Source organism: Bacillus kwashiorkori, assembly GCF_001375515.1.
Taxonomy (GTDB): Bacteria; Bacillota; Bacilli; order Bacillales; family Caldibacillaceae; genus Bacillus_BK; species Bacillus_BK kwashiorkori.
In genome coordinates this window covers 288,358-517,565 of record NZ_CTDX01000015.1, presented here as the reverse complement: position 1 = coordinate 517,565, position 229,208 = coordinate 288,358, and the positions used below count along the sequence as shown (strand labels likewise).

Sequence of the window (229,208 nt, the reverse complement as noted above, 5' to 3'; positions counted from 1 at the left end):
CCCCGTCATTCCAACGGTTAGAAGTCTTATGGCTTCATTTTTTAGATTTTTTCCTGCGTTAATATCTCGATTTATATATTTAATCAAGTATTTTCTTTGAATCCCTTAATATTATTTATTGAGTTGTATGTAACTTAATATACTAATCAAGTTACATACAACTATTTGATTTCTTTACTTCTTATTAACGTAAACATCCGTTGATACAATAATAAACTTTCTCCTATGAGCTGATTTAACAATTACTTGTCATAGGCTTTATGCCAATGATATGGTTGGATTTCCTTTAATGTTTTATATTCCAGTCTACCATCTTGGTTAGTTACAGCTGCTTTTACATTTTCTCCCCAATAAAACAGCCTTTCTTGACATACACCACAAGGCGTTAAAATTGTAAATTCAGAGTGTTCATCTTCTCTAACAACACAGATAGTATGAGTAACTTTTATATTAATTTTATGTGCCTCAAGAATTGCACCCGTTTCAATACATAATTCAGTTGAAGCATTGATAACTTCTGGTGCTATACTGGTTAAAATTTGACCATCCTCAGTGTACATAGCCGCAGCTCCACCCCAACCAGAAGGGTATCTCTTTTCTATCAAATCTATTGCTGATTGATAAAGTTTCTGTTCAATGTTCATTTTCATATCATCCCACTAACCTTTTAATTTGTATTTCATTTCTTGAATTTCGCCATTTTGTATTTCAATACGTTTCTTTAGCCACTCATTCTCTTTTGTAAGCTCTTCGATCTTTCGTACCAATCCCTGATTTATAACCTCTAATTGAGCTAATGTAGTATTTTGCCGTTTTTTTACTCTTGGAGACGCTGGTTTATCCCGATATTTTTTGATCTGTTCTGCTAACTCTGTATATTTATAAACTGTTACAGTAGACACTCCTGCCTTTTTTGCTACTGCGTTTATATTGACTTCTTTTTTCCCCTTTTTTAGAGATTCAAAAGCGGTCTTAATTTTATGCTCTGTTTCTGCCCTTTTTTGCTCTCTGTAACGATTTAATCCAGTCTGAGGGGGATTGTAGTTAGGCATTAATAACCGCCCCCAAATCGCTTAAAATTTCTTTTACACGTTCTGCTACACGTTTATGTCTTGCTGTTTCTCGATCCCAACCTCGTTGGTCCGCATCGTCTATTAATTGTAACTCAGTTTCATATTTTTGTTGTAAAAGGGGAATGTGTTCTTTGGTTGTAACATACTTCGGGCAAAAATAACATGCATCCGCAAAATCACACATTGGTTCTTTTGTATGATGGAAGCAGTGACCCATAATCAAATACGTTTTATGGAAATTAGCCTTTATCCAGTCAACTTCTTCTTGGTTTAAATCATTCTTTTTGAGGGCATCGGCATATTCTCCACCCGCAATATCTTTATTATTGCTTATAGACTTTTCATATTCATCTTTAACGGTCTCATCAAAAACAGTTGCGTATGTTAAACTCATTTCTGGTGATTCATGACCAAGCATTTTCATTATTGTTGGGAGGGAAGCACCTTTATTGGCCATTGTCGTCCCAATTGTATGTCTAAACTGGTGTGACGTATATTTTGCTTTACCTTCATCGGTAAGCAAATTTGCTGTTGTACAAGCTGTTTCTAAGCCTTCTTGAAATAGATAAGTAATTGAAATTCTTTGGTTTCTTCTCATAAACAAGTAATCTGTTATTTTCTTCGTTTTCCTATCAACTAAACCCTTTAGATTTCCTGTATTTTCTCGGAGTGTTAATAGTTCCTTAAAAGCTATTTCAGCTTCTTTGTTAATCGGAACCCATCTTGCACGATTTGTTTTTCCTATAGGGATTAGTAGTTTAGGAGTGCCATCAGAGTAATAATCTAAAGCATTCACTTCCAGTCGTTGAATTTCTTCTCGTCTTGCCCCTGTCCATCTTAAAATAATGATTGCGTTACGCTGATAAGGGCATTCTAATTTTTTTACTGCATCCATTAGTTTCTTTAAATCTTGTTCTGGAATATATCTTGGTAATGCCTTTGGGCGTTTTGGCAGGTCATAGTTAAACATTATTTTCCTCTGAGGAACATCTTTATAATCCCATGCCAAGGTCTCGTCAAAAAACACTTTTAACGAAGAAATATAGCCTACTAAAGCGTTGGCTGAATAAGGTTTTCCCCATTTATCAGAGCCATGTTCTTTAAGAAAGGACATATACTCCTCGACAATCTGTCGATTGACTTGTGATAAATTGTAAATTTCTGAATAATTACTTTCAAGCCAAGAAATAAATTTATGAATATGTATAAACTTATTTTGTATGGTCGAATCCTCTTTGAAATTTTTGCACTGTTTAAAATATCTTGTTACTGCATCCGCTATTTGCTGATGTTTTATGTGCTTTAAATCTCTATCAATCTTTTTAACTCTGGAATGTTCCTTTTTAGGTTCTTCATTTACAATTCCGAGAGAATATAGTAATAAATGCAAAATGTAACTGGAACCCGAAAATCTATCTCGGAGATTCTTATTTGAATATTTTTCTCCCCAAAATAGTTTGCGACCCTCACTATGACAATATTCAATTGCCTTAGCTTTGAAATATTTAATATCTTCGATTGTAATTTGAGAATAATGTTTCTTACCTGTATACATTAAGATACGATAAAAAGACCATATTAATGTACTACTTACTGCAAATTTACTGTACCCTAATCTCCGACCAACAACCTCCAATTCATTTATCCCATGATCAATATTTAATTGTTTAGACAGTGTGGAATATCCATCGGTACCACTAATTGAAAATAAATAATCATAATCCAATTTAACACCATTTAATGCTAAACAATATATATAAATCCTTGCTCTATAACATAAATTTCTTTCATGAGAATTGGATATACGAACTTTCATATCTTCTTTATACCAGTCTTCTAAGGCAGGATACGTCTTTTTAAAATTCCGATAAACGTACATCATGTTTTTTATTGATGTTTCACTACGGTTTGTATTAGCCAATATGTTTTCAAACACATCTTGTTTCAAATGCCCACTTTCCTCAAATACAGAATCATTCTGTTTCTGAATTAGTATCGATGACACGTTTATACTCCTCCTTAACTTGATTATCTGAAACTTTGGTATAAATCTGTGTAGACTGCGGTGAGGAGTGTCCTAACCTTTTCTGTAAACTAAGTAGACTCATTCCGCCTTCATACATTTTTGTCGCATGTGTATGCCGAAAGGCATGTAATGTTAGCTCTGTTCCTTTTCCTTCCACCTTTAAGCCTAATTTCTTGCAGTGATAATTAAAAATAGTATTAATTCCTTGATAGGAGAGAGGGAGTCCCTTTGTTTTTCCTTTTCCTGATAAAAAGATATATTCCGAATCACTGTCAGGTCGCTCATACAAAATATAATCATTTAAACAATTCAATGCTTCTTGTTCGTATAGTTGTACAACACGATCCTTGCTACTTTTTACCCTTGAACCATTAGGGTTATCTTCACGAAACCTTACGGTTATCTCACGCTTACGAAAATTAATGTCTTCAAAAGTGATACCTAAAATTTCTCCAATTCTTAATCCACCTTGTAAAGATAAAAGTAAAATAGCTTTATCACGATATGTTTTTAATGATTGTAAGATCAACTTCGTTTTATCGGTTGAAACTGGTCTCGGCAATTGCTTAGGGGCTTTAACTTTCAAGAATCTTGACTTTGCTTGGTTTCCTTTATTGACGAATGACAAAAACCCTTTGAAGCTATCAGTGATAGGACCAGTCTTATAATCTAAAACGTAGGGGAGGGGGTTGCCCTCATAGCCATCATCATTTAACATCACCCAATCATAAAATGATGAGATACATGCTAATATGCGGTTAATTGTACTTGCTGATAGCGTTCCTGTCTTTTTATGTCCTTTTGCAATATCTTGAATAGTGATCACATTACTTGGTTTCCCTCTTGCTGGCTTTTCTTTCAAATAACTAATGAAATCTACTAAATCCTTTGGTCTTATTTCCTTATGACTTTTTTGTATTACCTCTAAGTATTCAAAGTAATATCTCAAATCATATATATAGTTTTTCAAAGTATTAGGAGAATAGTTCTTTACCCTTAAATAAGCAATAAAATCCGATACAACTTTTACTTCTTGGAAATCATCCCCCACCAATATGTAGTTAATTACCTTTCCATCTTTATCCCGTACTTTCTCAACCCTCATGCTATATGTCCCCCTCCTTACTTCATTAACATTAATTATGTTATAAATCCTATATTATAAATAGTTATACTTACTTAATATATTAAATATATAATAATTTAACTATGCTAAAAAATAAGACTTACATACTTAATATATTAAACAAGTTTAACCCCTTATATTTACTGTTCTCCTTAACTATTAAAGTATTATCCTCTTATTACAAATATAACTCGATTATGATGGGTACGGCACTTTGGACATTCCCATTCACGCAGTCCGAGATTTTTAACGTCTTTGTGTTGATAGCCACAGCATGAACAAAGTTGACTGGATGGAAAGTTTTTTGCGACTGTTACGACTTGTTTTCCATACCATTTTGCTTTGTATTCAATCATCGTTTTGAACTGTGACCATGATACTTCGCTAATGGCTTTAGCAAGGTTATGATTTTTTAGCATATTACTGACAGACAAATCTTCCATCCCGATTATGTCGTGGTTTTTGACAATTTCAGTGGAGATTTTATCCAAGTGATCTTTTCTCGCATTTGTAATTTTTTCATGAATACGGGCGACTTTGATTTTTGCTTTATACCAGTTTGAACCACCTATAGTACGTCTACTCATGATACGTTGTGCTTTGGCTAACTTTTTTTCCAGTGAACGGAAGAATTTAGGATTCGAGTAAGTTGTGCCGTCTGATAGAATAGCAAAGTCTTTGAGTCCGACATCTATCCCAATAGCAGAGTTTGTTTTTGGAAGTTGAGAAACTTCAACTTCTGTTCCGATAGAGACAAAGTATTTGCCTGAAGGATTTCGTCTAATTGTTGCGTTTAAGATTTTTCCTTCCACTTCACGACTTTTAGCAAAGCGAACAAGACCGAGTTTTGGTAGCTTAACATAATTACCTTCAATAGCAATATTTCCGTTCGTGTGCTTTGTCGTGTAAGACTGGACAGGATTTTTCTTAGACTTGAAGCATGGATATTTATTCTGCTTTTTATAGTACCTGTCAAAAGAATCTGCTAGATTTTCAACAGATTTCTGCAAAGCAATACTATCGACTTCTTTCAGGAAGGTATACTGTTTCTTTAGGTTAGGAAGTTCTTTTACGGTTTGGTACTTGTTAAGGTATTCACCTTTCCAGTTATTCGATTGAAGCTGACCGTTTTGAACCATTTCCTCCACGATGTACCAGTAAGCATCTTTGTCTTTCTGTTTGCCTAAAAAGAAGTTGAATACGAACCTTGCACAACCAATCGTCTTATTAATTAGTTCAACTTGTTTTTTGTTTGGGTAGATTCTGAATTTATATGCTTTATTTACTAGCATTGATTTTCACCTCCTTAACTGTTATTATATACGTGAATACGTATTGTTACAAGGAGAATGATGCCAATGGCTAGAAAAAAATTTACTACCTCTTTAGACGAAAACATTATTCAACAACTTAAAATGCAAGCTGTTAAAGAAGGTACAGACGCAAGTAAGATTATTGAAAAATTAGTAGCAGAATATCTTAAAAAGCAAGCTTAGGCTAACGCCTACCGACATTCATCTCCCACTTACTCACTGGGCTACGCCCTTCTCGTTCCTTGAAGTGGGAGTCTTCTGTCGGAAATCCGATAAAAATACCGTGACTATTCACGAAGTCATTACAAGATTCTTCCGTTCTTTCCGCTTTAACAGTATTATTAACATAAAGAACTGAGAAAAATAACAGGAACATTAATAATTTTAAAAAATTACTTTTCGTAAACTATCCCCCTTTTATTATTTTATAAGAATACCCCCAATAACAGATAAATTCTTCATTAATTAAATAAATCCTTCTATATATTGAATTTTTTTATAAAAAAACTTAAGCGAAATAACTAATTAGATTAAAGATTATTGCATATCGCTCAGCTTTATTATTCCCTCCATATTTTTATTGCCTCATTAAGAGAAAATAAAAAGAACCGATTTCTAGTCAGATCAGCAGCAAAGCTTATCCATATAGAAACGATTCCTTTTATGATAGATATTTAATTATTTATTCAAAACCAGCTACAAAGTTAAAATATGTCTCACATCACAATAGTATTAAAACTCGTTAACGAAAGTTGCTAATGTACGCACCATTACACCAGTTGCACCTGCTGGGCATAAGTCAGTATTAGCTTTTACTACAGATGTTCCAGCAATATCGAGATGAACCCATGGTGTGTCTTCGGCAAACTCTCCGATAAAAGCTCCACCCATGATTGCATGCCCTTCTCTCGATGGTGAATTATTCAAATCAGCAATTTTGCTATTTCGAACTTTTTCCTTATCTTTTTCAGTAATCGGCAATTGCCAAATCATTTCATCTGTTTGTTTTGATGCAACGAAAACTTTCGTGTATAAATCTTCGTTATTCGTCATTGCCCCCGTTTTATCTGATCCTAGTGCAACGATAACCCCACCAGTAAGTGTAGCAACATCGATTAAATAGTTTGCCCCTAATTGTTTTGCATAAGTAACAGCATCTGCTAAAACAAGTCTGCCTTCTGCATCTGTATTGAGTACTTCAATAGTTTTACCACTCAACGAAGTGATGACATCATCGGGTTTAAACGCTTTGCCGCTAACCATATTATCTGTTGCAGGAATGACCGCCAATACATTTTGCTTTGGCTTCCTTTCTCCAATAATCTCCATTGCACCTAAAACAGCCGCAGCACCGCCCATATCTGTTTTCATGCCAACCATACCGTCACGTGGCTTTAATGAATATCCTCCAGTATCAAAGGTTATTCCTTTTCCAACTAAGCCAATAACATCTTTCCACTCTTGTTTCCCTTGGTATTTTAAAACAATCAATTTTGGTGGTTGATCGGAGCCTTGATTTACAGCTAAAAATGCCCCCATCCCTAATTTTTCACAATCAGCCTTTTCCAATATTTCAACTGCAAATCCGTATTTTTCTGCTAGACGAATTGCATAATTAGCCAAATCTGTTGCAGTTAAAAAATTAGCAGGTGTATTAACTAGCGTCCTTGCTGAATTAGTTGCTGTTCCATAAACGTAACCGCTATTTAAATCATCTTTTAAAGATTCTGGTGCAAGATCCGTATAGATAGTGATAGATTCTAATTTTGACTGTTCTTTTTTGTTTGTTTTATACCCATTAAATGTATAGGTGGACAAAGCTAACGCCTCAGCAAATATGTGCGCTAACCGTTTTGCATCGAAGTTTTCTGTAGCAAAACTATCTAAGTAGATTGCTCCAGTAGCAGCCTGCTTCGCCTTTAACGTTTTACAAGCTTTGCCAAACGCTTCTCGAATTAATTCCGTCGTTACATCTTGTTTTTTTCCTAATCCGACAAATAGCAACCTTTTTGGACCAGTCTTGTTAAACGTATGTATAATTGATACTTCCTTTTTTTGCGGGGAAATGTCACCAGTTGAGATGAAATCTTGAATATGACCTATCCAATCTGAATTCTCAAGTTCACTTCCGTTAAATGCTAATCCTTCGTCTTCAAAAAGTCCAACAATTAAAAACTCTTGCTCTTTCTTTAAATCAAGTTTATCTATGAAAAACATTTTTTCCACCTCCATCTTCTATTATAATGAAAGTGTAAAATTTTTTCGAATATATTTTCCTCTTTAATATAATATTTTGTGGAAAAACTAGAAAAAAACCTATTGAGTTACTGCACTCAATAGGCGGTCGTCAACTTATTCCTTTTCCTTAGAAATATATTGATTTCTAAATACTTGCATCGCTTTATTTTCATTTAGTTTCACGAGTTCTTCATTCGTTAATTTGCCTTTACCCATTTGTACGATATAAACTTTTACCTTTTTCTTTCCCCATTGACTATACACATCTTCAACCGTCTCAAAATAAAGATCGATTTTATTTCCTTTTATGGCTGATCCTTTATCGGCAACAACACCATAGCCGTAACCTGGGATAAAAAGAATTGTACCAATTGGGAACTTTGTTAAATCAGCAGCGATCGTTGAATATAAATCCCTTTTTACTTTTACACCAGAAAAAGTAATTCCATAGGATGGATGACCAGGATGTTTTCCCGTTGATTCATAACCAGCAGTATATCCGGTTGCAACTACTGTAGCGGTAGGATATAGCTTGTCCCAATTAATAGCCTCCTCTAAAGTTGGCGGTGTGCCTTCAATTGCTGTGCTTGATGAAATTTTTGTTTTCGGTGAGAAAACTTCCTTCAATGACTTAAAAGCAACCCCAACCGTTTTTAACGAATGTTGTAATGGGTTAGTAATCACATTGTCCCTATCATCAATATGATGATTTACATCAAATAATATTTGTGCATTTACCCCAGTAATTGACTGAAAAGTTGTCAAGAATGCAAGTAGAAACAAAATCGACATTACAGTTCTTTTAACCAATTTCTTTATCATTAAATTTCACTCCTCCCGAATCTATTTCTTTCCCAAATAGGTAATTTTTATTCACGGGAGGGTAAAATTTCCGATAATAAATTTAAATAATTTTAAATTTTACTCAATTTATTGATTTTATAGCAAAAAAAGAGGATTCTATGCTCGTTTATTGAACATAGTATCCTCATTTTAAATTCGACTTTTTACGATAAATGATTGTTAAAACATTCTGTACCCGCGTTTTCGTAAAGTTTTCATCGTTATTCCTGAAAGCACGGCGCCAATCAAACCACTAGATAAAATGATAATATCTGCCGGCTGCAAAGAGATAAAATTATTGACAACTTTAGAAAAAGTAGCACTTGGCTCTCGAAAATATTCAATAAATTTCACTTCATCCACGATAAAAATAACTACAAGCGGATAAACAATTGCCATTACCCACGTCATTCTCAACAACATATTTACAATGAAACCGATGCCAAAGAATAAAATAAAAAAAAGTAGCATCGAAATAATTACATGTACGATTGAAATCTCCATTTCCCCTATTCTCCCCTTATTCTGTCTCTAAACTTTTGTCTTAAATTAAGTTTAATGAATGAGAAATGGAGAGTCAAACAACTTTACTTACGATGAAGGAACTTAAACTCTTTAAACAAAAAAAGTTTCAATAAAACAGCAAAAAGGCCTGATTTCCCTTTCCAATAAATAACAGCAAAACGGACACCCGTTAATACTATAAATTGGAAGACTTGGTGAAATCAGTGCCCTCATGAACACTTCATGCAAAACAGTAGAATATAAGTGCGAATATTTGAGATTAAGAACTGTAAAGTTATTTATATAAATTTAATTTACCCTTTTTTAGTACTAGTGGAAGACCGCCAATTAAAAATAATGCGCGGTTGTCGACCATCTTTTTCATAAACGACGCTTTGTAACCAGTAACTTTTTTACCAAATACAACACCGATAGCATCGTCATCTCCTAAAGAACAAACAGTACCTTTATTATCAAAAACAAATTTTTCTAATTCCTCATTTGTACCACGCGTTAGTTTAGCTAAATTTTTCGCCACATTCTCCCCTTGTTGCATTGCAATTTGAGCTGTTGGTGGATATGGACGGTTGATTTCCTCATTAATCACTAGCGAGCTATCACCTATTATAAAGATATTATCACTGCCTGGTAAGCGTAAATATTCATCTACTTTAACGCGCCCACGCATTGCATCAAAACCTGATTTTTCAATAACAGCGTTTCCTCTCACACCAGCTGCCCATATAACTGTTCCTGCTTTGATCAACTCTGGTTCATTTTCACCTTTAGCAACTAATACTCCTTCAGGGGTACATTCTTTTATCGCGGTACCAATATGAAATTCCACGCCTTTTTTCTCTAGAAGCGCTGTTGCGTACTGCACTAGTTCAGGATCAAAACCAGGTAAAACCATTGGTGCTGCTTCCACACAATAGATTTTGACCTTTTTAGGGTCGATATCATATTCTTTACAAAGTTCCGGAACTCGATTGGTTAGCTCTCCTAAAAATTCAATTCCAGTAAAACCTGCACCGCCTACGACGATGGAAAGACAATCTTCATTTTTGTCTAGCTGAAAAGTTGCAAATTGGTAATCAATATGTTCACGAATTTGCCGTGCTGCATTTACGTTTGCAATGGCAAAGGCGTATTCTTTTAAACCTTTAATGCCGAATGTTTCTGATTCCCCACCTAATGCAACGACTAAGTAATCATAGGAAACTTCCCCGTTAGCTAAAACGACTTTCTTCTCTTCTTTTTTAATTTCCTCTACTGTATCTTGGATGAATTGAACTTTACTTTTGTTAATAACATCACTGATAGTATAACGAACACGATCATGATGCAATGTACCAGCAGAGGCTTCATGAAGCCATGTAGTTTCATAGTGATAATCGTGTTTGTTAATAAGAACGATGTCCGCTTCATTTACTCCGAGTAATTTTTGTAATCTTACTGTTGTCATTAGACCGCCATAACCAGCGCCAAGCACTACAATTTTTGGTTTGTTCATTTTTCCCCACCCTTTAACAATTGATGTAAGTTTCCCTTTTCGTAAACAAAAGTAGTAATGTAATAGCCTTTTCATACCGTCATTTACCGAAAAGAGTATTTTCTTAAAAATCTGTTTTGTGATTTTTTTCACGTTTGAAGTCAAAATATAGACCAAATTTCTTCACAAAATCTTAACAATTTACTTAAGTCTATCATATGACTTTTGCATTTTTTTTTCAAGAAGAAAGCGCTTTTATACTATCTTTTTCTATTAAAAAATAAAACTTATCATTTTTACTATAATTATAGTGGTTTTTTTGTTTAATAAGCATGTCTATTATGGAATATAATGAAATTATGATAAAATAATGAAAGCAAAATTTAATTGGAGGGATTCCTTTGAAGGAGGATAAACAGATTTATGATATAACAGTTATTGGTGGTGGTCCAACTGGACTATTCACTGCTTTCTACGGGGGATTAAGAAAAGCGACAGTCAAAATTATTGAAAGTCTTCCCCAATTAGGCGGTCAATTATCTGCGCTTTATCCGGAAAAATATATTTACGATGTTGCCGGCTTTCCGAAAATTCGCGCTCAAGAATTAGTTAATAATTTAAAAGAACAAATTAAATTATTTGAACCGACCATTTGCCTAGAGCAATCTGTGGAAAAACTAGAAAAAATGGAAGATAACGTGATAAAATTAACGACTGATCAGGAAATCCACTATACAAAAACGGTCATTATTACAGCTGGAAATGGGGCATTCCAACCTAGACGGCTAGAATTAGAAGAAGCTAGACAATATGAAGGGAAAAATCTACACTATTTTGTGGAAGATATGGAATATTTCAGAGATAAAAATGTCGTACTATTTGGTGGCGGTGACTCTGCAGTTGATTGGTCATTAATGTTAGAGCCAATCGCCAATCAAGTAACCATTGTTCACCGTCGAGAAAAATTCCGAGCCCATGAGCATAGTGTAGAAAAAATGCAAAATTCTACTGTAAATATAAAAACTCCTTATGTGCCGCAACAATTAATTGGTAACGGGAATCGAATTACCCAAGTTATTTTAAAAGAGGCAAAAGGAGATGCGGAATTAGCAATCGACGCAGACGAAGTCATTGTCAACTATGGGTTTGTTTCTTCTTTAGGCCCAATAAAAGACTGGGGATTAGAAATTCAGAAAAATTCCATCGTCGTTAATTCCAAAATGGAAACTACTATTCCAGGTGTGTATGCTGCCGGAGATATTTGTACATATGAAGGAAAAGTAAAGCTGATTGCTACTGGTTTTGGTGAAGGACCAATTGCGGTAAATAACGCAAAAACATATATCGATCCAAAAGCACGCGTTCAGCCGCTCCATTCAACATCTATGTTTGAAAATGAATAAAAAAAAGCGGGTGAGTGTCCCATATTTTTAATCGTATAATGCGGATAATATGGCACCTCTCCCGTTTTATTTTCCCCTAGTTAAAAAGGAAAACTTGTTAGCATTTTTCTGGCTGTCCAGTATCCCTTGCCGTCCGAAAAGATGCCCCACAACCACAAGAAGCTATCGCATTCGGATTATCAATCGTAAATCCTCCACCCATTAATGACTGCTTATAGTCAATATTCGTTCCTTGTAGTATCGGTGCACTAGTTTTATCAATTAACACTTTGATGCCGTGATGTTCAAACAGTAAATCATCCTCTGCCTTTTCATAATCTAATCCCATACCATAGGATAAGCCGGTGCAACCTCCACCTTTGACAGAAATACGAAGAAATGCATTTTGTTCATCATTTGCAGCCATCATGTCTTTAATTTGATATGCTGCCGCTTCCGTAATATTAACAACAGTTGCTGTCATCGTGAAAACTCCTCCTTTATTCAAAGTAATAGTTATTATTTCCATTATATATAGTATATAATATGTAAATATATTTGTTAAATAGACAGATTATCATCTACATATTGATAAATATTATCTAATAATTCTTTTACCGTTTCCCCTTTTATCATTTTACCATCAACGATTGCATAGAAACTCCTCTCACAAACAGTACAGCGTCTTAAACAATTATTCTCTTCTACATCAAAATCCTCTGCTAGCTTTTCCATTGCTAAATGGGACCCTCTTGCTAAATTATTCACACAAAACTTTATAATAGGGTTAAGCAATTGGCATCACTCCTTATGTTTGTCTTACCATTTTTTTCAAAATAGGTCAATGTAAAAAATTCTCCATCGCTCTACTCTGTCAAAAATCATTAACCTATTCTTATACGATATTGTTACACCGATTTTTTAGCGAAAGTCATCCCTTTAAATATAATCAAGTAGTCAAATAGATTATTAGTTTATTTTGATTTATGTCATATATATAGGGAAAATGGGCTTGACGGTTGTTATTTTCTTATAATTCCGATATAATTTTATTGAATAGTAAAGCTTATTAATGTAAGCGGATACGAAAGGGAAATATAATATTAGAAAAATAATTTTGAAGTTTAAATGACTAAAAGCTTACAAAGGGGATATTTTCATGAGAAAGCTAGTGATTCTTGGTGGCGGCTATGGTGGGATGAGAATATTACAAAAAATCCTTCCCAATTTACCTGACTCGGTGGAAGTAACACTTATAGATAAACTTCCATACCATTGTTTAAAAACAGAATATTATGCTCTAGCTGCTGGTACATTGTCTGATCAGCATGTGAGAGTGCCATTTCCAACCCACGAACGGCTTCATATTGTTTATGCTGAAGTTGTTAGCATTGCACTAGAGAAACAGCAAGTAATTTTAGCTGATGCAGAACCACTTACATATGATGATCTTGTTATCGGTCTTGGCTGTGAAGATAAGTACCACGATGTTCCAGGTGCAGCTGAATTCACCTATAGCATTCAATCAATTGAATCTTCTAGGAATACATTTCTTGCATTAAACAACTTACAAGCGCATAGTAAAGTCGCTATTGTTGGCGCTGGACTGAGTGGAGTAGAGTTGGCTAGTGAACTGCACGAAAGCAGACCTGATTTAGAGATCATGATTTTTGATCGGGGGAAAAATATATTATCTGCATTTCCAGAGAGGCTTAGTAACTATGTTGCGGAATGGTTTTATGAAAGAGATGTACAAATTATTAACCATGCAAATATAACTAAAGTAGATGAAGGAATTTTATTTAATAATAATGAGCCTGTCCAGTGCGATGCTATCGTATGGACTGCAGGTATTCAACCAAATAAAGTCGTACGTGAGCTAGATTTAGAAAAAGACCGACAAGGAAGACTTATGGTTACTCATTATCATCATTTACCAAATAATGAAAATATATATGTTGTAGGTGATTGTGCCAGTTCAGAACATGCACCAAGTGCCCAGCTTGCAGAAGCACAAGCTGAACAAGTGGCATTAGTCTTATTGAAGAAATGGAACGGAGAGGAACTCCCGGACAGATTGCCTAAAATAAAAATGAAAGGGATATTAGGGTCTCTCGGGAAAAAACACGGGTTTGGTCTCGTTGCGGAGAAACCAATTACAGGAAGAGTACCACGTTTATTAAAATCTGGGATTCTTTGGCTTTATAAATTTCACAATGGATGATAAGTGAAATTTTCCACAAATCAAAAAAATATCCTACATAGTCCAGATTTCCCTTTCAAATAATCAGCAGTTATGAAAGGATTATGCTGGACTTTCTGTAGGACTTTTTTTCTTAATTAGCCGCCTGATAACCGAATTTTTCCATTTCTTCATAAATCTTTTTCAATCGTGGATTTCCTTCCGCAATGATTTTATCCTCAACTAATACAACTGGATAAAAAATATCCTCCTCAATAATCTTTTGAGCAAAATTACGGTGCTCCATATTTTTAGGTGGATGATCAATATCCACATATGTTAAAGTAAACGGTTGATTAGGATATTTTCTTGTAATCGCCGCTTGCAACCATTCATATGTTTCTTTCGACGAAGGGAGATTTACACAACTAGCACAAATTCTTTCTGCTCCATAAACCGTTATCGTTACTTGCTTCTCCATGCCCATTTTCCTCCTTTCCCTGTCTTTTTATTTTACAAAAAAATTTACAAAATATAAAATATAATTATCCATTATATAATTATAAGAGTAAAGGAAATGGATTTTTTCTAATATCCCCATTATAATAATAGTATGAAAGGAGTGCTGAAGTATGGCAGAACTAGATATTAAAGAACAAGTCCAAATTGTCTTAGATAAATTGCGTCCGTTTTTGCTTCGCGATGGTGGCGACTGTGAACTCGTTGATGTGGATGATGGTATTGTGAAGCTACGTCTCTTAGGTGCTTGTGGCACGTGCCCGAGCTCTACAATTACTTTAAAAGCAGGAATTGAGCGTGCCCTATTAGAAGAAGTTCCTGGTGTTGTTGAAGTAGAACAAGTGTTTTAATTTATTAATACGGTCTGTCAACCTCGCCTTTTCTTGCGGATCATTCCCCCGGCCAGGTGACAGACCTTTTTTCATATGTATGCAATTCTTATCAGATAGGACAACCATTTCCTGTCATACATTAACCTTGCACAAGGCACATTACATGTTAAGAACATTTAGCGGTTGCTTTCCATTGAGAATTAATTCGATATTTTGGCAGCATCGTTTCATCATTGCTAACCTCGTTTCGACTGAAGCACTGCCAATATGTGGTAATGCTACTACATTTTCAAGTTGCAATAACGGATGATCTAGGTCTATCGGCTCCTTCACAAATACATCTAATCCTGCTCCAGCAATTTCTCCATTTTTAAGTGCATCCACTAAGTCTTTTTCCACTGCCACTGCACCTCTAGAAGCATTAATGAAAAAAGCGGCATGCTTCATTTTCCTAAATGTCTCTTTATTGAACATTCCTTTTGTTTCCTCTGTTAAAGGGGTTAGACATACAACGAAGTCAGATTCACTAACTAAATCATTAAATGATTGATACGTTACGCCTAATGTTTGCTCCGCTTCTACTTTTCGATTACGATTATGATAGAGAACTTTCATATCAAACCCGAGAGCTCGTTTTGCGACAGCTTCACCGATTTTCCCCATTCCTACAATGCCAATTGTTTTATGATGAACATCTGCACCTGCCATAAATAAAGGGCTCCAACTTTTCCATTCCCCGCTTTTCACACAGTCGACTGCCTCAACTAATTTTCTAGCTGTCATAAGTATTAAGGAGAAAACAAGGTCAGCAGTCGTATCCGTTAATATGTCTGGTGTATTACATACGGCAACCCCTCGTTTTGTTGCTTCAATAACATCAATATTATCAAATCCGACCGCTAAATTTGCAATCACCTTTAAATTTTTTCCAACACTTAACAATTGTTGATCAACTTTATCCGATAACATCGTTAAGAGCGCATCTGCTTTACTTGCTTCTTCTAATAATACTTCTCTCGGAACAGGTAAATTTTCTGAGTTCCACATTTTCACTTCAGAAAATAGTCGAAATTGATCAACAATAGGTTCGGGTAATTTTCTTGTGATATAGACATACGGTTTTCTCAATACACTCACTCCTTTCCCCCATTATACCAAATGATAAAATTGAAAACGCAACTTTACTATAAGCTACTTTCTTAACCACTCAATTGGTGGAATTTGGTATGTTCTAGTAGGAATTTGAAGCTTTTCGAAAAATGTTGTTAAGAAGTACTCATATCCCTCACTATTTTCTAAAAAATATTTCAGTTTGTTTTTCAAAAAATGACTTCTTTCATTTGTACGATTAACCATGTATTCTTCCATGCATTCAAAATAATGGAGGGGAAATAATAAACGGGAAAATAATAAACGCAAAAAGTATGGTGATAAATTATAAACGGATTGGTAATTTTGAAAATACAATTGTAATTGATAGGTATATGTTTGAGGTTTTTCTAAATATAAATGGCGGCTCCATTCTGCTAAATCGCGTGAAGGGTGATCAAAAACCCACTCAAATGGATTTTTCCAAACAAAATGATTACTCCAAGTTTCTGGTCTAAAACGAATATGAGTAATCGTCCCTACGTCTTGTATAGATGGTTGAACGTCTTGTAAAGTATCAACATAAAACTGAATCGCGTTTTCTGTTAAGCCAGCATAATATGGAAAAGACTCGATAAACATTTTTTCAAACTCATTTTCTGGCTTTTGATAAACAAGCGACCGCCAAAAATTTTCGAGCTGTTCCAGTCTCGTTTCCCAATAGGTATTCCACTCTCCGTAGCGACTTAATTGATTGACTTGTGGAAACTCACTACCACGCATATGAAAGTAAGCTAACTTCTTGGCAGTATTTCGGTATGGTTCATTACGCCAGCTTGTTAACTTTACCAGTAAAAAATATTGTTCACGCCATTTTGAAATATAATATCCATCCTTTCTTTTGACATATCTCGGAATATATTTTTCACCTCTTTTATGTAAATACTTACTCATATAGTACCGTTCCACTATTTCGTCTTGCTCCTGTTCATGAACAGGAACGACAATATAAAGCAGACCATTACTATAAAAACATTGATAATTATCTATTGTTTTTGTTTCACTCATTTGAATTCCATAATTTTTATGAATGTAATCAATATCCAATTTTACTCTCCACCTTTTAGCTTTTTGTAAAATCTTATGTATTGGATTTAAATATATTTCTTTTTACTGCTCAAAAGAAGAAAATTAGTCACTATTGGGTTGACTTCACGGAGATTGTGTATGAAAATTAACACTATATGAATGTAGAAGGTGATAAATAATGGATCATTTTAAGACAGGAGAAAAAGCGAGAGCATGGCTCATAGAACGAGGAGTTACTGTGAATGATATTGCAGAACTAGTATATTTTCTACAAAAACAATATCATCCTAATTTGAAATTGGAAGACTGTGTAGAAAATGTAGAAGCAGTACTTAATAAACGGGAAGTACAAAACGCGATGCTGACAGGAATTCAAATGGATATTTTGGCAGAAAAAGGGTTATTAGAGGAACCGTTACAGACAATTATTAAAACAGATGAAGGATTATACGGTGTGGATGAAATCCTTGCATTTTCCATCGTAAATGTTTACGGCTCTATTGGATTTACTAATTATGGCTATATAGATAAATTAAAACCTGGGATTTTGAAATATTTAAATGATAAATCTTCAGGAAAATGTCATACATTTTTGGACGATATCGTTGGTGCTATTGCTGCTGCAGCATCTAGTCGATTGGCACATAACGCGGCAAAAAGTGAATAATAATTAGACAGTAAAAAGGTTGGTACATAGTTGCGAAATGTACCAACCTTTTCTAATGTAAGAGATGTTATTTCACTTTCCACTCGTCTAGCGATTGAATGATATGAGTAGGTTGCTTATCAATTTTTTGTAATTGTTCTACTGTCGTAACCCCAGTTAAGACTAGCAGTGTATCTATACCAGCATTCATTCCCGCAAGTATATCCGTATCGTAATTATCCCCGACCATTAACGTCTCTTCTTTTTTTGTTCCAAGCACTTTTAATGCTAAATCTGTAATAATATTCTCGGGTTTTCCGATTGTAACTGGTTTAGTAGCAGTTGAACAGCTCACTAAAGCTGCTAATGAACCACTTCCTGGCATAAAGCCTCTTTCTGTAGGCAAGGCAATATCTCCATTTGTAGATATAAATTTAGCCCCGTTTCGGATTGCTAAACATGCAATAGCAAATTTTTCATAAGTCACTTCCCTATCCAAACCAACGACTACATAGTCTGCATCTTCTTTTGCCATTTGAAACCCATATTCTTCTAAAGCGGCAAATAATCCTTCTTCTCCTATACAATAGATTTTTGCACCTTTTTGCAGGTTATATATGTAGTTTGCCGTTGCTAAACTGCTTGTGAATACTTGTTCGCTGTTAGCTGGTATGTCAAATTCATTTAGTTTGCTGGCAACTTGCTCTGGAGTTCGTGTAGAATTATTTGTTAAAAATAAATAGGGGATGTTCGCTTCTACTAAGCTTTTCACAAAATCGGATGCTGCTGCGATTTTCTCTGTACCGCGATACATCGTACCGTCTAAATCAATTAAATAACCTTTATATTGCTTCATTCAAACTCTCCTTCAACTACAAAAGACTACTTTTCTTCCCTTTTAAATGCTGTAACAGGTCCTATTTCGTTTATTAAATAATCACGAACATTTGGGATAAATTCATATAAAGCGTCTTTATTATAATCAACTGTTTGTAATATTGTTTCATGATTTACACTTATATAATCATGCACTAAGTTTTTACGCAAAGCAATAATATTTTTTAACTTGTTTGCGTTCGTGTGCGATATTACTTTTTCATCCTCAAGAATATCAATAATATCGTTATAACTACCTGGATCCCTCATTATAAATCCGTCAATCATTGCATTGCCGACATCTAACACTCCTTCGATAAGAGTGTGAACAACTCTTTCAAAAGCAAGTTTTTCCGTATTATTATGTAATTTTTTTAATGCATCAAACTCTTTTAATTTCACTTCCATAAATTGTAAAGTGTTCTCGATTTTCTTTCTGTCAACAAAATACATTCTGATCCACCTCGAGTAGAAATATTTTATCATGACTTGTCTTCTTTAATAATAACATAAAGTAAATAGACAAACAGCTCGGGATAAGCTAAAACAATAGCAACGATTGCTGGAGAATTCCTTGCTGTTATTTAAGAGGTGTGTTCTCATGCAAGAACGAATATTTTTATATGAATTTCAAGAAAATACAAACATAAGGTATGTTAGCTTTGTTGAGTCTTTACAGAGATTTGACCTCGCCATTATTCAAACGAAGCATTTTTTCGGTAAATTAATCGTGTTAGATTTGCAAGGAAATCGTTTTGCCGTAATTGGTCCTGATGATTTACAAGAAAAAGGTTATTTGGAAGAAGTGTTTCAATTGAGTAAAGAAGCGGGAACTGAGTTGTGTAATTTTCTACAAGAGATTATTTATTAATGAGGTGATGTAATGAAGAAAAATAAGGAAAACAATCGTATCCCTATAGAAGAGTTACCAGAAGGAGCCTACGGTATGCCGCAGTTTGATAAAAAGAGCGAGAAAAATAAAGACAAAAATAAGAAATAATTAAATAAGAATTGGAGCGTTACCAATATTAGCTTACAATCGTTTGGGACGCTCCAGTTTTTTGAATAAACACAACTATTTATCCACTTTTTTCAAGACGAAGTATGGACAGCCAAAATTACAGTATTCATATAAATACTCTGATAAGTAGCTTATTTTCATATCATGAGTAATTTTCGGCTTGTTGTCCTCATAAAACCCCTTCAATCTTAATTGACCGTATCCCCAATCACCAACAATGTAATCATACTTTACTAATATATCACTATAACGATCACGAATTGCTTGCTCATTATAGCCATTCCTTCGTTCTTCTAATAATTCGTAGCAGTTATTTTGTATGCAAAGCATGAATTACCACCTCTATTCTTTCTCAAGTCCTTGAATAAATTATATAAATAAAAACAGCTGTATTTCAATACATTCTTCCAAACAAACTATTTACCAATATTTATTATATATGTTTTTATTGGAAAGTCATAAAATAAAACAAGCAGATTGCTAAGGAGGTTTAACCATGCGCCAGCATTTTATCTACTTACTATGCTTTCTTTTCCTTTCCTCATCTCTCCCAATAGTACAAGTTAATGCAGCGGAAGAAAAGTCTAAAGAGAAAATTTATGAGGAACGGCTGGAAATATATAAACGAGTAGAAATGGTAACTCATATCCCATGGTATTATATTGCGGCAATTGATCAATACGAAAGAAATATTCGTTCCGTAAGAAATGATTTACGGAAACCGACTAGTTTATCAGGTATTCTTTTTACAGATGAAAAATGGGCAGGATATATTAATCCGAATCCTCTAGACGAAAACCCTAAAAGTATTCGTTTTTTTGGTGGGATTGGGTCAGATGGGAATGGAGACAACAAAGCTTCTAAAACTAATGATGAAGATGTGTTATTTTCTTTCGCTAATTACTTAACACAATACGGCACCGACCATTCAAGTATAAAAATTGGATTGTGGGATTATTATAAACGGGATAAAACTGTCAGCATTATTAATGGTTTTGCAAAACTGTATAAACAATACGGAACCATTAATCTAGATGAAAGAAGATTCCCACTACCGCTTAGGGCTAATTATACATACCGAAGTACATGGGGTGATGCAAGAGGATGGGGTGGCCGAAGAATTCATGAAGGAACAGATATTTTTGCAAGTTATGGAGTGAATGTTTATTCGACTTGTTACGGTGTCATTGAAATGAAAGGTTGGAATAAGTATGGCGGATGGCGAATTGGTATTCGGGATACAAACAACACTTACCACTATTTTGCCCACTTGAATGGATTTGCAAAAGATATTAAAGTTGGGGATATTGTGGAGCCTGGACAATTAATTGGTAGTGTAGGAAGTTCTGGCTATGGACCGCCTGGAACGGCTGGAAAGTTTCCACCACATCTTCACTTTGGTTTATATAAAGACAATGGTCGCACCGAATGGTCTTTTGATCCATATCCATATTTAAAGCGTTGGGAACGAGAAACGAAAAAAGGACAAAGAAAAAGGTAATCACACTCTCAAATAATTACAAAATTAGCATGCCGGACAAACTAATGCATGAGAAGTTCCATTCAATAAGGAGTTCGCTTTACAGAGAAAATGGGGCAGCTAATAAATGATTTCACAATCGACTTGCAATGGTACAAATAAATCAAGGCAAAGTATTGGCAGAAGCTCTATTTACTTACCAATACGGACATAACAGGGGCTCTCCGACCAAAAGATTCTAGGTACCAAGCTCAATGGATGGAAACTAGAAATTCGGATTCGGAGAGCCCCAAATCAGTTAGTTTTAATTAGATTTTGATTTAATTACTGCATGGATGATACTCGCGGCAAGACCACCCCAAATAACGACCACACCTATTACCATCATCACAATTGCACTTACATCCATCAGCTTGAAACCCCCTTATTATTAGATACTGGAATTTCTAAACTTTGCTTTTTCCATTTTAATCGAGAAATTAAGACACCAATTAATATTGCTCCCAATGCTACCGTCCAGCCGTAAGTAAATAAAAATTCACGCGGATATGGATTATCACTAAAATCATAATCACTAATTAAGTTTACTCGAAGCAAGTCAAACATCATATAACCGAGTACTATCGGTGTAATCGCCCCTAAACTAATTTTCCACCAAGCGCCAAGGCGAATATCCGAAATAGCATTAGCATGCTGCTGTAAAGGATTAAGCTGGCGCAGGAACCAAGCAATTAACACCACTTCAAACAGACCTGCTAAAGCAACACCAAACTGATTAATAAAGTAATCAACAACATCAAGGAAGTTAATACCACCTTGTGTCGCAAACATTAAAGATATAAGCGCAGCTAATCCACCACCAACTACTACCGCTTTTGCTCGACTTGTATTAAATTTCTCTTGAATCCCAGAAATATATGTCTCACTTATAGAAATTAACGACGATAATCCTGCAAAGGTTAAAGATAGGAAGAATAAAACCCCAAATACTTCATTCAAGAAGCCCATTTGATTAATTATTTCTGGAATAACAACGAAGGCTAGGCCAATTCCTCCTGCTACGACTTCATCAATAGGTTTACCAGCTGTAAATGCCATAAAACCTAAGGCGGCAAATATACCAAAACCTGCAAGCAACTCAAAGGATGAGTTTGCAAATCCAGTAATAAACGCATTATTCGTGATATCTGTTTTCTTCGGTAAGTAACTAGAATAAGTAATCATAATAGCAAAAGCAATAGATAAGCTGAAAAATATTTGCCCGTATGCTGCTACCCAAACTTTTCCATCCATTATTTTACTCCAATCGGGTTTAAAAAAGGCCTCCACCCCGTCTAAAGCTCCAGGTAAAAATAATGCACGAATACAAACAATTAAAAAGATAATCGCAAGGGTAGGAATAAAGATTTTATTAGCAATTTCAATTCCTTTTCGAACACCAGCAAACAATATTCCTAATGCCACAAGCCAAACTATCAGTAAAGGAATGAATACGCCAGGAACAAGACTGCCGAAATTACCAGCACTTTCTACTTTCAAATAACTATTAAAAAGAAACTCCTCTGTATTACTTCCCCACGAAAGCTTGACAGAAAACCAAGCATAGGAAATTGCCCAAGCAACAATGACAGCATAATATGTTGAAATTACAAAGGAAATTAATACTTGCCACCAACCTATCCACTCCGCACCTTTGCTCATTCTTGCAAAAGATAGTGGCGCAGAACCACGGTACTTATGACCGATCGTAAATTCCAAAATCAAAATCGGAATTCCTGCTGTTAATAAGGCAAACAAATAAGGTAAAAAGAATGCACCACCTCCATTTTCATATGCTACTGCTGGAAAACGCCAAATGTTACCTAAACCTACTGCCGAGCCAATTGCTGCTAAAATAAAACCTGCTCTCGTTCCCCATTGGGCACGATTTTCCATAAAGTTAACCTCCCTTTCAAATTTTTACCAAATTATTAGATAGATAGGAAACTTTCCTATTTTTCAATAATTCGGTATAATTAACACTAGTATATAGGCAAGAAACGGAAAAGTCAAAATTATTTTTAAATAATAAATACAACATTTAATTCCCTATGATTCTATGTTCTCTTTATTTTTACTGATATTATCTTATGAGTTTTTTCCCTACACTTTTAAAGAAACATTTTGTATCCATCAGTCCCTTTTCATCGATTTGCACTAGGACAAATAGGCATCTATATAGTATTTGAACGAATATTCTTTCATATCATCCTTTGATTAATTATTAAAAACAATAGGTGAAACAACGGTCATTGGTTTAAATTCATCGTATAATCATGCACAATAGTAATTTACTAATATAATATTTTCATATAATTACAGAGAAATAAAAAAACTATCCAATTAAAAAGCGTCTTCCTAAACAGCCCATCGATTGTGGGTGTTTGACTTCTAATTGGATAGCTAATCTTATGAAAAGATAATTAAATTGTTCTAGCTAAATATTTTTTATTCTATTTGCGATACGGTTTTTACATTTGTATTGACCGGTACGGATTTTGACCCAAAAATTAAAGAGAAAACTGTAATGATAAATAAAGAAACAATTAATCCAACCCAATAAAATCCAGTAAATCCGACTAATATATATCCTATACTTGCCGCTGTTGCTGCAATTAGCGCATATGGTAATTGCGTTATCACATGGTCCATATGATTACAACCAGCACCTGTAGCAGAAAGAATCGTCGTATCAGAAATAGGTGAGCAGTGGTCTCCGAAAACGGCACCTGCTAAAACAGCTGCTAATGCAGGTAATAAAAGCTCCACATCAGTGGAAGCAATAATAGAACCAGCGATTGGCAGTAATATTCCAAATGAGCCCCAGGAAGTTCCGGTTGAAAAAGCCATAATCCCTGCAACAAGAAACAGTATCACAGGTAACCAAGCAAGATTTAAATTAGAATTTGCAACAAGTGCAGCTAAATAATCTCCAGTCTGCAATTGACCTATTAAACTGGCAATTGTCCAAGCAAAAATTAATATATAAACCGCCGGCAGCATAGACTTTGCTCCTGCTATAACTCCTTTAAAAAACACTTTCCAAGTAATTTGGCTTGATTTAAAAGTATGATTTATAAATGTTCCAATAGTCGTTAATAAGCCCACTAAGCCACCAAGAACGAGTGACTTGGCAACATCAGTATTTTCAAAAATGGTTAAAATCGATGCCCCCGGACCTGCCGCTTCATACCCAGTCCATATCATAAATCCAACTGTCCCAACCATAAGCATAACAATTGGCCAAATTAGATCACTAACTCTTCCTTTTTCACTAACAGGTAATTCCTCTTTTAACTCACCAGGAATTGATTTACTAGCATCATATACTACTCCTGTCTGGGTTGCACGGCTTTCATGAATTTTCATTGGTCCAAGATCAATATTGCGCCATGCAACAAAAAACACTAATAAAAGTGAAGACCATACGTAGAAATTCATCGGAATCATTTGTATAAAAGCAGAGAATGCACTATATCCTGTAATTTGATGTTCTACTAAAATTTGTGCAATTAAAGCGATGATGACGGCTCCCCAACTAGAAACTGGAGATACAACACAAATTGGTGCCGATGTCGAATCGATAATATAAGCAAGTTTTGCTCGAGATACTTTCTGCCTATCGGTAATTGGTCTTGAAATTTGACCGACTGCTAATGCATTAAAATAGTCATCGATAAAAATAATAGTTCCCATCACTGCTGCAACAATTTGAGCACCAGTACGAGACTTTACTTTAGTAATCGCCCATTCACCGAAAGCTCTGCTACCTCCAGTAATAGATATAAAGGCAGTGATAACGCCGAGCATGATTAAAAATAAAATAATAAAGATATTCCAAGTGTTCAGTGCACCCTCATCAACAAAAATACCTTTTACAGAAAACCAAATATTTTGCAAAGTATTTAATAATACAGAAATGAAACCTTCTTTTGCATCAATCGCTAAAAATAATGCCGAAGTAAAAATACCTACACCTAATGAAAGTAAAACTCTCCTCGTTAAAATTACCATTAAAATTGCAAAGATTGGCGGTAAAATGGAATAAATTGAATTCACCATAGTTTTTTCCTCCTCCAGTTTTTTACTGGGGAAGCTGACTGACCGAAGAATGGTTACCTAGAAATAAAAAAAGAGTAACGATAGAGAAAACTATCATTACTCTTTGGTAACGTATTTTTCCTCCATCACGATCTGTAGCTCCCCATTATGAGATGTTGCACGTATTACTCATAATGACAGTGTCACTCTTGTTCAAAGCGACCCCAGTGAATATAAATGGGACAATTTATTATTCACTTCGGCAACATTTCCTTTCGTCTTCGATCATTGTTGTCATCCTCACGAAGACTACTCATAAATATTGCGGCCTCTACCCCATCGGATTGATGATGTTGAGAGATTAATATTTAATTATCTATTAATATAACAGAACTTTCTCCTCATAGCAACATTCCATTTCAAAAAAAACGCCTAATTTTAAGAAACATTCTTAACCTCCATCCTTTTCCTCTACATCTTCTGGTTGGATTTGAATAGAAGGGGCTAAACCACCATTACTGCTATAAAATTGTGGAACTTTTCCTTTAATTTCTCCTGCTGCTAATAAAATATTTTGCTCCACTACTTTAAGTTCAGTGAGAAACGGTACAACTATTTGTATGCCTACCTTCATATGCAGACGTATTTCATACCAAGTACTATTTATATCGTGATGCTCTCTAACCGTTTTAATATCATACTCCACATCACCAATTGCATGAAATTTTACCGGGATATCTGGTCCTAGACTGCCTAGAAGCACATTATCAGTAATTCTACCGAATGGTACTTTAAAGTGAATTCCCTCCCCATGTTTAGCATGAACTTCATTAATATCTCCATCCGTTATTATAGTTGTGGAATATACATGACCTTCTTCAACAGCATTAATATTTTTTAAAATATTGTTAGTAATATCTTTTGAAACACGGAGAATTTTATCCGTATCGAAAACTGTTACCGTATTTCCTTCTACAGGTATAATTTTGATCATCTCGTCTAAGCTTAACCCGTTACCTACCTCTTCTTCGATTGCTTTATTTATAACATAAGTAGCTAAGTTAACTGACTGAGATTCTGCATATGCAGTCAATGGTGGCTTAATTGCAATATTAACGATTGCTAACCCAATAGTGGAAGATAAAATAAAAAATACAATGGACAGTAATAGAACGTAGCGAAAGGGCAAAGGCTTCCCAGTGCGAAAGTTCCTCTTACGAAATCTTGCCAAAAAAAATCCCCCCCTTACAAGCTATATGTATGCTTGCAACGGAGGTTTTAGCTTATTTTTTTGTTATTCAACAACAATAATATCATCGACCAGTGAAAATATGACTCGCATTATCAAAGAGATGCAATTCATATTTTGACAAAGTTTCTCGAGTTAGTCTCTGCCTAATTTTTTGCGCCGAGAATGAATACCTATTTTGCATGTTAGCAGGGTATTATATTTTTACATTAGTAAAAGAGCTTCCTTACCAATCATCCCTTTATGAATCCCAAGAGTTTCAGCTTCAACCGTAACAGATTCCAACGGTGCATTAACCAATTCTTCAATGGTTCTAACACCAACGGCTCTTCCAGCAATAACTTTACGGTTAGCTAGCTTTTCATTAAGTAAGGCCACATCTAATGCCCCACACATAATATACCCATTGTCATTCATCACTGCTAATAAATTAGTTTTCGGTAATTGAACAGAAACTGCAATAAATGTTTTGCCCTCGATTGTTAAAGGCTTGACTTCAACCATTTATTTTCGCCCCTTTCGTTAATAATTTATGTAGAAAAGGGGAATTGGTGAAAATCACTTGTATGGAGAACTAGGACATGGGTAGTCAATCCGTAACTTCCATTTTAATATGTCTCGAATAAACTCTGGTAGAAAAAAATTTTTTTCCTTCCTAATTAGGGAAGGGTAAAATTTTGCAAAGGCAAACATATCAATGGTGGCAACAGTATATAATTCATCCATTATTAATGGTTCACCCTTTATATAAATTTGAATAGCAGCGCCTTCTCCGGTAAACGTTAAGTTATCATAAATAATTTTTCCAAACACTTTACCCCGAAAACCGAACCCTTTTAATTCTAGTGTCGTATATTTATCTTCCAAAGTCTGTAAAATTACTTCTTTTAATTCAGAGCCTTGCAGTTTTATCGTACAAGGATTTATTGGATGTGGACAAATTTGGTGTATATCATACTCTGTCACTATACCTTGCTGCAGATCATCAATCAAAATGCCAGCATTAATAAAAGAACAATCTGCATCACACCATTCTGTCAGTGCCCTGCATAGCAAATTATTAAATTCCGTTTCTTGAAACCAATTCGTTTCCAACCTTTTCGGTAAAAAAGCAACTGGCTGAGATAAAAGTTTCCTTCCTCTTTCTTCCAATTCACTATTATATTGTTCCTCGCCACTTGTTTCTGGCAGTTCTTTCGTATCAATTAACGAAGCATGTTTTTCTGTTAGTTTTCGTGACTTTTTATCAAATAGCAGTTCTACTTTGCCTAAATAAAAACCAAATTTCCCTGTACAGCAAAGCAGACTATTATTGACAATTTTTCCGTTTGGCAATAGATGATGTGTATGACCACCTAAAATGACATCGACATAAGGAAATTCATTCGCTATTCGTTCATCGTCTGTTAAACCTAAATGTGATAATACGATTAAAATATCGACTTGCTCACGAATTACTGGTAGCCAAGTTGCCAACTCTTCAAAAGGATCAGTTATTTTCCAATCCAACGGTTCATAAAAACTTGTATAGTTGATCGTAACACCTGTTACTCCAACTTTTACCCCGGAATTCGTTTGAAATACTTGATACGGTTTCAGCCAATTAGGACGATTACCATTCAATTTATATAAGTTTAATAATACACAATCAAAAGTTGCCTCTTTATACAAAGTATCTAAATGTTCGTGAGCTAATGTAATTCCTTCATTATTTCCAATCGTAACAGCATTATAGCCGCTCTTATTCATTAGTTGAATATTCCCTTGACCTAATGTTGCCTCGGTGAACGGATGAAACCGATCAACATGATCACCTATATCAAATAAAAACATCGATCTCCCTTCATTTTCTATTTCATTTCTTTCCCGTATCAATGATTGCTCGATTCTTGGCCAATATTTAAAATGGCTATGCAAATCATTCGTATGATAAATTACAATTTTTTCAAACATGTAAGCCCCTCTTTTTACAACTAGAGATATTTTTTATAAATCATTATATTCATGATAGACAAATCAAACTATCCATGATTGTGACAAATACAAACTAAAAACCTTCGTTACTTTTCAAAAACCAACATCGTACTTCAATACACCTTATATATATAATAAAACACCCACCTATATTAGGCGAGTGTTTCATACGGATATGTTATGATGGAATTTTTAACTGAAAGATATATATTGGAAATTAACCAATACTGCCTTCCATTTCGAACTTAATCAACCTATTCATCTCAACAGCATATTCCATTGGTAGTTCTTTTGTAAATGGCTCGATAAAGCCCATTACAATCATCTCTGTAGCCTCTTCTTCAGAGATTCCTCTGCTCATCAAGTAGAATAATTGTTCTTCAGAAACTTTTGATACTTTTGCTTCATGTTCAAGCGAAATATTATCATTAAATATTTCATTATAAGGAATGGTATCTGAAGTTGATTTATTATCCAAAATTAAAGTATCACATTCGATATTTGCTCTTGCACCATCCGCTTTACGACCGAAATGAACGATTCCACGGTAGGTTACCTTTCCACCATGTCTCGACATCGATTTCGACACGATTGTTGAAGAAGTATTTGGTGCTAAATGATACATTTTCGCTCCTGCATCTTGATGCTGTCCTTTGCCCGCAAAGGCAATAGATAGGGTCATTCCTCGAGCACCTTCACCTTTAAGAATGACAGCTGGATATTTCATTGTTAGCTTTGAACCGATATTCCCGTCAATCCACTCCATTGTCGCATTTTCTTCACAAACTGCGCGTTTTGTTACGAGGTTATAAACGTTATTAGCCCAGTTTTGAATAGTCGTATAACGGCAGTATGCGTCTTTTTTAATGATAATTTCCACTACGGCACTATGAAGGGAATTAGTTGTATATACAGGTGCCGTACATCCTTCCACATAATGCACATGAGCACCTTCATCAACAATAATTAATGTCCGTTCAAATTGACCCATATTTTCAGAGTTAATCCGGAAATATGCTTGGAGAGGTGTTTCCACTTTTACACCAGGTGGCACATAAATAAAGGAACCTCCAGACCAAACAGCAGAGTTTAAAGCAGCAAATTTATTATCGGTTGGTGGCACAACTGTAGCCCAATATTTTTTAAATATATCTTCATTTTCTTGTAGCGCTGAATCCGTATCTTTAAAAACAATTCCTTGTTTCTCAAGATCTTCTTTCATATTATGATAAACTACTTCCGATTCATATTGCGCAGATACCCCTGCTAAATATTTTTGTTCCGCCTCTGGAATCCCTAGTTTATCAAACGTACGCTTGATTTCTTCCGGTACTTCATCCCAAGTACGACCCGTTCTTTCGGAAGGTTTTACATAGTAAGTAATTTCATCGAAGTTTAGTCCGGCAAGATCGCCACCCCACTGCGGCATTGGTTTACTATAGAAAATATCAAGAGATTTCAAACGAAAGTCAAGCATCCATTGTGGCTCATTTTTCATTTTTGAGATTTCCTCAACGATTTCTTTCGTTAAGCCACGTTCAGAACGGAAAACAGAAACGTCCTTATCGCGAAAACCATATTTATAATCGCCAATATCAGGCATTTTTTTCGCCATCATTCATTCCTCCACTTCTATACATTTTAAAACAGATGATTACTCCTCATGTTGATGGATTCCCTTTTCCATTGCCTTCCATGCTAGTGTCGCACATTTTATTCGCGCAGGAAATTGGGAAACACCTTGGAGAGCTTCTATATCACCTAAATCGAGATTATCTTCATAGTCATTCCCTTGAATCATTTCCGAAAATATATGGGAGAGTTTCAAGGCTGTTTCGACATCTTTTCCTTTAATCAGTTGCGTCATCATCGAGGCGGAGGCCATAGAAATAGAACAACCTTCCCCTTCAAATTTCACATCCGAAACTTTATCACCCTCGAGATTCATCGTCAGACGAATTCGATCACCACAAGTTGGGTTATTCATGTCAATGGTTAAATCGCTATTATCTAAAACTCCTTTATTACGTGGTTTTTTATAGTGATCCATTATCACTTGTCGGTATAGCGAATCTAAATTATTAAAAGACATTTTCAAAAAACTCCTTCGCTTTCAAGAGTCCCTCTGCTAACCGGTCTACATCCCCTTTAGTGTTATATAAATAAAAGCTTGCACGAGCTGTTGCAGTAACCTCCAACCACTTCATGAGCGGCTGAGCACAATGGTGACCTGCCCGAACTGCGACACCTTCCATATCTAGAACTGTTGCCACATCATGTGGATGTACTCCATTTATATTAAATGTTAAAACACCGGCACGCTTTTCTGAATTAGCTGGTCCATAAATGGTAATACCGTCTATTTCACTGAGCTGTTGCATAGCATAGCCAACTAAATCATGTTCATGTGCTTTCACATTATCTAAGCCGACTTCTTCCAGGAAATCGATCGCTTTACCTAAGCCGATTGCACCAGCTATAATAGGTGTTCCAGCTTCAAATTTCCACGGTAATTCCTTCCATGTCGATTCATACAAGCCAACAAAGTCAATCATTTCCCCACCAAATTCTACTGGCTCCATCTTTTCTAATAGATGTTTTTTTCCATATAAAACGCCAATTCCAGTAGGCGCGCACATTTTGTGGCCTGAGAACGCATAAAAGTCACAGTTTAACTCTTGTACATCAATTTTCATATGTGGTGCACTTTGCGCCCCGTCTACCACGACAATTGCTCCATTTTTATGGGCGATTTCTGCAATTTCTTTAATTGGATTTATCGTCCCTAACACATTAGAAACATGTGTAATTGCAACAATTTTCGTTTTGGTTGTAATTGTCTTCTGCACATCTTCTAGTGTTAAAGTTCCATCGCTTTGTAGAGGAATATACTTTAATGTCGCTCCTGTAACTTTCGCAACTTGCTGCCAAGGAATGATGTTACTATGATGTTCCATGAAAGTTAAAACAATTTCGTCGCCATGTTTTAACTGCTCACGCCCATAACTTTGTGCGACTATATTTAATGCGGCAGTAGTTCCTTTTGTAAAAATTACTTCTTCTAAAGAGTTAGCATTAATAAATTTCCGTACCTTTTCCCTTGACTTTTCATAAGCATCAGTCGCTTTCGTTCCTAACGTATGAACCCCACGATGAACATTTGAATTATATTCACGATAATAGTCATTAATGGCATTAATAACCGTTAAAGGTTTTTGGGAAGTTGCCGCACTATCTAAATAAACTAGTGGCTTACCGTTAATTTCTTGATTTAATATTGGGAACAAGCTTCGGATGCGTTCTACTTCCATTATTTTACTTTCCTTTCAATTACTTCAATTAGCTGTTTTTTAACTCCTTCAATCGGTAATTGATCAACAACTGGAGCAAGGAATCCGTGAATAATTAATCGCTCTGCATCACTTCGAGTAATTCCTCTACTCATTAAATAATACAATTGGATTGGATCGACACGACCAACAGACGCAGCATGCCCTGCCATTACATCATCTTCATCGATTAATAAAATTGGATTTGCATCACCACGTGCTTTTTCACTTAACATTAGAACACGTGATTCTTGCTGTGCATTAGACTTCATTGCACCATGTTCGATCTTACCAATCCCGTTAAATACAGAAGAAGCTTTATCCTTCATCACTCCATGACTTAAAATATGTCCTTCTGTATGTTTACCATAATGAACGACCGCAGTTGTAAAGTTTTGAGTTTGCTCACCACGCCCTACAACAACCGTCTTCATTTCACCGGTAGACCCATCACCAATCAAATTAGTAATATTATCAGAAATAGTATTCCCATCGTTCATTAAGCCAAGTGCCCAATCGATTTTAGCATCCCTTGACGTAATGCCTCGACGATTGACATAAGTTGTAATGCCTTTTGCTAAAGTATCTACCGCTCCAAAATTCACATTAGCATTCTCATTAGCAAATACTTCAGCAATAATATTAACAATTGCATTTGCTTCATTATTTAAAGATACATAGTTTTCAACATACGTGACAGAACTATTGTCATCAGCAACGATTAGTACGTGGTTAATTAACGGTGCATCTTCATGATCGTGAACAAAGATTGCTTGAATTGGTTCTTCCACGACAACATTTTTCGGAACATATAGAAATGCTCCTCCATTAACAAATGCAGCATGAAATGCAGTCAAGCGATGTTCACTTATTTTCACATCATCTTTCATAAAATATTTTTGGACTAACTCGCCGTGTTCTTTAACTGCAGTAAATATGTCAGTAAATATTACACCTTTTTCTTTTAACTCATTAGAAACATGTAAATACGCTGCTGTTTGATTGTATTGAATAAAAAGGTTTTGATTTTCATTGTCTACATTCACTAAGTTTTTTACTTTCTCTGGAAGTTGGTTTAAATCCAAAATCTTCTCATTTACAACGGTATGTGTATGGAAATTAGTTAAGTTCCATTTATCAATTTTTGTTTTATCAGGTTTTGGCATCGGCAAACTTTGTGCTTCTTTATACGCTGTTTGACGTATTGCTTGAAACCAATCAGGCTCTCCATTTTCTAAAGAGTACTTTTCGAGATACCTATCATCTAAAGAATACTGTGTTTGTGTGCTCATTTTAATCCTCCTTCTATCATGCAAGACGATTGTTCCGTTCTGTTTATGCTTTTTGTTCTACACCAACTGTTTCGTCCTCAATTCCTAATTCTTGCTTAATCCATTCATAACCTTCAGCTTCTAAACGTTTAGCAAGTTCAGGACCACCAGATTTCACAACACGTCCTTGCATCATTACATGAACGAAATCAGGAGTAATGTAATTTAGTAAGCGTTGATAGTGAGTAATTATCATGCATCCAAACTCACTGTTGCGCATGGAGTTAATTCCATTCGCTACGATTTTTAATGCATCAATATCAAGTCCTGAGTCAATTTCATCAAGAATTGCAATTTTTGGTTCTATCATTAATAATTGAAGAATTTCGTTCCGTTTCTTTTCTCCACCAGAGAAACCTTCGTTTAAATAGCGTTGTGCCATATCTAAATCCATTTCTAAAAGTTCCATTTTTTCATCCATTGTACGGATAAATTTCATTAATGGGATTTCATTTCCCTCACCGCGATGAGCATTAATGGAAGAACGTAAAAAATCTGAGTTAGTTACGCCACTAATTTCACTTGGATATTGCATCGCTAAAAATAGCCCCGCTCTTGCGCGTTCATCCACTTCCATTTCAAGGACATCTTGCCCATCTAATGTAATACTCCCTTTTGTTACTTCATACTTTGGATGACCCATAATTGCTGCGGAAAGTGTTGACTTACCTGTACCATTTGGGCCCATAATCGCATGAAATTCGCCACCTTTTATTTCAAGGTTTACTCCTTTTAAAATTTCCTTCCCATCAATTTCCACATGAAGATCTTTAATTACTAAAGTTGATCCTGCCATTTTGCTTACCTCCATTTATAACTTATTATATAGTTTTCATAATTTCATTCTCAATTTATTCTCATTACAATCTTATAACAAATGAAATTTATAAGCAACTTTTTGAAATCATTATGAAAAGGAGTGAATCTTATATACAGAGAGGTTTTATATTCCTATGCTGGAGTAGTTTTTTTTATTAAAATCATTAAGTAATAGTTTATAAAGGAAAAAACCAGTGTTTCTCTTTTAACACTGGTTTCAGATTTTCATAAGTTCGATAATTTAATTATAGTTCATTTCGAACTATATGTAAAAGCGTTTTTTCACTTTTTTAAATTTTTTCCTATCAATAACAGTCAGTAATTGAGAATGAAATAATCATTAGTGCTTCGTTTGATTAAAATCCTCTAATGCCTCTTGAATTCTAGTGACAGCTTGACTCATTGCAGCCCCGCCACCAAATGCAGCTGCAACACCTGCTACTTCAAAAATTTCTTGTTCACTACAACCTTGGTCAATACAACCTTTCGTATGATAAATCATACAATATTCATCTTGGTTATAAATGCTTATACCGAGAGCAATTAACTGTTTTTCTCTCTCGCTCAAAACTCCTGCTTTAAAACAACTTTCCGTAAAAGCATTGTAGTAGCTAGCAATTTCAGGCATTTTTTGCGTAAAGGTTCCTATTCCTTTTTTGTAATCTAGCAAAATGGCCTCCGTTGTGTTTTTTGGTTCCATAACATCCATTTCATATCACCATCCTTGTTTATATTCAAAGATAGTATGTAAATTCCATATAGAATTATTCCAGCAAAAAAATTGTTTTCTATATTCGTTTCCATTCTCCTTCCCCAGCAGTAATCATCGAGATGTATGATTACAATCTCAAACTAAAAAAACTCCATCTTTACTTCTGAAGACGAAGTAAAAGTAGAGTCTTTTCAACATAATATTTTCTCAATTGTACAGCCAATGCCGTAACTCTCATGCTTAAAATGAGGATAAACAGCTTATTTTGCTACTATTTTACAGTAACTGGTACAACAGCACCGTCCCATTCCTCTAAAATATAATCTTGTATTTCTTTAGAGTGAAGGACATCAATTAAAGATTTTATTTCTTTTTTATTTTCATTCCCTTTCTTAACAGCAATAACGTTCACATATGGAGATTGTGAGTCTTCAATTACAATACTATCTTCTAGCGGATTTAAACCAGCATCAAGGGCATAGTTGGAATTAATTACGACCGCATCTCCTTCGTTGTTTTTATATATTTGTGGTAACAACTCTGGTGCATAATCATATTTAAATTGAAGATTCTTTGGATTTTCCGCGATATCATCAATAGTTGCAGTTGTTTTATCAATGCCTTCATTTAATTTAATTAGACCGTTTGCCTCAAATAGAGTTAAAATTCTTCCGTGATCAGGTACAGAGCTACTCATTATAATCACTGCTCCATCAGGTAAATCTGCTAATGTTTGATATTTTTGTGAGTAAATCCCCATCGGCTCAATATGAATTCCACCGGCATTTACAAAATCATAGTTAAACTGTTTATTTTGTGCTTCTAAATATGGAATGTGTTGGAAAAAGTTTCCGTCTAAATCTCCTTTATTAAGTGCAGGATTAATCAATTCATACTTGGCAAATGTTTTTACTTCTAACTCAATCCCTTGTTCCTTTAACAATGGTTTTGCTTTTTCCAAGATCATGGCATGAGGCTTGTTCGTTGCTCCAATTACTAATTTGCCTTCCTTGTCGTTCCCACACGCTGCTAAAGCAATTACTGAAAATAAAATTAATGCAAATGTTAAAAGTTTTTTCATCTTAATATTCTCCCCTTATCTTTTGTCTATTTTTTTCGTTATAAAATCACCAGTAAACTGAATGATAAAAACAATGGATAATATTAATAACGTAGCAAAAAAAGTTACGTCATTTTTCCCTTGAGCAAAACCATCTAAATAAGCATAGTCTCCTAAACCACCTGCACCGATAACACCGGCAATTGCCGTATAACCAACTAAAGCAATAGCTGTTACTGTTATACCAGAAACGAGCGCTGGCATTGATTCTCGTATAAGGACTTTGAAAATAATCGTTGAAGTCTTTGCTCCCATTGCTTTTGCTGCTTCAATAACACCTTTATCGATTTCACGCAAACCAATTTCTACCATCCTCGCATAAAATGGTGCAGAACCAATAATCAGTGCCGGTATAGCTGCTTCTTTTCCAATCATAGAGCCGATGAGAAAACTCGTAAATGGAATAAGTAGAACAATAAGCAAAACAAATGGAATGGACCGGAATATATTGACAATGGATGAAACGAGAAAATTAACCGGTTTATTTTCCCATATATTGTCCTTCGATGTTAAAAATAAAATTAAACCGAGCAAAATTCCGAGGAAAAAGATGGCAATAATTGACATACCAGTCATGTATAGAGTTTCTCCGGTTTTTTCCAAAGCCTTTTCCCAGTCAACATTCGGAAAAATTGCATCAATCATGATTGATAACCTCCACTCCTACTTGCTCCTGTTTTAAAACATTTAATACTTTTGTAATACTGACTTCATCCCCATCTAAATGAATGTATAACGAGCCATAAGTCCCATTTTGTGTTTGCGAAATATTTCCTTGTAAAATATTTACTGTAACCGGATGTTCCTTCATTAACCTGGACACAATTGGCTGTTCTGCCGTTTCATTTATGAAAGATAATTTAACAATCTTGCCTGTTTTATATTTTTCTAATAAATGTTGGATAACATCTGTCGTATCTTCTTGTTCCGTAATTTTTTGTACGAAACGTTTCGTTATTTGTGCTCGTGGGTTTTTAAATACGTCTAACACAGGACCCATCTCTACAACTTTCCCTGTTTCCATCACTGCAACACGGTGACAGATTTTTTTTATGACATGCATTTCGTGGGTGATTAATACAATGGTTAACCCGAATTTCTTATTAATATTTACTAATAACTCTAATATTTGGTCTGTAGTTTGCGGATCAAGGGCGGATGTTGCTTCATCGCAAAGTAAAACTTTTGGATTATTAGCAAGTGCCCGTGCTATGCCAACCCTTTGCTTTTGTCCCCCACTTAATTGGGAAGGATAAGCATGTTCCCGACCTTCTAAGCCAACAAGTTTAATTAGTTCATTCACCCGTTGTTCTCTTTTCGCTTTTGGAACTCCGGCAACCTCTAGTGGAAAAGCAATGTTTTGCCGAACGGTTCTTGACCAAAGCAAATTAAAATGTTGAAAGATCATCCCAATTTCTTGGCGGGCACGTCGTAACTTCTCGCCTTGAATTTTAGATATTTCTTTCCCAGCGACAATAACAGATCCTTCCGATGGTACTTCTAGGCCATTTAATAATCGGATTAACGTACTTTTACCGGCTCCACTATAGCCGATTACGCCAAATATTTCCCCTTCTTTAATTTGCAAATTAACTTCGTCTACCGCTGTAATTTTACCGGCCTTTGTTTCGAAGTACTTTTTTACATTATTAATTGTAATCATTTAAACCATCCTCATTTTTTCAATTTCACCTTGGATTATTTACATTCCATTTACTCGTTCAAAGTTCTTCTATGGAAAAATCGTAACATCCACCGAAAGCTTTAACTTTATTCAACCGAGATTCTTTTAGTTGTTTTGTATTCTTCCCCCATTTATAGTAGGAAAGGTCTTCTGCAATATAAAGTTAAAACTTAGTTTGTGCAAAATTATTTATATACAACAAAGTAACTAAGAAATTAAACAAATAAAAACGCCTTTCTACACAACTGAGCAGAAAGGCGTACGACAATACATTATCGAATGTCCTTTCCCTCATCTTTCAAAGTGATTAACACTTTGTGTGAATTGGCACCATTTCAACATCAACGTTGACGGTTGCCGGGCTTCATAGGGCACTTCCCTCCACCTCTCTTGATAAGAGCAAGACTAATTAACTATTAAATTATTATAAATGTCATTGTAGCAGGGTAAAATTACTCTGTCAACTAAAAGATTTTTCACTTCAAAAGGAGGCTAGCCATCAACCTTTTTCGTGAGAATTTAAGTAAAAAGTTAAAGCGCTTTTCCCAAAGTTTGTTGTTTAATTAATGAAGAAGCCAAGGAGCAGTTAGTTTTTCGAGAAAATGATCCATATTCTCTTCTTCTTGGTAATAGGTAAGTCCGGTAAAAAAGACAGCAATGTTTTTCGGCTTACTTGTAACATTATACTCAGTGGTCAATTGAATTTTTTGCCCACTAGCAATATATCCTTTTTGTTTTTGATAATTTATCGGCCTAAATCTTTCTAATTTACTATCTGAATAAACATGTAGATTTTCCGCGGGATTAAATTTCACTTTGTAATTACTTTTATTTTCTATTGTATAGGTGACGAATAAAGTGTCTGATATCATTTTCCATTCTTGTAACGAAACCGTTACATCCCTCAATTGAACTTCTTCACCTAAACGATAAAAACCATTGCCATTATTAGTTGTTGGAATGATTCCCCCTTCTAATCGAACATAATTTAATATGTTTGATTCAGGAGTAGTTTTACGTTTCCATTTATTATATTGCCCTTCAGTTAATTTTATTGTCATGATTGGAGTTAATTCAAATTGCTGAAATGGCTGTTTTTTTGCAGGTAAATGCCATTGGATATACACGCTAGAAATATCCTGATCGATGAAAACATTCCATATCCCTCTTACTAAAGAATCATCAAAAGCAAAGTAAAATATTTTCGTTGCATGCTCAAGCATAGTTTTGTAAGTTTCATTTAAATCCCCATGTAAATCTGCAACTAGTTTTATTCCCACTTCTTTACTTTTTGCCCTTCCAACAGAACTCACAGAAATTCCGTCCGGTAATATCCTGTCTTTTAGCAAATGACTGTTTTTCTCCAATTCCGCATTTAGCCAAGTTTTCGGTAAATTTGTCTTCTCCCCCATTTGTTCATAAATAAATTCTCTAAGCTTTTTTTCTATTTGACTATGAGCATGCATTAAGTCATTATCCAATACACCGGAAAATTTTAAAAAGAAATAAACGACCAATACTAATACTGGCCATATCCAAATTTTCTTATTTTTTATTAAACCTACCATAATTCACCTACTTCGTAAGTAAGAAAACATATGCCACCTTTTCAACCAATAAGGAACGCTTTTTTACCCTGCAGGCTGACTTGATAAAGACCATAAACCTTCATGGGCACGTTTTTTAAGGTAAATAGAATAATCGACAAATGGGATATACAAAGTAACCTCTAGTGTCCCGGTTATTTCAATGGAACCTTGCATATCATTTGTATATTTTACATCCACAGTTAATTTTTCTGGATCAAACATTGTATCTCCAACCGTATTGGCAAATTTGTTTCGAACAGTGTTAGTGAGCTTATTTGGTAATAAGAGCCCACCCCAATCGTATATACTAAATTCATAGCCTAAGTTCTCGGTCATTTTATAAATTAACTTCTCTAAATCTCCAAGATTAACGACTCCATTAGATGTTCGATGAATCCAATCGTCTATTTTAGTAGTAGCTGCATCCGTCAGCGCTACAGCAGGATACGAGTATGCTGCTATATCTTCTACTGTATCGGATACTACTTTCGTTAACGCCATATCCGCAACAGCGATGCGAATAAAGTTAGCTAGCACCATAAAAAAAATTAAAAAGATTGGAATGATAAGTGCAGCTTCTAATGTCATACTGCCTGTTTCATTTTTCTTGAGAGATAACATGATACACCTCCACAAATCAAATGCACCAAGACGAGTTTATCCGAATTTTTCGAGCATGTGGATGTTTTTCCTCTACCCAGGCATGGTAACTGCTGAAGGACATATGCCAACACTATGTTAGTCACGCAGCTTGAGCTATAAGTCTTAAGATGCCTCGGTTTCATTCGGTTTCGTCTTGGCGTATTGCATTCATCCCTCAAAGACGATGTAGGAGACTTCTGCGAAAAAAAATGAACACGAAAGTATCCATCATAAATAGAAAATATTTTTATCCATAAAATATTTTATTTCACATCCGATTCATTAAATGCCCACGATGCTAAATTCATTACTCCCGCACCTTCACTATTCAGACCCTTGCCGAGAAATAAATAATATTGTTCCTTGCTTTTATATGTTTGGGAAATCATTGTTGCTTCACCTGTTTCTCCAGGTTGAAGAATTTTATCAAAATCATCATAACCGTATTTAGCAGAAACGTCTGATGAACCGCTTCCCTCTTTACTATCTGATATTTGTAAGACATCTGCAACATCAGCTAAGTGCAGTTCTTTATCACTTAAGTTTTTCACCGATACAACTGCTCGAAAATAAAAATCTAAATCTGGTGTTTCCCCGTTTAATTCATCTAATAACTCAACTGATTTTAACGTAATTTCATAATGGTTAACCATAGACATTATCTCTGCTTTTTCACCAATTTTTAAGTTCGTTTGATCTGGTGGAAAATCACCCTCATCATTTAACTCACTTTCATCCATGGAACCATCTTCAGAATCAACGCCATCATTCGTTTTATCTTCTTCATTTCCATCATCTTCATTTGAAGAATTTGTATTTTCCGTCACATCTGTTTCTTTCGGAGATTGTTTTGATTCTTGCTTTGCACTATTACATCCTGTAAGTAGGAACATGAAAATTATAGCTGCTGCGATTGAAATTAATTTCATTTCTGTCTTCATGATTGTTTCCCCCATCTTGTTCAATTGTCGTTAATATGAATAATGAAATTCCTCTTTAATATGATATCTTCCATCTATCACTTTACCGTTAAGTACATTCGTATTAGATAATAATTTCGCCACGCCTGGCAAAAACCATAAATCAACGGAAGTGGTGATTTCTCCTCTCGCCTTTGTTGCTACTTTCGTCAAATCACTTTTTCCGCTTCTTAAATCAATTAAGGCCATTGCCCGTTGCATTTGGCTCCCCCTTGGATGATAAAGTAGAATAAACCGTAAATAATCCTTGTAGTTTGTGTAAAATTCTGTATTATTAAAAAACTCAATACTCTTTCCAGCTGTTAATTTTCCCATATCATCGAGGGTGTGTGCTAGGGCATATGCTAATGCGGCAATGAGCATAAACTTGCCAGTTAATTTGGCGAATTTAAGTTCAGATGAAGTAAAGGCTTCAATAAAATTAATGGCAAAACGGATGACAAATATTTCTGTCAATGCAGCGCCAAAATTTAACGCAGTATTGTCCAACCCGTAAATAATAAACTCCACTTCATTATCAACTAAGAGAAATTGTTCTTCGATAGGCAAGTCAAATTTATGGCTCTTAAATCGTGTTAGCAAATATTCATTTACGTATAAACGATTCCTTCCACTTTCTAACAAATCACCTAGTTCCTTAAACAGCCCTTCAATAATTTCAAAAGCCCCTGCAGAAAAGTCATTCGGCTCATCCATCGGTGGTTTGTTTGGTTCTCCATCTGGAACTCCTTTATACACTTCCATTCTTTCAATTAAATAACGGTAATTTGTATAGTCATGAGCCCAACGTGCTGCTTGTTCAATTAATTTCAAAATATGTTTATTTCCATTTTCTAAATTTGTCTTTGCTTGTTTTTCCTTATCCTTCGTTTCTTTTTCATCTCCTAAAACAGGACGGTTTTCAAATTTATTAAGAGCATTATTTACAGCCTTCACCGCATTAGAGCTACTATTTTTTATATGGTTAATTTTATCGGCTAAACCTGACTTCGAGGCAGAACTTAAATTATTTGTTATTCCTTGCAATTCGTTTAAACGCTTTAATAAGGAGTTTTGTACGTTAAGATCAATTTTTTCAATGGTTGTTTTTATCAATTTTTCCAAATCAGTAAAAAAGGCAGGATCCATATGATAATCATCCAGTTTTTGATTGGCTCTTCTCATATTATCTTCTGCTTCACCAATTTTTGTATCTTTATTACTCCCTTTACCGTGCCTATTGTAATAATCTTTAGCTTTTGTGAAGTTTTTCCCAACTTGATCCCTTTGTGATTCTAATATCGTCTTTATTGCAATGTTCCTAGTCTCCGCTAATTGCAAATCTGTTAATCCGTCTTCTAACTGTTTTTTAGCACTCTCGGCATTAGCAATTAACGAGCTGACGAAATTTTTAACATTCGTTTCAAATGTTCTAGCATCTTCTATTGAATAAGGACTTTCATTCCCTTTTTCATCATCTTCTGATTTTTCCTTCTCTGCTTCTTCAATTATTTCCTTGTAAGTATCAAAATGTTTAACAATATCTCGCAAACTCGCAACTTTAGGAAAATGTGAACCTGTTTCTCCAATTTTACTATTAACTTTATTTAATTCCTTTTGTGCCTCATTCAAATGTTTCCCTGTATCTGTTAAGTTTTTATCACGCTCTTTCGCTTCCTTTTCTAAATTTTTCCCAACTTTAACTAGAACGCTAGCATCTTCCATCGCACTGCTTAATCCCATCAAGCCTTCAATAACTTCCAATGTTATTTCAAAGGGAGCACGATATTTCATGTCTTCCACTGCTTGATTTTCAAAAGTATATAAGTTAGCAAGCATTTTTTCTGGATCGGGCTCTATCTTAGATTCTTCTAACTTTAAGTCAACAAATTTATAGTAATCCCCTTCTCCATCTATTGGTATGAGGTTTTTTGTTACCGCATTTTGAAAATCTTCTAAAGTACTTTCCTTAAAATCTCGTCCTAACATCCCGTACTTATAATAGCTGTTATTCATCTTAGAAAAAGTTGTTCGCAATCCTGCTTGTATCGCCTGCTCCGTTTTCCTTTCAGCAACTAAAATTCTCGCAAAATCTATGAGGACAGCACTTAATAAAAAAACACAAATAGAAACAAGTACAAGATAAATAGATACCGCTCCGTTTTCATCAATAATAAACTTGTGAAAACACCTTTTTATAAATCTTTTCACGGCCTTGTTCCTCACAATCCTTTATATTTATCTTTATTTTTTCCCTTTATTACCCTTTTTATCAAAAATGGCTATCGCGGAATTTGCATCGTTTTTCATGTCCCTTCGCATTTCTATTAGTCTTAATGAAAAATATGCAGTAAAGTCTACTACTCTAATGAACTCTGTCGGTACATTAATTTGTTCAGTAACCCTCGCTTGCATCGTTTCCATCCCCATCATATTGGCTAAAAACTTGGGAGCATGGATTTTATCTTTTACCATTACATGTATTTTTGTACCTAATATATTATTTTCAAACTCTACTTCCACTTCTGAACCGAAATTTTTCCAACCATTGATTCGATTTATTTTCTTGTTAGTTAAAATATTATCTGGACCTAAAGATATTTGAAATTCATGTAATGCGCTATTTCCTGTTAAATACCAATAAAGTCCGTCTGGGTGTTCTGGATCAGATGTGTAGTACTCAAAGTCACCTGATTCAATATCCTTTTCACTATTACTCCATGTAAATGATATATGTTCAGCAATCATTGTTGCCATGTGGTGTGTTGTTACTTTTTGATACAACACGATCAAGAAAAAAATTAAACAAAACGACATAATTAAAATCATCGGAAATAAGATGGAAGCTTCGAGTGTAAATGCTCCTCGTTCATCTCTTTTAAATTTGGTTAATTTTCCGGGCTCCATTTGCAAAACCCCTTTTCAAATTCTTAATCACTTTTTTATTAAAGAACCAGATAATCTTTTTTAAACTCCCCCTTTAGCTACTGCAAAAAATTTGTACCAATTCCTACACAACAGCCCTTTTTAAAATTATATTGTTCAGCAGAGAACCTAGTCAATAAAATTACAGTATTATTTCGAAAATTAGTTCTATTTAACCATTTATTTAATTTACTAGTGCATTATGCTTATTTTTGTGATGAAATTCGACTAAATAATTTCCAAATAAAAAGGACTAAAAGGGATCCACATCCGCTTTTAGTCCTAAATTTTTGTTAAAAATTAGTATTTTAATGTATTTTCTTGTTCAATCATTCTTGTCCAACTAAATAAAACAATGATTCTAATAATAATATATGACGAAAGCTTCCTTCTACATTTACTTCTCCAAATCGAATTGCTTCTTGTAAACGTATATTGCCAATCAACAGTTTTTCCAAAATATTATCGTTACAATCAATTTTGCATTCCACATTTTCTATAAATTCCGATTGGAATTGTATCGTTTCTTTAGAGATTGAGAGGTATATAGTTTCTGTCATTGTCTTTATCATCACTTTTATTGGCGTGGAAGGTAATAGCGGTAAGACAGTGTATTTATTAGAAATAGCATTTTGCCATTGCTGAAATAGTCGCTCCATAATAAGCCACTCCGTCCTCTCCTAATAATAGCAAGTTATTAATATATTCCCCATTAGTTGAACAATATCCTCTATTTTTCTCTTATTCTATATATATTTTATTCATTCCTAGCCTTAAATCAGCATTGCTATCGCCAAAAAACTTTACGCGTTAGAAGACAAAGAATTCCTTTTGCCCTTATTCCTACTCTGTCTCTTTTTGTTACTATCACCAAGAGAACGGAATACAAAAAAGAAATATAAAGAACCAATCAAGTATAGGACGGCTGTGATAGTAAATACGGTGGCATAGCCCCAATAGGCACCTTGTGCTACAACGATAGTAGTGGAAATTGGTCCCATAAATGCCCAACCTAAACTGAATACCATTTGATTTACAGAGTTTGCTAACCCTTTCATGGAGTCATCTACTTTGGCCATCATTAAAGAACTTTGAATTGGATTTCCAGCGTTCATTAATGCTTGACGGAAAAGAAATCCGGTGCTGGCTAGCAGTAAATTTTGTGTATAGGCAGTTAATAATAAAAATGGTAAAGAAGCAAGTTGTAAATAAACTACCGCCCTCACTTCTCCAAACTTCCTTACAACTGCTGGACCGATAAACATGGCAATAGCTGTTGCAGCTTGTCCGAGCGAGATAATAATACCGATTAAAGCATTGGAAATTTGAAAACGGTCAGCAAAATAAAGGTTTAAATATGGAATAACTAGCCCACTTCCGAAGCCAATAATTAACTGTGCGATGGCAAATAAGCCAATTATTTTTAATCCTAGCTTATTATGAATGAAAAATTCACGCATTCCCATTTTGCTAGATTGCTTTACTGTTTTTCTTTTGGCCTCTTTCATTTTGACAATCGGTAAAAATGCTAAAAAATAAAAAACAGTACCAACAATTAATGTGAAACGAATACTAAATAGGTTATCGATAAAAATAGAAAAAACATCTATTAAGACTCCACCTAAAATACTGCCGATAACATTCGCCACGGTCATCATTGCTGAATTCATGCTGAACAAATGGATCCTTTGTGATAAAGAGGAATTTTCAGCTAGCCACGGAATAGCAGAAACTTGCAAAAATGCGGTAAAAATGCCGGTTGCAAAGCCAGCGATAAGTAATAAACTTTGAGGTTCAAAGATACTTCTTAAAAATAGAACGACACTGGAGGCGAGCACACCAAACATCATTACTTTTTTTCTGCCAAACCGATCACTCATCAATCCTGCTGGCACTAATATAATGGCTGTAGCTAAAGAAGTAAGTGAAATAACGAGTCCATTAACAGATTGATCATAGCCTAGTTCACGAATATAAAAATTGTATACAACGGTAAAAATACCTAAGCCGATTTGTGAAAAAACTGTCGCAATAATTGCTAATCGAATATTTTTATTATACGTTTTAAACTGTGTTGTCCATTCTTGGATGAAAGCCATTTATCCATTCCCCGCCTTTATTTATTTCGAATCCCTAAATATATTAGCGAGATTTTTCGAAAAAGTAAATAGCCTTTAGAAAAATTCATTTTATAATTTTTTCAATAATTTAAGCGTTGAAAAAGTAAATAGTTGTTTCTTAGCGGAGTTTTTCCAATAAATAAGGGACTGATTGAAAGGCATATATTTTTCCCTTTACTTTCCCTTCATTAAACAAGATTAGACACGGTACACTTTCAATTTCATACTCGGTTGCAATATTTGGTATGTAATTTAAGTCTGCTTTTCCAATAAGTAAATTTGGATTGATTTCCATAACTACTTGCAACATTTTACTAGCAATTTGGCACGTACCACATAATGGGGTATATAAATAAAACGCACCTTTCTTGCCACTATTTAAATTATAATCAAAATCGTTTTTCGTCCATGTATTCATTGTTTTCCATCCTTTTACTATTTTGTACAACAATCATACATGAATTTTTTCAAGAAAAAAATGAAAAAACACCTAAATCTGGTGTTCTTCTTAAGAAAATATTAAAAGTCAATAAATAACAAGGCTACATAAATTATTGCACTAACTAAAACGATACTTAACAATATTAAGCTAGACTTCTGATGCTTATGTTTCCCTTTTCCGATCATTTCCGGTTTAGCTGATTGCTTTTTTGCCGTTCCTGCTTTTATGTCGGAAATTAGTTGTTCCGGAATATCAGGCTTACCATTTTCTTCAAATGATAAAGATGAAATTTGCCCACTTATCATTTCCTCTTCTTTTCCTTCATGTTTTCTAATAATTATTGCCTCGTTTTTTTCTCTTTGTTCAGCTATTTCTAAGAAACATAATTTCACATCATTAATACTATTAGGCCGTTGTTCTGGATTTAATTGAACCATTTTATTTAAGCAATTGACAAATTCCTTTGGTAAATCTGGGCAAAAGTTTTCTATTGGCTTTTGCGCTATATATACATATTTTCCACCCGACAAAATATAATAAAGCATTGCTCCAAGAGAGAAAATATCAGTCCGCTGATCCGTTTGTTTTCGTTCGAACTGTTCAGGGGCAGCAAACCCCACTGTTCCAATTTTCACGGTATCATGCAGTTGTTCCTCTCTAAATTTACGAGCAATCCCAAAGTCTACAAGTTTTATTTGATTATTCTCGTTGACGATAATATTCCCCGGCTTCAAATCCCGATAGACAATGGGCTCAGGTTTCATATTATGAAGATATGCTAGGCAGTCACATATTTGAACTGAAAAATCTAACAGTTTCGCAAAGGATAAAGGCTCCTCCTTAATGAAGGAAAGCAATGTCCTCCCATCTAAAAATTCCTGTACTAAATAAAAAAGCTGTCCATCATTGGACGTAAAAAAATCAGCAATTTTTGGGATCGCAGGATAGTCTAGTTCACTTAATATTTTTGCTTCCTGAACTATTCGCTTAAAAAGGGGGTGACTCGTATGAGTAACTTTAACAGCCCATTGCAATGTTGGCTTTACTAAATCTCTTGCTAAATAAACCTTTGACATACCTCCTTGCGCATGAAAACGAATAATTTCATACCGAGATCGGAGGATTTCCTTTTCTTTTAATTCGATTATTTGTAATGCCATTTTTCTCCCCCCTTTAAAAACCACCCATCATTTGAAAAACAAAGCCTTTAACCCCCGCCGTTTGTATAAATTTTCCGACGGAGCGTACATGTTTCTTATTAGCAAAACTGTTATATTATCAGTAGTGCCCAGACTTTCAGCCATTTTAACCATTTCATCTGTTACTGGTTGTAAATTCGTATATTTTTGTTCCAATGCTTTAATTGTCTCTATTAATTGCTGTTCTGGAAAGACAGAATAAAATCCATCCGTACATAAGATAAAAATATCATTTGGATCATATGTGCCTACATGAAAATACGGATTAATATTTTGATTAATACCGAGACATTGTAATAACACATTTTTCTTTGGATGGTGTTCAGCCGCTTCAACAGAGAGCAATCCCTTATTAATTTGATCTTGAACCCAAGAATGGTCCGTCGTCAATTGAAAGATTACTGGTTCTTCTTCTAGTGAAATCGTTTGATGAAGCATTTCCTCATCTTCCATGTCTATTGTTTGTTGCTTGCGGAAAAAATTTTGAAAGCCGGAATTTATTCCAACAAGACGATAAATTCTCGTATCACCTATGTGGCAAATAAAATAATTTCCCTCAAAAAACAAAATGATAGAAATGGTTGTTCCTAGTTTTACTTTATCCCGCTTTGCATTATGGATTAATTCTTTATTTACTCGATAAATTAATTCCGTTAGTTCTATTTTCGCTATTTCTATAGGATTTTCTGTTTTTAACAATTTTCCACTTCTTTTTTCCCACCATTTTTGAATGGCATCAATGGCAATGTAACTGGCAACGTCTCCAACTTTATACGCGCCCATTCCATCTGCAACGACTGCTATTGCAATTTGTTTTCCTTTCCGATTTTCCTTCACTCGAAATAGTAAAAAGTCTTCATTTCTTTCCCGGACGGGACCTTTATCTGTCGTTAATCCCACCTGCCAATGTAAAGTCATACTTCCTTACTCCATTTAAATGTATAAGTTACACTACCGATTTTTATTTTGTCATTGTCCTTTAATGCATATATTTTATAAGGAACCATTTGCTTGTCGTTTAATTTGGAACCGTTTTTCGAACCTAAATCTTTTACGCCACAATTTTCATCAATTTTAATAAACTCTAAGTGAAGTCGAGAAACTCCTGTAGCTGATTCTTGATAATGAACCCCAGATGTATGCCTTCCGATAATGAAATGATCCTCATCAATCATAACTCTTTCTATTTTCCCTTGCCTATTTATTTCTAAGGAAGGTCTTTTAAAACTGATTCCATTCGCATTTATCTGGTCCATGTCATCTTCTAATAAAATCGTTTCATCACTTAGCGGCAGTTGTGGCTGCATAAATGATTGGTTAAAGGAAGTTCCCATATTTTGGTCTTGCCAAGAATGGTTATTTTGATTTTGCTTGTTTATGAATGCATTTTCTTGTTGTACATTCCCATAATTTTGTGATTGCGGGAATGGGTTTATCGGATTACTTACTGTTTTACTAGATACTTGCGGGTAGTTATAAGCATATTGGTGCGAGACAGCAACTTCTTGCTTTGCAGACTTATTTTTTGTATTATCCACCGTTTCCGTACTCTCCTCTTCCATATCCACCTTAATAATTTCACGCTTCACACCTGGTCGCCAAATTTTCCAATAGATAAAGCCAAGTGCAATGAAGGCTACTGTGGAGACAGAAGAAATAACTAACATAATAGTATTAGAAAATTCTAAGTAAACTTTCCATATAATGGCAGAAAATAAAGCAATTGCTGCAAATAAATATGTACCTTCTCTTGAAGTAAGTGGTGGCAATGGCATTTTCTTGACCGCTTGTTTTTTCTTTTTTTGCTTTTGCTTTTGTTTCATTAAGTCTTCATAGCTTGGTGGTACTTCCTCAGTCGATTTAGTCTCTTGTAGTTTGATAGGCTGATGCTGCCCTTGTTGATAACTAAATTGGTTATTTAATGGTGCATGTTCCATTTGCACTTGCCCCATTGGTTGATTCGAATGCAAACCAATTAATATTTCTTTTATCCCAGCTATACTAAAACCGCTAGATTTAATATAGTTTAAAATCATTTTAAAACTATTTCCATCTAAACCGTGAACTTCACCTGCAATATCAATCATCAATTGCCGTAAATCTTCTAAAATGGTTCGATTTCGATTTATCTTTTCAACTGGAACATAGGTTAAATACACATCATTAATATCTTTTCCGACATAAATTAACTCTTCATTAATTAAATAATTTTCCTCTTTTAGCATATATATATTGCTATCTTCTAACACTTTTATCATATTTAAAAATAGAAGGTAGTACTCCTCCATTGTAAGTGGTCTTTCTTTTATATATAATCGGAGCATTCGCTTCGATTGAATGTTATAATTGATTTTTACATTAAAATCAATTTCATCGATACGCATCGGTAATAACCGGGGGATCTGATTAGATTCAATCATGCGAATTTGCAGGTTGGATAAATCTTTCGTTGTTAATGGATTGTTTTCTTTTTTATGGAAAACCATAAATTGCCCGTTACTTGAAGCAAAATCATATTCCAACTGATAAATTGTATGTTTCAAAGTTGAACCTCCCCTTTATTCAAGAAACTATAAATCTGTTATCCAACCAAACTGGACCATCACAAAATGACATAAACAAATGCTGTAACAACACCCGGTAAAACAGCATACATAAACGGGAACTTTGTCGCTTGATTTTTTTTAAAATGATCTAATTCAGACATACTTTTCGTCTTAATAGATTTCATATATGCCCAAAACGTGTTTAATAATTTGATAAGAATAGTCTTCGTAAATAATAAAATGATTAATGCAATTATTCCTGCAAAAATAATCGAATACATTAACGCATACAACACAAATTCCACACCTGATAGCGCTCCAATTGCTGCAAATAACTTTACATCCCCACCACCAATTGCTCTAAATAAATATAATAAAACGGTAACTCCACCACCCACTAGTAAACCTAATCCAGCATCCATTAACCCTGCTATTTTAAATATGATTAGGTGTGATAATAAACCGACCGCCATTCCCGTGACAGTTAGCCAATTAGGTATTTTGTAAGTTCGAATATCAAAATAAAACGCAACAAGGATAAAAACAAAAAGGAAGCCAAAAGGAATATATTCTATCAAGAAATCACCACCTAAAAAATACTTTAACTAACTACAGACCAAAATCCCTCATAAGTACGTTTTTTTAGTGTTACTTTAGTTTCAATAAACGGAACAAACAGCTTTATTTCAGCAGTACCAGTTATTTCAATTGCCCCATTAATACCACTAGTATAGTGAACATCTACTTCAAACTTGTTAGGTTTAAATAAATTGCTCCCACCAGTAATTTCCTCATATCTATTTTTCACGATCGGTGTCAATATTTCTCCAGTAATGGCTCCCATTACATCATCAATCGTAATATTTATATCTAGAAAATCCATAATCTCGGTAAACATTTCTGTTACTCCGTCAACAAATTTCCTCTGACCTGGATTTTCTTTAAAATAATTGTCCATTGTTTCCTGTGCCGCATTTTTTGCTAGTGCTACTGGATAAGCATTTGCAGTAATTGCTTCACCAGTCTCAGAAACTGCCCGATCTAATGCCATATCCGCAACAGATATTCTAATCATACTGGCGAGAAATAATACAAATGCTAGAAAAATAGGGATCGTTAAAGCAGCTTCTAAAGTCATACTACCCGAGTCATTTTTCTTTAAAAAATTTATCAATTTTCTCGATCCCCCCTATATTCCACATTCTTTTATTCCACTCAAATAGCCTTGATGGCTAATAATGTCTGTCTGAATCTATTTATTTTCCTCCACTACTGCTTCATGAATAAGACTGAAATAGTCAAATCAGGCAGTAATGACTTGTTACATAGCTTTAATTTATTCAAAGTTTATTGAACCTCTTCATTCGTGAATTTCCATATCGCCCGGTTCATCATGTTCAAGTCAGATAATGTTGTCCCTGCAACTAATAAATACTCATCTAATTTTCGGTAATCAAAAACCATTGTACCCTCCATTGATTCTCCGGCTTTTAGATTTCCGTTGAACTTATCTGAACCTAATGCTGCGGAAATTTCACTAGTCCCTGATCGTTCCATTGTTTCATGAACTTTAAAATATCCACTAGCTTCCGATAAAGCTAATTCCTCATCACTTAAATTTTTAAATAGAACGTCTACAAGAATAAATTGCTCATCATTAGGTGTATGATCATTGAACTTATCGGCTAATTTAATCGATTTGATTGTTGCCTCGAAATGGTTGACAGTTGTTTTTATTTCCGCTGTATCACCAATTTTCAAATTGTCTTGGTTAGGTGGAAAATCAGTATTTTTGTCCTCTCCACCCCCACTATTTTTTTTCTTATCGTTCTCCCCTTCATTATTCGAATCATTATTTTTATTATTTCCATTTGCTGGTTTGTTTGCTTCTACTACATCGATATCTTTATTCCCTTTTGATTCTTCCTTTTTATCACTACAGGATGCGAGTAAAAGTAATGAAAAGATTGTAAAAGCTATAACGACTATTTTCTTCAATTTGAATACCCCCGTTGTATTATTAATAGGAAAAATGTGCTTTTTTCGTAAAGTAAAATCTTCCATCTCGCACATCGCCTGGCAATAGGTCTGTTTTTGACAACATATTTAATACTCCAGGTAGGAACCATAAATCAATGGATGTTTCGATTTCCCCTTTGACATACGTATTTAGTGTAGTCAAATCTGTTCCACCTGATTTATAATCGATTAAAGCCATCGTTCTTTGTACTTTACTTCCTTCTGGATGCATTAATAAAAATAGTCTTAAGTGATCTTTGTAGTCCATTTTAAATGGAATTCGATCAAATACATCTATCGCCCTTCCATTCTTAATATCTCTCAAATCAAATAATGTTTCCTTCAAAGCATATGCTAATGCTGCCCACAATATTTTAGGACCGGCTACTCGTACTTCTACTTGTGTAAATGCCTCTAGAAAATTCACAGCGAAACGCAAAGCAAATATTTCTGATAAAGCGGCATAATAGTTTGCAGTAGTATTAGACATACCGTAAATAATATATTCCACTTCGTTATTTTCAAATTTTAATATTTCATCGGGTGATGCATGAAAGTTATGGCTAGTAAAGCGGGTTAATACATACTCATTAAAATATAATTTATTTCTCCCACCTTTTAGTACAGTGCCAATGCCTTTAAAGATCATGTCAATGGAATTCATCGATTCTTCATTTGATTTGTTGACATCATCCAATGGTATGTCCCTTGGTGCAGATGCTTCATGACCTTCATAATGCTCCACCTTATCTTTTAAACTATTGTATAGGTCTGATTCGTTATGTTTTGTGGCGGGTTCATTATTTTCGTCTAATTCTTCCTTGTTATTATCTAATTGATCCTCTGCTTCCTGTTTTTCCTCATCCTCCTCAGCTTCTAAATATTTATTTGGTATAGCCTTATAATAATCTTTTGCACTAGTGACTTTAGCCCTTGCATTATTTAAGCTTTCGACCACCTTGCTTTTTACATTAACTAACCCTGCTTGATAAGTACTATTTAGATTAATCACTAAATCATGAAAGTGATTTAACCAATATAATAACGAGTTTTCATTACCATGATCGATTAAAGCAATCCCTTCATTCATTAATTGTTTCAGTTCTGTAAAATGTGAATCTTCAATGACAAAATCTTTCAAAGTATTGTTAGCCTCTTCTATACTAGCCTCAGCATCGGGAAGACCCCCCTGACCATCTTCATCACTTTTTCCATGGTTATCGTACAAGTCTTTTGCATCTCCGTAACTTTCATCCAACTCTTCTTCTTTTTCGGCGATTAATTCTGCCATATCTTCATTAATTCCTCTTGCTTCATCTAAATCACTAATACCTTTTTCTAATTCTTTTTTCGCTTCCCGTGCATAATTTTGTAACATATTAACTAAACGTTCCGCATTTCTCTCAAAAGCCCGTGCATCTTCCATTGAATATGGGCTTTCTTCCTCATCCTCATCATCTTTTTCTGGTGGGTTCATTATCTCGTCATATATTGGATAATGTCTAATAATATCTTCTAAACTATTAACCTCTGGAAATGTCGATGCTGATCGATTTATTCTTCCTTCTAGAAACATTAAATTATCATCGGCAGCTTTTAAATGGCTACTAAGTTTATCCAATGATTTCTGTCTATCTTTCGCTAGTTTATTTAACTTATTAGCGATTTTACTATATAAAGAGGCTTGTTCCATTCCTCTTGCTAATTTACTAAATCCCTCTATAATCTCTAATGTTATTTCAATCGGAGCTCGGTATTTCATATCATCAATGATTTGATGCTTAAATACTTCTACATCTGCAAGTGTCCTATGATCAAGAGGTGAAAAATCAACGACCTGTTCTAAACGTGGGTCAATAAATTTGAAGTACTCGTCTGAATCTGGCGCTAAGTTCTTCTCTACTGTCTCTGTAAAAATGGATAATTTATCTCCACTAGTCCCAAATATTGCGAAAGGAAAAACAGCTGTATCAATATTTGCCATCGATGTGCGTAAAGCGGTTTGAATGGCCCGTTCGCTCTGTCGCTCAGCAGCTTTAATTCTCATGAAATCAATTAGTACAGAACTCAATAAGAACATACTTAAGGAGACAAGAATGAGATAGATGGAAACTGCTCCACGCTCATCAATAAAAAACTTATGAAAAAATTTTTTCAACCAGTTCATTCCTTCTTGCCCCCTTCCAGTTAGTTAGCAAAATTGTTAAACACTTCCTCCGGTTTGCTTTTTACTTTCTTATTTTGGAAATAGTCCTTCACCCTTTGAGTATAGTGAAAAACAAAATCAGTTGTACGAATCAACTCAACTGGATCATGCACTGATTTCGTTACAGATGAACCTACTGCATTAGAGTCTAATCCAAACAAATTTAAAAAGTAGTTCGGTAAATGAATAGACTTTTGAACGGTAACAGTCACTTTTCCCCCAGTAATTGTATTATCAAAATGAACATCAATATTTTCGCTAGATAAGTTCATCGAATTAATCCGGTTAATCTTTCTAGTAACTGTTCCATTATCGTTCGAAAGTTTAATTCCAAATTTATCTAAAAAATTGTTCCCAAAAAGACGCCAATATAGGCCGTCCGGATGGTTTGGATTCGAAGTATATAAAGAGAATTCTGCAGTTTTTATATCTTTATCACTGTTATTCCACGAATACACCATTCGGTCGGCAACCATTGATGCGGTGTGATATGTTGAGGCATGTAAATATAGAACAATAAAGAAAAACACGACAGTAAGCGATAATATTAAAATAATCGGGAATAAGAGAGAAGCCTCAAGAGTAAAGGCTCCCCTCTCATCCTTAAAAAAGGAATGTGTTTTCATTGAAAACCACCTTTAATAGTTAAGTAAAATTTTTATTAATCTGCGATAATTTGATCGATTTGATCAGATCCATGTGTTACTAGTTTATCTATCCAACTTTTAATCTCGGTTCTAAACGTAAGTGCAATAATAACAACTACCCCAATAATTAGCATTACCTCTAATGTTTGGATCCCATCTTCATCTTTCCAAAGATTTGAAAAGAATTTTTTCATATAAACATCCCCCTAAAAGTTAAAATAATGTTAATGCCGGAAAGCCGATTATAATCATCACTGAAATAAAGATTAATATGAGCGGAAAAACTAATTTAGAAGAAGCTTCCTCCCCCTTAATTTTTGATATTGCCTTTCGCTTCTCCCATAATGTTCCTGAGAGTTCACGTAAAGCTAAAATTAAATCTTGCCCCCCCTTTCGATAATTCAACAATACTGTTGTTGTAAATATAGAAACTTCTTGGATACCACACCTTTTACTTAAATCATTTAATACTTGATGAAAAGGGTGGTTACTTTGAAGTTTGTTCATAGCTTCCATTAATTCTTTATAAAGCGGATGATTTTGCTTTTCCTTATTCATAAATGCTGAACGAATCATTGCTTGTTGGATTGTTTCTCCAGCATTAACTAATAAAATGACTTTATTAACGTACTCTGGTAATTCAGCAATTATTTCATCCTTCCTGCGACGTTCCTGCTCCGTTAAATTTCTAATCATCATCATCGGAATAATAACAGTAAAAAATAAACCTACAAAAAATAATGTGTGATCTCCTTCATTAAATAAGGCAAAACAGACGCTACCAGTAAAACAAAGAATGATTGTTGAAATGATTTGTGCTAAATATAATTTCGTAAAATGTGTTGCCATCCTATTTCCATGCAACCCAATCATTTTTTGCTGAATAAATGAAACGCGACCGTAAAATCTCGTAATAATTTGGTATCTATCGATAATATAGAGCGATATTGGAGCCATAAATTTTAAAGGAACATCTTTACCTAATGATTTGACAAACTCATTGTATACTCTGCCTTTAATAGAGAAAAAAAGGATAGTAACAAATAAAATGAGTGCTAGGCCCCCATAAAGATAATTTTCAATCATAAATTATCACACCTTAATATCCATGATTTTCTGACTTAGCCAAAATGCGATGACAATTAATGTAAAACTGATTGTCATCATTAAAGTTCCACCTGTCTTAAATTGAAATAATGGTTCCATATAATCGGTCGCAATATATTTCATTAGTAAAATCATTCCAATTGGTGTGACACTAAGAAGGCGTGCTTCAAATTTCTTTTGAGCAACCATAACGGTAATATCTTGTTGTATTTCAATCTTGTCACTAATGATATCTGCAGTCCTTCGAATAACTTCCACTAAGTCTCCACCTGTTCGTTTACAAGTGATAAATACATTAGCAAAATTAATAATATCTTCTATATCTGAACGATGGGCAAAATCCTCCAGTGCCCTTTCAATCGTATCCCCATTTTCAATTCGTCGATTTATTAAATCGAATTCTTGAATAATGTACGTATTTGGATCTGGATAGAGCAGTCGTAAATCATGGGCAACTTCACGAAAACTGTTTTCTGTGGATCTTCCCGCTGCCAAAGAAGCAGATAACGACGAAATAGCTTCCTTAAATTGAAAGGTTAATTCTTCCTTCCGTTTTTTTATTAACTCTTTAACCTTTATTCTCGGATAGATGAATCCTAGTAAAGAAAGAATGGCCGCAAGAATAATATTTTCATAAAATAAATAACCAATAAAAAATAAAATTGCTATAGCTATACTGAGATTGACTATATATTCCTTAAAATTCATTGTATATTCGGAGTAGTCAATTAGCCTTTGTTCCCCTTGATATCGACTCCGAATTATTTCCATCATTTTCTTACGATCCATAAACTGCTTTTGGTCATTTATCTCTGCTTGTTTTTCCCGTTTTTTCCGCCTTATGACAACAAAAATATAAGTAGCAATTAAAAGTACTAATGCAATGTATAAAAATATGTCAAACCATTTATCCAAACCCATCACCTTCTTTCTAGAAACAATGTTTTCTTATATATGAATGCCAGCTAATTTTAATTTCAATTGATTTTGCAACTCGTTTCCTGTTGGTTTTAAACTACCGATTATTTTTCCATCCCTTGCTTCGCCATCTTCTACGAATTCATATAATGGATTCAATGTAACCTCTCCATTTTCCACATCTAAAACTTCACTAATTTCAACGACTTTCCTCGTATGGTCTCGCAACCTAGATAAATGAATCATTATATCAACGGCTGAACTAATTTGTTTGCGAATTACTTGAACAGGTAAATTTGCTGCACTTAACACCATCGTTTCTAAACGACTTAACATATCTTTCGTAGAGTTTGCGTGCCCAGTGGACAAGGAACCATCATGACCTGTGTTCATCGCTTGTAACATATCAAGAGCCTCCGCACCACGAACTTCCCCAACAATTATCCGGTCTGGGCGCATCCGTAAAGACGTTCTTATTAAATCTCTAATAGATATTTCGCCTTTTCCTTCCGTATTCGCATTTCTAGTTTCTAAAGTTACTAGATTGGGCACTTGTTTGATCTGCAATTCCGCTGAGTCCTCAATCGTAATTATCCGTTCATGCTTCGGTACGAAATTAGATAGTACGTTAAGGAAAGTCGTTTTTCCGGAACCTGTTCCACCACTTATGAATATATTAAATTTAGCAATAACAAGTTTTTCTAAAAACCTTGCTACTTCATCCGTAATCGATCCAATTCTAATTAGGTCTTGAATCGTTAATGGCTTTTCTGGAAATTTCCTTATCGTCATTACCGGTCCTTTTAAGGCGATTGGCGGCAACACGACATTCACACGGGACCCATCAGGCAGACGCGCATCTACTATCGGAGATGATTCATTCACGACACGATTCACCCGTGCAACAATATTTTGGATAATATCTTCCAACTTTTCCTGGCTTTCAAACTCAAAAGGAAATGGTGTAACCTTTCCATTTCTTTCTATAAAAATTTCCCGATGATTATTGATCATAATCTCGGTAATACTTTTATCGTCAATTAATGGTTGTAAAACATCTAACCCCCGAAAGGAATGATAAATACGATCAACGAGCCACTTAATTTCCTTTGATTTAATAGAGTTTTCTTGTGCATACAAAAATACTCGGTCTTCTACGATAGATAACAATTCATCATTTGTCGTAGAATGCATGAAATCTAGATCACTGCGTAAGTCATTGATTAGCTGTTTTACAACTTGATCGTCAAGCATTATATACACCCCGGCTGATTTCTAATTGTTCTTTAATTAAATTTATTATTTTTTCATTTATAAAAGGAATGGACTCTAATTGAATATTCGTATGAAGATTATTCCATTCTGGTACATACGGTAAAAAGCCATGAATATCAAAGTTGTATTTTTTTAACTCCTCATTCAGTTCCCCTGTATAACGGTTAATTACAAAAATCGATTTTGTATAAAAGTCAGTCGTTTGGCCGGAAAAGATAGCACCAAGTTCCTCTAACATTTTTTTCGTTTTAAAAAAGCTTTGCATATCAGCCCCAACAACCCATAAAATATAATCACTTTTATTTAACGCAGCCTGAATTCGTGGCTGCACAGTAGACTCCAAGTCGATAATTATATAGTCGTAATTTTCCGTACCTTTTAAACAGTCAATCAGATTATTCACTTCACCCTCGGAGAGTTCCATCATCTCTTCCGCACTTACTGCCATATCAAAATACTCCACATTTGTCCGTGCGTCTTTTTTCTTTAACGTCTCTATTTTTGCCATTAATTGATTGGGATTAGCTTTTAAATAATATAAGATTTGTGAAGTATGTTTATCGTCAGGTGACTGAAAAAACAACTGCGTGGAGTGGTACAGTTCCAAATTCAAGTAAAACACTTTATAATTTTGTAAAGATAGTTGTCTCGATAACTGTACAGCTGTTACTGTTTTCCCTGTACCGCCTGATGAAGAATATATAGAGATAACTTTTGTATGATTACTAACTTGAACACCTGTAATATTTTTTGTCTGTTCATAAAGAATTGCAAGGATATTGGAAATTAGTTTATTTAACGGTTGATACTTATATAAGGAAAAGAACTCCCTATGATCTTCTGTTATCCGTTTTGACTCTAAGTTAATCACAACACAATTTAATTGATAGGCATATTGTTCAGCCAACTTTTTTGAACCGACGAGCAGCAAATCAATCGTCTGCTTTTCTTTAAAGAAATTGTGTAAATTATCCTCAGAGGTGAACAACTTTAATTCAAATTTATTCCCTTCTTGTGCGGTTCTTACATAGTTAATAAATGAATTCAAATACGCATTGTCATTATCAAAAAACACCGTTCGAATTTTTTTCATGTTCTTCACCCATTTAGCTTTTTTATAAATATATGGCTCTGTTAAACTTTGAAGCTCGGCAAATATTGGACGTATGCACTAGAGTCGCCGTCTTTCAAGTTTTCAAAAATCAATACTGTACATCTGAAAAGCCAAAAAATAAAATTTTCACTTCTTTGTTGTGATTATATTGTTGTTCATCTATACAGTCAATAAACTTTACATTATTATTACGAAAATTGAATCTATTTTACTAGAGGAAAAATTATGCTAGTTCGTTTTACTCTTTTTTTCCCTACATTTCGACAATTTATGCTACGTACATTTTCCCTATAAACCTACTAAAATATGGCTTTAATGAAATGTCTCCTTTTTTTATTTACTAACGAGAAAATACATGGTAAATATCGCTTCATTCGATTTGGGAAAAAAGTCCTAGTCTTAAAAGGTAATTTACATATTTTATCCTATTCAAAAAATTAACTATGTTCTTTACAATAATATTACGAGCAATGGGTAACATCGATTTTCTTTGGAAATTTTAGGACTACGGGAGGGTAATAATGGATAATTTAAATAACCGTGATGTGGAAATTGAACTTCAACAAACAGAAATTGCAGTAAAAAAGAAGAAAAAATGGTGGATAATTGGAATCAGTACAATAGTTGTATTAGTCGGTGCGATAACAAGTATTTTTCTTTTGTTAAATAAAGGTCCAGAAACATTAGTAATGGATTGGATTGATGCTGTTGAAAATAATGACAGGACTACCGCATATAAATTGTTAACTAAAACGAAGGAATTCAGTTTTTCACAGGAAGATGTTAATCGTTTCCTTGATTTCCTTAAAGAAAGTCCCGAGGAATGGGCGGGATTGAAAAGCAATTTAAAGGATACTGCCAAATTTCTTAAAGAAAGAGATAAACAAAAAGGGGTAACACCATATTCCAAATTTGGATACATAAATTTACAATATAGCGGAAAGAAATGGGGAATTTTGGATAGTTACCAATTAGTAGTTGCACCAGTACAATTAAAACTAACTACAAATCAAGATGACATCACATGGATGGTTAATGAAAAAGAAACCGATGCTAGTAAAAATGAATCGTTTTTTCCAGGGCCGGCAACAGTAAAAGCTGTTTTTACCAATGAGTATGTATCTTTGGATAATGTTAAAGAAGTCACATTGTTTAACTTGCAGAAAGATTTCGAAGAGGTAAAGATTGAGTTTGAAATTAGAGAAGTAACGTTACGTGTCGAAGAAAAAGATGCAGATATCGTCATTAACGAGCAAGAAACAGGTTTAAAAACCGACGGAAACCCAATTAGTTTAGGTTTACTTCCAGTTGATGGGTCTGTTAAAGTTTATATTAAAAAAGATTATCCTTGGGGAACGATGAAAAGTGATCCAATACAAGTAAAGGAGCCTAGAATCTCTACAAATTTTTATTCCATTCCAGAAGAAGTACAAAATCAAATAATGGAACAGGCAAATGATTTAATTGAACAACACTTTTTAGCGATAGAGAGTTTCGATTCATCTGTTATTACATTGTCAGGCGACATTCATAAAAAAGCAGTAGAAGAAATTTATAAAAAACATCAAAATCGACAAGTAAAACATATGTATTCCTTAATCAATGTTAACTATGATTTATCTTCATTTGGTGATCCTTTTTATAACAATGGAGATAAGAGATATGAAATTGTGTTAAATGCTAGAATAAAGAAATCAGAAGGACAGTATTTTCAAGGTTTATTAGTTCATAGAGCGCTAACAGGTATCCAAGATTTACGAATCGATCTTTACTATGATGAAGGTGCGAAAGAATGGAAGTTTGAAAAAGTTGCTACCCAACCATATGTCGCATACGATTATGTTAACTCAAAAACATACGTCATTCGGAGCGAAGAAGAAGCTAAAGCCATACTAGCGGAAAAACAAGGGGCTGGCAATGGTGACAAGCAGGAAGAAGAAAAAGACAACGAATAAAAATTGTGGGGGACTGTCCCCCACAATTACGAATTTTGTGTAAACTCATCTTAAAAACTTCCCGTGGATTTTAATATTTGCTTTCAGTAACACTTCTGCAAGATGATTTTCGGGAGATGTTGCCACTTCCCGATACATTTTATCAATATACAAATGTTTTGCTTCCGGGAACTCCCTTTTAAACATCTTTCTCAACTGATTTCCAGAATCATCTGCATCAACTAAAATATATACATCTTTATCGAATAATGTATCAATTAATTCATCTAATTTACTTATCCCAATCGTACCGTTAGTACAAATGATTTCGATTGGTTCATCCACCACATCTTGAACTTTCCTTTTATCTGACGTGCCTTCAACGATAATAACTTTAGTATCTCCCATTTTTATCACCTATGATCGTTAGACAATGAACGGTTACTTTATCATATGTTATTTTCTATAAAAAGATTGTTAAGTTTTCTCCGCTTGCAATAAAGCCGAGCCGTTAATACACCTTATCCTATTCGCTCAAAATGATGTTGATGATTTTAGTCATTCGCATGAGCTAACGAAGAAACCATACCCTTACTTAAAAACAAACGTCTGAGTGTCACCCCAGACGTCTTTTATTATTCTTCACTAACCATTTGATCGTATTGTTCTGCTGTCATTAACTTCTCTAATTCACCCATATCAGAAGGTTCTACAACAATCATCCATGCTTTTTCATATGGTGATTCATTAATAAATTCAGGGCTATCAGAAAGTTCTTCATTTACTTCGACGATTTTACCGCTAATCGGTGCATACAGTTCTGATACTGTTTTTACAGATTCCACACTTCCGAACGGTTCATTTACTGTAATCTCCTCGCCCACTTCTGGTAACTCAACGAATACAATGTCACCTAGTTCTGATTGGGCATGATCGGTAATACCAATTCGAACTTTATCTCCTTCAACTTTTACCCACTCATGTTCTTCTGAATAACGCAATTCTTTTGGTGTTTCCATTTGATAATCCCTCCAACCTTTATGTAAAAATTAAAACTCTTTATTTTATCATGGCATAATTAACTGGGACTTGGCAATTACTAAGTGATCATTTTACCACTTTTTAAAGCCAAGTTTCAGCAAATTGGTCCTCTTTAAAACCTACAGTTACCTTTTTCCCATCTGTTACAATAGGTCGTTTTATTAACATACCATCAGAAGCTAATAAATCGAGCAGTTCATCCTCTGTAGCTGTTTTCATTTTGTCTTTTATCCCTAATTCACGATACTTCTGCCCGCTCGTATTAAAAAATTTCTTCAATTCTAACCCGCTAGTTTTATATAAGTTTTCTAGCGTTTCTTTGTTAGGTGTCTCTTCAACGATATGTACAGCATTATATTCGAGATTATGTTGATCTAACCATTTTTTTGCATTACGACATGTTCCACATTTTGGATACCAATAAAAAGTTAAGGCCAACTTGTCCACCACCTTAATTATGATTGTATTTATATTATACCATTATTAATAAAGAGAAACAGCAAATGCAAATTACGCCATTTTCTATTTTACAAAAAATTAACATCGTTAACACCGTCTTAACCATCTGTATGATGAATGGTTGAAAAATAGTAAATAATAATTACTATAATTTATCTTGTAACTTTTTTGCAAACAAAACAGGCTATCCCATAAGTGGAATAGCCTGCAACTGTTTGCAATATATCCATATTTATATGAATTTATCCGTTTAGATAACTTCGATTTACAACAGGAAACAGGCGCCATTAACACTATATCTTCATACGTTCCCACGTCTCACACACTAGAAGCACGTAATAGAAATGTTAATCTTTCATCAATTTATGAGATAAGTCTCACTCGAAAATTAAACAATATATTTTTCTTCTTTAATTAACAGTTCTGCTGCTTCGCGTTTCTTCGCAATGACATTTATCGGAGTATGGCGAGTTAATTTACGAAGGGCAGATAGCATCATTCGTAAATTATCACCTGTAGAAACCGCAATGATTGTTTCTTTTGCATCTTGTTCTATGCGATTAAATGCCTCTTGACAGAATATTTCTGTATATAATAACTTTTGTTGATTCTTTTCTAAACCAGTGTTATTAATCGCCTTTTCTGTCCGCAATACAGCCGATTCCATTGCATATGTGTAAGAAACGATGTCAGCAATATTAACTAATATTTCTTGTTCCTTTTCCAAGTCTGTTCCATACTTTTGGGCAGCTAGACCCGCAGCCATTAACGCTACTTTTTTTGCATTTCTTACCATATATTTTTGTAATGCTAGTGGCTCATCACCAGGTTCCTCAGGCATTAACATCATGATTTCTTCTTGCAAGCTTTGCGCCTTTTCAAACAGTGGTAATTCCCCTTTGAACGCTTTCCGAATATAAGTGCCTGGGACTAATAAGCGGTTAATTTCGTTTGTACCTTCAAAAATTCGGTTAATCCGGGAGTCGCGATATGCTCTTTCAATCTCATATTCTTGCATAAATCCATATCCGCCGTGAATTTGCACACCTTCATCAACAATGTGATCTAATGTTTCTGTTGCAAATACTTTGTTTAGTGAGCATTCAATGGCGTATTCGGCAATGGACTTAGCAATTTCCTTTCCATCACGGGCTTGTTCAGCAGACAATTTACTCATTCGCGTTTCAAATAAACCGACTGTCCGATAAACGGAACTTTCAGCAGCATATAATTCAGATGCCAATGTACCGAACTTTTCCTTCGTTAAATTAAAGTTGGAGATTGCTGTTTTAAATTGTTTCCGCTCATTTGCATATTTTAATGTAATACCAAAAGCAACTTTAGAAGCGCCAACTGCTCCAACACCTAGTTTATACCGGCCAATATTTAAAATATTAAAGGCGATAATATGTCCACGGCCAATTTCACCAAGGACATTTTCCACTGGTACTTCAGCGTCCTCTAAAATTAAAGTCCGTGTCGAAGAGCTTTTAATCCCCATTTTCTTCTCTTCAGCACCTGTAGACACCCCAGGATATTCTCTCTCAACGATAAATGCAGTAAATTTCTCTCCATCTACTTTTGCATAAACGATAAATACATCGGCAAATCCTGCGTTTGTAATCCACTGTTTTTCTCCATTTAAAATGTAATGGGTCCCTGCTTCATTTAATTTGGCTACTGTTTTCGCTCCAAGGGCGTCAGAACCAGACCCCGGTTCTGTTAATGCATATGCCGCTAGTTTTTCCCCTGTCGCAAGCAGTGGTAAGTACTTTTGTTTTTGCTCTTCATTTCCAAATAAGACGATTGGTAAAGAGCCGATTCCGACATGGGCTCCGTGAGAAATAGAGAATCCACCAGCCCTTGACATTTTTTCTGCAATTAACGCTGACGTGATTTTATCTAATCCAAGTCCACCGTATTCTTCCGGAACATCTGTACCAAGTAGTCCTAGTTCACCAGCTTGCTTTAATAGTTTTACCGAGTGTTCAAACTCATGATTTTCTAATTTTTCTACTAATGGCATTACTTCCTTTTCAACAAAATCTTCAGTTGTTTTTGCAATCATTAAATGTTCATCGGTAAATTCCTCTGGAGTATAGACTTGCTCTGGAGTAATATCATCAAGTAAGAAACTCCCACCTTTAACTACACTATCTAAAGTATTTGTCATGTTATTCTCTCCCCTTGTTTATTATTTTCTTTTCATAATTTAGCTACCTTGAAAATACAGCTATTTTTATTCACCATGGTGAAAAATCGGTTTCATGGGTGTGTATGTTAAAGAATCGTGTTAATTTCCGTTCCTAATTTATTTGGTGACGAAAACGAAGCGACAGGAACAGGCGGACGCTAATCCGCTGGCACGACCTTAGCTAGCAAAATTATTAATCACGGTAGTAATTCAAAAATGCCAGCAGCGCCCATTCCGCCACCAATACACATTGTTACTAAGCCAAACTGAACATTTCTTCGTTTCATTTCATGAATTAATGATAAAGTTAATTTTGCACCCGTACAGCCGAGCGGATGACCTAGTGCAATTGCACCGCCGTTAACATTAACAATTTCTTCATTTAATCCTAAAGAACGAATTACTTGAATCGATTGAGAAGCAAAAGCCTCGTTCAATTCGATTAAACCAATATCAGAAAGCTCCAATCCAGCAAGTTTCAATGCTTTAGGAACTGCCTCTACTGGTCCGATTCCCATCACTTCAGGTGGAACTCCACCAACTGCAAAGGAACGGAATTTGGCCAATGGTTTTAAGCCCTCTATCTCTGCTTTTTCTCGATCCATTAGTAGGACAGCTGCAGCACCATCACTCATTTGAGAAGAGTTCCCTGCGGTTACAGATCCATTGACAGAAAATGCCGGTCTTAATTTAGCTAGTATTTCCATGCTCGTCTCTGGACGAACTCCTTCATCTGTTGTGAATTGGACAGTCTTTTCTACTAGTTGATTATTTTCTACGGAACGAAGCGTTACTTCAACGGGAACAATTTCCTCGACAAACTTCCCTTCACTAATCGCCTTTGCTGCTTTTTGGTGACTGCGAACCGCAAATGCGTCTTGGTCTTCTCTTGTCACATCGTATTTTTTTGCCACTTGTTCAGCGGTATGCCCCATGCTCATATAGTATTCTGGAGCTTCCTCCGCCAACTTTACATTCGGTCTTGCTACATGGCCCATCATTGGAACTAAACTCATCGACTCTGCTCCACCAGCTAATATCGTTTGTGAATGGCCTAACATTATCCGTTCTGCACCATATGCAATGGATTGTAGCCCTGAAGAACAATACCGATTAATCGTTATCGCTGGCACCGTATAATCAAGTCCTGCTAATGCACCGATATTTCTTGCCATATTTAGCCCTTGTTCTGCTTCTGGCATCGCACAGCCAATGATTAAGTCATCAATTGGGCCGTTATAATTTCCTGCACGTTTTAACGTTTCTTTTACTACTAAGGCGCCTAAATCATCTGGCCTTACATTTGCCAACGTACCCTTCTTTGCCTTGCCAACGGGTGTTCTTGCACCTGCGACAATTACTGCTTCCCTCATTTCTGCTCCCCCTTTATTTCAAACTGTATCCAGTAATATACATTACTTCATTTGTAAACCTTCATTTTTATTTGTTAGAATGATAGAAATCTCGTATTGTTGTACTGTTGTTTCCAAAATGAAACGGAGATTTATTCCTTTAGTTACGTAACGGTTTTCCTTTGACAAGCATATGCTGCATTCTTGCTTGTGTTTTCGGTTCCCCTATCAAACTTAAAAATGCTTCCCGCTCTAAATCTAATAAATATTGTTCATCCACTTCTGTACCGAATGGAACTTTTCCGCCTGCAATCACATATGCTAACTTTTTAGCAATTTTCAAATCATGATCAGAAATATAGCCGGATAAGTGAAGATTTTGTGCACCTAACAGCATCGTTGCATAGCCAGTTTCTCCAACTACTGGTACTTTTTGACGAACTGGTGCTGTATAGCCATTTTCATATAATTCAAGAACTGTATTTTTAGCATCATAAATTAGATGGTCACTATTGACACTTATTTTATCGTGAACACTTAAGAAATGATTTTCCCGTGCTTCTGCAGCTGATGTTGATACCTTTGCCATCGCAATTGTTTCAAACACTTTCGTTGCAACATCTTGCAAGTCATATTTAATGCCTTTTGGCAAACTATTTAAATGCTTAATATACAACTCCTTATTACCACCACCACCAGGGATGAGCCCTACACCCACTTCTACTAAACCAATATACGCTTCAGAGGCTGCTTGAATGCGGCTTGCAGGGAGACATACTTCTGCACCGCCTCCGAGGGTCATTTGATGTGGTGCCGCTACAACTGGTTTCGAACTGTATTTTATTTTCATCATGGCTTGTTGGAATTGACGAACAACTAAGTCGAGCTCAAAGAAATTATCGTCTTGCGCTTCCATTAGCATGAGACCAATGTTCGCACCAACACAGAAGTTTTTTCCTTGGTTACCAATTACAAGCCCTTTATAGTTCTTTTCTACTTCATCTATCGCGAAATTAATCATTTGAATAATATCTAAGCCAATCGCATTACTTGGTGAGTGGAATTCTAATAGGGCAACATCATCACCTAAATCTATTAAACTTGCCCCACCGTTCTTTTTAATAACACCTTGTTGTTTCTTAAATGATTTTAGATTAATAACTTTTTCATTCTGCTGTACCGGTTTGTATTCACCTTTATCGTAGAAATACAATTTGCCATTTTCTTCTTTATAGAAGGAAGTGTAGCCATTTGCCACCATTTCTTTCACCCAAGCTGGTATAGTTACATCTTCCTTTTCCATACGCTCTATAGATTTTTCAACACCAATGGCATCCCATGATTCAAATGGACCGAGTTCCCAACCAAAGCCCCATTTCATTGCATTGTCAATAGCAACTAAATCATCGGCAATATCACCAAGTAACTCGGCAGTATATACTAAAGTAGGTACAAATATATTCCATAGGAGCTGCCCAGCATCATCTTTCGAATAAATTATATTTTTTAATTTCGCTTTTGCACCTTTTTGCTGTTTAGCCATTTCAATGGAAGCCGCTTTCATTTTTTTGCGTGGCTCATATTCCATTGTTGCAGGGTTTAATTCTAAAATTTCTTTTCCCTTTTTTAAATAAAAACCTTGACCCGTTTTGGCACCTAACCAGCCTTTTTCCAACATGTCAATCATAAAAGATGGAACGGTAAATATTTGCTTTTCTTCCCCTTCAACTTGATCCTTCACATTATTAGCAACATGAATGAATGTATCTAGTCCGACAACATCTAAAGTTCTAAAAGTAGCACTTTTCGGTCTGCCGATAAGTGGGCCAGTTATAGAATCAACTTCCCCAATGGAATGACCGCCCTTTAACATTTCTTGCAAAGTTACTAGAAGCCCATATGTGCCAATTCGATTAGCAATGAAATTCGGTGTATCTTTTGCAATAACGACCCCTTTTCCTAATACGTCCTCGGCGAATTTTGTCATGAATTGAACAACTTCTGGTAACGTATCTTTAGTCGGAATTATTTCTAGCAGTTTCAAATATCTTGGTGGATTAAAGAAATGCGTTCCAAGAAAATGTTGTTTAAAATCGGCTGAACAATCTTCTGCCATTGCATGGACAGAGATTCCCGATGTATTGGAACTGACAATGGATCCTTCTTTTCGGTACTGATCCACTTGTTGAAACACTTTCTTCTTCACCGTTAAATTTTCCACAACAACTTCAATAATCCAATCCACTTCTTTTAAACGATGTAAATCATCTTCTAAATTACCAACCTCAATGAGAGCGAGATTATCCTTTGATGTTAATGGTGCTGGTTTTTGTTTTAACAATTTTTGTCTATTTTCTAACACAATCCGATTTCGCACATTTTTACTTTCCAATGTTAAACCTTGGCTCTTTTCTTTTTCCGTTAATTCTTTCGGAACAATATCAAATAATATTGTTGGAATACCTGAGTTTGCCAAATGTGCAGCAATCCCAGCTCCCATCACTCCAGAACCGATCACTGCAGCTTTACTTATTCGTTTCATTTATTCCTTTCCTCCCCCTGTGCGTTTTTGAATGAATACTCATTCATTTTATTGTCAAAAAAATAACGCATTACTTATGCTTATTTTAAATATATATAATTTTTCTTCCTTTCGCAATCAATAAGTTTGAAAAAAGTGATTTTTTTTCTTATTGTTGAAAAATAAAGATTGTGCCGAGAAAAACGCACAATCTTCGTACTACTATTTTATGAAAATATGTAGAACATATTCCTTTTTCGTTGACCAAATTTTTACGTAATGAAAAATAGTTATCGGAGAAAGATTACTTCTTAAAGATTCCCTTAAGTACAAATGCAACATTCGCTGGGCGCTCTGCTAATCTGCGCATAAAATATCCGTACCAATCAGTTCCATAAGGCACATATACACGCATTTTATAACCTTCTCGTACTAGATCTAATTGTTTTTCCGGTCTAATACCGTATAACATTTGAAACTCAAATTGCTCACGGGGGATATGAAATTTATCCACTATCTCCTTTGTATAGTTAATAATTGCATCGTCATGGGTTGCAACAGCAGTGTAATGTCCATTATCTAAATGGAGTTTAATCAGTTTTTTATAATTTTCATCCACATCATTTTTAGCTGGATATGCAACTTCCGGAGATTCTTTATAAGCTCCTTTTACTAATCTTAAATTTGGATTGTATTTACTTAAATCTCGTAGATCTTGCTCTGTTCTATATAAATATGCTTGTAATACAGTACCGACATTATCGTATTTTTCTTTCAGTTGTTTAAAAATTTCCAACGTCTTTTCACATCTGGAGTAGTCTTCCATATCTATTGTGACAAAAACATGATTCTCTTTTGCCCTTTCAAGAATGCGCTGCATATTATTCATGACAACTTCGTTAGAAATATCTAACCCCATTGATGTCATTTTTAAAGAAATTTGTGCATCTAAATTTTCCTTAGCGATGGCATCGATTGCCAATATACATTGATCGGCGATTTCATTTGCTTCCTTTTCATTGTCTACAAATTCTCCTAAATAATCTACGGTTACAGATAATCTCTTTTTATTTAACTCTTTAATCGTCTTAACCGCTTGTTCCATTGTTTCCCCAGCAACGAATCGTGAGGCGCCGAACCGCAAACCATACTTTTTAGCTAATTTCGTTAAAAATTTACTTTTCGATAAAAATAAGAAAAAATTTCTTAACAGCTTCTCCATACGATATCCCCCTGCTTATTGCATATTGTCTCTGTTGTATCTAATAATCTGAAAACCCTTACATCAGTTAAAACTATTTTACCACGATAATTTTCAAACAGGATAATAAAAAGTACTGTTGAAAGATAATCCGCATAATTTTAGTCTTAGTTCAAGAGTAACATACATAGATTATCACTTTTTGGAGACGATATGGATGGTTATACATTTTTAGCGTGTAAAGAATAGGAGGAATGAAAGATGCAACAACAAAACACGACGCAATCCAGTCAAAACGTTATGCCACAACCACCTAATATTGTTACAGTAAAAGATTCTCTTTACTTAACAGATATGCTTTCCTGGAATTTGCTAGCAATGAAAAAAGCGCACTTTTTTTCTGGACAAGTGCAAGATCCTGAGATTAAGTCAGCATTAGAAAAAACCGGTAAAATGCATCAGCGTCACTATCAAACAATTTTGTCTCACTTAAATAAACAAGGAACGACCGAACCGCCAAAAATGATGTAACAGGCGCAGCAGTTGAAGTTTGCAAATTTTTAGGAGGTTAAAAATATGAGTAACCAACAAAATAAAATTCAAAACCCTACAACGCAATTACACAAATCACCGGAAATGAATGACAGGGATTTTATTAATGATATGCTTGCAACAGAAAAATACATGACTGCCTCCTACAGTGTTGCACTAAATGAGGCTAGTCACCAACCATTGTATGAAGATATACTTAACATTTTTACGGAGACACAAAATTGCCAAAGAGAACTATTTAATTTAATGTTCAAAAAAGGTTGGTATGGTTTTGATGCCGCTGAACAGCAAAAACTACAACAATCATACCAGCAATTTCAAGGTTATAGTAATCAATTTCCATACGCGAATACTCAAATGCATTAATCCCTTTTGGATGGCTGCCCGAAGCAAGTCTTTCGGACAGCCTGTCTACCTTATTATAATAATATTTGACCTGCGAGAGCACAACACAACACTACCACCCATGGGGGAAGCTTCCAATACATTAATAGAGCAAAAGCGGCTAACGCAAGCGAAAACTCTAACGGACCTGAAATAGCACTTGTAAATACCGGATGATATAATGCAGCTAAAAGTAAACCAACAACTGCTGCATTAATTCCTGTTAATGCGGCACGAAATTTCATATTTCCTCGTATTTGATTCCAAAACGGCAGAACACCTATTACTAATAGAAACGATGGTAAAAACATCGCTACAGTTGCTAGCAAACCAGTTGGGACACCTCCAGCTACTGCACCAATATATGCGGAAAATGTAAATAAAGGACCAGGAACTGCTTGTGTTGCCCCATAACCTGCTAAAAATCCTTCAGCTGTAATCCAGCCGGTTGGGACAACTTCTCTTTCAAGCAGCGGCAATACGACATGACCGCCACCAAATACGATGGAACCAACTCGATAAAATACATCAAAAATACTAGCAGAAAAACTCGGGAAAAGACTTCTATAAACTGGCAAACCAAAGAGTAATAGAAAAAATGTCGCAAGGCTTACGATACCTAGTTTCTTTCCAAATGTTAAAGTAAGTACAGGCGATTCCTCGTTCTCTTTTTGTTTAAACAACAAATAACCAATTATCCCTGCAACGATAATAATTGCGAATTGAACGATAGCATTAGGATACATTAATAAAATAATAGCAGTAATAATTGCAATCGTTATCCTCGTGCGATCTGGGGTTAATTTAACTGCCATTCCATATACTGCATGGGCAACAACCGCAACAGCAACTATTTTCAATCCATTAATCCAACCAGGAAGCTGATGACCATCAAAACCTTGCATTATTAGTGCAAAAATAAGTAGAGCTATGACCGACGGAATGGTAAATCCGAACCAAGATAAAACCCCTCCAAACAAGCCTCCGCGAATCATACCGATGGAAATTCCCACTTGGCTACTTGCTGGACCAGGTAAAAACTGACATAAAGCAATTAAATCTGCATATGTACGCTCATCTAGCCATTTTTTCCTCTTCACATATTCATTTTGAAAATAACCGAGATGGGCGATCGGTCCCCCAAAAGATGTTAACCCTAATCTTAGAGATATTAGCAATATTTCTATGTACGTACGAATTTTTTTACTCATCGTTTCCTCCTTTATTAAAAATTTTTCATCTGCATTCGATTTTACGTAGGAACGTGTTATACTGATAAAAATAACACAATTTTATTACAAATTCAGCTTTCAGATGTAAATTTTTATTAATCTTTTGTTCTTGAAACATTTGTAATAGTTTTTCGTATATATGACAGAAGTAAAGGAAAGGAGAATTGCATTTGAAAAAGTCGAAGTCGCAGTTTTGGCTAATCCAAATTTTGTTAATTGTTGCAATTATCTACATAAGCACGAAAATTTCTTTTTTATTTGAGCCAGTTTTTATTTTTGTTTCTACTTTATTTTTCCCAATACTGATTTCTGGTTTTTTATTTTTTCTTTTCAATCCGGTAGTTACATTGGCAGAGAAATATAAAGTTCCACGGACATTAGGAATTTTATTAATCTATCTTATCTTTATCGGATTAATTGCAATCGTTTCTGCCATTGGCGGTCCGATACTAGTTCGACAAATTGGTGATTTATTCGATAATATTCCACTCTATATTCGGGAAACGCAAAAAATGATAAGTGAAATGGGAGATTCAAAAATTTTCCAATGGGTGCAAACACAGGATTATGTGAAATTAGAAGATATTGAGCAGTCACTAACTGGATTTTTAGCAGGTCTTCCGAAAATGGTTACTTCTAGTCTAACTAGCATCGTCAGTGTCGTAACTAATATTACGTTGACCATTGTAACCGTACCGTTTTTACTATTTTTTATGTTGAAAGACGGACATAAACTACCGAAGTCGATTGTAAAATTTTTGCCGAGATCTTATCGTGACGAAGGACTTGTTATTTTAAAAGATATGAATAAAACGTTAGCTGCCTATATCCAAGGCCAAATGACCATTTGCCTTTTAGTAGGAACGATTTCTTTTATCGGGTTTTTAATTATTGGCTTACCTTATCCGCTAATTCTTGCGTTAATTATAGCCGTTACGAATATTATTCCATATGTCGGACCATTTTTAGGTGCGACACCAGCGGTATTAGTCGGTTTATTTGATTCATGGATGTTAGCAGTACTCGCCATTGTCGTGATTGTAGTGGCACAACAAATCGATAGCAACCTTTTATCACCTTTAATTATCGGAAAACAATTAGATACCCACCCCGCTACCATTATTATCCTATTATTAGTAGCTGGAAACTTAGCCGGAATCTTAGGGATGATTTTAGCAGTCCCAGTTTATGCTGTTACAAAAACTTTTGTTTTGAATATTGTTCGGTTCGTACGTCTACACCAATCACATAAACATGGGAAAGAACAAGTAAATATCACTTAACATGATTGTAAAAAATCAGGGGCTACCTTGTCTTAGAGTCACTACCTCATATATTTGAGTAACTGGTGCTCATCGGCAAGGCGCCCCTTTTCTATTAACTACTAATGGTGTTCCTAGTAGATGTATTTGTAAGTAAGTTTATTTTAACGTAATTTTCTTTTGACCAAGTAAATTTTTTCCGGAAATTCCAGGATTCGTCATTTCGTACGGGTCTAAAATTTGATTCAACTCGTACTCTGATAAAATTCCTTTGTCTATACATAAACTTCGAACAGATTTTCCTGTTTCAATAGCTTCTTTTGCAATAAGTGCTGCTGTCTCATAACCGACATGTGGGTTTATTGCAGTAATGATTCCGACACTTTGCTCGACATATTGTTTCATTCGTTCTTCATTCGCTTTTATATCCTCCAAGCAATACTTCCGAAAGACATCAAATACGTTTGTCATTACTTTGATTGATTGCAGTAGATTAAAAACTAATACTGGTTCCATTACATTCAGTTCGAATTGTCCAGCCTCTGAAGCTAAACAAATAGTATGATCATTTCCAATTACTTGGAACGCTACTTGGTTCACTACTTCCGCCATTACCGGGTTAATTTTTCCAGGCATAATTGATGACCCAGGTTGACGGGCTGGTAGCTGTAATTCACCAAACCCAGTTCTTGGTCCAGAAGCCATTAAGCGAATATCGTTTGCAATTTTCGACATATTAATCATGCAAACTTTTAACGCTGCCGAAACTTCCACGTAAGCATCCGTATTTTGGGTTGCATCAACTAAATGTTCCGCCTTCTTTAACGGAAGATCGCTATTTTCTCGCAAATAATCGATTACTTTTTCTATATAAAGTGGGTCAGCATTTAAACCTGTACCAACAGCAGTAGCCCCCATATTCACTTCATATAAATGTTCTCGGGTATTTTTTATTCGCTGTAAATCTCTTTTAATTACTCGAGCATATGCTTCAAACTCTTGACCTAATCTAATTGGAACTGCATCTTGCAAGTGCGTTCTTCCCATTTTTAAAATCGATTGAAATTCTAATGCCTTTTCTTCAAACGTCTTTTGCAACCGTTCAATCCCACCAATTAATTTTTCTAATGCAGTCAAAACGGCAATATGAATAGCAGTTGGAAATGCATCATTGGTAGATTGTGCCATATTTACATGGGAATTGGGACTGATTTTTCCGTATAGACCTTTCTCTGCATCTAATAATTCAAGTGCACGATTAGCGATTACTTCGTTGGCGTTCATGTTAATAGAAGTTCCAGCACCACCTTGAATCGGATCGACAATAAATTGATCATGAAGCTTTCCTTCAATTATTTCGTTCGCTGCATCAATAATGGCAAAGGCTATATTCGACTCCAATTGACCACTAGCCAAGTTTGCTTGAGCAGCTGATTTTTTTACAATAGCAATAGCACGAATTAATTGTTCATCTAATGAGTAGCCTGTAATAGGGAAATTTTCCACAGCACGTAATGTTTGAATCCCATAGTACGCGTCTTTCGGTACTTCCTTTTCACCTAAGAAATCTTTTTCCACCCGCACAGATTTTTGCAACAAGTTAGGTCACTCCTGATTAGTTATTATAATATTTTATATCCGACTATATGATAACAGTATTACATCTTTTTTACTATGAAAATAACTTTTATTAAAGAATAAACTGCTGGAAAAAGCATGAGACTATGTTCTTGATAGATTTTTGATTATAATAGTTTTGAAGGTGCGTGATAAAATGAAACTTTTTTCGCGGAAAAAAAAGAGTAAACTGGAATGTTGCACGAATAACTTAAATAAGTTTTTTGATGACCAAGCAATTGAATGGTTAGAAGAATTAATGGACGAGTATAATGTAAATATCGTCGAAATGGATTGCTTAAGTTACTGTGAGGAATGTGTTTGTTCTCCTTATCTTTTACTAAATAATCAATTTATTAATGGAGAAACCCCAGATCAATTACTAGCAAAAGTGAAACAACAACTATAGTAAAAAAAGTGGTTGCATTTTCCCTATGACAAAAGCTGGATATTGCTTAAATCCGTCATAAACAAACTAGTAATAAAAGAAATTCGCCAGTTGAAATGAGGTTAGTCACTATACTGTTCAGTTTAGTATATGAAAATACTTCTCAAAACGTATATAAATAGTTGTCCTAAAACGTAAAAAGTTCTGGCTCCAAAATGGGCCAGAACTTCGTATTACTCTTCGTCTTCCTCTTCGTCGAGATTTTTTCCAATTCGGTCTTCTTCCTGTAAGAACCTTACAAAACTTTCCATCGCGTTAATCGGTTGTTCATTAACTATTCGGATGTACTCACCTTTACGTTCATCAGATAAATGGATGCTTTTTTTAATTCGTTCAATGATGTATCTCAACCCAATATTTTGGATTTCCTTTTTATTTAACCGCGTTTCCTTCCATAAGGCCATACCTATAGAACCTAAAATAGCATAGACAATTAAAATCACGTACATTTCTGAGAGATTAAATTTAGCAATAAAAAGTAAATAGAAAAGATTGATTACTGAAATTCCGATTAGTGGAAATGTCCAAAACATGTATCGAGAAGTTTTTCTAACTAATGGAAAAATCAACTTTTGGATTGTTTCTAGTTCTTTACGAATATTTTCTGGAAAACTATTTGTAGTTAAAAAGTTATCCATATGAATCATCCTTTATATTAAAAATTTATACAAATTTTATGCAATAGCTAAATAAAAAAGACCTACCGACTGATGGTTAGGTCTTGCTAACAACGGATTGTTGCCAACAAAGCCGAGAGCCTTCACTCTGTACTGACGACCTTGCTGCTAAAGCTACTCCCCTAAAAGGACTAGTATTTAACTAATTTAATCATACTAAATATATGGGTTATTGTCAAAAAAAATAAAGTTGATTTTATCCTTTATTGCATAGGTGAATTTCAAATTTATGGATGATTCATCGATAACTTTTAGATAAAAATTCTTTCGTTCGTTTCGATTGTGGATTTTCAAATATTTCTGTCGGCGTGCCCGTTTCGACAATTTCTCCTCTATCCATAAAAATTACCCGATCAGCTACATCTTTTGCAAAGCCCATTTCATGAGTGACAACGATCATCGTCATATTTTCCTTTGCTAAATCTTTCATTACCGAAAGAACTTCTCCAGTCAATTCCGGATCAAGTGCAGATGTTGGTTCATCAAAAAGCATAATTTCTGGATTCAACATTAATGCCCGAGCGATTGCTACCCGCTGTTTTTGTCCACCGGATAGTTGTGAAGGATAGGCAAAAATTCGGTCACTTAATCCGACCTTTTTAAGCAATTCATTTGATTTTTGCTCTATAGCTTCATATGGTTGTTTAGTAATAGTTTTTGGTACCAGTTCTAAGTTTTCTTTTACCGTTAAATGGGGGAATAAATTGAAATGCTGAAAAACCATTCCCATTTTTGAGGTCAACTCTTTGATACTTCGTGGTTGATTATAATTTCCTTTTTCTACTAAATATTTATCATCAATTTTTATCGTGCCGCCATCTACTTTTTCTAAATGAACTAAACATCGGAGAATAGTGCTTTTTCCAGAACCTGAAGGCCCAATTATCGCGATTACTTCATTATTATTCACTGTAAAATTTATATCCTTCAATACGTTTAGCTGATTAAATGATTTTTGTAAATTATTGATTTCTATAATCGCCATCATTCCCACACTTTCTTACATTTTGGAAGTTTTGCTAAGCTATTCAAAACTATATTTGCGCTCTAGTTTTTTCAATATCATTGTTAAAAGTAAGGTAATAATTAAGTAAATTATTCCAGCTGCAAAATAGGGAACAATTGTAAAATCTCGATTTACTGCTGTTTGAGCGTAATGCAACAATTCTGGAACTGCTACCGCATATAGTAAGGCAGTATCTTTTACTAAGGTGACTGATTCATTTGAAACAGCTGGCAATGTGACGCGGAACATTTGTGGCAAAATTATTTTTCTCATCGTTTGCCATTTATTTAAGCCAAGTACTTGTGAAGCTTCATATTGACCTTTATCTATTGCTAGTAAGCCACCTCTAAATATTTCGGCAAAATAGGCGGCGTAATTTAATATAAAGCCAAGACATGCAGCAACAAATCGGTCAAGAACTAAATATTCTCCTACAACTGGAAGCAATGGCAACCCAAAGCAAATAAAGAGCAATTGTAATAGTAACGGTGTTCCTCGCATGATGTAAATATAGCCTTGCACGAGCCACGATAATGGCTTCCAGCGGCTTCTGACAGCCAATGTCAATATAAATCCTAATGGAATAGAGATTGTTATAACGATAATAAAAAGTAATAGTGTAATTTGTGCGCCTTGAAGCATCGGTTTTAATATCATATTTAGATAGTCAAAAGACACTCGTATTCCTCCATACTATTTCAATACTTTGTCGATTCCGAACCATTTTTCAGATATTTCTGCGGCCGTTCCATCTTTTATTAACTCATCGATTGCTTTTTGAAGTTCTTCTAACAATTTTTCGTTACCTTTTTTTACACCAATGCCATATTGTTCAGGGGCTAATGTTTCATCTAACACTTTAAAAGTACCTTCTTCTTTTGTCATATAATAATCGATTACTACTTCATCGATGACTACTGCATCTACACGACCATTTTTTAAGTCTGTGAGAGCCAAAACGTTATCGGCAAATTCAACAACATTTTTTACTTTTTTACTAATTGGATTAGCATTTAGTGCGTCACTTGCTGAGGATAATGATTGCAAGCCTACTACTTTTCCTTCTAAATCCGCTAAATTACTCATTGGAGAATTAGCAAGCGTAACAACTACTTGTGCATTTTCTAAATATGGCTTTGTAAATAAAACTTTTTCTTTTCGCTCATCTGTAATAGTATAGCCGTTCCAAATTAAGTCAATTCTTCCACTGCTTAATTCTGTCTCTTTTGTTTTCCAATCAATTGGTTGAAACTTAACTTTTTTACCCATTGCTTCAGCTGTTGCTTTTGCTAAGTCAATATCAAATCCGACAATCTCATTATTTTCATCGCGAAAACCCATCGGAGCAAACTTATCATCAATACCGATTTTTAATTCATCGTCATTCTTTCCTGCAGAATTAGAACATCCTGTAAAAATAGATAATACAAAAATAATAGAGAAAGTTAATAAGATTAATTTTTTCATAGTTTCTTCCATCCTCTCAAATTATGTAATTTTTACTTTAGTATGCTAACGTGCTAAATTACTAAAGCATGAAATCATCATAACACCCTTTTAACCACCTGTCAACAACTGAAATTGTTGGGGACAGTCCCCCACTATGCTAAAGTGGTAAAGTGTTTGTTTAGTGTTGAGCAAACGCTAATATCCTTTCTTTGTTATTTGTAATATAATATTGTTTTCTGGACAAACTCGGTCTAGGTACTTTTATCATAATAACTAAAGGAAATATATTGAAGGAGGTTATAGAAATGATGGGTATTCCCTGGATGCATGGAAACATGATGTGGGGTAGTGGATTTGGTTTTGGTTTTTTCGGCTGGATTATTGATTTGCTCGTCACTGGTGCGGTCGTTTATTTTGCCGTTAAATTAGCTTTAAAAAATAGCAATAAATAATATCGGCCCTCTCCTATTCATATTTTTACAAATATCTAACGCTAACCTAACCGACATAAATATTTCTCATTAAAAGAGACCAGTGGCACAAAATCCTACTGGTCTCTTCCTAAATATTTATGAGCTTAGGGATTCTATTCGATTCAAACACTTTTTTCCGCTGTAACAACTTATTGAACTATTTTTTCACAACGAGGCAAAAATGCTCATCGGAAATTTTATTGACGCTCATTTCATACCCTAACATTTCCAACTTCATCATTAAAGGTGTCGGTTCATGAGGAACATGTACTTCTATAGTCAAATTATTTGGTGCTTGTTTTATATATTCCATTACTTCGTGACCGGGATGTTCCCCACGCAATGCCCGCTCCCGAACATCAATTTTTACCAAATCACCAATTTTTTCCACATCTAACACTACTGTCACCTCATTTAAGCATACTTACATCCATTAAGATGCCCGACCATTAGAAAATACATGCTCAAACCGAAGTAGTATAATATAACTGAATTTTATGAATTGTTGGGGACAGTCCCCCTGTTGTACCACTTGCTTGCGGCGGTTATTTCCGAGTAGGTGAGTTGGTGGCCGTGATTTTCCCAATGAAGTTCAACGAGCGCACCTGCTTTTTCTAAAAGAGTTGCTAAGTCCGTTGATTCTTCAGGCGGGCAAATCGGATCATTAGCGCCAGCTCCTATAAACACCGGTACCCCTGACAAGTCTGGTAAAGCTATCCCTCTTCTTGGGACCATCGGATGATGTAATATCGCTGCTTTTAATGCATTTTTATAATGAAATAATAAACTCGCTGCTATATTTGCTCCATTCGAATATCCAACTGCTATTATATTCTCACGGTCAAACTGATACTTCTCAGCAGCTTCTCCTAGAAAATCAAATAACTCTTTCGTGCGAAAAACTAAATCTTCCTCATCAAATATCCCTTCAGCAAGTCGTCGGAAAAATCGAAGCATCCCATTTTCCAACACATTTCCTCTTACACTTAATACGTTCGCCTCGGGATCAATTTTTTCTGCTAGCGAAAGAAGATCATATTCATTTCCTCCCGTACCATGCAATAAAAGTAACGTTGGCGTACTGTTACTCGTTTCTTTTCCACTCTGAAAAATATGTCTCATCTTCTCACCTCAAACAAAATTTCATTACTCTCCATCCAATGCCATTTTATAATTCTATCGCAGCACAATTAGCAGTTCCAACTTTCTTAAAAACCTGTTCCAAATCCCTACAAAATTCTTTATTCATACTCCTTTTCAAAATGTTTCGTACTTCTTACTGTATCAATAGGTCGAACGAGCTTTTCAATTTCATCTCGCTTCGGTTCAAAGTATGGTGGTAACGACAATTTTTCTCCAAGAGTCTCATAAGGTTCATCACCCATAAACCCAGGTCCATCTGTAGCAATTTCAAACAAAATTTCTCTCGTCACTCTCGTATACAAAGACCCGAAATAGTAGCGTTCAACATAACCAGAATTTGGCAAACGGAACGAACGAAGTCGGTTTTTCCACTCTTCTATTTCCTCTCTATTCTCTACACGAAAAGCAACATGATGAACCGTTCCCGAACCTTGCCAACCTTGTGGTAACACTGCATTATGCTCCACTATCACCTGCGCACCATTACCGCCTTCACCCATCTCAAATAAGTAATAATCACCTTCGCGGGCAACTTCCTTGAATAAAAATACTTGCTCCAACACTTCTTTAAAATAATCCACATTTGCCACGCGGATAAAAACAGGACCTAATCCAGTAATGGCAAATTCAAGGGGAATTGGTCCATTTTTCCAAGGCTTACCAGAGGCAACACCTTCGTTTTTTTCATCGCTAATTAATTGATATTGCTGGTCATCAAAATCAACAAACGAAACAGTTTTCTTACCAAATTGCTCTTTCACACCTGAATGTTTAACATTTAAACGGGAAAATCGCTTCACCCAATAGTCAAGTGCTGCATCATTCGCTACTCGAAAAGACGTCCTCGCTATTTCGTTTGTTCCGTGAACACCCTTTTGAATACCCGGAAAATCGAAAAATGTCATATCCGTGCCAGGGCTCCCTACATCATCAGCAAAAAACAAATGATATGCTTGAATATCATCTTGATTCACTGTCTTTTTTACTAACCGTACACCTAAAACGTACGTAAAAAATTCATAAATCCTCTCGGCACTACTCGTAATTGCAGTAACATGGTGAATACCCTTTAACTGTTTCATTATTTTTCCTCCAATTTATCTTTTTGGCAATGTTATTGGTTATTGTGGACTTTAGTCAGTTGTTGATTGTAGTGTAAGGCGGCGACTCCTCGAAAAAAGCATTAGCTTTTTCCTTCGTGCGATGCGTCGCGGCCGTTGCGTTCCTTGTCCTGCGGGAACAGCACGAGCCAGAAATAAGCAGACTCATAGCGTTGAAGCAGCAAGCGCCGTGCCCTCGGAAAGCGTCCGCCTGTTCTTGTCACTGAGATTCGTCACAAATTAATTTGAAACGGAAATCAACACCAGTCTTTAACATAGCTTTTTTATAAAACTTCTATTATCTTGCTTCTGAAGCCATTAGTAAAACACTTTTTTAAATTAAACGGCTTACTCCCGTTTAACCTTTTTTATTTGCCAGTCGAAAGTAGATGATGACATGGCAACTTGTCATGCCTTCGACTCTAATCTTGAAGAATATGTATCCTCCAGAAACCAGTAATTCGATTATCTCGAATTCGAACTAATTGTACACAAAATACTATTACCTTGTCAAAAAAAAAGAACTGCTTAAGAAATCATTGCATTTTATTATTGTACTGGTTTTCCGTAAGCTTATTCTCCGGATACTGATTTTCAGGAAACGGTGTTTCGGAGGTGCTCGAATGTGTTTTTTTCTTGTTATTATGTGCTTTATATTCAATAATTAAAGACTTTCCAATTGTCGAATACTGTTTTTTTAACTTTTCAATTTCATTAGCCACATCTTCTTTTTCGTCAGAAAACAAATAAATCATTTCTTCAAAACGATTCCCTACAACTTGAATTCTAGCAAAATATCCTAATTCAATAGGTTCTTTTATAACTCGTTAATGAGCATTTCGACCATTTTTTGAACGACTGATAATTTCTTTCATGTGTATTTCCCAATCGTTTGAATTGGATAAAAAAATTGACAGTAATCCCTTTGCTTGTAATGTCACATCCGAATCATTTAGTAGTGAATTAGAAACTTGAGTGTACTTTGATACAGCCCTTTTTACATATAAACAGCGCGTTAGACTTTAAACACAGAAACTACTTCCAAAATTTCCAATCGCACGACCTTGTTTTTCTTCGGTATATCTAACTTCAAGTTCTGTATGTGTTATTTCTTCAATTGCAGCGTCTAAAACATGCCAGCCCTATTTTTTGTTTACGTTTATGTCTCCATTTCATATTAGCAAGAAAAATAGGAATGAATCTAAAAATTATTTTATCGTTCCGTAGGTTATTCACGTAGGTTGAACGTGACTTTTTGCATAGCAAAAAAACCATTTTCACACCTGTTTTTTAGGGTGTGGGTAAATGGGCACTCTGTTTTTTCATGATATAGTTTTTCTGGGGCTGGTGAGAAACTACTTCCAAAATTTCCACCACTTTTTTGTTCTGTTGCAGCCGCAATTTCTTTTCGACTTTCTAAAGACTCTCTTATAGATTCCATAAGTAATTTATCTCTTTTCTCCAAACGACTATCTATGTAATCTTGTTGTCTTTGTAACTGCATTATCAGTTCTTTATTAAACTTTTCTTGTTGCTCCCTGAACAGTGAAAATTCATCTAAAAGACTGTTATACTGCTCTTCAGTTATAACGGGAGTGCGTTACAGAATTTCCTTTTTTCCATGCCATTACAGCATTCGCAGCCTGTTTTAAAGTCATATCACCTTTAGTTGTTACCAAGCTAGATTGCTTTGCAAGGTCGGCTGAAGATGGTACTCGTATCATTAAAGATTTGCTTAACAGCGGCATTAGTGTTCATGTATTAAACATGGGCCTAATAGATAACACGCCCACAGGTCGATTAATTATGAACATTTTATTTGCCTTCGCCGAATTTGAACGAGATATGATTGGAGAACGTACACAGGAAGGGAAAGCCTTAGCCAAGCAACATCCGAACTTTAGAGAAGGTCGCCCTAAAAAATATTCTAAGATGCAAATAGAACATGCCATAGCGCCTAAAGATAAAGAACGTTATTCATATAAGCAGGTGGAAGATATGACTGGCATAAGTAAAAGCACGGTAATACGGGCTAAAAGAGAACGTGGATTAATTAAAATGTGAAACGATGTATTAAAAACATTTTATGAAAGCAAAAAACTACTAAATTAAATTAGGATGGTGAAATCATAGTAATTCGTGATACCAAACGATTAGATTAATTATACCGTCAATCTAAGGTAAGTATGGAGTTAGAAGGATTTGAGTTCACAGAAGAAGATGGAACGAGATATTAAGGCGGTTTTAAGTGGGTAAATAACAATTGAGGAGGTGGCCAAGAGATTGAAGCAAGAGACAAGATACTCAGAAGAAAAAGAAACGCTGATTCCACCAGAAAAGATGATTGAAGATGAAAAAATAGAGCCATATAAACCTTTGAGATGATATGATAAAAATAAAGGATGAAAGCGAGGGATTCGTAATGATCTGGACAGCTTCTGCAATTTCTTGTATTACGTGGAACACGTTAAAATTATCACTGGAACGAAAATAAAATTGGTCAACTAAAAAATATGAAAAAGGGGTAATTATGGGGGGAAAATCATATATTTTTAAAATTTTATTAATCGCTTTATTAGTGGTACCTCTTATTTTTATTGGATTAGTTGTATATAAAAATTACTTTTTTACATTTAATAATCTTAAAGGTGGATTCTACAAAGGACCTCTTATTTCTCCGACAAAGGAGTATACTGCTAATGCGTACTACAAGGTCTATGGTGGTGCAGCTGGAGGGGTAATTATATGGGTAAATGTAACTTACAATAACGATGAAAATAATGTGCAAACTATCTATTATAGTGAAGCAAAAAGTAACTTTTCTATGGAATGGATAGATAAAAATACCTTGTTCATCCAAAACGAAGAGCCAGGATACCCAAATTCAAATAGAAGCGTAAGATTGGAAATTGGAAAAGAAATTTATCATGAAACGGGATTGGCTTGTAAAAGTTGGCTAATGAAAAAAAAATTTGAAAAATGCTTAAGTGCAATCAAGCAATAAAACGACCTCTTTTTGAGGTTTTTTTATTTTTTACTTAAATTGCTTGGATTTTAAGCGTTTAAACACAATTTTATTAGATTTTAAATAAAAAACTGACGATTTACAAATAATAAATCGCCAGCAATAAAATGACATATATTTAATTACCATACTTTAATGCATCATTAAAACCTTGTCTTATAACGGCTCTATCTTCTTCTGATTCAGGTTCCCATTAAGACCATTTGAGCCCTGAAACTTCAGGGCTACGTTCTTGGTTGTACTATGCCCATTTTTATAATTCTTTAAGAAAGGAAATGAAAACTATGGGGAAAAGAGACTGGGAAATGAATCAAAGACAACGGAATATTTACAACAATTTATGGCAACAGGTTCATCGAACTTTTGACTGGAGAACTCATCATCAAGGGAAAAGAGGTACGGAACGCTATCGAAACGGTGTAAATGCATTCTGTAAACATTTGGCTATTAAATATGGATCTAAAAACTTTAAAAACATTAACGATAAGCATTTAGAATCATTCATCAAGGTATCACAAGAGGCTGGTATTTCTGCAAGCACGATAAAGACGGATTTATCGGCCATACGAAAACTGCTGTAACTCCTAAACTAAAGTGGACAGTTTTCGCTGGATAAAAATTTTTTTACCAGCTGTACTTTGGGGTTTGGCATTGAAATGGGTGCCGCCCCGGGGAGGGGCGGCACCCATTTCAATGCCGGCGGCCCTTCCCAATTTTATTAAAAACTCCTCCATACCTGTATAATTTGATAGATTAACAGAATTGTTATTACAGATGGAGGGAATTGAAGGGTGGAAAAGTGGGAAGTGTACATGGAGATTTATCAATTAAAACAAAAAGGATTTAAGATAAGGAGGATAGCCAGAAAGTTAGGTATTTCAAGAACAACCGTTTATAAGTACCTTGAAAGGTCACCACAAGAAATGAGCGCATGGATGGCATCAACGAAAACAAGGTCAAAGAAACTAGATCCTTATGAAATGCTCATTCAGACATGGCTAAGTGAACACCCGGATCTCTCAGCTTCTCAAGGTCATGATTGGTTATTAGAGAAGTATCAGGATTTAAAGATTGGTGAGAGCACGGTAGGTGGTTATGTTAAAGAATTACGGGAGAAATATTCTCTTCCTAAAACAGAAACAAAAAGAGTCTACGAGGCCATTCCAGACCCACCGATGGGGAAACAGGCCCAGGTTGACTTTGGACAAACGGTTCAAAGGAGACCAGACGGGATCCAATCATTTGAGTCTTTAATATAAACACTCTTTTGCCATGTTCCCCCATTAGAGCCAGTGTTAAAACTTACTGGTCCTGTAGAAACATTTGTTTAAGTATGGAGGGAATTAAATATGGGAAAAAAGTAATATATTTACTTTTAACATTTATATTTTTTATAATTTATAATTTAGTATTCGATTACATCTTTACCTATATTGAAATAATATTTGTTACAGCCAATTTTTTATTATTTTTGATTCAAATTTTTATTTCAATTGTTATACTCTTTCCTTTATCATTTGTAACTACGAAGAAGGTTTTTGAAATTATTAAAACCACATGAATTTTACTTTCAAGAAAAAAATTCCATGTTCTCACTTACAAACCGTACATTCACACCTTTTTCAACTAACTCTTTAACAAAATTATTTAGATCAATGATTGAACGTGCTAAACGGTCAATTTTAGTAAAACAAGCGTGTCACCTTTTCTTACATGATCTAGTACTTTTTTTAGCTCTTTTCTTGAGTTCGTACTTGTTCCAGTTACTTTTTCAAAAAACTAAATAATCTCTAACACTGTTAATTTTTCTTTGATTGCATTTCTCCGATCAAACACTTTTAAAAACCGTACGAACTTACACATTCGTACTGTAATATTAAAATAATTTGAAGCAGGCATCCCTCCTCTTGCAACGAAGGAAAAAACACGCTGAATAACCATTTCCTTTATCAAGTAAAAAATCACCATATCCTTTTCGCTTGATCCACTGTTTCCAGTCTAATCAGTCCTTTTTGCAATGGTGCAGGACAACTCATATTATATTGACGGATTTTTTTATTAATTATTTTTACATCCTCCTCGGTTTGACACTCATTAATTAATATAGAAATTTCCTTTTGTAACCTCAACCATTCTGGTAAATATCCAGCATTATTAGCGACTTGTTGATAATGTTGAAACGTGTCCATTTGTAAATATTCTTTGGAAATTTTCTTACCCTTACCTTTATAATTATCTTTTTCACCTGAACGCTCCAAAATATCACCAATTAAATCATTATATTTTTTCTCCACTCCACATCGCCCTTTCGTTAATTTCCATCACTGACATAATGAATTAAATAGTTTATTCTTGATTTTTTTAAAAAAACCTTCTATTTTTTGACCTTTTCCGTAAACATTCATTATAATAGTTTCCAAGAAATCACTTACATGGATAAACGTGTTCTTTTTAATTCCAACCATATTATTAACAATTTTTATCGCATGACTAAAATCGCTTTGCTACAAAAAAATATTTTCCATTAATTTACATCAACTTAATGAAGAACCTATTATGGCTTCCGTTTTCCTCTTATCTATAACGACAATATTCGTTTATTAATTAACGTATATAAAAATCCAGCCATTTCTTTAGGTGATTTGTCCATCCCGTTTTTCAACCAGTTTTTTATCATATGGATGCTTCCACTAATAATAAATGTACTTAAATAGTCAGAAAAACTTTCATCTAATGGTGCCGTACTATGATTTTTAATAATAAAATTTTTAGCGACAGTCATTACCTTATTTTCAAAAGTTGTTTCATTATTTTCACTTAATAAGATTTGGCAAATTTCCCACTTTGATGCGAGATATTCAAGCAGTTTTTCCGTCATCTGTAAAGTTTCTTCTTCTTTGGCAAAATTATATTGACTCAAATACATATACATATCCTCAATAATTTCTTCTTCCATCTTCTCCAATAAATCATATTGGTCTGAATAATGGGAGTAAAATGTGGAACGGTTAATATCTGCTAATTCGCATATTTCCTTCACCGTTATCGAGAAAATCGGCTTTTCCTTTAAAAGTTTAATTAAGCTTTCTTTTAATACCATACGAGTATATTTTTTCCTTCTGTCCAATTTCGAATTACTCATTCAATCCCACCTACTTATCCGTTTTCCAACAAAAAACTCATAAATGTTGGTTAACATACGAATTTTACGAAACTGCCTGTTGAATAGACAACACTGTGTTTATATAATGATATAGTGGAAAGATGATTTACGCAAGAGAGGGTGAAATATTATCGACTTCGCATCACAAATCTTAAAACATAAAAAGGTTGTTGTCGCCGTATTTTTCCTACTGACAATAATCGGTGCAATAGCACAATTTACAGTGACTGTTAATTACAATATGATAGACTATTTGCCCGAAGAAGCACCATCGTTAGAAGCAATGAAAATCTTGGATGATGAGTTCCAAGGGGCAGTCCCAAATACTCGGGTAATGATTCAAGATGTTACCCTTCAAGAAGCACTTGACTTTAAAGAAAAATTAGCTGCTATCGATGGGGTCAGTGACGTTCAATGGCTAGATAACGCTATCGATGTGAAAACACCCATCGAAATGGCGGATAAAGACACAATAGAGTCTTATTATAAAGACAACAACGCTTTATTTTCATTCACCATTCGGGATGGAGATGAAGTTGCTGTTACGGATGCAGTTTATGAACTAATTGGCGAAGAGAATGCGATGTCAGGAGAAGCATTAAATACTGCTACTTCACAAAAAATGGCTGGAAGCGAAACGATGTTTGCCGCTGCATTACTAATCCCAATTATTATCATTATTTTAGTTTTGTCTACTACATCATGGATGGAGCCGGTGTTTTTCTTAACAGCAATCGGTGTCTCCGTTCTAATCAATTTAGGAACGAATGTATTTCTAGGTGAAGTTTCCTTTGTTACGCAATCTGTTGCACCCATTTTGCAACTTGCCGTTTCACTAGATTATGCAATCTTTTTACTTCATAGTTTTGCAGATTACCGGAAAACAACGAATAACCAAGAAGAAGCGATGAGACTTGCAATGAAACAATCCTTTCCAGCAATTGCAGCCAGTGCATCAACTACCTTTTTCGGATTTATCGCCCTTTCTTTCATGAAATTTGAAATTGGTTCAGACCTTGGAATCAACTTAGTAAAAGGAATTCTATTAAGCTTCATTAGTGTAATGGTCTTTTTACCAGCGTTAACTTTAATGTTTTACAAATGGATTGATAAAACACAACATAAGGCTTTCATACCGGAATTTAAAAAAATTGGTAAATCCGTTATAAAAATTAAAATTCCGACTTTAGTGATCGTCGTCCTTTTAATTATTCCGGCATTTTTAGCTCAAAGTAAAACGAACTTCACTTATGGAATTGGAGAGCAGCCAGAGTCTTCTCGAGCTGGTGCGGATATCATAAAAATTGAAAAACATTTTGGGAAATTTACCCCAATGGTTTTACTCGTTCCAAAAGAGGATATCGCGAAAGAAGATGCACTTGTACAAAAAATTGAAAACTTGAACCATGTATCTAGTGTATTGTCCTATACAAATGCTGTTGGAGCGGCGATTCCTCCCGAATACTTAGATGAAGAGATAACAGAACAATTTTTTTCAAAAAATTATAGTCGAATCATCATCCACACCGATACAAAAAATGAAGGTGAGGAAGTATTTAATTTAATTGAAACTATTCAAAAGCATGCAAAAGAATATTATGGTGAAGAAGTGCATTTACTTGGTGAAAGCGTCACTTTGTACGATATAAAAAATACAGTCAAAGAAGATAATTTGATGGTAAATTTACTAACGGTTATTACTATTGCCATCGTCCTAGTCGTATCATTCAAATCATTAACGATACCTATCATTCTACTACTTACAATTCAATCGGCAGTGTGGATGAATTTATCTGTACCGTATTTCTCCAACTCTTCACTCGTATTTGTTGGCTATTTAATTATTAGCACTGTACAATTAGCGGCTACTGTCGACTACGCCATTTTATTTGCAGATGCTTATAAAGAAAAGCGAAAAGAAATGCCCGCATTACAAGCAGTGATGAAAACAATAGACGAGAAGATTTTCTCTGTTGCCGTTTCTGCTTCTATTTTATCCACTGTCGGCTTTATACTTTGGATCACCTCATCAAATCCAATTGTCGGGTCAATTGGTCTCTTACTTGGTCGTGGAGCACTACTTGCATTTATTATGGTAGTTTGTTTCCTTCCAGCGATGTTATTAGTATTTGATAAATGGATTAACAAGACTACATGGAAAGCAAATTTTTACGAGGAGAAGTGAGGATGAGAAAGTTTAAAAAATTATTATTCGTTTTATTAACGGTGACTCTTTTAATGCCAACCTTCTTTGTCACAGCTGACACTAAAGACAGCAACCAGGAAAATACTAACATGGAGCAGCTTGGGAAAATTGCTACGAAAGATGAAGTAGTGTATGGCAAACTTAGTGCAAATGGGGAACAAAAAGAAGTATATATCGTCAATGTTTTTGATATTAAAAAAGCAGGGAAAATATTCGATTATGGGACTTACACAAGTGTTAAAAACTTAACAAACTTGCAAACCATAGAGCGAAATGGCAACATCATTGAATTCTCTGCACAAGAAGGTAAATTTTATTATCAAGGGAATTTTAATGATAGTCCTCTTCCTTGGAATATTGCCATTACTTACTTTTTGGATGGGAAGGAAATTTCACCGAATGAACTTGCCGGAAAATCAGGTCATGTGAGAATTGCTATGGAGACAACCGCGAACAGCAAAATTAACCAAACCTTTTTCGAAAATTATTTACTACAAATTTCCTTAACACTTGATCCTGAAATTTATACAAATATAAAAGCTCCTGATGCAATGGTCGCTAACGCTGGCAAAAATAAGCAAATTAATTTTACCGTTATGCCAGAAACAGATGGTAACTACTACGTTGAGGCCGATGTTACAGAGTTTGAGCTAGACGGAATCGACATTTCCGCCGTTCCCTCTTCCATGGCAATTGATACACCGGATTTAGATGAAGTAACCGAAGAAATGGTTTCCTTAACAAATGCCATCGAACAAATAAATAACGGTGTTGCCCAATTAAAATCGGGCGTGAACGAGTTAAATAGTGGAACAACAAAATTAAAAGATGGATCAAAAAAGTATAGGGACGGGATTACTACCGTTAGCAACTCATCTGCCAAACTTGTCGATGGATCAAAAGAAATCGAAACGGCTCTGACATTAATAAGTGATACGCTTAATAAAAATCTAGCAAACATCGAAAATATTGATTTAAGTGAAGTAGGCAATTTGTTCGAATGGCTTCAGCAACTACTGGATAAACTCCACCAAACAGCAGAAAGTTTGGAAAAATTTCAGGAAACATATACAAATGCGTATAATGATTTGAATAGTTCTATGCAAGCTATCTCATCGAATGAAATTTCCAGTACAGATATCGACAAACTATACAATAGTGGTGTCAGCAAAGACGTTATTGATCAATTACTGAAAACATATGAAGCAGCAAGTTTAGCAAAATCAACGTATTCACAGTTAAAGGATGGACTTTCCATCGTAAATACGACGGTAGAAAATATTATAAAAGTACTCCAAGATATTGCTACAAACCTTGAAACGATCGTGACAAAATATCAATCCACTTTAGCTAAGTTGGATGTCTCTCAATCATTATCATTACTGACAGATGGAATTCATATGATGGCAACAAACTATCAAACTTTCCATTCTGGTCTAGTGGATTACACAAACGGCGTTCACCAGTTGGCAACGAACTACGTTGATCTGCATCGTGGAATAGAACAACTTTCTGAAGGAACAGTAGAGTTAAATGTAGGGGTCGGTGGACTTTATAAAGGAACGAGTAAATTACACAACGCTACTAAAAATTTACCAGATCAATTAAAAGAAGAAGTAAATAAAATGATCTCCGAATATGATAAGTCTGATTTCCAGCCCGTTTCCTTTGTTTCAGAAAAAAATGAAAAAGTAAAAAATGTACAATTTGTGTTAAAAACGGATAGCATTAAATATGACCGACCGAAAGCAGCAGAAAAACCGATTAAAAAGGAAAAAAGTTTTTGGGTGAAATTATTAGATTTATTCCGATTCTAGTAAAAAGCAGCAAAGTGAGTCACCTATTATTAACGGAAACGGATTAATTAAATCACCTTAGTTAATTCCTTTCCTTTCTAAGATAACAATCTGTTTTAACGAAACGTCCTTTTACCGCTTACGTAAGTTGTCCTAACGATAGAGGGAAAAATGCCAGCACCTTAATGGAAACTGGCATTTTTTCTTAAATATTTTCGCTTCATCCTCAAACATGTAAAGCAAGAAGAACTCCGTTAGAATACAACTCCCCGTCTAAACTTCATAAACCCTATCGTCGCAGTTAAAAATGTGAAAATAATTAGGGAAATAATCCCGCTTTGGATGGCAATATCACGGTTAAAATGCAATGTCGCAACCGCCCCATTGATAATTTGGTGTGTATCCAAGTAAATGAACGGATTAAAGGAACTTTTTGGTAATACTACAATCCCAAGGATACATACTACTCCAACTATAATGAATGAAATAGTCGGATTTGGAAAAAACAAGGAAACAACATAATAAAATGTATAGAGGAAAAAAATGAGTAAAACTGTTAAAATTACAGATTCCAATAAATACGTACCCATATTTATAAAGTGAAAACTATCTGCCAAAGAATTTAATGTTGTAGCCGTTTCTAAAGCCGGATTACCATCATAAACAAGGATAGGGTAATCCAAATCGCCGACTCCCTTCGTAAAAAGACTAATTACTATCGGTAAAAGCAGCATGGACAAAACAAAACTAAATGTTAAGAGAAGCCCTGCAAAATATTTAGCAAAAAATAATTTTTCTTTACTTATCGGCAGTACTGCATAAAAGTTTAAACCTCTTCGCTTTTTACCTGCCTCTAGTGCAATATTATTTCCAAAAACAAAACATCCAAATAAAATAATGACTGGAATGAACAATGATTGAAAAATTTGATATAAAAATTGGAATCCTGTCACTCCATATCTAACCGTCATATCTTTCCATTCATTAACAGCACTTCCGCTAAATTTTTCATAAATCGTTCTAATAAAAGGTCTTTGTATATCAGCTTGGATAAATGATTCAGCATTAATTTCATTCAGTAACTTTCTTTCCTCAAGAGTTGCCCGAACGGTAAACCAAGATCCGCCTTGTTCTTGGATCCAATATGGAGAATTCATTGTCGAGTCAATATTTTGAAATATTAATTGCAAATTCTCTACTTGGATTGGATAAACTTTACTCCAATCCTCACTGCTAAATCCTTCTAGCATCACTTTGTTTTTCTTTAACACTTCTTTCGTTGCTTCTATTTGGAATTGTAATGTATCCAATTGCTCTTGGTCACTATTCTTTTCAGCGACTTTCCACTTTTCTTCCAAGTCATCAATAATAGTTGGAAATTCTGTAACGGTCTTATGAAGTTTCGCTACATTGCTACGATGAATTTTTATAGCAGCACTGTAATTCAAAAAATAAAAAGCTACTAATGCTAACATTGCTAATAATATCGCAATATAGGTCGTTTTTCTTTTTAATAGTTTCTCCAATTCAAAGAAAAATAAGTTCACCTCAAACCCTCCTCTCTCGGTTGAGGATAAAGGTTAAAAAAACAAATACTAACGCAAATCCCCATAAAATAACATTTCCTTGCGGGAAATAAGTAGGGTTCTCTAATATAACTTGGTTAATATTTTGATAGGATAATGGATTCCAAATAACGGAAATACCATAATCGATTAATATGTACCCTCCTGCAAAAATGAGGAGAATAACTAAAAATGATATAATGGTGTTCCTTAAAGTAAACCCAACAAAATTTAACATTGCTATGGAAAATACGATAAAACTACAAGTGTAAATTATTGCTAACTGTACATATTCACCAATATTTAAAAACTCATCATCTATAGTATAAAGCGGGTACTGGAAAATTTTACTTTTTTCTTCCCACAACAGATATGGCAATAAAAAAGAAACGATGAAAACAACAATAGCCCAAATGAGACTTGCCAAAACGATACTAAATAATTTTGCACTAATATACTTAATATTGGAGATTGGTAATGTAAAAACCATTTGTATATTTTTCTCTTCAAATTCTCTTGTGATCAACATTCCAACCGCAAATAATAAAATCATAAAACCGATTGGATGAAATAAAATAGATACAACTTTTTTCAAAAACAAAGCAGGTTGTACCGATAGCTGTAGATCTTCCTTAGGTAAATCCCGTTTCAATAATTCTTCATTGAGACTTATAACTTTGTTCATTTCATACGCGGATAATTCAATACGACCTTCATGATTCAAGTAATCAATCGCAGTTGTATATACGTTTATTTCATTTTGTAACTCTTCACGCCAATGATTTTGTTCAATTGACAAAATTAGTGCGTCTAATTGTTGATATAGCAAAGTACCAATTTCCAACCTTGCTTCAACCGGTGGATCTGAGTGGACTAATTTTAGCCTCTCTCGATCAAACATATTTTGTTGACTAACACTTGAAGCTAAATAAGAAAAATGATCTACTTTTTTCGCTTTAATTACATCTTGCTGTGTCCAATGGTAAATGAACAAAGTACCAATAAATAATAATGATATTATGAGAAAACCTAAAAATACTTTTGACCGAAATAACTTTTTACCTTCAAATAAGAGTAATTTTCCCATACAAACTACCTCATACCGAAAATATTTGTTCGTAAAGTATTTCGGAACCTGTTATCTCTTTGTGCATATCTAAAATTTGTAGCTGTTCTTCTTTGAATAAATTTATGACAGAATCTAGTTGCGAGGGTTGTAACTCCAATTTGAGGCATGCTGATGTTTTTTCCACATGAAAATTTTTTTCTAATAATAGCTTGTATGCTGCTTCCATATTTGACAATTGAAAGTAATAAAAAGTAATTTCTTTCGTACTCAAGTCGACTTCAGTTAAATTACCATCTTTTAAAAATATAATTTGTTTTGTAACTCGATCAATTTCAGATAAATTGTGAGAGGATAATATGATGGATGTACCTTTTTCAGCAAGTTCTAGAAGTATTTTCCTCATTAGTATTGCACTCGATGGGTCCAAACCATTTAACGGTTCATCAAGAAATAATAACTTCGGCTTATTGATGATAGCCATTGCTAAGAGTAAATGTTGCTTCATTCCTAATGAATAATTGCCGACTATTTTATGCAAATATTTTTCCATTCCGACATACTCAGCAACTTCATTAATTCGCTGTTTCGGCATTTTTTGAACGTCACATATATACTTTAAATGGTCATAGCCTGTTAAGTAATCAAATAAAATGCTATTATCTTGCAAAAATGCTACTTCTTTAAAAACGGAAGGATCTTTATTAGATTTTCCTACCAACTTCACTGTCCCAGAATCCGCTTTCAATATATTTGTCATAACATTTAAGAAGGTTGTCTTACCGACACCATTTGGTCCAACTAAAGCCCAAATTCCAGGCTTATCAATAGTTAGATTAACATTATTTAAGACTAATTGATTTTTATAGCTTTTAGAAAGATTTTGTACTGATAAAATCGCCAAGTGAACACCTCCACACTTTTAGGAATACATTATTTTTTTAATTATCAATTAATTAGGTGTTAATGTCAAGTGTTTCTACTATAGATTTTAAGAAAAATAGTACTATAGTACCCTAGTGTAATGGACATTTTTATATTCAACGTTTAAAAAAGCTACAATTGGATGTTGTATTTACATTTGCCCACTCAACTCAAAATCCAAATCATTGTTTAATATTTTTTAAGTCTTACCATGCTTTTACCAAAGCACCTGCTTCGGTACGGACAAAAAAAATAGACTTACAAAATTTTCGAAACCGAAAACATGCAAGTCTTTTTTGACACATAATCTACTAAAAATAACTGTATATAAAGTGATAAATGATAATTTTAATTGGTTATAAACTAGCATCCAATCGTCGCATCAAACCTTTTTTCTGTCGTAATAGTGTTTGGAATTCTTGTTCCAGTTCTTGCGATGGTTGAATACTTAGTCTGCTTAAAACTTCTGATATTTTTGTATCTACCTTCAACAACTCATCTTCTAATGGGTTATGATCTTCCTTTGGTTCCTCTATAATATATTCTCGAAATGTTCCATCATACGAATCAATACGCTTATCCTTTATGGAAAAAATCCTTGTTGCAACATTTTCCAATAGTCGCCGGTCATGTGTGACTAATAAAACAGTACCAGAATATTCATTGAGTAGAGATTCTAGCGCTTCGACAGCTTCAACATCAAGAAAGTTAGTAGGCTCATCCAAAATCAATACATTCGCATCACTAACAAATAGTTTTCCAAAAGCTACTTTAACTCGCTCTCCACCACTTAGAACATTTACTGATTTAAAAATATCATCTCGAAAAAATCCAAGACGAGCTAATACTGTTCGAATCAACGTCTGGTCTTGACAAGATGTATTTTGGACGTTTTCAATTATGGACGCATTGTGATTTAATATCTCAAGCATTTGACTAAAATATCCAAACGAAACTGCTGGAGAAATAGAAATTCCTTCTGATTGATCCAAGATTTTGCGAAGAAAAGTTGTTTTGCCACTTCCATTAGCGCCAATGATTCCAATTTTATCTCCACCAATTATGGAAAAATCAAACTCTTTCCATAGTAAACACTTCCCCGCTTCCCCCCTTACTTTTTCTCCCCGAATAATTATACGTTTTTTAAGTGAATCTTGATGGATTACTTCCATTTTTATAGGTGGAGCTTCCTTTATTTTTTCTACCTTCTCTAGCTTTTCGATTCTTGTTTGAATCGCTTTAGCACCTTGATTTAATTTCTTTTGTTTCTTTGCAAAATACGGTTTGCCTCCTTTAATTCTAGCTTCAGATGCAGAAAGTTTTTTTGGCTTTTTAGTCGCACGTTGAGCCTTCTGTTCTTTCTCACGCATTGCTGCTTCTAGTTGTTTTTTCTTTTGTACAAATTTTTCATACTCTTTGTTATGATGTTTAAGTTTTTCTTGCTTCTGATAAACATAATCAGAATAATTCCCTGAATAAACCCGAACCGTTCCATCCTCAATTTCCCATATTTTATTACAAATTGCATCTAAAAAGACACGATCATGAGAGACAATTACCATTGCTTCTTGGCGATTTTGTAATTGTTGTTCTAATCTCATCAAATGTTCCGCATCCAAATGGGTAGTAGGTTCGTCCGCCAGTAAAACGTCTTGTTTCCGTGATAGCATTTGGTTAATAACCATTTGGGAAATTTCCCCACCACTCTTTTTATCCATTTTCGGTTTCAGTTGTGGGATTAAGGTGACTGAACCATATAAAGTGACTATCCCAGCAGATGTCTCCCTCTCTCCAGCAATCACTTCAAGCAGTGAAGTTTTTCCGGAACCGTTACGTCCAACGAGGCCAATTCTATCTCCTTGATGAATACTTAAATTCTTTATTTCAAATAATGTTCGATCTTCTACTTCTACACGAATGTCTTGTAAAAATACTAAAAGCATTTAACCAACTCCTTTTCTTTAAGTTGGAGGCTCTGTTGAACTCTTTCTTTCCACACAAAAAAGCCCCCTATTGACTGAAAATGGTTCAGAATAGGAGGCACATTTATCCCGTATATCAAGGGTGCTAACAGGTGCTTATAAAGACTAATCCTATTCCGAACACTCTAGAATTCACCATATCAAAGAAGCCTTCAAATAGAAGGATTTTAAAAATGTGAATTCATCTGTGATCATTTAAAATAGGATTAGTTAATCATGGCCCTACTTTCACCCTCTTTAATCATTTAAAATATATACACAGTATATGACACTTGATCATAATGGTCAAATACTGCAAGATTTTCGTACAGTTTAATAGGTTCCTTTACATTAGAAAATCCAGAAGGTCTAGAAAAACAAACCATAAAGTCTCGAAACGGAAATTTTATGGTTCCTGCCACAATTCTTCAAAGCGGGCATAACCTTGCCAAAATGGCAAACTTATGCTTTAAATTACAAATCAACGAGTATTCCACCAAATTATGTATGGTGGAGACGGTGGGAGTCGAACCCACGTCCAGAAACATCGGCACTTAAGCGTCTACGAGCGTAGTCGATATATTCGTATTTCGCACTCTACTCGGCCTATCGACGGGCTTTGTAAAGGCTAGTCTGGTTATTCTCTTCCTTCGTCCTCAGACGGTGGACAACCGGCGTATCCCACTTAAATGAGCCCCTGACCCTACCACATGGGCGATGGAGGAAGGAGCAGCTACGCGCTATTAAGCAGCGAAAGCTAAGTTGTTGTTAGTTTTGCCAGTTATTATTGGCGTGGCGTTATTTACGAGCTCGCCGACTCGACTCGCAGCCTAAGCTCGAACTATCCCTGTCGAATCCGTAACGTCCCCAAGATGATATAGGAGTTAAGGATAGCTATTTGAGTATAGCTGTTAATCATATTTAATTGTTTCGCTAACTTTAGCGACATCTTTATTATAACAAATATCCATGATTAATCAAATGAATGTTTTGGCATAGCTTACATTTTTTGCCTTTCACGAAAAGCCCTTTCAATATCCCGTTTTGCTTCTTTTTGCTTTAAATCTTCGCGCTTATCGTATTTTTTCTTACCCTTCGCTAGAGCAAGTTCCAGTTTCGCATAGCCATTTTTTAAATATAATTTCGTCGGTATTAAGGAATATCCCGCTTCTTTTGTTTCACCAATCAATTTGTTGATTTCTTTCCGATTTAAAAGTAACTTTCTTGTTCTAAGCGGATCATGGTTATACCGATTTCCCTGCTCATACGGACTGATATGCATATTATGCAAAAATACTTCACCTTTATCAATTCTTGCATACGCATCTTTTAAATTAGCGCGTCCGCGGCGAATGGACTTTATTTCTGTTCCATGCAATACAATCCCAGCCTCGAAAGTTTCCTCAATGAAATAATCATGATATGCTTTTTTATTTTGTGCCAGCACTTTTCCATAACCTTTAGGCATCATCAATTCCCCCTAGTGTAACTTACATTGTAGCAAAAAATAGGTAGTTAAACAATACTGGGCATAGGAGAGGGATCTTTTTTTCACAAAATTACGAGACAATAGCACTCTTGATTTAAGGAACAGATGTTTATTCCAACGAATAAACATCCACGAGAAGATTTTTTAAGGATCATATCCGCTAATACAAGCAAAAACACCACTTTTAAAAATAGGGAAGGGCAGCTATTTTCATAAACCTATAGTTGCCCTTCCCAATCTCCACAAATTTGTACAGCAATCCTTTAAAAAAGAACCACTATAAAAACCTCACTGCTAATGCACTTACCGTTTCCCCTTTTTCCCACTTCTTTTTGCTTTCGAGCTATTATCATAATGTTGCTTTTTCTTCCGCGGCTTTCTTGTCGTCCAGCCATCTTTGTCGCCTGCACTATCCCCGGAAGGTTCTTTTTGTTTCTGTTTATTTTTTTGAGGATTTACATGGACGACTGTCGGCTTTCGCTTCTCTTCCCGCTGTCTTCTCCCTTTCATACCGACAATTTCAAAGTCAATCGATTGTTCGTCTTTATCTACTTTTAATACTCGAACAGTTATTTCATCGCCAATCCGAAAAACATTGCCAGTCCGTTCACCAATCATCGCAAACTGACGCTCATCATAATGATAATAGTCATCAGTCATATAACTAACATGTACAAGGCCTTCGATTGTATTTGGAAGTTCAACAAAGATGCCGAAGTTTGTAACAGAACTTACAATACCATCAAACTCTTCACCAATTTTATCTTCCATAAACTCGGCTTTTTTCAGTTCATCTGTTTCACGCTCCGCATCAACGGCTCTTCTTTCCATCTTAGAAGTATGTTCAGCAATATCTGGTAATAATGCGAGCCATTTCGCTTGCGTTCCTTCATCTAATTTTCCTTCTACTAAATACGTACGAATTAACCGATGAACGATTAAATCTGGGTAGCGACGAATTGGTGATGTAAAATGTGTATAAAATTCTGTGGACAAGCCAAAATGCCCTAAACTTTCTGGATAATATTTAGCCTGTTGCATGGATCGTAACATCACGGTGGAAATTACCATTTCTTCTGGCTTTCCTTCTATTTCGTCCAAAATTTCTTGTAATGCACGCGGATGAACCGTGTTCGTTTTTCCACGGACAACAAGACCAAAATTCGTAATAAATTCAAAAAACCTCTGTAGTTTATCTTCTTTCGGATCTTCGTGAATTCGGTATATAAACGGTACATCTAACCAATGGAAATGTTCTGCAACCGTTTCATTAGCTACGAGCATAAACTCTTCAATTAATCTTTCAGCGACCGATCGTTCACGAATTACGACATCAGTTGGATGACCATCCTCATTGACAAGCACCTTTGCCTCTTTAAAGTCAAAATCAATCGCACCCCGCTCCATCCGTTTTTTTCGTAAAATGGCTGCTAACTCTTCCATCGACTCAAACATCGGCACTAAAGCGTCATATTTATTGCGAATTTCTTCATCTTTATCCACTAATATTTTATTTACATCGGCATAAGTCATTCGTTCCGTTGTCTTAATGACACTTTGGAATATTTCATGGCTAACAACTTCACCTTTATCGTTAATTTCCATTTCACAAGATAAAGTAAGTCGATCCACTTTCGGATTCAATGAACAAATCCCGTTAGATAAGCGGTGGGGAATCATTGGTATTACCCGATCAACTAAATAAACACTTGTCCCTCTTTCAAACGCCTCTTTGTCAATTGGACTGCCTTCTGTCACATAATGACTAACATCCGCAATATGGACACCAAGCTTATAAAGACCATTATCTAACTTTTTCACTGTGACTGCATCATCCAAGTCTTTCGCATCGGCACCATCAATAGTCACAATTATCTCATTTCTCAAATCCCGTCGATTTTCGAGTTCCTCGTCACGAATAATTTCCTCGATAGAATGTGCATGCTCGATCACCTCTTCAGGAAAATCAAGCGGCAGGCCATGTTTATGAATGATCGATAAAATATCGACACCAGGATCATTTTTATGACCAAGTATTTGAATAACTTCCCCTTCTGCACTCATCCGTCCTTCTGGGTATGTTGTAATTTTCACAACTACTTTATGGCCCTCTACTGCACCCAGCGAAGCACTTTTCGGAATAAATATATCCCCATTAAATTTTTTCTCATCAGGGATGACAAAACCAAAATTTTTGCTCTCCACATAAGTTCCGACAACTTGTGACGTTCCCCTTTCTAATATTCGGATAACCGTTCCTTCTCTTCGGCTGCCAGATGATTCATTTGCGACTCGAACTAACACCGTATCACCATGCACAGCATTATTGAGTTCACCTGGTGGGATAAATATATCGTCCATCCCCGTCTCTTCTGGTATTAAAAAAGCAAAACCTTTCGCATGCCCAGACAAACGGCCCCTAATTAAGTTCATTTTTTCAGGAAGGCCATAGCGGTTACTACGAGTTCGGACAACTAAGCCCTTATCCTCCATATATACTAATGCTTTCACAAAATCTTTAAACTCACTCGAATCCCCAATAGCTAACGCTTCCTCTAATTCACTGACAGTTAGCGGCTTGTAAGCCTCTTCTTTCATAAAGGTTAATAGTTTTTCTACTAATTTTTGTTGTTCCATTGTGAAACCTCCCTTCGTTTTCAATGACACGGTATGTAAGCTTATTCTTTCCAATCTAAACTATTTAAAAACTGTAAGACATCTTCATGCAGTTGGTCCCGCTCCTTATCAACTGTGACAACATGTCCTGATTCCTCATAAAATTTAATTGACTTTTCGTCTGATTCCACTTCATTATAAATAATATTAGCACTTTCAGGATTGACCATCACATCTTTTCGGGCTTGGACGACAAATATTGGGGCATAAATCATATCAATACTATCTTTCACTTCCGTTACTAATGCTTGATTTTCTTTTAAACGATCTTGTAATTGCGTAGAGTCAAATAAGAGCATTTCTTTATCTATTTGTTCTTGATCTTTTCCTTCCTTTTTCTTATATTCCCGTGCAAAGTAGAGAACGCCTTTATACAATGCATCCTCACTTCTAAAGAACATTGGTGCACACATTGGAACAATTCCCTTAACATGCTCATTATAAGCTAGCTTTAATGTAAAAATGGCACCTAAAGATAAACCAGCGACTGCAATTTCCTCGTGCCCCATATCTTTTAACAATTGATAGCCTTCTAATACATCTTCCCACCAATCATCTGGGTTATACTTTAGTAATTCCTCTGGTGGTACCCCATGCCCTCGATAAAGCGGAGCATGAGATGTATAACCGTGTTTTTCTAAAAAGCGCCCTAACATGCGTACATCTGCACTTGTCCCTGTAAATCCATGCAATAATAAGACAGCTCTTTTCCCGCCTTTAAATGTAAATGGTTTTGGTGCAACAACTTTCATTTATACAAACTTCCTCTCTACCTATTCACTATCATTTAGTTTTTACTTAGATAAAAAAAACAATCCAATTAATAGCATACAAAAATTTATTTTTAACTGCAAAATAGAAGAGCTTCCAAAAAATATAAAATTAGCCCGCCACAACTTTTCCTAGCATGATGAAAAATATCAGTCTCTACCTCAATGCAGAATGATTTTTTTATCAAAATAAAAATCCTGACCCAATGGCCAGGACTAGAAACTAAATTTTATTAAGCGCTAAAATAAGTTATCGCAATTGTTATCAAAAAGAATAAAACTGCTAAAACAACTGTTATTCGCTGTAAAATTAAATCCATACCACGTGCTTTTTGTTTACCAAAAAGCTGTTCCGCACCACCAGAAATTGCACCTGAAAGACCAGCACTTTTTCCTGATTGGAGTAAAACGACAGCAATTAATCCGATAGAAACGATAACTAAAAGAACAATTAAAAATGCGTGCAAAATATTCTACCTCCCAAATTACGGCTCACTACACTACCTATTAATTTAACATAAACTTTTCGAAAATACAATCACCATTTATAAAACCTTTTCATTCACTTTCATTGATTTTTCCTTTCATATATATTTAGAAACGATGCCGTGTTTTGGCGAAAAAATAAAGCTAATTAAAAATAGTATTCCCGTTGTAAATGCCATGGACCCAGAAATCGAAGTATCAATCCAAGCAGCAATAAAATAACCAATAACTGCCGCTAACACACCAATTAAACAACTTATAATGAGCATAACTGGAAGGCGATCCGTCCATAAGTAAGCAGATGCTGCCGGAGTTATTAGCATCGCGACAACCATAATTGCACCGACTGCATCAAAAGAAGCTACAGTCGCAATCGATACGAGACTCATAAAAACATAGTGCATGAATAATACTGGTATGCCAAGACTTGCTGCAAGAGCTGGATCAAACGAAGTAATTTTCCACTCTTTGTAAAATAGTGTGATAAACAAAAGTACTATGAAAAAAACTACTCCTAACAGTGCTGTTGCTTTCGGGACTTCGCCAACCATTGGTAAAACTGTCTTTTCCCAAGGGATAAAGGTAATTTCCCCCATTAATGCGTGCTGAACATCTAAATGGATATTTCCAACGGAAGTCGAAATTAGTATCACACCGATCGCGAATACAGTAGTAAAAACAATTCCCATCGAGGCGTCCTGTTGGACATCTAGAGAACGTAACCATTGGACAAGAAAAGCAGTTAACAATCCCGCACTTATGGCTCCAACTAACATATGAATCCCTTGTAAATCCCGGGTAATAAGATAGGCTAATACGATACCTAATAGAACTGTATGACTAATGGCATCAGCCATCATTGCCATTTTCCGTAAAATTAGAAATACACCTATCAAACCACATGTCATACCTACTAATGCTGCTGTCAAAATAATCCATGCGGCGTAAGTCATTTGTTCACACCCTCTGTCTCTACATTAGCAACAGCTATACCTTTATAAGATGCTCTTTTTTGCAATTGTAGTTGGATGTATTTAATTAACAGCCCTTTTTCCATTCCGAAAATTAAAGAGATGATAAAAAAAGTTGCAGCAACAAGAACAATAAATGGACCTGTTGGCCAGCCATTACCAATGGCACTAATGATTGTTCCGAGTGCACCAGACATACCGCCAAACAAAGCAGCTAAGAAAATCATCGTCTTGAAGGAATGTGTCCAATATCTAGCACTTACCGACGGAATAATTAATAAGGCAGCAATCAAAATAACTCCAACTGCCTGAATGCCAATAACGATAGTAGTAACAAGAATACCCGTATATAGACCATTCATCCATTTTAGTGACATGCCTTGCCCTTTTGCAAATTGCGGATCAAATAAATATAGTTTCCATTCTTTAAAGCTAATAAATAAAATAGTTAGGACGACTCCTGCTAAAAGGATCATTGTTAACACATCACGATACACCATGGAAGCTGCCTGACCAAAGATAAAAGTATTTAGCCCACTTTGATTTCCGCCTGCAGTTCGGTTAGCTATCGTTAACATCATTATTCCTGCCCCATAAAAAATCGAAAGGACCATACCCATTGCAGAATCTTCAGAGATCCTACTGCTCGTTGTAATCCATTGAATAAAGAATGCACCGACTAATGCACTTGCTGCTGCCCCGATAATTAATAAGAAAAAGTCCTTTTCACCTATTAGTAAAAAGGCTATAACAACTCCTGGAAGGGCTGCATGTGCAAGCGCATCACTCATTAAGTTTTGTTTTTTCCAATAGGCAAGACTGCCAACTGCACCAGCAGCGATGCCAAGTATCATCGTACTTAACATAACCCACTGGGTATTACTGTTTTGAAGGATTTCCCACATACGAATCACCTTTCCGAACCATAAATCGCATAGAACCACCATACGTTTTAGAAATATTCTCCTCTGTGAAAATCTTTTCTGTTTTATCAAATCCTAGTACAGTTCGATTTAACAATAATACATGATCAAAATAATCTTCCACTGTTTGTAAATCGTGGTGAACAACTAAAACAGTTTTTCCATTCGACTTTAGTTCTTGTAATATTGCCATTATTGCCCGTTCTGTTGCCGCATCCACGCCTGCAAGCGGCTCATCCATAAAATACAAATCCGCATTTTGTGCTAATGCCCTAGCTAAAAATACCCGTTGCTGCTGGCCTCCTGATAATTGGCTAATTTGCCTGTCTGCATAATCTGCCATCCCCATTTTATCCAATGCTTCCCACGCGCGTTTTTTATGTTCCTTCGTTGGACGACGGAGCCAGCCAATTTGACCATACAGCCCCATCGTTACTACATCTAATGCATTAGTTGGAAAATCCCAATCGACTGAACCCCGTTGTGGAACGTAACTAACCCGCTTTTTTACTTTTTTAAATGGTTTATCAAAAAAACGGACTTCACCTGCAATTGCTGGGTGTAAAGTTAACATTGTTTTAATTAATGTGGATTTTCCTGCACCGTTAGGACCAACAATTCCAATTAACGATCCTTGATATACATGAAAGTTCACATCTTTTAACACTGTGTTTTTTCGATAGGAAGCCGATAAGTTATTTACTGATAGAACAGTTTGTGTCACACTATTCATCCCCTCTCATTAGTGCTTCATAAACAGTGTTAATATTATGTTGATACATTCCTATATACGTTCCTTCCTTCGTCCCTTTCTCGCCCATCGCATCTGAAAATAATTCTCCGCCTAGTCGAACATCAATCCCCGCTTTTTTTGCCCCTTCCACTACCGCCTTTATCGCATTCTGATTGACACTACTTTCCACAAATACTGCCGGAACTCTATATTCTAAAATCAAATTAATCGTATGTTGAATATCAGATACGCCAATTTCACCGTCCGTACTCAATCCTTGTAAGCCAACGACTTTCATATTATACATTCTCCCAAAATACCCGAATGCATCGTGTGCTGTAACGAGTACTCTTTGACTTTCCGGTATTTCTGCTATTTTTTCCGCTTCCTTTTTCAACTCATCTAATTTCACGAAATAATCTTCTTTATTTTTTTCAAATTGATTGGCATCATCTGGAGAATATTTTTTCAGTTCCTCCACCGCTGCAGTTAATGCCTCTTTCCACAAATCAATATCAAACCAAATATGTGGATCCACTGCACCATCTTCATCTTGTAAAAGTTTCTGTTTATCAATGGTTTCACCAATAGCTAAGACTGGCTTGGTTTTTCCTATCTCATTGAAAATGTTAACCATATTTGCTTCTAAATTTAATCCGTTAAAAAATACGATATCCGCATTTTCTATCTTTTGAATATCCCCATGCGTAGCATTATAAAGGTGTGGATCTACTGATGGGCCCATTAAGCTTTTCACTTCCACACGATTTCCACCAATGACAGAGAGTGGTTCGCCAATTTGAGAAATAGTTGTCACAATTGTAATTTTTTCAGTTTCACTAGACTTAACATCACTTTTTTCACTGTTACATGCTGTTAGAAAAAATCCCACGAATATGACAATAGTTAGTAAAAATCTTCTTAATTGAAAATTCATAAGTTGTACTCCCCCTTGTTTTTTGCCTTAAGTAAAATTTATTAGATTTATCTAACATTATGCATGATATTTAAATTATGTCAATAATTTTTATGTAAGTTTATAATTTTTCCTTAACTCAACTTTTTGGGGTAGCGCAACGTTTAATTGGAATAGGAGATTTGTTGTTCGTGGGTTGTGGATAGTTTTCTGGAAATAGTTGGGTTGCGTACTTTGTGATTATATTTTTTAAAAAGAGCCATTTTTTTACATAACCTTAGCACGAACGCTGGAAAAGGTACCGTTTGCACACGACTGGAATGAAGGGGAATAATAAAAACGCATTAGTGATCGTTTAAATTGGTTTGAAAAAATGGGAACTTCTACAGCACTGAATCAGACGACTTTGTCAAACCTTCTGCAAATTTGAGTGTTAATATGCTCCTTCATGCGGTTTTGCACGACTGACCACTTGCAAGATGGAACTTATTTACAATAACAAAAAGCAACCCGACTAACACCGGGTTGCCTAAAATGACAATGCCAAAAGCTGCATCATTAAATGAACGCTATAAACGATTTATAATTAGCGTAAGTTATAGAATGTTTTAAGGCCAAGATATTGTGATGTGTCACCAAGTTGGTCTTCGATACGAAGCAATTGGTTGTATTTTGCAACACGGTCTGTACGGGATGGAGCACCTGTTTTAATTTGACCTGCATTTGTTGCAACAGCGATATCAGCAATAGTTGTATCTTCTGTTTCACCAGAACGGTGGGAAATAACAGCTGTGTAACCAGCGCGTTTTGCCATTTCGATTGCATCGAAAGTTTCTGTTAATGTACCAATTTGGTTCACTTTAATAAGAATAGAGTTAGCAATGCCTTTTTCAATACCTTGTGCAAGTTTTTCTGTGTTCGTAACGAATAAATCATCACCAACTAATTGAACTTTTTTGCCAAGACGTTCTGTTAAAAGTTTGAAACCTTCCCAGTCGTTTTCATCTAAACCGTCTTCGATAGATACGATTGGATATTTATTGCAAAGATCTTCATAGAAGTCAACCATTTCTGCAGAAGTACGGACAACGCCTTCTCCAGGGAAATGATATTTTCCATCTTCTTTATTGAATAATTCAGAAGCAGCAACGTCCATCGCAAGGCGAACTTCTTCACCTGGTTTGTAACCAGCTTTTTCAATAGCTTCAATAATTACTTCTAAAGCTTCTTCATTAGATTTTAAGCTAGGTGCAAAACCACCTTCGTCACCTACAGCTGTATTGTAGCCTTTTGCTTTTAATACAGAACGTAAGCTGTGGAAAATTTCCGCACCCATACGTAATGCTTCACGGAAGTTTGGTGCGCCTACAGGCATTACCATGAATTCTTGAATATCAACCGTACTATCAGCATGAGCACCACCATTTAAGATGTTCATCATTGGTACAGGAAGTTGTTTAGTATTGAAGCCACCAAGATATTGGTAAAGTTCTACTCCTAAGAAATCTGCAGCAGCACGTGCAACAGCCATGGAAACTCCAAGAATTGCGTTAGCACCTAATTTTCCTTTATTAGGAGTACCGTCAAGTTCCATTAATGCATGGTCAATTGCTACTTGGTCAAGTACGTTAAAACCAATAATTTCTGGAGCAATGAATTCATTTACGTTATTAACTGCTGTTAATACACCTTTACCAAGATAACGGCTTTTATCTCCGTCACGAAGTTCAACTGCTTCATATTCTCCTGTTGAAGCACCACTAGGTACTAATGCGCGGCCAAATGCACCTGATTCTGTATATACTTCAACTTCTACCGTTGGGTTACCACGGGAATCTAATACTTCACGAGCATAAATTTCAGTAATTGTTGGCATAATGTATTTCTCTCCTTTTATAAATATCCAAAATTTTCTTAAAGAACATTACCGGTAATGTTTTGACTTAATTTATTTTTTTACTAAAGTAGTTCCAGTCATTTCTTCTGGTTTTGCCACTTGAACAAAGTCTAAAATTGTCGGTGCTAAATCACCTAAAATTCCATCTTCCCTTAACTCGATACCTTTTTTCGTCACGATAAGTGGGACAATGTTCGTTGTATGGGCAGTCATTGGATTGCCTTCAATTGTTATGACCTCTTCCGAATTACCGTGATCAGCAGTAATTAGAGCGGTACCGCCTTTTTCTACAATGAGATCAACAACTTTACCTAGACACTCATCAACTGTTTCAATAGCTTTAATTGTTGGTTCTAATTTCCCTGAGTGACCAACCATATCAGGGTTTGCAAAGTTAAGAATGATGACATCATATTTGTCTTGGTTAATTTCGTTCAATAAAGCATCGGTTACTTCATACGCACTCATTTCTGGTTTCAAGTCGTATGTTGCAACTTTAGGTGAATTAATTAATAGTCGATCTTCCCCAGGGAATGGTTCTTCTCGACCACCGTTAAAGAAATAAGTAACGTGCGGATATTTTTCTGTTTCAGCAATCCGTAGTTGTCTTAATCCTTGATTCGATAAAACTTCACCTAACGTATTGTTTAAATTAACTGGCTCGTAAGCAACATATCCTTTTACCGTTTCACTAAAATGAGTTAAACATACGAAGTGGAGATCTCTAGGCCATTTTGGTCCACGATCAAATTCGTTAAAGTTTTCATCTGTAAATATAGTTGAAATTTGGATAGCGCGGTCAGGACGGAAGTTATAAAAAATAACTGCATCCTCGTCATTAATTGTAGCGACCGGTTCACCTTTTTCTTTTACCATTACAGACGGAATAACGAATTCATCATGAATTCCGTTGTTATAACTATCATCGACAAGTTCGATTGGATCTTTGTAAGTAGGACCTTCACCATAAACCATTGCCCGGTAACATTTTTCTTCCCGATCCCAACGTTTATCCCGGTCCATTGCATAATATCGACCAGAAATAGTTGCGAATTGGCCTACTCCATATTCTTTCATTTTTTCTAATGCATCATTAATGTATATTTTTGCCGTTTGTGGACCAACGTCACGTCCGTCTAAAAACGCATGAATATAAACATTTTCCACACCTTGTTCTTTCGCAAGATGAAGTAAAGCATACATATGGCGAATATGCGAATGTACTCCACCATCTGATAGTAGTCCGAAAATATGTAAATTCGTACCTTTTGCTTTTACATGCTTCATTGCATTTAAGAACGTTTCGTTTTGGGCAAATTTTCCTTCTCGAATATCAATATCGACTCTTGTTAAGCTTTGATATACGATTCTTCCTGCACCGATATTAAGGTGACCAACCTCGGAATTTCCCATTTGTCCTTCTGGTAGGCCTACTGCTTCACCAGCAGCACGTAAAGTTGCATGTGGGAATTCGTTCCAATAGCGATCGAAATTCGGTTTTTTCGCTTGTGCTACGGCATTCCCTTTTGTTTCGTCACGAAGTCCAAAGCCATCTAGGATAATTAATGCTGTTGGTGCTTTACCCATTATTTACCCGCCTCCAATAATTGAAGAAATGATTGTGGCTCAAGACTTGCTCCGCCAACAAGGGCACCATCAATATCAGATTGGGCCATGTATTCTGCAATATTTGTTGGTTTTACGCTACCGCCATATTGAATTCTAACTTTGTCGGCAACTTCTTGTGAAGTCATTCCAGCAATTACTTGACGGATATAAGCACAAACACTATTGGCGTCATTTGCGGTGGAATTTTTTCCCGTTCCAATTGCCCAAATTGGTTCATATGCTATAACTGTTTTCACCACTTGATCTTCCGTTAAATTAGCAAGTGCTTTTTTCACTTGATCTTCAACGATTTTCTCTGTTTGATTTGCTTCCCGTTGTTCCAAAGTTTCACCAACACAAACGATTGGTGTTAATCCATGTTTAAAGGCAGCATGAACTTTTTTATTTACCATTTCATCTGTCTCATTAAACATTTCCCGTCTTTCTGAGTGGCCAATAATGACATATTCCACCCCTAAATCTTTTATAGCAACAGGGCTATTTTCACCTGTAAATGCCCCGTTTTCTTCAAAATGCATATTTTGAGCACCAATGCTTAGTTCTGTTCCTTTTACTTCTTGAACTAAACGGGACAAAAATAATGCAGGTGCACAAACAACCGAGTCTACTTCCTCGTTAGATGGAATATTGTTTTTAACTTCTGTAACAAAATTCACAGCCTCAGAAAGAGTTTTATTCATTTTCCAATTTCCAGCAATAATTGGTTTACGCATTTGACACCATCCTTCCAAAAAAGCATGTGGCTGTCTTCATTTGTCCAACTAAGAACTTAGTAATGTTTATTAGCCAAAAATTCTTAATGGGCATTTTTATCACATAAGACAGCCCTACTCTAATCATTCCATTTTTATTTATCGTTTAAAGCTGCAACACCTGGTAAAACTTTTCCTTCCATAAATTCTAAGGAAGCTCCTCCACCAGTAGATACGTGATCCATTTTGTCAGCGAGATGGAATTTCTCAACAGCTGCCGCTGAATCTCCGCCTCCAATAATAGTAAATGCATCGGTTGCATCAGCCAAAGCTTGAGCTACCGCTTTTGTACCTTCAGCAAATTTATCAAATTCAAAAACACCCATTGGTCCGTTCCAAATGACTAATTTAGAATTTAACACAACATCACGATACAGTTCATTTGTTTTTGGACCTATATCTAATGCTTCCCAATCTGCAGGAATTTCTTCAATAGGAACGACTTTTGATTCTGCATCTGCAGCAAATTCTTTTGCAACGACAGCATCAACTGGCATATAGAAATTAACACCTTTTTCTTTTGCCTTTTCCATAAATTGTTTAGCAAGATCTATTTTATCTTCTTCTAATAAAGAATTTCCAATTTCATGACCTTGTGCTTTCACAAAAGTATAAGCTAAACCGCCACCGATAATTAAGTTATCCACTTTTTCTAAGAGATTTTCGATAACACCAATTTTATCTTTCACTTTTGCCCCACCAATAATGGCAGTAAATGGTCGCTCAGGATTCGTTAATGCTCCACCTAGTGCAGCTAACTCTTTTTCCATTAAGAAACCAGAAACTGCAGGTAGATGTTGGGCAATTCCTTCTGTGGAAGCATGGGCTCTATGTGCAGAACCGAATGCATCATTGACAAAAATATCCGCAAGCTCAGCAAATGCTTTCGCAAGTTCAGGATCATTTTTAGTTTCTCCAGGATAAAACCGAACGTTTTCTAGCAATAAAACATCGCCATCATTTAATTTAGCGATTTCTGCTTTTACTGCATCCCCATATGCTTCATCCACTTTACGAACTGGTTTGTTTAATAGATCTTGTAATCGTTCCCCAGCAGCGGTTAAACGCATTTCTTCAACTACTTGTCCTTTTGGACGACCTAAATGGCTTGCTAAAATTACTTTAGCCCCTTGCTCCAATAAATATTGGATTGTTGGAAGTGCTGCGCGGATTCTTGTATCATCTGTTACTTTCCCATCTTGCATCGGTACGTTAAAGTCGACACGTACAAAAACTTTTTTACCTTTAACATCAATATCTTTCACAGTTTTTTTATTCAATGTAAAGACCTCCTCAAAATATGGGTGAAAATGGAGTTCTAATCTATGTAAAAAGGAGGAGGGGTTATGTGTCCCCACTCCCCCTTTTCAGGTGTTTAAGCTAAGTTGATGTGTTATATTAAAGACCTTTTTTAGCAATGTAGTTAACTAAGTCAACTACACGGTTAGAATATCCGTACTCATTGTCGTACCAAGATAATACTTTAACCATATTTCCTTCCATTACCATTGTGGATAATCCATCAACAGTAGAAGAAACAGAAGTGTGGTTATAGTCACGAGATACTAATGGTAATTCGTTATAAGCAAGAATTCCTTTTAAATCACCTTCTGCTGCTTCTTTGAATGCAGCATTAACTTCTTCCACAGTAACCTCTTTACCTAGTTCTGCAACAAGGTCAACTAAAGAAACGTTTGGAGTTGGTACACGAACTGCCATACCGTTTAATTTACCTTTTAATTCTGGTAATACTAATGCAACAGCTTTAGCAGCACCTGTAGTTGTTGGAATCATTGATTCTGCAGCTGCACGAGCACGACGGAAATCTTTATGTGGTAAATCTAAGATTTGTTGGTCGTTAGTATATGAGTGAATAGTTGTCATCATACCGCGTACGATTCCGAACTTTTCTTGTAATATTTTTGCAAATGGTGCTAAGCAGTTTGTAGTACAAGATGCATTAGAAAGCACGTGATGATTTGCAGGATCATATTTATCTTCGTTAACACCCATTACGATTGTGATGTCTTCATCTTTAGCGGGAGCAGAAATAACAACTTTTTTAGCACCTGCTTCTAAATGTTTAGCAGCATCTTTACGGTTTGTAAAGCGGCCAGTTGATTCTACAACTACATCAACACCAAGTTCACCCCATGGAAGTTGTGCTGGGTCGCGTTCTGCGATAACTTTTACACGTTGACCAGCAACTACGAAATATTCACCATCTACTGTTACTTCTTCGTTTAATGTTCCGTGAACAGAGTCATATTTAAGTAAATGAGCTAACATTTTTGCATCTGTTAAGTCATTTACTGCTACCAATTCAATATCAGGGTTATTCAACGCTGCGCGGAAAACTAAGCGTCCAATACGTCCAAATCCATTAATACCAACTTTAACTGCCATGATTATTTCCTCCTTTAGAACATTTATAAATATATATATTTTAAAAGGGATGTCCCTTTTAATAACTCTATTAATGTTTGGTGTGCCTCATCTGTGTTAACTTTCTTTAATTATTGCCCGTGCAACTGCTTCATCGGTGATTAATATGGTGTGTTGCGGTGCAACTTTCATATATGCTTTAATAGCTTTCACCTTGCTTGAGCCACCAGCTACAGCAAAAATACTTTTAATATTTTGCAAATCCGACAACTGAAGACCGATTGTCTGAACTCTATGAACAATTTCACCTTGTTCATTGAAATAATAACCAAAAGCTTCAGCAACAGCTCTTCCACTAAGAATTTTTTCTCGTTCCACACCGGTAGTCTTCCTTCGATCTGCCATCGTCATCGCATCACCGATACCGTGGATTAACATATTAGCTGATTTAATTTCCATTAACACATTCCAAATCGTTGGTTCATGAATAATGGAATCATATACTTCTTCACTTACTTGGTCTGGAACGTACAAAACCATATGTTGGGAATCTGTGTTTTCTGCCATTCTAGCACTAATAGTATTTGCTTGATTTTTCACATCTTCACCGATACCGCCACGAGCGGGTACAAAAGTGATGTTAGTATTGCTGAATCTTTTATTCATTGAATCAGCAATCGTTGCCATCGTCGTTCCGCCAGTTACCGCAATAATATTGTCAGGAAGAAGATGTTCCTTAATTTTATTAACACAAGCACGACCAAGTTCAGATTTTGCCCACGGGGATTCATCACTATTACCAGAAACTATAATGCACTCACGTATTCCCAAAATTCTTACTAGCTGTTTTTCCAAATCTTTCACACCAGTGATATCTCTCATAAGATGCTCAAGTTTATCCAAAATTATTTTGCCTTCTTTTGTTAAAATCATACCAGCATTCGTTATTAACAATAAATCTTGTTCTTTTAGAAATTGAATTTCACTGCGAAGTACCCGTTCTGTTATTCCAAGACTTTGTGAAAGGCTTCGTCTGCCAACGGGTTCCATCAGTTTTATGTATCGAAGAATTTGGTAACGTTTTTGCATAATTTGAATTAAATCTGGTAATAATCGCTTTTGAACATCTAACATCGCATCCATAACGAGTTCTCCTCACTAGTAGTTGGGCTTTATGTGTCCCAGTTAGTCATATTATGTCCCACAACTACCAAAAAAAATATTCCCCCGTTTCAATTTTATTTTAACAGGGGGACAAAGTAATATCAACCAATTTTCAAAATGTTTTTTTCTTGTAAACGCTTACTAAGCCTTTCTTTCACAATTTGTCCATATTGAATTACTTCTCCATTTAGCATAATTACTGGTATGATTAACCCATATTTTTCTACTAATAGATCTTCACAATCAATATCTATTTCTGTTATTTTAAAAGCAAAATCATTTGCTAGTTCTAGTAAGATATTTTTTGCGTCATCACAAAGATGACAATTTTTCCGCATATATAAAATGATTTCTTGTGTCATTGTACTCCCACCCTCGTTATTGATTTTCTTAATCATATCTTTTCCGTTTAGCGGAAGTAGGTATGTGCAATTCATCTCGATATTTCGCTACTGTTCGACGAGAAATTTTAATTCCTTCTTCCTTTAGCAATTTAGTTAAATCTTGGTCTGATAATGGCATGTATTTATTTTCATTGTTAATTAGCTTTTCTATTTTCGCTTTCATTTCCGTTACAGAAACCCCATTAGAATTATCCGTTGATATCGAGTTTGTAAATAGGTCTTTTAATAAAAACGTACCAGATGGAGCTTTTATGTATTTGTTTTTCACAACACGGGAAATAGTAGACTCGTGAACTTCAATGTCTTCAGCAATTTCTTTCATTGTCATTGGTTGTAAATAATTCTTTTTAGAAAGAAAGAAACTAGCTTGTTTTGTAATGATTGCATGAATGGTTGCTTTCATCGTATTTCTTCGCTGTTCGATACTTTTTTGTAGCCAACGATATTGGTTAAAATGTTTCTTTGTATAGTTGTATAAATCGAAATGGCCTGTTTGCAATTTTTTATAATAATCTTCATTAAACCGGTAATCAATCATGTCTTCTTCTTTAAATCGAATATGCCATTTTCCTTTTTCATAATGGATGATTATATCAGGTATGAAATAGTGTTCATTTCCGTCGCTAGAAACGACAGAGCCAGGTCTTGGATTTAGTTTTTGAATAAAGTCGAAAACATGTTGTATTGATGCAATATTTATGTGTAAAGTTGCTGCAATTTTGTGCCATTTTTTATTTACGAAATCATGAAAGTATTTTTCTACAATAGTTATTGCCTCTGTTTCTTGTGGATACAGTCTTTTTAACTGTAACAAAATACATTCCTGCACCGTTCTTGCACCTATTCCTGGTGGTTCCAAATTTTGTAACATTTGTAACACCCGTTGTCCTACCTCGGTAGAGACACCCATAATGTTACAAGCCTCTTCTACACTGATCGTTAAATATCCAGCCTCATCAAGACTTTGTGCTAAAAATCGCAAAAAATTTTCTTCGGTTCTAGAAAGATTTAAGGAAATGATTTGAGAATTCACGTAATCGTAAATGGATTGTGTGGTGCTAGGGGCAAATTGATCTAAAGAAAGAGTGCTATTTTGAAAACTTTTTTGTTTCATTGTAGACGAGTCCGCCAACTGGAGATAATTGACTTCCAGGTCGATTAGCGGATTTTCTAAAGCAATATTCTCCATAAACTGAATCAAATCCATTGTATTGAATTGTAATAATTGAATCGCTTGTTGTAATTCTTGCGTCATATTCAACCCTAGTTGTTGTGTTTGAAATAACCCCTGTTTCATTTCCATCACCATCACCCCTTTCTATTTTAAGTGATATGGTTATAAAAGAGAAATGATACATATTAAAACAAAAGGAATGGCGCGCTAGAAACTTTCTATTGCAATAGGCGAAAATTTGATATATAATATGCTTTGTCATGAAAAAAATAGCTTGCCCTCGTGGTGTAACGGATAACACGCAAGATTCCGGTTCTTGTACTGGGGGTTCGATTCCCTCCGAGGGCGTACAGTAAGCACGACTGTCTATTGACGGTCGTGTTTTTATTTTTCACCCACAAGTTGGCTTCATTGGCGAGAGGGGTAAATTTCCTTCATGTTTAAAAAAATACCATTTGGGTATGATGAATTATAGGCTTTTTATGGCCTTATTTAATTGTTAGCTTTATTTACAAAGATATTGGGGCTTAATATCATAACGAGGAATATGCCAACGCGAATAAAGGTGAAATTTAAGTACATATAATTTAGTTTTTCGTTTGACCTTTATTGACCTATTAGTGTATGATAAACGTACAGAAAGATTTTTCGAGAAAACTATCTTCTTCATCTTATTTAAAGGAGGAAAAATGTATGCATTTAATTCCAACTGTTATCGAGCAAACGAATCGTGGAGAACGGGCTTATGACATATACTCCCGTCTGTTAAAAGATCGGATTATTATGTTAGGCAGTGCAATTGATGATAATGTTGCTAACTCTATTGTTGCACAATTATTGTTTCTAGATGCCGAAAACCCAGATAAAGATATTTCCTTATATATTAATAGTCCTGGCGGTAGTATTACTGCAGGGATGGCAATATACGATACGATGCAATTTATTAAAGCGGACGTGCAAACCATTTGTATCGGTATGGCTGCTTCTATGGGAGCATTCTTACTATCTGCTGGGGCAAAAGGAAAACGTTATGCATTGCCAAATAGCGAAGTAATGATTCACCAACCACTTGGCGGTGCACAGGGTCAAGCAACCGAAATTGAAATTGCAGCAAAACGTATTTTATTCTTACGTGAAAAATTAAATAAAATTTTAGCTGATAATACTGGTCAACCACTCGAAGTAATTGAACGAGATACAGACAGAGATAATTTTATGACAGCTGAAAAGGCAAAAGAATATGGACTAATCGACCATATTATTACTCGAAACAATATTACCAAATAAGCCCTTCAATACAAACCAACCCTCATCCTTCACTGTTTGATATTGGTGCTAATTGGACTTTTCACTAGTATTCGTCCAATTAGACTGTTGCAATTTATGTAGAACTTTGAAGTCGGGGGTATATAGGCAGATAACGCGAGAAAAAACGAAAGGCACTAGCAATGGGTGATTCCCCGCTAGTGCCTTTTGTTATGAACTAGTTGCCTAGTAAGCATTAATCTTCATTTGCCACAAATTGTTCTAATGCTTCTACTGCTTCTTTTGCATCGGATCCTTCTGCTTTTATAGTAATCTCTGCACCACTACCGATAGCCATGCTCATTAATCCCATAATGCTTTTTGCATTGACATTTTTCCCGTCTCTTTCAATAAAAATATCCGCGCTAAATCGATTTGCCTCTTGAACGAACAATGCAGCTGGTCTTGCTTGTAATCCAGATTTCAATTTTACAACCACTTTCTTTTCTTCCATCACAATTCCTCCCCAATTTTTATAAAATATGAATCTATTAACTATATTTTACAATTTTTTGTTACGTTTCATACGAATAAATTTTGAATTTTTATTTAAATTGTAAATTTTCTCCAGCACGTAACTTGTCAGCAATTTCATCTAATTTGCGAAGACGATGATTGATTCCTGATTTACTTATCCCGCCAGACACTAATTCCCCTAGCTCTTTTAAAGTAACATCTTGGTTTTCTACCCGTAATACAGCTATTTCCCTTAATTTTTCTGGTAGGGATTCCAGTCCAATGATTTGATCAATAAATTTAATGTTTTCTACTTGGCGAATCGCGGCACCAATCGTTTTGTTAAGATTGGCTGTTTCACAATTCACTAATCGATTAACAGAGTTGCGCATATCACGAACAATTCGAACGTCTTCAAAACGGAGCAATGCTGAATGTGCACCAATAATACTTAAAAAGTCTGCAATTTTTTCCGCTTCTTTTAAATAAGTAATGTAACCCTTTTTCCGCTCCAATGTTCGACTATTTAAAGAAAAGGTGTTCATTAATTGACTTAATGATTCACTATGTTCCGCATATAGGGAAAAGATTTCCAAATGATAGGACGATGTCTCCGGATTATTAACAGATCCCCCAGCTAAAAATGCACCACGTAAATAAGCTCGACTACAACATTTTTTTTGAATGAGTGCGGGTGAGATTTGATGATTAAATTCAAATCCTTCTTTTAAAATATGAAGGTCCTTTAAAATTTTTTCTCCGTTGCTTGCCATACGGACAATATATACATTATTCTTCTTTAACCGCATTTTTTTTCGGACAAATAGCTCGACTATCACTTCATAATTACTTTTTAATAATGTATAAATTCTCCTTGCAATAGCCGCATTTTCTGTCTGAATATCCACCACTAGCCGTTTATTTGAGAATGCAATAGAGCCATTCATCCTGATCAAGGCAGATAATTCTGCTTTACTGCAACAATCCTTTACTTCTAAATTCGTTAATTCCTTTTTTATATCAGAGGCAAATGACAACCCTCTTCACCCCCTACAATTGATAACGCTCCACCAGTTCCGTTAAAAGCAATCGATAAATAATTTCTGAAACTTTTTTTGTATCATGACGAATTATCCCGTCATCATACGATACTAATTTGTCAGAAATAATTTGCACACTATATTTTTTTAATTGTTCCTCATCTATTTTAACAGGCACTGCCTTTTCTTTTTCATATCGTTGTAAAATTTCTTCTGGAATCGGTTCATTGTTAACAATAATTTTATCAATAAAGTGTTCGTCAATATGATCAATAATTGCTTGTAAATGGTCACTGGCACTAAAATGGTTCGTTTCTCCATCTTGTGTCATTAAATTACACATATATACTTTTTTCGCTTTCGCCTCAACAACAGCTTTTCCAATTTCTGGAACTAATAAGTTAGGTAAAATACTAGTATATAAACTACCTGGGCCTATTACGATTAAATCCGCTTTTTGAATCGCGCGAATTGTTTCAGGGAGTGGCTGAATAGCTTCCGGGGTAAGGAAAACGCGTTTTATTTTTTTACCTGAGTTAGGAATATTGGATTCACCATCGACAATTGTTCCGTCTTCCATTTCCGCGTGTAACACTACTATTTGGTTCGACGCTGGCAATACTTTTCCTTTTACATTTAAGACCCGGCTTAATTCTTGGACAGCATAGGCAAAATTACCAGTTATATTGGTCATTGCAGCAAGAATTAAGTTGCCTAACGAATGGCCAGAGAGATCCCCATTCGAATGAAATCGATGTTGAAACATTTCTTCAATTAACGGTTCCACTTCAGATAGTGCCGCTATCACATTACGAATATCTCCAGGAGGCGGTATTAGTAAATCTTCACGTATTCGCCCAGAACTGCCGCCATCATCCGCAACCGTTACAATTGCAGTTATATCAATTGGGAATCTTTTTAAACCCCGTAGCAATACAGGTAGTCCTGTACCACCACCTATGACAACTATTTTAGGAAGTGTTTGTTTACTCATCCTTGTGAATCCTTTCCATTGCAATTTCTCTATGAGTTACTTCAACATGGTAGTCTTTTGCAAAAACTTCTTGCAAATATTGTGCAATGGCCACAGACCGGTGTTGTCCTCCTGTACAACCGATTGCAATAACTAGTTGACTTTTCCCTTCCCGTTTATACAACGGCAACATAAAAGCTAATAAGTCTTCCAGTTTTTGAATAAAACGATTCGTATCCGACCATTTCATCACATAATTATATACTTCATCATCAAGCCCTGTTTGCGGACGCATATGTTTAATATAAAATGGATTCGGTAAAAATCGTACATCAAATACTAAATCTGCATCAATAGGAATACCGTGTTTGAATCCAAAGGAAATAATATTGACGCTAAAGGTTTTGGAATGACTAGTAGAAAACTGACTATAAATTTTTTCTTTCAATTCTTTCGGTTTCAATAAAGAAGTATTATAAATTACCTGTGCTCTTCCTTTTAATTCTTCTAAAAGTTTTCTTTCTAAATTGATTCCATCAAGCGGTCGACCCGATTTTGCTAATGGATGTGATCGCCGCGTTTCTTTATATCTTCTTACTAAAGTCTCATCATTTGCATCAAAAAAGACGATTTGTGTATTCATCCATGGGGTATCTTCTAACGTGTCGAGAACTTGGAACAATTGATCGAAAAACTCTCTTCCTCGCAAGTCCATAACGACAGCAACTTTATTCATTTTATTGCCTGATTCTCGCATTAGTTCTAGAAATTTCGGTAATAACATTGGAGGTAAATTGTCCACACAAAAATAACCGAGATCTTCAAAACTATGAACCGCAACTGTTTTACCAGCACCAGACATGCCTGTGATAATCACCATTTGGATGTCTTGCACATTTTCCATTTCACTTACCTCCAGTCATTTTTCCAGCTATTACACGGACATTATCGTTTAATAAAGCTACATCATTACCGTTGCTGTTATTCATATGTTCAATTTCGCTATTCGTATCCTTTGTGGGTGTAGTTTCGTTTCAGTCCTGCATATTAAGGTGATTGCGTGAATGAAATACTGTAGCTTATATAGCGTTCTGCAGCAAGCTAAAGTATCGCCCACTGTTCCTTCCTATAAAAATGCATACAACATTTTAATGGTAACATAAATTTTATTACTTGTTACTAGGATATATTTTCCTGTTTAGTTATATGCTTAAAATGCTTCCACTTCTCTTATTTCTTAAAGTTAGGAAACTTATTAGTCTAATTTATATGATAGTAGTTCGTAATCTTTTGTGTATGTAAAGGAGCCATATTGTACGTCATTTTCCTGTACTGCATGCTTAATAATAAATCGATCGCCTTCTGCCATTGGTAGCTGATCAATATCTCCCACATTGTGCCATTTTAAAATACCTTCTTCTGTAATTTCCTTTTGTTCCCCATGACCATTTACTGAGATAAATGTGAACATCATCCATTCGTTAATTATTTGATCATTTTCCTTTATTAAGAATGTATATATTCCTGTTAACTTTGGTTGCTCCACCATAATTGCAGTTTCTTCCCAATACTCACGAATTACTGCTTCTTTAACCGTTTCCATCGGTTCCATCTTTCCACCAGGAATAGCCCACCAGCCACGTCGTGGTTTTTGTAAAAGCAGGACAGAATTATTTTTAATTAATAGACAGTTTGTCACTCGTTGCATGAGTTTCACCTCGAATTATATAAGCAATACGAACCTTTTGTTTTTGAAGCTACTGTCATGTTACCTAACAGCCCTTGCTATTCTTATTATACTATAGCAAAGTCAGCATGAACAATTGAATATAGTTCATGTAAAAATTGTTTAAAAAAAAACACAGGGGGCACCTGTGTAAAAAAATGTGAATCTATATTAAAAGGGGGTCAATTTCTATTATTATCTTACCCCAGCAATGTTGCACTACTGTTACAATCGGTTTAAAAGCAATTTACGGTTATATGTTTAATTGTAAACAAATTAATTTTGTAGAAAAATGTTAGGCTTTCGCTTTTAATTCTTCCATTAATTCTTCAATGTAATGTTGTGCTGTTTGAGCAGCAATACTACCGTCACCAGTTGCAGTAACAATTTGACGTAAAGTTTTATCCCGTACATCACCTGCTGCAAAAATTCCGGGAACTTTCGTTTCCATTAATTCATTTGTAACAATATAACCATTTTCATTTGTAATGCCTAATTGTTCGAAAGGTTTCGTCAATGGTACCATACCAATATAAACGAAGACACCATCTGCTGGAAATTCCTTTTCCGTTCCATCCGTCGTAGACACTAATGTTACACTACCTACTTTACCGTCTTTTTCATTAATTGATTTAACCGTATGATTCCAGATGAAATCGACCTTTTCATTCGCAAATGCACGGTCTTGTAATATTTTTTGTGCACGTAACTGGTCGCGACGGTGAACAATGGTTACTTTGCTAGCGTACCGTGTTAAATAGACACCCTCTTCAACAGCAGAGTCCCCACCCCCGACAACGACTAGTTCTTTATCTTTAAAGAAAGCCCCGTCACAAACGGCACAATAAGAAACTCCACGCCCACCTAATTCATTTTCACCTGGAACACCTAATTTCTTATATTCTGCACCAGTTGCAATGATTACTGCCCGTGCTTTATATTCCTTTTTACCAGCTTTAATTAGTTTATATTCTTTTCCATCCACAATTTCTTTAATATCACCGTAAGCGTACTCTGCACCAAATTTCTTTGCATGTTCGAACATTTTATTTGATAAATCTGGTCCTAAAATACTATCGTAGCCTGGGTAATTTTCTACATCCTCCGTATTGGCCATTTGCCCACCTGGAACTCCTCGTTCAATCATTAAAGTGGATAAGTTAGCTCTCGAAGTATAAACAGCAGCGGTCATACCAGCCGGACCCGCCCCAATAATAATGACATCATAAATCTTTTCTTCCGTCATTTTATTCACTCCTCTTTGTTAAATATACCTATAGTAGTATATCCTCTAAATTTAATGCTATAGGAGAAAAGTATTTTCGTCTAATAAAATGCTCATTTCCACACGTATAAAAAGTTAAACTTTTTGTGAACATTATTTAATCATGCCAAGGCTCTTCTCCTAGTTTTTCTGGGCGAAGCTTAATTAACTTCTCCCACGCCTTTTTAGCAATTGTTTCATTATTGGAATAATGTGCAGCTAACACCAACCAATAATAGTAGTCACTTTCCTTATAAATAGACGTCTTTAACAAAGATTTCAACCAACGAAAGCCGTGGCGATAATTTCCTATTATGGTAAATGTTACCCCTAGCTTATAACGATGGTCAGCAGAAATCGGATAAATGGTTGTTAGCATTTCGGCATATTTGGATATATCTTTTCCTTCGTAGTAATTAAATATTACTAAATTACATAGTGCATGTAAGTTGCCAGTATTTTCCACCAGTACCTTTTCTAATATTTGTTTTGCCTGTTCTTTATTCCCTTGATGGAAATAAGCCAATGATAAATTATTGTATGCAGGCCAAAATTCTTCGTAATCATCAATAATTTCTAGTAGCAAAGGAATAGCCTCCGAAAACTTTCTTTCTTCAATTAAATGCTTTGCTAACTCATGTTTTTCAATTAAATCATCTTCTACAAATGAACTTTCATTCAACAATCCATTTTCATCTATTTCATCTGTCTCAATCGCTAAAACCTCTAATAATTCTTTCGTGTCATCGGCAAATTCCCCTGTCGGTTGTTTCGACAAGTACATATTTGCGTGTTTAACCGCTTCTTTATATAATCCCATATACGCATAATTATTCGCTAAAAAGTAATGACACTCATCCATCGGTTTTCCTGGATTATTAATAATAGACATTAATAGCTGGTTAGACTTCTCATAATCTTCTAATTCCGAATAAATAATTGCTAATTGACAAGTAATCATCGGCTCATTTGGCTCTAATTGCAGGGCACGTACTAAATACTTCTTTGCGAGTAAATAATTACCCATTTGAAATGCATCGATTCCTTTATAAAAATAAAACTCACCCGTTGGAATAAATGAAAGTACTTTTCCCTCTTCATGAGTCGATTGTATATTTTTACTCACATTGACCCTCCAATTTATAAAATAATCATATATAAAACCGTTAACCTGTATTATCTTACAATCTGAATAACGAATTATCTCCAACTTTAACCCAATAACCTATAATAACATAATCATATTTTGAATGGAATAGCGCATAAGAAAAAGCCTGGTACGCAACCAAGCTTTCATAATTATTCAGATGACATCATATCCTGATTATAGATCGGATCTAATTTCTTCCGTTCTTCCATTTTTTCTTTCGTATAAATGACCCGCATCGGATTTCCGCCGACAAATGCTCCAGGTGGAACGTCTTTATGCACTAATGTACCAGCAGAAACGATTGCACCATCACCTATTTCCACTCCTGGTAAAATGGTGGAGTTGGCACCAATCATCACTTCATCACCGATGATGACTTCTCCTAGACGGTACTCTTTTATTAAATATTCATGAGCTAAGATGGTCGTATTATAACCAATAACCGTATTCCGTCCAACTTGAATTTTTTCTGGGAACATAATATCAAGCATTACCATTAGTGCGAAAGATGTTTGCTCACCGACTTTCATTTTCAACAGTTTCCGATATAACCAATTCTTTACAGATAAAAAAGGGGTATAACGTGCCAGTTGAATAACGATAAAGTTTTTTATTACTCTCCAAAAGGGCACCGTTTTATATACATGCCATAATGAATTTGCCCCTTGGACAGGAAATCGAGTAGTCTTTCGCATCTTATTCAACCCCGACAATAGGCAAAAGGTCACTCATATGTTCTAACATATAATCTGGCTTGAACTGCATTAAATGATCTCTTCCTTTTAAAGACCAAGCAACCGCAGCCGATTTTGTCCCAGCATTTTTCGCAGCTAAAATATCGTGATAAGAATCACCAACCATAATTGCTTCCTCAGGAGATGAGTCTAGTAAATTCAACGCTTTAAAAATCGGCTCTGGATCTGGCTTTGGATTAGCAACATCATCAAGTGCCACGATATGCTCAAAAAATCGTGTTAATTTACTAGCTTCTAAACCTTTCATAACGACATCTTTTAATTTCGTCGTTACTACAGCAATTTTAAAGCCTCGGTTCACAAGTAGTTCCACTGTCTCATACACACCATCGTATTGTTCCAGTAACTCGTCATGATACTTTTTATTAAAATCACGATAATACTCCACCATTTCCTCCGCTTTTTCTTTGTCAACAGAAGAAAAAGTTTCATATAATGATGGACCGATCAGTGGAATACAATCTTCCCGAGTAAATTGGTTTGGTGCGTATTTTTTAAAGGTATGTAAAAACGATTGAATAATTAACTCATTCGAATCAATTAACGTACCATCTAAATCGAATAAAATGGTTGTTACTCCTTTACTCAATACGAAGTCACTCCTTTCCGTTCTGTCTCCGCAATTTTATTCCAAATGTTCCCGACGATAAAGGTTAATAAAATTGCTGTCACGATCCGAATTAATAACAATGGTAAAACTGGAATGCCTAATGGGACAAAGATTAATGTATCTTCAATCACTGCATGACAAGCAATTAAAAAGATAAAAGCTATCGTTGCATCTTTTTTACTTACCCCATCTTCTTTAATCGATTGTAGCAACACGCCAGCACCGAAAGCCAAGCCGAAGATGAGACCTGCCGTCAATGTTAATGACGTATTTTCTTTCATCCCAAAAATTCTCGTAACTGGAGCCATCCAACGTGAAAAAATATTTAGCCATTGTAAATCTTTTAATATTTGTATTCCGATCATTAGTGGAATAACGATGATGGCAAGTTGAAACACTCCTGTGCTCGCCTTCATGATTCCAGCTAAAAATATTTCCAAAAATCCTTCCGCAACGGACTCATTTGTTGGGACGAGACCATATTTAGCTACCTCACTACCACCTTGCCATACAAAATTAATAATTACGGCAGAAATAATAGCTAAGCCAAGCCGTACTGTTAAAATAACCCAAAGCTTGACACCGGATTTTAACGCAACACCAGATTCAATAAGAAGATTATGAGAAAAGGATAGCATAACAGCAATAATAAATACTTCTTTAACGGTTAATTCTAATGATAAGATTGCCCCGATTCCAGCATATAAGTTAAGCAAATTTCCTAATACGAGCGGAATTGCTGCTTCCCCTGACAACCCTAATAAGACCATTAACGGAGAAACTTGTTCAATAACCCATGGTAATATTGGTGAATGCTGTAAAAGAGTGACAATCAATGTTACAGGAAAGATAATTTTCCCTAACGTCCATGTTGTCTTGAGACCATTCATTAGACCGTTTTGAATTGATTTTTTCCACATGAACAATTCTCCCCTCCCCCTCTATTTGCAATTGATTAATCTAAATAATTCGGTACCGATCCTTTTTTTCTTCTAATAACAATAAAGATAACCGATAATAAAATGACACTAAGAGATAGTAACTGGGCAACCCGGAAATCTCCTAACATTAAGCTGTCCGTACGCATTCCTTCAATAAAAAATCTGCCGATGGAATACCAAATTATGTAAGAGAAAAAGATTTCGCCTTGCTTTAAGTTTAGTTTTCTAAACGAGATTAAAATAATAAAACCTAAAATATTCCATAATGATTCATATAAAAACGTAGGGTGGTAGTACTTCCCATCTATGTACATTTGATTAATAATGAAATCCGGTAAATGCAATCCTTCTAAAAATCCTCTTGTGACTTCTTCCCCGTGTGCTTCCTGATTCATGAAATTTCCCCAGCGACCTATTGCTTGAGCAATAATAATGCTTGGTGCTGCAATATCAGCCAATTTCCAAAAGGAAAGATTTTTTTTACGGGAAAAAATTACAGCCGTAATAATAGCGACAATTAATGCTCCATGAATTGCTAAGCCGCCTTCCCATATTTGAAAAATTTGAGCAGGGTACATAGAATAATAGTCCCATCGAAAAAGAACGTAATATATTCTTGCCCCAATGATTGATAATGGAATAGCCCAAATTAATAAATCTGCAAACGTATCTTCTGGCAAGTGTCGTTTTTTCGCTTCTCGGTTTACCAGTAAAAAAGCAATCACAATGCCTAACCCAATTAAAAAACCATACCACCGAATTCCACCATCACCAATTTTCAATAAAAATGGATCTAAAGGCTGTATATTATATATCATTCGACCGACTCCTAACTTATGAAAGATAATGACTATAGAAAATAATAGCTAGTTGTCTGCATCTATTATTGCCCTATAGTCATATTGGATAAGTATTTACTCTTTTTTATAGTATCAATTATTTGAAATAAAGAAAACAGAAGCGACTTGTTTTTCTCCGCTGGAAAACGCGTTTTCTTAATAAATCACTGGATGATTAATCTTCATCACTTTCCATTATTGTATTTGCCAGTTTGGATGTAAACTGTTGGGCGGCATTTACCCCCATCCTCTTTAATCGATAATTCATAGCGGCTACTTCAATAATAACAGCTAAATTTCGTCCTGGTCGGACAGGGACCGTTAATTTAGGAATTTCTGTGTCAAATATTTTCATCTTTTCTTCTTCTAAACCGAGACGATCATATTGTTTGTTTTTATCCCAGTTTTCTAAATGAATACACATCGTAATTCTTTTGTAAGATCGAACAGCTCCAGCACCAAACAACGTCATAACATTGATAATCCCTAAACCGCGAATTTCTAATAAATGTTCAATTAAGTCTGGCGCATTCCCAACCAATGTATCTTGATCTTCTTGCCTAATTTCTACACAGTCGTCTGCAACTAGGCGATGACCGCGCTTCACGAGTTCCGGTGCCGTTTCACTTTTACCGACACCGCTTTGACCAGTAATTAACACTCCTACTCCATAAATATCGACAAGTACTCCGTGCACTGCTGTAGTTGGAGCGAGTTTCCCTTCCAAATAATTTGTTAAGTGGCTAGATAATTTCGTTGTCTTCATTTTAGAACGAAGTACAGGTACTGCTGTATTTTGTGATGCCTCGATAAGTTCTTGAGGCACGTCCAATCCTCTTGTAATAATAATCCCAGGTGTAATATCGGTACAGAGTCGTTCCATGCGAATTTTTTTATCGCCAGGGGTTAATCTTTCGAAAAAAGTTAGTTCTGTTTTACCTAATAATTGCAAGCGATCTTCTGGGTAGTAGTCGAAGAATCCAGCCATTTCTAGACCTGGTCGGGAAATATCAGTAGTTGTTATCGGACGATTAATTCCTTCCTCCCCACTAATTAATTCCACATCAAATTTTTTAATTATATCATTAACAGTAACTTTTGCCATTGTATGTATTCTCCTTTATTTTCAAATACGAATCTTTTGTAGGCTCTTCGTCCATACGTTGCCAACTGTCTTTGTTACGTATCTCAATATGTATTTCACTAACCGCTTTTTAAAATGTATAGTATAAATATTTTACCATTATTTATTCTGAAACCAAATATTTCTTTATAAACTATTCTTGACTATTTTTCGAGCTTTCATTGGATTATATTTTCTTTTAGTAATCGTCCCGCTTTTATGGAACAATACAAGTGTATTTGGACAAGTCGCATTATCGCCTTTTGTACTTATGAACTAGCGATAAAGTGTCTGCATGTAAAAAGTTCCTCTTTCATTTATATTATGACTACTATTTTTTACCTTTTGAAACCCTTGCCATTACTGTAATATTAGGTTTTTTTTCGATTGTTTTTTTAACTGATATGTTTTTATAGCGTAGATTATATTATAATAAACAATATAATCTAGAATAAGTAGGTGACATCAATGGATACTACGCAAAAGAAGTTATTAATTACAGGTACAATCGTCTTAGAAAACGAATTAGTTGAAAATAGCTATGTCATCATTAATGGAGAAAAAATCGAGGCTGTTGGTATGAATTCAACTATCCCGGAAAATTTCCAAGGGGAAATCATACAATATAATGAACCGATTTATGTAGCTCCTGGGTTTATCGACGTACATATTCACGGCGCAAATGGGGCTGACACAATGGATGCTACAACTGAAGCAATTGATACAATGGCACAAGCGCTTGTGAAAGAAGGTACAACATCGTTTTTGGCAACGACTATTACGCAAGAGAAATCCGCAATTGAAAGAGCCTTAGAAAACGTAGCTGACTACGTAAAAAATCATAACAAACGAGGAAAGGCAGAAGTAGTTGGTATTCATCTAGAAGGTCCTTTCATTAATCCTGTCCGCAAAGGAGCTCAACCCGAACAATATATTATTGATCCATCTGTTGATCAATTTAAACAGTGGCAAGAAATTGCGGAAGGAAACATTAAATTAGTTACATTAGCTCCGGAACAATCAGGTGGCTACGAACTGATCCAATATTTATCAGAAAATGGCGTTATTCCATCTATTGGCCATACCGATGCCAACTATACCGAAGTGGAAAAAGCTGTCAAAGTTGGTGCTAGCCATGTAACACATTTATTCAACGGGATGAAAGGTGTCCACCATCGTGAACCTGGTACAGCAGGAGCAGCCCTGTTATTTAATGAACTAAATGTTGAACTGATTGTAGATGGTTTCCACTTACGTCCTGAAATGGTTGATTTAGTAGTGCGTGTAAAAGGAACAGATAAAATTACATTAGTTACAGATGCAATGCGAGCAAAATGTTTAAAAAACGGTGTATCCGAATTAGGCGGTCAAAAAGTAATTGTCAAAGATGGAAAGGCTGTCCTTGAAGATGGTACGCTCGCAGGCAGTATTTTGAAAATGAAAGACTCTGTAAAAAATATGACTCGTTTCGCAAAAATAAGTTTGCCTGAAGCAGTCAAACTTGCATCAATGAATCCTGCTAGGGAACTACATATTGATGACCGAAAAGGCAGTCTGGAACCAGGAAAAGACGCTGACATTGTTGTATTAAATAAAGATTACGAACCAATATTAACAATTTGCCGCGGAACTATCGCATATAAGGGGGACTAAAAAATGAAATTATTACGTGTAAAAAATTATGAAGATATGAGCAAAAAAGGTGCAGAAATCATATTAAATTTAATTAAAGAAAAACAAGACACACGTTTAGGATTGGCAACGGGATCCACACCGAAAGGGTTATATGAAAATTTAATTGCCGACCATAAAGAACACGGAACAAGTTACAAAAGCATTCGTACTTACAATTTAGATGAATATGCTGGATTAGATGGCAGTCATCCGCAAAGTTACCGATATTTCATGAACGATGTATTGTTCCATCATATTGACATACCGCTACAACAAACACATGTACCTAACGGAAAAGCGGATTTACTGGAAGAAGAATGCAAAAGGTACGAAGCAGTCATCCGGGAAAGTGGCGGTATCGACTTGCAATTACTTGGAATCGGGACGAATGGGCATATCGGCTTTAACGAGCCAGGGACTCCTTTTGATAGCCGTACGCATATTATTGAACTAGCCGAAAGTACAAGGGAAGCAAATTCACGTTTCTTCGATTCCATTGACGAAGTTCCTACTCATGCGATTACAATGGGAATTGAGACAATTTTAGAAAGTAAAAAAATTATCTTGCTAGCTTCAGGCGAAGCAAAAGCAGATGCAATGGTAAAACTTTTAACTGGTGAAGTAACAACTGACTTCCCTGCCTCTGCCCTTCGTAATCATGCAGATGTGGTTGTAATTGCCGATGAAGCTGCTCTTAAAGATGTCGACCTTGATCAATTAAAAGGTATTCAATTAAGATAATTTTTTCTTTATAAAAAAAGGCAAGCCGACGGAAGTTGCTTCAGCCTGTATGAAAAAAGTCAAACCCAAGAATGTTGGCAAATGGCGAACTGCACATTCTTGGGTTTTGAATTTCATGGATTTGCTATTTGTACTTTCTCCTTGTGCCATAAGCTTTTTCGTATCTCAATTCCATTAGTACTACGCGGTTGGTAAATGTTTAACGAAGACAGAACCCATTTTTGATTCGGCTTCAACATAACCGTCTTCCCCACTTTTTCCAATAGGTTCGAATTTCAATGATTTTTGTACGAATTCATTTTTGTTTTCTACCAAACTAATATCATCTAATTCCATTTGAAGGTTTCCAATATTAGTTTTTAATTCACCTGATAACGAAATACCTTTTGGCAGTTTTATATATACACTTCCTGTCGCCGACTCAATATCCAGTTTTTTTACATCTATATTTCTAACGTTCGCAAAAATGGACCCACTTATCGTTTCGACTGCAAGAGACTGTAATCTTCCATCAATCTCCACTCGTCCATTTACGGTTTCAACATCCGCTTTATCATAATTTACTTCAATGAGCGTAATCCCCCCATTACTAGTTTCTATTTCAACTTTCTCACCTTTTGATTCTGATAAGTGGATTTTACCATTGGCCGTTTTCATCTCTAAAGTTGAAGTATGGAGTCCTCTCACTTCAATTGGTCCGTTGAAAAGTTTAACGGAAATTTTATCATAATGATGGGCTGGTACGAATAATTTTGCTGTCACTTTCATAAATTTCTCGTGAGACTGAATGACTAGCGTATCTTCCCGTATAGCAAACTCCATTTCTTGTAAAAACCTTTCTTTCCCTTTTGTCGGCTCTTCTTCTCGATACACCTTTGCTTCACATTCTAGGCGAACATCTTCCCCATCCCAACTGTTTAATTGCACCGAACCGTATGGAATATGAATGATGACATTTCGAAATTCAGTGAAAGGTTGTTGAAAAACATGGGATATAATAACAGAGTTATAAAAATCTAAATCCAACTCTTTTACTTTTTTCATCGCTTTATCAACGAATTCTAATAATTTTTCTTTCGTCGATGTCATTGTTTGCTGATGATTATTTGTTTGCTTCTCCTCATCGAAAGCATCTTCTTCCGCTTTATACTTGACTACCGCTGACAATTCTGTTGCAATTTTTTCCTCCTTGGCAGTTTTCGCGGTTTCAATTTCCCCTAACTGATCCAACATTTTTTCTGCTTCTTCCGTCGTAATTTCGCCAGATTTTAACATATCCAATATCCGTTTTCTTTCTTCCTTCATCCCTACTCACCTCAATTTTAATAATGGATTATCAAACTATGAATAACGCGTTCTATTCCCGAATCTTTACATTTGGTTGTAAAATAACCAGTTTTCCACAACCCTTACTTATATTCATGACTCCGACGAGTTGATCTATATAATTTTACGAAAGAAGCAATTAGAAGTTTCGTTTTTTAGAAATTTGTAGCTATTAGTATGAAAAAAAGGGCGTCCAAAAGTCCTAGCGAACGACTTTCGGATAGCCCTCTTAAAAATTTACTACTGGAAAGGTTTGGATGAACTCCATTATTGAGTGACTTTTGCTTGGATTAATTTGTCCATTCGCTTACGATCTCTTTCCAAAATACGTTTTAAATAAATTCCTGTATAAGATCCTACCGTTTCAGCAACTTTTTCAGGGGTTCCCTTTGCTACTATCGTCCCACCACCATCGCCGCCCTCAGGACCTAAATCAATAAGATAGTCTGCTGCTTTAATGACATCCAAATTATGTTCAATGACTACAACCGTATCACCGTTATCAACGAGACGTTGTAACACTTCAAGAAGGCGAGCAATATCATCGACGTGCAAACCTGTTGTTGGTTCATCTAAAATATACAGGCTCTTCCCATTAGATCTGCGGTGCAACTCAGAGGCGAGCTTTACTCGCTGTGCTTCACCACCTGAAAGGGTAGTTGCAGGTTGACCGAGCTTCATATAGCCTAAACCAACATCATAAATCGTTTGAATTTTTCGTTTGATTTTCGGGATGTTCGAAAAAAACTCGAGCGCATCTTCCACTGTCATATCTAACACATCAGAGATATTTTTTCCTTTATATTTAACCTCTAATGTTTCACGATTATACCGTTTGCCATGACAAACTTCACAAGGCACATAAACATCAGGGAGGAAGTGCATTTCAATTTTAATAATTCCATCTCCACGACACGCCTCACATCGTCCTCCTTTTACATTAAAACTAAAACGTCCCTTTTTATATCCTCGTACTTTCGCTTCATTAGTTGCTGCATAAATATCACGAATATCATCAAATACTCCTGTGTATGTAGCCGGATTGGAGCGCGGAGTCCGTCCTATTGGAGATTGATCAATGTCGATAACTTTTTCTAAATGTTCCATTCCCTCGATACTTTTATGGGCGCCTGGTTTTACCTTTGCCCTCTGCAATTGTTGTGCTAACGATTTATATAAAATTTCATTTACTAATGTACTTTTACCGGACCCTGAGACACCAGTTACAGCAATAAAAGTTCCAAGCGGTAATTTTACAGTCAAATTTTTTAAATTGTTTTCCTGCGCACCAATTATTTTAAGAAAGTTACCATTCCCTTTCCGTCTTTCCTGTGGGAGTGGAATGAATTTTTTTCCTGCTAAATATTGGCCAGTGATGGAATGTTCGTCATTCATAACATGTTCAGGGATTCCAGCAGAAATAATTTCGCCACCATGAACTCCTGCTCCTGGACCGACATCAATTAAGTAATCGGCAGCAAGCATCGTATCCTCATCATGTTCCACCACTATTAATGTGTTGCCGAGGTCTCGCATATGTTGCATTGTAGCAATAAGTTTATCATTATCACGTTGGTGAAGACCGATGGACGGTTCATCTAAAATATAGAGAACTCCTGTTAGTTGGGAACCAATTTGGGTCGCGAGGCGAATTCGCTGTGCTTCTCCTCCTGAAAGTGTGCCAGCTGCCCGGCTCAATGTTAAATAGTCCAACCCGACATTTACTAGAAAACCTATTCGTTCTCTTATTTCACGTAAAATTAGTCTAGCAATACTTTGTTCTTTTTCTGACAAAGGCAGGTCGCTAAAGAAATTCAGCGCTTCTTTTATGGATAAGTCGGTAACTTCCCCGATGTGGCGACCGTTAATTTTTACTGCCAATGTTTCTAGTTTTAACCGATGTCCTTGACAGGTTGGGCAAGGATTTTGTGCCATGTACTTTTCCATTTGTTCGCGGATAAAATCGGACGATGTTTCTTTGTAGCGGCGTTCTACATTACGTAGAACACCTTCAAATTCAACAAAGTTTTCCCGAACTTGTCCAAAGTCATTCTCATAATGGAAAAAGATTTCTTCTCCATCGGAACCGTATAAAATTTTATCCATTTGATGTTTCGGCAAATCTTTCACTGGGACGTCCATATCAATTCCGTAATGTTCGCAAACACATTCAAGTAATTGGGGATAATATTTTGAACTGATTGGTTCCCACGGAGCAATGGCCCCTTCCTTTAAACTTAGTTCTTTATTAGGAATAACTAAATCTAAGTCTACTTCTAATTTGGACCCTAACCCGTCACACTCAGGGCAAGCACCAAATGGACTATTAAAACTAAACATTCGTGGCTCTAGTTCCCCAATGGAAAAACCGCAATATGGACAAGAGTGAAGTTCACTGAAAAGCAACTCTTCTTGGCCAATTACATCAATAATTACCCTGCCTTCTCCTAATTTTAAAGCTGCTTCCAATGAATCTGAGAGTCGTGCATTTATTCCTTCTTTGACGACAATACGGTCAATCACAACATCAATGGAATGTTTTTTATTTTTCTCCAACGTAATTTCGTCCGTAACTTCTAGCATTTCCCCGTCAATTCGAACGCGAACATACCCTTGTTTTTTAATATCCTCTAATACTTTTACGTGGCTTCCTTTTCTCCCGGATATAACAGGTGCCAAAATTTGTATTCTCGTTCTCTCTGGAAGTTGTAATATTCGATCAACCATTTGCTCAATCGTTTGGGAAGTAATTTCAATTCCGTGATTAGGGCAAATTGGGTGTCCGATTCGTGCATATAATAATCGTAAATAGTCGTAAATTTCGGTAACTGTTCCGACTGTTGAACGAGGATTACGGCTCGTAGTTTTTTGATCGATCGAAATAGCCGGAGACAGTCCTTCAATAGAATCGACATCTGGCTTATCCATCTGACCTAAAAATTGCCGAGCATATGCTGATAGTGACTCGACATATCGCCTTTGTCCTTCTGCATAAATTGTGTCAAAAGCTAAGGATGATTTACCCGATCCAGATAATCCAGTTAACACGACTAGTTTATCTCTCGGGATTTCTACATGTAAATTTTTTAAATTATTTGTTCGTGCTCCACGTACAATAATGCGATCGTTCATATATCTTACACCTTTCCGTTAAAAATTCCATGCCAAAGGTGAATTTCTTCAATCAACATGTGCATAACTATGGTTGGTCACCTATCGGCTTTTAGCTCCAATACTAAGTCTCGTAATTCAGCTGCCCGTTCAAAGTCAAGTGCTCTAGCCGCTTCTTTCATTTCATTTTCTAAATTGTGAATTAGTTTTTCCCGTTCCTTCTTCGATAGCTTTCCATATTTCTCTGTTACAGAATATTGTTCTTCCTCTTCTGCTGCATGTGTAGCACGTATCACATCGCGTATATCTTTTTGAATTGTTTTCGGTACAATTCCATGTTTCTTATTGTACTCTTCTTGTAACGTTCTTCTCCGTTTCGTTTCTTCAATCGCAATTTTCATCGAATTGGTCATATTATCAGCATACATGATTACCATACCATTTTCGTTTCGGGCTGCCCTACCGATTGTTTGGATTAAAGATCTTTCGGAGCGCAAAAAGCCCTCTTTATCAGCATCTAAAATCGCAACGAGGGAAACTTCTGGAATATCAAGTCCTTCCCGTAAAAGGTTGATCCCAACGATACAATCATATTTACCTAAGCGCAAGTCGCGAATAATTTCTATTCGTTCCAATGTTTTAATTTCCGAATGCAAGTACTGTACTTTAATTCCTAAGTCTTTTAAGTAATCCGTTAAATCTTCGGACATTTTTTTCGTTAATGTCGTGACGAGAACCCGTTCGTTTTTGTTAATACGTTCTTGTATTTCACCAACTAAGTCATCAATTTGTCCTTTGATCGGGCGCACGTCAATGACTGGGTCTAAAAGTCCAGTCGGCCGTATAATTTGCTCCACTACTTCTGGACAGTGTTCCATTTCATATGGACCTGGTGTTGCCGAAACAAAAATAATTTGATTAATATGGTCTTCAAACTCTTCAAATTTTAACGGTCGATTGTCAAGAGCAGAAGGTAAGCGAAACCCGTGATCTACTAACACTTGCTTTCGAGCTCTGTCTCCATTGAACATTCCGCGAATTTGTGGAATCGTTACATGGGATTCATCCACAACTATTAAGAAGTCATCTGGAAAGAAATCTAATAAAGTATAAGGTGTTGCTCCAGATTCTCGCAAAGTCAAATGTCTGGAGTAGTTCTCAATTCCAGAACAAAATCCCATTTCCCGCATCATTTCTAAATCATAATTAGTCCTTTGCTCAAGCCGTTGTGCTTCTAATAATTTTCCTTGTTCCCGTAATTCGGTAAGCCGCTCTTCTAACTCTTTTTCAATATTTTTTATGGCAATTTTCATGATATCTTCTCGAGTTACGTAGTGGGAGGCAGGGAAGATTGCAACATGCTCTCGATCCCCAATAATTTCACCTGTTAATGCATCGACTTCACGAATTCGGTCAATCTCATCTCCGAAAAACTCCACACGAATACAGTGCTCATCCCGGGATGCTGGGAAAATTTCCACAACATCACCTCGAACACGAAAAGTCCCGCGTTGGAAGTCAATATCATTTCGACTATATTGAATATCGACCATTTTTCGCAGCAATTCATTCCGCTCCAGTTCCATTCCAGTCCTTAGTGAAACGACTAGTTCGCTGTATTCTTCAGGAGAACCTAATCCATAAATACAAGAGACACTGGCAATGATAATAACATCTTTTCTTTCAATTAATGCCGATGTTGCCGAGTGGCGTAATTTATCAATCTCATCATTTATACTGGCATCTTTTTCGATGTATGTATCAGTTTGAGGTACGTAGGCTTCTGGTTGATAGTAATCATAGTAGCTGACAAAATACTCTACTGCATTATTAGGAAAGAACTCTTTAAACTCACTGTACAATTGTCCTGCTAACGTCTTATTATGAGCGATAATTAACGTTGGTTTATTCACTTCTTTTATGACGTTCGATATAGTGAAAGTCTTTCCCGTACCAGTGGCACCAAGCAATGTTTGGTACTTTTTCTTTGCATGAACCCCTTCCACTAATTGGCGGATAGCTTCTGGTTGATCCCCTTGAGGTTCAAACTTGGAAATTAATTCAAATTTATTTTCCGTTCTATTCATGATTTCATCACCCTTTAATATAATCTGTCACGCAGAAAGTTTTATCAAAAAATCAACTGTCAAAGCTTGATGAAATATGCCGATAAATAATAATTATATTCTAACATACATAATAGATAAAACACTAGCAAGAAGCGAACTAATATTCGATTAATTATTTTGACAAATATGGAACAGTTAAAATTTTACTCTTGTCAGCTGTCCAAAAACATAGTATTGTTTTTATTGAATGTGATAACTTTAACAAGTAAGTTTATGTTAGTATGCCAATGTGGATATGTGAATTTAATCTATGTGAATATAATCACAAAATTTCCAGGTACACCCTACTGTTCAGATTATTCGCAATTGTTGGGGACAGTCCCCAACAAAAGGGTGGAGCCTGTTTAAAGGGGAAACTGTATGTCTAATCAACCGATTGATGCTGTTTATGAGTCTGCTGTTAGGAAGCGGGATATGTTGTCGTTTGAACCTTTGAAGTTTTTTATGGGGGCAAGTTTGGCTGGTATGTATGTTGGCTTAGCGGTTATATTCAGCTTTACTGTTGCAAATGTGTTCCAGTCTAGCGGTTCTGCTGCAACTGCTCTTTTAGGAGGAATTACTTTCTCCATTGCCTTATTAATGATTATTATTGGTAAAGCAGAACTTTTCACTGGTAACACTCTTTATTTATCGATGAGTACGTTAGCCGGAAAAACTTCTCTTAAAGACCTAATATTTAACTGGGGAGCCACTTATGTAGGCAATCTCCTCGGCGTCTTATTTTTCACCTTATTATTTGTCTTAGCTGGCAATTTTGCTGAAATTAGTTCTGACCACTTTCTAATCCAAATAGCTACGAAAAAAAGTAATTTGACTGTTACCGAGCTTTTTTTCCGAGGGATATTGTGTAACTGGCTAATTTGTTTAGCCATTTGGCTACCGTTACACGTTAAAGAAAATGGCGCAAAAATCACATTAATTATCTTTTTAGTTACTGCTTTCTTCGTTTCTGGTTACGAGCATAGTATTGCTAATATGGCGATTTTTTCCATTGCATTAGCATCCCCACATCCTGATACAGTTACATTAGCGGGGGCAATTAACAACATTATTCCAGTTACTTTCGGAAATATTGTTGGGGGAGCCGTGTTTGTAGGAGCAGTTTATTACTATTTAAATAAAAAAGTAAAGAAAAAAGAAGCCTTTCACATCATCCAACATGCCAACACCCAAGAAGAAACAGTATATCACGACTAAAACATAAAAACCCTCCAGCATTGAGCTTGGAGGGTTTTAAAGGGGACAGTCCCCCACCCTGTTAACGCGTTAAAGTGCTAAAGTGTTTACCAACTTTATCGTAAAAGTTATGATAGGAGTCGAGGTAAAAGTCTGCTCCTTGTTCATTGTTTTGGAATAGGCATGTTTGGGCGCCTATTTTCTTTCCTGGAATTATGTCCAGAAGCCGATCTCCTACAACTAAATCAATGGTATGCTTTTTATGCAAATATTCGTAGGCAGCTGGATCTGGTTTGCGGGGAAAGCCATCATCTCCGGAAACAATTTCTGTAAAATAACGAAGCCAACCATGTTCCCCTAAAATACGTTCGGTCTCCTGCCGTGCTTTATGAGTCATAATAACATTTTTACCGACATTTTTTAATACCGTTTCTAAATATGGAAATGGAGCCACTTGACTAGTTGGCCATTCACTTTCTAATTGACGCACTTTTGCCACATCCGCTTCTGATAAATGAAAGTAATTTGCCGCATGGGTAAAGGAAACTTTTAATTGTTGATAAACTTCTTCATCCCTTACCTCTTCTTTAATCACTTTTTGAAATAATGCAGTGTACATCGGATATGTATCAAACAGTGTTCCGTCGAAATCCCATAGAATCGTTATGTTTTTCAATGGTTGCAATGATTGTTCCTCCCACTGTATAAAAAATTTGCTACTTTGATTGTGTCAATGATCTTTTTGTTTGTCAACGGTGGCAGAACGGTTAGGTAGCCACTGATAATCCAAAAAACCTCTTAAACTAGTTATTTGGGGAAAGTTGTTTTTAATGAAATTCGACAACCATTTTTACTAGTGGAAATAGACAACCGAAATGCAAACAAGCACTTATTTACTCACTTCTCCTCTTTAAACATTTTTAACCGGTACTAGCAACGTATTAGTCAAAAGCGAACGGTTACCCTCGACCATTATTATCCGAAGTAAAACTTGTGCAAAAACTATAACATTATCAAATTAACAAAAACGGCATTCCAGTAATCAAAAATAAACTGGAATGCCTCATTTTTAAAGAAAATCGATCCAAATTTTAATAGCAGTTGCTAAAATTAACCAAGCTAGAATGACCTGCAACAGCTTCGTTTTCATCTTTTTCCCGACAATAGCACCAATTGGAGAAGCAATAATACTAGCAACTATCATTACTATTGCTGGCACATAGTCTACTTGCCCTGTCGTTAATTTTCCAAATGTCGAACCGATAGATGAGATAAATGTAATAGCAAGCGATGTTGCGATCGTCATCCGAGTTGGGATTTTTAAAACAACGAGCATAATTGGTACTAATAAAAATGCTCCTGCCGCACCAACAATGCCTGAGGCTACACCGACGAGAAAAGCTAAACTGGTAGCTAATATGCGATTGAATTGCACTTCATCTAATGCCTGATCATCCAACCCTTTTTTCGGGACGAACATCATAACTGCGGCTAATGTAGCCAAAATCCCATAAACGAAATTGATCATCGAGTCAGAGAGCATTTTCGAACCAAATCCTCCGAGGAAACTGCCAATTAAAATACTAATCCCCATATACATTATTAATCTTTTATTTAAATAGCCGTCTTTCCGGTATGCCCACACTCCACTAATCGTTGCAAAAAACACTTGAACAGCGCTAATACCTGAAACTTCATGGGCAGTAAAAGCGGTAAATCCGAGTAGCGGAGGAATATATAGCAACATCGGATATTTAATAATCGAACCGCCAATTCCGACCATTCCAGAAATAAATGACCCGACAAAACCAATCATAAAAATGGTTACGATAAAAGAAAATTCCATATTTTTTCACGCTTTCTGTTAATTTATTGCATGGTTAGACCATAAAGCAACCTAAAACAAAATAAACAGTTTTCCGGTTACCAACATAGTTTATTTCGATGTTATCAAAAACTTTTTAGGTGCGAACCAGTGCATTACTTTTATTTGAGATTTAGCGTTCATCAACTATTCCGTCCTACAAGTTGCATTTTTAATAGGCTATGTTAACGAATGGTATTGATTTCCGTTTCAAATTTATTTGTGACGAAAGCGAAGTGACAGGATCAGGCGGACGTTTTTCTCGGATACGGCTTCAGTCGCTTCGACGTTACTCGACTCCAGTGTCATCAGCTTGTGCTGTCCCAGCCGGAGTGGCTGCCTTACACAACAATCAACAACTGCCGAAAATAAATTATAAACAATAACATAGCCTTTTAGTAAAATTTACGTGTGAATTATCGTACAGCACAGCGATTTGGACCGATTTCCATTTCACGCTGTTCCTCTTCTGACGGATTAATTTTACCCATATTCGTCTGACGGATTTCTTGATATGCGTTCGGTTGTGGTGGTAAATTTTCCGATACAATAGCTCTAAACTCTTGCTCATCCTCAATATTTAACCCATGATTTTTTTCTAATAATACACTTAATTTTTCGGCTACTGTCCCGTTAGCGTTTAACTCTTCAACAATCATGAAGTGAGCTGGTAAAACGACGAGGTCGGCCGACAATTCACGGTATCTGTTATATAATGTATTTCTTAAATCAGCGACCCAATCTTCTGCTTTCCCCGCAAGGTCTGGGCGGCCAATGGAATCAATGAAAAGTATATCTCCTGTTAGTAAGTATTTACCATCAACAATAAAGGATGTGGATCCAATCGTATGACCAGGCGAATAAATTGGCTGAATGTCTATCGTTGTCTTCCCGATTGTAATGTTATTTCCTTCTAGTAACGGTTCAAATGAAAAGACAACCTCTTCTGCATCTTTTGGTGGTAACCAGTAAGTAGCGCCCGTTTCCGCTGCGATTTTTCTACCGCCTGAAATGTGGTCAGCGTGTAAATGAGTGTCCAAAACATGTTTGATAACTACCTTTTTTTCTGTGGCAAAATCAAGAAAAACATCTGTCATTCTCGTCGCATCAATAATAGCTGCTTCTCCATTGGATAGAACAGCGTATGACAAGCACCCTTTTCCTATTCTAACAAACTGATAAACTTCGCCACCATCTGAAAGGTCTCCAACTTTCACTGGATGCAAATATTCACTCCAAGCTTTCATTCCACCTTTTAAATAAGCTACTTCTAACCCTTTTTCTGAGAGCATTTCTGCTACAAAGACGGAAGAGCCTTCCTTCGCACAAACGACTAAAATGTCTTTGTCTGATGGTAGTTTGTCTAAAATTGGCTCCACCCCGTCTAATAATTCAAAATAAGGTATATTTAAATATTGGAAGTTTTCCCCTTCAATTTTCCAGTCGTGAAACGCATCTTCATTGCGCACATCGAATATAAATAAATCCTCTTTTTGAATGATCTTTTCTGTCACTTCTTTTGGTGTCATAATTTGGACAGCCATCTCATATACCCCCTATAGTATTATTTTGCGTAAAAAAACGCCTTATTTTATAGACTCATTGTTATTAATATTAGAAAGTGTCCATTTATTTCTAAACTATGAATTTGTCGCTACTGATGTAATGAATTGAGCGGAAATCAACAAAAAAGTTTGCGAATTAAAGCTTCTTTTTCCGTTAAATTCCATATTTATATGTCACCGTTACTCCACCACTCCATCCCAAGCACTCATTCCTGGGACAACATTTACAACATGTGGGAAACCTTTTTCTGTTAATAACTGTGCTGCTAAATCACTCCGATTTCCTGTGCGACAAATAACGTAAATGGTTGTTTCATTATTCAACTCATTCAAGCGACCTTCCAATTTTCCTAGTGGGATAGACAAAGCTCCAGGTACATGACCAAAGGAAAATTCCGCCTCTTCACGGACATCTAGTAAAGTAATAGGTTGGTTGGAAGCGAGGATTTGTTGTAACTCCTCATTACTAATTACGTGAGGGTGTTTCTTTTCTTGCGCATCTGCCCCACTTGATTTCCGTAAATAGTGCTTTAAAATAGTCCCTTCCTCAATTAAACCGATATATTGGTGTCCAGCACTTTTTGCCCAAGCTTGTAAATCTGCTATTGAACCTTTATCGGTTGCTTGAACTTCTAAAACTTCACCAGGAGATAAATCTTGAAACGCTTTTTTTGTTCGGACGATTGGCATTGGACAAGCTAGTCCCTTAGCATCTAAAATTTTATCTGCGTGAACCATAATATCCCTCCATTTATTTCTATTGATGGCCCACTTCATAGGAAAAATAACTAATGTGCGTGGAAGTGGGCTAGTTATGAATAAAGTTTTTCGTTTATCTTGAAAATGAGCAATATATCCCATTCTCAGTAGTGGAAAACGAATTTCGTCAGTGGCTACCGTGCAATGTCTTTCATCTTCAATCGTAAAAAAAGCACATTTAGCGATAATCTATTTTCATCGCTGATGATTTCTACCGACATTTTACTAAGCATTTTTTCCAACGAGAGCAAACCCATGAAGTGCAAACCAAAATTGTTCTTTTAAAAAATCGGAAATTTATTCAACAGGTCCTTCCCAGTCGAGCATCCCACCGGACATATTCGCTACGTCGTATCCTTCGTTTTCTAACATTTGACAAGCGATACCACTTCGGTTACCAGAGCGACATACTAAAATGTACGCCTTTGTCTTATCTAATTCTGCTTTTCTATTTTCTAATTCACTTAGTGGAATGTTAACAATCCCTGGAATTTTTTCTTGTTCCACTTCATCCACTTCACGAACATCCACTAAATTTAGTTGCTGACCTGCATTCAATGCCATTTCTACTTCTTTCGCTGAGATTACTTTCATACAACTTCTCCTTTTACATAAATATGATTTTTATGATTTGCTTTGATTATGGATGACTTATCATGATTTAACAAAAAACAATAAAATTTTTCACTCAAAAACTATTTTCATCATGCTAATATTGTTTTAGCAGAACAATTAGAAAGAAATTTAAATAAATAAATTTACATTGCCATCTTCTGCATCTGCCAAATAGGCAGCAACACCAGCTAATTCAATGTTGTCTAGTAATTCTTCCTGTTTCAATCCTAATAAATCCATCGTCATTGTACAAGCAACTAGCTTAATTTCTTGTTCTTGTGCCATTTCAATTAGTTGCGGTAACGTGAGGGCATTATGTTTTTTTATAACTTTCTTTATTAATTTTGGACCAATTCCAGCAAAGTTCATTTTAGATATACCCATTTTATCCGCACCACGTGGCATCATTTTACCGAACATTTTCTCCAAGAATCCTTTTTCCGTTTTCAGTGCTTCGTCTTTTCGAAGGGCATTCAAACCCCAGAAAGTATGGAAAATAGTGACTTTATGATCGTAAGCGGCAGCCCCGTTGGCAATAATGTACGCCGCCATTGCTTTATCATAATCCCCACTAAATAATATTATATTTGTCGTCTTTTGCTTTTCCAATTTTGCGCCTCCTTACTGTAAAAAAAATCCAATTTTGTTAATCTTTTCGTTTTTTTGTTCGTTCGCTCAAAATTATCCTTTTTTAATGAAAAATTTAAATATAGCTCCGTCTTCCATTACGTCAATCAGCTCGTGACCACTTGCTTTCGCCCATGCAGTTATGTCACTTTTGGATCCCTTATCAGTGGCATGCACCTCTAATACTTCCCCAGATTGTAATTCGGCAATTGCCTTTCTCGTTCTTACTACTGGTAAAGGACATGCTAAACCCTTTGCATCTAACATTTTTTTAACTTCCATGAAAAAATTCCTCCTTTGTTTTAATAAGGGGGATACTCCCAATGATATGTAATTCTATTTTAAAGAACTGGTGTCGTTGCTTTTTTGAGATGGGAGAGAAGCCATTTAAGTATTTATTTCAGCTTTTTACTATTACCCCTATAGGTATATTATTATGTGAAAAAAAATATGTCAATGAAGAAGGTTTGAGCAGGGGGAAATTGGAGGTTTTTGTGATTGTAGTAATTTTATTTATATGTGGAAACCGGACTATCGTACGAAAATCTTGTTAAGTACTTCGTAATAGTCAGGCTTTTTTATTACTTTTTCTTAATAAAATAACTCGGCTTCAACAACAGACAATTTAGTTTTGTCCCAGCCTTTTTTATTACTCATAAAGTTCATTCCAAATCTTTTTGGCCACACTAAGACATTCATCAAAATGAAAATCCCTACCAAATGAATAATCAAAGATATTCTTGATAGCTTCTGCGATTTCTATTTCATCCCGACTATCTAAGACGGCATCCACTATCTCTTCAATTTCACGTTCATATTCATCTTCTGGAGCACCTCCAGCTAATAAATATTCTGGATCCCAGCTGTTTATATGTTTTTGTATAACTTTAGAAGCAATGAGTTTCAACATCGTCACCCTATTTGGTTATTTCGCTGACTTTCTATTGAACTACAATACTCTGTACTTACCAATGGTGTTAGACAATTTGCCCACGTTTTTTATGCTGTTTCAATAATAGCTCCAGTTCACTCACGTCATAAGGAGTATAATTGGCTGCCTGTTGTAAAGACATCCCATCATTCAGTAAAGCTTGCACGACTTCAAGAATCCCTTCTGTTTTCCCCTTTCTCCTGACACCCTGTAATCGACTAATCACTTCATTGTCTTGCTCTTGTTCATCTTTCAAATCAAAATATCTTTTTTCAGCATCCCTAACGATATCTCGAATTTCTTTTTCATACATTTTAGTTTTTGAGATCGAATTCGATTGTAACATTCTGATTTGAAGTTTCCGCACTTCAGTAAGCTCTGCATTCGTTAACAAATCGACTCTTCTTGCCATAGCAACACCCCTTTGAATGAAAATAACTAGCTTTTGGGTTAGGATTTTTATAATCTTTCTCCCCACTTATTTCACCGCCATTATTATAAAAACTTATGTTTTTTTAATAAATTTTTTAATACCCCCGTCTCATAGGGGCGTGTTTGTCATGCCTACATTTTGTTCCCTTCACCCTTGTTACACCTGACATAAATCATTGGCGTGTTTGTCAAGGGTAAATGGCGGGTCCTAACCTCAACTTTACGAAAGAAAATCCTCATCTAATCTGTTTTTCATAGAACTTTTGACACTACCAGGATGCGACTTTACTTCATCTTCAGTTAGACCAACTATGTCAAAATTTCAATCCTCGCACCCCGTGAAGGATGCGACTATTTTATTCACCCCTACGAAACTATACTAATAATTTCAATCCTCGTACCCCATGAAGGATACGACTATTTTATTCACCCCTACGAAACTATACTAATAATTTCAATCCTCGCACCCCGTGAAGGATACGACTTATACAAAGATATTATCATACGTACTCAAAAGATTTCAATCCTCGCACCCCGTGAAGGATGCGACAACTCAAAACAGCCCATTAAGTCGCAAGCGTTCAATTTCAATCCTCGCACCCCGTGAAGGATGCGACGTTAATACACCATTGTATGTGAACTGGAAACCAATTTCAATCCTCGCACCCCGTGAAGGATGCGACGATAAATGTCATTTATGCGCTAGATTAGGAGGGAATTTCAATCCTCGCACCCCGTGAAGGATGCGACCAAAAAGACAAAAGACTTAATCAAAGCACGTTGATTTCAATCCTCGCACCCCGTGAAGGATGCGACTAACTATGTATGATTGTATAAGGGCCGTAAAAGTATTTCAATCCTCGCACCCCGTGAAGGATGCGACATAATTGAGGGTAAAACAGGGCTCGGAATTGGAGATTTCAATCCTCGCACCCCGTGAAGGATGCGACACTTTTGGATTGGCAGGTGGACTAGGTTGGGCGGATTTCAATCCTCGCACCCCGTGAAGGATGCGACAAAAAAGAAAAAGGGAGTTCGTTAAAATGTTAAAATTTCAATCCTCGCACCCCGTGAAGGATGCGACCCATTTCAAAATATTCATATGTACCATATTTTGGATTTCAATCCTCGCACCCCGTGAAGGATGCGACTAGTCCAACCACTTGTCGAAGTAGTTACACCAGTTATTTCAATCCTCGCACCCCGTGAAGGATGCGACCTTCTAGTTCTTTTTGTGCTTTCTCGTACGTTTTATTTCAATCCTCGCACCCCGTGAAGGATGCGACACTATGTATGATGGTGTAAAGGCTGCAAAAAATGTATTTCAATCCTCGCACCCCGTGAAGGATGCGACGGGAATTAACGGATGGAGCAAAACTACTTTATGGTATTTCAATCCTCGCACCCCGTGAAGGATGCGACAAGAAGTATCTTTCCGAATAAGTAAGCCCGCTACCATTTCAATCCTCGCACCCCGTGAAGGATGCGACCTTTTCTTTTCCTTTTTACAACCCCTTTATGCCCCATTTCAATCCTCGCACCCCGTGAAGGATGCGACGTTAAAAAGTGATAATGTATAGCCCCTCTTTTTTGATTTCAATCCTCGCACCCCGTGAAGGATGCGACGTGCTCAATATGTTAGTTTTAAAAGTGATAAAGGTATTTCAATCCTCGCACCCCGTGAAGGATGCGACTATAAAAGAGCCATTTTCCTTTCATGTAGGGAAAATTTCAATCCTCGCACCCCGTGAAGGATGCGACCTAAATTATGTATTTTTACCAAATCCGAAAAAAATTTCAATCCTCGCACCCCGTGAAGGATGCGACACAAACGTGGGCATGTTTGCATACACAAGCCCAAATTTCAATCCTCGCACCCCGTGAAGGATGCGACTGTAATGCCAAAGGGATATTCAAGGATAAAGAACGATTTCAATCCTCGCACCCCGTGAAGGATGCGACGGTAAACCGAGTAAAACCTTTGTTATCAGACTCATTTCAATCCTCGCACCCCGTGAAGGATGCGACCTATACCGTTTTTAATCTTTAATATGGCAATTCGAGATTTCAATCCTCGCACCCCGTGAAGGATGCGACTTTGACTATGTAAGCGTTGATGTTATCAGGATTAAATTTCAATCCTCGCACCCCGTGAAGGATGCGACGACATAACAAGCAACGATAATATAAAGGGGTGTTTTATTTCAATCCTCGCACCCCGTGAAGGATGCGACAATGACAAAAAAGCAAGCTGAGCAACTATTCAGGATTTCAATCCTCGCACCCCGTGAAGGATGCGACACTAACCATGAGGGCAGAGTTGCCAACAACAGAGATTTCAATCCTCGCACCCCGTGAAGGATGCGACGTGTATTTTATTCGAAATGACACAAGCGATTTTTTATTTCAATCCTCGCACCCCGTGAAGGATGCGACATTGGCAAAAAATTCCATGTTATTATACGATATGTATTTCAATCCTCGCACCCCGTGAAGGATGCGACAAATTTTATTATTTGCTAGGTTGCATTATTTCTATTTCAATCCTCGCACCCCGTGAAGGATGCGACCTATTCGGCACAAAATTTGAGGGCTATCTTAACATTTCAATCCTCGCACCCCGTGAAGGATGCGACTATGGTACAAACGACTTATGGGCATTTACTAGCTATTTCAATCCTCGCACCCCGTGAAGGATGCGACCTTCTAATTCTGCTTGGATAGATATATCTTTTTATATTTCAATCCTCGCACCCCGTGAAGGATGCGACATTTTGACAAACCCATATTTCCAATAATTTTTTTATTTCAATCCTCGCACCCCGTGAAGGATGCGACAATAGATAGCTCGCTTGTGTGTGTCTCAATTTGTATTTCAATCCTCGCACCCCGTGAAGGATGCGACAATATTGGACATCAAACAAATCGATTGGCTTATAATTTCAATCCTCGCACCCCGTGAAGGATGCGACATTGTGTAGATACGTTTATATACACATGTTTGGTATTTCAATCCTCGCACCCCGTGAAGGATGCGACTACCAAGCACCTGCAAAAATGCTAGAAATTATGTTATTTCAATCCTCGCACCCCGTGAAGGATGCGACACCGCGAGACAGGCTATTGCCGTACGACTATCGTAATTTCAATCCTCGCACCCCGTGAAGGATGCGACATTTGTGCTTTAACTGACTTTTCTTTCCCTACATATTTCAATCCTCGCACCCCGTGAAGGATGCGACTTGGCTCTGCAAGTGCATCAGCTACATTTACTGCGATTTCAATCCTCGCACCCCGTGAAGGATGCGACTTAGGCGGCCAATTTGATTTAAGAGAGTTCGATATTTCAATCCTCGCACCCCGTGAAGGATGCGACTAATATAAATTTTGATAACTGGCAAGAGCGTATTATTTCAATCCTCGCACCCCGTGAAGGATGCGACGAAGCGGCATTGCACATTCACAAACGTTTAAAAATTTCAATCCTCGCACCCCGTGAAGGATGCGACTAAAAAACCTTTTTTATTCCCGCCTGTTTTTACAAATTTCAATCCTCGCACCCCGTGAAGGATGCGACGTCGTCCAACTGCTACTATTTCTTGGTTTTGACCATTTCAATCCTCGCACCCCGTGAAGGATGCGACTCGATTATTTGGTCTAAAGTCGCATAGTTATTTTTATTTCAATCCTCGCACCCCGTGAAGGATGCGACTCTGCGTATATTTTTCCATCTTCTTCCGTTACATTTCAATCCTCGCACCCCGTGAAGGATGCGACGAGGGGCTTCGGCTCCTCTCCAAAACAAAGGAGGAATTTCAATCCTCGCACCCCGTGAAGGATGCGACAGCGATTTTCATTAAAATTTTTATTAAAGCTACAAAGAAATCGCTATTTTCTTTAGATAACTAAAGAACATTAAACAAAAACTTATATACAAAAAGGAACATTTGTATAATTTTAGCAAAAAAACAGGTGCGAATCTCTCACGAAAAATATGTGCACTTTACATTCGCACTAAATAATCAAAGTACCTTCAATGTCAATTGATGTCTTTACACCAATATGTTCCACCTTATTCTTGTAGTTATTTCCTAGCTTATAAAATCTTAAGCTATCTTTATCTTTTTCAATTATATTTTCCAATTCAAATTTTAATGTTCTAAATTGAGTAGCGTCTACTATACATTCAAACACAGAATTTTGAACGCGTTGACCATAGTTTTGACAAATTTTTGCCACTTTCCTCAGTCTCTTTTGTCCGGCGACACTAACTGTATTAACATCATATGTGATCAAAACTAACATCTCGTCACCTACTTCCATAAGAAAGGTGGATACTCGTCTAAGTCTGATCGAAGAAAGCGAGCTAGTAATAAAGCTTGTGCATATGGAACTAGCCCCCAGGATATTTTTTCACCTAAGTAAGGATGGGTAATCTTTTCTTGTTTTTTTGCTTGCCAGGCTGTTAAAAACTCCCTTCTAGCCTCGTCTGTCATAATTACAGCTCCATTCTCCTTCTTCACAAAATCATCCTTATTAACTACTCTTTTGTTAATTAATGATAATACAAATCTATCTGCATACACTCCTCTTAATTCTTCCATTACGTCTAAAGCTAATGAAGCTCGACCAGGACGATCTCTATGTAAATAACCGACATACGCATCCAAGCCAACTGCTTCTAAAGCTGAAGCTGTATCATTCGCCAAGAGTGTATATGCAAACGAAAGCATTGCATTTACGTTATCAGTTGGTGGTCTTCGATTTCTTGAATAAAAATGAAAATCATCCTTCTGTTGAAGTATTAGTTGATTGAATACTTTATTGTATAAAGTAGCCGCTTGTCCTTCTAGTCCCCTTAACCTCTCCAAATCACCGCAAATTCTTACCTCCTCCATAATGGAAGATAGTAGTTTTGAAATTTCCTTGAATTGTGAAATATTAACCCTTAATGGGTAATCTCTTGTTGCTCTCTCAAGTATCCACTTATTATTAAAAATTTTACCTAAGATGAAATTTTTAGCAATTTTAGCTGACTCATTTTCATCATCTGATAATTTATATTGTTTTTTTCTTAAAATAACATTTCCTCTACTTTTCCCTGTTACCCTAGCTAAAAAACGACCATTCATCGTTAAAAAGATAATTGATATATTTTGATCTGCACAGTATCCCATTAATGCAGGGCTTGCACCTGAATATCCGAATGCTACAATCGATTCTAAATTATGAAGTGGTAGTCTCCCAATTGTTTCTTGTTTTTTCAAAAGTACTACATTGTCACCCTCTAATGATAAATAAACATCCGGTTGGGTTATAAATAATGTATTTAATAGTTTTTTCATTATTTTATCATCCTATCAATATAACTTTTCACCGTTTGTTTACTCATCAAAGTAGGTAAACAAATATTTTGCAAGGAACAGTTGTTGCAGAATTTTCCAATTTTCACTTTTGGAGTATATCTTTTTTTATAATAGTCGTGCATTTCCATAACAAGGGATTGAACCTTTTTTCTATACTCATCCGTTATTTGTATCTCAACCCGATGTTTAACTTCATGGTAGTAGATATATCCTTTATTTATTTTACAAACTAACATTTCTTCAAGACAGATAACTTGTGCAACCAATTGTAAAATATCCGAATCATCTGTTTTTGGTTTACCCCGTTTATATTCAATGGGATAAACCAAAAACCTTCCTTTTTCACCTTCTATTTCAATACCATTAGGGGCTTTTATTAATTCCACTACATCACAAATCCCAGTAATCTTTAAAACATTCGACTTTACAGGTAACGCCCGAATTACTATCTTTTCTCCCCTTTTTTCTCGAATAAAAGGATTATCTGCCTTGCGATGAAGATGTTGTCCTTCGACGGTTTTGACATTTTCTTCCCATTGTTGTTCAATGTGTATTAACGCCCATTGCCGTCTGCAAAATTGAAAATGCTGTATTCCTGATAATAAGAGAAAATCATCGTCATCATTATAGCCCATCAATAATCTCAACCTTTAACCCATCTAGAGGTTGAACAATAAACTCATAGTCATTGATTGATTTTGGCTCCTCCACTTTTCTTTTTATTTCTAATGAGCGATGAACTTTTGCAGAAGAATATTGCCCGATTTTTGTATCATGATCCCACCAGTAGACTTTATGGACTTCCATACTCCCATCTGGTCTTGCTGAAGATGCATCGTTTTCAAACAGGCTTATAAGCGATTTTTTAATTTTTTCTGCGTCTTCATTTGAAAAACCAGTCTTCTCTGCTAATTGAGTATTAATGCTGCCATAAAATACATAAACCCCAAAATCAACACGATGCTTCATTCCCATTGTATCTGATCCTTTATCTTTTCCAGGCTCGGAATTTACACTTTTCGTAATTTGTGTACTTATAATATCAATTGGATCAATACTAGTAGCAGTATGAATCGATACAGGTCCTCGAACTCCTACTGAAACACCACCACCAGTTCCTGATGCTTTAAAGGCAAAAACTTGTCCAAAGCTTCTTACATCTATCCATTCTTCACAAGCGATTTTTGCAAATTTATCGTCTGAGTTATTTTTTTCCTTTAATAACTTACTTAGTTCTGGCTTCGCATCTGCTCGTTCTCTTAAACTCTTAAATCCATCTACCGTACGATCATGTGATTGAACAAAGATTTTTTCTCCCATATCCAGTAATCGATTTCTGATTTTCCTTTTAATTGCAACATCAGATATTTCTCCATGGCCATCGTAATTTTGTCTCGGTCTATTGCCATTGAGCGGATCTCCGTTAGGATTGGCTCTAACTACAGATAATACTACTGCAAAGTCGATTTTATGATCTAAAGTACTCATTCATTATTCTCTCCTTCTCCTAATTTTTCTTCATGTTTTTTATATAATTCATGTCTTTGACTATAAAAACCAAGTAAATACTTACCAGAAAGTGGTTTGTTATTAAAATCCTCTATACATATACTAGAAGCAACTTCGTCAATTAACTTAGAAAAATATAATCCTTTTTTTCCTAGCCGCATTTGATATGGCTGTAAGCTCGCTTGAATCGTTTTCCATGTCCTTTCTGGATGTTTCGAAAAAGAGTTCATATAACGAATCGCATTAGTAGAACGGTTCTCATCAGGACCTAATGCCGATCTTTCAAGAACATCTGCTATTGCAAGTAGTCTTCCAAATAAATAATCCCGATTCTTATTTTCCTTGTCTAATGACACTGTATATCCCTCCTCTTTATTAATCAATGAACAAGCTATGCTCAATGTTTTTTCCCATTCCCACCTATCTTGTCCAGCGGGATTAGATGCCCGGTAAAAGGCACTTTTCACAATATCATTCGGAATATCTTTCTCATCAACAATACAAGGCAACATTCTTTCCATTAGTCCTTTTACAACTTTATCATTTGCATTTGGTCCGTATGCTGCAAAGGCTATATCTTTTGTAGCAGGTGCCCCCTCAAAAGTCACCCTTTTCCCGCCCTCGTTTTTCCGATATGTATGGCGCCACATACAGGTAGTGTGCCATTTAATTAATCGTTTTAAATATTCTTCTTTATTAATATTTCGATAGTAAAGAACTGCCATTCGACCTGGCGTTGCTGAATCGAGTATCAAAATATTAACATTTGATTTTAAAGATAAATTATTTTTATATCCTGCTATCGCTTTTGCAAATTCATCTGCAAAGTATTTTTGTGTATAGGTGACTCTTTCCTTTGGTTGTTCGGTTTTATCGATTAAATCTAACGAGTATAAATCATAAGTGTCGTCTGTTGAATCTGGTATATTTAAATCATCATTTCCCCAAATAAGAAAGACACGGTTATCAATTATTTTGCCTTGTCTATTAATTAACCATTTTAGGGCATTATGAGCCTTTTGGGACACTTCGTAACTTATCGTTGCTACTTGTTTGCTGTCTGTAAAACGTCCTCGAAAGGTAAATCCACTTTTGTCATTTGCTGAAATTAACTTTGCCTTATCTCCAGAATTACGGATTTTATTTGCATGTTTTTCCGCTAAGGGCAAACTTTTTCCCGTGATATAACAAATATCTTCTTCTACAAGTGATTCGTTATAGTATTTTATGAAGGAATCATACATATCTTTATCCTTCCAAACACTTGTTAATATTTTTGTTGGAGAATAAACATTAAAACGAATGAATGCGCTTTCTTGGTCGGCAGAAACTACAGAAAATATTTTTGGCTTTTCCCCATATAATTCCTCATATTCCTTTTTCCATTTTTTTATTAGCTTATTGTTAGAATCTAAATACAAAATCTTTTCATTTACTAAATCACTGATTAATTGACCCTTTTTTAAATAATTATAAATACTTTTAACTTTTGTTGTGGCGTATGGGGATAATGCCCATTTTTCTAATTGTTTAATATAATGGGCATACTGTTCTTCCCGCTTTTTTTCTCCTCCATGAGTAATGAAATCGCCGGCAACATACGAAAGTTTATCGTGTAATGGGTACGGTGCAATTTTTGAACCACGGCTTGCAGAATCTTCGGTAGCAGGAATTACTGTTATTGCGTCCGGACCATCAACTATTGATGCTGAGTGAAACTCACCATCTTCTGTTACTTGAACTTCGATATGTGCCGTTTGTGTTGTATGTGAGAGCGGTATTAGAGTGAATTCTTTGCCATTATATTTAATTTCTACCTTCCCAACTTGATCAATGTTTGACTCATAGGTTTCATATAAATTTAATAACCAGCTCAATTATTCCCTCCTCCTTCAATTTCTGCATATAACTCATCCACATGTGTAATATTTTCTTTATTGAATTGTTTTGGATTCATTTCTGACACAGTTCGTATTTGTGTACATTGATCAGGACGAATAAATTTAATTACACCATTTTGCATTACTGGGTTCCATAATCGGATTTGCATTTCATTTTTACCAATTTCATCTGGGTAATTAATACCATGCACCATCGTTCCAAAATGAATTTCCTCTATATCATCGTAAACACTTTTTCCTTCCCCAAATACACAAGGCTCGACATATCCTTGACATTCTCTAGCCCCTAGAAAAATATCTCTTCTCCCTCCAACTTTCAGCGATCGTTTTAGTATGTTGTGATGCTTATGTTCATTTCTATCAAAAGCCAAGTCAGGACGGTGCGGATTAAAAATGAAATGAGCACGAACTTGATAACAGACATCTTTCAGATAAGTATAGTTAGCGAGTGTGTTGCCCCCACTATACTCAATAGGTCGAATACCTTTCGACTCCATCCGAATAGGATTCATCACTCGAACTTCATCGATTATATACATGATAGTTGGTTTCCAATAAATGGATTCTACTATTCCCTTTATCGCTTGATACGTTGGTATTTGATAACTAAGCTTTTCCCCACCCATTTTCGTTAATGGATCTGTAAATAATGCATAATTTCCATATACTTTAAATTCAATCGAGTTCCTCAAAGAATTCACCCCTTTCAAAAATTATTTACATAATTAATATAACTCTAATATTCTTAAAAATCAACAATAAAATTATATATTATATGAACATTTCCTATTCTTTTTTGTATATGTTAAAATAAGTTGTCGCTTTTTAAAAAGAAAAGTGCGGATTGAAAAATATATTATATTATTTTGGAACCTATCAAGATATGATAGGTTCTTTTAAATAAAAAGGCCTTCTAACGAACTATCATTTTGAATATTTATACCAAACTCTCTACTATATGCACCTTCAGTAATTGCAAATATCTTTCCATCATAAAATGAAACTATCCCATTATTTTTAGCTAATTGGTCAAACTCGTTTTTATATAGATTGACAGTATATTGCTGTGCCATCCTTAATAGTTTTGTTAAATTTTCAATACTTCCATCTCCGTTTAATTCCAATATGATTTCCTTACCGTAACCAAAAGGAACAATAACTGAAGTAGTATTACTTTCAATTACTTGGAAATATTCTGCGGCAGTTTTATAACTATTAGCGATAAATAATGGTAGATTCTTTCCGAATTTTGCCTTATATCCTTGATGATAGGATTCACTGTCTCGCTTTGATTCCGTTAATAAATGGAGCATATTTTTTCCTAACTTAGGAATGCGATAATCTAGCTCATTTTCCATTCTATAATAAAATTCTTGGAAATATTTATTCATAGCTTGTGCAGACAAAAGATTGCCATCATATAGTTTGTTGTTGTATTTCATATCTGTTAAGATTCGAGCCGCAACCTCTTTACCTACTTTTATTTCTTTTAACCTATCTAACTTTTCTTCCAAATGGTCAATAACATATACAGTGCCTAGTTTTCTTTCACCATGTCGATTACATCTTCCAGCTGCTTGGGCAATTGAATCCAAACCTGCCAGTGATCGAACAACACATTCAAAACTAATATCGACACCTGCTTCTATCAATTGTGTGCTCACACAAATGATTTTTTCGCGTTTGTTTAGTTTTTCCCTAATTTCATCCAATATTTCTTTCCGATGGGCAGCGCACATAGATGTACTTAAATGAAAGACTGGTATTTCAACCATTTCCTTTAATTTTTCATATAATTTTTTTACAACCGACTTAGTATTTAGCACAACCATTACATTTTGAATTTTTTCTAAATGAGCTTGAATAAACTGGGCTAATCTTTCCGTATCATATTTTTCTTCCGTTGCTCTATCAATAATATCGACTCTTTTAAATGCATTAATGACATCTTTTAAGTCGCTAATAATTTCAGCATCATTATTTATCTGTAATTTATTTTTAACGAAGTCAAGAGCTGGTTGTGTGGCGGTACATAAAATGACACTGGACTTCCCATGGTTTTTTAAGAAATTAACGGCCCTATTGAATAGAGATACACAATGGATTGGGACCTTTTGTACTTCATCAAAAATAATGACTGATTCACATAAGTTATGAAGTCTTCTAATGTTTCTACTTCCATATGCATAAAAAGAATTCATAAACTGTACCATTGTTGTAAAAATAATAGGTGAATCCCAATTATCTTTAGCCAATTTTAATTTTTGTTGTCTAATTGCTATTCCATCTAGATATTCATCATTTTCATCATCATCAATAATATTAGAATGATGTTCTAAAACGTTCTCATCGTCTTGTAAAATTTTACGGACTACCTCTGCGTTTTGCTCAATAATCGTTGTATAGGGAACTACATAGATGATCCTTTTTTTGTCATACTTAATCGCATGTTTAAGAGCATAGCGTAAACTGGCTAATGTTTTTCCACCACCTGTTGGAATAGAGAGTGTATAAATTCCAGATTGCTTAGTAGCGAATTTTTCACATTGGTCTGACATTTCCTGCCGTAGCTGATTAATAGGATTTTTAATTTTATCATTGGTTTTGAAGGAGTTTATTTTTTGAATAAGCTTTGCATAATATCTTTCGAATAAGGCGATATGATTTATATAATTTTCACTAGCTACTGCATTTTCTTCAAACAATCTTGTATTGGTTCGATCTGCGTCAATTAAAGTACTGAAAACAAACTTTGTTAAAAACATCAAGTTATTCTCTATACCTTCCGTTGAATTCTTAAGTAAATATTTTTTCAGTTCTTCTACAGCACGGTCAACATATACATGAAAACTTTTTTCTGACATTACCTTTGCAAAAAAGGCATCTTTTGTAAGCTGGTAATTATTCAATTCCTTTTTAGACACTCTCTTTAAAAAATTCGATTCTAATTCTGTGTTTAAAAAATCATGTAGATACGAGTGGTGCGAAATTATAGAATTTCCTACGACTTCTGAAAGAATTGAATGTAGTTGTTTTTTTGGATGATGAAAAACTTCATATAGCAATTTACCACCAGCTGTTGAATGATCAACACTACCTCTTTTTGGGGGAGATAATGGATTTTTTACCGCTTCCAATATATATTCTTTAAATTCATTATTATATTTCCCCATGTCATGAAGCATACCTGCTAATCCAGTTATATGTTTAATACCTATTTTTTCACCATAAGACTCGGCTAAAAGCTTCACATCTAACAGATGTTGTTCCACAGTTTGGATTTCCCCATCACTTTGTCGAATATGTGCAATTGACAAATCCATGATAATCAACCTCCAAATACACTTGTACATAGGACTATTATACTACAAACAATACTAATAATGTTACATTTTTCAACATTTTCCACCAATACAAACATTTTAATAAACTGAAAATTTTAAATTGTTGGGGACAGTCCCCCGCTGCTTGCGGTACCGAAATAAAAACCCATTTTCGTTCATCCGTTGGTTTGGATGAACGAAAATGGGTTTTAAGTTAATTATTCATCTATTATTCTTCAATTATTGTTTCATGTGATTGGTCTTCATGTTTGGATTTTTTCTTACGGAATAGAAGGAAAGCTACAAGTAAAATCACTACAATTCCTGCACCGACGATAAGCATGATATTTCCGATGTTAAGGGTCTTAAATTCAAGCTCCATCGTTTGATCCTTCGTAATATCTAACTCCCACGAATAAGATTTACCTTTCACATCCGTTGCATTATGCTTATCGGCTTTAACAGGAGTATTAATGGTAAAAGAAATATCCGTATCAGTTAATTTGAATAATTGCATTGCCATTAATTCATCTGAATCCATTGCTCCACTTGACTTAAATGGAAAATCCCCTTTAATTTTAATAATATCTCCGAAAAATCCTTCGTCTACCTCAACAGTGAAAGGATTATTACCGATATCTTCGGAAAAACCATCGACTGCCCTTGAATCTAGAAATTCTTTTATACTATCAAACTTCTTCGATAATTTCATACCGACAAAATCGTCGTTTTCATATTCTTCAACTTTAAACCCTTCTTTTTCATATTCCTCTTTATCATCCATTAACGAATCCATTTGATTTTCGCCAGACAACTCAACTAATTTTTTCGAAACTCCTAAATTTTGGACGGATTCGATAGAACCATCTTTCCCAATGGTAATCTCTGTCCTAACTTGAACACACCCTGTTAATAAGAAAATCGCTAAAGCAAACAATAACATACTTAAAATTTTTTTCTTCAAAACATATCCCCCTAATTTATTCATCTTTTAAACTATCCAAATCCAATTGCTGAATCGAACAAACGAATCATTTCCATTGAAGTATATCATTTCCATAAGAGAATGACTACCGCTGCTTTTTAATAATTTCTTTAATCTATAGCTCTGTCCTTAGCACTTTCCCAACAAAAAAACATCGTAATGAATACGATGCTTTATCATATGTTTCTAATCATTTATTATTACAATTTCTCATTATTAAATATGTAAAAAAACCTACATAAGCAAAAAAATTGCTAGATAAATGTATCGTAGGAAACTTACGATACAACTTCATAGCCTTGATCATCAATTGTTTCTTTAATCGTTTCTAATGAAACAACTTCTGGGTTGAATTCCACTTCCACTTTGCCAGCGTCTAGATGAACTTCGATACTTTCTACCCCATTTAGCGCACCGACACTACCTTCAACAGCTTTCACACAATGACCGCAAGACATACCTTTTACTGTTAATGTTATATGTTCCATTAAAACATCTCCCTTTTTACATATAAATGATATGGTGAACTACTCCCGCGATTAACTTTCGGACGACCATTTTTCATGATTTACTATACATTACTACCTAATCCTTATCAAGCAAATTGATAGATAAACGGCTTACACACTTCGTAAGGAAAAAAGGATATCGCAATAAATTAGTACCTATTTGCCAGTTTTTTTATAGAAACTACGGAAAAATCTTGCTCTTAAACAAACTATTACTCGTTCCCATTGTGCCATATTTAATCAAATGATTAAGTCTCATTGCAATTTCCATTTATCCACATAAGAAAAGGAACCTTTATGCATGTGGTTCCTTTCCGGGTACTTTTCAATTTATTTCTTACTGATCATATTTATAATCAATCGACTTAACTTTCGATGTCTTGCGATAGTAAAAGATTATTCCAATAAGCGATACAACTATAACGAATAGCAAAAATTGGATTCGGTAATCATGTGCATAAGTACTTATCATATACCAATTAGCACCTAGTTTTTGACCGATAGAAATAAATACAAAACTAGATAAAAGCGAACCGGTATATGCAAATATAGCGAATTTACGAAAAGGAATTTCATTTATTCCTGCTAAGTAAGAGGTAATATGGCGAACTCCGGGAATAAAGTACCCGAAAAACAAAAAATACGCACCAAATTTATTCGCCACTGCTTTCATCTTGTTAAATCGGCTCTCCGTAAAAAAAATACGAGGTCCAATTCTTTTGACCAATGGTTGTCCAATTTTACTTCCTAAAAAATAGCTCAACGTTACTCCTACAACTGACCCGGCTAAAACGGATAGTAGAGCAGGAAAATATGCCATTTTTCCTAACGAGACATTATAACCAATAAAGGTGAGTACTACTTCATCTGGTACTGGCAAACCGATTATCCCAGCTGCTAAAACAACCATAATGATCAAATATCCGTAATGATCGAACCAAATATTTAAACTAGTTAACATTCTTCCGACCTCATTTAGAAAAATTATTCGCTATTATTAATTTGTGCATTCACACGATAAAATATGTGTAAAGTAGGAAACTTCCTAACAAATTTCCTGAAATTTTTACAAACATGACTACATTATAGCCTTATCAATTAAAAATTGCATCACTATTATTTTCCATGTATAAGTGAAAGTATCAACTTACAATTTTCACTTCCGTCGTATTCCGTCCCTTAAGAATAGGTAAAAAATACTTTTCCTTTTTATAAAAAATATCATACAATCAAATTTAAAGGGGAGATGTGTATGGAGTGGTTTGGTGGGAATTATGAGAAATATTCGTTCATTAGTTTTTCCTTAAGTCATTGGATAATGATTGGAATTTTCATTACTGGGGCTATTATCCTATTTTTATGGAGAAAAAACTTGCGGCAAAGAAACTTGCGCAAACTAGAGATTCTTCTTGCCCTTTCGTTATTATTGTTTGAAATTAGTTATCATCTTTGGGCAATGAATATAGGAATTTGGCATATTAGTGATTCTTTGCCATTAGAGCTTTGCAGTTTTAGCCTATTTTTAACAGCAGCTCTATTACTAACGAAGAAGCGACTTATTTTTGAAATTGTATTTTTTACTTCCTTATTAGGTGCTTCACAGGCAATAGCTACACCTGTACTTGATTTTGGCTTTCCACATTTTCGCTTTTGGCATTATTTTTATACTCATTTAGTAATTATTTGGATCGCTTTATACTTCGTTTGGGTAAAAGATTACTATCCAACTATTTGGTCCGTATTAAAGGTATTTATTTTTCTAAATATATTACTTCCAATCATCTTATTCATTAACAAATTAGTCGATGGCAATTATATGTTTTTAAATTATAAACCAGTTGGTGGGAGTCTATTAGACTATTTAGGGCCACATCCGTGGTATATTTTATCTTTGGAAGGTTTGCTCATTGGCTTAAGTATTATAACTTGGTTAATATTTCGAAACTGGAGACATAAACAACCGGAGAACTATCTAACGAACCATAGAGGAAAGACACGGTGAATTTTTAAAAAATCCCTTTTCCGAAAATAAGGTGCCTACTATCTATCAAAGTCCGCAGAATAAATTTTTCCTTTTAACATAGACACTTATGAAACTGATTTTTCACCATGGTGAATGAAAATAGCTGTATTTTCAGTGGAGTGGATTTTTTCATAAAGTCTAGTTTTTAAATAAACAACTATTTTTTAAAAGAGCCTTTCATTTAAAATATCAACAGACACTAAATAAAAAAGCTGGATGAAAGGGAGAATATGGTCGTCCTTCCTTTCATCCAGCACTATTTATTTTTCCAAGTTAACTAGCACTTTCTGTCCACCGTTTTTCTGGTGCAATGAATATCACACCTAATTCATGATGTTCACCTTCATATAACGCCCTTTGGACAAATCGATTTTCCCCATTTCGATCTATTACTTCTACTTTACAAAAGGCACGATTTTTTTGAAGTGCCTGATAAAATTCTCGTTCATCATTTACTAAGATTCCATTTACTGTTTTAATGACTTCTCCAATATGCAAGTTCATTTTTTCCGCAGGAGAGCCAGGAATAATATCCAAAATCGTAATCCCAAATTGGTTTTTAGAAAAGTAATAGCTTTGTGTATTATTTTTCACCTTTTGAATAAGCGATAATATCGCCCTTCCAATAATTGCGATAGCTACCGAAACGAATGCCAACATCGGGAGCCAAAAACTAGCCAATGCAGTTAGTACAACTGGGATACTAAAGATGATTACTTGTTTCCCAAATTTTTGTACGGCTTGTTGTGGCAATTCTGTTTTTATCTGTTGTGAAAAACCGATCCAATATGGGATTAATAGAAAGGTAAAAGCATCCCCATTAATTGGCACGACCGGCCAATATTCCACTGGTAGGGATAGTTTTCCGACTGGAACTAACAACAATAAAGGAACAAACCACAATCTTCTTACTTCATGGATTCCAACATGTAACCCGCGCTTACTGCGGATTACTTTTGGCGAAGTATGTTTGGCAGCATTTTTATAAATTAAAATCCCTTCCGCTAAAAGTAAAAGACTCATTAAAAATGCGATATTAGGGAAAACATTGTCTGCTATATTATGAAAAGTATTCGAGAAAACTGGTAAGGTTAATGAATAATAACTTATTGCAAATAGCAAAAGAAAACTAATACCTGCTGTCCATGCTGGTGAAAGTATTCCCGGTTTTAAAACTATGGAAAAAATAAGCGTAACCACCCCTGCAACGAGGATGAAACTCCACGGAATTTGAACACCAACGAATAATAGGACAAGTGATAAAAGGAGACCTAGTAATAATCCTTTCAAACTATACGTTCGAAATTCATACCAGCCATCTTGAATGCGAATATGAAAGTTTTTCCGCTCTCGCTTTACTCTCGTATATCCGAGCCACACGGAATAGATAAAGCCGAGATAAAACAACGGATGGAGAAAAAACATACCAATGCCTTTTAATATTTCGATAGACCATTCACCCAAGCAAAACACCTCCATAATCGCATAGCAACATATCTTCTATCGTTTTTACTTTAACAGCCTATCACGTATGAAGAAAATCGCATTTCCGACTTTCTACTAGATTTGAAAAGTTCTATATTTAATACGACATATAGGGCAATCGTAACTTTATTTTAACAAAATTTTCACGAAAAGACTATTAGTAATTATTTATCTTTTGTCCTGGTTGTCTTGACAACATATACGGATAAAAATCGGCAACTCCTTGGAGAGCGGCCGATTTTTGTGGAAACTAACACCAAAGCAGAATAGGATCTTGTCTTATTCATTCTTTTGATGTTGTAAGTATTTTATTGCTGTTTGTAACTGGCGATCGTTTTTCACGTCAGCCATCATCTTTTTGACTTTCTCCTCCATTGCATTAGCGGTCACTTGATCAATAATTCCATTAGACGATAAATTTACTTCTTGTTGGAATGCTTTCACAGCATACTCTGTTGTTTCACTAAAATAGCCATCTGTTCTACCTGGTTCAAATCCGATACTTTTTAAAATTAATTGTGCATATTTCACTTGTTCATTATTCATATCTCTTTTTAATGCAGTATCTATTTGTAGAGGATGTAAATGATACAAGTCCGCTTGTTTTATTGGGATATCTGGGACTATTCCTTTTCCGTGAATCCAATTCCCATCAGGGGTCAACCACTTCAATAACGTTAATTTAATATGACTATTATCTCCTAAATCAAATTGTTGCTGTACCGTTCCTTTACCGAAAGAATTCTCCCCGATAACGGGATACCCTTCCCCTTCTTGTAATGCCGCAGCTAATATTTCCGAAGCTGATGCACTTCCTTTATCGGTTAAAACTACCATTGGGTAATCCTTTTTCTTTTTTAATTTGGAGTGAATACTTTCCCGATTTCCATTCCGCTGTTCTATTTGTAAGATAGGTTTTTTACTTGTGACTAGCTGAGAAGCAATTTCTTCTACGGTAGGTAAAAGCCCTCCAGGATTTCCTCGAACATCAATAATTAAGCCAGTAATTTCTTTTTTCTCCAATTGTTTTAAGTGGTGTGAAAAATCTTTTCCTGTATCTCGAGAAAAGGAAGTTATTTCAATATAGCCAATTCGGTCTTGCCCACTATCAAATAGTTGGGAATAAACCGTTTCAATCGGTATCATATCACGAATGACTTCGATTGTAATTGGACTTGTTATTCCTTCCCGTCGAATGACTAAAGAAACTGCTGTTCCTTTTTTCCCCCGGATTTTTAAAGTCACATCCAATAAATCAAAATTTGTAACATCCTCTCCATCAATTTGTAAAATTTGGTCATACGGTTTCAAACCGGCTTTTTCTGCAGGTGAATTTTTATATGGAGATAAAATAATGATTTTTCCTTCCACTTCCCCTATTTCCGCTCCGATTCCTTCAAAGGAAGAATCAAGTGATTGATTAAACTGAACAGATTTTTCTTCATCCATATAGACAGAATACGGGTCCTCTAATGTTGACAACATTCCTTGCACTGCTCCGTCTATTAGTTGCTTCCTGTCAACATCTTCTACGTATCCATTCTTTATTACTTCATAAGCCCTTTTAACTTTTGTAAAGTCTACTTCACTTTTTTCCATCGGTCTGTAAAAATTATTTGGCTGGTCCTTTTTCGCTTGATTATTGAACCAACTCATACTTGTGTAAGTACCTGCTGAGCCTATCAGTAAAGACAATATTACTGCTATAACGAGATGATATTTTTTCAACTGTTTTCCCCCATTCATTACAAAAAATTATGTTAGTGACAATATATGTATGTAATCACTATTTCCTCCTTTTTCTTCAATTACGGATAACCTACATGCGGATAATGAAAAGCTTCGTGTTAATTTATATGAATGAGTTGGACGAGATATGTTTTTTATCATGAAAATTACATCCAAAGGGGTTGTGGATAAAAAAGGCCGTTTTGTGGATAAAAATATTTTTATGTGGACAAATTTCTTCATATTTGTGGAATACTTAACTAAAGTAGTGGATAAATTACGCATTTTACATAAAACGGAAAACTACGTTAATAATAGGTTATTTTTCAATGTGAATTGTTAACAAACTGTAGATAACTTGTTTTTTCTGTGGAAAACCTTGTGTATTTTGTGGATAATATGTGGATAGTTAATTTAGATCATAGATTTTGTGACATGAAATATACCGAGGGTACCTCTCCTTTCTAATTATAAAAAATATCCATTAATACTTGAGACCGGACGAAACGTAATAAATGTATGTGGCTAAGAAATCCATACTAGGAATAATCATTCCTTTACCCACTGAAATTCGTTTTGTTTCTGTAACACATAAATCATTCTCCGTTAATATGCTGGAATAATACTAAACGTAGATGCTAGAGGGGTGAAATCAAAAAAGGAATTCAGGACTTAAAGGTATCTAAAAGAGCAGGTTAGATGTTATCTTTTTGCACCTTTAAAGAATCATCAAACTATTGATAGTTATGAGAATACTACCACATTCAATATAGAGCCAAATTTTTATATAAAAAAACTGCACCTCCAATTGCTTGATTGTGTCAAACAATTGGGGTGCAGTTCAGAAACGATAGTGTTTGAAACATTTATATATTAGAACCATGTGCCTTTCGGCGGGAAATTGACATATTTTCTCGGGTTAACAGATGCCCCGTACCTGTATTTCCCTTCATGAATTTCAAAGTGTAAATGTGGTCCAGTTGACCTACCAGTATTACCGAGAGATCCTATACGCTGTCCTTGTTCGACATATTGCCCCGCACTTACGTTCCAACCTGAAAGATGGGCATATATTGTTGTATATATTTGACCATTTACCATATGAGTAATAAAGACAACATTTCCATAAGTTCCACGTGGTCCGACATAACTTACTTCACCTGAAGCGGCTGCATATATAGGAGTACCGATACTATTTGCAATGTCGATACCGTAATGGAAGCTTCCCCAGCGCGGTGCCCACTCTGAAGTAACAATACCACTATTTATCGGTCGAATAAATATTCCATTTTTTGAAGTTGACTGGCTAGGCCCAGAACTACCGCTTCCGCCACTACTTCCTTGATTTTGTTGTTTTTTCCGAGCTTCTTCCTCCGCCTTACGTTTCTCTTCTGCAATTCTTTGTTTCTCTTTTTCTATTAATCTTTGAATAGAACGTTCTTGTGCGGCTAACACTTCTTGCTCTTCTTTTAAACTCATATATTCTTCTTGAATTTCTGCTTCTTTATCTTTTAATTCCGCCAATACATTATCTTTTTCTTGACGTTTTTTATTTAGTGCTGCTTGTTGTTGTTCATTTTGTTTCTTTAAGTTTTCAAGTTTTTCCCGATCTGTTTCTAACTTCTCTCTACTTATTTCCAAGTTTTCTCGATCTTTTTTATGTTCCTCAATAATCGATTTATCCGCTTTTAAAATAGTAGTAACCGCACTTACGCGATTAATAAAATCAGAAAAATCTTTTGCCCCAAGTAAAACCTCTAAATAACTAACAACACCACCAGTTGCTTGTACTGAGCGTGCTCGGTCTTTTAAAAGTTCATCACGTTTTTCAATTCGTTTTTGTAATACTTTAATTTCCTTTTTTAATTCACTAATTTCTTCATTTTTCTTACTAATTTGCTTTTCCAGAGATTTCGTTTTTTCAATAATGTCTTGCATTGCTGCATCAATTTTTTGCATTTCTAATTTTAGAGCGTTCTGTTCCTCTTTTACTTTATTAAGTTCATTAGATGTAGCATTAATATCTTGATTTAAACTAGACTTTTGATTGGAAATTTCCTTCTTCTCTTTTTCTAAATCTCCTAAACTAGCAGCGTAAGCAAGTGTACTATTTAACACGAGACCGAATGTTAGTAATAGTGCCATCACAACATAAAACTTTTTCTGCAATTTCACCCTCTTCTCTCCCTTCATGTTTTCTCTAAAATTCAAATATGTAATGGGGGCTTATCTCCTATAAAGGAGTACTGCCTAAAGTCCCCCATATATTTTTGAACTGGACTAAACTCGTAAAAATTTCCTAATGGACATCGTACTTCCCCATATACCGATTAAACAACCGAGTAATAATATGAAGCCACTCGTTTGAAAAATAAATGGGTTATATTCTAATAAATTTATAAAATGATTTTGCAAGCTTGGAGCTACTAAATCATAAACATATTTATATAGGGTAGCAATCGATACTATTGGTACTACAGATCCGAGAATCCCTAACCATAATCCTTCTAGGAAAAATGGCCAACGAATAAAACCATTTGTTGCGCCAACTAGTCGCATAATTTCAATTTCCCGTCTTCTAGCAACAATCGTGATTTTAATAGTATTAGAAATTAAAAAGATTGCAGTAAAGAGTAATCCTACGATTAAAATTATCCCAACATTCCTACTAGCATTAATAACTTTAAACAGCTTGTCTACAACATCTTTTCCGTAATTAACATCATAAACATTTTGTAGCTTTACAATTCGTTCTGCGACCATTTTCGTGTCTTCAGGATTTTTCGTTTTTACAATAAAGGCATCGTTTAGCGGGTTTTCCTGTTCGTATAATTTAAAAATGGCGCCATCTTCACCCATGCTATTAATTAACTGGTCAAGCTCATTTTCTTTCGTTGAAAATGTAACAGTAGAAACTTCTTTCATACTTTTTATTTCTTTTTCAAGCAAGTCTTGTTGTTTCTGATCTGCGGTCGTATCAATTAATACTTTAATTTGTACATCATTTTCAACTGATTTTGCTACTTCATTCAAATTCATTAATAATATATAAAAGACTCCTACCAGTAGTAATGTAACAGTAACTGCACTAACGGAGGCAAAAGTCATCCAACCATTTCGGACAATGTTCTTTAAGCTTTCTTTCGCATGGCGGCCGATCGTCCTAATTTTCATATCCGTAATCACCTCGTTGTTCATCTCGGACAATCATTCCACTTTCGATTGCAATTACACGGTGTTTCAACGTATTAACGACTTCACGATTGTGGGTTGCCATTATCACTGTTGTACCTCGCGCGTTAATCTCTTCAAATATTTTCATAATTCCCCAAGAAGTTTCTGGATCTAAATTCCCAGTCGGTTCGTCTGCTATCACTACTGAGGGAGAGTTAACGATAGATCTTGCAATGGAAACTCTTTGTTGCTCACCACCAGATAATTCTGTTGGATGCATTCTAGCTTTATGTTTTAAATTAACTAAGTCCAACACTTCCATTACCCGTCGTTTAATAATTCTTGGTGATTCTTCTATAACTTCCAGGGCAAAAGCAACATTTTCAAATACAGTAAGTTTTGGCAGAAGTTTAAAGTCTTGGAATACAACTCCTACTCTTCTTCGAAAATGGGGAATTTTACTATTTTTTAGTTTCGATATTTCCACACCATTAACGATAATTGTTCCCTTCGTAGGTCTTTCTTCCCGATACATCATTTTGATAAATGTGGACTTACCAGCTCCACTAGAGCCTACTACATAAACAAACTCACCTTGTTCAATATTTACATTTATACCATTAGCGGCGACAATACCGTTCGGATACTTTTTATAAACATCCTTCATTATGATCATTGAATCTCACCTTTACTACTATTTTTCCTGTTGAATTGACTCTTGAACTAATTAACCGAGGAGATTGCTATCATACTTTTTTACTAGATTTATAATAGGATGACGTATTTATTTATTTTTCGAGTAAATATACGAAAATCCGAGTTTTTTCATGCTTCTTTAACATTATAACATCATTTTTTTACAATAATAGCTATAAAATATTTACAGTTATATTTCATACGGTCATTTTTTCTACAATAATGCAGTTTTTTGTATAAAAACAGTGATTATTGTCGAACTTCTACTCAATATATTAACAGAAAAATATAAAAATTGGTATAGAAAAATGGGTTTTTTTTATGGTAAAAACTAGGAGTAGTAAAAGAGAAGTGTCAGGATATGATGAAATTTTTGGAAGTTATTTGGATAATAAGCGGGTAAGCTTTTTTTATGACTGGGGGAAAATAAAATCCTGAAAGAGACCGATTAATGTTCCCTTCCACTCAAGGTAAATTCGTACATTAAAAATGTGGGTAACATTTTCTCCAAAGTAAAACGTGAAGAAATGCTCCCACTATTAATCATTACATATGAGGAAATAATTGAAAATTACTTTTTTTCAGCTAACCATTCGGCAACTTTTTTGGCATCTTCCCCTTTTAAAAAACCGCCACGCATTTGCCCTTTCCCATTTAAAATAATCTTTTCTATTTCTTCACTCGTATATTTACTACCGATAACATCTAAATCTGGTGCATAACCACTTTTAAAATCTTTCCCATGACAACTAGCACAACTTTGAAGAAATAACTGATCCGGACTTAAATTGGATTTCGGTCCACTAGTTGAATCATTACTACATGCTACTAAACTAATCATGAAAATAACTGTGATTGCTGCCAATACTAGCTTCCACTTTTTCAATGTTCCTGCCCCTTTCCCGCTCTGCTGCAACACTTTCACCTAAAGTATAGCATAGTTCATTTTTTGTATCATTTAATTTAGTTGGAGAGCGGAGGCAACTCCTAAAAAAATTTAAATTCCTTCGTATGAACCATAATGACAGGCGAGGAAAAACTAAGCGGGCGTGAAACCTTGCCCTAGTACTTCTGAAGCATCAACGACAATAACGAAAGCTTCTGGATCAATCGATTTAACCACTTGCTTTAAATTCGTAAATTCTGTTTGATCAACAACTACCATAAACATGTTTCGCTGATTATTCGTATAACCGCCATATGCTTCAATTCTCGTTAATCCTCGGTCAATTTTCGTTAATATCGCATGTCGAACTTCTTCGGAATGTTCCGTTATAATCAATGCCATTTTCGAGCGATTCCAGCCAATTTGGACCATATCAATCGTCTTACTCGTGACAAATAGAGCAATTAAGGCAAATAAACCTTTTTCGATATTAAAAACAATTGCGGCAGATATTACAATCATCCCATCAATTATTGCGACACATTTCCCTAATGAAAAGCCAGTAAATTTTGCTAAAATTTGGGCGGCTAAATCTGTTCCACCTGTAGAGGCATTGCCACGAAACACAATTCCGATCCCAAATCCAACACCCATTCCACCAAAAATGGCGGCTAGTAATGGATTTAGTGTCCACGGATTCCAATCTTTTGTAAGAAAAACCGCTAGTGGTAAAAAGATAGTCCCAACCAATGTTTTTACCCCATAGTGGAATCCTAAAACTAGCACCCCTGCAATAAATAGCGGAATATTCAATGCCCACTGGACATAGGCGGGTTCCCACTTAAATAAGCCATTTAAAATTGTACTTATTCCGCTCACTCCACCTGAAGCAACTTCATTCGGCAATAAAAAAACGTTAAATGAGATGGCAACAATCGTTGCACCGAAAACGATATATAAGTAATTTTTTATTTTTTCAAACACGGGAGATAATGGTTTAGATTGTTTCCCTTTCTTCATGGTGTCTTCTCCTTCAAATCCTTTTACTATAGTTATATAAATTAGCATTTCCAATAAAAGAAAATCCCTCGCATGCAATAGAAAAAACGGTGGACTGTCTCCGCCGCGTTTCTACCGAATTTGTTGTTTTATATTGTTTTAACTTAGTTTATTAAAACGGGGGATTAATTAATTCTAGAACGCAAATAAGCATTAATGAATAAATCTATTTCACCGTCCATGACAGATTGAACATTCCCAACTTCTGTATTTGTCCGGTGGTCCTTCACCATCGAGTATGGATGAAAAACGTATGAGCGAATTTGGCTTCCCCAACCGATTTCTTTCTGTTCGCCACGAATTTCTGCTAACTCTTGTTCTTGCTCTTCAATCTTTAGTTGATATAACTTAGCTTTTAACATATTCATAGCTTTTTCCCGGTTTTTAATTTGGGATCGTTCATTTTGACATGTTACAACAGTACCAGTTGGAATATGGGTAATACGGACAGCAGAATCCGTTGTATTAACATGTTGTCCACCAGCACCGCTAGAACGATACGTATCGATTTTCAAATCCTCTTGGCGCACATCAATTTGAATATCATCGGTGAACTCTGGCATAACTTCACAAGATACGAAAGAAGTATGTCTCCGTCCAGATGAATCAAAAGGAGAAATGCGTACTAATCGATGAACACCTTTTTCTGCTTTTAAATATCCGTATGCATTATGTCCTTTAATGAGTAATGTTACACTTTTTATCCCTGCCTCATCTCCAGGTAAATAATCCAATGTTTCTACTTTGAAACCTTTCTTTTCCGCCCAACGAGTATACATTCGCAGCAACATCGAGCCCCAGTCTTGTGATTCCGTTCCACCTGCACCTGGATGCAGTTCAAGTATTGCGTTATTTTTGTCATAAGGCTCACTAAGTAAAAGTTGTAACTCAAAATCATTTAATTTACTTGTCAATTCAGCTAGTTCTGTCTCTAGTTCTTGCTGTAAGTCTGCATCAAATTCTTCTTTTAATAATTGGAATGTTAAATCTAAGTTTTCATACGTCTCATTAAGTTCATGGAACTCATTGACTAAATCTTTTAAACCATTTGCTTCGCTAATAATTTGCTGGGCAGCTTGTTGGTCATCCCAAAAGCCAGGTTCTAACATTCTTTCATCTAACTCCGCAATACGTGCCTCTTTATTTTCTAAGTCAAAGAGACCCCCTAAAGTCTGCTAATAATTCAGCAGTTTTTTCTAATGCGTTGCGAATTTCTGCTAATTCCATTACAGTCACCTCATTTTATAGTCCTTATTTTCTATTATGTCGAAAAAAACCACTTTATTTCGATATTTGTATTTTCCGGGAAATAATTCGACATTTTTCCTGAATGCAAAAAGGAGCTGTCTGAAAAGTATATGCAAACTAGTGACAGAAAGCGCTTCGCAATAGAGCGGGCTGACTGTCGATACTTCAATTAGACGATATCCACTGAAGTATCGATCGACTGCTTTCTGCCGTCTAGATTAAAAAACTTTTCTGGACAGCCCCATTATCTTCATAACCGTGATGCCTCGTATATTTTATAATAAATATTTTTAGAAAATCAAGTGTCAGCTATGTTATGCTAATAATTAATTTTCTGTTCTTCCATGACAGTTTTTATATTTCTTTCCACTGCCACAGTAACATGGATCGTTACGGCCGATATTCACTGTCTTCCGGATTGGTTGACGTTTCTTCGGTTGGTCTCCATCCGATTTCGGGATGACTGCTTGACCTTTCGCTACTTCTTCCCGTTTTAAGTTATTCACAATTTCGGCCTTCATGATGTATTTTGCCACATCTTCTTCAATTGCTTCAACCATTGCTTCGAACATGGCATAACCATCTTGCTGATATTCTCTTAACGGATCAATTTGTCCATATGCACGAAGGTGAATACCTTGACGTAGTTGATCCATTGCATCTAAATGGTCAATCCATTTCGTATCAACGACGCGGAGTGTAATAACTTTTTCAAACTCCCGCATTTTATCTGGTCCGAGCAACTCTTCTTTTTCGTTGTACCGTTCCATTACTTTGGCAAAAATAAGTTCTTCGATTTGCTCTGGATCTCTACCTTTAAAGTCTTGTTCGGTAAGATCCTTTTCTTGAAGTAAATTCGCATTTAAGTAATCGACTAGACCTTTTAAATTCCATTGTTCTGGAGCATCATTACTTGAGACAAAGGAATGTACATGGCGAGAAATGACAGAGCGTATCATTTTTTCAATAATTTCTCGTAAGTTGTCAGAATCAATTACTTCAAAGCGCTGGTTATAAATAATTTCCCGTTGTTGCCGGATAACATCATCATATTGCAATAACTGTTTCCGAGCATCGAAGTTATTTCCTTCGACCCGTTTTTGGGCTGACTCAACTGCACGAGTAACCATTTTACTTTGGATTGGTTGATTATCATCCATACCTAGTCGTTGCATCATTGACTTCATATTATCGGAACCGAAACGACGCATTAGTTCGTCTTCCATTGATAAATAAAACTGGGTTACCCCTGGGTCTCCTTGACGTCCAGAACGGCCTCGCAACTGATTATCAATCCGTCTCGATTCATGTCGCTCTGTACCAATAACTGCGAGACCGCCTAATTCTTTTATACCTTCACCAAGTTTAATATCAGTACCACGTCCAGCCATGTTAGTTGCAATTGTTACTGCACCTTGTTGACCAGCTTCCGCAATGATTTCAGCTTCGCGAGCATGGTTTTTCGCATTTAAGACATTATGTTTTATCCCTTTCTTCGTTAATAGTTGGGATACTAATTCCGAAGTTTCAATGGCTACTGTACCAACTAGTACTGGTTGTCCTTTTTTATGACGTTCTTCAATATCATTAACGACTGCACGGAATTTCCCTTGCATAGTCGGATAAATTAAATCTGGTCTGTCATCCCGAACTATCGGTCTATTCGTTGGAATGACAATAACATTCATATTATAAATGTTGCGAAACTCTTCTTCTTCCGTTTTTGCTGTACCTGTCATCCCAGCTAATTTTTCATACATTCGGAAGTAATTTTGGAACGTAATCGTCGCCATCGTCATACTTTCGTTTTGAATTTCTACACCTTCTTTAGCTTCAATCGCTTGGTGCAACCCATCACTATAACGACGACCTTTCATTAACCGGCCAGTAAATTGGTCGACAATGACGATTTCTCCATCTTGTACAACATAGTCGACATCTAGATGCATGATTACTCTAGCACGTAATGCTTGGTTAATATGATGATTGAGCGTTACATTATTTACATCAAAAAGGTTCGTTATTCCGAAGTATTTTTCTGCTTTCGTAATACCTTCTTCCGTTAATTGAACACTTTTTGTTTTTTCATCTAATGTATAATCTTTTTCTTCCCTTAACGTATGCACGAACGCATTTGCTTGAATATATAATTGCGTAGACTTTTTTGCCGAACCAGAAATAATTAGTGGTGTTCTCGCTTCATCAATCAAAATCGAGTCAACCTCGTCAATTACAGCAAAATATAAAGGTCGTTGTACCATTTGTTCCTTGTATAGAACCATGTTATCGCGCAAATAATCAAAACCAAACTCGTTATTCGTACCGTACGTGATATCACAGTTATATGCTTCTTGCTTTTCTTCTTTGGACATGTCATGTAAGTTTAGGCCAACGGTTAAACCAAGAAAGTCATATACTTGACCCATCTCTGTCGCGTCACGTCTAGCTAAATAGTCGTTCACTGTAATGACATGAACTCCTCGACCTGTCAGTGCATTTAAATAAACAGGCATCGTAGACGTTAATGTTTTCCCTTCACCCGTTTTCATCTCAGCGATATTTCCTTCGTGTAAGGCAATACCCCCCATTAACTGGACTTTATACGGATACAAACCGAGTACTCTTTTTGCTGACTCTCGAACAACGGCAAAAGCATCTACTAAAATATCATCCAATGTTTCACCATTATTTAGTCGGTTTTTAAACTCATCTGTTTTTGCCCGTAATTGTTCATCTGACAATTTTTCCATTTCAGGTGCTAACGCATCAATTTTATCAGCAGTTTTTTCCAATCTTTTCAAATCTCTTTTATTCAAGTCAAATATTTTATTTAAAATACTTGCCATTTACACAACGCTCCTTTATTTGTAGGGAATCCAATATGACAATTTTCTTGAAGAGTTAAGTATCTATTTACCATTGAAGATAATGTGGCTTCATATGCTAATTACATTGTATAAAAGTGCCTACTTATACTAATCTATATTATCATTATAAAAGGTCAGTGACAACCGAACTTTGCGAACAGGCCACGAAAAATTCAGCCTAAAAATAAGGCGCCAAATATTAAGGCAAGGGCAATTACATAGGCAGGATTTACTTTCCATTTTTCCAGTAATAAATAACTTACAATCGCAATTGCAATCGTAACCCAGCTGCCAATAGATCGGAAAGAATCAGCAAAAAAATCATATGTTAGCAACCCCATGAGTGCGGCAATCGTTGGTCTAACATAGTTACTCATCCTTTTTACCTTTGGTGAGTCTTTATGGCGCATGATAATATTTAATAATAATATCATTAAAATTAAAGTCGGGGCTACCGTTGCAAATAAGGCAATTACCGCACCAATTACACCACCTTGCATATAACCGACAAACCCAGCCATCTTTGTTGCAATTGGTCCTGGTAGTGCATTACTTAAAGCAATCATTTCACTAAATTGCTGAGCACCCATCCACCCGTAACGATCGACAACTTCATGTTCAACTAGCGGAATAAGTGCTGGACCCCCTCCGTAACCGATAATTCCTGGAATAAAAAACGCTAAGAAGATTTGCCAATAAATCATTATGTCACCTTTCATATGTAAGTTTTACTAATTTCAAAGTGTGTCCATAGTTATTTTCCCAAACTTGCCAAACTTTTAAGCCAGTTACAAAGACTAACTCGAGTTTGCCTTTTTTGACTGTTTTTTCGGCTCAAAAAACAAGGCTGCCGACAATAACACGATAATAATTACAGCAGGATGAATTCCTACCCATTGCAGTAAAATAACAGTTATAGCGATTAAAATAATAGAAACGAACCAACCAAAGTAAGTTTTAGATTTTTTTACAAAATCCCAAGTTAACATTCCTAGCATAACCCCAACGACGGGAACGACAGCTTGGGACATACCGTGCACCCAAGGTCGGTCTTTATACGCATTAAAAACAGTTAGTAATAAAATTACTAGCCCAACGGTTGGAATAACGTTAGCAATGATGGCGACCATCATGCCGACCAAGCCGCGAACACGATAACCGATATAGCCAGCCATCTTCGTTGCAATAGGACCCGGCAATGCATTCCCAATAGCTAGCACGTCGGAAAAATCTTCATCAGTCATCCATTTAAAATTGTCCACAACTTCTTTATATACTAATGGAATAGAACTTGGTCCTCCTCCATACCCGAAAATTCCTGAACGGAAAAACGCTAAAAAGATTTGCCAATAAATCATTCTTTCACCAACTTTTAGTGCATTCTCGTTAAAAAAAGTCCTTATAGGTACAATAGCACAAAGTTATTTGCACTAAACAAACTATCATCCTAATACTTTACCATACAGCAATCGAACCATCCGTTCTTGACTCTGTTCCACCTACATACACTCCAGTGTGGGGATGACGAATAATGATTTGCCCTCTGCCAAAACCTCCTGAATCAAGAGCCACTTGGATTTGATGGCCTTTTCTTCCTAATGCTTGAGCAAGATGTGTCGGGAAATTTGCTTCAACCATTACCTTTTTTCCTTCTATCCATTGCCAACGTGGAGCGTCGAGTGCTGCTTGTGGATTCAAGTGGAAATCGATCATATTCATTAATATTTGCAAGTGACCTTGTGGCATCATATATCCACCCATTACACCGAACGGACCGATTGCTTCCTTATCTTTTGTTAAAAATCCTGGAATAATCGTGTGTAAAGTTTTTTTCCCCGGTTGCAGTGCGTTTGTCGCAGCAAAATCTAAAGAAAAATCTGCCCCCCTGTTTTGCATAGCAATTCCCGTTCCTGGTATTACAATCCCTGAGCCAAAACCCATATAGTTACTTTGGATGTATGACACCATATTACCATCTTTATCAGCAGTTGCTAAATAAACAGTGCCACCCTTTTTCGGTTTATATGGACTAGGATCTAACGCTCGATCTGTGATTAACTCTCTTCTTTTACTTGCATAAGTTTCAGAAATTAATTCTTCTACCGTCGTTTTCATATAACGAGGGTCGGTTATCAACGTTTTGCCATCTGTTAACGCTAATTTTAATGCTTCGATTTGTTTATGATATGTTTCCACATCGTCCTTAAAGGAAAAATCAAAACCTTTCACGATGTTTAGTGCCATTAAGGCGACGATTCCTTGGCCATTCGGCGGCAATTCCCATACATCATATCCGCGGTAATTCACCGAGATCGGGTCTACCCATTCTGGTTGAAATTGTTCTAAATCTTCCTTCCGTAAAAAACCGCCATGTTTCCGAAAGAAGCAATCAATCTTCTCCGCAAGCTCACCACGGTAAAAACTTTCTCCAGCCGATTCTGCAATTTTTTCAAGCGTAGTTGCATGAGCTTCTGACCGCCAAATTTCTCCAATTTTCGGCAATTTACCATTAGGAATAAACGTATCAAACCAAGGTTGAAATTCTTCGGTTGTTAAAGATGTTTTAAAACGGTGATACGCTATTTCCCAATATTTACCTAAAATTGGACTGATAGGATACCCTTCTCTAGCATATGTAATTGCAGGCTGTAGTACTTCTTTCAATGACAAATTACCAAATCGTTTGGATAAGGCTACCCAAGCTGCTGGTGTCCCAGGTACTGTGACCGGTATCATTCCATGTACAGGCATTTTTTCATATCCACGCTCTTTTACTGCTTCAATAGAAATCATTTGAGGAGCAGGACCACTACTATTTAAGCCATACATGTGATTCTTTAGCCACACAATGGCAAAAGCGTCACCGCCGATACCATTCGCCGTAGGCTCAACGACAGTGAGCGTTGCGGCTGTTGCTATAGCAGCATCAACAGCATTGCCGCCCTTTTTTAAAATTTCTAACCCCGCTTCTGCTGCTAGCGGTTGGGAAGTTGCTACCATTCCTTTCTTACCAAATACACCCATTCTTTGAGATGAATACGGATAATTTAAATGATCCATTTTGATACTCCCTCTTTTTAAAGTGAATATTTGCCCATCAATTGTAGTTGTGAACTTCAATATAAATCCACAAAATTCAACAAACAGGATTTAATCTAATTTTCATTATAATAGAAAATAAAGTAGATTTGTTTCGGATTTCGAAAAAAAAATGCATGTCCAATAAAAAAACCTTGTGAAACATAACTCGCCTCACAAGGTTTTAATTCTGTTGAAAAAGTTAAACGGTTTCAATTAGTCCGTAACGACCATCTTTTCTCCGATAGACGATATTCGTTGAATTTGTTTCTGCATCGGTATAGACATAGAAACTATGACCAAGTAAATTCATTTGTAAAACTGCTTCTTCGCTATCCATCGGTTTTAAGTCAAAACGTTTCATCCGAACGATTTCTATATCATTATCAGTTTCGATACTATCTTCTTTAGATACATTCCCGTTTGTAACGAACAATTCTTTCCTGCCGATTTCACGGGATTTCCGATTGATTTTTGTTTTATGTTTTCGAATTTGTCGTTCTAATTTATCTGTTATGAGATCAATTCCAGCATACATGTCAGTATTAACTTCTTCTGCTCTTAAAACTAAGTTAGGAAGGGGAATTGTAACCTCAACCTTCGTTTTCTTGTCTTGATACACTTTTAAATTTACATGTACGTTGGCGTTTGGAGACTCTGTAAAATACCTCTCTAACTTAGCAATTTTTTTCTCCGCATATTCTCTCAGAGCTGGAGTTACTTCAATGTTTTCACCACGAACGTTAAATCTCATGTGTGAACTCCTCCTTTTAATAAAACTATATTAACTATATTCGTTAACTAAGTAACAAAATCCTGCTTCATTAGAAAAAAAATTTGTCTATTTTTTTACAGTCTTTCTCCTGCTTATACATAAAATGATTTAGTGCGAGACGGAAAACTTTCCGCGGTGCGAAAAATATCCAACCATTACCAGTGTATTCATGAAAACAGTTTTTTAGACATTATTTGCAAATTTATTAGCAACACTTTATTAATTATTGAACATTTTATGACTGTATTGGAAATAAAACGGTCCTTATCTCAAACAACCAACTAAAAATTCGCCTTAAATACGATAGTTATTTTCGTTTATCGTAAAACACACCATCCGTTTGTAATGCAGCATATGGGTTTCGATATTTCTTTTCGGATTGTTTCTTTTTTTGCAAAATATTTATATCACTTTGGAGGGAGGCTTTAACAGTTTGTAGTAAATCATCAAGCTCTTTATTCAGTATGACAAGATGACGCCCTAACTCTGTTTCTCCCTCCGAAAAAGGTGGTTTAATTTGTTTTAATAACAGTTCCCGTTCATTTAGGAGCTTCTCTACTTCCACAATTGACGCTTCTCGATTATCAGTAGAAACAGCCTTTAATAACTCCACTAATCTTGTGGTGAGTAAATAAAACTCCTTTAAAGGATTCATTACACTTGGCCACCTTTATTATATTGTAATTTCCGATTTGCTTGGATGACTTGTTTCCATGTATCACGAAAATCGGTAACAATGCCTTCAGCGTCTTCTAAAGCACGGATATCATTTTTCACATTTGCTTCAATTAATTGGCGGCGAACAAAATCATACAAAGGCATCATTTGTTTGGAAATTTCCACATCCATTTTTAATGTAACCATTAACTCAGTAATAATGTTTTGTGCCTTCTGGAGGTTAATATTTTTGTCCGTTACATTGTTTTCTTTCATGGCAACTTTCGCCAGCTGGATAAATTTTAAACAACCATTATAGAGCATTAATGTTAGTTCACCTGGTGTAGCCGTATTTACTGAGTTTTGCTGATATGCTTGATAGGGATTTGAAATCGCCATAATGTTCCTACCTTTCTATTCCAATTATACTAATTTGTCGATATATTTCGATATAAGATTAAGAACTCATAATTTGATGAATACAAAAAAATTACATAAAAAATTGGGATAAGTACATCGATTGAGAGTTCGCTCGCTGAATCGCTTTTTCCATTGCGGAAAATTGGGCGTAGTAACGAGTTTCTAACTTTGTTAAACGGTCTTCAAACCGCTCTATACTGGAATCTAAACTATTTAATTGTCGCCCAATAGTAAATTGATGATTGACAGACGTGGCACTTCCAGCCCTTTCGCGAATCCGATTCATCGTATCGGTAACTTTTGTCGACAACCGTTGAATAATTCCATTTTGACTGTCCGTTACACCGGATGCAATAAATAATCTTTCGATAGAACTTGGATCCTCTGCAATAGCTGCTTTCAACTGACTTTCGTTAATTTCAATTTTTGCACTCGTATAGTCTGAAGTTGTTTTTATACCAATGGCGGAAAGAGACTTCATTTTTGGGTTTATATCATTCATATCAACCGGACTATAAATTGCTGAACGGGCTTGCGAAATAAAGCTAGATAAAATAGAATCATTTTTTAGCAAACCGCTTTTCGCCATTTCCTCCCATTTCTCTTGTTGTTTATCTGATAAAGACTCCCGCTCATCATCGGTTAGCGGTTTATAGTCTTTATATTTCGGTTCCATTAATTTTTCTTGGATTTTTTCAACGTGTTCATTGTATTTATCCACGAACGCTTTAATGTTTTCAAATAATTTATCGTTCTCTTGATTTATATTAATTGTTACAGGTTCATCTGTAGTATTATTTAAACTAAAAGTAACACCACTCATCGTGAAAGTATTAGATGTTCTTTGTGTTTCTAAACCATTAATTGTAAAAACTGCATTTTCTCCACCAGACTCTGTTCCATTTTCGAACCTTAAAACTCCATTTAAGAATCCAGATGAAGTAATTATTTCTGGTCCATCTTCATTAAAATTACCCGTTTCTCTACGGTTCATCGTTACTCTGTCTGTATAGGAGTCATAAAACATCGTGACACCGACGTTTGAATTATTCACCCGTGCAAGAACGGTATTTAATGATTCATTCCCCTGTACTAAAAAATTCTCCTTAACAATCCCTTTAGATGTGTGGGTTGTTAAGTCAAAGGAAAAATAATGATGTTTCGATTCGAGTTTCAATTCGACAGTTGGCTTTTCGCTATTGTCATCACTCGGTTCGGTATCGCTATTATTCTGATTAGCTAGTTCATTAATTTTATCTCGAAACGCCTGATTGATGGTTACTTTTCCATCTGTATAATTTATTTCACCCATCTCAGATACTACTTGGCCATTTTCTTTCATGACTAGCTTGTTGGGGTCACTTTCTGATGCTTCAAACGTTAAATCTCCTATTGTCAATTTAACAGAACCTTCTTCTAGAGCACCACGAAGGGAAATTACCTGTATGTCCGAATTCACTTTTTTCGTTTCCACACGTTTATCAGTCACATAATCAACTTTAATAGAACTATTCGGAGCTATAACCTTCCCAAAAGTTAATTCACCTGTTGTTTTATCCACTAACACTTCATTATCTTTCGGCTTGAGTTGGTTCTCTGGCAGACTTTCAAGAACAGTAAATTTTTCCCCATTTACTGTCACTGTCATCGTACTGGTAGGTTCTTGCAATACTACGCCATCGGTTAGCTCAAGAGATATTTTTTCTCCTTGTTTCGTTACAATCGTTTTCGACTCAACACTTCCAGTTTGCCAACGAAAACTATCTGTAAATTGAAAATCATCTTTAATTGCATACAAACCTTTTGATGTATCTATTTTTTTATCAGCAGATTTTGAAATTGCACCAGCATTCACCTTAGTGGCAGCAGTTGCAAGCTGTTTCACTTTAGAAATCGTGTAAGATCCAACACCTGCACCACTTGAGGCGGTTGCAGAAACGAGCTTTTCGTTTGTACTTGTCGCTGTCCTCGTCCGGTAATAACTAGTGAGGCGCATACTCGTTAATTCAGAACGGAAATTCAGCATTAACGTATTTATTTCCCGGTAGCTGTCTCGTTGCCATTCTAATACTTGTTTTTCTTGTTTATATTTATTTAATGGGACACTTTCCGCTTTCATTAAATTCGTGACGATCTCATCAATATTCATCCCACTTGCAAGTCCGGTTACCCGCATAACCATGGATATCACTCCCTTTCCTAAATGCCTAACTCCGTCAATTATTGGTAATGATTACTATGAAATACCCAATTTGGAAAGAGGGGTAACTCATAGCATATTTCCTATCCGTGACTATTTTGATTAATAAAAAGTCATCCACGGATTAAATTTTTTTGTCTACGATTACTCCGAGCATTTCTGCCATTGCTGCATATAAATCCAGCATTTTTTTAGGTGGTATTTCTTTTATAACTTCTTTCGTCGTATCATCCACAACTGTCACATAATATTCGTTCAGTTTTTCGTGGAATTCAAATTTCAAGGAAGTTTGAACCGGATTCAAAAAGTCATTTAGACCTTTAACCATTTCTTCAACTTGTTCTTTACTTTTCCAATGGAATGTTTGATTTCTTTCATTTGTGTTATTAGCCAAACTCATTTCATTGTTCGATTTGTTTTCTGCCGTTCTTTCAAAATTAATTGGGTTTTGTCTAGTTGTAAATACATGTTGCGGGAGTGCAATTTTATCATTCATAAAACTTCCTCCTAAAAGTTCATTATCATAAAACTCCCTTACAAATACGAATGGTAAAAATGGTCGATAAACTACTTCCTTCTTGTTATTCTCATCTATTCTTTTTATCGGATAAAACTTCTATTTATTTAATTTTATTTCACGAAAACTAGTCGGGATAAATAGAAGTTCTTGCATACGAGAGAATGGATAAATCGCATATCTTATAAATTTAGTAATTTGATTCTATTAAAGGAGATTGTTCAAAGTCATATAAAAAACCCAAGAATGTCTAGTTCAAACTTCAAACTTCAACATTCTTGGGTTACATATATCACTATATAGACATCCTTTAATCAAACTTTACACGTACCTGTCTCTACTAGCCCCAACACCGAATATCATCACGAGTATAGTAATTCCCATTAATGTAAGTAACGGGACGGTCCATGCATCGGTCAAATCATATAAAAACCCAATTAATATTGGACCTACTGCAGCCAATAAGTAACCGATTGATTGGGCCATGCCAGAGAGAGCACTCGCTTGTTTTGCATCACGGGCGCGCATACCGATAAAAGTTAATGCGAGCGAAAAGGAACCCGCTAACGTAATTCCGATAAGGATAATTGCTAAAACTAACAACGGAAAGGAACCGCCCATTAGTAAAATGGAAAAACCGATGATGGCCATGCTTGTCATCGTCATCACAACCCATTTTTGTGCATGCTTTTTACCAGCAATCACTGGAACGATGAAACTTGCCGGAAGACCGATAAATTGTGTAAATGAAAGAAGCCAGCCTGCCGTATTGGCACTAATACCTTGATCTTGCAAAATGGTTGGTAGCCAAGCTACAGTGACATAAAATAAGACAGATTGTAGTCCCATAAAGGCGGCAACAAACCATGCAACAGAAGACTTCCAAACGTTGGACGAAACTCCAACAGAAGCCAAGGCCGATTTTTCTTCATTTTTTTTACTAGCTTCGTTTTTTCGTCGATTATTTGCTAAAATAATCCAAACAATTACTGCTAAAAGTGCAGGGATACTCCATAAAACTAATGTGAGTTTCCACCCAAGTTGTAAGTTTACTGCAAGTGGAACACTTAATCCAGAAGCAACTGCTGCTATTAAACCCATCGATGTCGTATAAACACTCGTTAGTAAAGCAAACTTTTCAGGAAATTTCTCTTTTACAATAACTGGTAACAATACATTACTAATCGCTATTCCTACTCCAATTAATAAAGTACCAATAAATAAAAAAGCGATCGAAGCTAAAGATCGTAATAAAATTCCAATAATCAACGAAAATAACCCTACCACTAATGCCGATTCATTAGAAAGTTTTTGCCCAATGATTGGAACAACTGGTGAAAATATCGCAAATACAATTAGTGGTAAACTAGTTAATAAACCCGCAACACTATGAGATAACAATAAATCTTCCTCAATCATCGAGATGATTGGCCCAATTGCAGTTATCGCTGGACGTAAATTAAATGCGACTAAAATAATGCCAAATACTAATAAACCTTTCGCTAATGTACTTTTATTCTCCTGCGCCTGTTGTACATTCATGTCGAGTACTCCCTTCAGATGAAAGCAAGCTATAAATTTAAACTGACTATTTTTAATATAGCATACGAACGATAGATTAAACAGAAAGGAATAAGGATGTTGCAGGAATATTTTGGAACATGTTAGCGAAAAATACGTAACAAACATTAGCCTAGCCGGATATATTATTAGCGTGCTAACTGACAACCGGTGGCGCACACAACGGAGTACTGATTTTTCATTTACAGAATTACAAAACTGTCCATTTCTGATTTCACTATCATTATTCACCATGAACTAGTTTATACAACTTCCGTGGTCTTCCTCTAGAACCGGACTGCTCCTCCCCAGATAGTTTCGCTAATTGCAGCCGCTCCATCTCTTGCAAAATTCTCCGACCATTTCTCTCCGTACTATTCAGCCAACGGGCTATATCTTGCGAGCTAACGAGATTTTTTTGATAGTAACTAGCAAAAGAAAGCACTTTTGAAACGATAGTTGGACTAATCGTTGCATGTTTAAATTTCTCTTGCCAATCCGTTCCCCACACTCGTGATGAAAAATGTATTTCTTGATCGGCTTCTTCCATCACTTTTATTTCCTGGTTTTCATTTACACTTACAATTACAGGCATTGGGTGCTGTCTTGCCTGTTTAAAAGCTTTTCGAACATGATCTTCAGCTTCAATGACTGTGGCACCATAGCCAATCCCAATTCGCACACGGAGATTCGTTAATGGTTCAACTTGATGTAAAAAAGTAAATAAAGAGTTTTGATGAAGATAAAGTTCCAGTTCTCCTCTCGTTGTAAAAACAAAAAACAATCCGTCACCAAGTTGCATCAACGAACCGCTTACTTGTTCGGAAAAATCAATTAAGTACTTTCTTAATTCCAGTTCATGCCGCTGGTAATCAAAGGAAAAATAATGATCATAGTCGGCTGGTGTGGAAATTGTTTCAAAACCGACAATAGCGATTTGTGATTTTCGGTATTTTAAAGAATATGCCCGCTCCTCTAAAATATGTACAATCATTTGGATTGCTAAATTTGTTGGGATAATCCGAAAACATGGAATTCCGATTTTCTGCAATTCTAATTCCACCACTTTAATACATGTAAATGCGACATCTATTTTCCCTGCCTCATACATCGACCGATGAAAATCAATTAATTTTCGGGCTGGTTTATATCCTTCATATGGAAATGCATAATACGTTAAATTTTTTAAAGAATGAGTATTAAAGGCAAGTTCAATTTCATGTTCTAAAATCGTATCGATACTTATTCTTTGTAAAATTTTTCCCGTTTTTACGGTACCTTCTAATAAACTACCAAATAAGCTCGACCCATGCAGCGGTGGATAGCTACCATCTATTTCATCAATTAAACCGAGGTTTAGTGCATAATGATATGGTGCTTGCCCAGAAAACAACCATTGATCAATAGTATCTTTATTTTTTTCGATGATTGTCGCTACTTCTTCTGTCTTTTCATATATGAAGGTGATAAAATCAATATGTGAAAATTCCTTTGTGGCTAGTTGAATTCGATTAACTGAGTCGCTTGGGCCGATTACACCTATTCGCACTTTCATAAAATATCCTGCCCTTCCTGTTGTAATTATGTTTCATATCTTTGAAAATCTCTTCCAATTAATTCCACGTCAGAATTTAATCATTCATAAAGCATATATTAACATATTTACCCTTTATTTCATTGCTTCTAATCGTAAAAAGGCTGCTAATATTTCCGTTCCTTTATGTAAATCATTCAATGAAGTAAATTCATCAGGATGGTGACTTAAACCATCTCGACACGGAATAAACAGCATGGCGGTCGGCCATTTTTGTGCCATATTCATTACATCATGCCCTGCCCCGCTATTCATAACAATCCCTTTATAATTTAAGCTCTCTCCTACTTGTTTTAGTCTTTGCGATAATGATTTATTTAAAAAAATTGAAGGATTATCCACTATTTTTTGTATGTCAATCTGAATTCCACTTTGGATCATTTTTTTCGTGCAAAAGGTTTCAATCTCTGCATAAAGTTTTGCTTTTAAATCGTCATAAACGGAGCGAATATCAATTCCAACTGTCACTGTCTCAGGAATCACGTTCATTGCGTTAGGCTCAACTTTCATCGTACTGACGGTAGCGACGATCGGTCTAGCAAACTCTTTTTCTATTTGAATGGCTCGCTCCTGGACAAATGTAATAAGAGGAGCGATTGCTACAAGTGCATCGTTCCGATGAGTCATCGGTGTCGTACCAGTATGGCCTGCTTTCCCAGTTACTTTTACTAGCAATCGGATGGGACAAGCAATTCCATCTACAACGCCGAAATCTAGTTCCTTATTTTCTAGAACAGGACCTTGTTCAATATGTAATTCAATAAAACTCTTTATTTCTTCACTAGAACGTTCCGCAAGCGGTACCCTTTCCCAAGTTAATCCGAGTGATTCCATTGCGGATTTCAACGTTGTTCCATTCCTATCTTTTAAATTAGCAAAGCTTTCTTTCCATAACCCAGCCATTGCTTTACTGCCAAAAGTAGAAACGTTAAAGCGGCTCGACTCTTCCGATGCAAAGCAAATAACTTCGATTGGATAGTCGGAGATAAAGTTTTCGTCTTGCAACCTTTTAATTGCAGCTAACCCTGTCAGCACTCCCGCTACACCGTCATAGCCACCACCGTTAATAACCGTATCGAGATGGGAACCAGTTGCCACCGCAGGTAAATGTTGATTTTCCCTCGTTTCCCACCGTGCAATCATATTTCCTGCTGCATCCCTTCTTACTGCTAGACCGAGCGAATGAGCAATCGATTGAAACACGTTCATTGCGCTCCATTCCTCTTCACTATAACCTAATCTTGTAAAGCCATTTGCTTTATTCATTGTCGTTGTTCCATTTAATGCTAATAATTTTTCTTCTAGCCAAGATTTCATGCCTCATTCCCCCTCCTTTTGGAACCTCCGTGAATATCTTCTCCTACTCCATTGTTCTACATTTAAGAAGTAGGAGATACTCGTTTATTTGGCATGAGATAAATAATGGACGGTTCGAGCAATTGTCTCTACGGCAATAGATAAGACTTGTTCATCAAAATCAAAGGCAGGATGATGATGACCTGCTGTTAACGGTGTCCCGAAAATGAAGTAAGTCGCTTTCCCACCTTGTTTCCTGACTGCGTTCATCATATAGGTGACATCTTCTGAACCTTTTAACGGCAAACATGGATGAATAGTCGTTATTTTGTGACTTTCTGAACAAGCCTCTCGCACCCACTCTATCCACTCTTTATCACACTCCGCAACTTCAGCGGCCCCGACTATGTCGAGCCTCGTTTCTACATCGTACAACTGTCCAACTGAAGCAATGATCCGTTTTGCTTCGGATTCCATATATTCGTTTAGTTCTGTCGTTTCTCCGCGAGTTTCCACTTCCATTTTTGCCAAATCTGGGATAATATTTCTTCCGCTTCCCGCTTCTAACTTCCCGACATTAATTCTCGTTGCTCCACTGCCATGTCGAGGTATCCCAGCTAAGTGCAATGATGCAGCAGCGGCAGCAAGTAACGCATTTTTTCCAGTTTGTGGGCTAATTCCTGCATGTGCTGAAACCCCTTCATACGTAACATTTATCTTTGTTGTTGCTAAAAACTCATTCGTCGTTGCCGCAATTTCTCCCAGTGTTAACGAGTGAATACCAATATGGCCACCAATAAATAAATCAACCCCATCAAGCCAGCCTTTCTCGACCATTGCCTTAGCTCCCCTGCCCCCTTCTTCTGCAGGCTGAAATAACAAAGTGAATTTCCCTGTTAATTGGGATTGGAACTGCTGAATAAAATGGGCTACACCAATTCCAATTGCAGCGTGACCATCATGAGCACAGGCATGCATGACACCAGCTTTGTTAGATCGGAAATTTTTACGTTTCGGATAGTGGGACAGTTCATCTGTCTCATGAATTGGTAAACTATCAATATCAAAACGGAGGGCAATATGTTTTCCTGGTCTTTTCGTATCAAAGGTGGCAACTAAACCGGTATGTCCCCCTGACATTTTCTCGAGCCAGCTACTAGGAACACCTGCTTCAAGAGCAGATGCCTCACAATATTGTAAATAAGCTTCGGAAGGAAGACCAATTCTCGCCTCAGTTTTTAACGCATCTTTTCCAATAAAAATTGTAAACCCTAATTGTTCTAATGCTTTCCCAATCATGTACGTAGTTTTATATTCGGTAAAACCGAGTTCTGGTTCGGCATGTAAGTTCCTACGATATTCTAGTAAAATTGGCTCAATATCTTGTAAAAAAGAATCTATTTGAAGCATTTATTTTGCCCCTTCTTTCACTTTTGCAAAATTTGTTAAAGCCTCTAAAACAGTAGTAGTCATCACTTCCATTCCAACAGCAATACAATCTTCGTTTAAAATAAATTGGGAATCGTGCAACGGTTTTTGGATTCCTTCTTCCATTTTTGAACCTAACCAGAAAAACGCACCTTCATATTTTTCTAAAAATCGTGCAAAGTCTTCCCCACCAAGGGATGGATTCACTTCCGGTGTCGCATCATTCCCTAAAGCATTATCTGCTGCCTTTTTCACTACATCCGCCCATTTTGGTGTATTCATTGTCGCAGGGTAACCATCAAAATAATCGATTTCAACATTTGCACCGTGAATTTTTGCCGTCCCTTCGACAATGTTGTAGAATCGTGATTTTACGAGAGATTTTACTTCGTTTTTAAACGTCCGAATCGTTCCTTCGAGTACTACTTTTTCAGCAATTACGTTATAACGGTCACCGCCAGTTATTTTACCGACTGTAATAACAGCCGAATCAAGTGGATCGACATTTCGGCTAACAATCGTTTGTAGTTGATTGATTAGTTGGCTAGCAACAATCACAGCATCTATTGTTTGATGGGGCATACTTGCATGACCACCAGAGCCTTGAATCGTTATTTTAAACCGGTCTGATGCACCCATGATTTCATGCGCTCTTACACCAATTTTACCAACGGGCAAATCAGGCCAAACGTGCAAACCGAATATACAGTCTGGTGCAATGTCATTAAATACTCCGTCCTCCATCATCGGCTTCGAACCACCAATTGGTGCATTTTCTTCTGCAGGTTGAAATACGAGTAAGACCGTACCATGTATCTCTTCTTTCATTTCCTGCAATAATCTGCCCACTCCGATTAACATTGCCGTATGGGCATCATGTCCACAAGCGTGCATTTTTCCGGAAACTTTCGACTTATATGGTAAATTGTTCTGTTCTTGTATGGGCAGAGCGTCCATATCGGCGCGTACAGCGACAACTCCGCCTCGTTTCGCACCTTTAATAATGCCAAGTACACCAGTTTTTGCAAAGCCTGAACGGAATTCAATTCCAGCTTCCTGTAAATAAGACTGAACTTTTTTCGATGTTTCATACTCTTCTCCACTCAATTCTGGGTGCCTATGAAAATCTCTGCGAATATCAATTATTTCTTGCACAAATAAATCTGTTAACAATGCTTTTGCTTTCCCCATGTTGTTCCCCTCCAGTTCGTAGTATCACAAAAAGCTACACGACTTACTTACTTATATATGTTCAAAATGATCATTTGGCTGTGACATTTTTTCGTTATGTTAGGTCCAGCCACTAACTTTTCATATGGAATAGATTAGATTAGCGGGTTACCAAAAAAGGCAACGCCGCTAACAATAATAACGAAACTCCTAATCTTGCTTATTTCTCTCTCTATATTTCAAATAAAATACCCTCATTTTTTTATGATAATGCTAAGCATTTATCCGATGATCCACCGGTTATAAATATACTCCAACACCAGGTCCAAACGGTATTCCTGCAAAGGCAAATACTAGCAACATAATGATCCAAGTAGCTAAAAATATTAATGAATATGGCAACATAAGTGCCATCAATGTTCCAATTCCCGCCTTTTTATCATACTCTCTCATAAACGATAAAATCACGATTAAGTACGGGTTCATCGGAGTAATAATATTTGTTGAAGAATCCGCTATTCTGTATGCTACCTGGATAAAACCTGGATGATAGCCAAGATTCATAAACATTGGCACGAATACTGGTGCTTCAAGCGCCCATTTTGCTGAACCGCTGAAAATAAGTAAATTTAATAAAGCAGTAAAAATAACATAGCCAATAATTACTTGCATTCCGGTCATGTTAATCGAACGTAAAAATTCTGCCCCATTGACGGCTAACCATGTTCCTAAATTTGTCCAGTTAAAATAGGCGATAAACTGGGATGCCGCAAATATAAGCACGATATAGCCCGCTAAATCTTTCATAGCTTCAGCCATATATTTTGGTACATCACGAGATGAGGTGATTTTCTTCACTGTCACACCGTAAGTAACCCCTACAGAAATGAATAGTCCTAAAATAATTGGAATAATCCCGCTTAGGAATGGAGATGGAACAATTCCACCTTCTTCATTTCTTAGCGGAGAATCTGGCCAGAAAAGCCCTACTAGTACAATTGCTACATAAATGAATCCTGCAATTACCGCATTACGAAGTCCCCTACTTTCAAGTGCTCCCACTTTTCCTGTCTCTTTGGAAATTTTTCCTTCATATTTTCCTAGTCGTGGTTCAATAATTTTTTCAGTAATTAAACCACCAATAATTGTTAAAACAAAAACAGATGCAGACATAAAATACCAGTTATCCACTGGGGTAACGCTTACATTCTCATTGACCATCTTTGCTGCTTCGGTACTAATACCAGCAAGTAATGCATCTGTTCCAGCAACAATTAAGTTAGCTGTAAATCCAGCACCTGCACCTGCAAATCCCGCAGCAAGTCCTGCTAACGGATGCCGACCAATTTGGTGAAAGACCATTGCTGCAAGTGGTGGAATTATGACGAAAGCTGCATCTGAAGCGATATTCCCCATAATACCGACAAAGACTACCGAATAAGTGACTGATGCTTTCGGCGCATTTAAAATCGTCTTTTTAATTCCTGTTTCAAGTAACCCAACCTTTTCCGCTAACCCAATACCGAGCATCATCGCTAATACAAGGCCTAATGGCTGGAATCCAGTAAAGTTTTTTAACATCGAGTCTAAAATGTATAGCAAACCTTCTGCTGAAACTAAACTCTTAATTGGTAATACTTCTTTTGTCCCTGGATGAATGACTGTTGCGCCCAAACTGGATACTAACCAAGATAGTAAAATAATAAAGACCGCTAAATAAATGAATAGCATAAACGGATCTGGCAGCTTATTCCCTGCGCGCTCAATCCCATCCAACAGGCGCAAATACCCCTTCTTTTTTTCCACTTTTGTCGTCTCTGGATTTGGATTAACCATAAAATTTCTCCCCTCTCTTTACGGAAATATTCCTTATTATTTCCGTTATTAAAAACATATTATACTAATCTAGAAAATATTGCAACAACGGTGCCTGTCCCCAACAATTCGCAACATTTGCAATTGTTGGGGACAGGCACCGGCACCACGCACACGTTTGCCACGTTAAAGTTCCCGATTGACTATTTTTATTTAGCTTTTTCCCTATAAAAAAATGTTTTTTTAAAAAGATATTGTATTTTTCATAGAATAATAGTATTATTTTAATAAAAGTGAAATTGTTTACAAATCAAATCATTGCGCAAATTGTGCAAACGATTGCACAAAAGTAACCGTAGCTTATAAAACATTTGATTGCTATCAAATCACTCATTTTTGTAAGCGCTATTTTGTAAGCGTTTCAACACGCAATTTACACCAATATTAAAGGAGGTGAGCATAAAAGTCTCACTTTATATAAAAAAAAATAAATCAAGGAGTGAATGGTTTTGACAAAGAGAATGAAAAAAGCAATAACATACTTAACAATCTTTTTATTATTATTTTCCGTCAGCAACTCCGTGTATATTCCGAACACCTTTGCTGAGGACTTACCAGAAACAGTAAAGGATGCCAGTGATATTCCCGAAAACACATTGCGGATCCATTACCAACGGGAAGATGGAAACTATGAAAATCTTGGATTATGGTTATGGGGAAGTGTTGTAGAGGAATCTCAAAATTGGGCCACTGGTGCAACACCTTTTATAGCTGATCAAACCGATGATTATGGTGTCTATCTCGATATTCCGTTAATAAACAACGCAAAACAAGTCGGTTTTTTAATAGTGAATCGGGAAAATGGAGATAAAGATGGTGGCGATAAGTTAGTAGATTTTTTCCACCCAGCCCTCAATGAAATATGGGTGAAACAAGGAACAGACGAAGTATTTGTCGTGGAACCTGTAGAACTTCCAGAAAATACAATCCGGATTCATTATGAAAGAGAAGATGGGAATTACGATAGTTGGGCAGCATGGATTTGGGGAGATGTAAAGACTGCTTCAGAAAGTGTTGGTAGTTGGCCTAACGGAGCTACAGATGCAGCAGGTGTTGGCAATCATGGCGCGTATTATGATATTGAGCTAAAAGAAAATGCAAAAAGTATTGGCTTTTTATTTGTGAATAAACAAGCAGACAAACAAACAGGCAATTATGAATATTCCCTACCAACTGGTGTGAATCAATTTTTTGTAAAAGATGGAGATGAGCAAGTGTATACAACTCCTTTTGGAACCATTCCAACAGAATTAATTTCTGGGGATTTATTATCTGACAAAAAAATACAATTGAGATTTTCAAAAACAGAAGAATTAGAGATAGAAAAGTTACTAGAAGAGGTAACGGTGAAAGACAAAAATGGTGTTACCGTTCCATTAACAGATGCAAAAATTATTAATGAAAAATTAGTGGAATTATATGGAACGTTCGACTTAGAAGCACAACCATTCCAAGTTACTTATCAAGAAAAGACCATTAGTGTCGCAGGTGGTTGGAAAATGATTGATGAAATGTATGGCTATGATGGAGAACTAGGTCCTACATTAAATCAAGATGGAACAGCAACTTTGAAAATTTGGTCACCAAAAGCAGATAATGTATCCATTATTTTATATGACAAGGATGACCAAGATAAAGTAGTGAAAGAAGATATTTCACTCACTTTAGGTGACCGCGGTGTTTGGCAAGTAACATTAAATAAAGAAAATACTGGTCTAGATAGTTTAAGAGGTTACTATTATCATTATAAAATTACTCACGGTGAAGAAACGAATATCGCCCTTGATCCTTACGCGAAATCATTAGCAGCATGGGCAAATCCAGAGTCTGGTGGTAAATACCCAGTTGCAAAAGCAGCGATTGTAGATCCTTCGACAATCGGACCGAAACTAGATTATACTTCTATCGACGGATATGAAAAACGAGAAGATGCGATTATTTACGAAGTACATGTTCGTGATTTTACATCTGACCCTAGTATTGAAGGTGAGTTAACTGCCCAATTCGGTACATTCAAAGCATTTATTGACAAACTAGATTACATTCAATCATTAGGTGTTACACATATTCAACTGTTACCAGTTATGAGCTATTTCTTTGTTGACGAATGGAAAAATGACGAAAGACTATTAGAGTATGCTTCAGAAAATACGAATTATAATTGGGGTTATGACCCACAAAGTTACTTCTCCTTAACGGGGATGTATTCGGAAAACCCAAATAATCCAGAACTACGGATTGCTGAGTTCAAAGAATTAGTGAACGAAATTCATAAACGTGGCATGGGGGTTATTTTAGACGTTGTTTATAACCATACGGCAAGAATAGAGCTATTTGAAAACTTAGTGCCAAATTATTATCATTTTATGGATGCAAATGGCAATCCGAAAGAAAGCTTCGGCGGCGGTCGTTTAGGAACAACTCATAAAATGACGAGAAAATTCATGGTAGATTCAATTACTTATTGGGTCGATGAATTCAAAGTGGATGGCTTCCGTTTCGATATGATGGGTGACCATGATGCAGAAGCAATTCAAATGGCATATGATGAAGCAGCGAAACTAAATCCGAATATTATCATGGTTGGTGAAGGTTGGGTTACGTATGCAGGTGATGACAATGAACCAGTGCAACCAGCCGACCAAACTTGGATGCAGTTTACAGATAGTGTTGCTTCCTTCTCTGATGAAATTCGCAACGAATTAAAATCAGGTTTTGGTAGCGAAGGTCAACCTCGTTTCTTAACGAATGGTGCGAGAAATATTCAAGTAATCTTTAATAATATAAAGGCACAACCAGGGAATTTCGTAGCAGATGATCCTGGAGATGTTCTTCAATATATTGCGGCACATGATAACTTAACACTTCATGATGTTATTGCTCAATCAATCAAGAAGGACCCTGAGTTCTTTGAAGAAGAAATTCAAAAACGAATTCGCCTCGGTAACTCGATGATTTTAACAGCGCAAGGAACAGCATTTATCCATGCAGGACAAGAATATGGACGAACGAAACAATTTAAAGCAGAAACAGATAAGGCTCCTAATAAATCGACGTATATGACGGATGAAAATGGCAAACCATTCACTTATCCATATTTCATTCATGATTCTTATGACTCGACCGATGCAATTAATATGCTTGATTGGAAAAAAATGACGGATGAAGAACTTTATCCATTGCAAACGACAACTAGGAAATTTACTGCTGGTCTAATCCAATTAAGAAGATCAACAGATGCATTCCGTTTAGGTGAAAAAGATCTTGTTGATCAAAATGTTACGTTAATCAATGCGCCTGAAATAAAAGCAGAAGACTTAGTCATTGGCTACCGTACTGAAGCAACTAATGGTGACGCCTACTATGTATTTGTCAATGCAGATGATGAAGAACGGACATTAACATTAAACGAAGACTTAACGAAAGGCGTTGTCCTCGTTGATAGTGATGAAGCTGGTGTGGAGAAAGTTTCTGAACTTACTGGCGTGAAGTTGACGGAAGAAAATATCACCATCGATCCACTGACAACAGTTGTTGTTAAAGTAAGTGCGGATGGGGATAAAACGGAAGAACCAGAAAAACCTGGAGATGGTGGTACTACTCCGGAGAATCCAGAAAAACCTGGAAAACCTGGGAATGAAGGCAATACTCCGGAAAATCCAGAAAAACCTGGGAAGCCTGGGAATGAAGACAATACCCCAGAAAATCCAGATAATGATGGAAAAACTCCTACAGACACGAATAACGATAAAACGGATGGAACGAATAACGATAGCAAACCACTACCAAACACTGCAACAGGTAGTTACAATTCGTTATTACTAGGATCTTTCCTATTAATTGCAAGTTTAACAGCATTCTACTTCGAACGGAGAAGAAGGAATGCTTAGATAAAATGTAAATAAAAACCTGTCACTTAATTTTAGTGACAGGTTTTTTTTATGATTTATAAACATAATTAAGACATTTTCTTTTAAGCCCAACATCGTTTGCAGTTACGAACTTACAATAAAAGCGACCATATTCATTGGCCGCCTCTACTAATCTAATTAATTTTTTAGAGTGATTTTGTGGCATACTCCAAACGACCCTCTTCCACAATGTTTTCAATTGTTTCATCCCGTTCAATTGCTTGAATCATATTTTCAGCAATTAAACGAACGATAGGAACGGCTACACTATTTCCAAACTGTTTCCATGCAGCAGTTCTACTTACTACGATCTTAAACGTTTCTGGAAATCCTTGCAAGCGGGCACATTCTCTTGGAGTTAACCTTCTTGGATTTTTTCCTTCTTGGGGAATAAGAATCTCACTACCATCTTTATAATATCTTGCGCTAAGAGTTCTACTGTAAGAATCTAAATCTGCTAAACCGTATCCGAAACCATTACCTTTTGCAGCATGTTTTTCTTTGTATGCTTGTAAATATTCCCATAACTTATCCGATAAAGTATATTTATCATCTACATTATCCTCTAATATAGTACGGAGAGCAGGACCTTCTTTTGGAACTTCTGGAAACTTAAATTTAATTGGTTTCTTAAATCCTACAATATAAATGCGTTCTCTATTTTGCGGAACTAATCCCTTTGCATTTATTACGTCATCATAAACGGTATAGCCTAACTCATCCTCTAATATTTTTTTAATGACTTTGAATGTTTTCCCTTTATCATGGTTTCTTAAGTTCTTAACATTTTCTAATAAAAAGGCTTGAGGTTGTTTTTCTTTAATTATTCTAGCTATATCAAAAAATAATGTTCCTTGTGTTTCGTCTAAAAAACCATGTTGTCTTCCTAAACTATTCTTTTTACTAACACCTGCTATACTGAACGGTTGACAAGGAAAACCTGCAAGGAGAATGTCATGATCAGGTATTTCTTTTTCGTCAACTTGTCTAATGTCTCCAACTGGTGTTTCTCCAAAATTTGCCTCGCCCTTTTCTGGTTACAAATTTAGAGTTAACTTTATTGGGAGTTTCATGTTTTGCCCATGCTGCTAAGAAGCAATCGTCCATCTCCACTTTCATGTATCCATCCACTTGGAATTAGTTCCTACTCCTCCTTGAGTACGTCAAACTAACTCTATTATTAATATCGCGTACTTTCCTTTTTATTTAGCGTTTTTTTAATAATTTTGATATATTTTATCATAATGAAGTATATTCATAGAACGACTTCCCTACTCATATTTTCGCCAATTTACGTTGGATATACCATGAAGTTATTTCACTCTTCTATATTCAGGAATAATCATCAACACAACCCTTGCAACTATTCGAACATCCAATTTTATCAAAGGATTGAAAATGTTTCGCCATCCTGAAAAAAAGCATTTGTTTTACCTTCCTCCAATATTATTTATTTCTTATTTCTCAGCAAATTTTAATGTAATTCACATGTACATCTCATTAACTAAGTATATGATAAAATAAAAATACATATAGGAGTTGGAATTATGAAATCATTTATCATAAAAATTATTGGAGTATGTGTGCTATTATTTGGAGGAATTTATGCGGCGACCTATGCTTGGGGTTCTTCTGATTCATCTGATAGAACCAAAACTAGTCAGCAATCAAGAGAACAACTTACTAATATAGAAACTCTACCCGAATTTGCAACGATTTCTGCAACTATAAACATAGAGCATGTAACGTTTCGAGTTGCTAAAGATAATCCCTATACACGGGTGATTATTTTTCAAACTGTAAATAAGAAAGATGGCTATAAAAGTATTTTTTCAAAAGAAAGTAACCATTTAAAAATTGTCGATTTTAATAACGGTATATTGTTTAATCAAGCTATTAATGGGAACGATTTACCAAGGATTGCTTTTAATCAGGAAATAGACATATCCCCCTGTTTCTATGTCCTACCCTCGTCCAAACACCCTTTCACCCTTACTCTCCCAAAGCCTCAACCCCATTTTCACGCCCCAAGGCAATGTTAAATAGTTCTTCCCTCAAAAGCCCATTTTTCGCCTCTTTTTTCGGTTCTGGGTTGTATCGAATATTCTGGAAATGTTAAAAAGATTTTCCCCACCTTTGGGGAAAAGTATTGAGGTATAAAAAAATTCATCCCGTTGGGAAAAATAACAGAATAAAGATTGGAGGTCGATTTTAAGCTGCGAGGAAGAAGACTGATACGGAAAGAGAAAATGATAAAAACGATTGGAATCCTTATTGGACAAGGATTGAAGGGACTTCTTAACTTTTGAGTTAAAAAGAAAAAAGACTGGACCTGTTATTGATCCAGCCTGAATTGTATTGATTTATGATTGAAAATACGATTGAAACTCTTTTCTCCCGCCCTCTTTTTTCAATTCTCTTCTCTCCGCTCCAGGTACGAACTTTTTAGCAGGAGGGAAGGACTTTTTAGCAGAGGTTCAAGGATTTTAACAGGGAGATAAGACAATTACCCTGAATTTGCAGAGTTATCCACGATTACCGATTTAACAAATTATACTGTTCAAACGGTAGAGGATACTAACGGAAAAAGGATATTGCTTTTTAAAAACGCTGAAGGAAAAGCAAAATATAAAACCATTTTTACGAAAGAAACGGGACAAATGAAAATAATCCCTTTATAATTTACAAATAACTAAGGTTCGTAAAAGCCTATCCACCTATATGAAGGGTAGGCTTTCGAATTAAAAAATGTTATACCTAGGGCTCCAGCAACTTCCAATTAGTAAAACTCAACCCCAATTTCTTTTATTAAACATCATTCGTTAAAAACTGCTACGTGTCCATTCTAAATTTTCCATATTTTTTTCGAATTTTTTACTCCCAGTCCTATTATTTCATCCAATGTAATGAATTGAAACTGTAAATGTAATACAATAATTATATAAAAGAGTGAAATATATGGAGGAGCATACTAGATGGAGAGACCTTACTTACTCGACCTTCCTTACGAGGAAAGAAAATATATTCATATAATCAAAGATGAGCCCCTTCTCATGTTAGATATGGCGGAAATGGTTTCACTGACAAATCCAATTGTCGGAAAAGGACTAAAGGTAGCAAAAGCAATAAAAAACAAGACAATGAAAAATAGAATTGAATCACAAACATACAAATGCACACGAAGCCAGGTTTATGGAGTCTTGTTTCCAGAAGATGGGATTCCTCTTAATAATACAACCTATATCTGTAACCCAATTGATACGCGAAGATATTACCGAGTAGATGACTTTCATCAAGAAATGGCAAATCATAAAATTTACGAAGCTATGTATCTCCTACGCTCATTAGGAGCAGCAGAAATAAATGTATTTTTTAATGAAGAAATACATAAAAATGCGGACATCGGATTTACATATGGAAAATTGTCAAGCAACAATAGTTACACTTCTAACCGAAACGAAAGAATGGATTTTCAAACAACATATGAACCTAGCAGCCAGCCACCTTTTATTCCAGATGATATTTATTGGTATAAACACGAAGCACAATGGCGGCAAATTGCAATTGAGCGAATCAATCGGCAATTAAAAACATTTAAGCTAACTGTCGAAATAACGGATGACTTCGGTATTAATGCCGACATTGTCGCTATCTTAAAAGAAAAGCAAGCAACCGCTTCAGGCCATTATAAAGAGTTCAAAAAAACCTCTTTAGTCATAAGCGGAAGATTTCGTTAAGTATTGAAGATTTGAGAGCATATTTTAGTTTCCCTTTTCAAATTGCCACAAAATTATACGTACTAGGAAATACTAGACAAGAAAAGCTACGGAAGAGACAGATCGTAGGAACAAAGTCATAGATTTTTTCGAGTCTTCGTGGCTTCCTTCCGTTTCTATCAACAAGGGTTACTTTTTAATAAAAAGCAACAATCTCTTTGAAAAGAGTCAAATACTTATTGTTCTTTAACCATCCATATCGTTCCTTTAGAACATAAAAAGAGAACCCTAGAAAATCTAGAGTTCCCTTGAATTGTTCTAAAAATTAACGAAGAAGTTGTAGAACTCCTTGTGGTTGTTGGTTCGCTTGAGCCAACATTGCTTGTGAAGCTTGTGCTAAGATTGAGTTCTTCGTTTGTTCCATCATTTCTTTCGCCATATCAACGTCACGGATACGAGATTCCGCAGCTGTTAGGTTTTCAGAAGATGTGCTTAAATTGTTGATTGTGTGCTCTAATCGGTTTTGAACGGCACCTAATTTAGAACGCTGAGTAGAAACCTTTGTAATTGCAGTATCCATGGCCTCTACAAATGATTTAGCATTTGTATAATTATCTACAGTACTATTAGTAATTCCTAACCCATCAGTGTCCATGGCATCAATACCAAAGCTAATTTCTTCACCGTTTGCGCCAATAGATATTTTCATGTCAGAACCTGTTAATTCAAAGGCATTTGCAGCAGCATAGGTACCATTAGTTCCACCTATACCATCTGCAAGGTTTGCATTAACAGTAACTTTAATACCTAAAGAAGAAAAATCAACATCTTTCGTGTCAAATGCACCAGCTGCAGACATATCAATATTTATTGTTTGAGATGCTTCTAAGGTATTTCCTGCATAATTGTATCGTTCAACAGTCATTGTTTTTGCGGAATCATCATAGTTTATTTGATACTTCGCATTATCTTCTCCACCAGCATCTTTTACCCTAGCACCTGTTACCTCAATATTAGCAATACCATTAGTTGCTGTTAATGTAGTGCTTTTATCAAATGTTGAAGCATTAACCTTTGCAGCTAAACCACCATTTAGTAATTGCTTAGTGTTAAATTTAGTACCTTCTGCGATATTGTTAATTTCGGCTTTAAGAGCAGTTACTTCTTCAGAAATCGCATTGCGGTCATCAGTAGTTAAGGATTCAGAAGACCCTTGTACACCTAGTTCACGCATACGTTGTAGTATGCTGTGAGTTTCATTCAGAGCACCCTCTGCAGTTTGAATCAAGGAAATACCATCTTGAGCATTCGCAGAAGCTTGGTCTAATCCGCGAATTTGTCCACGCATTTTTTCAGAGATTGCCAATCCTGCTGCGTCATCCCCTGCGCGGTTAATACGAAGTCCTGAAGATAATTTCTCCATTGATTTCATTTGCCCTGCTTGAGCACTACCCAACTGACGATACGTATTCAATGCTGCAATGTTGTGATTAATTCTCATTATTATTTCCTCCTTGAAATTTGTCGGTTCACGTCCTTGTGAGCCATGTTATTTTGTCTAGGCTAATTGAGGTCGGCCGCCCCCTTTTGCCCTTACAATTCTTATATCGACAAAAAACGGAAGATGTTTAGTCTTCCGTTGAAATTTTTTATTTTGTTTGGGACTTTTTGATTAGGTCGATTAGACTAGTGGTGGCTACAGCCCGTTTATTTTCTTCCTGGATTTGGGCATATATTTCTTGCCGGTAAATTTCTACATTTTTCGGAGCTTCGATACCGATTTTTACTTGATCACCTTGGATCGATACTATTTGGATTTGGATGCCATCACCAATTTGAATTGCTTCGCCTTTTTTTCTCGATAAGATTAGCATCCAATCACCCCTTTTGTTGTGCAGGTGTTTTCTCAAATATGTGATGTCTTGTTTGATATTCGGTATTATTTAAAATCACCTGTTTTGCAAAATTATTTTTCGAATTAATAATAATAGGTGCTTGTAAATTAGCTGTTGTGTCAGGTAATGGATCCCGCACCGTTAGTATATTATACACTTGAACCTCTTCTACTCTTTCGATGGCAAGTTGCTCAACGACACTATCTTCTAATGAAAAATCATATTCCTGAAAAAATAAAAATGGGTTCGTGATGACGAATGCAAGTTCCGCTGTTTTTACTGATTGCATCGCATGGAATACTTTATCGTCCGACAACGGTAAAATTACAAACTCTGTTTCCATTAAAAAGCCGGGAATTCCTGTTTCAAATGTAATGATGTCGCTCTCTTGTATTTCGATTTCTCCAAAATATTTAGTGTTGATTTTCAACGTATTCACCTGCTCGCTTTTTCTTAACCGTCTAGTTATTCTATTTTACCTTATATTGTTTCCTCAAATAAATGTAAAAAGTCAATTTTTAATGAATTCCATTGTTCAATGGTGATATCGACTTTTCCAGGTGTATAGTCATGGATTACTTTCTGTTGTTGGACAGTAATTTGTGGTTTATTTTCTTGTACATCTATATGGACCTTTGCCGGTTGATAGTGAAGTTTCACACTACCAGGTGATGGAATCCAACCAATATTAAATTGCATGTCTGGCTTATTCCCGTTTTCTATTGCTTGTGAGGCAAAGGGATTCCCGCCATATTCAATTTTCATCATTTCATCACCTTGGCGTCGTCTCCGCTCTATCCCACTCATCGCGTCTTGCATTCCTTTTGTTGCTGCTTCCTCAGTAATGATTGCCGAAGACTTATAACCCATATCAGCCCATGCTTTTGACTGATCAATAGTCAGTTTTCCAGGTGACGTCTCTATTTTCACATCTGCATTAGGTTGTTCTATCTCCATTACAGGCTTTGGCTGTTCAATCCTTTGAACGCTTTTAATCGTATGAAGTGCAATCTTCATATCGGTTGATTGAATTTGAATTTGAGGGAGTTTCATCATACATACCTCTTCATTCATTTAATAGTTTCCTACGTGACTTTTCTTCATTCCTGTGAAAAATTACTTCACTATGTAGGTGTTAGGACAAGATAAATGGTAAAAAAACTTCCTATTAAAAAGAAAAGCTATCCTTTTGTTGGGAATAGCTTATCGTAAAAAGTCTAGTAATGAAGGTTGGATGATTCGTGCACCGACACTTAGTGCGGCACGGTGAATTGATTCTTGTGTTGTTAGTTCAATAATAACTTTTTCAATATCGACATCTTCATTTTCTGATAAAACTTTTGTAGAGATAATTTCCTGTTGGGCGAGGCGGTCTTCCATTAGCTCCACACGGTTTTGCTTCGCACCGACATCTGCTTGATATCTTAAAAAGCGATCCATTTCATTGTCTACTTTGTCCAAAAACTCACCAATTTCCACATCAGTTGTTTCCGGATCATTTAATGCTTGGACTAACTGTTGGATAGAACCATCTTCTTCCAACATATTCCCAAATAAATCACTGCCCTTCACATTCACAGGCATCGTTATTCCTTCAAAAATTTCTAGATTAATAAATCCCTCTTCTGGGGAAAGTTCCTCAAACTTGCCATCAGGACGATCATTCGTCTTTATTCCATTAAAAATATATTTTCCGCCAATTTGTGTATTTGAAATCGTAACTAGTTGATTTTTTAACTGTTCGACTTCGACACCAATTGCCTGTCGTTGGGATGATTCAAGCGTGCCATTGGATCCTTGTACAACAAGTTCACGAATTCTTTGTATCACTTTCACACCATGACCGATAGCATCATCAGTCGTGTCAACCCAGTTTTTCACTTCGCTTATGTTTCGATTATATTGCTGAACTCGATTTAACTCGGAACGATAGCCAAGGCCAAGCATTGCTACAACCGGATCATCGGAAGGTTTTGTTATTTTCTTTTGTGAATTTAATTGGTTTTGTAATTTCCCTAGTTTTTGATAGCTGCTGCTTAAATTTCGCAACATATTGTTTGATAACATCGATTGGGTGACTCGCATTATTCCACCACCTTTAAGATAACCTTCTATATTAAAAAACTATTGTGTTCACTAATTATATAAAAGAGAAGCCATCCCATCTACTGCGTAAAATAAGAAAGAAACAAAGATTAGCGTTTACCTCCCTACTACACCCATACCGTTAATAATTTTGTCAATCATTTCATCAATGACGGTAATCATTCGAGCTGAAGCGTTATAAGCATGTTGGAAAGTGACTAAATTAGTCATTTCTTCATCCAAAGAAACTCCATTAATCGAGGACCGATTATAATCGACGGAATCTAACAATATTTGGGAGTTTTCCATATCTTTATTCACACTTTGTGACGATACACCGAGATTTCCGATGATTCCTGCATAATACGAATCTATCGAACCGTTCATCCCCGCGGGAACATCTACTTTTGTTAAGTAATCATTGAAGTTTTTTGATTTCACTTTTGCCAGTGCAGCTGCATTACCGTTATCACCAGAGTCACCGGATTTACTACCAGCAGCAATAAGAGCAGGATCTTGTACGATTGCTTGATTGACTCGAATAGTTAGTGCCGGATTTTTTTCATCATATTCGAAAAAGTCCCGATCTGATTTTTCTGTTGCTCCTAAAGCATAACCATTTTTATGAACTGCGTTAAATTCATTGGCAAATGCCTTCGTTAAATTATTAATCTTTTCTATCATCTCAGGGTAATAGCCTTTAGATCCGCTATCCGTAGAGTAGCCGTAACTTTCTATTAATCCAGCGAGTTCTCCGGAGAATTGAAGGTTATTTAACGTAATATCGCCGACTTTCACGGTAGCAATTTCGCTCCGATAACTTTCCGCATTGTTATCTTTATCCATCACGACGAGATTATTTTTTCCTGTTCTCCCCGAAACACGATCAACAGTAATTAATGTCGCCTGTGGTGAGTAAGGAGAACCATCTTTTTGAACTAGTTCAATTTGATAGAGCCCCACTGCGGACGGTTCATTTTTTCCGTAGTTTTTTGGAATAATATTCGTAACTTTAATATTCACTTGTTTTGATAATTCATCGACAAGTAAGTCACGCTTATCGTATAGATCATTAGGTAACTGACCGTGTGGTTCGATACTAGCAATTTGTTCATTCAATTGATTAATTTGCTCAATCATTCTATTAATATCATTTACTTTTACATTAATTTCATTACCAATGTCATTCTTTACACGAACTAATGAATTATAATAATAGTTCAATGTATCTGCGACCATTTCACCAGTTGAAGCAACTACTTCCCGTGCCCCTGTGTTTTCTGTGTGATTCGTTAAATCTTGAAGCGAGCTCCAAAACTTTTCCATCACACTGTGGAGACCGCTATCTGTCGGTTCGTTCATAATATCTTCCATTTTTGATAAAGAAGTGTTTAAGGAGCTGTAATAACCTAATTTGTTATTTTCTAAGCGATATTGCACATCGAGAAAGCTTTCCCGTACCCGCTGAATCGTACCTGCTTCAACCCCTGTCCCTAATTGTCCCGGAATACCAGGGCGATTAATGCCAGTTCCTGGATAGGGATTTGATGGGGTGAAATTCACTCGTTGTCTCGTGTAACCTGGCGTATTGGCATTGGAAATATTATGACCAGTCGTATATAAAGCGGAACGTTGGGCGTTTAACCCCCGTTTCGCCGTTTCTAATCCGTGAAATGTCGGAATCATTGTTTGTACCTCCGTATCTTTGCCTAAGCAAAGTGAAAATCGATAAACACAGTTTCCTATCCCAATTCAAAATTACACTCGTGAATTAAAGACGGAAGTATGATTGTAACTAGTAGATTGGTTTTTCTTCTGCTGTGGTCCATAAGTTACATTATCCGGTTGGGGTAGGAGCATATTCAGTGAAAAATTAACGAATTGCAATGATTGATGAATCAGTTGTTGGTTCAACTCATTTTGGGCTTTCAACTTTTGTAACAGCTCAGAAAGTTCTTCGTGAATTTCGGTTAGTTTTTCTTTCTCACTTCCTGATGCTAACTGAATACAATCAAGTAAAGTTGCTGTTTCATATCCTGCTAGATTTTTAGTCCAGTTAAGCCGTTCATTTTCTAACGCAGTAATTGCAGTTATATGTGTTTGCTCTGATTTCATTATTTGGTTTAGGGCGTCGAGGTCACCATTTTTTATCACTTCTGATTTGTTTTTGGCGATCGTATATAAGCTCTCATATAGTTGAATTAATTTTAACAATGTAGTAATGAAAGGTTTCCATGTCATTAGACCTCACCCTTTTCTAAAAATTTTTCGCACATCACTATTTATCTTTGTAATATTGATGAATACTTTTTGCCAGTTGTTGATGATCCACTCTGTACGTGCCAGTTTCAATTTGTTGTTTAATTTCGGCAATCTTTGCTTGTCTCGCTGGATCTGTTTGTGCTTGTTGCTGAAGTTTCAATGCTTCTTCGGATATTTCTATTTGATCACTTTTACTGTCTCGCTTACCGATGTTACTATCCGTTTTTACTAATGGTTTTTTATATGGATTAATGCCGTTCGGTCCAAAGTTAGTAATTTTCATTATGAACCCTCTCTTTCACTTGTAGAGTCACTTGACGTTCTTGTACTTATTTATTTTATCGTCTCAAAAACCGTTTTGTTTAGTATTATTTATCAATTGTTTAACGGTAATTATTGTTATTACTTTTTCCGACGAGCGGTTTCGTCCATGGTAAAGTACGTTTTTTCCCGTTCAGCGATTTCTGCTTGTCTCGCTCGCTCTTTTTCAAAACTATCTAAATCCGTACGTAGTTCTTTCATACAAGTTTCGCATATTTTTCCAGTTTTAATAGGCCGGCCGCATTTTTCACACGGATAGGCTAAGTTTGGAAACTGAACGAGGCGAATTCGTCCTTTTTTAATAAATTTTAAAATTAATGCTTCTTCTACACCTGTCTCGTTAATAATTTGCACCATCGAAGCTGTACGATTTTCGCGTTTTTTCAAAAAGACATTTACCTTTTCAAAAGCTGCTTCTTCTTCCCGATAGCAATTTTCACAAATATCCCGAATGGAATTTTTTACAAATAACTGGCCGCAATTAGCACAATTTTCTAGTCCCATTGTTGCTTTCCCCTTTCGTTTTCTTATCTCAACTATAGCTTTTTGTTTTTGATGAAAGTTTTCAATATTAAATATCCGTTTGTTCTCTACCTTTTATTATACAACCAACAGGGGAAGGTCGCGCAAATAGTGTTACCCTCTACCGATTGTGATGGAAAACACTTTCCCTGCCCCTCGTTGTTTTAATAGTTTCGCCGCTTGCCGTAACGTTGAACCAGTCGTGTAAATATCATCTAGTAAAACAATCATTTTCCCTTCCAAATCACATGCTTTTTGCAAGGAAAATACTTGTGGAAGGCTTATTCGTTCTTGGCGTGATTTTTTTGATTGTTTTTCAGAATGAATGCGTGTTAACAGGGCGGTCGTTTCAATGTTTGCTGCCGTGGCTAATGCTTCCGCCTGATTAAAGCCCCGCTCCTGTAACCGTTCCTCACTTAAAGGAATTGGCACGACGTAATCAAAAGCTAATGTCTCTAAAATAGTTCTAATTCTTTTTGAAAATATTTTAGCTATTTCATAATCCCCACGATATTTAAAAAGGGCAATTACTTCCGCTAAAAATTCATTATAAGTGAATAGTGAAAAGTTTTTCGTTAATGTCCCTTGCCATTCGAGGGAATTTTCCCACCGGATACAATCGTAACATGTATTTTCTCGCTTAAATTTTTCATCCAAATTTATTAAAGAACGGGAGCATATGTTGCACGTAGGTTCAGCTAACTTTTCTAACTTTCTTTCACATTTCTCACATACATATTTCTTCTCTTGATCGATGAAAAAATAGTTCCAACTAATCGTTGGCGTCATTTCATCATCACAAAGTAAACAGTAATCTTGCTGATAAAAATTCAATGTCACACGACCTCTCTTTCTATATCGTACAAAATGAGAGAATGTTAACCGAATAATTCTCGTAATTTTTGTTCTTACATTACCTTGTCATTCAATAAATGAGCCCTTGTTTTTTTGCAGCAGTGTTCATTCGTAATAACTGATTACGCGCTCTTACCATTGCCTTCGTTTTTCCTTGGTGAAAAAAAGCGATATCTCCTGTTGGATATTTCGGGTTGCGTCCTACTCTTCCAGAAATTTGTACGAGAGCACTTTCAGTAAATGTATCATCTTCCGCGCCAACTACTGCTACATCTATATTCGGAATGGTTACCCCTCTTTCTAAAATGGTCGTTGTCAATAAAATCGGGATTTCTCCAGTACGCATTGCTTGAACTTTTTCCTTTCTGTCTGGGTCTTCCGCATGTACCGCCATTATTTTTCCGTCATATTGTTGAAATAATGGCAAGGCTTGTTCCATCAATTCAATATGGGGAAAGAAAATAAACGCTTGTTTACCAATTTCTAACCGGTGTATAAACCAGTTCCGAATTGGTATGGGAATTTTGTTTTTTGAAAAAGCTTTGCGCCAGTTTCCCGTCCAAATAAATCGAGGAATTGGTAACGGGTGACGATGAAATCTTGCCGGTAAAATAATATGATTCCTTTTGCCGTTCGTACATTCTTTTTGCCATTCTGCACTTGGAGTAGCTGTTAGAAAAATTAATGTACTATTAGGTTTACGAGCCTTTTCTGCGGCAAATTGGAGGATTGCTTCTGCGGAATACGGGAACGCATCCACTTCATCAATGATCATGACATCAAATGCTTCGTGAAACCGGATTAATTGGTGGGTAGTTGTAATAGTAATTGGGGAAAATGTATTTCGGTCTTGGCTGCCTCCGTAAAGAGCAGTGACGGGAACTTCTGGGAAAATTTGTTTAATGCGGGGAAATAATTCTAGTACAACATCGGTTCTCGGGGTTGCAATCGCCGTTCTTTTACCGAGTCGGAGAGCTTCATTTAGCCCAGCAAACAGCATTTCTGTTTTACCTGCTCCACATACCGCCCAAACTAATAGCTCGGAACGCTCATGAATTGCCGACACGATTTTTTCGGAAGCTTTCGCTTGGGATGGGGAAAGGGTGCCTTCCCATTGAAGGGCATGTTCATAACGAAAACGTGGTGGAGGACCTATCCAGCGATAAAGTTTTTTACATTCGGTAATTTTTCCCATAATGATACATTTCCGGCAGTACGTGCATTGCTTTTGACAGTGATAACACGGATATTGGCATAACAGTCGTTGTTCTTCGTTACCGCAACGGTGACAGCGATAGTGATTATCGGTATAAGTGATACCTGATACCGCTTCGATAAAGCCAGCTTTAATATGCTGTTGGATTTCTTCGATTGGAAAAGGGATTTCTTCGGCTAAAAGTTGCCTGCCTGATAAGTGGTGTTGTAATTTTACAAGAAAAGGTGATTGATTGATGGAATTTTTTTCATGAAGTTTGTTTGACTGGGGGTGTTGAGTTCTATTAAAGGGGGGAATACTTCGTTTTTCATCAGTACCGCCACTAGATGACACGAATAATGTATTAATCTTTTCGTGAATCAATCATACATACCTCCTCGCTATTTTCTAAATGAAATAAATGAAGGACAAAATCTTTTTAGGCTATTTGCCCTTCATCATCCTTAATACATATAAAATAATATTAGTCCGAACCTTTATCTAAATGAATAAAAATACGTTATTATTACAGTTTCTTCATCCAGCCCATACCCATTGCACCTTCACCTAAATGGGTGCCAATAACCGGACCGAAGTAGCTAATGGAAAATTCAACATTCGGATATAGGCTTTCTAATTCTTTTTTCCATTCTAGTGCTTCTTCTTCCCGTAATGCATGTATAATAACAGCTTGATACGGTTCTCCTGACTTTGCATCTTCGCCTATCAGTTCAACGATTCGATTCATTGCCTTTTTCCTTGTACGAATCTTTTCGAATGGAACGATTACTTTGTCTACAAAGTGTAGCAGTGGTTTTACTTGCAATAAGCTACCAATTAATGCTTGTGCACCTGAAAGACGACCACCACGTTGTAAATTCGATAAATCGTCTACCATAAAATAAGCACGGGCAGATTTTTTTAATTCGTCGAGTTTCGCCAATATTTCTTCTGGTGATTTTCCTTCTTTTGCCATTTTTGCAGCCTCGATAACGTAAAACCCTTGGATCATACAGCTAATTTCCGAATCGTACGGATATACTTTAATCGATTCAACCATCGTTCCAGCCGTCACTGCTCCTTGATACGTACCACTAATACCGCTAGATAAATGGATGCTTATAACTGCATCATAATTTTTAGATAAGTCTTCAAAGACGTCGACAAAATTTCCTGTAGACGGTTGTGTAGTTGTAGGAAGTACCCCTGTTGTTCTTACCTTTTCATAGAAATCATCGGCAGTTATTTCCACTTCTTCTTTATATGATTCATTCTCAAAGACGACGCTTAATGGAACCATTTGAATATTTAACTGTTTTCGCAGTTCTTCTGGTATGTATGCAGTACTATCTGTGACAACAGCAGTTTTTACCAAATTATACCACCCTCTCTTCACTATTTTTTTAAGCGTGACTAATCCATTTTAAACTATTCGACATGAAAAGTCATTTTCCTTTATAGAAGGAGCAGTTAAACGAGTTTCTCTTTAAAATGATAAAAATTCATCTATAACGTTATACAGAACTTGTACATTTTGTTAACGTTTTCAAAATTAGGTAAAAAATCACATCGTGTTAATGATGTGATAAAGTGATTTTAACCTACCTCGACCCACCCTTTTTTAATTGCCTCTACAACGGCCTGGGTTCTATCAATGCAGTTCATTTTTTGTAATATATTACTTACGTGGTTTTTCACAGTCTTTTCGCTAATATACAACGTCTCACCGATCTTTTTATTACTTTTTCCTTCTGCTAATAATTGCAGCACTTCACATTCTCTACGGGTTAATAAATGGTATGGTCTTCTAATATCTGCATTTCTACTATAGGAGGTTCTGTGGATTGGCTGACTGACTGTTGTTGCACATGCTAGTTTTCGGTACTCTTTCACTAAGTTATGGGTTACTTTTGGATGTAAATAGGAACCACCATCGGCTACGACCTTCACCGCTTCAATTAACGATTCTACATCCATCTCTTTTAATAAGTAACCGCTAGCACCTGTTTGCAATGCATGACTAACGTAAGTTTCGTCATCATGAATAGATAAAATAATAATTTTCGTTTTCGGGTATTTTTGCACTAGTTCTCTTGTCGCTTCCACCCCATTCATATGTGGCATATTAATATCCATAATGACCACATCTGGTTTCAACGATTTTACTAATTCTACTGCTTCATCTCCGTCTTTTCCTTCCCCAACCACTTCTAAGCTGCTCTCAAACTCTAAAATCTTTTTAATTCCTTCACGATACAATTGATGATCGTCTATTATTAAGATTTTTGTCTTTTTCAAATTGTTCTCCTCCTGTTCTCCCTAGTTTTTACCATCACCATATACTATTGTTTCATTGATTGGTAAAAACGAATTCCCCTTAGTTTGACCATTTTTTAAAATTAATACGAGAGTTATCGCTTTAAGAACTAGTGTTTATTCTGTAATTGGGATTTGAATTAATATTGTCGTACCTTTACCGATGCTTGATTTAATGTGAAACGAACCGCTAAGTAATTCTACTCTTTCTTTCATACCTCTTAACCCAAATGTACCTTCTTTTTTCTCTGTTATATCAAAACCACATCCATTATCTTTGATTAGTGCGATTACCACTTTGCAATTTATTTCAAGTTTTACTTCAATGTTAGTGGCATTCGCATGTTTTAAAGCGTTTTGAACAGATTCTTGTACAAGACGAAATAGGGCTATCTCCATCTTTGGAGGAACTCGCTTATCTTCACCGATATATATAAAATTAATATACACCGATTTGTTGTACTCTTCTACAGTTTGTAAATATTTTTTTAAGGTAGGTACTAAACCTAAATCATCCAATGCCATTGGACGGAGATCATATATCACACGACGGACTTCATATAAGGCATCGCGAACTGTTTGCTTTAACGTGCGGATTTCCTGTAATGCCTCTTCTACGCCTCTTTCTCGATACATTTTTTCTACTAAATCCGAACGCATCATCACATGGGCTAACATTTGTGCAGGCCCGTCATGGATTTCACGTGATAGCCTTTTTCTTTCCTCTTCTTGGGCTTCGATAATTTTCAGACCAAATTCTTGTTTCTCTTTTGCATCTGCAATATACTCTGATATTTGTTTTATATCATTTGTTAAATAATTCAAGATGACATTTACTTGTGTTACTAAGTGATCTGCTCGATCAATCGTTTCTTGCAGTCCGACTAATCTGCGCTCTAGTTCATCTCTTCTTTCTCGAAGTTGTTTTTCTAGTTGTCTCGTTACTGTTAGTTTCGTTTGTAGGGAGTGGGCTATTTCATAAGCAGCTCTTACTTGTTCTTCATTGTATTTATGAAAATACATACTCACTTCTGACAGACGTTTACGTGCTTGACGAACTTCTTTGTCTAAACGTTCCTCTTCATCAATCACACTTGCTACTTTTTCCTTAATTTTTTTTAATTCATTAATGATCGATTCATAATCAACACGGCATTGTTCTCCAATTTGAAAAATCTCATCTTTACTTTTATCAACCGTGGAAATCATTTTCTCTAATATTTCATCCAATACTTTCGTATTTAAGCTCTTAATAGCCATTTTTCTCCCCCCTTAAAGGGTAAGACTGATACCCTTTTGAAAAATTGCGTATTATTCTCGATGCAATGCTAATGAGTTTTTTCATGATAGGCATATGAATATTGTAACATATATAAAAACTAGTGATTCAAAGATCAAAATGTTAAAGAATCCCAGTATCGTAATCTCTTATGTAGCAAATATTACTATAAATAAAGGTAAAAAGAACCGTTACCCCAGATTTTACTACTCCTTCTTACCTATTAATATATATTGTAACGCGAAAGTAATAAGTATGACTAGCATAATTATTCTGAAAAGACTAGTTTAGTATAAAAATGATTCTTAAGATATACGTGAAAGGTTGGACAAATAGGACTTTTTTATCGGTAACGGGAAAGTTCCCGCTTCGGTGTCACATTTTTATAGCTGTTTTTGTAATTTTGTTTCTTTTTAAAGGTTAATTTCCGTTTCATAGTCATGATGGAAGATGAGCGCTTAGCCAACAGACAGTTACAGTCTGCGTTCTAGATGTAAAAAAGAACCATTCGTTTTAACAGACGCTTTTTGCACAAGAAACTTTTGTCACGGTTTAGTCATAATTTCTTATATAATACCACGAAAATAGACTTATAAACCGTTTTAATGAAATATACCTAAAAATTTTCCTGAATTTCTAATTATATTGGACTTTTATCATAAAACAATCGATAAATGATTTAAAAATGGGTTCGTGCAATTTAGGAGTTTCGACTTATCATTGGTGGTTTGTTGGAAAATTAATTCATTAGTTGCGCATCCTTTTTTCTACAATTATAATAGAGGAAGTATGGCTTCCTATCAGATTGAAAGCCTATTTTCATGGTTGTAGCCATGAAGTTTTTTTGAAAGGGGCGATTATTGTTGCGAACTGATTATTTGACAGTAAAAACGACAGGAGAACATGAAATCGTTATACAAAAATCGCGTTTTATTGCCCATATTAGTAGAGCAGAAACGGAAGAGGAAGCTCAAGACTTTATATTACAAATAAAGAAACAGCATTGGAATGCGACACATAATTGCTCCGCATACTTAATTGGGGAGCATGATCAAATTCAAAAAGCGAACGACGATGGTGAGCCGAGTGGAACCGCTGGTGTCCCAATGCTAGAAGTATTAAAAAAGCGTGAGATAAAAGATACGGTCGTTGTTGTTACCCGCTATTTTGGCGGCATTAAACTAGGTGCTGGTGGATTAATACGCGCATACGGTCGAGCCACTTCCGAATGTCTGAACGCAATCGGTGTCGTAAAACGTCAATTAATGCGTGTCATGCACACCTTTATCGATTATACTTGGCTCGGGAAAGTGGAAAATGAATTACGTTCATCAATTTTTGATATAAAGGAAATTCATTACTTAGACAAAGTTGAAATCGAAACGTTTATTAAATATGGTGATGAACCGAATTTTTTGAACTGGATGACAGAGTTAACGAATGGACAAGCAGAAATTATTGAAGGAAATTTGCAATACTTGGAGATTGATTGTAACGAAAATGATGCATAACTAATCTAATTAGTGTATCTTTCTTTAAATATCTTTATAGTGTACTAGCATACAGAAAAAATATGTAGTTTGCTAACTTTATTAAAAAGGAGAAAAAACGATAAATGGAGAATAGTCGTGTGAAACGTAAACAACGTAAACGGAAATGGTTGTGGGTGTTAATCCCATTTCTAGCACTTGTCATTGGAATTGGTATATACGGGTGGCAGTTAGCATCAAAAGTTGCCAGTGTCACTAATGAAGCTCATCAACAGCTACAAAGAGGAGAGAAATCAGAGCGCCGTATCAATCCTGTCTATCCAGGAAAAGACAATTTCTCGGTACTATTTATAGGCGTGGATGAACGTGGAGGTGAAACTCTTTCGCGTTCAGATGTATTAATATTAGCTACCTTCAATAAAGATGATAAAACTATTAAAATGCTTCATATCCCACGAGACTCTCGTGTAGAAATACCTGGTTATTATGTGGATAAAATCAATCATGCCCATTTTCTTGGCGGAGTTGACTTAGCAGTTGATACAGTTGAACATCTTTTTGATATTCCTGTTGATTATTATGTTAAATTAAATTTCACTGCATTCATTGACATTGTCGATGCCCTTGGTGGGGTGACAGTTGAAGTTCCATTTACTTTCCAAGAGATGGATAGTACCGATAAGAAAAATGCCATTACATTAAATGAAGGTATTCAAACGTTAAATGGAGAAGAAGCTTTAGCTTTCGTCCGAATGAGAAAAAAAGACCCACGTGGTGATTTCGGTCGTGGTGATCGTCAAAAACAAGTAATAAAAGCGATTATTGAAAAAAGTGCATCCTTGAGCTCTATCACGAAATACGATGACGTACTAGATGGAATTGGCAACAATTTAACAATGAACTTAACATTCCAAAACATTGTTGCTCTTCATCCATATGCGAGTTCCTTAAATTCGATTGATTCATTAGCATTAAAAGGGGACGACACGTACATTAATCGCGTCTATTATTACACACTAGATGAGTCATCAGTACAAGAAATTTCTACTACGTTAAAACAACATTTAGGTTTAGAAACAGTAGCAACAACTCAATCCAACTAACGAGAAAGGACTGTTTCAAAGGTGATTGAACCAGCTTATAAAGATGGTATTCATCACTTTGAAACAGTCCTTTTTATTATATAAATATACACTCACACCCGAAAACTTCCATTGTAATAGTGACATCACACAAGTGTGAACATTATTTCACTTCTATACCATCACTAATGGAAATAGAGGCACTTCTGCAAAAATTACCGATTCCTCGATTTTGTCGATACTTTCAGCGTTTCAATTAAGCGTAGTATCGGTTTATATTGCTGGTTAATTAAACCAATTTTTTCAATCATTAATTCGAGCGACAACAAGATAATTGCGATGAGAAAGATTGATCCCCACACCGTTGTCATGGAAAAAATAAATGCGAACATCGCAAACATCGCACTAATTGAATAAATAAGTATAACCGTTTGCCGATGGTTAAATCCTAACTTTAATAAACAATGATGTAAATGTGATTTATCTGGCGCCGATATTGGCCTTCTATTTACAATTCTCCGGACAATCGCAAAAAATGTATCAGAAAGTGGAACTCCTAAAATTAAAATTGGTACAACAAAGGAGATAAACGTAATATTTTTAAATCCTAACATCGATAACACCGAAACCATGAATCCTAAAAACAACGCTCCTGTATCTCCCATAAAAATTTTCGCTGGGTGAAAATTATACGGTAAAAATCCGAGAATACTGCCGACTAATATGAGTCCGACGGTTAATACGAAATAATCAGCCATAATGAACGCCATTCCAGACATAGCAATTAAAGCAATCGCCGAGACTCCAGCGGATAATCCATCTAAGCCGTCAATTAAATTAATCGCGTTTGTTACACCAATAATCCATAAATAAGTGATCGGTATTGTTAAATAACCAAATTCTAACACTCCACCAAGTGGTAAATTAATAAAGTCCACATCGATGCCACCGTAAAAAATAATTACTGTTGCGGCAAGAAACTGGCCAAGCATTTTCGCTCCTGGTGATATAGTATATTTATCATCAATAATACCGACGATTAAAATAATAAATCCTCCTAAAAGAATTGCTGATAGACCGGGATGTGTTGGTTTAAAAAGCAGCATGCCAATAAGAAAGCTAATATAAATTACTAAACCTCCAAGTAATGGCACAGCATGCTGATGCACTTTCCGTTCATTAGGTTTGTCCATGAATCCAGTCTTTTTCGCAAATTTAATAACAAACGGAGTTATGAAAATGGATGAAAATAAGCTTATAATAAATGTTAGGAATAACATTGGAATCCCCTCTTTAATCTGTTTAAAGGCAATTATGTTCCATCACTTTAAACATCTTCGCAATAAAATAACTTATCCGATTTTTATTACTTATTTTGTAACACTTTGTTGGTGAAAAATCCGCTACAATCATCCTTGATTAAGCGAAAAACATTCTTTTATATTACTTTTTACACCAACCCTTATTCTAACAAACTTCACAATATATACAAGCTAAATTATGACAGGTAACTTTAGGAAACGATGAATCCACTGGTTTTGTTGGTTTTCTATCATTTCTTTCTTACCCCAACATATTAGACGTACTATAAATAAAAAAGTTACATTAATGTATTTTGTAGAGGGTGTTATAAAGGTTATGGCTATCACTTAGCACCGTCTAAGATTCGTTTGCAAGCTACACGAACACGAACGAAAGATTGGCTGGAGACAATCACCCTTTATACGTTTTGTTTTTGTAACGAATTTTCCTTTAAAAAAATGCGATCCACCACTTTCTGTGATGAGTGGCCAGATTCTAATGCACAAAATTTTTCATAAAAATCCGCATAGTTTTCAGCTAATGACCAATTTTCGTTTTCCAATCGTTTAATTTCGGCAATTACTTCTTCTGTCGATTTGACTAGTGATCCAGGGGCATTTTTTTCTAAGTCAAAATAAAAGCCACGCAACCGCTCTCGATAATCCTCGATATCATATGTATAAAAGATCATCGGCCGCTTCAAGTTAGCAAAATCGAAAAATACGGAGGAATAATCGGTTACTAAAACATCCGAAATTAAATATAACTCCCGAATATCCGTGTAATTGGAAAAATCAAAAACAAATTCTTTGTACGGCGATAAGTCAAGTTGTTCTCCAACTAAATAGTGGAGTCGTAAAATTAAGCAATAGTCAGTTGCCAAGTGTTTCATTTGATCTAAATCCAAATGTAAATCAAAGGTATATTTCCCTTTTTCGACAAATTGATCATCTCGCCATGTCGGTGCGTATAAGATGATTTTTTTATCTTGTGGCAAGTTTAGCTGCTCTTTAATTTTCTGAATTGCGTCTTCATTATTTTTTTTATATAAAACATCGTTTCTCGGGTAACCTACTTCCAAGATTTCTTTTTCAAATTGGAAAGCACGACGAAATATTTTAGTCGAGTATGGGTTAGGTGAGATTAAATAATCCCAATTTCTTGATTCTAGATAAAATTCTACCTTATAACTATTTGTATCCGTTCCAGGCATATATACTTCTTCCATATCGGCTGCTAATTTTTTCAAGGGGGTGCCGTGCCACGTTTGCAAATAGGTAGTATGTGCTGGTTTCGGTATCCATAGCGGCATCCTGCTGTTAGTAACCCAATATTTTGCTGTTGCCATTAAAAATAGCCATTTTATCGAGAAACGTTTTACAGGGACTATATCTTTCGAGTCAAAATTATGCTTAAATTTCGGATCAATACTCCAATACATTTTATAGTGTGGGTAATTTTCTTTTATATACTCATAAATCGCCCGTGGATTATCAGAATATTGTCTGCCGAGAAAACTTTCAAACATGATGACGTTTTTCCGTGCAGGCAAAAGACTTACTAATTGAAAGGTGATTTTGTATAAAAAAATAAAAAAGTCTTGACTGCGAAGTTTTTTCCACCAATTTTTAGTAAATCCTTTCTTATCTGCTTTTTCCATTAAAGCTAATCTCCTTTAATCAGTGAGCTTGCTTTGTTTCAAGTTGTACTGATTTTAATAAATATTGCCCAAAACGATCACTAGAGTGACCTTGCGAATACGTATTCCATTCATTTTTAAATTGACTTATCTTCTCCAGATCATAATTATTCGTTAAAATCACCTTGATAATTTCTTCTGATGAATATACGACCGGACCTGGAACTAAATGCTCATACTCCCCCCATAATCCGCGCTTTTCTGTATATTTTTCTATATCATATGGATAAAATATCATTGGCTTCTCTAAAAGCGCAAATTCATATGGTATCGAAGAATAGTCGGTTATCAAATAATCAGCGATGATTAATAAATCGTTCACCTTTGGATAAGAACTAAAATTATAGACAAATCCATCATTATTTATGTTTAAAGCATTTGCGACCAATGGATGTAAGCGGAACAACAAGGCAAACTTTTCACCTAGTCCAGCCTTAAATTTTTCGATATGGATTGCTATTGTTTGTTCCTCATCACGAAAAGTTGGTGCATATAGAATTATTTTTTTTCCTTTTAGTTCTGGATAAGCTTCGTAAAACTGCTTCCTAATTTGCTCATGTTTTCTTTCATCATAAAAAAAGTCCGTTCGTGGTATTCCTAATGGCAACATATTTTCTTCTGCGAGACCAAATGCTTTTTGAAAAATCGTTGCCATTTTTTCAGAACCGACCAGTACTTTATGAAATTGTTGATACACCTTTTTGAACCGTTTCATTGCCTTTGGCGAGCGATATTTGTTCGACTCATCCTCGAGCCCAAATTTCTTTATCGCACCGGCTGCATGCCAAACTTGAATACATTGGACTGATTTTTTAAATTTTACCGTCGCTAAAAATCCATAGTAATTGTCGACTATAACGATTTTTGCTGTGGCTAGATGGTAAATGGACAGGATGCTATGTTTTATATTTGGTGTTTCAAAATAATACGCATTCGCTGTTGTACTTTCCGCTTTTACGCTTTGATAACAATTTTTCCGGCACAGGAAGACAGTCTGGAGGCTGTTATTTTTCTTTTTTAACGCCTCGTTGACAGCAATATTGTTTTCCGGAAAAGAAGTAACAAAAACTATTTTTTCTTGCAATGTGAATATTTTCGCAATATTGAACAATATTTTAAATACAAATAAATAAAGTTGGATTGCAATTTCCCTAACCATTTTTCCGGGTAAACAAATCCTTTTTGATTTTTGTTGTTGATATACCGATTGTTCTTGGCAAATAGATAACCTCGCAATAATCTTTTAAGAAATCAAATTTACCTTCCCAATCATCTCCCATAACAAAAATGTCTACATCATGTTTTTTTACATCTTCAATTTTTTGATCCCATGAATATTCAGGGATTACTTCATCGACATACTTAATTGCTTCTAATACGACTTTGCGGTTTTCGTAAGTATGGTATGCTTTTTTATTTTTTCCTGCATTAAATTCATCTGTAGACAAGGCTACAATTAAGTAATCGCCTAGTTCTTTCGCACGTTTTAACAAATTTATATGTCCCCAGTGTAACAAATCATATGTTCCATAGGTAATTACTTTTTTCATCTTTACCGCTCCTTCACTTAATCAAAACCTAATTGTTCATATAGGCATTTTGATATATGAGTTTGTTGTAACAAATATATAGATTATTTTAAGACTTTCTATAGTTTTTGTAAACCAAAGCTAATTCATACAGTAAAATGAAGCACCAACGATAACCATTTACTGCCTGCATGACAAAGTAGGCAAAAGCCAAAAATAAACATAACCCTGGGGACTGTCCCCAACAATTGTGAATTTTTTTAATTGTTGGGGACAGTCCCCCTATTGACGTGTATCTAGCATTAAGAATACTATAGATACGAATGTTATTTTTGATTGTTAAGGTAATTTAAATAAAGGAAAACTATTTTGTAACAAACATTAGTGTAATTGTAAAGGGGCGAAAGTGTTGAGAACGGATAAACTGGAAAACAAAAAGAAAAAAAAGCGGCGTTATAAAATATTTTTTATTATATTAGCGGTATTCTTACTTGGCCTGGGCGGGTACTTATATTCAATTTTTCATTCTGCAAACAAAGCATTGGATGCAATGCATACACCAATTAACAAATCAGAAAAACGGGAAAAAGAAATATCATTAAAAGAGAAACATCCTTTTTCTGTACTTCTATTAGGTGTAGATCAACGGAAGAATGATCGAGGGCGCTCTGATACGATGATTGTCGTAACAGTAAATCCAAATGAAAATGTAATGAAAATGCTAAGTATTCCGCGTGATACGTACGTGGATATTGTTGGTCGTGGAACGAAAGACAAAATTAATCATGCCTATGCCTTTGGCGGAGTGTCAATGTCTTTAAAAACGGTTGAGGAATTTCTTGATATTCCAATTGATTATTATGTTCAAGTAAATATGGAAGGTTTTAAAGACATTGTGGATGCTGTTAATGGGGTTACAATTAAAAATGATATGCACTTAACTTACGGCGGTTATACGTTCCCAGAAGGAGAGTTAAATTTAAACGGGAAGGAAGCTTTAACCTTTGTTCGAATTCGGAAAGAAGACCCTCGTGGTGATTTCGGACGTCAATTACGGCAAAAACTTGTCATTCAGGCGATTTTAAATAAAGGCGCTAGTATTTCATCGTTATGGAATTATAGTGATATTTTTAATGCATTAGGTGATAATGTAAAAACTAATCTAACTTTTAACGAAATGGTAAACCTACAAAAAAACTATAAAGGTGTACAAAATAATATCGAGCAATTACAGTTTAAAAATGGAAAAGGTGGTTATATTGGAAAAGTTTGGTATTACTTTGCCGATGAAGGGGAACTGGCCGATTTTCAAGAGCTGTTAAAAGAGCAGTTGGAAATTTCATAGTTACTTGATTAAAAATAATATGTGGAAAAAAATGGATCCGTAGGAGAATTCGTTCAACCTAGGTTCCTTTTTCATTTCTCCTTTATTTGTTTTATTTTCAGCTTTTTCTATTTTCTTTTTCTTTCACGTTAGTTATACTATTAATATAGATAATTTTCTTTTTTTGTTACAGTTGAATTAAAGAAACGAATTTGTGGGTGATGTGGATGAAAAAAGCTTTAAAGGTTTTAATGATTTTATGTTTTGCTGTCGGAATTGGCCTTGTTGGGTATTCTGTATATGAAATTGCTTCTGGGGCAATGAAGGTTGAGCAGAAAAAAGTGGAAGCGAAACAGTTACTTCGAGAAGCTGCTAATAACCAAAAAGAAAAAATGGAAAAAGGGGAAGTAGATCCAGAAGAAATCACTTATGATCAAGGGCAAACAATTGGTATTTTATCCGTCCCAAAATTAAAAAGAGAATTACCAATTGTTGAAGGTACAGATGAATATGATTTATTACAAGGAGTAGGCCATTATTCTGGTACAGCGCTGCCTTTACAAAATGAACAAATCGTATTATCAGGACACCGAGAAACTGTTTTCAGAGGTTTTGATAAATTAAATATTGGGGACATTTTTGTAGTGGAATTACCATATGGAAGTTTTGAATATGAAATATATGAAACAGAAATTGTTGATGCAGATGATCGCACAGTTATTCGCCCAAGAGGTGAAGAAATTTTAACCGTTACTACATGTTATCCATTTACTTATATCGGTGATGCGCCAAATCGGTTTATTTTTTACGCAAAACCAGTTAATCAAAATAATGAAGGAACATAATAGTACTGAAGCTGGGTTAGCAGCTTCTTTTTTTTGCACTTTTAATAGTAGCAACACTATCTTTTACCTTTGCACGTAATGTTGAAGGATGACTATTACTTTCACAGCATAACGAGTTCCTGTAACAAATAAACCGATAATCGAGAGCAAGATTTCCTTAACGGTCGCTACACTAGTTTGCGAGAGTGAACATTATTCTAGTATAAAAAAGAGCTTGTTTAAGCGGAATTAACCACTTAACAAGCTCTCTTTAATTACTATGGAAGTAACAAAAATGAATTACACTAACTTACGACGTCTAGCGAATGCAAATATTCCGCCAAGAGCAACTAAAATTACTCCAGACAATAGGATATTGTATGAATTTGTTGCTGTTGAAGGAAGTTTATCGCCATCGCCTGGTTTTTCATTGTCACCTGGGTCTTTGCCTGGATCTTCGCCGTCGCCTGGATCTTCGCCGTCACCTGGGTCTTCGCCTGGATCTTCGCCGTCACCTGGGTCTTTGCCTGGATCTTCGCCGTCACCTGGGTCTTTGCCTGGATCTTCGCCGTCACCTGGATCTTCGCCTGGATCTTCGCCGTCACCTGGGTCTTCGCCTGGATCTTCGCCGTCACCTGGGTCTTCGCCTGGATCTTCGCCTGGATCTTCTTCATCAGTCTTGACAATTGTTACATACTCCACAGTTTCATTACCAGCTAAGTCCACTACTTTCACTTCAAAAGTATTTTCCTCAGCAGGTAAAGAAAGTGTTTGCGTAATTGATTGCTCAAATCCTTTCATTCCATAAGGACTAGATAATTCTTGTTTAAACACTTCGTTATCATTGACATAAACAGCAATTTCATCGAAATTATCTTTCACATCGATGGTAACTTCCATTTCTTCTGTATCGGTGGAAACTGTTTCAGGAGCATTAATCGTAAGCTCAGCCGGTGTTGTATCAACAAAAATTGGGCGAACGATTTGCGCTTCATTACCAGCAGCGTCTACTGCTTTAATTGGAATATCGTGTTTTCCATCTTCCAATTCTACTACTGCGAAATAGTAAGTAGTATTTTCGGATGGATCGTAGAATAGTTCTGCTTCTTCTCCGTTAACAGTAACAGACTCGATTACAGATTTATCTTTAACATATCCGAAGAATTCTACTTCATTTGTATCATGGATACCAAAATACTCTGGTAATTCAGAGAAGATTTCAGGTGCAACCTCATCTTTACCCTGCACAAGTACCTCGATAGTTGCGTTACCAACATTATCCACAACTACAACTGTTAAAGTTTCATCTTCTTTCAATGCTTTTGCTAATTGGTATTCCGTTTGTTCTGGTGATAATGCATCATCACCTAGGACTGATTTGTTATCTACTAGGACATCCCAGTATGCTACACCACTGAAGTCATCAGCGAAAGTAGCACTGATTGTTCTAGTTTCCGCGTCATAAGCTGCTTCAATAGTTGGGGCTACTGTATCCACTTTTACTTTGAATTCAAGTGTTTGTGGTTTAGCACCTGCATAATCAATAACAGCTTCTAATTGTAGATAGTATTCACCATCTTCAACTACTTGTCCATTAACGGTACCATCCCAAGCCCAACCTGCATTTAAAGTATATTCAGGCCCTCTACCACCGTCAAAGTAGTTTTTGCGTAAATTAGTATCTGTTCTAATCGTGCGCAGAACATTTTTATCTGCATCGAGCACCCGAACAGCAACATTTTTCGCATTTCTTAAGAATGATACTAAAGGTAAAACTTCATCAAACAAGCCATCACCATTTGGTGAGAAAAACACACCATCTTCATCTTGTTCTACGAAGTATAATTCTCCATCAATCGTTACAAGAGTTTCTGTATTTCCGTAATAAGTAGATGGATCCCAACTTGGTGCATCAAAAATTGGTGCTTTATCCCATTCACCTTTAAACCCTGCAAACGGGACATTTAACGATGGGTTGTTATCTGTTGGATCTACTAAAGTAATAAAACCATCTAGCCAGTAGCCATTAGTGTAAATTTCCTCTAAGTCTTGAGATAATTCTGAATTTGGATCTAACTCGATAGTAACATTTAAGGTTGCTTTTGACTTTGCTGGAATTTCAACGGTTGGATTCGACTCCCCATTAACTTTAATTGTTGCAGCTTCCTCATCAACTAGACTTCGCGCACCCAACAAGTTCGGAGATAATACCCATTTTCCAGAAAATACAGGATAATCTGTTAAAACATCTCCTTGAACATTATAACTTACATTCTCATCTGAATAGTTTGTTGCTGTCAATTCAAATGAGATTGAGTTTTCTTTTACTTCTTTTAGTGCTACTTTCGCCTCTTTCGTAGCTGATTCTGTAACAACTACTGGAGTATTTAAAGCAGCATTTAACTGCATTAAACCAGCACCTTGACGACGAGGTGAAATTGGTACCCCATAGTCATCTAACACTATTTTTCCTGTATTCATTAATAGATTTTTCGCTAAATTAACTCTATCAGCACCAGTTAATTTAAACTCGTTGTCTACTCTTTCTAACACGAGAGCTGAACCTCCAGCTACATGTGGAGCAGCCATAGAAGTACCGCTCATGATGCCATATTTATCATTATTTAGTGTTGATAAAATATTTCCGCCTGGTGCAGTGATTTCTGGTTTAAAGTCTAAGTTTGGTGTTAATCCCCAAGATGAGAATGCACTCATTAGACCAGCTTCTGGATTATCAATCGCCGTTTGCCCACCAGTAAATGTAACGGATGCGCTCTTACCTTCTTGTAAAGCTGCAGCTAATTTGTCCCCATCCACTTTTAACATGAATAGTTGTGGGATGACTATTGCAGCATCAGTTGCCATATTTACAATGCCATCTGTGTTATTGTAAATAATCACACCTGCTGCACCCGCTGCTTGAGCATTCAATGCTTTATCTGTAAATGCAAGGTCTCCACGGACAACTAATGCATATTTTCCTGTTAAATCAAGACCTGCAAATTCCTCAACTGACCCTTTGCCAGCATATACAAGTTCAAATGTTTTTTGTTCAACATCATTTGGGTGAACACTGCTAGCTGAAAGGAACGCAGCAGTTACAGTTTCTCCATCAATATTGTATTCAAGAGCATCTGTTTCCATATGAGAGTTTTCGAAAGATGCTACTTGAAGGGATTCATAAGATAATCCCGGAGATCCAACTAAGCCATAATCAGGGTTGGAAGCCCAAATTAAATCACTTCCATACGCACCAGCACCAAAGTGTTGGGAGTTTCCTGCTGAAATGGACATTAATACACCATGTTCAACAGCGCGCTTTACAGCTTGTTGTTCTGGATCTTCAGGCGAAACAAAACCAGCTGTTGCACCTAAACTCATATTAAGTACGTCTGCGCCGAGTTTAATAGCATCGTCAATTGCTTTTACATACACGTCACCAAAAGTTGATGGCATTCCAGGATCATTACCAAATACTTTCAATGCTAAAAGCTGGGCTTCTGGTGCAACACCTTTAATTCCACCATTCTCCTCATCACCGTTCGCACCAACAGTACCTGCAACGTGTTGGCCGTGCATCGATGCATCAGTACCTAAATCACGAATTTCAAATGTTTGGTCCATATAGTTATAGCCATACGGGACCTTATCCGTGTAAAACTTACCTGGAAGACTTTCTTTAGCTACAATAGCCTCTACTTCCTCTTTTGTAAGTTCAACATCTGTTCCTTCAGAAAGCACCATGTCTTTGTGAGTATAGTCGATACCGGTATCAATAACACCTACAACCATACCTTCCCCTTTAAATCCATATGCTTCCCATGCTTTTTGAGCTTCTACTAGCTCCTTACTATATTTCATTTCAGGTTTAACTTCTGGTCGATCATACACATTCGTTACGTGTACGTTGCTAACATTTTTCAATTTTTCGATTTTTTTAACGTCACTGTATTTCACTTCCGCACTAAAGCCGTTAAATACAGTTGTGAACTCATTTATGTACTTCGCACTAATCCCTTTGGAAGCGATGAGTTTTTTCACGTTAGCTTGTTCTTTTAGAACTTTTGACTCTAATTGTTTTTTCACAGAGTCTTTTAAACTAGCATATTGTACCCCTTTTTTCGTTGCCTCTTCAATAGTAGGTTGACCGTCCAACTCTACTACTACACGAACCTTTTGATTCGGATCAACTTTTTCTAATTCTTCTGCAGTAATTTTTTCTGGCTTTTCACCTACAAGTTTTTGCAATTTCACATTTTGTAGAGCGGCAGCCTTTTTACCGTCTAACGATGCTGCAGAAACTGGATTTAGGCCAAAAGCAACACTAGAAAAGATTAGTAGAAATGCAAAGAGAATGCTTAATCCTTTTTTGCCTTTTCTAAACACTTGCGTTCCCCCTTATAAAAAAAATTAATAGGTTTACTGCACTAATGCAGTTAAATGTAGTTATTTCGCCTCCTTTTATCTCGATAATATAAAACAAATATAGGCTATTTACCTATATTATTTATAAACTATCATAAAACTAATTGTTTGTAAATAATGAATTATGTAAATTACAAAATATAATAGTAGATTTATAAAATTACCCTTTTTGTTATTAGTGTGATACCTGTTAAAATATGTAAAATTTATAGTAATAATTAACTAGTAAAATGGGAAATAAATGGGAATTTATTAGGGTAAAATATATATTCTACACATTGAGAGTTTAAATATAGCTATAATTTAGTGGAATCCTTATAATTATTTGCGACGCAATTATTAATAAAGTGAACAACATGCTTTTCTCATTGTTAAGGAAATTGGCTGGAGTAATAGAATTGATAAAAAAGGAGCTTACTATTGAACTTGATTAAGTCCATTAGTAAGCTCTAATTGTTCATTAATTCAACTGACGTCTTCTTACAATAGCGGTAATTGTTCCAATTACTAGTAAAATTACACCAGTCAGTAATACGTTAAAGGAGTTAAGAGATGTTTCTGGTAGTTTCTCGCCATCTCCTGGTTTTTGATCATCGCCTGGTTGTTCTTGACCAGGATCAGTAACACCTATTTCTGTTTCGTCACCTGATAATTCAAAAACAGCAAATGCTGTGAAGTGTGAAGAATCAACTGTTACATAACCTTCCTGATAGTTTGCACCAGGGACTAGTTTCCATTTCTTGATGCCTTCATCGTAATAGAAAACTTTTAGGTTGTCAGTATTTTCTACTTTTGATTGATCTATTTTGAAAGAAAGAGTAGTAGCTTCAGCAAATGCTGTCACAGGTTTACCTTCTACAACAATTGTAAACTCATAAACTGCACTCTTTGCTTCCTCAATATCTGCTAGTCGGTTGATATTTAGTGTGAAATCTTCACCTTGAACAATTACACTGTTAGGTATTGCAATAGAAATTTCACTGTTTGTGACAATGATAGATACCCCTGTTTCTTTTAACAATGCTACTTGTTCTTTTGTTAATTGTAGCTGTCCATCTTTAGCATCGCCCAACTCAATTGTTAAAGCTACGTTATTTTTTGCTGCCGTTTCTACCGCATTAGAAAATTCCTCTTGATTAATAACAACTTTGCCATCTTTCACTTCCGCTTTTATAACCACTTCCGTTACCGGCTCTGGTTCCCCTGGGTCGCCTGGGTCGCCTGGGTCACCCGGTTCACCCGGTTCACCTGGGTCACCCGGTTCGCCTGGGTCGCCTGGGTCACCCGGTTCACCTGGGTCGCCTGGGTCACCCGGTTCGCCTGGGTCGCCTGGGTCACCCGGTTCGCCTGGGTCGCCTGGGTCACCCGGTTCGCCTGGGTCGCCTGGGTCGCCCGGTTCACCCGGTTCACCCGGTTCACCTGGGTCGCCTGGGTCACCCGGTTCACCTGGGTCGCCTGGGTCACCCGGTTCACCCGGTTCACCTGGGTCACCTGGGTCACCTGGGTCGCCTGGGTCGCCTGGGTCACCTGGGTCGCCTGGTTCACCTGGTTCACCCGGTTCACTTGTATCTCCTACTAATACCTTTTCTGAAATGTTACCTACCTTATCGATTGCCCAAACAGACAAAGTTTGTCCTTCCTGAAGTTCGTCTTCAAGAGTTACTTCATTCGTTGATGGTAAATAGCCATAATTCTCTTCCAATGTGGATTTACCATCAATTAAAATTAGCCAGTAATTAACACCTGAAAGCGCATCTGTTACTTCGTTATAGACAGTGTTAGTTTCTGCATCGTAACTTGCGTTCATATTAGGGCCTTTCGTATCAATACCTAGTGCAAATTCTAGTGTATCTGCTTTTGCCCCATCAAAATCAAGCTTTGCATTCACTTGATAGTAGTAATAACCATCTGGTAATAATTCATTGTTAATTTTACCATCCCAGCCATCTAATAAATATGCTTTTGGCCCGAGATTTCCACCATAGAAGTTTTTCGGTACATCCCTATAAGCAATGATGGTATCAATTAACTTTTTATCTTTATCTAAAATGTTAATCGTTAGATCTTTTGCATTTCTTAAGAATGATAGATTTGGATAAACGACATCAAATTCTCCATCACCATTTGGTGTAAAGAACATTTGATTATTGATATCACGACTCAAATAATAAAGTTCTTCACCAATTGGTGATACTAATCCTGCTTCCCTATAATAACTATCTTCTTCCCACATTGGCTGATCTAGGACAGGTGCAGCATCCCAATCCCCTTTAAATCCTACATAAGGAACATTTAATGTTGGATTTTTCCCTTGGGAGTCTGTCAAAGTAACAAATCCTTCTAACCAATAGCCATTCGTAAATACTTCCCTTAAGCTTGCATCATTATTAACAGTTATCGTAACTTCAAACGATTTTTTACTGTTTGCTGGTACGACGACAGTTTCATTACTTTTTCCATTAATCTTAACTGTTGCAATTCCTTCTGCAACTAAATCAATTGGTGGCATATTGTTACCATTTACCACTGGTGGATTGGAGCTATTATCATAAGCATCCGTATATACATTACCCTCTACTGTATAGCTAACTTCAGAGTTTGATAGGTTCTCAGCAGTCAAGTTAAATGTAACACTGTTCGCTTTTACTTCTTTCAAGGCCACTTTTGCTTCTTTCGTTGTTTTATCAGTAACAACGACAGGTGTTTCTAAAGCTTTCAATAGCTTCATTAATCCTGCGCCTTGTAGTCTTGGTGAAACGTGTTTTCCATCAAACTTCACTGGTTCAGCAGTATTCATCATGATGTTCTTTGCTAAACTAACCCGATCCGCATTCGCCTTCCCAAATTCTTTATCCACTCGTTCTAAAATTAGTGCTGCTCCTCCAGCAACATGTGGAGCTGCCATAGAAGTTCCACTTGCTGTCATATATTGATTATCATTTGCTAGAGAAACAATGTTGCCACCTGGTGCTGTTACTTCCGGTTTGAAGTCTAAATTTGGCGCTAATCCCCAAGAGGAAAATTGACTCATTGTTAGGTTTTTACTATCTTCCGAATTATCAACTGATGCTACGGCAAACGATTCCTTTGTTACAGCAGGAGTACCAATTACCCCATAATCAGGGTTCGAAGTCCAAGGTAATTTCGTGCCGCTAGCAAATTTATCCTCATTCCCTGCAGCAATGGCAACTAAAATACCATTATTCACTGCATTTGCGATCGCTATTTGTTCTGGACTATTTGTATCAACAAATCCAGCTGGTGCACCTAAGCTCATATTTATTACATCCGCACCAAGGTTAATCGCATCATCAATTGCCTTTACGTATAAATCTCCACTTGTGCTTGCATTCGTAGGATCATTACTAAATACGCGTAATGCTAAAATTTGTGCTTCTGGAGCTACTCCCATTACGTTTCCATTAGCAGCTACAATTCCAGATACGTGCATTCCGTGCATGTGTGTGCTTGGATTCGTATCTTTTACGTTTTGATTTTCATCGGCATAGTTATAACCGTATGGGACTTTTGCAGAGAAGTATTTTCCTTTTAATCCTTCTCTGTTAATTATTTCATTTACTTTCTGCTCGTTTAATGCCGCTTTACTTGGGTCTGTTAAAGTAAGGTCTCTGTGTTCTGGGTCAATTCCACTATCAATAACCCCGACAATCATCCCTTCGCCTTTAAAATTAGCCTTTTCCCAAGCTTCAAGCGCTTCAACTAATCCTTTACTAGTTTCCATCGCTGGCTTTTGTTTCGGAATTTCATACGTGTTAGCGATATATACATTTTTAACGTTGGACAAACCTTTAATTAATTCCACTTCTTTAAATTTTACATCAGCACTAAAGCCATTAAATACTGTTGTGAAGCTGTGTATGTATTTGGCTTTTACCCCTTTTGAACTGATTTTGTTTTTTACTTGTTGCTGTTCACTAGAAATCTTCTTAAGGAAACTATGTTTCACCGAATCTTGCAATTCAGCAAAACGCAGTCCTTTTTTCGTTGCCTGTTGAATTGCTGGCGCTGATTTTAGTTCAACAATTACTCTCACCTGTTCATTTAGGTTAAGATTGTTCTCTTGTTGTTCTTTCAACGCAGTATTTAATTTTTCCAACTCATTGCTTAACTTCTTAGTAATGTTACTCACATCATTTGTCTTAGCTGTTGTTGGTGTAGCCAAGCTAAAGGCAAATGAAGAGAAAACGAGAAGAAGCGCAAATAAAATGCTGATGACCTTCTTACTTCTTTTGAACACTGTTTCTCCCCCTTGTTTAAAAAGATTTGAAAATTTGTTAAAAGGTGTACAAGCTTCACCTCTCTGAGCACATCATGCATCAATAACGCATGACACTTATTAACGCTATCATAGATAAATTTATCCGTATATCAATCATCTGCCCTAACTTTTCGACAAAACATCGGTACTTATTCCTCATTTCCCCACTATTCGAGTTCTTTCACTAGGTAATTTGTTGCAGTCGTTTTATAACATATTAAAATTTTCACAAAAAAATCCAAACCTATCGCCACATAACCGCGGCTTCAGATTTGGATTATTAAATGGAATTTAACTTGTTTCTTTAATGGTACGAAAGATACTTCCCATCATGGGTGCAATAACCATTGTATCGTATTATTAACTTTCCGATATACGCTGAGACTGTACTTGATATATTAACTTATCCAGCTCTTGGCTAATATGGATTGTATTAAGAGAAGAAAAACCTTCCGTCTTTACATAAAACTCCATTTCCAGCCTCTTCTGTTCAATTAATTGTAATATAGAAGTAAGATCATCTTTGGACAATTTGTTCACCTTTATACATTATTCTTATACCACATTTTACCCTTTACTAGTAAAAAAGTCCAACTTTTTTTACTAAGAATCATGATAAAAGTCTCATTTTTCCCTTTTTCTATTAATTTAAACCTATTTTAGAGTTTTATTTATTGGTTTCTCTTGATATCTCTGTTATAATACTCTTAATATTAATAACCAACTTACATTTTGATTGTTTAAAGAAGTAATTTCAGCAGGAAGATAAGTTTCCGGGAAGCGGTTTTTAATAACTACTTTTATTATTTATTCTAGTAACAATACATTATTTCTTCTTAATACCCCACAAAGGCAAAGCCATTGAAAAATGGTGACGCAAAGCTATAGGGACTAAAGTGAGTGCTCTTTTCACCAAGTCAGCCAGCTTCTGAAAGGTATAGGTTAAAGTATATCTTTTAGAAGTGTGACTTGAAACCTATAGTTGTAATCTAAGTCCACTACTACTAATTTTTCCCAATCAGCAAACTTTTGAAAATGAAATACGAGTCAGTGGAATTTTCTGACGTAAAAGCCTTACT

The 229,208-nt window shown here is 35.7% G+C and carries 202 protein-coding genes, 1 tRNA gene, 1 other RNA gene, 4 pseudogenes, 1 CRISPR repeat array and 3 riboswitches; of the genes and pseudogenes, 32 read left to right on the top strand and 176 right to left on the bottom strand.

Annotation, left to right across the window (positions count from 1 at the left end; all coding sequences use genetic code 11):
- Nucleotides 1-242: 242 nt before the first annotated feature.
- The 5 genes from BN1242_RS09150 to tnpB all read right to left on the bottom strand — a co-directional run bounded on the left by BN1242_RS09150 (nt 243) and on the right by tnpB (nt 5,517).
- Nucleotides 243-644, bottom strand: coding sequence for a cytidine deaminase (locus BN1242_RS09150; protein WP_062354688.1), 402 nt, complete (start codon nt 642-644; stop codon nt 243-245).
- 15 nt (nt 645-659) lie between these two features.
- Entirely contained in the window at nt 660-1,052 is a 393-nt protein-coding gene (locus BN1242_RS09145) for a DUF6262 family protein (RefSeq protein WP_062354685.1), read from the bottom strand.
- Nucleotides 1,045-3,078, bottom strand: coding sequence for a tyrosine-type recombinase/integrase (locus BN1242_RS09140; protein ID WP_062354682.1), 2,034 nt, complete (start codon nt 3,076-3,078; stop codon nt 1,045-1,047). Before BN1242_RS09140 ends, BN1242_RS09145 begins: the two co-directional genes overlap by 8 nt.
- Nucleotides 3,047-4,204: a tyrosine-type recombinase/integrase gene (locus BN1242_RS09135; protein ID WP_062354678.1), complete on the bottom strand. Its 1,158-nt coding sequence runs from the start codon at nt 4,202-4,204 to the stop codon at nt 3,047-3,049. Before BN1242_RS09135 ends, BN1242_RS09140 begins: the two co-directional genes overlap by 32 nt.
- A gap of 188 nt (nt 4,205-4,392) precedes the next feature.
- Nucleotides 4,393-5,517: an IS200/IS605 family element RNA-guided endonuclease TnpB gene (gene tnpB, locus BN1242_RS09130; RefSeq protein WP_062354675.1), complete on the bottom strand. Its 1,125-nt coding sequence runs from the start codon at nt 5,515-5,517 to the stop codon at nt 4,393-4,395.
- Nucleotides 5,518-5,583: 66 nt separating this feature from the next.
- Here tnpB and BN1242_RS13725 point away from each other — a divergent pair, with 66 nt between their 5' ends.
- A complete protein-coding gene (locus tag BN1242_RS13725) occupies nt 5,584-5,721 on the top strand; it encodes a hypothetical protein (RefSeq protein WP_203226048.1) in 138 nt (45 codons plus the stop codon).
- A 549-nt stretch (nt 5,722-6,270) separates the two neighbouring features.
- Here the strand turns inward: BN1242_RS13725 and BN1242_RS09120 are convergent.
- The 4 genes from BN1242_RS09120 to BN1242_RS09105 all read right to left on the bottom strand — a co-directional run bounded on the left by BN1242_RS09120 (nt 6,271) and on the right by BN1242_RS09105 (nt 10,636).
- Nucleotides 6,271-7,755 carry a leucyl aminopeptidase gene (locus BN1242_RS09120; protein WP_062354669.1) on the bottom strand — a complete coding sequence of 495 codons (1,485 nt, stop codon included), beginning with the start codon at nt 7,753-7,755 and terminating at the stop codon, nt 6,271-6,273.
- A gap of 135 nt (nt 7,756-7,890) precedes the next feature.
- Nucleotides 7,891-8,598: a 3D domain-containing protein gene (locus BN1242_RS09115; RefSeq protein ID WP_062354665.1), complete on the bottom strand. Its 708-nt coding sequence runs from the start codon at nt 8,596-8,598 to the stop codon at nt 7,891-7,893.
- 201 nt (nt 8,599-8,799) lie between these two features.
- Nucleotides 8,800-9,123, bottom strand: coding sequence for a YuiB family protein (locus BN1242_RS09110; protein ID WP_062354662.1), 324 nt, complete (start codon nt 9,121-9,123; stop codon nt 8,800-8,802).
- A 295-nt stretch (nt 9,124-9,418) separates the two neighbouring features.
- The gene (locus BN1242_RS09105) at nt 9,419-10,636 is read right to left on the bottom strand and encodes an NAD(P)/FAD-dependent oxidoreductase (RefSeq protein ID WP_062354660.1); all 1,218 of its coding nucleotides are present in this window, start codon (nt 10,634-10,636) and stop codon (nt 9,419-9,421) included.
- A gap of 380 nt (nt 10,637-11,016) precedes the next feature.
- Between BN1242_RS09105 and BN1242_RS09100 the strand changes: the two genes are divergently transcribed.
- The gene (locus BN1242_RS09100; protein WP_062354657.1) at nt 11,017-12,018 is read left to right on the top strand and encodes an NAD(P)/FAD-dependent oxidoreductase; all 1,002 of its coding nucleotides are present in this window, start codon (nt 11,017-11,019) and stop codon (nt 12,016-12,018) included.
- Between the two features lie 97 nt (nt 12,019-12,115).
- Here BN1242_RS09100 and BN1242_RS09095 read toward each other — a convergent pair whose 3' ends face one another.
- Entirely contained in the window at nt 12,116-12,481 is a 366-nt protein-coding gene (locus BN1242_RS09095) for a HesB/IscA family protein (protein ID WP_062354653.1), read from the bottom strand.
- A gap of 77 nt (nt 12,482-12,558) precedes the next feature.
- Nucleotides 12,559-12,792 carry a DUF1450 domain-containing protein gene (locus BN1242_RS09090; protein ID WP_062354650.1) on the bottom strand — a complete coding sequence of 78 codons (234 nt, stop codon included), beginning with the start codon at nt 12,790-12,792 and terminating at the stop codon, nt 12,559-12,561.
- A 364-nt stretch (nt 12,793-13,156) separates the two neighbouring features.
- Between BN1242_RS09090 and BN1242_RS09085 the strand changes: the two genes are divergently transcribed.
- On the top strand, nt 13,157-14,221 hold the full coding sequence (locus BN1242_RS09085) for an NAD(P)/FAD-dependent oxidoreductase (protein ID WP_062354647.1): 1,065 nt from the start codon (nt 13,157-13,159) through the stop codon (nt 14,219-14,221).
- 112 nt (nt 14,222-14,333) lie between these two features.
- Here the strand turns inward: BN1242_RS09085 and BN1242_RS09080 are convergent, their stop codons facing one another.
- On the bottom strand, nt 14,334-14,660 hold the full coding sequence (locus tag BN1242_RS09080; protein ID WP_062354644.1) for a YuzD family protein: 327 nt from the start codon (nt 14,658-14,660) through the stop codon (nt 14,334-14,336).
- Between the two features lie 151 nt (nt 14,661-14,811).
- On the opposite strand from BN1242_RS09080, the gene BN1242_RS09075 reads away from it, so the two are divergent.
- A complete protein-coding gene (locus tag BN1242_RS09075) occupies nt 14,812-15,048 on the top strand; it encodes a NifU family protein (RefSeq protein WP_062354641.1) in 237 nt (78 codons plus the stop codon).
- Between the two features lie 141 nt (nt 15,049-15,189).
- On the opposite strand, the gene BN1242_RS09070 is transcribed toward BN1242_RS09075, so the two are convergent.
- Both BN1242_RS09070 and yutH read right to left on the bottom strand, forming a co-directional pair.
- A complete protein-coding gene (locus tag BN1242_RS09070) occupies nt 15,190-16,158 on the bottom strand; it encodes a 2-hydroxyacid dehydrogenase (protein ID WP_062354638.1) in 969 nt (322 codons plus the stop codon).
- Nucleotides 16,159-16,221: 63 nt separating this feature from the next.
- Nucleotides 16,222-17,226 carry a spore coat putative kinase YutH gene (yutH, locus tag BN1242_RS09065; protein ID WP_062354634.1) on the bottom strand — a complete coding sequence of 335 codons (1,005 nt, stop codon included), beginning with the start codon at nt 17,224-17,226 and terminating at the stop codon, nt 16,222-16,224.
- Nucleotides 17,227-17,386: 160 nt separating this feature from the next.
- On the opposite strand from yutH, the gene BN1242_RS09060 reads away from it, so the two are divergent.
- Nucleotides 17,387-17,875 (top strand): phosphatidylglycerophosphatase A family protein, encoded by a 489-nt coding sequence (locus tag BN1242_RS09060; protein WP_062354630.1) that lies wholly within the window; start codon nt 17,387-17,389, stop codon nt 17,873-17,875.
- A 67-nt stretch (nt 17,876-17,942) separates the two neighbouring features.
- On the opposite strand, the gene BN1242_RS09055 is transcribed toward BN1242_RS09060, so the two are convergent.
- Together BN1242_RS09055 and BN1242_RS09050 are read right to left on the bottom strand one after the other, a co-directional pair.
- A complete protein-coding gene (locus tag BN1242_RS09055) occupies nt 17,943-18,710 on the bottom strand; it encodes a TIGR01457 family HAD-type hydrolase (protein WP_062354627.1) in 768 nt (255 codons plus the stop codon).
- Nucleotides 18,711-18,736: 26 nt separating this feature from the next.
- The gene (locus BN1242_RS09050) at nt 18,737-19,183 is read right to left on the bottom strand and encodes a DUF86 domain-containing protein (RefSeq protein WP_062354623.1); all 447 of its coding nucleotides are present in this window, start codon (nt 19,181-19,183) and stop codon (nt 18,737-18,739) included.
- 148 nt (nt 19,184-19,331) lie between these two features.
- Here BN1242_RS09050 and BN1242_RS09045 point away from each other — a divergent pair, with 148 nt between their 5' ends.
- Nucleotides 19,332-19,601: a DUF3055 domain-containing protein gene (locus BN1242_RS09045; protein ID WP_062354620.1), complete on the top strand. Its 270-nt coding sequence runs from the start codon at nt 19,332-19,334 to the stop codon at nt 19,599-19,601.
- A 204-nt stretch (nt 19,602-19,805) separates the two neighbouring features.
- On the opposite strand, the gene BN1242_RS09040 is transcribed toward BN1242_RS09045, so the two are convergent.
- Complete coding sequence (locus BN1242_RS09040) at nt 19,806-20,081, bottom strand: YutD family protein (protein ID WP_062354617.1); 276 nt, start codon at nt 20,079-20,081, stop codon at nt 19,806-19,808.
- 166 nt (nt 20,082-20,247) lie between these two features.
- On the opposite strand from BN1242_RS09040, the gene BN1242_RS09035 reads away from it, so the two are divergent.
- Nucleotides 20,248-21,252 (top strand): M23 family metallopeptidase, encoded by a 1,005-nt coding sequence (locus BN1242_RS09035; protein WP_062354614.1) that lies wholly within the window; start codon nt 20,248-20,250, stop codon nt 21,250-21,252.
- Nucleotides 21,253-21,535: 283 nt separating this feature from the next.
- Here BN1242_RS09035 and BN1242_RS13235 read toward each other — a convergent pair whose 3' ends face one another.
- From BN1242_RS13235 to BN1242_RS08860, 36 genes are all read right to left on the bottom strand, one after another.
- The gene (locus BN1242_RS13235; RefSeq protein WP_072136181.1) at nt 21,536-21,640 is read right to left on the bottom strand and encodes a methionine/alanine import family NSS transporter small subunit; all 105 of its coding nucleotides are present in this window, start codon (nt 21,638-21,640) and stop codon (nt 21,536-21,538) included.
- A complete protein-coding gene (locus tag BN1242_RS09030; RefSeq protein ID WP_062354610.1) occupies nt 21,640-23,166 on the bottom strand; it encodes a sodium-dependent transporter in 1,527 nt (508 codons plus the stop codon). Before BN1242_RS09030 ends, BN1242_RS13235 begins: the two co-directional genes overlap by 1 nt.
- Before the next feature lie 552 nt (nt 23,167-23,718).
- Entirely contained in the window at nt 23,719-25,332 is a 1,614-nt protein-coding gene (locus BN1242_RS09025) for a Na+/H+ antiporter NhaC family protein (protein WP_062354607.1), read from the bottom strand.
- A gap of 127 nt (nt 25,333-25,459) precedes the next feature.
- A riboswitch (Lysine riboswitch) is annotated at nt 25,460-25,653 on the bottom strand.
- A gap of 109 nt (nt 25,654-25,762) precedes the next feature.
- The gene (gene yunB, locus BN1242_RS09020) at nt 25,763-26,542 is read right to left on the bottom strand and encodes a sporulation protein YunB (protein WP_062354605.1); all 780 of its coding nucleotides are present in this window, start codon (nt 26,540-26,542) and stop codon (nt 25,763-25,765) included.
- 222 nt (nt 26,543-26,764) lie between these two features.
- The gene (locus tag BN1242_RS09015; protein WP_062354600.1) at nt 26,765-27,064 is read right to left on the bottom strand and encodes a YunC family protein; all 300 of its coding nucleotides are present in this window, start codon (nt 27,062-27,064) and stop codon (nt 26,765-26,767) included.
- A gap of 54 nt (nt 27,065-27,118) precedes the next feature.
- Nucleotides 27,119-28,513: a bifunctional metallophosphatase/5'-nucleotidase gene (locus tag BN1242_RS09010; RefSeq protein ID WP_062354597.1), complete on the bottom strand. Its 1,395-nt coding sequence runs from the start codon at nt 28,511-28,513 to the stop codon at nt 27,119-27,121.
- Between the two features lie 238 nt (nt 28,514-28,751).
- Nucleotides 28,752-30,149: a Fe-S cluster assembly protein SufB gene (gene sufB / locus BN1242_RS09005; protein ID WP_062354592.1), complete on the bottom strand. Its 1,398-nt coding sequence runs from the start codon at nt 30,147-30,149 to the stop codon at nt 28,752-28,754.
- Between the two features lie 39 nt (nt 30,150-30,188).
- On the bottom strand, nt 30,189-30,626 hold the full coding sequence (gene sufU, locus BN1242_RS09000) for a Fe-S cluster assembly sulfur transfer protein SufU (RefSeq protein WP_062354589.1): 438 nt from the start codon (nt 30,624-30,626) through the stop codon (nt 30,189-30,191).
- Nucleotides 30,616-31,845, bottom strand: coding sequence for a cysteine desulfurase (locus tag BN1242_RS08995; RefSeq protein WP_062354586.1), 1,230 nt, complete (start codon nt 31,843-31,845; stop codon nt 30,616-30,618). The genes sufU and BN1242_RS08995 overlap by 11 nt, the downstream gene beginning before the upstream one ends.
- Nucleotides 31,845-33,155: a Fe-S cluster assembly protein SufD gene (gene sufD / locus BN1242_RS08990; protein ID WP_062354582.1), complete on the bottom strand. Its 1,311-nt coding sequence runs from the start codon at nt 33,153-33,155 to the stop codon at nt 31,845-31,847. Before sufD ends, BN1242_RS08995 begins: the two co-directional genes overlap by 1 nt.
- Before the next feature lie 43 nt (nt 33,156-33,198).
- Complete coding sequence (gene sufC / locus BN1242_RS08985; protein ID WP_062354578.1) at nt 33,199-33,990, bottom strand: Fe-S cluster assembly ATPase SufC; 792 nt, start codon at nt 33,988-33,990, stop codon at nt 33,199-33,201.
- 363 nt (nt 33,991-34,353) lie between these two features.
- Complete coding sequence (locus BN1242_RS08980) at nt 34,354-34,722, bottom strand: carboxymuconolactone decarboxylase family protein (RefSeq protein WP_062354573.1); 369 nt, start codon at nt 34,720-34,722, stop codon at nt 34,354-34,356.
- Between the two features lie 274 nt (nt 34,723-34,996).
- Nucleotides 34,997-35,806 carry a MetQ/NlpA family ABC transporter substrate-binding protein gene (locus BN1242_RS08975; RefSeq protein ID WP_062354570.1) on the bottom strand — a complete coding sequence of 270 codons (810 nt, stop codon included), beginning with the start codon at nt 35,804-35,806 and terminating at the stop codon, nt 34,997-34,999.
- Nucleotides 35,807-35,821: 15 nt separating this feature from the next.
- A complete protein-coding gene (locus BN1242_RS08970; protein WP_062354565.1) occupies nt 35,822-36,490 on the bottom strand; it encodes a methionine ABC transporter permease in 669 nt (222 codons plus the stop codon).
- On the bottom strand, nt 36,483-37,508 hold the full coding sequence (locus BN1242_RS08965; protein WP_062354562.1) for a methionine ABC transporter ATP-binding protein: 1,026 nt from the start codon (nt 37,506-37,508) through the stop codon (nt 36,483-36,485). Before BN1242_RS08965 ends, BN1242_RS08970 begins: the two co-directional genes overlap by 8 nt.
- A 309-nt stretch (nt 37,509-37,817) precedes the next feature.
- A riboswitch (SAM riboswitch) is annotated at nt 37,818-37,929 on the bottom strand.
- Between the two features lie 163 nt (nt 37,930-38,092).
- Entirely contained in the window at nt 38,093-39,097 is a 1,005-nt protein-coding gene (locus tag BN1242_RS08960; protein ID WP_062354558.1) for a hypothetical protein, read from the bottom strand.
- Between the two features lie 63 nt (nt 39,098-39,160).
- Nucleotides 39,161-39,739 carry a TadE/TadG family type IV pilus assembly protein gene (locus BN1242_RS08955; protein WP_062354554.1) on the bottom strand — a complete coding sequence of 193 codons (579 nt, stop codon included), beginning with the start codon at nt 39,737-39,739 and terminating at the stop codon, nt 39,161-39,163.
- 284 nt (nt 39,740-40,023) lie between these two features.
- Nucleotides 40,024-40,701, bottom strand: a complete 678-nt coding sequence (locus BN1242_RS08950; RefSeq protein ID WP_062354550.1) for a hypothetical protein — start codon at nt 40,699-40,701, stop codon at nt 40,024-40,026.
- A 30-nt stretch (nt 40,702-40,731) separates the two neighbouring features.
- Nucleotides 40,732-42,930, bottom strand: coding sequence for a DUF5702 domain-containing protein (locus BN1242_RS08945; protein WP_062354546.1), 2,199 nt, complete (start codon nt 42,928-42,930; stop codon nt 40,732-40,734).
- Nucleotides 42,931-42,963: 33 nt separating this feature from the next.
- A complete protein-coding gene (locus BN1242_RS08940; RefSeq protein WP_062354543.1) occupies nt 42,964-43,626 on the bottom strand; it encodes a TadE/TadG family type IV pilus assembly protein in 663 nt (220 codons plus the stop codon).
- A 347-nt stretch (nt 43,627-43,973) separates the two neighbouring features.
- Entirely contained in the window at nt 43,974-44,303 is a 330-nt protein-coding gene (locus BN1242_RS08935) for an SCP2 sterol-binding domain-containing protein (RefSeq protein ID WP_062354542.1), read from the bottom strand.
- A gap of 144 nt (nt 44,304-44,447) precedes the next feature.
- Nucleotides 44,448-45,743, bottom strand: coding sequence for an MFS transporter (locus BN1242_RS08930; RefSeq protein WP_062354539.1), 1,296 nt, complete (start codon nt 45,741-45,743; stop codon nt 44,448-44,450).
- Between the two features lie 139 nt (nt 45,744-45,882).
- Nucleotides 45,883-46,182 (bottom strand): thioredoxin family protein, encoded by a 300-nt coding sequence (locus BN1242_RS08925; RefSeq protein ID WP_062354536.1) that lies wholly within the window; start codon nt 46,180-46,182, stop codon nt 45,883-45,885.
- Between the two features lie 101 nt (nt 46,183-46,283).
- Complete coding sequence (locus tag BN1242_RS08920; protein WP_062354533.1) at nt 46,284-47,366, bottom strand: serine/threonine protein kinase; 1,083 nt, start codon at nt 47,364-47,366, stop codon at nt 46,284-46,286.
- 27 nt (nt 47,367-47,393) lie between these two features.
- The gene (locus BN1242_RS08915; RefSeq protein ID WP_062354530.1) at nt 47,394-48,323 is read right to left on the bottom strand and encodes a PP2C family protein-serine/threonine phosphatase; all 930 of its coding nucleotides are present in this window, start codon (nt 48,321-48,323) and stop codon (nt 47,394-47,396) included.
- Nucleotides 48,320-49,948, bottom strand: a complete 1,629-nt coding sequence (locus BN1242_RS08910; protein WP_062354527.1) for a DUF6382 domain-containing protein — start codon at nt 49,946-49,948, stop codon at nt 48,320-48,322. Before BN1242_RS08910 ends, BN1242_RS08915 begins: the two co-directional genes overlap by 4 nt.
- Before the next feature lie 59 nt (nt 49,949-50,007).
- Complete coding sequence (locus BN1242_RS08905; RefSeq protein ID WP_062354523.1) at nt 50,008-50,529, bottom strand: A24 family peptidase; 522 nt, start codon at nt 50,527-50,529, stop codon at nt 50,008-50,010.
- Between the two features lie 23 nt (nt 50,530-50,552).
- Nucleotides 50,553-51,125: a TadE/TadG family type IV pilus assembly protein gene (locus BN1242_RS08900; protein WP_062354520.1), complete on the bottom strand. Its 573-nt coding sequence runs from the start codon at nt 51,123-51,125 to the stop codon at nt 50,553-50,555.
- 173 nt (nt 51,126-51,298) lie between these two features.
- Complete coding sequence (locus tag BN1242_RS08895) at nt 51,299-51,949, bottom strand: DUF4352 domain-containing protein (protein ID WP_158661062.1); 651 nt, start codon at nt 51,947-51,949, stop codon at nt 51,299-51,301.
- A 22-nt stretch (nt 51,950-51,971) separates the two neighbouring features.
- Nucleotides 51,972-54,137 (bottom strand): DUF5702 domain-containing protein, encoded by a 2,166-nt coding sequence (locus BN1242_RS08890; RefSeq protein WP_062354518.1) that lies wholly within the window; start codon nt 54,135-54,137, stop codon nt 51,972-51,974.
- A 20-nt stretch (nt 54,138-54,157) separates the two neighbouring features.
- Nucleotides 54,158-54,802 carry a TadE/TadG family type IV pilus assembly protein gene (locus BN1242_RS08885; protein ID WP_062354515.1) on the bottom strand — a complete coding sequence of 215 codons (645 nt, stop codon included), beginning with the start codon at nt 54,800-54,802 and terminating at the stop codon, nt 54,158-54,160.
- 35 nt (nt 54,803-54,837) lie between these two features.
- Nucleotides 54,838-55,017 (bottom strand): Flp1 family type IVb pilin, encoded by a 180-nt coding sequence (locus BN1242_RS08880; RefSeq protein ID WP_062354512.1) that lies wholly within the window; start codon nt 55,015-55,017, stop codon nt 54,838-54,840.
- Between the two features lie 19 nt (nt 55,018-55,036).
- Entirely contained in the window at nt 55,037-55,909 is an 873-nt protein-coding gene (locus BN1242_RS08875; protein WP_062354510.1) for a type II secretion system F family protein, read from the bottom strand.
- A gap of 6 nt (nt 55,910-55,915) precedes the next feature.
- Nucleotides 55,916-56,845, bottom strand: a complete 930-nt coding sequence (locus tag BN1242_RS08870; RefSeq protein WP_238985118.1) for a type II secretion system F family protein — start codon at nt 56,843-56,845, stop codon at nt 55,916-55,918.
- 33 nt (nt 56,846-56,878) lie between these two features.
- On the bottom strand, nt 56,879-58,102 hold the full coding sequence (locus BN1242_RS08865; protein WP_062354505.1) for a TadA family conjugal transfer-associated ATPase: 1,224 nt from the start codon (nt 58,100-58,102) through the stop codon (nt 56,879-56,881).
- A complete protein-coding gene (locus BN1242_RS08860; RefSeq protein WP_062354503.1) occupies nt 58,095-59,216 on the bottom strand; it encodes an AAA family ATPase in 1,122 nt (373 codons plus the stop codon). The genes BN1242_RS08865 and BN1242_RS08860 overlap by 8 nt, the downstream gene beginning before the upstream one ends.
- Before the next feature lie 542 nt (nt 59,217-59,758).
- On the opposite strand from BN1242_RS08860, the gene BN1242_RS08855 reads away from it, so the two are divergent.
- Nucleotides 59,759-61,192 carry a TcaA 3rd/4th domain-containing protein gene (locus BN1242_RS08855; RefSeq protein WP_062354501.1) on the top strand — a complete coding sequence of 478 codons (1,434 nt, stop codon included), beginning with the start codon at nt 59,759-59,761 and terminating at the stop codon, nt 61,190-61,192.
- Between the two features lie 45 nt (nt 61,193-61,237).
- Here the strand turns inward: BN1242_RS08855 and BN1242_RS08850 are convergent, their stop codons facing one another.
- The 7 genes from BN1242_RS08850 to BN1242_RS08820 form a co-directional block, all read right to left on the bottom strand.
- On the bottom strand, nt 61,238-61,579 hold the full coding sequence (locus BN1242_RS08850; protein ID WP_062354498.1) for a toprim domain-containing protein: 342 nt from the start codon (nt 61,577-61,579) through the stop codon (nt 61,238-61,240).
- A gap of 227 nt (nt 61,580-61,806) precedes the next feature.
- The gene (gene gcvH, locus BN1242_RS08845; protein ID WP_062354495.1) at nt 61,807-62,190 is read right to left on the bottom strand and encodes a glycine cleavage system protein GcvH; all 384 of its coding nucleotides are present in this window, start codon (nt 62,188-62,190) and stop codon (nt 61,807-61,809) included.
- A 103-nt stretch (nt 62,191-62,293) separates the two neighbouring features.
- Nucleotides 62,294-62,650, bottom strand: a complete 357-nt coding sequence (locus tag BN1242_RS08840; RefSeq protein ID WP_062354492.1) for an arsenate reductase family protein — start codon at nt 62,648-62,650, stop codon at nt 62,294-62,296.
- A 409-nt stretch (nt 62,651-63,059) separates the two neighbouring features.
- Complete coding sequence (locus BN1242_RS08835; protein WP_062354490.1) at nt 63,060-64,844, bottom strand: acyl-CoA dehydrogenase family protein; 1,785 nt, start codon at nt 64,842-64,844, stop codon at nt 63,060-63,062.
- A gap of 218 nt (nt 64,845-65,062) precedes the next feature.
- On the bottom strand, nt 65,063-66,238 hold the full coding sequence (locus BN1242_RS08830; RefSeq protein ID WP_062354487.1) for an acetyl-CoA C-acetyltransferase: 1,176 nt from the start codon (nt 66,236-66,238) through the stop codon (nt 65,063-65,065).
- 139 nt (nt 66,239-66,377) lie between these two features.
- Nucleotides 66,378-68,759: a 3-hydroxyacyl-CoA dehydrogenase/enoyl-CoA hydratase family protein gene (locus BN1242_RS08825; RefSeq protein ID WP_062354484.1), complete on the bottom strand. Its 2,382-nt coding sequence runs from the start codon at nt 68,757-68,759 to the stop codon at nt 66,378-66,380.
- A 283-nt stretch (nt 68,760-69,042) separates the two neighbouring features.
- Nucleotides 69,043-69,960: a proline dehydrogenase family protein gene (locus BN1242_RS08820; protein WP_062354483.1), complete on the bottom strand. Its 918-nt coding sequence runs from the start codon at nt 69,958-69,960 to the stop codon at nt 69,043-69,045.
- Between the two features lie 240 nt (nt 69,961-70,200).
- Between BN1242_RS08820 and BN1242_RS08815 the strand changes: the two genes are divergently transcribed.
- Complete coding sequence (locus BN1242_RS08815) at nt 70,201-70,470, top strand: hypothetical protein (protein WP_062354482.1); 270 nt, start codon at nt 70,201-70,203, stop codon at nt 70,468-70,470.
- A 45-nt stretch (nt 70,471-70,515) separates the two neighbouring features.
- A complete protein-coding gene (locus BN1242_RS08810; RefSeq protein WP_062354480.1) occupies nt 70,516-70,857 on the top strand; it encodes a spore coat protein in 342 nt (113 codons plus the stop codon).
- Nucleotides 70,858-70,910: 53 nt separating this feature from the next.
- On the opposite strand, the gene chrA is transcribed toward BN1242_RS08810, so the two are convergent.
- Nucleotides 70,911-72,086, bottom strand: coding sequence for a chromate efflux transporter (gene chrA / locus BN1242_RS08805; RefSeq protein ID WP_062354476.1), 1,176 nt, complete (start codon nt 72,084-72,086; stop codon nt 70,911-70,913).
- Between the two features lie 191 nt (nt 72,087-72,277).
- Here chrA and BN1242_RS08800 point away from each other — a divergent pair, with 191 nt between their 5' ends.
- Nucleotides 72,278-73,390, top strand: a complete 1,113-nt coding sequence (locus BN1242_RS08800; protein WP_062354474.1) for an AI-2E family transporter — start codon at nt 72,278-72,280, stop codon at nt 73,388-73,390.
- 138 nt (nt 73,391-73,528) lie between these two features.
- On the opposite strand, the gene aspA is transcribed toward BN1242_RS08800, so the two are convergent.
- Nucleotides 73,529-74,968: an aspartate ammonia-lyase gene (gene aspA, locus BN1242_RS08795; RefSeq protein WP_062354472.1), complete on the bottom strand. Its 1,440-nt coding sequence runs from the start codon at nt 74,966-74,968 to the stop codon at nt 73,529-73,531.
- 175 nt (nt 74,969-75,143) lie between these two features.
- On the opposite strand from aspA, the gene BN1242_RS08790 reads away from it, so the two are divergent.
- Entirely contained in the window at nt 75,144-75,395 is a 252-nt protein-coding gene (locus tag BN1242_RS08790; RefSeq protein ID WP_062354470.1) for a DUF1450 domain-containing protein, read from the top strand.
- 212 nt (nt 75,396-75,607) lie between these two features.
- Here BN1242_RS08790 and BN1242_RS08785 read toward each other — a convergent pair whose 3' ends face one another.
- From BN1242_RS08785 to BN1242_RS08770, 4 genes are all read right to left on the bottom strand, one after another.
- Entirely contained in the window at nt 75,608-76,072 is a 465-nt protein-coding gene (locus tag BN1242_RS08785) for a DUF5392 family protein (protein WP_062354467.1), read from the bottom strand.
- Nucleotides 76,073-76,349: 277 nt separating this feature from the next.
- Nucleotides 76,350-77,096, bottom strand: coding sequence for an amino acid ABC transporter ATP-binding protein (locus BN1242_RS08780; RefSeq protein ID WP_062354466.1), 747 nt, complete (start codon nt 77,094-77,096; stop codon nt 76,350-76,352).
- 39 nt (nt 77,097-77,135) lie between these two features.
- Nucleotides 77,136-77,795, bottom strand: coding sequence for an amino acid ABC transporter permease (locus BN1242_RS08775; protein ID WP_062354463.1), 660 nt, complete (start codon nt 77,793-77,795; stop codon nt 77,136-77,138).
- 15 nt (nt 77,796-77,810) lie between these two features.
- Nucleotides 77,811-78,584 (bottom strand): amino acid ABC transporter substrate-binding protein, encoded by a 774-nt coding sequence (locus BN1242_RS08770; protein ID WP_062354455.1) that lies wholly within the window; start codon nt 78,582-78,584, stop codon nt 77,811-77,813.
- A 287-nt stretch (nt 78,585-78,871) separates the two neighbouring features.
- Between BN1242_RS08770 and BN1242_RS13655 the strand changes: the two genes are divergently transcribed.
- Complete coding sequence (locus BN1242_RS13655; RefSeq protein ID WP_158661061.1) at nt 78,872-79,018, top strand: hypothetical protein; 147 nt, start codon at nt 78,872-78,874, stop codon at nt 79,016-79,018.
- Nucleotides 79,019-79,196: 178 nt separating this feature from the next.
- Here BN1242_RS13655 and BN1242_RS08765 read toward each other — a convergent pair whose 3' ends face one another.
- The 6 genes and pseudogenes from BN1242_RS08765 to BN1242_RS08745 all read right to left on the bottom strand — a co-directional run bounded on the left by BN1242_RS08765 (nt 79,197) and on the right by BN1242_RS08745 (nt 82,786).
- Entirely contained in the window at nt 79,197-79,439 is a 243-nt protein-coding gene (locus BN1242_RS08765) for a DUF2249 domain-containing protein (protein WP_062354451.1), read from the bottom strand.
- A 95-nt stretch (nt 79,440-79,534) separates the two neighbouring features.
- Complete coding sequence (locus BN1242_RS08760; protein ID WP_062354448.1) at nt 79,535-80,161, bottom strand: alpha/beta hydrolase; 627 nt, start codon at nt 80,159-80,161, stop codon at nt 79,535-79,537.
- A gap of 119 nt (nt 80,162-80,280) precedes the next feature.
- Complete coding sequence (locus BN1242_RS08755) at nt 80,281-81,264, bottom strand: ring-cleaving dioxygenase (RefSeq protein ID WP_062354445.1); 984 nt, start codon at nt 81,262-81,264, stop codon at nt 80,281-80,283.
- A 554-nt stretch (nt 81,265-81,818) separates the two neighbouring features.
- The gene (locus tag BN1242_RS08750; protein WP_062354442.1) at nt 81,819-82,037 is read right to left on the bottom strand and encodes a hypothetical protein; all 219 of its coding nucleotides are present in this window, start codon (nt 82,035-82,037) and stop codon (nt 81,819-81,821) included.
- Nucleotides 82,038-82,304: 267 nt separating this feature from the next.
- Nucleotides 82,305-82,406: pseudogene (locus tag BN1242_RS13950) on the bottom strand (hypothetical protein); the annotation flags it as partial.
- Between the two features lie 104 nt (nt 82,407-82,510).
- Nucleotides 82,511-82,786, bottom strand: a complete 276-nt coding sequence (locus BN1242_RS08745) for a DUF3967 domain-containing protein (RefSeq protein ID WP_062354439.1) — start codon at nt 82,784-82,786, stop codon at nt 82,511-82,513.
- Between the two features lie 161 nt (nt 82,787-82,947).
- On the opposite strand from BN1242_RS08745, the pseudogene BN1242_RS08740 reads away from it, so the two are divergent.
- From BN1242_RS08740 to BN1242_RS08725, 4 genes and pseudogenes are all read left to right on the top strand, one after another.
- Nucleotides 82,948-83,346 (top strand): annotated as a pseudogene (locus tag BN1242_RS08740) (recombinase family protein); the annotation flags it as partial.
- Nucleotides 83,347-83,812: 466 nt separating this feature from the next.
- Nucleotides 83,813-84,286 (top strand): DUF5412 family protein, encoded by a 474-nt coding sequence (locus BN1242_RS08735; protein WP_062354427.1) that lies wholly within the window; start codon nt 83,813-83,815, stop codon nt 84,284-84,286.
- 305 nt (nt 84,287-84,591) lie between these two features.
- Nucleotides 84,592-84,888, top strand: a complete 297-nt coding sequence (locus BN1242_RS08730; RefSeq protein WP_062354425.1) for a site-specific integrase — start codon at nt 84,592-84,594, stop codon at nt 84,886-84,888.
- Nucleotides 84,889-85,098: 210 nt separating this feature from the next.
- Nucleotides 85,099-85,566, top strand: coding sequence for a helix-turn-helix domain-containing protein (locus BN1242_RS08725; RefSeq protein WP_062354422.1), 468 nt, complete (start codon nt 85,099-85,101; stop codon nt 85,564-85,566).
- Nucleotides 85,567-85,877: 311 nt separating this feature from the next.
- Here the strand turns inward: BN1242_RS08725 and BN1242_RS13785 are convergent, their stop codons facing one another.
- The 4 genes from BN1242_RS13785 to BN1242_RS08715 all read right to left on the bottom strand — a co-directional run bounded on the left by BN1242_RS13785 (nt 85,878) and on the right by BN1242_RS08715 (nt 87,449).
- Nucleotides 85,878-85,964: a hypothetical protein gene (locus tag BN1242_RS13785; protein WP_238985126.1), complete on the bottom strand. Its 87-nt coding sequence runs from the start codon at nt 85,962-85,964 to the stop codon at nt 85,878-85,880.
- Nucleotides 85,965-86,086: 122 nt separating this feature from the next.
- On the bottom strand, nt 86,087-86,260 hold the full coding sequence (locus BN1242_RS13650) for a hypothetical protein (RefSeq protein WP_158661060.1): 174 nt from the start codon (nt 86,258-86,260) through the stop codon (nt 86,087-86,089).
- Between the two features lie 8 nt (nt 86,261-86,268).
- On the bottom strand, nt 86,269-86,601 hold the full coding sequence (locus BN1242_RS08720; RefSeq protein ID WP_062354419.1) for a DnaJ family domain-containing protein: 333 nt from the start codon (nt 86,599-86,601) through the stop codon (nt 86,269-86,271).
- Between the two features lie 284 nt (nt 86,602-86,885).
- Nucleotides 86,886-87,449 (bottom strand): TetR/AcrR family transcriptional regulator, encoded by a 564-nt coding sequence (locus BN1242_RS08715; RefSeq protein ID WP_062354416.1) that lies wholly within the window; start codon nt 87,447-87,449, stop codon nt 86,886-86,888.
- Between the two features lie 262 nt (nt 87,450-87,711).
- Here BN1242_RS08715 and BN1242_RS08710 point away from each other — a divergent pair, with 262 nt between their 5' ends.
- Both BN1242_RS08710 and BN1242_RS08705 read left to right on the top strand, forming a co-directional pair.
- Nucleotides 87,712-89,655 (top strand): efflux RND transporter permease subunit, encoded by a 1,944-nt coding sequence (locus BN1242_RS08710; RefSeq protein WP_420806021.1) that lies wholly within the window; start codon nt 87,712-87,714, stop codon nt 89,653-89,655.
- Between the two features lie 2 nt (nt 89,656-89,657).
- A complete protein-coding gene (locus BN1242_RS08705) occupies nt 89,658-91,493 on the top strand; it encodes a YhgE/Pip domain-containing protein (RefSeq protein ID WP_062354410.1) in 1,836 nt (611 codons plus the stop codon).
- 233 nt (nt 91,494-91,726) lie between these two features.
- Here BN1242_RS08705 and BN1242_RS08700 read toward each other — a convergent pair whose 3' ends face one another.
- The 21 genes from BN1242_RS08700 to rpoN all read right to left on the bottom strand — a co-directional run bounded on the left by BN1242_RS08700 (nt 91,727) and on the right by rpoN (nt 115,486).
- Nucleotides 91,727-93,019, bottom strand: a complete 1,293-nt coding sequence (locus BN1242_RS08700; RefSeq protein WP_062354406.1) for an ABC transporter permease — start codon at nt 93,017-93,019, stop codon at nt 91,727-91,729.
- 1 nt (nt 93,020) lies between these two features.
- On the bottom strand, nt 93,021-94,124 hold the full coding sequence (locus tag BN1242_RS08695) for an ABC transporter permease (protein ID WP_062354404.1): 1,104 nt from the start codon (nt 94,122-94,124) through the stop codon (nt 93,021-93,023).
- A gap of 10 nt (nt 94,125-94,134) precedes the next feature.
- Nucleotides 94,135-95,007 carry an ABC transporter ATP-binding protein gene (locus BN1242_RS08690; RefSeq protein ID WP_062354402.1) on the bottom strand — a complete coding sequence of 291 codons (873 nt, stop codon included), beginning with the start codon at nt 95,005-95,007 and terminating at the stop codon, nt 94,135-94,137.
- 376 nt (nt 95,008-95,383) lie between these two features.
- The gene (gene abc-f, locus BN1242_RS08685) at nt 95,384-96,970 is read right to left on the bottom strand and encodes a ribosomal protection-like ABC-F family protein (RefSeq protein WP_062354399.1); all 1,587 of its coding nucleotides are present in this window, start codon (nt 96,968-96,970) and stop codon (nt 95,384-95,386) included.
- A gap of 526 nt (nt 96,971-97,496) precedes the next feature.
- Nucleotides 97,497-97,857: a transfer-messenger RNA gene (ssrA, locus tag BN1242_RS08680) on the bottom strand.
- A 131-nt stretch (nt 97,858-97,988) separates the two neighbouring features.
- Complete coding sequence (gene smpB / locus BN1242_RS08675) at nt 97,989-98,456, bottom strand: SsrA-binding protein SmpB (protein WP_062354397.1); 468 nt, start codon at nt 98,454-98,456, stop codon at nt 97,989-97,991.
- A gap of 324 nt (nt 98,457-98,780) precedes the next feature.
- A complete protein-coding gene (gene rnr, locus BN1242_RS08670; protein ID WP_062354394.1) occupies nt 98,781-101,114 on the bottom strand; it encodes a ribonuclease R in 2,334 nt (777 codons plus the stop codon).
- Between the two features lie 41 nt (nt 101,115-101,155).
- A complete protein-coding gene (locus BN1242_RS08665; protein ID WP_062354390.1) occupies nt 101,156-101,905 on the bottom strand; it encodes an alpha/beta hydrolase in 750 nt (249 codons plus the stop codon).
- A gap of 251 nt (nt 101,906-102,156) precedes the next feature.
- The gene (gene secG, locus BN1242_RS08660; RefSeq protein ID WP_062354387.1) at nt 102,157-102,390 is read right to left on the bottom strand and encodes a preprotein translocase subunit SecG; all 234 of its coding nucleotides are present in this window, start codon (nt 102,388-102,390) and stop codon (nt 102,157-102,159) included.
- Between the two features lie 117 nt (nt 102,391-102,507).
- Nucleotides 102,508-103,362, bottom strand: coding sequence for a metal ABC transporter permease (locus BN1242_RS08655; RefSeq protein WP_062354383.1), 855 nt, complete (start codon nt 103,360-103,362; stop codon nt 102,508-102,510).
- Nucleotides 103,359-104,285, bottom strand: coding sequence for a metal ABC transporter permease (locus BN1242_RS08650; RefSeq protein ID WP_062354379.1), 927 nt, complete (start codon nt 104,283-104,285; stop codon nt 103,359-103,361). Before BN1242_RS08650 ends, BN1242_RS08655 begins: the two co-directional genes overlap by 4 nt.
- Nucleotides 104,260-105,036: a metal ABC transporter ATP-binding protein gene (locus tag BN1242_RS08645; RefSeq protein WP_062354376.1), complete on the bottom strand. Its 777-nt coding sequence runs from the start codon at nt 105,034-105,036 to the stop codon at nt 104,260-104,262. The genes BN1242_RS08650 and BN1242_RS08645 overlap by 26 nt, the downstream gene beginning before the upstream one ends.
- Nucleotides 105,029-105,973, bottom strand: a complete 945-nt coding sequence (locus BN1242_RS08640; protein WP_062354373.1) for a metal ABC transporter solute-binding protein, Zn/Mn family — start codon at nt 105,971-105,973, stop codon at nt 105,029-105,031. The genes BN1242_RS08645 and BN1242_RS08640 overlap by 8 nt, the downstream gene beginning before the upstream one ends.
- A 565-nt stretch (nt 105,974-106,538) precedes the next feature.
- Nucleotides 106,539-107,828: a phosphopyruvate hydratase gene (eno, locus tag BN1242_RS08635; RefSeq protein ID WP_062354370.1), complete on the bottom strand. Its 1,290-nt coding sequence runs from the start codon at nt 107,826-107,828 to the stop codon at nt 106,539-106,541.
- A gap of 72 nt (nt 107,829-107,900) precedes the next feature.
- Complete coding sequence (gene gpmI, locus BN1242_RS08630) at nt 107,901-109,436, bottom strand: 2,3-bisphosphoglycerate-independent phosphoglycerate mutase (RefSeq protein WP_062354367.1); 1,536 nt, start codon at nt 109,434-109,436, stop codon at nt 107,901-107,903.
- Nucleotides 109,436-110,191, bottom strand: coding sequence for a triose-phosphate isomerase (gene tpiA, locus BN1242_RS08625; RefSeq protein ID WP_062354363.1), 756 nt, complete (start codon nt 110,189-110,191; stop codon nt 109,436-109,438). Before tpiA ends, gpmI begins: the two co-directional genes overlap by 1 nt.
- Nucleotides 110,192-110,325: 134 nt before the next feature.
- Nucleotides 110,326-111,510, bottom strand: coding sequence for a phosphoglycerate kinase (locus tag BN1242_RS08620; protein ID WP_062354360.1), 1,185 nt, complete (start codon nt 111,508-111,510; stop codon nt 110,326-110,328).
- Between the two features lie 118 nt (nt 111,511-111,628).
- A complete protein-coding gene (gene gap, locus BN1242_RS08615; RefSeq protein WP_062354356.1) occupies nt 111,629-112,636 on the bottom strand; it encodes a type I glyceraldehyde-3-phosphate dehydrogenase in 1,008 nt (335 codons plus the stop codon).
- 96 nt (nt 112,637-112,732) lie between these two features.
- Nucleotides 112,733-113,758, bottom strand: a complete 1,026-nt coding sequence (locus BN1242_RS08610; protein ID WP_062354353.1) for a sugar-binding transcriptional regulator — start codon at nt 113,756-113,758, stop codon at nt 112,733-112,735.
- A 122-nt stretch (nt 113,759-113,880) separates the two neighbouring features.
- A complete protein-coding gene (locus BN1242_RS08605) occupies nt 113,881-114,141 on the bottom strand; it encodes a glutaredoxin family protein (RefSeq protein WP_062354350.1) in 261 nt (86 codons plus the stop codon).
- 28 nt (nt 114,142-114,169) lie between these two features.
- The gene (gene rpoN, locus BN1242_RS08600; protein ID WP_062354345.1) at nt 114,170-115,486 is read right to left on the bottom strand and encodes an RNA polymerase factor sigma-54; all 1,317 of its coding nucleotides are present in this window, start codon (nt 115,484-115,486) and stop codon (nt 114,170-114,172) included.
- A gap of 147 nt (nt 115,487-115,633) precedes the next feature.
- On the opposite strand from rpoN, the gene BN1242_RS08595 reads away from it, so the two are divergent.
- Nucleotides 115,634-115,705: transfer RNA gene (locus tag BN1242_RS08595), tRNA-Arg, on the top strand.
- Nucleotides 115,706-115,981: 276 nt separating this feature from the next.
- Nucleotides 115,982-116,644: an ATP-dependent Clp endopeptidase proteolytic subunit ClpP gene (gene clpP / locus BN1242_RS08590; RefSeq protein WP_275259449.1), complete on the top strand. Its 663-nt coding sequence runs from the start codon at nt 115,982-115,984 to the stop codon at nt 116,642-116,644.
- A gap of 214 nt (nt 116,645-116,858) precedes the next feature.
- On the opposite strand, the gene BN1242_RS08585 is transcribed toward clpP, so the two are convergent.
- The 12 genes from BN1242_RS08585 to hprK form a co-directional block, all read right to left on the bottom strand.
- The gene (locus BN1242_RS08585) at nt 116,859-117,116 is read right to left on the bottom strand and encodes an HPr family phosphocarrier protein (protein ID WP_062354338.1); all 258 of its coding nucleotides are present in this window, start codon (nt 117,114-117,116) and stop codon (nt 116,859-116,861) included.
- Between the two features lie 91 nt (nt 117,117-117,207).
- On the bottom strand, nt 117,208-118,155 hold the full coding sequence (whiA, locus tag BN1242_RS08580) for a DNA-binding protein WhiA (RefSeq protein WP_062354334.1): 948 nt from the start codon (nt 118,153-118,155) through the stop codon (nt 117,208-117,210).
- 13 nt (nt 118,156-118,168) lie between these two features.
- Nucleotides 118,169-119,152: a gluconeogenesis factor YvcK family protein gene (locus BN1242_RS08575; protein ID WP_062354331.1), complete on the bottom strand. Its 984-nt coding sequence runs from the start codon at nt 119,150-119,152 to the stop codon at nt 118,169-118,171.
- On the bottom strand, nt 119,145-120,035 hold the full coding sequence (gene rapZ, locus BN1242_RS08570; protein ID WP_062354328.1) for an RNase adapter RapZ: 891 nt from the start codon (nt 120,033-120,035) through the stop codon (nt 119,145-119,147). Before rapZ ends, BN1242_RS08575 begins: the two co-directional genes overlap by 8 nt.
- Nucleotides 120,036-120,386: 351 nt before the next feature.
- On the bottom strand, nt 120,387-120,839 hold the full coding sequence (locus tag BN1242_RS08565; RefSeq protein ID WP_062354324.1) for an NUDIX hydrolase: 453 nt from the start codon (nt 120,837-120,839) through the stop codon (nt 120,387-120,389).
- Nucleotides 120,840-121,152: 313 nt separating this feature from the next.
- Nucleotides 121,153-122,103, bottom strand: a complete 951-nt coding sequence (trxB, locus tag BN1242_RS08560; RefSeq protein ID WP_062354321.1) for a thioredoxin-disulfide reductase — start codon at nt 122,101-122,103, stop codon at nt 121,153-121,155.
- Nucleotides 122,104-122,239: 136 nt separating this feature from the next.
- Nucleotides 122,240-123,247, bottom strand: a complete 1,008-nt coding sequence (locus BN1242_RS08555; protein ID WP_062354318.1) for a tetratricopeptide repeat protein — start codon at nt 123,245-123,247, stop codon at nt 122,240-122,242.
- 173 nt (nt 123,248-123,420) lie between these two features.
- Complete coding sequence (locus BN1242_RS08550) at nt 123,421-123,966, bottom strand: acyltransferase (RefSeq protein ID WP_062354314.1); 546 nt, start codon at nt 123,964-123,966, stop codon at nt 123,421-123,423.
- A 1-nt stretch (nt 123,967) separates the two neighbouring features.
- A complete protein-coding gene (ppaX, locus tag BN1242_RS08545; RefSeq protein WP_062354310.1) occupies nt 123,968-124,615 on the bottom strand; it encodes a pyrophosphatase PpaX in 648 nt (215 codons plus the stop codon).
- On the bottom strand, nt 124,612-125,556 hold the full coding sequence (locus tag BN1242_RS08540) for a nucleoside recognition domain-containing protein (RefSeq protein WP_062354307.1): 945 nt from the start codon (nt 125,554-125,556) through the stop codon (nt 124,612-124,614). The genes ppaX and BN1242_RS08540 overlap by 4 nt, the downstream gene beginning before the upstream one ends.
- Before the next feature lie 35 nt (nt 125,557-125,591).
- Nucleotides 125,592-126,395 (bottom strand): prolipoprotein diacylglyceryl transferase, encoded by an 804-nt coding sequence (gene lgt, locus BN1242_RS08535; RefSeq protein ID WP_062354303.1) that lies wholly within the window; start codon nt 126,393-126,395, stop codon nt 125,592-125,594.
- Between the two features lie 196 nt (nt 126,396-126,591).
- Nucleotides 126,592-127,521 carry an HPr(Ser) kinase/phosphatase gene (hprK, locus tag BN1242_RS08530; RefSeq protein WP_062354300.1) on the bottom strand — a complete coding sequence of 310 codons (930 nt, stop codon included), beginning with the start codon at nt 127,519-127,521 and terminating at the stop codon, nt 126,592-126,594.
- Between the two features lie 486 nt (nt 127,522-128,007).
- Between hprK and nagA the strand changes: the two genes are divergently transcribed.
- Nucleotides 128,008-129,192: an N-acetylglucosamine-6-phosphate deacetylase gene (gene nagA, locus BN1242_RS08525; protein WP_062354296.1), complete on the top strand. Its 1,185-nt coding sequence runs from the start codon at nt 128,008-128,010 to the stop codon at nt 129,190-129,192.
- Nucleotides 129,193-129,195: 3 nt separating this feature from the next.
- Nucleotides 129,196-129,954, top strand: a complete 759-nt coding sequence (gene nagB, locus BN1242_RS08520) for a glucosamine-6-phosphate deaminase (RefSeq protein WP_062354293.1) — start codon at nt 129,196-129,198, stop codon at nt 129,952-129,954.
- Nucleotides 129,955-130,134: 180 nt separating this feature from the next.
- Here the strand turns inward: nagB and BN1242_RS08515 are convergent, their stop codons facing one another.
- The 3 genes from BN1242_RS08515 to uvrB form a co-directional block, all read right to left on the bottom strand.
- A complete protein-coding gene (locus BN1242_RS08515; protein WP_062354290.1) occupies nt 130,135-131,259 on the bottom strand; it encodes a DUF4097 family beta strand repeat-containing protein in 1,125 nt (374 codons plus the stop codon).
- Nucleotides 131,260-131,547: 288 nt separating this feature from the next.
- Entirely contained in the window at nt 131,548-134,412 is a 2,865-nt protein-coding gene (uvrA, locus tag BN1242_RS08510; protein WP_062354287.1) for an excinuclease ABC subunit UvrA, read from the bottom strand.
- Nucleotides 134,413-134,489: 77 nt separating this feature from the next.
- Nucleotides 134,490-136,478: an excinuclease ABC subunit UvrB gene (uvrB, locus tag BN1242_RS08505; protein WP_062354283.1), complete on the bottom strand. Its 1,989-nt coding sequence runs from the start codon at nt 136,476-136,478 to the stop codon at nt 134,490-134,492.
- A 402-nt stretch (nt 136,479-136,880) separates the two neighbouring features.
- Here uvrB and BN1242_RS08500 point away from each other — a divergent pair, with 402 nt between their 5' ends.
- The gene (locus BN1242_RS08500; RefSeq protein ID WP_062354280.1) at nt 136,881-137,717 is read left to right on the top strand and encodes a formate/nitrite transporter family protein; all 837 of its coding nucleotides are present in this window, start codon (nt 136,881-136,883) and stop codon (nt 137,715-137,717) included.
- A 61-nt stretch (nt 137,718-137,778) separates the two neighbouring features.
- On the opposite strand, the gene BN1242_RS08495 is transcribed toward BN1242_RS08500, so the two are convergent.
- The 19 genes from BN1242_RS08495 to BN1242_RS08400 all read right to left on the bottom strand — a co-directional run bounded on the left by BN1242_RS08495 (nt 137,779) and on the right by BN1242_RS08400 (nt 159,043).
- Nucleotides 137,779-138,381 carry an HAD-IA family hydrolase gene (locus tag BN1242_RS08495; protein WP_275259448.1) on the bottom strand — a complete coding sequence of 201 codons (603 nt, stop codon included), beginning with the start codon at nt 138,379-138,381 and terminating at the stop codon, nt 137,779-137,781.
- Between the two features lie 384 nt (nt 138,382-138,765).
- Entirely contained in the window at nt 138,766-139,542 is a 777-nt protein-coding gene (locus BN1242_RS08490) for a sulfite exporter TauE/SafE family protein (protein WP_062354277.1), read from the bottom strand.
- A 434-nt stretch (nt 139,543-139,976) separates the two neighbouring features.
- On the bottom strand, nt 139,977-141,104 hold the full coding sequence (locus BN1242_RS08485; RefSeq protein WP_062354273.1) for an MBL fold metallo-hydrolase: 1,128 nt from the start codon (nt 141,102-141,104) through the stop codon (nt 139,977-139,979).
- A gap of 201 nt (nt 141,105-141,305) precedes the next feature.
- Nucleotides 141,306-141,863 (bottom strand): sulfurtransferase TusA family protein, encoded by a 558-nt coding sequence (locus tag BN1242_RS08480; RefSeq protein WP_420806018.1) that lies wholly within the window; start codon nt 141,861-141,863, stop codon nt 141,306-141,308.
- Nucleotides 141,864-142,181: 318 nt separating this feature from the next.
- Nucleotides 142,182-142,478, bottom strand: a complete 297-nt coding sequence (locus BN1242_RS08475) for a rhodanese-like domain-containing protein (protein ID WP_062354269.1) — start codon at nt 142,476-142,478, stop codon at nt 142,182-142,184.
- A gap of 150 nt (nt 142,479-142,628) precedes the next feature.
- Nucleotides 142,629-143,108, bottom strand: coding sequence for a DsrE/DsrF/DrsH-like family protein (locus tag BN1242_RS08470; protein WP_062354266.1), 480 nt, complete (start codon nt 143,106-143,108; stop codon nt 142,629-142,631).
- A 72-nt stretch (nt 143,109-143,180) separates the two neighbouring features.
- Nucleotides 143,181-143,408, bottom strand: coding sequence for a sulfurtransferase TusA family protein (locus BN1242_RS08465; RefSeq protein ID WP_062354262.1), 228 nt, complete (start codon nt 143,406-143,408; stop codon nt 143,181-143,183).
- Nucleotides 143,409-143,775: 367 nt separating this feature from the next.
- Nucleotides 143,776-144,033 carry a DUF1871 family protein gene (locus BN1242_RS08455; RefSeq protein ID WP_062354256.1) on the bottom strand — a complete coding sequence of 86 codons (258 nt, stop codon included), beginning with the start codon at nt 144,031-144,033 and terminating at the stop codon, nt 143,776-143,778.
- Nucleotides 144,034-144,103: 70 nt separating this feature from the next.
- Complete coding sequence (locus BN1242_RS08450) at nt 144,104-144,469, bottom strand: hypothetical protein (protein WP_062354253.1); 366 nt, start codon at nt 144,467-144,469, stop codon at nt 144,104-144,106.
- A 339-nt stretch (nt 144,470-144,808) separates the two neighbouring features.
- Nucleotides 144,809-148,334: a CRISPR direct-repeat array (repeat unit 33 nt; unit sequence ATTTCAATCCTCGCACCCCGTGAAGGATGCGAC).
- Between the two features lie 169 nt (nt 148,335-148,503).
- Nucleotides 148,504-148,794, bottom strand: coding sequence for a CRISPR-associated endonuclease Cas2 (gene cas2, locus BN1242_RS08445; RefSeq protein WP_062354249.1), 291 nt, complete (start codon nt 148,792-148,794; stop codon nt 148,504-148,506).
- Nucleotides 148,795-148,802: 8 nt separating this feature from the next.
- Nucleotides 148,803-149,834: a type I-C CRISPR-associated endonuclease Cas1c gene (gene cas1c / locus BN1242_RS08440; protein WP_062354245.1), complete on the bottom strand. Its 1,032-nt coding sequence runs from the start codon at nt 149,832-149,834 to the stop codon at nt 148,803-148,805.
- Entirely contained in the window at nt 149,834-150,490 is a 657-nt protein-coding gene (gene cas4 / locus BN1242_RS08435; RefSeq protein WP_062354241.1) for a CRISPR-associated protein Cas4, read from the bottom strand. The genes cas1c and cas4 overlap by 1 nt, the downstream gene beginning before the upstream one ends.
- A complete protein-coding gene (cas7c, locus tag BN1242_RS08430) occupies nt 150,480-151,343 on the bottom strand; it encodes a type I-C CRISPR-associated protein Cas7/Csd2 (protein ID WP_062354237.1) in 864 nt (287 codons plus the stop codon). Before cas7c ends, cas4 begins: the two co-directional genes overlap by 11 nt.
- Nucleotides 151,340-153,241, bottom strand: coding sequence for a type I-C CRISPR-associated protein Cas8c/Csd1 (gene cas8c, locus BN1242_RS08425; RefSeq protein ID WP_062354234.1), 1,902 nt, complete (start codon nt 153,239-153,241; stop codon nt 151,340-151,342). The genes cas7c and cas8c overlap by 4 nt, the downstream gene beginning before the upstream one ends.
- Nucleotides 153,238-153,957: a type I-C CRISPR-associated protein Cas5c gene (gene cas5c / locus BN1242_RS08420; RefSeq protein WP_062354230.1), complete on the bottom strand. Its 720-nt coding sequence runs from the start codon at nt 153,955-153,957 to the stop codon at nt 153,238-153,240. The genes cas8c and cas5c overlap by 4 nt, the downstream gene beginning before the upstream one ends.
- 204 nt (nt 153,958-154,161) lie before the next feature.
- Nucleotides 154,162-156,588 carry a CRISPR-associated helicase/endonuclease Cas3 gene (locus BN1242_RS08415; protein ID WP_062354227.1) on the bottom strand — a complete coding sequence of 809 codons (2,427 nt, stop codon included), beginning with the start codon at nt 156,586-156,588 and terminating at the stop codon, nt 154,162-154,164.
- Nucleotides 156,589-156,817: 229 nt separating this feature from the next.
- Entirely contained in the window at nt 156,818-157,552 is a 735-nt protein-coding gene (locus tag BN1242_RS08410; protein WP_062354224.1) for an LppM family (lipo)protein, read from the bottom strand.
- A gap of 299 nt (nt 157,553-157,851) precedes the next feature.
- A complete protein-coding gene (gene copZ / locus BN1242_RS08405; protein WP_062354221.1) occupies nt 157,852-158,061 on the bottom strand; it encodes a copper chaperone CopZ in 210 nt (69 codons plus the stop codon).
- 358 nt (nt 158,062-158,419) lie between these two features.
- Complete coding sequence (locus BN1242_RS08400) at nt 158,420-159,043, bottom strand: DedA family protein (RefSeq protein WP_062354218.1); 624 nt, start codon at nt 159,041-159,043, stop codon at nt 158,420-158,422.
- A gap of 291 nt (nt 159,044-159,334) precedes the next feature.
- Between BN1242_RS08400 and BN1242_RS08395 the strand changes: the two genes are divergently transcribed.
- Nucleotides 159,335-160,084, top strand: a complete 750-nt coding sequence (locus BN1242_RS08395) for a YwaF family protein (RefSeq protein WP_062354216.1) — start codon at nt 159,335-159,337, stop codon at nt 160,082-160,084.
- A gap of 294 nt (nt 160,085-160,378) precedes the next feature.
- Here the strand turns inward: BN1242_RS08395 and BN1242_RS08390 are convergent, their stop codons facing one another.
- The 23 genes from BN1242_RS08390 to BN1242_RS08275 all read right to left on the bottom strand — a co-directional run bounded on the left by BN1242_RS08390 (nt 160,379) and on the right by BN1242_RS08275 (nt 189,779).
- Complete coding sequence (locus BN1242_RS08390) at nt 160,379-161,569, bottom strand: PDZ domain-containing protein (protein ID WP_062354213.1); 1,191 nt, start codon at nt 161,567-161,569, stop codon at nt 160,379-160,381.
- A gap of 300 nt (nt 161,570-161,869) precedes the next feature.
- A complete protein-coding gene (locus BN1242_RS08385; RefSeq protein ID WP_062354208.1) occupies nt 161,870-163,318 on the bottom strand; it encodes a S41 family peptidase in 1,449 nt (482 codons plus the stop codon).
- Nucleotides 163,319-164,191: 873 nt separating this feature from the next.
- Nucleotides 164,192-165,493: a murein hydrolase activator EnvC family protein gene (locus BN1242_RS13845; protein ID WP_062354202.1), complete on the bottom strand. Its 1,302-nt coding sequence runs from the start codon at nt 165,491-165,493 to the stop codon at nt 164,192-164,194.
- 105 nt (nt 165,494-165,598) lie between these two features.
- Nucleotides 165,599-166,492, bottom strand: coding sequence for a permease-like cell division protein FtsX (ftsX, locus tag BN1242_RS08370; RefSeq protein WP_062354199.1), 894 nt, complete (start codon nt 166,490-166,492; stop codon nt 165,599-165,601).
- Nucleotides 166,482-167,168: a cell division ATP-binding protein FtsE gene (gene ftsE, locus BN1242_RS08365; RefSeq protein WP_062354196.1), complete on the bottom strand. Its 687-nt coding sequence runs from the start codon at nt 167,166-167,168 to the stop codon at nt 166,482-166,484. Before ftsE ends, ftsX begins: the two co-directional genes overlap by 11 nt.
- Before the next feature lie 591 nt (nt 167,169-167,759).
- Nucleotides 167,760-168,074, bottom strand: a complete 315-nt coding sequence (locus BN1242_RS08360; protein ID WP_238985117.1) for a c-type cytochrome — start codon at nt 168,072-168,074, stop codon at nt 167,760-167,762.
- A gap of 153 nt (nt 168,075-168,227) precedes the next feature.
- Nucleotides 168,228-169,094 (bottom strand): YitT family protein, encoded by an 867-nt coding sequence (locus BN1242_RS08355; RefSeq protein WP_062354193.1) that lies wholly within the window; start codon nt 169,092-169,094, stop codon nt 168,228-168,230.
- A gap of 164 nt (nt 169,095-169,258) precedes the next feature.
- Nucleotides 169,259-170,360 (bottom strand): peptide chain release factor 2 gene (prfB, locus tag BN1242_RS08350; protein WP_106384820.1). Its coding sequence is split into 2 segments (ribosomal slippage): nt 169,259-170,287 and nt 170,289-170,360, totalling 1,101 coding nucleotides; the frame shifts between segments, so codons are not numbered across the junction.
- A 347-nt stretch (nt 170,361-170,707) separates the two neighbouring features.
- The gene (gene secA / locus BN1242_RS08345; RefSeq protein ID WP_062354188.1) at nt 170,708-173,227 is read right to left on the bottom strand and encodes a preprotein translocase subunit SecA; all 2,520 of its coding nucleotides are present in this window, start codon (nt 173,225-173,227) and stop codon (nt 170,708-170,710) included.
- 194 nt (nt 173,228-173,421) lie between these two features.
- Nucleotides 173,422-173,952: a chromate transporter gene (locus BN1242_RS08340; protein ID WP_062354185.1), complete on the bottom strand. Its 531-nt coding sequence runs from the start codon at nt 173,950-173,952 to the stop codon at nt 173,422-173,424.
- 93 nt (nt 173,953-174,045) lie between these two features.
- Complete coding sequence (locus tag BN1242_RS08335) at nt 174,046-174,606, bottom strand: chromate transporter (RefSeq protein ID WP_062354182.1); 561 nt, start codon at nt 174,604-174,606, stop codon at nt 174,046-174,048.
- A 97-nt stretch (nt 174,607-174,703) separates the two neighbouring features.
- The gene (locus tag BN1242_RS08330; protein WP_077216157.1) at nt 174,704-176,308 is read right to left on the bottom strand and encodes a gamma-glutamyltransferase family protein; all 1,605 of its coding nucleotides are present in this window, start codon (nt 176,306-176,308) and stop codon (nt 174,704-174,706) included.
- Between the two features lie 220 nt (nt 176,309-176,528).
- The gene (gene hpf / locus BN1242_RS08325; protein ID WP_062354179.1) at nt 176,529-177,080 is read right to left on the bottom strand and encodes a ribosome hibernation-promoting factor, HPF/YfiA family; all 552 of its coding nucleotides are present in this window, start codon (nt 177,078-177,080) and stop codon (nt 176,529-176,531) included.
- A gap of 328 nt (nt 177,081-177,408) precedes the next feature.
- Nucleotides 177,409-177,756 carry a flagellar protein FliT gene (gene fliT, locus BN1242_RS08320; protein WP_062354175.1) on the bottom strand — a complete coding sequence of 116 codons (348 nt, stop codon included), beginning with the start codon at nt 177,754-177,756 and terminating at the stop codon, nt 177,409-177,411.
- The gene (gene fliS, locus BN1242_RS08315) at nt 177,756-178,157 is read right to left on the bottom strand and encodes a flagellar export chaperone FliS (RefSeq protein ID WP_062354171.1); all 402 of its coding nucleotides are present in this window, start codon (nt 178,155-178,157) and stop codon (nt 177,756-177,758) included. The genes fliT and fliS overlap by 1 nt, the downstream gene beginning before the upstream one ends.
- Nucleotides 178,158-178,248: 91 nt before the next feature.
- Nucleotides 178,249-180,360: a flagellar filament capping protein FliD gene (gene fliD / locus BN1242_RS08310; protein ID WP_062354167.1), complete on the bottom strand. Its 2,112-nt coding sequence runs from the start codon at nt 180,358-180,360 to the stop codon at nt 178,249-178,251.
- Nucleotides 180,361-180,502: 142 nt separating this feature from the next.
- Nucleotides 180,503-180,874 (bottom strand): flagellar protein FlaG, encoded by a 372-nt coding sequence (flaG, locus tag BN1242_RS08305; protein ID WP_071435485.1) that lies wholly within the window; start codon nt 180,872-180,874, stop codon nt 180,503-180,505.
- Between the two features lie 342 nt (nt 180,875-181,216).
- Entirely contained in the window at nt 181,217-182,437 is a 1,221-nt protein-coding gene (locus BN1242_RS08300) for a CynX/NimT family MFS transporter (RefSeq protein WP_062354164.1), read from the bottom strand.
- Nucleotides 182,438-182,699: 262 nt separating this feature from the next.
- On the bottom strand, nt 182,700-184,010 hold the full coding sequence (locus BN1242_RS08295) for a hypothetical protein (protein ID WP_062354161.1): 1,311 nt from the start codon (nt 184,008-184,010) through the stop codon (nt 182,700-182,702).
- A 114-nt stretch (nt 184,011-184,124) separates the two neighbouring features.
- Nucleotides 184,125-185,366, bottom strand: coding sequence for a M20 family metallo-hydrolase (locus tag BN1242_RS08290; protein ID WP_062354158.1), 1,242 nt, complete (start codon nt 185,364-185,366; stop codon nt 184,125-184,127).
- An 84-nt stretch (nt 185,367-185,450) separates the two neighbouring features.
- Nucleotides 185,451-186,755, bottom strand: a complete 1,305-nt coding sequence (locus BN1242_RS08285) for an amidohydrolase (protein WP_062354155.1) — start codon at nt 186,753-186,755, stop codon at nt 185,451-185,453.
- A complete protein-coding gene (locus BN1242_RS08280) occupies nt 186,756-187,964 on the bottom strand; it encodes a M20 metallopeptidase family protein (RefSeq protein ID WP_062354152.1) in 1,209 nt (402 codons plus the stop codon). It abuts the gene before it with no gap.
- Between the two features lie 279 nt (nt 187,965-188,243).
- Nucleotides 188,244-189,779, bottom strand: coding sequence for an AbgT family transporter (locus BN1242_RS08275; protein ID WP_062354149.1), 1,536 nt, complete (start codon nt 189,777-189,779; stop codon nt 188,244-188,246).
- Nucleotides 189,780-190,261: 482 nt separating this feature from the next.
- On the opposite strand from BN1242_RS08275, the gene BN1242_RS08270 reads away from it, so the two are divergent.
- Nucleotides 190,262-193,708 (top strand): pullulanase, encoded by a 3,447-nt coding sequence (locus tag BN1242_RS08270; RefSeq protein ID WP_420806016.1) that lies wholly within the window; start codon nt 190,262-190,264, stop codon nt 193,706-193,708.
- A 167-nt stretch (nt 193,709-193,875) separates the two neighbouring features.
- Here the strand turns inward: BN1242_RS08270 and dcm are convergent.
- A pseudogene (gene dcm, locus BN1242_RS13225) lies at nt 193,876-194,742 on the bottom strand (DNA (cytosine-5-)-methyltransferase); the annotation flags it as partial.
- A gap of 534 nt (nt 194,743-195,276) precedes the next feature.
- Here dcm and BN1242_RS08260 point away from each other — a divergent pair.
- On the top strand, nt 195,277-195,771 hold the full coding sequence (locus BN1242_RS08260) for a hypothetical protein (protein WP_062354143.1): 495 nt from the start codon (nt 195,277-195,279) through the stop codon (nt 195,769-195,771).
- Between the two features lie 933 nt (nt 195,772-196,704).
- Entirely contained in the window at nt 196,705-197,466 is a 762-nt protein-coding gene (locus BN1242_RS08255; RefSeq protein ID WP_062354140.1) for a hypothetical protein, read from the top strand.
- A 304-nt stretch (nt 197,467-197,770) separates the two neighbouring features.
- On the opposite strand, the gene BN1242_RS08250 is transcribed toward BN1242_RS08255, so the two are convergent.
- From BN1242_RS08250 to BN1242_RS08185, 14 genes are all read right to left on the bottom strand, one after another.
- A complete protein-coding gene (locus tag BN1242_RS08250) occupies nt 197,771-198,946 on the bottom strand; it encodes a flagellin N-terminal helical domain-containing protein (RefSeq protein WP_062354135.1) in 1,176 nt (391 codons plus the stop codon).
- A gap of 148 nt (nt 198,947-199,094) precedes the next feature.
- Nucleotides 199,095-199,319 carry a carbon storage regulator CsrA gene (gene csrA / locus BN1242_RS08245; RefSeq protein ID WP_062354132.1) on the bottom strand — a complete coding sequence of 75 codons (225 nt, stop codon included), beginning with the start codon at nt 199,317-199,319 and terminating at the stop codon, nt 199,095-199,097.
- 4 nt (nt 199,320-199,323) lie between these two features.
- Entirely contained in the window at nt 199,324-199,770 is a 447-nt protein-coding gene (gene fliW / locus BN1242_RS08240) for a flagellar assembly protein FliW (RefSeq protein ID WP_062354129.1), read from the bottom strand.
- A 50-nt stretch (nt 199,771-199,820) separates the two neighbouring features.
- Nucleotides 199,821-200,396, bottom strand: coding sequence for a DUF6470 family protein (locus BN1242_RS08235; RefSeq protein ID WP_338022892.1), 576 nt, complete (start codon nt 200,394-200,396; stop codon nt 199,821-199,823).
- 147 nt (nt 200,397-200,543) lie between these two features.
- The gene (flgL, locus tag BN1242_RS08230; RefSeq protein WP_062354122.1) at nt 200,544-201,425 is read right to left on the bottom strand and encodes a flagellar hook-associated protein FlgL; all 882 of its coding nucleotides are present in this window, start codon (nt 201,423-201,425) and stop codon (nt 200,544-200,546) included.
- A gap of 117 nt (nt 201,426-201,542) precedes the next feature.
- Nucleotides 201,543-203,111, bottom strand: coding sequence for a flagellar hook-associated protein FlgK (gene flgK / locus BN1242_RS08225; RefSeq protein ID WP_062354119.1), 1,569 nt, complete (start codon nt 203,109-203,111; stop codon nt 201,543-201,545).
- A gap of 72 nt (nt 203,112-203,183) precedes the next feature.
- The gene (locus BN1242_RS08220; protein ID WP_062354116.1) at nt 203,184-203,666 is read right to left on the bottom strand and encodes a flagellar protein FlgN; all 483 of its coding nucleotides are present in this window, start codon (nt 203,664-203,666) and stop codon (nt 203,184-203,186) included.
- Between the two features lie 37 nt (nt 203,667-203,703).
- Nucleotides 203,704-203,970: a flagellar biosynthesis anti-sigma factor FlgM gene (gene flgM, locus BN1242_RS08215; RefSeq protein WP_062354113.1), complete on the bottom strand. Its 267-nt coding sequence runs from the start codon at nt 203,968-203,970 to the stop codon at nt 203,704-203,706.
- Between the two features lie 119 nt (nt 203,971-204,089).
- On the bottom strand, nt 204,090-204,512 hold the full coding sequence (locus BN1242_RS08210; RefSeq protein ID WP_062354109.1) for a TIGR03826 family flagellar region protein: 423 nt from the start codon (nt 204,510-204,512) through the stop codon (nt 204,090-204,092).
- Between the two features lie 132 nt (nt 204,513-204,644).
- Nucleotides 204,645-205,370, bottom strand: a complete 726-nt coding sequence (locus tag BN1242_RS08205; RefSeq protein ID WP_238985115.1) for a ComF family protein — start codon at nt 205,368-205,370, stop codon at nt 204,645-204,647.
- Between the two features lie 85 nt (nt 205,371-205,455).
- Nucleotides 205,456-206,964: an ATP-dependent helicase ComFA gene (locus BN1242_RS08200; RefSeq protein WP_238985114.1), complete on the bottom strand. Its 1,509-nt coding sequence runs from the start codon at nt 206,962-206,964 to the stop codon at nt 205,456-205,458.
- 142 nt (nt 206,965-207,106) lie between these two features.
- Nucleotides 207,107-207,955, bottom strand: a complete 849-nt coding sequence (locus tag BN1242_RS08195; RefSeq protein WP_062354105.1) for a DegV family protein — start codon at nt 207,953-207,955, stop codon at nt 207,107-207,109.
- 221 nt (nt 207,956-208,176) lie between these two features.
- The gene (locus tag BN1242_RS08190; protein ID WP_062354102.1) at nt 208,177-208,878 is read right to left on the bottom strand and encodes a response regulator; all 702 of its coding nucleotides are present in this window, start codon (nt 208,876-208,878) and stop codon (nt 208,177-208,179) included.
- A gap of 135 nt (nt 208,879-209,013) precedes the next feature.
- A complete protein-coding gene (locus BN1242_RS08185; RefSeq protein ID WP_062354097.1) occupies nt 209,014-210,156 on the bottom strand; it encodes a sensor histidine kinase in 1,143 nt (380 codons plus the stop codon).
- A gap of 882 nt (nt 210,157-211,038) precedes the next feature.
- On the opposite strand from BN1242_RS08185, the gene BN1242_RS08180 reads away from it, so the two are divergent.
- Both BN1242_RS08180 and BN1242_RS08175 read left to right on the top strand, forming a co-directional pair.
- A complete protein-coding gene (locus BN1242_RS08180; RefSeq protein ID WP_062354094.1) occupies nt 211,039-211,686 on the top strand; it encodes a YigZ family protein in 648 nt (215 codons plus the stop codon).
- 119 nt (nt 211,687-211,805) lie between these two features.
- Nucleotides 211,806-212,768 (top strand): LCP family glycopolymer transferase, encoded by a 963-nt coding sequence (locus BN1242_RS08175; protein WP_338022889.1) that lies wholly within the window; start codon nt 211,806-211,808, stop codon nt 212,766-212,768.
- 194 nt (nt 212,769-212,962) lie between these two features.
- Here BN1242_RS08175 and BN1242_RS08170 read toward each other — a convergent pair whose 3' ends face one another.
- The 4 genes and pseudogenes from BN1242_RS08170 to tagD all read right to left on the bottom strand — a co-directional run bounded on the left by BN1242_RS08170 (nt 212,963) and on the right by tagD (nt 217,298).
- Nucleotides 212,963-214,027: a glycosyltransferase family 4 protein gene (locus BN1242_RS08170; RefSeq protein WP_062354089.1), complete on the bottom strand. Its 1,065-nt coding sequence runs from the start codon at nt 214,025-214,027 to the stop codon at nt 212,963-212,965.
- A 440-nt stretch (nt 214,028-214,467) separates the two neighbouring features.
- Nucleotides 214,468-215,631: pseudogene (locus BN1242_RS08165) on the bottom strand (CDP-glycerol glycerophosphotransferase family protein); the annotation flags it as partial.
- A 97-nt stretch (nt 215,632-215,728) separates the two neighbouring features.
- Nucleotides 215,729-216,907: a CDP-glycerol glycerophosphotransferase family protein gene (locus BN1242_RS08160; RefSeq protein ID WP_062354086.1), complete on the bottom strand. Its 1,179-nt coding sequence runs from the start codon at nt 216,905-216,907 to the stop codon at nt 215,729-215,731.
- Nucleotides 216,900-217,298: a glycerol-3-phosphate cytidylyltransferase gene (tagD, locus tag BN1242_RS08155; RefSeq protein ID WP_062354083.1), complete on the bottom strand. Its 399-nt coding sequence runs from the start codon at nt 217,296-217,298 to the stop codon at nt 216,900-216,902. Before tagD ends, BN1242_RS08160 begins: the two co-directional genes overlap by 8 nt.
- Nucleotides 217,299-217,686: 388 nt before the next feature.
- On the opposite strand from tagD, the gene BN1242_RS08150 reads away from it, so the two are divergent.
- A complete protein-coding gene (locus tag BN1242_RS08150; protein WP_062354080.1) occupies nt 217,687-218,622 on the top strand; it encodes an LCP family glycopolymer transferase in 936 nt (311 codons plus the stop codon).
- Between the two features lie 206 nt (nt 218,623-218,828).
- Nucleotides 218,829-219,446: a class D sortase gene (locus tag BN1242_RS08145; protein ID WP_062354077.1), complete on the top strand. Its 618-nt coding sequence runs from the start codon at nt 218,829-218,831 to the stop codon at nt 219,444-219,446.
- Nucleotides 219,447-219,725: 279 nt separating this feature from the next.
- Here the strand turns inward: BN1242_RS08145 and BN1242_RS08140 are convergent, their stop codons facing one another.
- From BN1242_RS08140 to BN1242_RS13840, 3 genes are all read right to left on the bottom strand, one after another.
- On the bottom strand, nt 219,726-223,811 hold the full coding sequence (locus BN1242_RS08140) for a S8 family serine peptidase (RefSeq protein ID WP_062354074.1): 4,086 nt from the start codon (nt 223,809-223,811) through the stop codon (nt 219,726-219,728).
- Between the two features lie 499 nt (nt 223,812-224,310).
- Nucleotides 224,311-228,108: a S8 family serine peptidase gene (locus BN1242_RS08135; RefSeq protein ID WP_062354071.1), complete on the bottom strand. Its 3,798-nt coding sequence runs from the start codon at nt 228,106-228,108 to the stop codon at nt 224,311-224,313.
- A 381-nt stretch (nt 228,109-228,489) separates the two neighbouring features.
- The gene (locus BN1242_RS13840) at nt 228,490-228,669 is read right to left on the bottom strand and encodes an aspartyl-phosphate phosphatase Spo0E family protein (protein ID WP_275259447.1); all 180 of its coding nucleotides are present in this window, start codon (nt 228,667-228,669) and stop codon (nt 228,490-228,492) included.
- 301 nt (nt 228,670-228,970) lie between these two features.
- A riboswitch (cyclic di-GMP riboswitch) is annotated at nt 228,971-229,062 on the top strand.
- Nucleotides 229,063-229,208: the final 146 nt, after the last annotated feature.

Coding starts and splice junctions, on each gene's coding strand:
- BN1242_RS08970 (WP_062354565.1), bottom strand. CDS start 36,490: ATGATTGATGCAATTTTTCCGAATGTTGACTGGGAAAAGGCTTTGGAA.
- BN1242_RS08865 (WP_062354505.1), bottom strand. CDS start 58,102: ATGCTTGACGATCAAGTTGTAAAACAGCTAATCAATGACTTACGCAGT.
- BN1242_RS09080 (WP_062354644.1), bottom strand. CDS start 14,660: ATGGAGAAGCAAGTAACGATAACGGTTTATGGAGCAGAAAGAATTTGT.
- BN1242_RS08930 (WP_062354539.1), bottom strand. CDS start 45,743: ATGGCTTTCATCCAAGAATGGACAACACAGTTTAAAACGTATAATAAA.
- BN1242_RS08465 (WP_062354262.1), bottom strand. CDS start 143,408: ATGGAAGTTAAAAAAATGTTAGATGCAAAGGGTTTAGCATGTCCTTTA.
- BN1242_RS08745 (WP_062354439.1), bottom strand. CDS start 82,786: ATGCAGTTACAAAGACAACAAGATTACATAGATAGTCGTTTGGAGAAA.
- BN1242_RS08480 (WP_420806018.1), bottom strand. CDS start 141,863: ATGGTTCACGCAGATAAAATTTTAGATGCTAAGGGACTAGCTTGTCCA.
- BN1242_RS08695 (WP_062354404.1), bottom strand. CDS start 94,124: ATGGGAAAATTACTCTTATTTGAAGGTAAAAAGTTATTTCGGTCAAAA.
- ftsX (WP_062354199.1), bottom strand. CDS start 166,492: ATGAAAATTAGGACGATCGGCCGCCATGCGAAAGAAAGCTTAAAGAAC.
- copZ (WP_062354221.1), bottom strand. CDS start 158,061: ATGGAACATATAACATTAACAGTAAAAGGTATGTCTTGCGGTCATTGT.
- sufD (WP_062354582.1), bottom strand. CDS start 33,155: ATGAGCACACAAACACAGTATTCTTTAGATGATAGGTATCTCGAAAAG.
- BN1242_RS08415 (WP_062354227.1), bottom strand. CDS start 156,588: ATGGATTTGTCAATTGCACATATTCGACAAAGTGATGGGGAAATCCAA.
- BN1242_RS09045 (WP_062354620.1), top strand. CDS start 19,332: ATGCAAGAACGAATATTTTTATATGAATTTCAAGAAAATACAAACATA.
- BN1242_RS08710 (WP_420806021.1), top strand. CDS start 87,712: ATGATAGACTATTTGCCCGAAGAAGCACCATCGTTAGAAGCAATGAAA.
- BN1242_RS08875 (WP_062354510.1), bottom strand. CDS start 55,909: ATGATTGAAAATTATCTTTATGGGGGCCTAGCACTCATTTTATTTGTT.
- clpP (WP_275259449.1), top strand. CDS start 115,982: ATGATAAACGTACAGAAAGATTTTTCGAGAAAACTATCTTCTTCATCT.
- BN1242_RS08400 (WP_062354218.1), bottom strand. CDS start 159,043: ATGTTAACTAGTTTAAATATTTGGTTCGATCATTACGGATATTTGATC.
- BN1242_RS08705 (WP_062354410.1), top strand. CDS start 89,658: ATGAGAAAGTTTAAAAAATTATTATTCGTTTTATTAACGGTGACTCTT.
- cas2 (WP_062354249.1), bottom strand. CDS start 148,794: ATGTTAGTTTTGATCACATATGATGTTAATACAGTTAGTGTCGCCGGA.
- BN1242_RS08955 (WP_062354554.1), bottom strand. CDS start 39,739: ATGTTATCTCTCAAGAAAAATGAAACAGGCAGTATGACATTAGAAGCT.
- BN1242_RS08885 (WP_062354515.1), bottom strand. CDS start 54,802: ATGAAAACACATTCCTTTTTTAAGGATGAGAGGGGAGCCTTTACTCTT.
- BN1242_RS08450 (WP_062354253.1), bottom strand. CDS start 144,469: ATGGCAAGAAGAGTCGATTTGTTAACGAATGCAGAGCTTACTGAAGTG.
- BN1242_RS08145 (WP_062354077.1), top strand. CDS start 218,829: ATGAAAAAAGCTTTAAAGGTTTTAATGATTTTATGTTTTGCTGTCGGA.
- BN1242_RS08565 (WP_062354324.1), bottom strand. CDS start 120,839: ATGCAACGAGTGACAAACTGTCTATTAATTAAAAATAATTCTGTCCTG.
- BN1242_RS09035 (WP_062354614.1), top strand. CDS start 20,248: ATGCGCCAGCATTTTATCTACTTACTATGCTTTCTTTTCCTTTCCTCA.
- sufB (WP_062354592.1), bottom strand. CDS start 30,149: ATGGCGAAAAAAATGCCTGATATTGGCGATTATAAATATGGTTTTCGC.
- BN1242_RS08715 (WP_062354416.1), bottom strand. CDS start 87,449: ATGAGTAATTCGAAATTGGACAGAAGGAAAAAATATACTCGTATGGTA.
- BN1242_RS09085 (WP_062354647.1), top strand. CDS start 13,157: ATGAGAAAGCTAGTGATTCTTGGTGGCGGCTATGGTGGGATGAGAATA.
- BN1242_RS08170 (WP_062354089.1), bottom strand. CDS start 214,027: ATGTTATTCCTAACATTTATTATAAGCTTATTTTCATCCATTTTCATA.
- BN1242_RS09120 (WP_062354669.1), bottom strand. CDS start 7,755: ATGTTTTTCATAGATAAACTTGATTTAAAGAAAGAGCAAGAGTTTTTA.
- BN1242_RS08490 (WP_062354277.1), bottom strand. CDS start 139,542: ATGGAATTTTCTTTTATCGTAACCATTTTTATGATTGGTTTTGTCGGG.
- BN1242_RS08515 (WP_062354290.1), bottom strand. CDS start 131,259: ATGAAGGAAGAAAGAAAACGGATATTGGATATGTTAAAATCTGGCGAA.
- BN1242_RS08335 (WP_062354182.1), bottom strand. CDS start 174,606: ATGATTTATTGGCAAATCTTTTTAGCGTTTTTCCGTTCAGGAATTTTC.
- BN1242_RS08540 (WP_062354307.1), bottom strand. CDS start 125,556: ATGTGGAAAAAATCAATTCAAAACGGTCTAATGAATGGTCTCAAGACA.
- flgK (WP_062354119.1), bottom strand. CDS start 203,111: ATGATTCCGACATTTCACGGATTAGAAACGGCGAAACGGGGGTTAAAC.
- rpoN (WP_062354345.1), bottom strand. CDS start 115,486: ATGGAAATGAAACAGGGGTTATTTCAAACACAACAACTAGGGTTGAAT.
- BN1242_RS08210 (WP_062354109.1), bottom strand. CDS start 204,512: ATGGGACTAGAAAATTGTGCTAATTGCGGCCAGTTATTTGTAAAAAAT.
- nagB (WP_062354293.1), top strand. CDS start 129,196: ATGAAATTATTACGTGTAAAAAATTATGAAGATATGAGCAAAAAAGGT.
- BN1242_RS08605 (WP_062354350.1), bottom strand. CDS start 114,141: ATGACACAAGAAATCATTTTATATATGCGGAAAAATTGTCATCTTTGT.
- BN1242_RS08860 (WP_062354503.1), bottom strand. CDS start 59,216: ATGAAAAAAATTCGAACGGTGTTTTTTGATAATGACAATGCGTATTTG.
- fliD (WP_062354167.1), bottom strand. CDS start 180,360: ATGGTTATGCGGGTAACCGGACTTGCAAGTGGGATGAATATTGATGAG.
- BN1242_RS09075 (WP_062354641.1), top strand. CDS start 14,812: ATGGCAGAACTAGATATTAAAGAACAAGTCCAAATTGTCTTAGATAAA.
- BN1242_RS08500 (WP_062354280.1), top strand. CDS start 136,881: ATGTCTAATCAACCGATTGATGCTGTTTATGAGTCTGCTGTTAGGAAG.
- tagD (WP_062354083.1), bottom strand. CDS start 217,298: ATGAAAAAAGTAATTACCTATGGAACATATGATTTGTTACACTGGGGA.
- uvrB (WP_062354283.1), bottom strand. CDS start 136,478: ATGAATAGAACGGAAAATAAATTTGAATTAATTTCCAAGTTTGAACCT.
- sufC (WP_062354578.1), bottom strand. CDS start 33,990: ATGGCAGGATCAACTTTAGTAATTAAAGATCTTCATGTGGAAATTGAT.
- BN1242_RS08960 (WP_062354558.1), bottom strand. CDS start 39,097: ATGGTAGGTTTAATAAAAAATAAGAAAATTTGGATATGGCCAGTATTA.
- trxB (WP_062354321.1), bottom strand. CDS start 122,103: ATGACGGAAGAAAAGATTTATGATGTCATTATTATTGGGGCGGGTCCG.
- BN1242_RS09015 (WP_062354600.1), bottom strand. CDS start 27,064: ATGGTTGAAGTCAAGCCTTTAACAATCGAGGGCAAAACATTTATTGCA.
- rapZ (WP_062354328.1), bottom strand. CDS start 120,035: ATGGAAAATGTGCAAGACATCCAAATGGTGATTATCACAGGCATGTCT.
- BN1242_RS09055 (WP_062354627.1), bottom strand. CDS start 18,710: ATGAAGCAATATAAAGGTTATTTAATTGATTTAGACGGTACGATGTAT.
- BN1242_RS08940 (WP_062354543.1), bottom strand. CDS start 43,626: ATGGAGCCCGGAAAATTAACCAAATTTAAAAGAGATGAACGAGGAGCA.
- BN1242_RS08880 (WP_062354512.1), bottom strand. CDS start 55,017: ATGAAAAAATTCTTTTCAAATCTTTGGAAAGATGAAGATGGGATCCAA.
- gcvH (WP_062354495.1), bottom strand. CDS start 62,190: ATGGAAACACCAAAAGAATTGCGTTATTCAGAAGAACATGAGTGGGTA.
- BN1242_RS08330 (WP_077216157.1), bottom strand. CDS start 176,308: ATGGATCATTTAAATTATCCGTATTCATCTCAAAGAATGGGTGTATTT.
- BN1242_RS08810 (WP_062354480.1), top strand. CDS start 70,516: ATGAGTAACCAACAAAATAAAATTCAAAACCCTACAACGCAATTACAC.
- flgM (WP_062354113.1), bottom strand. CDS start 203,970: ATGAAAATTACTAACTTTGGACCGAACGGCATTAATCCATATAAAAAA.
- eno (WP_062354370.1), bottom strand. CDS start 107,828: ATGCCAACAATTACTGAAATTTATGCTCGTGAAGTATTAGATTCCCGT.
- chrA (WP_062354476.1), bottom strand. CDS start 72,086: ATGAGTAAAAAAATTCGTACGTACATAGAAATATTGCTAATATCTCTA.
- BN1242_RS08160 (WP_062354086.1), bottom strand. CDS start 216,907: ATGGTTAGGGAAATTGCAATCCAACTTTATTTATTTGTATTTAAAATA.
- BN1242_RS08750 (WP_062354442.1), bottom strand. CDS start 82,037: ATGATTTATTTGTTTTCTGACGAAAAAGAAGATGTGGCTAATGAAATT.
- flgL (WP_062354122.1), bottom strand. CDS start 201,425: ATGCGAGTCACCCAATCGATGTTATCAAACAATATGTTGCGAAATTTA.
- ftsE (WP_062354196.1), bottom strand. CDS start 167,168: ATGATCATAATGAAGGATGTTTATAAAAAGTATCCGAACGGTATTGTC.
- BN1242_RS08575 (WP_062354331.1), bottom strand. CDS start 119,152: ATGAGTAAACAAACACTTCCTAAAATAGTTGTCATAGGTGGTGGTACA.
- BN1242_RS09030 (WP_062354610.1), bottom strand. CDS start 23,166: ATGGAAAATCGTGCCCAATGGGGAACGAGAGCAGGTTTTATTTTAGCA.
- BN1242_RS08730 (WP_062354425.1), top strand. CDS start 84,592: ATGGGGAAAAGAGACTGGGAAATGAATCAAAGACAACGGAATATTTAC.
- cas7c (WP_062354237.1), bottom strand. CDS start 151,343: ATGAGTACTTTAGATCATAAAATCGACTTTGCAGTAGTATTATCTGTA.
- BN1242_RS09025 (WP_062354607.1), bottom strand. CDS start 25,332: ATGGTGAATTCAATTTATTCCATTTTACCGCCAATCTTTGCAATTTTA.
- BN1242_RS08280 (WP_062354152.1), bottom strand. CDS start 187,964: ATGGGGAAAGCAAAAGCATTGTTAACAGATTTATTTGTGCAAGAAATA.
- BN1242_RS09010 (WP_062354597.1), bottom strand. CDS start 28,513: ATGTTTGAAAAAATTGTAATTTATCATACGAATGATTTGCATAGCCAT.
- BN1242_RS09040 (WP_062354617.1), bottom strand. CDS start 20,081: ATGCTTTGCATACAAAATAACTGCTACGAATTATTAGAAGAACGAAGG.
- BN1242_RS08665 (WP_062354390.1), bottom strand. CDS start 101,905: ATGAAAGTTGTTGCACCAAAACCATTTACATTTAAAGGCGGGAAAAGA.
- BN1242_RS08260 (WP_062354143.1), top strand. CDS start 195,277: ATGAAATCATTTATCATAAAAATTATTGGAGTATGTGTGCTATTATTT.
- BN1242_RS08780 (WP_062354466.1), bottom strand. CDS start 77,096: ATGGCGATTATAGAAATCAATAATTTACAAAAATCATTTAATCAGCTA.
- BN1242_RS08355 (WP_062354193.1), bottom strand. CDS start 169,094: ATGAAGAAAGGGAAACAATCTAAACCATTATCTCCCGTGTTTGAAAAA.
- BN1242_RS08755 (WP_062354445.1), bottom strand. CDS start 81,264: ATGAAACAGTTAAAGGGTATTCACCATGTTACTGCAATTACGAGTAGT.
- BN1242_RS13725 (WP_203226048.1), top strand. CDS start 5,584: ATGGCTAGAAAAAAATTTACTACCTCTTTAGACGAAAACATTATTCAA.
- BN1242_RS08585 (WP_062354338.1), bottom strand. CDS start 117,116: ATGGAAGAAAAGAAAGTGGTTGTAAAATTGAAATCTGGATTACAAGCA.
- BN1242_RS08790 (WP_062354470.1), top strand. CDS start 75,144: ATGAAACTTTTTTCGCGGAAAAAAAAGAGTAAACTGGAATGTTGCACG.
- hprK (WP_062354300.1), bottom strand. CDS start 127,521: ATGGCAAAAGTTACTGTTAATGATATAATTAAAAAATTTGATGTGGAA.
- BN1242_RS08890 (WP_062354518.1), bottom strand. CDS start 54,137: ATGAACTGGTTGAAAAAATTTTTTCATAAGTTTTTTATTGATGAGCGT.
- lgt (WP_062354303.1), bottom strand. CDS start 126,395: ATGATATATAATATACAGCCTTTAGATCCATTTTTATTGAAAATTGGT.
- BN1242_RS09110 (WP_062354662.1), bottom strand. CDS start 9,123: ATGGAGATTTCAATCGTACATGTAATTATTTCGATGCTACTTTTTTTT.
- BN1242_RS08285 (WP_062354155.1), bottom strand. CDS start 186,755: ATGCTTCAAATAGATTCTTTTTTACAAGATATTGAGCCAATTTTACTA.
- BN1242_RS08610 (WP_062354353.1), bottom strand. CDS start 113,758: ATGGATGCGATGTTAGATGTTCAAAAGCGATTATTACCAGATTTAATT.
- BN1242_RS08980 (WP_062354573.1), bottom strand. CDS start 34,722: ATGGATGTTATGGAACCAAAAAACACAACGGAGGCCATTTTGCTAGAT.
- BN1242_RS08270 (WP_420806016.1), top strand. CDS start 190,262: ATGGTTTTGACAAAGAGAATGAAAAAAGCAATAACATACTTAACAATC.
- BN1242_RS08220 (WP_062354116.1), bottom strand. CDS start 203,666: ATGACATGGAAACCTTTCATTACTACATTGTTAAAATTAATTCAACTA.
- smpB (WP_062354397.1), bottom strand. CDS start 98,456: ATGCCTAAAGGTTATGGAAAAGTGCTGGCACAAAATAAAAAAGCATAT.
- abc-f (WP_062354399.1), bottom strand. CDS start 96,970: ATGCTTTTAGTATTTTTACAAGACATTCGTGTAGAAGTAGAAGATCGA.
- BN1242_RS09050 (WP_062354623.1), bottom strand. CDS start 19,183: ATGTATTTTGTTGACAGAAAGAAAATCGAGAACACTTTACAATTTATG.
- BN1242_RS08925 (WP_062354536.1), bottom strand. CDS start 46,182: ATGAATACATGGACGAAAAACGATTTTGATTATAATTTAAATAGTGGC.
- BN1242_RS08185 (WP_062354097.1), bottom strand. CDS start 210,156: ATGGCTATTAAGAGCTTAAATACGAAAGTATTGGATGAAATATTAGAG.
- BN1242_RS09095 (WP_062354653.1), bottom strand. CDS start 12,481: ATGACAGCAACTGTTGTTAATATTACGGAAGCGGCAGCATATCAAATT.
- BN1242_RS08920 (WP_062354533.1), bottom strand. CDS start 47,366: ATGGCATTACAAATAATCGAATTAAAAGAAAAGGAAATCCTCCGATCT.
- BN1242_RS08995 (WP_062354586.1), bottom strand. CDS start 31,845: ATGGAAGTAGAACGCATCCGAAGCTTGTTCCCAATATTAAATCAAGAA.
- BN1242_RS08850 (WP_062354498.1), bottom strand. CDS start 61,579: ATGGGAGATACTAAAGTTATTATCGTTGAAGGCACGTCAGATAAAAGG.
- BN1242_RS09060 (WP_062354630.1), top strand. CDS start 17,387: ATGGATCATTTTAAGACAGGAGAAAAAGCGAGAGCATGGCTCATAGAA.
- BN1242_RS08485 (WP_062354273.1), bottom strand. CDS start 141,104: ATGGCTGTCCAAATTATGACACCAAAAGAAGTGACAGAAAAGATCATT.
- sufU (WP_062354589.1), bottom strand. CDS start 30,626: ATGTCTTTTAATAATTTAGATTCGCTATACCGACAAGTGATAATGGAT.
- BN1242_RS08830 (WP_062354487.1), bottom strand. CDS start 66,238: ATGAGGGAAGCAGTAATTGTCGCAGGTGCAAGAACACCCGTTGGCAAG.
- gpmI (WP_062354367.1), bottom strand. CDS start 109,436: ATGGGTAAAGCACCAACAGCATTAATTATCCTAGATGGCTTTGGACTT.
- BN1242_RS08475 (WP_062354269.1), bottom strand. CDS start 142,478: ATGAAAGTAATCTCAGCGAAAGAAGTAGAAATGGCATTGAATGCAGGT.
- secA (WP_062354188.1), bottom strand. CDS start 173,227: ATGGCAAGTATTTTAAATAAAATATTTGACTTGAATAAAAGAGATTTG.
- BN1242_RS09145 (WP_062354685.1), bottom strand. CDS start 1,052: ATGCCTAACTACAATCCCCCTCAGACTGGATTAAATCGTTACAGAGAG.
- BN1242_RS08395 (WP_062354216.1), top strand. CDS start 159,335: ATGGAGTGGTTTGGTGGGAATTATGAGAAATATTCGTTCATTAGTTTT.
- BN1242_RS08255 (WP_062354140.1), top strand. CDS start 196,705: ATGGAGAGACCTTACTTACTCGACCTTCCTTACGAGGAAAGAAAATAT.
- fliS (WP_062354171.1), bottom strand. CDS start 178,157: ATGGCGATTTCAAATCCCTATCAAGCATATCAGCAAAACTCAGTAAAT.
- BN1242_RS13235 (WP_072136181.1), bottom strand. CDS start 21,640: ATGGATGTAAGTGCAATTGTGATGATGGTAATAGGTGTGGTCGTTATT.
- flaG (WP_071435485.1), bottom strand. CDS start 180,874: ATGAATGATAAAATTGCACTCCCGCAACATGTATTTACAACTAGACAA.
- csrA (WP_062354132.1), bottom strand. CDS start 199,319: ATGCTAATCTTATCGAGAAAAAAAGGCGAAGCAATTCAAATTGGTGAT.
- BN1242_RS08235 (WP_338022892.1), bottom strand. CDS start 200,396: ATGATGAAACTCCCTCAAATTCAAATTCAATCAACCGATATGAAGATT.
- BN1242_RS08650 (WP_062354379.1), bottom strand. CDS start 104,285: ATGTGGGAAATCCTTCAAAACAGTAATACCCAGTGGGTTATGTTAAGT.
- BN1242_RS08275 (WP_062354149.1), bottom strand. CDS start 189,779: ATGGTTAATCCAAATCCAGAGACGACAAAAGTGGAAAAAAAGAAGGGG.
- BN1242_RS08855 (WP_062354501.1), top strand. CDS start 59,759: ATGGATAATTTAAATAACCGTGATGTGGAAATTGAACTTCAACAAACA.
- tnpB (WP_062354675.1), bottom strand. CDS start 5,517: ATGCTAGTAAATAAAGCATATAAATTCAGAATCTACCCAAACAAAAAA.
- BN1242_RS08935 (WP_062354542.1), bottom strand. CDS start 44,303: ATGGAGCGACTATTTCAGCAATGGCAAAATGCTATTTCTAATAAATAC.
- BN1242_RS08835 (WP_062354490.1), bottom strand. CDS start 64,844: ATGACAAATACTTTAGATAGTGTAGTTAAAGGTGGGAGTTTCTTACTT.
- BN1242_RS08760 (WP_062354448.1), bottom strand. CDS start 80,161: ATGAGACATATTTTTCAGAGTGGAAAAGAAACGAGTAACAGTACGCCA.
- fliT (WP_062354175.1), bottom strand. CDS start 177,756: ATGAATCCTTTAAAGGAGTTTTATTTACTCACCACAAGATTAGTGGAG.
- BN1242_RS13655 (WP_158661061.1), top strand. CDS start 78,872: ATGATGGGTATTCCCTGGATGCATGGAAACATGATGTGGGGTAGTGGA.
- BN1242_RS08295 (WP_062354161.1), bottom strand. CDS start 184,010: ATGAAAGTGCGAATAGGTGTAATCGGCCCAAGCGACTCAGTTAATCGA.
- uvrA (WP_062354287.1), bottom strand. CDS start 134,412: ATGAACGATCGCATTATTGTACGTGGAGCACGAACAAATAATTTAAAA.
- BN1242_RS08785 (WP_062354467.1), bottom strand. CDS start 76,072: ATGGATAACTTTTTAACTACAAATAGTTTTCCAGAAAATATTCGTAAA.
- BN1242_RS08340 (WP_062354185.1), bottom strand. CDS start 173,952: ATGATTTATTGGCAAATCTTCTTAGCGTTTTTTATTCCAGGAATTATC.
- BN1242_RS09105 (WP_062354660.1), bottom strand. CDS start 10,636: ATGAACAAACCAAAAATTGTAGTGCTTGGCGCTGGTTATGGCGGTCTA.
- BN1242_RS08735 (WP_062354427.1), top strand. CDS start 83,813: ATGGGGGGAAAATCATATATTTTTAAAATTTTATTAATCGCTTTATTA.
- BN1242_RS08655 (WP_062354383.1), bottom strand. CDS start 103,362: ATGACTTACGCCGCATGGATTATTTTGACAGCAGCATTAGTAGGTATG.
- BN1242_RS08975 (WP_062354570.1), bottom strand. CDS start 35,806: ATGAAAAAACTTTTAACATTTGCATTAATTTTATTTTCAGTAATTGCT.
- BN1242_RS08820 (WP_062354483.1), bottom strand. CDS start 69,960: ATGGAGAAGCTGTTAAGAAATTTTTTCTTATTTTTATCGAAAAGTAAA.
- rnr (WP_062354394.1), bottom strand. CDS start 101,114: ATGGAACAACAAAAATTAGTAGAAAAACTATTAACCTTTATGAAAGAA.
- cas1c (WP_062354245.1), bottom strand. CDS start 149,834: ATGAAAAAACTATTAAATACATTATTTATAACCCAACCGGATGTTTAT.
- BN1242_RS08965 (WP_062354562.1), bottom strand. CDS start 37,508: ATGATTACAATTAATAATGTAAAAAAGTACTTCGAAACAAAGGCCGGT.
- cas4 (WP_062354241.1), bottom strand. CDS start 150,490: ATGGGCTATAATGATGACGATGATTTTCTCTTATTATCAGGAATACAG.
- tpiA (WP_062354363.1), bottom strand. CDS start 110,191: ATGCGTAAACCAATTATTGCTGGAAATTGGAAAATGAATAAAACTCTT.
- BN1242_RS08915 (WP_062354530.1), bottom strand. CDS start 48,323: ATGACTTTACATTGGCAGGTGGGATTAACGACAGATAAAGGTCCCGTC.
- BN1242_RS08290 (WP_062354158.1), bottom strand. CDS start 185,366: ATGAAATCTTGGCTAGAAGAAAAATTATTAGCATTAAATGGAACAACG.
- BN1242_RS08550 (WP_062354314.1), bottom strand. CDS start 123,966: ATGCGAAAGACTACTCGATTTCCTGTCCAAGGGGCAAATTCATTATGG.
- BN1242_RS08640 (WP_062354373.1), bottom strand. CDS start 105,973: ATGAATTTTCAATTAAGAAGATTTTTACTAACTATTGTCATATTCGTG.
- BN1242_RS08770 (WP_062354455.1), bottom strand. CDS start 78,584: ATGAAAAAATTAATCTTATTAACTTTCTCTATTATTTTTGTATTATCT.
- BN1242_RS08645 (WP_062354376.1), bottom strand. CDS start 105,036: ATGAATAGTGTGACACAAACTGTTCTATCAGTAAATAACTTATCGGCT.
- BN1242_RS08950 (WP_062354550.1), bottom strand. CDS start 40,701: ATGAAGACAGAAATGAAATTAATTTCAATCGCAGCAGCTATAATTTTC.
- BN1242_RS08825 (WP_062354484.1), bottom strand. CDS start 68,759: ATGAAACGAATAAGTAAAGCTGCAGTGATCGGTTCTGGAGTGATGGGA.
- BN1242_RS08815 (WP_062354482.1), top strand. CDS start 70,201: ATGCAACAACAAAACACGACGCAATCCAGTCAAAACGTTATGCCACAA.
- hpf (WP_062354179.1), bottom strand. CDS start 177,080: ATGAGATTTAACGTTCGTGGTGAAAACATTGAAGTAACTCCAGCTCTG.
- BN1242_RS09135 (WP_062354678.1), bottom strand. CDS start 4,204: ATGAGGGTTGAGAAAGTACGGGATAAAGATGGAAAGGTAATTAACTAC.
- nagA (WP_062354296.1), top strand. CDS start 128,008: ATGGATACTACGCAAAAGAAGTTATTAATTACAGGTACAATCGTCTTA.
- BN1242_RS09150 (WP_062354688.1), bottom strand. CDS start 644: ATGAACATTGAACAGAAACTTTATCAATCAGCAATAGATTTGATAGAA.
- gap (WP_062354356.1), bottom strand. CDS start 112,636: ATGGCAGTTAAAGTTGGTATTAATGGATTTGGACGTATTGGACGCTTA.
- BN1242_RS09115 (WP_062354665.1), bottom strand. CDS start 8,598: ATGATAAAGAAATTGGTTAAAAGAACTGTAATGTCGATTTTGTTTCTA.
- BN1242_RS08250 (WP_062354135.1), bottom strand. CDS start 198,946: ATGAGAATTAATCACAACATTGCAGCATTGAATACGTATCGTCAGTTG.
- BN1242_RS08300 (WP_062354164.1), bottom strand. CDS start 182,437: ATGAATGTACAACAGGCGCAGGAGAATAAAAGTACATTAGCGAAAGGT.